This window comes from Saccharibacillus endophyticus (assembly GCF_013185185.1).
GTDB classification, from domain to species: Bacteria; Bacillota; Bacilli; order Paenibacillales; family Paenibacillaceae; genus Saccharibacillus; species Saccharibacillus endophyticus.
In genome coordinates, this window is sequence record NZ_JAAZWE010000003.1 from 576,717 (window position 1) to 761,041 (window position 184,325).

Here is a 184,325-nt window from a genome sequence, read left to right on the forward strand (position 1 = left end):
CCGGGCAGCGGAACCGTCTTCCGTTTCCCGGAGCAGTTCGAGCACCTGCTGCGGATCGATCCGCAGACGGACGGCCAGATACGGATGTTCGGCCGACGCTTCGGTCACCTGACCGGAGATCGGCAGATCGACCGATACCGCGAAATACTGCGAAGGTCCGTAACGGTAGGCTTCGTCTCCGAGCAGGACGAGCTTGCTTCCCTGGGCGACGAGGCAGATCGACGGTTCGTAAACGGTATAGACCGGGACGGCATCTTCGGAGCTGCGAATCAGCGACAGCGGAGGGAAGTTCGTCTGGTACGTGCCGTCGATCGCGGAGAATCGGGCAATCGAGCCGGCAAGCTCCGCAAGCTTTTCGTTGACGGTCGAACGGGCGGTTGAAGTCGACATTACGTGAATCCTCCTTTATAAGGTTCTGCGCGGATTTTCTTCGATTATACAATGCGAAGCTTCGCGTGCGAACAGCTTTGCGCGGAATAGGCAATTTTTTGCGTCGATCGTTCTACCTCCCCCATTCGCGAATCCTTCATACTGAACAAGAACCGAAACGAGAGGAGGACGAATCATGAACTCGAACGGCGACAAGCGCGAAAACGAAAAACCGCACCCGTACGTCGGCATGTGGGTGACCGCGGACGGCCTGATCCGTCAAGAACTGCTGCGAAACGGACGTTACGACGAAGCCCGCGGCAGCCGCATCAGCGCGTACACCGGCAGCTACACCGTCAAAGGAGACCATATCGATTATATCGACGATACCGGATTCACGGCGGACGGCGAATTTCGCGAAGACGTGCTGTATCACGGAGGCATGATTTTTTACCGGCAAAAATAAAAAAGGCTGCGGCCGAACTTTTCAAGGAGGAACGAACATGAATACGGAAAAACGGCAAACGAACGGCGTGGAAGGCAAAGTCGTCCTGATTACGGGAGCCAGCAGCGGAATCGGCGAAGCGGCGGCGCGCTTGCTGGCGAAGCAGGGAGCCGAAGTGATGCTGGGCGCAAGACGCTTCGAGCGGCTGGAATCGTTGACGGACGAGATCCGCTCGGCGGGAGGAACCGCGGAATATCGCAAGCTGGACGTGACCGATCCGGAAGACATGGAAGCGTTCGTGAACGAAGCGGTCGAAAAGTTCGGCCGCGTCGACGTCATCGTCAACAATGCCGGCGTCATGCCGCTGTCCAATCTGGAAGAACGCAAAATCGACGAATGGAACCGCATGATCGACGTCAATATCCGCGGGGTGCTTCACGGCATCGCGGCGGGCCTTCCCGTTATGCAAACGCAAGGAGGCGGACAGTTCGTCAACGTCGCTTCGATCGGCGCTTACGAGGTGACGCCGACGGCCTCCGTGTATTGCGCGACCAAATACGCCGTCCGCGCCATTTCGGAAGGGCTGCGCATGGAGACGGGGCGTTCGATCCGCGTGACGCTCGTCTCGCCGGGCGTGACCGAATCGGAGCTGGCCGACAGCATTTCCGATGAGCATGCGCGCGCGGCGATGCGGGAATACCGCAGAGTCGCGCTGCCTGCGGAAGCGATCGCCGAAGCCGTCGCGTACGCGATCGCCCAACCGGAAGGCGTCGACGTGAACGAACTGACGGTGCGGCCGGCGAAGGACGCGGTTTGAAGAGGTGCAAGAAGCCCATAGAAGGGTGCCGCTATCCATAAGAACGGTTGTGATCCATGGAAACGCTACTGCACGAAAGCCCGGCCGTTCAACGCGCCGGAGTCCGTTCGGACTTATAAGATGAAGAAAGCCGGCTCTCCCGAAAGGAGGCCGGCTTTGTTTGCTAATTTCTTTTTCGGAAGAAGGAGCGGTTTAACGGATTCGGGAATCCGGCTCCGCATCTTGCGCATGCTCCGTGCGGAATTGCCGCGCGACGCTCTGCATGCCGTCCGCCACTTCCGACAGCCGACGCGAAATGTCTTCCAGTTCGCGCGCGGAGCGCTGCTGCTCGTCGGCGCTTGCGGAGACTTCTTCGGTCATGGCCGACGTCTGTTCGGTTGCCGCGGCGATATCGTTCATATGCTGCTCGACTTCGCGGCGCGCGCCCTGCATATCGCCGGCCCGGCGATCCAGGCGTTCGGCCAGCGTCTCGATTTGTTGCGAAATCCGGGATACTTCGCCGAACGTTTGCAGGCATTCGGCGATCTGGGTTTCTTGTTCGCTTGCGCTGACTCGGTTCGATTCGAAATGTTCGTTCATGCGGCTGACTTGCCCGACGAAGGAGCCGAGAATGGTTTCGATTTCTTGAATGGAATCTTTCGACTGCTGGGCCAGCAATCCCATTTCTCCCGCGACGACCGCGAAGCCTTTGCCTGCTTCGCCCGCCCGGGAGGCTTCGATCGTGGCGTTCAGCGACAGGATCTGCGTCTGCTTGACGATCGAATTGAGCCGGTCGCTGACCGAAGCGGCCAGCTTCGATTTGCGATCGAGTTCCGCGGACATTTCGGTCAGGTCGACGGTGCGCCGCATGTTATCCCGACTTTTGTCCAGCAGAAGTTCGTGTTCCCGGCTGACCTCGGCCTGCACGGCTCCCAACCGTTCGGAAACGTCGGTAAACTGATGCACGTATGAAGCGACTTCGTCCATCATGCCGCCGAGCCGATCGCTCAACTGCGCGGCGCGTTCCGTTTCCTCGGCCTGCTGCATGGAACCCGACGCGATCTCGCGAATGGCCCTGGTCAATTCTTCGGCCTGCTTGTTGTTGGTGCCCGCCGTGGTTCCGACATGCGCGGCCGATTGCACGAGCGTATCGGAATCGTTTTTGATCCGCACGATCATGTCTTTGATCCGGGCGGTCATCTTTTCGGTCAGAACGGCGATATCGCCGAGCTGGTCGCCGGTGATCCGCTTAACGGAAGTATCCAGATTGCCTTCGGCCACTTGCTCCAGCCCTTTTTTGATTCCGTTTACCTGCTTGAGCAGACGATTGACCACCAGCAGCATGACAAGCATCGACAGCAGCAGGACGGCGGTGAACAGCGGAATGATGATCTTGTAAGAATCGGCCAACGTGTTCGACGTCACTTGTTCGAGCGTATTCGCGTCGACGTCGATGCCCAGATAACCGATTACGCTTCCGCCGTCGTCGCGGATCGGAGTGAAGGACGAGAACAGGTCGCCCCATTCTTCGCTGTGCACGACGGGCGTATTGACCGTTTCGCCTCGGAGCAGCCGGGTATCGACATCCGCATCGAAGGATGCCTCCGTTCCGAGCGGGCTGTATTCCTCGTCGTCCCAAGCCGCTCCGTCCACGGTATAGATCCAGCCCGCATCCGTTTTGTTCAACATATATACATACAGAACGCCGGCCTGCTGGCGCAGCGTGTTCAATTCTTCCCGCAGCGTGCGATAAGCGGAAGAACTTTCGCCGTCCGCATATACGGTTTCGATGGCGCCGGACTGCGTGCCCAAGCGGGCAGCCGTGTTTTCGGCCAATCGGCGGGTATCCTCCTGCATGGTCTTCAAAGCGGCCTGCTCGATTGCCGAACGCGTCGTTAGCATGACAAGTATGCCGATCACGACAAGCGGAACCAGAATGATCAAGTAAAGTTTTGTTCGTAAACCCAGTCGTTTTTGTTTACCTGTTTTCAATGCGATGAGCCTCCTTGATGAATGTCCACCTTTCATTATCGTCGAAAGATTGCGAAACTTGAATAGCTTGCATGCTTAAATTCGACAAAATGTTTACTTCCTCGATACAATTCATTGGCTTTTTCGAGATATTCCTCGGGTATATTGAGTTCAATAAGAAAAACGCATCCCAACCACCCAAGGAGGACACAAATCATGAAATCGAAAAAATTTATCGCGGCAGAAATGGTAGCAGGCATGGCTCTTTCCGCTTCGGTCGGCGCTTACGCCGCATCCAACATTGAGACGATCAAGGCGCAGCTTAACCACGGACTGGGCTTCGTCGTGAACGGCCAAGCGTACACGCCGAAAGACGCGGTAGGCAAAAGCCTCGACCCGATCGTTTACAACAATACGACTTATCTGCCGGTTCGCGCGCTGGGCGAAGCGTTGAACGTGCCGGTCACCTATGATGCGGCAGAACAAAAAGTCGTGATCGGCGCAAAAAACGGAACGGGCAATTCCGGAACGCCGGCAGGCGAGACGGCATCGGGCTTGACTGCCGTAACGTATACCGCTTCGCAAAAATCAGCCGCCAAAGCTGCTTTTGCTGCATTCGAAGGTTTCGAAGCCGCTTATGCTCCGATGCAAGCGACGGCAGGGGATAAATTCCGCAGCGTGGGCGCCGGCGGCGATTCCGTCACTTACGTGTTCGATAAGATGAAGGTAGCCGTCGCGCCGCGCGACGATTCGTTCGGCTACGATCTCACCCCGGTTACGCTCTCCAACGGCGTGAAAGGCAATTGGTACAAGCCGTCCGACAAAGATATGCTGACGTTCCCGGTCGGCGATCGTTTCGTGACTATCTGGTCCGACAACGGCAGCCTGACCAAAGCGCAAATTCAGGCGGTAGCGGTACACGTGGAAAAAGCTTCGTTCTGATCGTCCGATAGAAAAAGGGACCCTGAAAGCCGGAATTCCGGCTTTCAGGGTCCCTTTTTTCGTGTTTAAGTGTTCGCGGCAGCGATCATTCGCTCCGCGCTGCATATAGCGATTGCGTGTCTTGATCACGCAGCAGTCTTTTCGCGGATCGTGCCAGAAAAGCGAGGGCGAGATCGGAAAAAGCATTGCCGAAGCTGAAGCGCCGAACGCCGAGCTTTTGCAGACGGGAGACCGAAGTCAGTCCCGGCAGCGACATGACGTTCAGCGGAAGCGGCGAAGCCGATGCGACGGCGGCGATCTCCGCGTCCGCCGACAAACCGGGGACGAAGATTCCGTCGGCGCCGCCGTCGGCATAGGCGCGTACGCGAAGCAGCGTTTCTTCAAAAGGATCGGACACGCCCGGCATCAGGTAAGTGTCGGTACGCGCATTGACGAAAAAGCCGCCGAAGCCGCGCGCGTCGAGCGCGTTTCGAAGCAGGGCCAGCAGCCGTGCTTGTTCGGAAACGTCGCGCAGTCCGTGCCTGTCTTTCGGCGAATCTTCGATATTCAAGCCGGCCGCGCCCGCGTCCGCGACGCGCAGCGCATTGTCCACGATGTCCGCGTGTTTCGAAGCATAACCCGCTTCGATATCCGCCGATACCGGAATGTTCACCCGGGCCGCGATGTCGCGGACGATCGCCGCAAGCCGGTCGAACGGAATCTCTTCGCCGTCGCGCATGCCCGAAGCTTGAGCGATGCCGTAACTGGTCGTGCCGATCGCCGCAAAGCCGGCTTTTTCCAAAGCCGCGGCCGAAGCGGCATCCCAGGCGTTGCCGAGAAACAGCAGGCCTTCTTCTTCATGCAAACGCCGAAACTCGGCGATGGACGAAGCGGAGCGGCTTGCGGTACGGGAAGATGAAGATAAAGGGTTGTCGGTGTTATGTTTCATGGTTTTAAAAGCCTCCTGTCGGGTTTGGTTTCAGTGTACGCGCATACCGACAGGTCAGGCATCCTGATTCTTGCGCTCAGCATCGGCGTTTTCGCGCGCGGCGCCGCTTGCCGCAATCAAATGCTTGACTGCGCGCCGATGCCGTCTGAGCAGCTCTTCCTGAATATGGGCCGGTTCCGCGACCGTGACATCGCCGCCGAAAGACATCAGAAACGAGTACAGCCGTTCGTCCACTTCCAGATGCATCGCCACGCGCAGCCTCCCGTCCGACTCTTTTCGAATCAGGGCGGGATCGGCAAAATCCCGAACCCGATAGGCAACCGATTCGGAGAACAGAACTTCCGTCAAAGGAAATTGAGGCGAAGGGGCATTGCTTTCCTCCGCGGGCGGAGCGATCGGGTCCCGATCGAGGTGGCCGGAAACGAAGCTTAGGTCGGAAATGCGCTTGATTTTGAACGTCTTGAAACTACGGGACTGTTCCTGTTCCAGCTCCTGCCAGCCTTTAAAATACCAGGTGTTATTTTTGAAAATCAGCTTTACCGGCTGCGCCGTCTCCGTGCTGGCTTCACCGTTGGAATTCACGTAATGAAAAGACAAGGGATGCCGCGCGAAAATCGCTTGTTTGACCTGGTTGAACATCTCCATTTCCTGCGCCGGAATGCTCTCCCAGGGAGAATGCTCGAATTCGATCCAATCCAGCTTGTGATCGAACAACGTCGTAAGTCGGGTCAGCATGCGGTTGCCGTTCAAGTGCGGAATAGAGCTGACGCTGTATAAGCCGAGCAAAATCTCGTTCTGTTCTTCTTCGCTGAGCAGCGACTTATCCATGACATAGTTGTCCATCAGGTGAATCCCGCCGTATTTTCCGGTTGTCGTATAGACCGGAATGCCTGCCGAACTAAGCCGGTCGATATCGCGGTAAACGGTTCGCACCGAAATTTCGAACAACTTGGCCAGCTCGGGGGCGGTCGTTTTCTTTTTTTCCAACAGCAGCAGCAAAATTTTGAATAATCGATTATGTTCCATGTCGAAATTATACCATGACAATCCTTGTCAGGGTATGGATGATACACTACGGGTAAAGACTTCACCCAACTCTGGAGGAGGAACTATACGATGAAAATGAGAGACGGATTTTTCTGGGGCGGCGCTACGGCTGCCAACCAATTCGAAGGCGGCTGGAATCAGGGCGGGAAAGGCCCGAGCACGTCCGATATGATGACCGGCGGTACGCACACGACGCCGCGCCGCATTACGCCGGTGCTGGAAGAAGGCACTTACTATCCGAGCCATGAAGCGGTCGATTTCTACGGCCATTACAAGGAAGACATCGCGATGATGGCCGAAATGGGCTTCAAAATGTTCCGCATGTCGATCAACTGGTCGCGCATCTACCCGAGCGGTTACGACCAAGAGCCGAACGAAGAAGGCTTGAAATTCTACGATGACGTGTTCGCGGAATTGAAGAAGCACAACATCGAGCCGCTCGTGACGATCTCCCACTACGAGACGCCGTTCGGCCTGACCGAGAAATATAACGGCTGGGCTTCGCGCGACGTGATCGACCACTTCCTGCGTTATTGCGAAACGATCTTCAACCGTTATAAGAATCAAGTCAAATACTGGCTGACGTTCAACGAAATCAACTGTCTGACGATGCCGCTCGGCGCCTACATGGCGGCAGGCATCCTGTTCGACGGCAAAACGGAACTGACGGACGGCGTGGATAGCCCGCAAACCCGTTTTCAGGCGCTGCATCACCAATTCGTGGCAAGCGCAAAAGCGGTTAAGCTGGGTCATTCGATCAACCCGGACTTCCAAATCGGCTGCATGATCGCGTTCATGACGACGTACCCGAACACATGCAACCCGAACGATATCATTCTGGCGCAGAAGAAAGACCAAATTTCCAACATGATCTGCGGCGACGTGCAGGTTCGCGGCGCATACCCGGGCTTCGCGAAGCGTTTCTTCGAAGAGCAGGGCATCAAGCTTGAACTGCATCAGGAAGACGAACGGACGCTCAAAGAAGGCACGGTCGATTTCTACTCGTTCAGCTACTATATGTCGATCGTGGAAAGTGCCGATCCGGCAGTCGAGAAAGTCGGCGGCAACCTGCTCGGCGGCGTGAAAAACCCTTATCTGGAAGCATCCGACTGGGGCTGGCAGATCGACCCGCAGGGTCTGCGCTACACGCTGAACCACCTCTACGATCGTTACCAAATTCCGCTCATGGTCGTGGAAAACGGACTTGGAGCCGTAGACGTCGTGGAAGAAGACGGTTCGATCAACGACGATTACCGGATCAACTACCTGCGCGACCACATCGTTCAGATGAAGGAAGCGGTGGCGGACGGCGTGGATCTGATCGCCTACACCATGTGGGGCTGCATCGACTTGGTGAGCGCCTCGACCGGCGAAATGAAAAAGCGTTACGGCTTCATTCACGTCAACAAAGACAACGACGGCAACGGCGACCTGAGCCGCACGCCGAAGAAAAGCTTCTATTGGTACAAAGGCGTGATTGCCTCCAACGGCGAGCAGCTGTAAGTTTCGAGGAACTGACGCATCCGGCGCTTTTTTGCCGGATGCGTTTTTTATTGAAACCTGATCGCACATTCCGTGCTTCGCCCGGCGCTTCCCGGCTTATTTGCCCGGCAGCTTATTCGCCGCCGATTTGATCGCGGCGGAAATTTGCTTTTCCCAACCGTGGATTTTTTGTTGGGAGGCGTGAATTTTGCCGAGCTGCGCATACATCATGGTGATTTCGGCGGCCGCGGTTATGGCGTTGCCCGATTTGACGGCGGCACGATAGCGCTTATACGAAGCGGCGCGCGTTTTGTTGAACGACGTAATCGATTTGTTTTCCGCCGTGACCTGCTTTTTCAACGAAGTTACGGGAGCCAGCGCGTCTTTGACGATTTGCGCTTTGGCTTTGGCTTGTTTTTTGGCGGCGGCCAGCGCTTCGTTCGCTTTTTTGATCTCCGACTTGGCCGCGTCGACCGACGGCTTCAGCTTGTTGCGCTTGAGATCCAACAGATCCGCGTTCTTTTTGTCTTTGCGTTTGCGCGCCTCGCTCGCCTGTTTGCCGAGATCGCCGTACTGCCCGATCAACGAAGCATGGCGGGTTTTGAGCGAGGCGGCGGTCGAAGCCAATTGATCGATTTTGGTTTTGTCGATCGCTTTGACGGCGGCGTTGACTTCTTTGAGGCGCGCGGCGCTGTCTTTGCGCAGCGATTGAATCTGCTGTTTTTCCAGCTTGTTGGCCGTTTCGAGCGCTGTATAACCGTCGTACAGGGAATCGATGCCGGACAGCGCGGCGGCCCACGCATCTCCGGAAGCTTGCGCGCGGCCGGGAGCGTAAACGGACAAGACCAGAACGGCGGCGATCATCAGAGAGGCGAAACGGGAAAAAGATCTTTTTTTTGCGGGGAACAACATGTTTTCAGCTCCTTTTTCAAAAAATCTTGCAGTTTGCCAAACGAAAAAGATTCGAATCCGAGGAACGCCGGCACGCAAAAAAGCACCCCGCGGAAAAGGTCTTCGGACCTTGCCCGCAGGGTGCTTCCCTGCATCGTTCATGTAAGATTAAGCCAAATATAGCATAAGAAATCGAACCCTGTCAACGAAAAGGGAACGCAGGTTCGAAAACGAAGACCGGCGGCCGCCTTTTGGCGGGAAAGACGCTGAGGCGGTTTCATCGATCAAGGCAGGCGGGTACAAAAATGCAGTGAGCAAGGAGGGATAGTTTGAGGGATGATGTATACGCAAACGGCGATCCGTCCGGCGAAGACGGCGAAAATCAGGTTCCGTCGATCCGGCGCGTTCCTTTCGTTTTGATGTGGATCTGCGCCGCGGCTGCATGGTCCGGGATAACAGCGGCGTTTTATCTCGGTACGCGAGAGCTTTGGACCTTGGTCGTTTTGACGCTGATCGGCACTGCGTTTTTCGTTTTCCTGACAATCTCTCTGCGAAAATCAGCCTTCTTTTTCCTGCATATGCACAAGGAAAAAGAAGGAAAAGCATACATGCCGCATGAAAATTTCGTGCTGCACCGTCAGCTGCTGGACATCCGGATCGCCGATCCTCGGGTTCGCGAAGCGCTGGTCAGCCTTGACGGCTGGGCGGTGCGCAATCATAACCGTCCAGGGCGAACGTACGGGTCGGGCGCGAATCTGGTTCTGCGCCTGGATGATGAGCAGGACGGGATCGTTTACGTGAAGACCTTTCCGTTCCGCAAACGCGAAGACGAAAGCCTGCTCGGCGAAATTCTGCTCCGGCTCCATGCTTCGGGCAAACCGGTATACGCGACGCGGCTGAACTTGAGCGAGCTGCGCGCGGAAGATTTTGCCGAAGCCTACGATTCGCTGCCCAAATCGCTTTACGATTCGCGCCGGCCGTTCGAACTGGGCAAACGCGTGCCAGCAAACGAATATGCTTTTCCGTATCGGACGCCTCGCATGCTGGAGCGCAAAGAGCGGAACCGCCGCCGAAACGACGCGCGTTTTTTCCGGCCTCTTCATGCGGCGGCGCTGACCGTCAATTTTCTGCTGGCGCTGCTTTGGATTCCTTCATGGACCCCGGATCGGGGCGAAGCCGGGTTTGCATGGCGCGACGATTGGAGTTCGGGCTCGCTGGCGCTGCAAATTTTTAATTTGACGATCTTTATCGTTGCGGGACGTTACTGGCGCGGGACGAACACTTTGAAGCAGCTTTGGCGGCCTTTGCGGGACGCGGCATGGATTTTTATCTTACATACGGCGGGGTTGGTAACCGCGGGTCTGTACACGCAGGGAGTTTGGGAACGTTGGCAGCCGCTCGCCAGGCTCGATCTATGGTTGGGAGCCGGCCTGTTGGTCGTCTTCGGCTTGGCGCGCATCATGACGGCGCACGACAGGCGACTGGCAGCGTTGGACTCGGTAGACGCCGAAGGCGAGCGGCTCGACACGCGGGAACCGGAGAAAAAAGAAACGGCAGTCGACCGGGTTTTGCAAATTTTGTTCGCCTCGGTATTGGTCATGAATTTTCTGGTTGCTTGGCTGCTGCCTCATTGGAAGCATGATGCGGCATCGGGAGGCTACGAAGGGTTGGGAATCTACATGCTGCTGAGCGCCGTGCTGCTTCCCGTCGCAGGGGCGTATTGGCGCAAAGAAAGCAAGTGGCAGGTCCCGATTTACGGAGCGCTTTCCGTCTTCTTCGCCCAGTTTGCCGGAGCGATGCTGGGACTGCCGCAGGAAAAGCTCTGGGCAGAAGCAGCCGAGGCTTTGTTTACCCATATGCTGGTTCTGCTGATCCTGCTTTATCCGCTTTTCGCGGTGCTCAAAGGCATAACTTTTCTGCTGGGAAAACGAAAAACATAACCGCTCGGATCAAGGAACGCGACATTAATGCGAAGGTTAACCTTGGAAGGCAAGGTATGGTACACTGGCTGTTGGAGGGCGTGCGAACGTGCCTTCGACAGCTTATTTTCAGTTAAGGAGAATGCGGCTTGAAATTGATTTCTTGGAACGTGAACGGCCTGCGGGCCGCCGTCAATAAAGGCTTTACCGAATATTTCGAACGCGAGAACGCCGATATTTTCTGTTTGCAGGAGACGAAGCTTCAAGAGGGCCAGATTACGATCGAGCCTACGCGCGAATATCACCAGTACTGGAACTATGCGCTTAAAAAAGGGTATTCGGGCACGGCCGTGTTCACCAAGATTCGCCCGCTTGCGGTCCGTTACGGCATGGAGACGGATTCGGAGGACGAAGGCCGGATTTTGACGCTGGAATACGACGGCTTTTACCTGGTCAATGTCTACACGCCGAACGCCAAACGCGATTTGACCCGTCTTCCGTACCGTTTGGAGTGGGAAGACCGGTTCCGGGAGTATTTGAAAAAGTTGGACGCCGAAAAGCCGGTGATCGTCTGCGGAGACCTCAATGTGGCGCATAGGGAAATCGATTTGAAAAATGCCCGTCCGAACATCGGCAACTCCGGCTTTACGGACGAGGAACGCGGGAAAATGACGGAGCTGCTGGCTTCCGGATTCATCGATACGTTCCGTTATTTTTACCCGGACCAGGAAGGCGTCTATAGCTGGTGGTCCTACATGGCCAAGGTCAGGGAGCGGAATATCGGATGGCGCATCGATTATTTCCTCGCCTCCGAGCGTCTGGCTCCCAAGTTGAAGGATGCACGGATCGACGGTTTGATTATGGGAAGCGATCATTGCCCGGTCGTGCTGGAGACGGAGGATCTGTAGTCCCGAAACTCGGAAAACATGCGTGCCCGAGTACGTTGGATACATATTCGGGCGCGCGGTTTTGATCGGATGGACAGCTTCTTTAATTTGAACGGTGCTTCTTTATTTTCACCACTTATTGAAAGGGGTTTCATTCGATATGGTAAAGGAATAGGAGTAGGCGTCCATGGAAGATTTATGTCCGGTACGAGTGGACAGATACAAGTTAGAGTGCGAAAATAGCCAAAAACGAAAGCTAGGTAGTGTACGCAAACTCGGGCGACGTGCATCTTGACCTGCCTTTTCGTCCTCAGCGGATGTCTGCTTGAAGCGTATAGTCATCCACCAATGGCCGCGTCATTTTCCTTGCTGAGAACGAAAATTCAACTCAATCTGCTCCCGGCGGAGTTTGCATACATGCCCTGGAAAGAAGGAGGAGCAGAGTATGGATATCCTGGGTTTTTACCGAAGAACCGTCAAAAACAATCTCTTCACCAAGATCGTTCTGCTCTTCTCCTTCATTACGATCGTCACGATTATCGCCTTCTCTTATTTCATGTTCGTCTCGATGTCCCAATCGGCTGTTCGCCGGGAATTGGACAATCAGAGGGCGGCCATGTCGGCGATCGATCGTTATATCAGCTTGCGGGTCGGCGAAGCGGATTCCATCATGCCGGATATTTACCGCGACGATGCGCTGTCGATCGACCTGTCCGCTTTCATGATGACTCCTTATTCCGACTATATTCGTTATCGGCTGGATCGTTATACGGAGACGGGCATCGATTCGGCAAGCGCCAAAACCTATATGGAAAACGTGCTTGACGCGCGAGCCGATATCCGGGCGCTTATCCTGTACAGCAGCGAGCAGCAAGTCCTGTATTCGTTCGGAAACGACGGCGAGTTTCGGACGGTTGCCGTCAATGCGTCCCAGTCTTACGTGCCGGATGCGATGGCGATCGAAAATGCGAACGTGGCCGAACCCAATGCCTGGGTCAGCCGCGCGCTGGGTAAAACCGGTGAAGCCATGTATTCGGTCACGATGCCGGTCAACGACAAGCAAACCTTCAAAAATCTCGGGCAGCTCACGGTCTGGTTCGACTCTAGTCGGCTGTGGAATGCATTGACCGCGTATGAAAAAGAGTTTAAAGGCGATATTTTCGTCCTATCCGCAGACGGTCGAGTCTTGTTCGACACGTCGGGACATTATTACGGGGAGCGCTTTCCTTATGCGGAGCGGCTGGATTCGGTCTACGACGTGAATCCGTCGGGACCGTCCGCGGAGGACGGCGTTTATCTCAACAAACTGGCTTCGACGTCCGGAGGCTATACGGTCGCGGGCATCATGAGCCGCGCCGATGCTGCCGAGTCTTACCGAAGTTTGCGAAACACGATCGTGACGATCGGCGCGATCTGCATCGCGTTCGCGATCCTCGTGCCCTCGTTGTTCATATTCAGCTTCGCCAAACGCACGAACCGCATCATTCGCCTGACTCAGCGGGTCAAGCGCGGAGATTTCCAAAGCCGTCTGAATGACAAAAAGGACGATGAGCTCGGTCAGATTTCCAGCGGCTTCGACGACATGTTGGATGAATTGAACTTATACATTGACCGGGTCTACAAAGCGGACATCAAGCAAAAACGCACCGAACTTGCCGCTCTGCAAGCCAGGGTCAATCCGCATTTTCTGTATAACACGTTGGAGGTCATTCGAATGCGTGCCGTATCCCAGGGCGCGAAAGACGTGGGCGAGATGATCTACAGCTTATCCATGTTGTTCAAAAGCTTCGTTCAGCAAAAAGAGCGGCACACGCTGAAGGATGAACTCGAAGCTTGCCGCTTGTATCTGGAGCTGTTCCGGATTCGCTACAAAGATCGCCTGGCGTACGATATTCAGGCCGATCCGGAACTGCTGGACGCGGAAGTGCCTCGATTATCCGTTCAACCGATCGTGGAGAATTACATCGTGCACGGGATTCGAAGCCGCGATACGGATAACCGCATCGTAATTTTTGCGGACCGGGAGCAGGGCGATATTGCGGTAAGGGTACGCGATAACGGTCGGGGGATTTCAACGGAAAAGCTGCGCGAGCTTCAAGCCGGGCTTCAGCGCAAGGAAGAAGAGGCGGAAGGCGAAGGCGGCTTCGGAATGCGCAGCGTGCACGAACGATTGCGTTTGTTGTACGGGCCGGAATACGGCATCGCGCTGCACAGCGGGGGAGCCGGTCAAGGAACGTCGGTAGAGATCCGGTATCCGGATTCGGAAGAGGGGGAGCGGCATGTACAAAGTATTTCTGGCGGATGACGAACCGTTCATTACGGAAGGCTTGTCCGATATTATCGATTGGGCTTCGTTCGACCTGGAGATCGTAGGCAGCGCACAGGATGGTCGGGAAGCGTTCGAGGCCCTGCAAGAGACGGAAGTCGATCTGCTTATCACCGATATCTCGATGCCGGAGATGACCGGATTGCAGCTGATTCGCCGGGTACGGGAAGTTCGTCCGGAGTTGAAAGTCATTATCCTCAGCGGTTTTAACGAGTTCGATTACCTGAAGGAAGGCATGAAGCTGGGCATTGAAAATTATCTGCTGAAACCGATCAATGTCGAGGAACTTGAGGCATCGCTCGTCAACGTGACCGAAAAACTCCGCCGTGCCGAGCGCGAGGAGAAGTTTGGCGCATTCGGAGCCCGGATCATTCGAGACAATGTCCTGCATCGCTGGCTGACGGGAGAAATTTCGCAGGCCGAGTTTGCGGAGCGGGCGAGCTTGATGGGCATCTCGTTGCGGCATCCTCGGCTCGGCGTATTGATTTTGCGCGCGGTTGAAGAGAATCAGGGGCTGTCTCTACAGGTAGAGGAAGGACTGCATGACGAGCCGGAATGCGTCGTTTTTCGGGACATGGACGGTGACGCGGTAGTTATCGTGCCTTTGACGGCCGATGCGTGCAAGGACCGATTGCTTGCCGTATCTTCGAAGCTTGCGGAGCGACTCGGAAAGGAAGGTCTGCGTATCGGCGTGGGTAGCATCGGTCCTATGCCGCAGCACGGTTCCGTCAGTCGTTCAGAAGCGAAAAAAGCGTTGGAGTATGCGCTTGTCGACCCGCAGCGCCAAGTCTTCGAATACGCGCCGCCGGTTGCCGGAGGTGCCGGCTCGGGAGCCGAATCGACAGGCCTGTCGAAGGCGGATCTGGGCCGGGAGTATACGCGCCTCGTGCTGGCACGCGATCGCGACGGGCTAAAGCGAAGAATCGGCGAGGATTTCGTAGCTTTAAGCAAAGTAGAAGGCATGACGCCGGAAGAACTGCAAAACATAGCGCTCGGCGTCTGTGCGGATTTTCGCGTTGCATTGCGCGAGGTCAAGCGCGAGGAGGACGGCGAACCGTTCCTTCAGGTGCTTGAACGGATTCGGGCCGCTTCGCATATGGAAGAGCTGATCGAAGCGGTTCGGCGCGCGGCCGAGGAGACGGTCGGCCTGCTTACGCGGGATACGCGGAGTCCGGTCGTGCAGCAGGTGCTCGGGCATGTGGTGGCTCATTACGGCGAAGAGCTGTCTTTGAAAATGCTCGGTTCGCAATATCATATTCACCCGGTCTATTTGGGACAGCTGTTCCATAAAGAAACGGGCGAGACGTTTACCGACTATTTGAACAAATACCGGATCGAACGCGCCAAAGAAAAGCTGCGCACCACGACGCATAAAGTACAGGATATTTCGCGCAGCGTGGGCTATTGGGAGACCGGATACTTTTACAAACAGTTCAGGAAGTACGTAGGAATTTCTCCGACGGAGTATAAGGCGCTTCAATAGGAAAAGTACTCTTCAGCGGAAAAGCGACAGAGTTGGACAGGCTTTAGGAAATAACAAATAGGCAGTGGCGGATACCGACTACCGGATAACAGTTGAAGGGTTAAAACAAGATGTTGCACATTGTGCAAGATTAAATTCCGAATAAGCGGGTTTCGCCGAGCCGTGTTGTACAAAATGCAGCATTAAGCCTCCAATCTTGCTCGTATAAGGTTATACCGGCTCGAAATATTGCATAACCTACAACTTGGACGTCCCAATCGCAATTTTAAAAGTATAAATGTTGCATAGTGTACAAGATGAGTCGGAAAATCTTCAATGTCCGTGTGTGCGATGTGCCTGTTGATAAGCGTTCGGGAATCTGTTTCCGGCTGTTTCTACACCGCTTAAAAAAACAGGGCCGTCGACGAAGCGCTTCGCAACGTATATGATGTTCCATCAGTACCGTTTTGCAAAAATGAAAGTTTTTCGATGTTATTTTCATGTAAATAAATCTTTCTAATTCATGGAAGAGATCGCCCTTTAGGCGGTCTTTTCTTTATTTTGTACCCTGACATCTTAGTTTTCACTTCTTTTTGAAAGTGCTTTCATCGTTTAGAGTGAAGTTAGTTCTTATCGCAAGACACAAACAGACAGCAATTCAAAAGAGGAGGTCTATTTCATGCAAAAAGGCAAGAAGAGATTTTCGCTCGCAATTACCGCACTGACGGCGCTTAGCGTCGCGCTTTCCGGGTGCGGCGGCGGAAGCGCGGCTTCGGGCGGCGAAGGTACATCGGAGAAACCCGTCGAGTTGATCTGGTATACCATCGGTACTCCGCAAAAGGATGTCGACACGGTCATGGCCGAGGTCAGCAAGTACACGACCGAGAAGATCGGCGCAACCGTAACGATGAAAATGATCGACTGGGGCGATTACCAACAGAAGATGCAGGTTATGGTCGCTTCCGGCGAGCCGATGGATATTATCTTCACCTCGTCCGGCGGTTTCGATTATGTGCAAAATGCGCGTAAAGGCGCGTTCATGGAACTGGATTCCCTGATCGACGAGTACGGTCAGGATCTGAAAAACACTATCGACCCGGCTTTCCTGGAAGGATCGAAGGTGGACGGACACAACTACGCGATTCCGGCAAACAAAGAGCTTCCGCAGCAGGAAGTATGGCGTTTTAACCAAAACCTGATCGACGAATACAAGATGGATACAAGCGGGGTTCGTACATTGGACAGCCTGGAACCGCTGCTGAAGACGATCAAGGAAAATGCGCCCGACATTACGCCTTTCGCCATGGATAAAAACTATATTCCTTATGTGCCTTACGATTACGTGATCCAGAATCTGCCGATGGCCGTGAAGCTGGATACGACGGACTACAAAGTCGTGAACATTCTGGAAACCCCGGAAATGAAAGAAGCACTGACGACGATGCGCAAGTATTATCAAGCCGGTTATATCGCTCCGGAAGCGGCAACGACAGGCTCCACTTCGGACCTGGGCACTTCGGGCAAATGGCTGCTGGACCGCGCGCAGACTCAACCTTTCGCGGATAACGTCTGGTCGACGAGCAACGGCTACCCGATCACGTCGACGCCGGCCAGCGATGCGATCATCACGAACAACTCCGTGCAAGGTTCCATGATGGCGATCTCCGCCAACTCGGAATACCCGGAAAAAGCGATGGAGTTCCTGAACCTGCTGAATACCGATCCGGCGCTGCGCAATATGGTAGACTCCGGCATCGAAGGCACGCACTACAAAAAGACGGCCGACAACCGGATGGAAAACCTGCCGGAGTCGAAAAACTACGATATGCCTTCGTACTCGCTGGGCAACAACATGCTGCTTTATTTGAACCCGAACGATCCGGACAACAAATGGGACGAGTTCAAAACGTTCAACGAATCCGGCGTGGATTCCCCGATCCTGAGCTTCAACTTCGATCCGAAGAACGTATCGAGCGAACTGGCTGCGGTACAAAACGTGAAGGAACAATTCTGGTCCTCGCTGATGACCGGTACCGTTGATCCCGAAACGTACCTGCCGCAAGCGATCGAGAAGTTCAACCAAGCCGGCCTTGAGAAAGTTATGGCTGAAGCGCAAACGCAGCTTGATGCCTGGAAAGCGGAAAACGGCAAGTAAGATTGACCGAAACATAGAGGGGGCGGGCGGTGAAAGGATCGCCCGACCCTTTTTTTAGACGGAGCGGATTCAAAGGAGGATGGCATACTCATGGGAAACTTTTTCAAAAACATAAACCGCAATAAGGCGCTGCTTTTCATGGTGCTGCCGGGGACGATTTGGTTTTTCTTCTTCTCTTATCTGCCTCTCGCGGGCACGATCGTGGCGTTCAAGGAATACCGCTTCAGCCGTGACGGGTTCTGGGCCAGCATTTTCCGGAGCGAATGGGTCGGCTGGGACAACTTCAAATTTCTGTTCAGTACCGATGATGCCTTTACGATTACGCGAAATACGCTGCTTTATAATCTCGCGTTTATTATTCTGGGCCTGATCTTTTCGGTATTGTTGGCGATTATTTTGTCCGAGCTGGTCAATCGCAAGTTGTCGAAAATTTATCAAACCGGGATGTTCCTGCCTTACTTCCTGTCCTGGGTTATCGTCGGTTATTTCGTATTCAGCTTCCTGAGCATGGACCGCGGCCTGCTCAACCAGATTCTGGGCTGGTTCGGAATGGACCCGATTCAGTGGTATTCGGAAGCGAAGTATTGGCCTTACATTCTGATTATCGTCAACCTGTGGAAGTCGATCGGGTACAGCAGCGTCGTCTATCTCGCGGCGATCTTGGGCATCGACAAATCGCTGTACGAAGCGGCCATGATCGACGGAGCGAGCAAATGGCAGCAGATCCGCGGGATCACGATTCCGATGCTCACGCCGATCATGACGATCATGACGCTGCTTGCCGTCGGCAAAATTTTCTACGCGGACTTCGGGCTGTTCTATCAGGTTCCGAGAGATTCGGGTACGTTATACGCGGTCACGAACGTAATCGATACGTATGTCTATCGCGGGCTGATGACGACGGGCGAGATCGGGATGAGCGCAGCGGCGGGACTGTATCAGTCGATCGTCGGATTCGTGCTCGTCATCATCTCCAACTACGTCGTTCGACGCGTGGACAAGGACAGCGCGCTGTTCTAAAAAGAAAGCCTGACAGAAAAACACCACCGTCCATTCAGAAAGGAAGATACCGGCATGCAAACGACCCGCAATTCCGGCAAAGCCGGACGAATACGAAAACCTCGCGATTTCCACCAGATCAGCAAAGGCTGGAATATCGCGTTCAACTTGATCGCCGGACTGTTCGCTCTGGCCTGCGTCTTCCCGTTCGTCTTCGTGGTCATCATTTCCCTGACGGACGAAAGCGTGCTGGCCAGCGAAGGGTACCGCCTTATTCCGTCGCAGTGGAGCCTGGACGCTTACCGTTACATTTTCGAAAGCGGCGATACGCTTCTGAGAGCGTACGGCGTTACGATCGCGGTAACCGTGATCGGCACGATCGTCAGCTTGATCATGATCTCGCTCTATGCGTATGCCGTATCGAGAAAAGGCTTCCGTTACCGCCGTTTCTTCTCGATCTTCGCGATTCTCACGATGCTGTTCAACGGCGGGATGATCCCGACCTACATGATCGTGGCGCAATTGCTGGGGCTGAAAAACAGTATCTGGGCGCTGATCTTGCCGCTGGCGATGAACGCGTTCTACGTCATGATCCTGCGCACGTTCTACAGCACCAGCGTGCCGGACGCGTTGGTCGAGTCCGGCAAGATCGACGGCGCGGGCGAATTCCGGATTTTCCTGAAAATCATCGTGCCGCTGTCCCTGCCGGGTCTGGCGACCATCGGACTGTTCAGCACGCTGGGCTACTGGAACGACTGGTTCAATGCCCTCCTGTACATCGACAATCCGAATCTGGTTCCGCTCCAATCGATGCTGATGCGGATCGAATCCAGCATGCAATTCATCCAACAAAACTCCGCCAACGCGAATATCAGCATGGCCGCGCTCCAATCGCTGCCGCAGGATACCGCGCGCATGGCGATGGTCGTCCTGGCGACGCTGCCGATTATTTTCGCTTATCCGTTCTTCCAACGCTATTTCGTGCAGGGTTTGACGATCGGAGCGGTGAAAGAATAAGAGGAACCGAAAACGGGTTCGAAAAAGATACACCCCTTAAAATAAAAAAACCGCCCGTGTAAGGTGGCTAAAGTGTCGAAAAATCCAACGTAACTGGAAGCGAGAAGGCGTAGAGAGAAATTCAGTGAAGGAGCTGAAGCATTTCGAAGAAATGCACTTCGGAAGCATATGCTATGTATCGCCTTTGAAATGGAGAAAATTCCGCTAAGAATTCAATCTTTTTTCTCCATTTCACCACGCGACCGAAACGAATTTCTCTCGGAGGCTTCTCGCTTCCCGCGCTTACGTCGCCTTTTCGACAGACTGTCCACTTTATAAGACGGCGAAGGAGGATGCCCGCAATGACGGAACGGACAACGACGACGGATACAAACACGGAAAAACCTTGGCTGGACGCGGCGCTGACCGCCGAAGAGCGGGCGAAGCTTCTGCTCGCGGCGATGACGCCGCGCGAAAAAGCGGGACAGCTGATTCAGCCGTTCGGCTGGATGACATACTCGCGTCACGAAGGTAAAGCGGAATTGACGGAGAACTTTAAAGAGCAGGTGCGTCAGGGAGACGTCGGTTCGCTGTACGGAACCCTGCGCGCCGATCCGTGGACGGGCGTAACGCTGGAAACCGGACTGTCTCCGGCAGAAGGCGCCGAAGCGGTTAACGAAATTCAGCGTTATGCGGTCGAATATTCAAGACTCGGCATTCCGCTGCTCATCGGCGAAGAATGCTCGCATGGACATATGGCGATCGGAGCGACGGTGTATCCGGTACCGCTGGCGATCGGCAGCACCTGGAATGTCGATCTGTATCGCGAAATGTGCCGGGCAGTCGCCGCGGAAACTCGCGTTCAAGGCGGAGCGGCGACATATTCGCCGGTGCTCGACGTCGTGCGCGATCCGCGTTGGGGACGGACGGAAGAATGTTTCGGCGAAGACCCGTTCCTGATCGGGGAAATGGCGGTCGCGTCGGTCGAAGGTCTTCAAGGCGAAAGTCTGGACGCGGAAAACAGCGTTGCGGCAACGCTGAAGCACTTCGTCGGCTACGGCAGCTCCGAAGGAGGACGTAACGCAGGCCCGGTATCGATGGGCTGGCGCGAATTGATCGAGACGGATTTGTATCCGTTCGAGCGGGCGGTCAAAGCCGGAGCCGCTTCGGTGATGCCGGCTTACAACGAAATCGACGGCGTGCCGTGCACGACGAACGAGCGTCTGCTCGACGGCATCCTGCGTGGCGAATGGGGCTTTGACGGTCCGGTCATTACGGACTGCGGCGCGATCGACATGCTGGCAAGCGGCCATGATACGGCCGAGGACGGTGAGGACGCAGCGCTGCAATCGCTGCGTGCGGGCATCGATATGGAGATGTCCGGCGTGATGTTCGGCCGGCATCTGCTGGCGGCGTTCGAAGGCGGACGCCTGGAGCCGGAAGTGTTGGATGCGGCGGCTCTGCGCGTGCTCAAGCTGAAGTTCCGGCTCGGACTGTTCGAACGTCCGTACGCGGACGCGCAGCGTGCAGCCGAAGTGATCGGCTGCGACAAGCATGTAGGCATTGCCCGGCAGCTCGCTGCCGAAAGCGTCGTTCTGCTGAAGAACGACGCAGGTGTGCTGCCGCTGCCGGATAACATCGGCAAGGTGGCGGTCATCGGTCCGAATGCGGACCGGGGATACAACCAGCTCGGCGATTACACGTCGCCGCAGCCGGAAGGAAGCGTGACGACGGTGCTGCGGGGACTGAGCGAGCGGCTGGGGGAAGAGCGCGTGTTGTACGCGCCGGGCTGCCGGATTCGCGGCGAATCGCGCGAAGGGTTCGCGCGAGCGACGGAAATCGCGGCACAGGCGGATGCCGTGGTGCTGGTGATGGGCGGATCGAGCGCCCGCGACTTCGGCGAAGGGACGATCGATCTGCGTACCGGGGCTTCGATGGTGACGGGCGAAGCGATCAGCGATATGGACTGCGGCGAAGGAATCGACCGCATGTCGCTGGAGTTGTCGGGCGTGCAGCTCGACCTGATTCGCGAAGTTCATGCCGCTGCCGCGGGCAAACCGATCGTTGTGGTGTATATCGGCGGACGTCCGGTGGCCGAGCCGTGGGTGGAAGAACATATCCCGGCGCTGCTTCAAGCCTGGTATCCGGGTCAGGAAGGCGGCCATGCCGTTGCCGATATTTTGCTCGGCGACGTGAATCCTTCCGGTCGCTTGACGATCTCGATTCCGAAGCATGTCGGCCAGCTTCCGGTGCATTATCGGGGCAAGCGCTCGCGCGGTAAGCGTTATTTGGAAGACAACTCGAAGCCGCGTTATCCATTCGGCTATGGGCTGAGCTATACCTCTTTTGATTATTCGCAGCCGACCTTGTCGGCATCTCGATTATCGTTGGAGCAATTGACTGCCGGCGAAAAGGTTACGGTATCGGTGCAAGTCACGAATACGGGTCAGCGCGCGGGAGCCGAAACGGTGCAGCTGTACGTTTCCGACGTCGTTAGCGCAGTGACTCGCCCGGCGAATGAACTCAAAGGCTTCCAAAAGGTAGAGTTGAAACCCGGAGAGACGGCGAATATCGAATTTCAGATCGGCGCGGAGCAGCTCCGCTATATCGGACCGGACTATACGCCGGTCGTGGAACCGGGTTTATTCCGGTTGAAGGTCGGACGGAACGTTGAAGATATACGCAGTACAGATTTGATTGTCGGAGAGGAATGAGACCACGATGCAGCGTTTGAGACGTTTTATCCGGGAGTTGTCCCAGCAGCAATGGTTGAAGCAGATGGAGTGGAAGAACTGGGACATTACCCGCTCCACTTACGGGCTTCCCGGGGAGTACACCGATATCGAGCCTTATCCGCAGGGCAAGGAATTGAATCCTTTCCCGAGCAAAAACGGCACGACTTACTTCTTCCGCTCGAAGCTTGAGGTTCCGGCGGATTGGCATGCGGATTCGGTCGGCCTGATCTTCGACTGCGGCGGCGAAGGGCTGCTGCGTGTGAACGGCAATTCGTATCAGGGTATCGATGACAACCATACGTACGCTACGCTTGATTTGAAGCAGGTCGGCCATGAGCCGGAGCTTGAGATCGAGATGTTCGATATTATTCCCGAGCCTTACGACCCGTTGAACGAACAGGCGACGATCAAGCCTCCGATCACGGCGGTTCGCAGCTTGATCGTGCTGCCGAACAAGCCTGTACGCAGCCTGATGTACACCGTGACGGTGGTGCGCGACTCGCTGGCGCTGCTGCCGGAGACCGACTTCCGCCGCGTCCGTCTGCTGGAGGCGTTACATAGCGCGATGGATGCTTTTACCGGGCTTCGCCAAGACGAAGTTGCGGAAGCTTCCGCCGTAGCCGCGATCGAGGAGCAGCTGCGCAGCCGCGTGCGCGAGATCGGCGGCAACAACGCGGAAGGGCAGGAGATTATGGTCGGCCAATCGCATATCGATATCGCCTGGTTGTGGCCGGTGCGGGAAACGGTGCGCAAAACGAGCCGTACCTTCTCCAGCGTCGATACGCTCATGAACGAATACCCGGGCTACCTGTACACGCAAAGCCAGCCGATCCTGTTCGATTTCCTGAAGCAAAACGATCCGCAGTTGTATGAACGCGTGAAAGCCCGGATCCGAGAAGGGCGTTGGGAACTGGTCGGCGGCATGTGGGTCGAGCCCGACCTGAATATTCCGAGCGGCGAATCGCTGATGCGGCAGATGCTGTACGGGCAGCGCTTCTATCAAGAAGAATTCGGCAAAATCTCGCATATCGAATGGCTGCCGGACACGTTCGGGTACTGCGCGTCGCTGCCGCAAATCCTGAAGCACGGCGGCGTGGACTACTTCATGACGACCAAGCTGAACTGGAACGACACGAACACCTTCCCGTACGATCTGTTCCATTGGGTAGGCATCGACGGAACGCCGATTCTGTCGTACCTGAACCACGGCGTCAACGAGCACACGCATCCGAAAGACATTCACGAACACTGGCAGTCTTACCGTCAAAAAGACAAGCACGCCGAGCAGATGCTGCTGTACGGGCACGGCGACGGAGGCGGCGGCGTCACGCGGGAAATGCTGGAGTATATCGACCGCGCCGATCTGATGGTCGGACAGCCGGGCAGCCGTTACGGCACGGCGACGGAGTTCTTCGAAGGCATCACCCAGGCGGACCCGGATCTTCCGATCTGGCGCGGCGACCTGTATCTGGAGCTGCACCGCGGCACGTATACGACTCATGCTTACAACAAACGCGCCAACCGCAAAGCCGAGATCCTGTACCGCGAAGCGGAACTGTGGAACGTGCTGGCGGCCGGAGCGGCAGGTTCGGAGTCGCACGAAAACTACGGCGAAGCGCTGGAATCGCTGCATAAAGGCTGGAAGCTGATCCTGCTCAACCAGTTCCATGACATCATTCCGGGTTCGGCGATTACGGAAACGTATCAGACTTCGGATGCCGAGTATGCGGAAGTGTTTGCGGAGGGGCAGCGCGGATTGTCTATCGGCGCGGAAGCGATGGCGGTGCAGATCGATACGCAGGGTGAAGGTGCGCCTCATGTCATTTTCAATAGTCAGGGTTGGAGTCGCTCGGCTGTTGTGCGAATCGAAGGCGCAGCCGGACAGGCCGCTTACGATTCGGAAGGCAAGCAGCTTGAATCCGACTCCGAAGCGGGTGATCTGTTTGTGCATATGAACGATATTCCGGCGCTGGGTTACGTGACCGTTTGGCTGCGTCCTGCCGGGGAAACTCAGGCAGCGCAAGCTTCAACGGACGCTTTCCCGGATGTCTGGGAGACTGCGCATTACACGGTTCGTTTTAATGAAAACGGAGAGATCGTCTCGCTGCTTGATAAAGCCGCGAATCGCGAAATCGTTCAGGCCGGCGAAGCCGCGAACGCGTTCCAATTTTTCCATGACCGTCCGACCGAATGGGATGCGTGGGATATCGATCCCCGCTTCGAACAGCAGCCGGCCGGCAAAGCGGAACTGCTCGATAAAACGGTGGTGACTTCCGGAGGCGTGCGCGACGTGCTGCGTTTCCGTTGGAAATTGAACGAATCGACGATCGAACAGCATGTGATTTTCTATAAACACGATCGTCGCATCGACTTCAAAACGCATGTATCCTGGAACGAAGCGCATAAGCTGCTGAAGGTTGCGTTCCCGGTCGATATTCTGGCGGAAAAAGCGACCTACGAAATTCCGTTCGGTTCGCTGGAGCGTCCGACGCATCGCAATACGAGCTGGGAGCAAGCCCAGTTCGAAGTCTGCGGGCATCGCTTTGCCGACGTATCGGAGCGCGGTTACGGCGTCAGCCTGCTGAACGATTGCAAATACGGCTATGACATTCAAGGCAGCAATATCCGATTGTCCCTGCTGAGAGCGCCGAAGTGGCCGGATACGCAGGCGGACCTGGGCGAGCATGACTTCACGTATTCGCTGTACCCGCACGAAGGAGACTGGAGAAGCGCGAACACGGTAAAAGCCGCGGCTGCGCTGAATCAGGAAATTCCCGTGATCCGTGCAGAAACTCGCGCCGGCAGCCTGCCGTCGAGTTCTTCGCTTATCGATTTCGACGGTACGCATGTTATTCTCGATACCGTAAAACCAGCCGAGGACGGAAGCGGCGTTATTGTGCGTCTGTACGAATCGGCAGGAGGTCGAGAAACCGTTAAGCTTGGCTGGAAAACGCCGATTAGCCGCGTTGTATCGTCCGGTGCGCTGGAAGAAGACGGCGAAGCGCTGGAGCTGATTGACGGTTCATCCGTTTCCCTGTCCTTCAAACCGTACGAGATCAAAACGATCAAGTTGATCTAATCTAATCATGGCTTGATCCATATGCTGCGCCGACGCTTTTCGCTCAACCATCCAAACGACGGCTTTCGCTGCCGGGACGGTGATCGGCGGGGCGTCGGCTTTTCTTTTCAACAGAGATTCCGGTACATCAAACGAAAAAGGAGCGATTAACTTGGAACAATTCCGCCTTCCCAAAATCCCGATGCCCAAATTCGAACTTCCGCAAGCCGTGCAGGACGTGCTGGCCGAGGCCGACGTCGCGCTTGCGCATCGTCCCAAGCTGCTGAAGCTGTTCAAAAATTGTTTTCCCAATACGCTGGAGACGACGACCAAGCTGATGGACGACGGCACGACCTTCGTCATTACGGGCGATATCCCGGCAAGCTGGCTGCGCGATTCGGTCGAGCAGGTGATTCATTACGTGCCTCTCGCCAAAGAAGACAAAGACTTGCAGCGCATCATCGGCGGGCTGGTCAAGCGTCACGTGAAATACGTCCTGATCGATCCTTACGCCAACGCGTTCAACGAAACGGCCAACGATTGGCACTGGAACAAAGGCGACGGCACCGAGATGTCCCCGTGGGTCTGGGAGCGCAAATTCGAGATCGACTCGCTGTGCTTCGTGGTGCGTTTGGCTTATCTATATTGGAAAGAAACGGAGCGTACGGACATCTTCGACGAAAGTTTCCGCGAAGCGATGGAAGCGATCGTGAACGTGTTCCGTACCGAGCAGTACCACTTCGAGCAATCGCCGTACCGCTTCACGCGCGACAACGGCATCGAACACGATTCCCTGCAAAACAAAGGGATGGGCATGCCGGTCAACTATACGGGCATGGTCTGGTCGGGCTTCCGTTCCAGCGACGACGCGTGCGATTTCCATTACAATATTCCGGGCAACATGTTCGCGGTGGTGGCTTTGCGCCAGATGGGCGAGTTTTTCGAATGGATTTTCCGGGATCAGGATTACGTGCGCGAGCTGAAAAAGCTGGAGCAGGAGATCGATCGCGGCATCCGGTTGTACGGTACCTACCGTCACCCGGAATTCGGTCCGATCTACGCGTACGAGACGGACGGCTTCGGCAATTACTGCCTGATGGACGACGCCGGCACGCCGGGCCTGATGTCGATTCCTTATTTGGGATACGTCGGCGCTGACGATCCGGTCTACCAAAACACGAGACGCTTCGCGCTGAGCAAAGAAAACCCGTTCTATTATGAAGGCACCGCGGCAAAAGGAATCGGCAGTCCGCATACGCCGCCGGATTACGTGTGGCATATGGCACTTTCCATGCAAGGCTTGACGGCTTCGTCGAAAGAGGAGAAGCTGGAGTTGATTCAGATGCTGGAGAACACGGACGCGGGCACCGGATTCATGCACGAAGGCTTCCATGTGGACGACCCGACGATTTTCACGCGAAAATGGTTTGCCTGGTCCAACAGCCTGTTCTCGCAGCTTGTCTATAAGGCGATGAAGGAGGATATTTTGTGAGCGAAACGTATTTGAAAAAAGCGGCGGAGCCGACCAATAAAAAGGTGATCTTTTTCCGCGACCCGAGCTTTCCGGCTTCCGGCCCGCTGCCCGGCTTGAAAGAACTGGGCGCTTACGGTCTGGTGACCAGCGCGGCCGATCTGGGCGACGCGCTGAACGATCGTTTGGGCGACGGCGACGGCGTATTGGTCAATCTGCATGCGCCGTATTTTCCGGAGAGCGCCTGGACGGCCATTCTGGGCTTTCTGAAAAAAGGCGGCGGTCTGCTCAGCGTCGGCGGCGCGCCGTTCAAGCGTCCGGTACGTCAGGAAGGCGGACGTTGGCGGATCGGACCGGAGCAAACGGGGTATCACCAACAGCTCTTTATCCACGAAACGTTAGCCGTAGAAGCTAAACAAGCGGTTCGTCTGGAAGCTTCGCCTGAGCTGCCGCTGCTGGCCGGCGACGAGGCGTTGTTTGCGGCAGTGGACGAGAACGGCGCCGCGTCGGGAACGGGAACAATCGGAGCGACCTGGAACCTGGTTCCGCATACGACCCGCGACGCCGACCTGCCGGAGCAAATGGGTTCGGCAGGTACGATGAGTACCAAGATCACGCCGCTGCTGCGGGCCTATGATTCTTCCGAGCGTCCGATCGCGGCACCCGTGGTGCTGTGGGAGCAGGTGCGCGGCCCGTTTGCGGGTTCCCGCTGGGTATTCGTGAACCGCCCGTTGACTGCTGCGCTTGCGGAAAGTCAAGGGCTTGAAGCATTAGCGCGTTGGGCGGCGTTCGCCGCGCGCGAAGCTATCGAACTTTCGCTGGCACCGGATAGCGCCGTATACGAACCGGGCGAGCGTGCGCGGCTGAAGCTGCGCGTGCAGCGGATTCGTCGCGCAGGGGTTCCGGCCAATCTGCCTGCATTCGTCGAGCAGCATGACGTCGATTCGCTGATTTCCGGCGGCAAGGTGTCGCGCATCGCGAAAAGCGGCAGCGGACAAGGCGAAGGAAGCGGAGCAAGCAAAAACGGAAAAGCTGATCGGACTGCCGCGGGCAGCGGCGCCGAAGCGCAGCAGCTCGGCCAAGCCGGAGCCTGGACGTTCCGATTGTCCGTAACGTCGCCTGACGGCTCGGAAGCTTACTCCCAGACCCTTGAGACAGCCGTATCCCGCGACTGGAACGTATTGAATATCGTGCTTCCTTTCGATATTAACCCGGGCCTGCACAACGTCACATGTCATGCACAATCGCCGGAAGGCGAAGTTCGCATGCTCAGCCAGGGATTCTGGGGGCAAGATCATGAACTGTTGGCATCCGGTCAGCCGATCTCGTCCAATCGAGATTACTTCGTGCAAGACGGACGTCCGCTTCCGATCGTCGGCATGACCTATATGACTTCCGACGTGGCGCGCAAATTCCTGTTCCTGCCGAACGCGGCGGTCTGGGATCGCGATATGGCGGCGATGGCGAAAGCGGGCATCAACTGGATTCGTACCGGAATCTGGACGGCTTACCGCAATATCATGCAGGTTGACGGCCATGCGTCCGAAGAAGTGCTTCGCGCGATCGATGCGTTTTTCCTGACGGCCGCCAAGCATAACCTGCACGTGACCTTCACCTTCTTCTCCTTTACGCCCGAGACTTGGGAAGGCAAAAATCCTTATCTCGATCCGCAAAGCGTCGAGGCGCAGAAACGCTTTATCCGCTCGATCGTCAGCCGCCATACGGAGACGACGCATGTGGATTGGGATCTGATCAACGAGCCGTCGATGTTTGATCCGTTGAAAATCTTCTCGGCCGGACCGCGTTCGCTGCGTGACGAGTTCGAACGCGCGGCTTTCGTGACTTGGCTCAAAAAGCGTCATGATTCCGTCCACGAGCTGCGCGAGCACTGGAACATGACGCCGGCCGAGCTGCCTTCGTTCGAAGCGGCCGCGATTCCGGAGCCGGAAGAAATCAATTTCGACGTGCAGGATATGCACAAAGGCAAAAAAGGAACCCGCTGGCTGGATTACAGCCTGTTCTCGGTCGAGATGCACAGCGCTTGGGCAGCAGAGCTGACCTCTTCGATTAAGCAGCTTGTTCCTCATCACCTGGTTACGGTCGGCCAGGACGAAGCGCAAGGCGCCCAGCGTCCGTCGCCGCTGTTCTATGAAGACGCCGTCGATTATACGACCGTGCATTCCTGGTGGTTGAACGACAGCCTGGTTTGGGACGGGGTGTTCGCGAAAACGCCGGACAAGCCGAACGTCATTCAGGAGACGGGCATCATGTACGTCGAAACGCCGGACGGCCGGGCGAAACGCAGCGAGTTCGAACTGCGCAATTTCCTGGAGCGCAAATACGCGTATGCCTTCTCCACGGGCGGCGCGGGCGCGATCCAATGGATTTGGAACACCAACTTCTATATGGATAATGCCAACGAGTCGCATATCGGGGCATTGAGAGCCGACGGCACGGAAAAACCGGAAGCGGACGTCTCGTACGACTTCGGCCGTTTTATGGCTCGAATCCGTGATTTGTTCCAAGGGCGAAAACTTGAAGAAGTGGCGGCGGTGTATCCGTATTCCAACGACTTCTCCAACCGTTCGTTCGCGGTGGAAGCGACGAACCGGCTGACGCGCGTGCTGACCTACGATCTGAAGCTGCCGTTCCGCGCGGTATCCGAGTATCGGCTGGATTCGCTCAAGTCGAATCCGGCCAAGCTGATCTTCGTGCCGAGTCCGCACAACATGGACGAAGACGCCATGAAGACGCTGCTGCGAATCGCGAAGTCCACGCAGGCGACCTTGGTCATCACCGGTCCGGTCGGGCTGGATGCGTACTGGCACGAATCGGATCGCGCGGATAAGCTGCTTGGCATCCGCACGCTGAGCAACGTGCGCCGCGAAGAGATGTTGGAGCTGGACGGCAAGCGCCTGCCCGTCTCGTTCGGCGGACGCCGCATTGCGGAGACGCTGAAAGAAACGCCTGCCGATGCGGAAGGCCGCGCGGATCAAGTCGTAGACGTGCCGAACGGCAAAGGACGCCTCATCTGGAGTCCGCTTCCGATCGAATTGGGTACGGGCGACTCGCCGATTGCCGAATTGTATCGGTACGCCGCGGAAAAAGCGGGCGTCGTCGACGATCTGGAATGGTTGGCGGGCGGCGAGCTGACAGGGATTTATGGACGCAAGTTGAAGTTTGCCGAAGGCAGCCTGTACGTATTCGTGTCCGAATATGCATGGGATGCCGAAGTGAAGGTTCGCGATCGGGCAACGGGCCGGATCTACGGCTTCACGCTGGAAAGCGAGCGCTCCGCGTTGTTCGCAGCGGATTCGGAAGGGCAAATTACAGCCGTTTATCGGCCGGAAGAAGTGGAGATCAAGGTCGGCGATTAAAGCGGCGATTCAACATCTGCATTCAGAAAAATATGCGGCGGAAGAGAACTTTTCTCTTCCGCTTTTTGTGCTGAATTCAGCTATTCCGGAAGCTTCTCGTCATGCCGAATCATTTGCTTCCTGAGTCACATCGCGGTGTAAGGGTTAAAAGGAGAAAGTGCAAAGATGAGGTTTTTTGTCGAAAAATTCGATAAACAGCCGTACAGACTTGCCTTTATTTCTTTTACACTCAACAGGAGGTGCATTTCCATGAAACCTTACAATCGTGCAGCCAGTATTCTTGGCGTGCTGCTGCTGAGCACTGCTCTGGCAGCCTGCGGAAGCGAATCGGACTCCGCATCTCAGAGCGAGCCGAACACATCGACTGCAGCAACAGACAAGGCTAACATCGAGGAACCCGCAACGGCAACGCCGGACGAGGAAGCAGCCGCGGATCAGGAGAGCGGCGAAGAGGCCGCTGCTGATTCTACCGATGCCGCTACCGACGATCAAGCCGCGAACGAGACCGATAAACCGAGCGATTCCGCTGCCGACGATGCGGCTGCGACAGACGACGCTTCTTCCGCAACGGCAACCATTGATCAAGACGATCCGGCCGATGCTTCCAAACAGGGCAAGAAAGGCGCAGGCGCGGACCGTCCGAAAACGGAAAACTTCGAAATCGCCACGGCCGACTCTACCGATTCCGTCACCGGCAAACTTCAAGAAGGCTACGGTTATGCCTTTTATGCCATGGAAGGACTGGAATTCGACGCCGAAACCAACCGTCTGTCGATGACCTCCAATCCTGACTATTACGCGATCATCACGCCGCTTGAAAAAGGCTATGCGCTCGCCACGCTTCGCAACGAAGCCAAAACCGCGCTGAAAGCCTACGGCACGCCGGTCGAACTCAAAGGCGATAAAGCCCCGGCAGCCCTATCCGCTTCGCGCTTGTTCCTTTCCGCCGAAAACGAAGCCGGAACCGGACAATTCGCCCTCTGGGAAACCCCGGCCAAAGGATACGACATCAAAATCAACATCCCGGCCGGAGCCGATGCCGAAACTTTCGCGCCGTTAGTCTACGGTTCCCTCTCTACGCTGGCTGATTAAATTCCTCCTAATCCTACAGTGACTGGGCGGAGGGAGAAATTCAGTTCAAGACGCCTTTGAACCCGGAAAATTCCTATAAAAATTTCAATCGATTTTCCGGGTGAGACAGCGCCGCGAACTGAATTTCTCCCGCAGCCCCCGCTCACTGTACCTAAGCCGTGCCTATTGTGCACGGTTTTTGCTTGCCGCCAGATCGGGTATGATATAGATGCGCGAAGAAATTCAGAAGGAAGAGGAGGCGAACCATTTTGCCGGACCGAAAACTGCTGGACGAGCTGTACCGAATGCGCGATTTTGCCGGAGACGAAGATGACCTGGAGAGGTTTTCCGATATTTTAAACGAGCTTGGCCAGAATGCTTCGGCAGAGGTGATTACCGATCTGTGCCGCATGCTGGAGGATGACGTGATTGAACCCAGCGCCGCGGGAGATTTGCTCGAGACGATCTTTTATATTGCGGATCGCTGCGGAATCCAGGCGAGCATGCATTACTTGGCGCTCGGAGTACCCGGCCTGTTTCCGCGAGCGGAAGGATGGGCCGTACGCCTGCATCGCATGCTGCTGAATGCCGATCGCCCGGGCTTCCCCTATATCGAAGCTTACAGCCGTGCACTCCAAACGATTCCCGCACGTGCCGCACGGCGCGTCGTGAATATCTTGCTGGATATCAAACGAACACAGCCGCAGCTTTATATGGAGAAAGTGGATCGTTTTACGGAAGCGCTGACTCGCGGCGAAGAGACGGGGGAGAATCGTACCTTCGCGTCGAATTAGTTAAACAGCTGCATGCCAGAAAGACGGAGGTGGAAAATGTGCCGATGACGCCCGAACGATTTATAGCTTCCTGGAATACGGCTTTGGACGGCCCGCTGCTGCGCTTCGACTGCGAAGCGCTGGAGGCTGTACCGATCGAGGACGAGGCCAGGCGCTTTTTATGCCAAGCCGGGCTTCCCGCCGATTCGGCCCCGTATCTTGAATTTCGTTCCGGCGAAGGACGATTGTCCGATTTGAAAAGCGCCTTCGGCATGCCGAAGGAATATTCCGCCTACTGGCTGCTGGGGACGACCGGATACGGGGACCCGGTTTGCCTGAAAGCCGGCGGATCGGAAGTCGTCTGTATCCGAATGGATCAGGGAGGTACGGAATGGTTTATTAATTCGTCCGTGCCGCGCTTTGCGGAATTTCTGTTGATCTATGCGGAGTTGGTTCAGCGCACGATCCGCGAGAACGGCCCGGATGCTTTTTTGCAAAACGAAATCCCGCAGGATACGTTGAAATGGGTGGTGCAGGAATTCGGACGCATCGACCCCGCGGCCTTTGCCCAGGGAACTTTTTGGAGGGAAGAGGTGGAGGAGCGGCTTCAGCCGTGATGCGGGAAGCGGTCGCTTCGCCTTAAGCGTCATAGGCGAAGGACGGTTATACATATGAAGCAAAAATTAATTATTGATCCGCGTTCTTCGATAAGACGTACTCGTCGCTGATGAAACTAAAATGGCATCCTGCACGTCTAAAGTTTAATTAGGGTCGTGCGTGTAGGACATGAAGGAAGCGACGGGAGGTTCGGCGGACGTGAACATAAAAAGAAGAATTCATCAATTTACGATGCCTGTAATCGTATTGGTTGCGTTTGGCGGAGCGGCAAGCGGCTGCGGCATTCCTGCTTCGGCGCCGACTCCGAATTCGGGGAAACAGGCGGTCAAGCCGGCGATCGCCGCATTTGAAGCGCCTGCAGAAGAACAAATTTATTTGAAAAAAGAGCATTATGAAGGCTCCATAATCAAACCTCAACAGATCGATCTGTTAAACCGGCTATTCAATGCGCAAAACGCAGGCGATGCTCAAACGTATGCCTCGTTGTTCACGCAGGAAGCGCCTGAAAAGGACAAGCGGATCATATTCCGGGTCGATAAGGCCGAACGTTTCGACGGATTTAAATCCGATTCGGATCAAACGGAGATCGATCCTGTCGGCGGAGCGATTCGGGAGAATGCCGCGGACGGCTACCATTCTATTCTGTATAACTTCAAGCAAGAAGCGGGAGAATGGCGGATTGCGGGGATTGAACGCGCAAACGGCACCCGAATCGACGAGAGCGGCTATGAAGAGGACGAGCTGGAGCTTGCAAAGTTGATTCAAGCCAAAGCGGACGCTCAAAATGCGGGGGATGCAGAAGCATACCGCAGCTTGTTCATACCCGGTTCGATCATGGGGGAACTTCATGAAGACGCCCCTCGAATCGAAGAATTGCAAATCATGAAGATCGACCCGCCTTCGACGGATACCTCTATCGCTCAAGTCGCCTATCGCGTCGAAGGAGACAAACAGGTTCGCTCCAATGCCTTTATTTTTGTACGGCGAGAGGGAAAATGGTTGCTCTACGATATCGATTAAACGTATCCGAAAAAAAGACATACTCCTTCACCGGCGGACAGTTTGCGTCCGTTCGGTGATTTTTTTCGCGACCCGATGCGGATTTTGATTTTTTGTTGTAGGATAGAGTATGCGTCTCGCAAACGCGGGTGTGCATTACTGTGAAAAAGAATCGGAGGAAGTCGAGTGGAAAGCGCAAATCAGTCGGGCGGCGAAAAGCTTCAAAAGAAACTGCTGCCGCGGCATATCAGTTTTATGGCCATGGGCGGCGTCATCGGGACCGGCATTTTCAAAGGCAGCGCCGAGACGATCGGGCTTGCGGGGCCGGCCGTCGTGCTGACCTACCTGTTCGGCGGCCTGCTGCTGTTGGTCGTCATGGGGGCGATCGCGGAATTGGCGAGCGTCTACCCCAACCGCAACATGAAAGAATTTATCCGTCAGGCATTCGGCCCGCGTCCGGCGTTTATCGTAGGCTGGCTGTATGCTTTTCTTATGCTCAGCGTGTGCGTGATCGAAGTGACGGCGGCAGGATCGTTTTTGCAATACTGGATGCCCGGCGTGCCGCTGTGGGTATTGAGTCTTGCCAGCGCGGCGCTGATTCTCGGCATCAACCGGATGAGCGTCGAAAGCTTCGGGGAAACGGAATTTTGGCTGGCCGGGATTAAGATCGCCATGATCGTGGTGTTTATTATTCTGGGTGCGGGCCTGTTGTTCGGCTTGATTCCGGGCGCGACCGGCGAAGCTCCGGGATTGACGAACTTTACCGCGCACGGAGGCTTTATGCCGAACGGATGGTTGTCGATCTTTTCGGCCCTTCTCGTCGTCATGTTTTCCTACGGAGGCTCGGAGCTGATCGGGATGACGCTGACCGAGGCGAAAGATGCGGAAAAGGTGATGCCCAGAGTCGTCAAAAGCTTCATCCTGCGCGTCGTGCTTTTTTATACGCTGCCGATCCTGATCATTTGCGGACTTATTCCGTGGAATCAGTTAGCGGGGCAAAACAGTCCGTTCGTACAGGTATTGGAAGCGACGGGCCTCGGCGGAGCCGCGCATATCATCAACTTCATTTTAGTGATCGCGGTGCTGTCGGCGGCCAACTCCAGCATTTACGGCGCGACGCGGATGCTGCATTCGATGGCGGCTGCCGGGGAAGCGCCGAAAGCGCTGGGCATGACCACGGAAAAAGGCGTGCCGATCGGCAGTTTGCGCCTGTGCGCGGCCGTGCTGGTACTGGGAGCGGTGATCGCCTATGTCGCGGAAGACAATCTGTTCGCGATCCTGCTGGCGGTTCCGGGCTTCGTGGTGCTCGTCGTTTGGCTGTCGATCTGCTTGGCCCAGCTCAAGCTGCGCCCGCAGTATCCGACGAAGCCGACGTTCCGCATCTGGGGCTATCCGTATATTACGGGTGCGACGGCCGTCATTCTTGCGGTAATCGCGGCAGGCTTCGTGATCGATCCGCAGAACCGGTTCAGCATCGGCGTCTGCGTGGGCGTGTTGGCGCTGTTGACGGTCTGGTCGGTGTTGAAGTTTAAAAAGTCGACGGTATAGCACGGAAGAGCCAGCCTATCGATGATAGGTTTTGATGCATACGAAAAGAAGCCTGGTGCGGCAAACGTCGCATCCGGCTTCTTTTTTTATGCGCGTAAAGCACTCCATGCGTCATTTACAGATAGTTACCGAACAGTTCCTTCGCCCGATCCCAATCGACGCCGAGATGCCCGCGCCATCCGGCGTACGGCATCTCAATATCGGAGCGTCCTTGCGTGGAGTCCAGATTCATGCCTGTTTGAACCATCACTTCGTGGTTGATCCAGCGCTTCGGATCGACAGGCATGGCAGCATTCGGAATCACGCCGACTTCGGCCAAGGTACTGAGCAGGGCGCGCCGCGTTCCCGAGTTGCCTTTGATGACCTTTTCCGCGCTGAGGCGTTTCTCTAATTTTCCCGGAGTCTCGCCGGCTTGAGCGCGGGCAACGCCTTCAAGCAAACTTTTGAGTGCCGCCGCATCCTCTTCGGTCGGATGTATTTCCGGCAGTTCGATCCGTTCCGTGAGATCCGCATAGATGCCTTGGGGAGAATGCCAGTTATATCCGAGCCACAAGGATTCGCGGATATCGGATAGATTATCGTGCGTTCGAGTCGACAGCTCGCTAAAGCCGCAAATCCCGCATGCCGCGAGTCTTTGCGCCGGATGATAGGGGTGTTCAGGAATAAGCGCGGCGAAATGCAGGTTCATCAAGCCGTTGATTCCGCGCCGATAGCTTCCTCCTGCCGCAGCCACGAATTCGCCGATCAGACGATCTTTCGATAATCGTTCGTCTTCAATAAGCTTGGTAATCGCAGGGATCAATGCATCATGATTCAACTGGACGATATCATTGGGGTTCCACTGCAGTTCATTCATAAAGGCCGACTCTTCGGCAGACAGGATTTTAACGTCATAAACCGTCACGCCGCGTTGGCGATCGTAAGTGCCGTTGTTGTAATGGTAGAGTTTTTTGAACAGGGCAATGCGTTTTTTGTAGGTTTTGAGGATATCGGTCATTAGATGAACTCCTTTCGATTTCGCGTTCCGCACTGCCCGAAGCGCCGATATTCGATTCGAACGCGATCAGCTTATCGGCTTGCCCAGTTCCCGTTTCACGCATTGATCCGCCTGCCGCGTCGTTTCGGGAAGGCGGTAGCGCTGAGTCAGTTTCAAGATCCATTCGCAAGCGTCTGCCTGGGATAAACGGTGACCCGCGGAGACGTAGACCGGCTTGACGCCGTTTTGCGTACGCAGGCAGTAACCGATCGTCTCGTCTCCGTCAACCAGCGGCGAAGCCGATCCGCGTTCGCCGTCCGGTTCTTCGTGTTCCCCGATCAGCCGCGTTTTGCCGCATCCGATCGTCGGTATATCCAGCAGCAGTCCCAGATGGCTGGCCAGCCCGAATCTTCGCGGATGCGCAATGCCCTGCCCGTCGCACACGATCAAGTCAGGCGGCGTTTTCAGGCATTTGAACGCTTCCAACAATGGCGGCAATTCGCGAAACGAAAACAGGCCCGGAATATAAGGGAACGAAGGCTTGCCTTCCGCGGCGGCCGTCTCCACAACCTCCAGCGTCTCCGCATCCAACACCACCACCGCCGCAATCAACCGATCTTCGTTTTTGTCGTAAGCCACATCCGCCCCCGCGGCCCGCCGAACTTTCCAACCTTGCGGAGTCTCCAACGAGACTTTTCCCGCCCATTCCTCTTGAAGCCGGATCGCTTCCTTTTCGCTCAAATTCCAAGCATGCTTCATTACGGATTGCATAACGTCCTCCCGTCAACCTGACTTTTTCCTCCCGATTCTTTTCCTTGCCATAGCCTTAACCCATTTATAACAAACCTGCTAGGCTCATATCAAACCGCACCGAATTTCGCTTCCTAATCTTTTTCCTTGTTCAAACAAAAAAGAGACGCCGCTTAGGCGCCCTTTTTAATTCCCTTAAAAGATCTATTTGAGTCGAAGCTATAACGAATTTCTCCCGCAGCGCCCCAAGCTTCCCCTCACGAATAGGCCTTTCCTCCCCGCACCCGATTCAAGTAGATCATCAAGAACACGAACGCCGCCGCGAACGATCCCGTAATGATCCAAATCGGAATCCGAGGGTCGAGCGTATACGCCCAGCCTCCCACGATCCCCGCCGGAGAAGTCAGCAGAAGGATCACGACGGAGAGCATCGAGAACACTTTGGCCCTTTTTTCGTCGTCGATCGCGTTTTGGACGGCCGCTTCCAGGTACGGCGAACTGATCATCAAGCCTACGGCCGCAAGCACCGTGCTCAGGCCGATCCAGACCAGATTCGACGTCGGCCAGATCACAAGCATCACGTTCGACAGCACCGATAAGGCAAAACCGGCCATCATCGAGCGAGTCTCGCCTTCGGCAGGAATCTTCGGCATGATGAACCATAGGGCGAGCAGCATCACGATAGAGGATACGGCCGGCACGAGCGAGATCAGCCCGCTGTCCACCTTCAGATAATCGGCCAGATACAGCGAGAGATACGTCGTTTTGAGCGTCATCTGGAAGTTGAACAAGATGTAAACGACGAAGATCAACATCAGGCTGCGGCTGGCGAACAGATCGCGGATCGCGCCGCTGTAATCGATCATGCTTTTTTTGAGCCCGAGATCTTTCGTCTCCTGCATTTTTCGATAGCCCATTTCCGTTTCCTTCGTCGTCACGTGCCGTCCGATAAACTGGAAGGTCATCAGCACCGAACACATCACGTACATGATCCGAGTTCCGTCCACCAATCCGTAATGATCGACCAGCAAACCGCCGAGCGGCGCGAACAGTCCGCCGACAACGCCGATGATCTGAAGCAGCGTGAACACGTAGGTCCGGTCCTTTTTCGGCGTGTCTTCCACGATCAAGCAATAGAAGGCCACGTGCGGAACCCGCTGAAGACCGTTAATGAAGGTCGCGATGACGAAGAACCAGATATTTTGCGAAAAAGCGAAGATCAGCATCGCTACGCTCCAGCTGAGCACGTCGAAGGTGAGGATGGCGCGTTTGCGTCCCATGCGGTCCGTCAGATACCCGCTCATGAACGCCGACATCACCTGCACCATCAGCCCGAGCGTCGTGATCCAGCCGATATTCGTTTCGCTTACGCCGAGCTCGTACATGTACAGCGTGGCGTAAGTCGCCATCATGCTGTACGGAATCAGGAAAAAAGGTTCGAAAGCGAGGCAGCCCCGGCTGTTGCCGCGAAGTCTCGGGAAAAGCGTTCTTGCCATGCGGGATTTCCTCCGGTGTCGTCAAATTGAAGTTAAAGCGTTTTCGTTGGCTGCTAAAATATAGGTTACTATAGAAGAAGCTCGGAAAACAACCCTATCGAAAAAGAAAATCAGGAGGAAAAAAGGATGGCTGAACGCACCCGATTCATCGAAGTTGTTCCTTACGATTCCGCTTGGCCGGAGGAGTTCGAAAAGATCTCCGCTGCCTTAAAGGAATGGATCGGCGACTTATTGATCGGCATCGAGCATGTAGGCAGCACGTCGGTCGAAGGACTGCCGGCCAAGCCGATTATCGATCTGGATGCCGTAATGAAAAGCAGGGAAGCGCTGCCCGAAATTATCGAACGCTTGCGCCTGCAAGGATTTGAACATCAAGGCAATCTGGGCGTGGAAGGCAGGGAAGCTTTTCACCCGACGAGGGACTTGGGCTTTATGAAGTTCCACCTCTATGTCTGCCCGCCGGACGGAAAAGGATATTTGGAGCATATCGCCCTGCGCGATTATTTGCGGCAGCATGAGGCGGCACGTGACGAATACGCCAAGATCAAGCTGGACCTGGCCGAACGGCATCGAACGGATATTGACGCTTATGTGGAGGGAAAGACGGCGTTTATTCAGGAGATCCTACAGAAGGCCTGTATCTAAGCCGACGATTCATGATCCTTCGTTAGTTATCTCTTCTACGGTAAATGTTCCATTCGTCGACCTCACTCGGTACAGCTCATCGAATCCTTCCGCAAAAGAAGGGACGGTGAGTTTTTTCATGACGCTTTGGATTCCGATTTCCCGTACGACGGATTTGCCGCTCCGCTGCGCGTTGCGCCGAATGCTTTCCGCATAATCCGGTTCGAAGTAGAAACCGACGACGGAGAAACGGTGTTTTTTGGCTTCTTCGATATAGGTGAACCGATCTTCCGGCAGCGGATTAGTATTATCGACCACAAACGGCTGCTTACTTTCGAGCAAAGCCTGTAACAAAAGCTTTTCCCGATACCTTGTTTTAAGCATGTCCATATTGAGCCGCAGATGGGTGTCGACATAACGTTCCTTGTAAAAAGTCGATTTGCCGGTAGCCTGGATGCCCATAAATATGATGCATTCCATGCTACACGCCCTTTTCCCGATCCAGATAGACGAAGCGATTGATATAGTCCCGGTCTTGCGAAAAAACAGGCGTATCTAGATCCGCTTCCCATCTGCGGCGCACGGCCGTACCTTTCAAGAACTCTTTTTTCACGATGCAGGCGCCGCGTTTTTGCCAAGCGGGAAGATCGTTCCAATTCAGGGCCTTTTCCGAAAAAAGCTTTTCTTGCAGCGCGCTGCCGTCCAATCCTTGCAGTTCATGATGCGGGAAGTTGGCTTGCGCGACCATGGAGATGCTGTTTTTGGTCGCATCCATTTGTCGCCACAGAAAATAATTCGTTACTTCGTCCTGCGGCAGCACCCAAGCACGCGCGTCGAAGGTAGCGAGCGGTCGATCGGGATAGACGTTGCAAATCTCTTCATTGAACTTGGCCGTTGCCATGGACGCGGCGACAGAGACGATCTTTTGCAGATTGTTTTCAAACCACGAAGCGGTCGTCAGCTTATCGTAGTTGGTCAGCAGGATCGAAATTTCGTCGCTTTGATGGTAGGCCAGCTTGCAGCCCATGATGTTTTGCGCGAGGTATTTGCACGTTTCCCAGAATACATGGATCAGCGGTTCGTCAAAAGGTTTGTTCATGCCTTTGGTGAAGGTGTGAAAATGGCAGCCGTCGATGCGGATCAATACGGGCATGCGGCCGGGCAGGTGATGGCGGAACGCATTCTCGTAATGTTTCATGCGCGTGCCGAAGTCGTCGATATGCATGATGTGAAAATCTCCTTTGTAGGGAAGGTGTGAAAAAACCGACGATTCGAATATCGTCGGTTCAGGCTGCTCTCGAAAGTTACTTCGGCGGGGAAGCGAAAAGACTCCGAGAAAAATTCGCTCAAGACGCTGTCTCGCGCAGAAAGCCTACGGCTTTCCGCGCTCAAAGGCGTCTTTCACTGAATTTTTCTCTCCGTCTTCTCGCTTCCAGCTACGTTGGAGTTTCTCGGCATGTTGAACCGACGATTCGATATCGTCGGTTTTTTGCGGAAATGCGGATAAGAATAAGAAGAGAAAAAATCAGGCTTCGCCGAGCAGCTTATCGGCTGCGATCGCCAGGAAGGCTTTGGCGGCGATCAGCAGGGCGCGTTCGTCGATGTCGAAGCGCGGGTGGTGGTGCGGGAAGGCCGTGTCTTCGTTTTCGTTTTGCGAGCCGACGTTGAAGAAGTTGCCCGGGCGATGTTGGAGATAGTAGGCGAAGTCTTCCGCGCCCATCGAAGCGTCAAGGCCGAACAGGGCCTCTTCGCCGAACTGACGGGCGAAAACGGCTCGAACTTCTTCGGCTTGCCGCGGCGGGTTGACGAGCGCCGGGTAGCCGTTTACGTAGTCCAGTTCATAGGTGGCATGCTCGGCGAGCGTGATGCCGTGAACCATGTCGCGGATATCGCGTTCGAGCTGCTTGCGCACGTCCGGATCGAAGCTGCGTACCGTACCTTCGATCTTGGCTTTGTCCGCGATAACGTTGAACGCCGATCCGGCTTGGAATACGCCTACGGTTACGACGGCCGAATGCAGCGGGTTGATATGGCGCGCCACGATATGCTGAAGCGAAGTCACGAGCTGGCTGCCGACGACGATCGCGTCGACGGTCTGGTGCGGCTTCGCGCCGTGTCCGCCTTTGCCTTGTACCGTGATGGCGAACGAATCGACCGCCGCCATCGAAGGGCCGGACGAGACGGAAAGCTTGCCCAGCGGCATATAACTCGCCAGATGCGCGCCGTACACTTCGTCGATGCCGTCAAGCGCGCCCGCTTCGATCATCGCGATCGCGCCGCCCGGCAGTTTCTCTTCGGCATGTTGGAAAATGAAGCGCAGGCTTCCGTTCAGCTCGTTTTGGCGATCCGCCAGCACTTTGGCAACGCCGAGCAGCGTCGAGGTGTGTCCGTCGTGTCCGCAAGCGTGCATCACCCCGGGATTGTTCGATTTATAAGGAACATGGTTCTCTTCTTCGATCGGCAGGGCGTCGAAGTCGGCGCGGAAAGCGATCGACGGTCCCGGATGCGCGCCTTTCAAATCGGCAAGAATACCGTTACCGCCTACGCCTGTACGCACTTCGTAGCCGAATCCGGTCAACGTTTCCGCGATAAAGCAGGCCGTATTCGTTTCCTGGAACGACAGCTCCGGGTTAGCGTGCATGTGGCGGCGCCATTCTACGATCTGTTCATATTCGCCTTCAAGGCGTTCGATCCATTGATCTTTTGTCTGTGCAGTCATTTAATCGATCCTCCCGCAATATGTAATAACACCCTTTGTTTTCACATGATCATCAATATGGTTTTCAAAATATCACTTTCCCGGTAAAGCGTCAAATATGCAAAGCGGCTTAAACTGCGCAAAAAGTAAAGCATGCCGGGCATTTGGCGGCAGTGAATTTTATTTTCCGAGTTAATGACTGTGAATTGTGAAAACGAGAAGTAACAATCACGACTTTTTTCGACAAAATACTATAAAAATCAGGACAAAAGACCGATAATACAACGGAAGCACTACAATCAAAAATGAACCGGGAAGCAGGAGAACAATGAGAGTCAGAACTAAATTATTCACTGTTATTTTGATGTTGGTTGCCGTGTTGATCGGTAGCGGCGCCCTGTCTCTGATTGCGATCGATAACAGTATGAAAAGCTCCGCCAAATTGGAAGATAAGCTGGAAACGCAAACGTTCTTGAAGCAGTTGCAATACCGCATGACCGGGCTTGCCAATGACGAGCGCGGATATTTGCTGGCCGGCGATAAGGAATTTGCGGACGGCATGGAAAAAAAGACGGAAGAAATCCAAGCTATGCTGGAATCGGAAGCTCTTCGTTTGCAGGGTGATGATTCGGAGTCGCTGCAAAAGATCGGGGCCGAGTTGAGCCGGATGATCGATCTGAACGGACAGGTACTGCAGTTCGTCGCAAGCGGACGGCAAGAGCAAGCCGAGCGGCTGCATTTCGGCGAGGAGCGGACGCTCCGCAAGGAGAAGGTCGATCCGGCCGTAAATGAGTTTGTTGAAAGATTGGATACCGAAGTAGATGCAATGAAGGCAGTGAATGAACGTGAAGCCAAGCGGAATCAGAAGATACTGTTCGGCGTCGTTTTGGCGGCGGCAGCCGCGGGTCTTGGACTCGGGTTCTGGCTGCTGCGCTCCATCATGCGGCCGCTTACGCTGCTGGAACGCAGAATGAGCGAGATTGCGGAAGGCGATGCCGATCTGACCAGCCGAATCGAGTGGGATAAAAAAGACGAATTCGGTCACCTGGCAGGCAGTTTCAACCGATTTGTCGGTTCGCTGCGCGACATGATGGCAAGAGTGGGCGAAGCTTCGGAACATCTGGCTTCGGCGTCCGAGCAGTTCTCCGCCAGTGCCGAACAATCCAAATCGACTTCGCATCAGGTAGCGGCTGCCATGCAGCAAATCGCGGAGCGTGCGGGAGAGCAGACGCAGACGGTCGGGCAAAGCACGGAATCGGCCAAAGAGACTTTGGAAAAAATTACGCAGATTGCCGCTTCGACGGCTGAAGTCGCGGCTTTTTCGCGGGATATGAGTCGTCGGGCCGCCGAAGGCGAGCGGGCGATCGTTCAGATCGATGAGCAGATGAGCGATATCAAATCGGCTGTGGTTGAGGCGGATGAACGGATCGCCCAGCTTGCTGTCCATGCGGAGCGGATTGATGACATCACTTCCCTCATCAACGAAATTTCCGGGCAGACCAACCTGCTGTCGTTGAATGCTTCCATCGAAGCGGCCCGGGCCGGCGAGGCCGGTCGAGGCTTTACGATCGTGGCGGGCGAGGTGAAAAAGCTTGCCGAACAATCGGCCGATTCGACGCGCGAAATCAAGGAATTGGTCGCCAGCATTCAGCAAGAAACGCAGGCGGCGATGGAAAAAATGAACGACGTGAAGACACGCGTGGAAGAAGGCGCAGGCGTGACGCGCCACGGCGCGCAGCAGTTCGGCGGCATTCTGCACGCGATCGGCGAAGTGTCGGATCGCACGGAGGCGATGGCGGCTTCGACGTCGCAAGTGCACGACGGCTTCGCCGATGTCTCGCGTTCCATGGAGGACGTCAGCTCGGGAACGCAAGAAATTTCCGGCGGCACGCAGGAAATCGCGGCCGCGACGGAGGAACAACTGGCGGCGGGGGAAGAAATGCTGCACGGGGCTTCGTCGTTGAACAAGCTTGCGGATGAACTGCGCGTGCTTGTGGGGCGATTCAAGGTTTGAACGAACTTCCTATTCGGGGAGGCGGCTTGGGGCGATGCTGCGGTAGAAATTCGCATCTTCGCTTCGCCTTGAATAGAAAAATCGCAAATCTTAAACCTGACGAGGTACACGTTAGGTTAGGGGAAAGGCAAGGGCGGCGATCGCTTCGGAGATCGCCGCTTTTTCTTTGCGCAGCACGGCGGAGGCGTGCAGGGCGTCGAGCAGGCGCAGGAGTTCGGTGCGCTCCGCATGACCGTTCGGGCCGGCGAACAAAGCCGGAATTTCGCGTTCGGGCAGCATGCCGATCGCGGAGACGGCGGTCATGCGGAGCGCGTCGGCGCTTTGCAGCCAGCGGATCAGGTCTTCGGCTTGCGGTCGGGAAGCGGCGAGCAGCGTGTCCCAGCCGCTGAACGGGAACGAGACAAGCGGTTCTATCCAGGGGATGACGCGGCGGCTGCGGAACGGTGCCAGCGAATGAGTCGGCGGCGAGATCCGTCGGCCGGATTGCCGGGCTTTACGCTCGATATCGCGCAGCACGAGCGCCAGGCCTTCGTCTTCGGGCAGGCATGCGGCTGCGAGACGATGCAGCACGCCTTCGTCTGCTTCGCGAGGAAAGGCGGCGGCATCCTTGCCGGCTTTCGCCACCCATAGAGCACGCACCCAATCGGCCGCGTCGCTGCCCATCGCTTCGCCGATCAGGATCAGCCGGTCGCGGCGATTCCGCTTCGGTTGAGGTTCTTCGCCGCGTGCCGACCATTCGCGAAAGATATCTTCGACGGAATGGTATGCCTTTAGCAAAGGACCGATCTCGCGTCTCGGCGTCAAATCAGGATCGTCGGAGGCAATCATCTCGAATAATCGGAGAGCGCGGGGAAGATCGTTTTTGACGTCTTCCCATTGCAGCTCCCTATAGTCTTTGAGCCACGTCTGCCACAGCTGCCCGTTCGGCCCGTCCGGTTCCAGACCGTTTTTCCCGAGAAAAGGAATATAGATATCGCCGTAGGCGCCGATCAGGCCAAGCTTCGTGATCCGTTCGAAAAAGTCCGGCAGGGACGGGGCCAGCAGACGGAACTCGTCTTCTTCGTGCGACCAGGATACGACGGCAGAACCTGACGCGCTTTCCAGATCGAACAGCAGCAGATCGCCGTTGCCCGCCATATGAAAAGCAAGGTAGCGGCGCTGCGTTACGTCTTCGCCGTTTTCGTCGAAAAAATCGGGGAATTCCGCATTTTGAATATTCCAACCGAGATCGCCTTCGGATACCTCTGGGAAAGGGAGCAAAATGCCTCCGGGGAACCTCCAATCGACTTGGGCATGAACAGCGCCGAAACGGATCAAGTCTGCGAGATCTTCCGGGAGAGGCAGCGACAACCGATGTTCGATTTCCGCAATCAAGCTTTCCGGATCGTCGGCAAACGAATAAATGCTTCCGCCCCTTTGACCGCTGCGGTCGGTAATTTGTCCGGCGATCCGGCTCCATTTTTCCGTCCAGGCTTTGAATCCTGCTTGCGTGATCTTGTTCATGACTTTTCTTCCCTTTCGCTGAGCTTCTAAATTAAATTGCTGCAAATAAAATTTTAAAAAATTTGTGACGAAGTGTTTAAATACTCGCTAACTAGGATATAATAACTACTAGATAGTAAGAACTAGACCTAAAGACCTTTTTTGAATAAGAAGCTGTCGGAATAGAGAGAAAGACGGCTTGTTTGAACCGAAATACAGGTCTAAAGTTCCTTTTTACTCTCAATAACGATAAACGAGGTGCAAAATAATGAAAAACCGATTTAAAACGCTGTTCGGAAGCTTGTTCACTCGAATCCTGGCTGCTGCCGTGCTCGGCATGCTGCTTCCTACCGTTTTGAACTTCGTATTGATGAGCGATTTCGTTCAGCAGGCCAACGTATGGCGGATCGGTCCGCTGGTCGTCTCGGTGTTCGGCTTCGTCGTGTCTTTCGTCTTGTTGTTCTTTATTGTAAAAGGGATCGTTCGACCGATTCAAGCGGCCACGGCGCATTTGGACAAAATGGCCGACGGCGACTACACGCAAAAGCTGCCCGAAAAGTATCTGGCGCGCAATGACGAGACCGGAACGCTCAACCGCGCGGTGGACCGTATGCACAAAGCGGCGCGTATGCTGCTTGCCAGCGTTTCCCGCGAATCCGCGGAGCTGAAAGACGCGACCGCGATTGCCCAACAAAAGTTCGTCGGCATGGAACAAGGATTGTCCGGCGTCTCCTCCACGACGGAGCTGATGGCGGCGGGCATGCAGCAGACCGCGGCTTCCGCCGAAGAGATCGACGCGTCGACCCAAGAGTTCGAGCGCGCGGTCGGATCGATCGCGAAACGCGCCGAAGAAGGCGCCGAGCAGGCCGGACAAGTCAGCGCCCGCGCAATGGAAGCGCAGGAGAATCTGACGCAATCGGTCGAAGTCACCACCAAAGTTTACACTGACGTCAAAACGCAGTTGGATCTGGCGCTCGAAGAGTCGCACTCAGTGAATATGATCCGCGAACTGGCCGATTCGATTCTCCAAATCGCGCAGCAGACCAACCTGCTCGCGCTGAATGCTTCGATCGAAGCGGCGAGAGCCGGAGAAGCCGGCAAAGGCTTCGCGGTCGTGGCCGACGAAATCCGCAAGCTGGCCGACGCTTCGAAGCAGTCCGTCGGACAGATCCATAGCGTTACCGAGAAGGTAGTAGGTTCGGTCGATAATCTTCAGAACCAGACCGGACGCCTGCTGCAATTGATGACGACGGAGATCGCGGCCGATTATCAAATGATGCAAAGCAACGCCGACGCTTATTTGCAGGACGCGCTCTATATCGAAAACATGGTTTCCGATTTCAGCGCGACCAGCGAACAGCTTAGCGCTTCGGTGCAAAACTTGTCCAAAGCGATCAGCGAGATCGCGGCGGCCAACGGTGAAGCGGCCGAAGGCACCGAAACGATATTCGAGCAGGCTTCCAACGTATTGGCCCTGTCCGGCGAAGTTGCCGTTCAAGCGCACCGCACGGGCGAAAGCTCGAAACGCCTCGACGAGCTTTCGGCGATGTTCCGCTTCGACCAGCAGGAACGCGAAGGCTTCGCCGCCGCGGCAGCGGAAGCAGCGGCTTCTTCGGCATCGCAGCCCGCAGCCGCGCCGAAACCGGTCCGCAAACCGAGCTTGGTTTAAATCCGTCAGGCTCGGAATCCGGACCGCTCCCGTCCGGACCATGCAGGCGTAACGTCTCACCGTAAAACTTAACACATCGAATCCGAGCGAAGTCCTGAAGGGCTTCGCTTTTTTTGCTTTTTTCGCCGATTGCGGAGGCCTGCGTTCGCAATCCGCTTTCGCGGAGTGTGCCTATTTGTGAAATAATTGTTACAATAATAAGGCGTGTTTTAAGGCACGCCCTACGGACAAGCGCCGCATCGATCCGTCGATCGCGCCCAAGAATCGAAAAAGCGAGGGACATTACGATGATAATCAAACCAAGAACGCGCGGATTTATTTGCACAACCGCTCACCCGGACGGCTGCGCTGCGCAGGTTCAACAGCAGATCGACTATATCGCGGCCAAGCCGCGCCTGGAAGGCCCTAAAAATGTACTGGTGATCGGAGCGTCGACAGGGTATGGCCTGGCAGCGCGAATCGCGGCGGCTTTCGGCGCAGGCGCTGCGACGGTCGGCGTATACCGCCCGAGCAAAAGCAGCGAAACGCGTACCGCCTCCGCAGGCTGGTACAATTCGGCCGCGTTCGAGCAAAAAGCCGCCGAAGCGGGACTCCGTTCGTTTAGCGTAACGGGCGATGCTTTTTCGAACGAGACCAAAGCCAAAACGGTGGAGACCATCAAGTCGGAACTCGGACAAGTCGATTTGGTCGTGTACAGCGTCGCTTCGGCGCGCCGCACGAATCCGAAAACGGGCGAGACCGTCAACTCCGTGCTTAAGCCGATCGGCGCATCCTACACGAATAAAACCGTCAATTTCCACACCGGCGAAGTGAGCGAGGTTACGCTTGATCCGGCGACGGACGAGGAAATCGAGGCGACGGTAGAAGTGATGGGCGGCGACGATTGGCAGTTGTGGATCGACGCGCTGCGCGAAGGCGGCGTATTGGCTGACGGTGCGACGACGATTGCTTACTCCTACATCGGCCCGGATCTGACGCAGCCGATCTATCGGGAAGGCTCGATCGGTCGGGCGAAAGACGATCTGGAGGCGACGGCGCATCGCATCGGCAATCAATTGGCGGCAAACGGCGGACGTGCTTTCGTGTCGGTCAGCAAGGCATTGGTTACGCAATCCAGTTCCGCTATTCCGGTTGTTCCGCTCTATGTATCCGTCCTTTATAAGATCATGAAGGAAAAAGGACTGCATGAAGGCTGCATCGAGCAGACGCATCGGTTGTTCGCCGAACGCTTGTATGCGACGGAAGAGGTTCCGGTAGATGAAGCAGGCCGTATCCGCATCGACGATTGGGAGATGCGCAGCGATGTGCAGGCGGAAGTCGAGGAGATTTGGGCGCGCATTTCGTCGGAAAACATCGAAGAACTGAGCGACCTTGCAGGCTACCGTAAAGAGTTCTTCCAACTGTTCGGCTTTGAAACGGACGGCGTGGACTATGAAGCCGATACGAATCCGGTCGTGGACATGCCTGCGGGCAGCCAACGTTCTGTGTAAAACAAACTCGGGCACACCGTATAAAAAGTTCGCGGACATAGATAGAAAATGGCTTCGATTTACGGAGGGGATGAATAGATTGACGCACCGTAGAGAGGAGAGATTTACGTTTGTTGAATAGATTTGACCGTGCTTTTCAACCTTTGACCTGGGTGCTGCTCGCTTTGATGGCGGTAAGTTTGTTTGCGTTGGACAATGCGTTCACGACGCCGTTACTCGGTGCGTATCTGCTTCTATTGGCGGTTCGCCATCGCTCGTCGATTGCGGATACGCTGCGCCGTTCGACGCCGAAGCAAAAAGGGCTGCTGGTACTGACCTTTATGGGCTCGGTTGCGCTATCGTTCGTGCTGATTCGCTTCGGCGGGCAGTTTCTGGAGTCGCAAGGCATCGGTCCGGTATTTTTGTACATTTGGATCGCGCTTGTGATCGGAATTGCCGTAGCGATTCTGCTTGGAGTGGCGTCGCGCTTCGGACTGGTGTCGGAGAGTAGAGGCCGCTAATCGGACGCGTTAAAACATAGAACATGAAAACGGACAGCCCGTGCAAGCAGGGCTGTCCGTTTTTGTGATGGAGCGGCTTCGGCATACTTTTTACGGCTTGCAGGCAGCGTTAAACGGATGAAGCCCGGTATCAGGACTCCTCGTACACCTTTTTCAATAATCCGGCCAAGAGTGCTTCTTCTTCTTTGCTTAGGTTGCGGGTGATAACGGCGTTATGCTCTTCAAGCAGCCGCAGCAGCACAGGGAGGAAGTCGAGACCTTTTTGCGTGGGGTAAAGAAGATACGCTCGGCGATCCTGCTTATCCGCGATTCGCTCGATATATCCTTCCTGTTCCAGATGCTGAACGGCGCGGGCTGTCGTTGCTTTATCGAATTTGAGGTCAATCGTGAGCTGATCCTGACGAATGCCGGGACGAAGCAGAATGTTTTTGAGAAACGCATGCTGACCGCCGCCGCCCAGACCGTAGGGTTTGAGGGCTTGCGTCAATTGTTTTTGATTTTGCCGATAGAGGATCGAAATCCATCTGCCGATCGGATATTGTTCGGACATGCCGGGGAAGACTCCTTTCTTGAAACGGAACGGATCAGCAGCAGGCTGAACGTTGATATGCCGTACGTTTGGTTAACTCATTATCGAAAAGTGTAACGAATATTGGTTGCGTTCGCAACCTTTTTGACGTACACTGTACGAGTTAACTCGTTGCGTGCGCAACCAATAAGCGGAGGTGTAAACGTGAATTCGGCCATTTCCTCGTATCAGGACAACCCCCAGGTGCAACAGCGTCGCTGGCGTATCCTGATCATTCTTAATTTATTTACGTTCATGGCGACGCTCGACGGGAGTATCGTCAATGTGGCGCTGCCGACGATCACGGGTGACCTTGGCTTGCAGCTCGGACATGCGCAGTGGGTATCGAGCATCTATTTGATGGCGATTTGTTCGTTTATCTTATTGTTCGGCCGGTTAGGCGACATTTTCGGCAAGATTCGTATTTTTAGAATCGGCACGGTTGTATTCGTCGTGGGTTCGCTGTTATGCGGACTTAGCGGATCGTTGGCGACATTGATCGCGGCACGTATCGTTCAGGCTATAGGTGCTTCGATGACCATGGCGAATAGTCAGGGCATCGTGACGGATATCTTCCCTGCTAACGAACGCGGCAAAGCCCTGGGGCTTGTCGGTACGTTCGTCTCGCTCGGCAGTATTGCGGGTCCGGGAGTCGGCGGGATTATGGTTAGTTCATTGGGCTGGGAGTCGATCTTCTGGATCAATGTGCCGATCGGAGTGATTGCGATTCTGCTCGGAGCCAAGCTGTTGCCCAGCGATATTCGTACTTCCAAAAAGCGCATCGACGGTGGCGGAAGTTTGTTATTTGCCGGATTTATCGTCTCGCTGATCGCGGCCATTCTGCTGGGACAGGAGATCGGATACGGCGACTGGCGGATTATCGGATTGTTGTTGTTCGCGGTTGCCTCGTTCCTGGCATTCTTGCGTGTGGAATCGCGAATCGGGGAGCCGATGCTGGATCTGAGTCTGTTCCGGAATCCGTTGTTCACCTTGAGCATTTTGTGCGGTTTTCTGGTATTCGTGAGCATGTTCTGCTACAACATCATCGCGCCGTTTTACCTGCAATCGATTGTCGGCTTGTCGCCGAGCAACGCGGGTTGGATGATGATGATTTATCCGCTGGTGATGGTCGTGATCGCTCCGATCAGCGGCGCGATGTCCGATCGGTTCGGCTCCGAATGGCTGACTTTTATCGGACTGCTGCTCATGGTCGGTGCGCAGGCGGGCCTGGCTTCGCTGCATGAAGGCAGTACGTTGTTTACAGTCGGCGGGTTCATCGCGCTGCTTGGCTTGGGTGGCGGCATGTTCCAATCCCCAAACAACTCGCTCGTCATGTCGACCGTTCCGCGTCCGCGTCTCGGCGTGGCAGGCAGCGTCAACTCGCTGATCCGCAACCTCGGCATGGTGGTCGGGATCGCGGTCGCGACGACCACGCTGTTCGGCGTGATGAGCAATCGGGCGGGATACCGGGTAACGGGCTTGATTCCGGACCGTCCGGACATTTTCCTCGCCGGCATGCATATCGTCTTTACCGTTTCCGCCTCGATTTGCGTGGTAGGCGCGCTGTTGACCGGATGGCGGTTGCTGACGCGCAAGCGGCGGGGAGGCGAGGGCGAGGGAGGAAGCGGCGAGAGCAGTCGCGGGAATGGAGCGGCGGCGAAGGCGTAATAGGCAGTTGGAGAAGATCAACGGACGGCCGCTTCGGCAAAACGTATAACGATTAGAGAAGGAAAAAGTATCTCGAAGCTGCATATTTTACAACATTCTTAACCTATTTCTATTCGTTTTAAGGTGCAAGTTGTAGAAGATGCAATATTATAGCTGTTCGAATCTACTTTCCTGCTCATTTCCTTCAATAATATTGCAGATTGTACAACTTGATGGATGAAAGACTTGAGATCGTCCTCATAATCTTGCACACTTTACAACTTTGTCCGGCTTCACATTGTCACCTGACTCTAATTGGGTTCCCATTCCGCGCAAATAAAGCCTGTTCATGCTGCTTATTAAGTAGAGAACAGGCTTTTCAACATAGGCTTGACTATTCCAAAAGCAATTTAGGAAATCCGCCGACGATTTCGTAATAGCGCACATACTTACCGTCGCCTACGGGTTTAAGCAATCGATGCTCCACCAAAATATTCAAATGATTGCGAGCTGTACGGAAGTTTATTCGATACACCTCCATTACGTCCTTCGGTCGAATCGCTCTTCCCGACCGCCAAGCCAGCTTTAGTACGTCTTTTTGCATCGGGGTAAGTGTTGGGGTTGCGGAAGTTCCTATCATCATCGGCATCACGCTCATTTGCAGCAGCATCCGGCATACCTCCGGGCGGTTCTGAATATCGTCGAAAGCGAAATGCAGCATTCTCCAACCCATTCCCGCGAGAAAAGTATCTCGATTCAGCGCATAACTGAACCGTTCGCGATCCATATCTTTGATGTGGCTTTGGAAGCCGTCGCATTCGATACCGATTCGATCGCCGTTCCCGGTAATAAAAGCAAAATCGAGAAATTGCGAACGGCGGTTCCAATCGTAGATTTCGTATTCGGGATGCAGATGCTCGAAGTTTCCGACAAGCGGCCACCATACCTTTTCCAAAAAAAAGCTTCTCCGCATACTGATGTCCTCGCTCCAGTCGGCCGCGCCGCTCACCGGAGCGAAGGTGCATATGGTGCTGCAAAAATGCGGCGTGCGCCGATTCGAATCCGGAGCCTGGCTCGAATTCGGGAATCAGGGTTGACCGTTTCTCTAAATGCTCGTTCTTGTTCGTTAGCCTGTTCCTCTTATCCGCCACTTGCTTATCCTCCTTAAATGTCTTCGAACGCAAAAAAACGCCCCCTCGGCTCAATGCCGGGAGGACGTTCTTCGTCGCTCGGTCGTTTCTTATAAAAAAGTATAGCACAAGCCGTTTCTCGAAAGAAACTCCCCTGTCGCACCTTCAACCCTTGTCAGCCGGAGGGTTAACGGGTTCGTGCGCATCATAAAGTCGGCCGGTACCTTGTCAATACTAAAGCTTAGGGTACCCGTTTATCTTTTGTTAAAATCTCGTTTAACCCTTCGTTATCCTGTCATGCTATCATTCAGAAGATAACGACGCATGCGGCAAACGGATCGGCTTCGCTTTATGTCTACGGTTCGACGTAGGCGATTCATATGATCGAAGCTAGAGCCGTCCGTAAACGTGCCAGACCGATCCGCGTCTACCCCAAGCGAAAGCGGGAGATTATTCATGACCATTAAACGAAGGCTTTTCATATCCAACATTCTCATGATCGTCATTCCGATCGTGTTGGCGATCATGCTGTCTATTTTGCTGGCGCTGCTGCTTTGGCGGGAGTTCGATTTCGAATTCGGCAGCGACAAAGATTATTACGACGCGCGCGATTCCGTGATGGAAGCCGCTCATGCCGTTTTGGAAAATCCGGATATGGATGCGGGTAGGCTGGAATTCATGATGAAACGCGTCGATGAGCTGCTGACGAACAACGATATGGCGCTGCGCGTGTACGAAACGGATGCGCCGACCGATTCCGAAACCGAACTCGGCACAGGAACGCTGCGCTATTCGCTCGGTACGGAGCCTTTTGACGCGACCAAGCTTGAAAACGGCCTTGCCTCGCTCGGCGGAACCGGAATTATCGGTCAGGACGGCCGCGAGCTGTACGTGACGGACGCGGAAGGATCGGGCAGCATCTACCGCATCGAGCTGTACAGCACGCGCATCGTCGCCGAAGAAGAAAGCGTGCACGGCAGGGGCGACGGCTGGATTCCGATCGGGATCATGCTCGGTGTGCTGGCCGTATTGTTTTTCACCAGCCAATTCCTGACCCGTTTCGTATTCCGGCACATTCGCGATCCGCTGAAGATTCTGTCCGACGGCGTGAACCAGATCCGCGACGGCAACCTCGACTACCGGATCGAATACGCGCGCAAAGACGAATTCCGCCCGGTATGCGAAGCGTTTAACGAAATGGCAGGGCGCTTGAAGGAATCGGTATGGGCCGTGCAGAAGCAGGAGATGAACCGCAAAGAACTGCTCGCCGGCATCTCGCACGATCTGCGCTCTCCGCTGACCTCGATCAAAGCGTACGCGGAAGGGCTGTTGGACGGCGTGGCGGCGACCAAGGAATCCCAGCACCGCTACGTGAACATGATCAAGACCAAAGCCGACGATATCGACCATATGGTGTCGCGTCTGTTTCTTTTCTCGAAAATGGACCTGGGCGATTACCCGAATTACCCGGAAGATCTGGACGCGCGCGAAGAATTGGAAAGCTTTTTCCGGGCGGCGGCTGAAGAGCATGCGCACGAGGGGTTGAAGATCCATATCGGAAAGTTGGAAAAAGGAGTGACGCTGCACGCCGATCCGGTTCAGTTCCGGCGGGTGCTGGCGAATATCGTGGAAAATAGTTTGAAGTACAAAGAACGGTCGGAAGTTACGGTATCGGTAGAGGCAGCGAGGCAGCAGCATCTACTCCGCATTGCCGTCGAAGATGACGGGCCGGGCGTCACGGACGAAGCGCTGCCGAAGCTGTTCGACGTTTTTTACCGCAGCGATGCTTCACGCAACAGTCCGAATCGGGGCAGCGGCCTGGGATTGGCAATCTCGGAAAAAGCGATTACGTTTATGGGCGGAACTATCCACGCGGAGCATGCGGCAAGCGGCGGCCTGCGGATCGTGATCGAACTGCCGATCAATCATGCAGAAGGAGGAAGCCAACGTGTCTAACGGGAAAAAGATTCTGATCGTAGAAGACGATAGCGCTATTGCGGAGATCGAACGGGATTATTTGGAGATTGACGGGTTTGAAGTGCAGATCGTCGATAACGGCCCGGCAGGAATCGAGCGCGGAGCAAGCGGCGAATTCAACCTGATCCTGCTCGATGTCATGCTGCCGGGGGCAGACGGATTCGCCGTCTGCCGCAAACTGCGGGAAACGGTGGACGTACCGATTCTTATGGTAACGGCAAGGCAGGAGGATATCGACAAGATACGCGGACTCGGGCTGGGTGCGGACGATTATATCGTGAAGCCTTTTTCCCCAAGTGAACTGGTCGCGCGCGTGAAAGCCAATCTGGCTCAGTACGAGCGGCTGCGGAACCGGGGCGGAGCGCCTAAGGACGGCAGCGAGCTGAAGGTCGGGCAAATCGCGATCCGGCCCCAGTCGCGGCGGGTGTATGTGCGAGGCGAAGAGCTGACGCTCAAAAACAAAGAATACGAGCTGCTGTTATTCCTGGTCGAGCATGTCGATATGGTGTTGAGCAAAGAAACGTTATACGAGCGAATCTGGGGCTACGACGCGATCGGCGACAGCGCGACGGTGGCGGTACATATCAACCGGCTGCGCGACAAGATCGAAGAAAATCCGGGCGATCCCAAGGTGATTCAGACGGTCTGGGGCGCGGGGTATCGTTTTAAAGCATAATGAATAGTGGGGAAATGAAGATCAAGGACTTCCGTGCGCCGAATGTGGAGCGTATGCGGAAGTCCTTTTTATATGAAGAAAAGAAAGTCTTTGAACGAATATTTATAACGGGTTTAACTTTTGTTTAGAAACGTTGAAAGATCCGTTTATCCCTCCGCTGTAGGATATGAGTAGGCAAAAGAAACAAACTACTTTACAAACAAGAGGAGAGATTGGGATGAAAAAAAGCACGCGCAACAAAACAATCGGCGTAATGGCGGCAGGCATGATCGTAACGGCGAGTCTCGGAGCGGCGGCCTATGCAAACGGCAGCGCTTATGACAACTTCCGCACGGCAGTCGTGAAGACGGCGGCAATCGACAACTCGACACTGACCTCCAATATTCAAGTTACGCAAAACGGTACCGTAACGGCGAGCGGTAAATTGGAAGTCCAGTCGGCAGGCGAAGATCTCTATTCGTCGGGACAATTCGAGATCGGCGGCAAAACACTGGCAGTCGAGCAGTCCACGGACGGCGACAAGCTGATTTTGCGTAAAGGCGATCAATACTACTCCGTAGACGCTTCGGGCGAAGAACTTAGCGAGAAGCCGGACTTCGAAACTTCGCCAAGCGCGATTCGACTGGCGGAAGCGGCGAGCGATCTGCTGCTGGGCGACATCAAAAACCGTTTTACGGAAAATGGCGATACGATCACGCTGAGTCTGACGGATGCGCAAATTCCGGAGCTTGCCAATCTCGCAATGAACGCGGTGCTGGAAGCAGGCGCGCGGCAGGGCACGGATCGTCTGAGCGAAGAAGCGCAGTGGCAGTCGGAGTGGTCGGACTTTGACGGGGCTTCGTTGTTCCCGATTACGTCGAACGGCCGCGTGGAAAAAGTTCGTCTGGACGCTACGGTAACGGAGGGTACCATTACTGCTCTGAAAACGACCATCGGCGTATCGGGTCTGGACAAGGATGGGCAGAAGGTTGAGCTGGAAGCTTCGATTGATAGTGTCTTCAGCAAGATCGGCAGCACCGTTCCGCAAGATATCGACGTAACCGGAAAAACAGTCGAAGAAGTCGATCTGGAGTCGGACCGCGGCAAATTCGGTCACGGACCTTTCGGCAGCGATCGTTCACAATAAGAGAGGAGCTTACTCATGACTATCGTTCGCATAGAAAACCTGACCAAGAAGTATGCCAACCGGCGCGGGATCGATCAGTTGTCGTTCGAAGTCGAAGCCGGCCAGGTGTTGGGTCTGCTCGGCCCCAACGGCAGCGGAAAAACGACTGCGATGAAAGCCATGACGGGTCTGCTTGCACCCGATGCGGGAACCCTATCGCTGCTCGGCATGGACCCTGCGGAAGACCTTCCTGCCATTTTGGAACGGACAGGCTGCATGATCGAGACGCCCGGGCTGTATCCGTATTTGACGGCGGAGCAGAACCTTCGGCTGACCGGCCGCTTCTACCCAGGCTTTGATGCGGCGATGGTCGAACCGCTGTTGGAACGTGTAGGACTGCTGCCTTACCGCAAAGAAAAGGTACGCAAATTTTCGGTCGGCATGAAGCAGCGTCTGGCTCTTGCTTGCGCGCTGCTGCCGCAGCCGGAACTGCTGGTGCTGGACGAACCGACAAACGGCATGGATATCGAAGGAACCGCGATGTTCCGCGAACTGCTGCTGCAAGAACGGAAGCGGGGCTGCGCGGTCGTTCTGTCGAGCCACTTGGCGCACGAGATGGAACAGTTATGCACCCATGTTGCGGTGCTGCGCGAAGGCGTATTGGTCGATACCGCGTCCGTGCCGCAGGTGTTGGAACAGTACGGAAGCATCGAACGTTATTATTTGAGAGTGACCAATGCGGACGGGAGGGAAGTCATATGAGCAGACCCGGTAACGAAGTGGCCGATCCGGTTCAAACCATGCAAGTTCCGGCCGAAGCGAGTTCGCGGAAGCGGCAAGACGGCGCGGTCGCCAAAGCGAGCAAGGCGAAAATTACCGCGACAAAAGCGGACGCCGAATCGTCGGAGTCGGCAAGCTTCAGCGCCCCGATGAAAATCAGACGAGCAAGCGGCCCTGCGCTTAGCGGAATGGTCCGGCGTACGGCAGAAGTGGAATTGCACAAGATTTTGGCCCAATTCAAATATCGCGCTGTTCCGGTACTGGTTGCTTTGGTTCCGCTGGTTATGTTATGGCTAAACGGCAATACGGGCAGCTTGATCCGCTTCTCCCCGGAAAATTTGCCGTATACCTTGCTTTCGCTCGCAGCTTCCGTCATTCTCCCGCTCGTGGCTTGCATGTTGGCCGCCGATCTGTTCGCCGGGGAGCGGGAACGCGGCGAACTCAAGATCCCGCTGACCCGCCCCGTAAGTCGACCTGCGCTTGTCATCGGCAAAATAAGCGCGATGCTAATCTATCAAGCTGGCCTGCTGGCGATTCTATTGATCCTTTCCCTGGCCGCAGCTTTATTATCCGGTGCAAGCCTTGGCGACTTGAATCTGCTTAGCATACTCGGTGCCTATGTCGTAACCCTGCTGCCTATCGCCGCAATCAGCACCGTCGCAGCTTTGGCTTCGACCCTGGCCCGCAGCGCAACTTCAGGCTTCCTGCTCGGAATCCTGCTGCTCGTTGCATGGAACGGCCTTGGCTTGGCGTTCCCGGCAATCTCCCCGATGCTCCTGACCGAATACGCCGCTTTATACAAAAGCATCATCGGCTCGGAGGTCGCTTTCGGCCAATTGGCGATGGGCGCCGGCATCCTGATCGGCAGCGCGACCGTCCTGACAACCGCGCAGATTCTGTTGTTCGATCGAAAAGAAATCTAAGTTCCCAACGCTCAAAGCTAACAAAGCCCAGATTATCAAAAAGCCTTTTAAAAGCCGTAATCTTTGCAATGTCGAATGTTTCTTTTCCAAACCAAGTCCCTTCATTAAAACAGGCTCCGTTTGGCCGAAAAGCCAAGCGGAACCTGTTTTAATACATATCCTTTCTCTTTTCTTATTTTCTCTTATCTTTTCTTACCCTATCCCCCGTATAGCCCAGCCGGGAGCCGGTTTCGAACCGAAGCGCCTTTGCCCTTTCTCCTCACCTCTAAATCTTTTACTTCAATCAGAGGGGGAAAGGACAACGAAGCGCAGGTCGAAACCGGCTCCCGGCGCCACCTATACGCTCGCTCCCCTCAGTTGAACCGCCGAATATGCGGCGAACACAACGCGACTAGCAAAATCGAAATCCCCGCCCCGGCAAAAATCGCGATCGTCGGAATCCCGCCGATCGTATCCGCCAGGCGCCCGACAATCAGATACCCCACCGGAAGCAGCGCGAACGATCCCAACATATCGAGGCTTGCCACGCGCCCGAAGCTTTCGGCGGGCACAAGCTCCTGCAAGCTGATCTCCCAAATAATCATGAACATCATCATGCCGAAGCCTTCCAGCACCATCGCCATCACGAGTCCCGGCACCCAGGTCACGACAGACAGAAGCAGCAAAGCTACTCCGCCCAGCAGCGCTCCGCCGTAAGCGACCAACCCGCGGCGTTTCCAATCTTTTTTTGATCCGAACAGCACCGCCGCCAGGATCGCCCCGACTGCCGTTCCCGCCATCGCGATGCCGTACACCGACGTATCCAGCCCGTGATGAACTTTGAACAGCCACGGCACAAGCACGGCGACGATTCCGGTGTAGCAAATATTGAGCAGCGAAAAAGCGACGATGGTGATCCAAAGCCACGGCAGCTTGCTCAGCACGCGAACGCCTTCCATGAATTCCGTGCCGAAGCCGGACAGGACAGAAGGCGAATGGGGCGTTTGCGCCGCTTGTTCCGCACGCGCTATTTTGGCCGAAGCGAACAGGCCGCTTCGCCCTTTTTGCGCAGACAGCACCCGACCCAGCATCGCGAAACAAATGAGCGAGATGAGATACGTCAACGAATCCAGCGCAAAGCCCGCACCCGGCGATGACGCGGTAACCAACATCCCGCCCAGTGCCGGGCCGAGCAGACGAACGCCTTGAATGCTGATCTGGCTCAGCGCATTGGCCGCGTTGCGGATATCCGGCGTAAATACTTCAGCGCGCAAAGCGGAGTAGGCCGGATTGAACACGCCTTCCATCATGCCGTAAAACACCAATCCGATATACAGCCGCTCCAACGTCAGAGTTCCGCTGAAAATCGATACCGCCGCGAGCAGCATAATGCACAGCCGCGCCCCGTTACTGAGCATGACAAGCCGCAAGCGATCCGTTTTATCCACGATCCATCCGGCAAAAGGCAGCGCCAAAATGTTCGGCAGCATATAGCACGTCATCGCCAGCCCGAGCGCCGTCGACGAATCGGTCAACGAGTAAACGACAAGCGGCAAAATAAGCACCGACACCGAGCTTCCCAGCATCGCGATCCATTGTCCGAGCCATAAGTAGGTAAAGGCTTTCGAGCGGCGGATCGGCGATAAGAAGATGGACAAACGCGAAGCGTTGGGGTTCGCCGTCGGATTTTTTTCAATTTCAGAGTGCATCGTTAGTTCTCCTTCTTCTCGTCGATTCGTCCAAGCCGAATACTGACACCGTACTCCTGCCCGCCTACGGTATTCTGCTCCCACTTTTCCAGCAAAGCCTTCAATTCATCCGAGAAACGAGCGGCTTCTTCTTCCGACAAATCTAACCGCGTGGCATGATATTCGGAAAAAGGGCTGCCGCCCGTCCACGCATCGTCGTCCGCCTGCCAATCTTCGCCTTCCGCTCGTCCGGGAAAATGGAACTGAGCAGCCTTCGCGGTATAATATTTTTCCACGATACCGGCCACGCTGCGCGTATCGCTTAACTCCAGCAGCCCGCCTTCGTACAAACGCTGGATGTGGTAATGCACGTTGCCGGGTGTTTTGCGCAGAAGATCGGCCACCTGCTTCGACGTCATCGCTTCGCGCGACAAAGCATGCATGATCTTGATCCGCAGCGCGTTTTGCAGCAGCTTGTTTTGTTTTTCGTCAATAACAAGGGGGTGTTCCTGGGATGGATCTGGCGTCATGATAAATCCTCCGTTCTACTTATTCTGGATTTTTGATCATTCTGGAAATAGATCAATCTGGAATCCAGATCATGCAGTTTACTATAGCATCAGCGAAGGGGTCTGTAAACCATTCAAAAGCCAAGCTTAAACGTAACCGTATTTTAAACCGAGCGAAGCTGCTGCATTGTACGAAAAGCAACGTAAATCGGCTTCGCCCCAGCATAAAAGCCGGCTGCATGAGCAAAAAAGCAACGTAGCTCCTCCATACAGCTGGAAAAGAGCTGAATGGAGGATGCACGTTGCTTTTTAAGCGGTTTGGGTATGCGTTTGAGAGATCGGGCACAATCGGCATGGACGAAAAAACAATGCGGCTCTCACGGGTTTTTCAGGAGAACGTGTCCAGCAAAATCGCCGTCAACAGTCCCATCGAAGCGATGAATCCGACCAGCGGACCGCCTTCTTCGAACGCTTCCGGCATCATGGTCGAGCAGAGCATGGCGATGATGCCGCCGCCCGCGAAAGCGCCGATCGCCGCTTTCATTTCCGGGGACAATTGTTCGAGGAACAAGTAGCCGCCCATCGAAGCCAACGCCGATACCAGCAGTACCGCCGCCCACATAATAAAGATTTTACCGCGAGAGTACCCGTTTTTTTGCAAGCCGACCGTACTCGACAGACCTTCCGGAATATTGCTGACGAAGATCGAGACGACCAGCACGACGCTGATGCCTTTTCCCGCCAGCAGGCTTGCTCCGAGCATGATCGATTCCGGAATGGCGTCCATCACTGTCCCTGCGAAAATGCCCAATCCGCTCTGATCCGCTTCGCCTGCCGCTTGGGAGCCGGATTGATCTTTGCCCGAACGCTTGCGGTTGGAGCCGCCGCGTTTGGATACGATCAGGTCGAACACGGTATATACCAGCGCGCCTGCCGTGAATCCGATTGCCGTCGCGGTCAGTCCGCCGTCTTCCAGCGCGTCGCCCAGCAGTTCGAACGCGGCGGCCCCGATCAGCGTGCCGACGCCGAACGCCATGATCCAGCCGATCGCTCGTTTGCCGATTTTCAGAAATAAGGCGGCTAACGCGCCGAGCACAACCGCCGAAGCCGAAATGCCGCCCCACATTAATGCGCTCCACATGAAATTTCCTCCTCCGCTGCTGCTTATCTGTTACGTATAAATGGACATAGTGCAGTGCTTCTGAACGTTCATTAACCCGGTAAGCAGCAAGACCAAACGCGGAATACGCCCGGCAGGCAAACTTGTCGCAAAAAGAGGGGAATGGACGTTCCGGGCATTTTTCGCAATTGCCGGTACTGAATGCTATAATGCTGCGTAGATGGATATGGAATGCTTCACTTATCGAAAAGTCGGCTTGAACAACCCGCAATATTTTTTGGGAGGCGATCAGATGACAACACCTCAAACGGTATTAACGACAGGCGCCAACGCGCCGATCGGACAGACAACGGAACTTCGCGTGCACGTGAAATGGGATAGCGCGCCGGCCGATTTGGACGTGAGCTGCTTTATGGTGGGGGAGAACGGCAAAGTTCCTTCCGACGATTATTTTATTTTTTACAATCAAGATGCAAGTCCCGGCGGGCATGTGCGCTATGAGCGAACCGGGCCGAATGGCGTCGCGTTTACGATTCGGACGAATGAGCTGGACCCGTCGATCATCGCCAAGTGCGTATTCTCGGCTACTTTGGACGGAGCGGGGACGTTTGCCGATATCCAGGGATGCCGCATCGTTGCGGAGACAGGCTCCGGCGAGATTTTGTACGAGATCAAGGAAGCGACGCAGGAGCGTTCGCTTGTCTTTATGGAGCTGTACCGTCATTCTTCGGGACTGAAGCTGCGCGCGATCGGACGTGGCTTTAACGGCGGGCTTAAGCCGCTGGCCGAAGCGCACGGCGTCGAGATCGAGGAGGAGACGGAGCAATCGGCGGCGCCGACGCCTACTGCGGCTTCCGCCTCCTCGCCAACGCCTCAGCCTTCGACGCCGCCTGCTCCGAAAGCGCCGGAACCTTCCGTGCCGCTTGGCAAGATCGACCTGCTCAAGCGCAAAGTCGGCATCTCGCTGGAGAAGAAAAACATCGCGCATGAAAAAGCCAGAGTTGCCGTCGTATTCGACGCTTCCGGTTCCATGAGCCAGTTGTATAAAAAAGGAACGGTTCAAAGCGCATTCGAGCGTATTCTTGCCGTCTCGGCCCGGATGGACGATGACGGGATTCTGGACGTGTGGTTCTTTGCGACCAAGATGATGCGCGCGCCGAGCGTAAACGAGCATCAGTACGAGGACTATGTCAAAAAGACTTACGCAGGACCAAGCATGAAGAGCAAGCTGGGCTTCGGCAACAACGAGCCTGTCGTCATGGAAGATATCATCAAGAAATATACGCAGGAAGATCCGGATGACCGCACGCCGACCTACATTGTCTTTTTCAGCGACGGAGGGATTTATGAGACTAAAAAGATCTCCAAGCTGCTGATCAAGCATGCGGACAAGCCGATCTTTTGGCAGTTCGTCGGCCTGGGCAATGCGAACTACGGCGTGCTGGAGCAGCTTGACGATCTCAAAGGGCGGCTCGTCGACAATGCCGATTTCTTTGCGTTGGACGATCTGGATCGGGTCAGCGACGAGGAGTTGTATGACCGGTTGCTGAACGAGTTTCCGGGCTGGTTGAAAGAAGTGCGGTCGAAGGGCATTTTGAAGTAGGAAAGAGGAAATCAAAAAACGGAATAAGGAGAAATCATCATGAATAGACATCCGGAATCTTCTTCAAGTTCATCGGATTCGCTTTCCCTGACACTCGGGCAATGCTTGAATATGCTGCATAAAGACTTGGTTCTGGTCGATATGACGCGTCCCGGCAAGCCGACTCATCCGGTAGCCAAGTGGAAAAAGCTGCTGCCGCTGGATTCGCCGGGTTATGAATTACGGACGATGAGCTTCAATCATGGACGCACGCAGAAGAAGTCGATTGTTCAGGTCGATGGACCGGGAGTTTGGCACGAGTGGTGAACGGAATCTTTTAAAAGTAAAGCGTCAAATCAAGTATCGAAAAAAGCGAATTGCCGATAATCGTTCGCTTTTTTCGTTTTTTATTATCTTCTGAGTTAAAGGTTTTTTTAGTGAGTACGGTCTGCATCACTTAAATTTCTGAATAATTGCGAAGAAAATAAACTGACTATATCAGCTCAGTTTATTTTTTATTTTAATATTTGAATTTTATTATTAACTGTTCTAAATTTTGAGACATATTCGATAAAGTCGTTGCTAGTGAATTGATTTGCTCCATAGAGGCTAACTGCTCCTCCGAAGATTCGACGCCATGCTGAGAGTTGTCCGCAACCTGTACCGCAAGACTTAAAACTTGCTCTTGGCCAGCAGTTATTTCTTGTACACTTGCACTTATTTGTTCGGTGACACCAGCAAGTTCTTCTGATTGTTGAGCAATCAAATTCGTGGAGATTACGATTTTGTGAAATTGTTGTTCTGTCTCGGCAGCAATGTTCATACCCGAATCTACATCTGCTTTAACTTGTTCCAGCGTTTCAAAAGAGCGTTTGATATCTTTTCTCATATCTTGGATCAATTTAGAAATCTGTCCGGATGATCCGTTCGATTGTTCGGCAAGTTTTCTCACCTCAGCAGCAACAACAGAGAACCCGCGTCCTTCTTCACCTGCACGGGAAGCTTCGATCGACGCGTTTAATGCCAGTAAATTGGTTTGTTGAGCAATGCCTGTGATAGCGTCCACAATTAGATCGATATTTCGACTGTTTTGATCAAGGGTTCTCATGACTGTATCCATTTGATTGACTGATTTGTTAATCAAATTCATTTGTTGTGCGGTTTGATCTATAGCCTTGCTACCCATGTTTGCCAATCTCATCGTATCAGCAGAGGAATCAGCAATTATAGACGAGTTTTCTGCTATTTGTCTTACACCGATTGAGATTTCCTGAAGTGAGTGACTTGCATTTTGAAGCATGGTTTGTTGATCTTGAGCACCGCTTGAAGATTTTTGGACTAAAACGGTTATATTTTCAGCAAATTCAGTTGCATGCTTTACCCCAAGGGTCAATTCGCGAGAGGAAGAAGCCACTTGCTGCGTAGAAAGGTCTACTTGACTTATAAGATATCGCATATTGCTGATCATATGATTGAAATCATTACAAAGTTCGCCTATTTCATCGTCGGAATACGTAGTAACTTGTTCTACGTTCCAATCTCCGTTGGCAATAGACTTGAGTCGCTTTGCAATCATCAAAATAGGTTTGGTCAGGCGAGCTGATCCAATGCTTACGATGATAGACCCAAGAATGATTGCTATTGCAGTGACCAGTATAACGAAATACAAAACTTGTGTAGCGCCAATATCAAATTCGCTTAAATAAGCGCTAGAACCAATAATCCAACCCCAGTTCGGATCTATTTTTACATAGGCAACCTTCGTCTTTGTTTCATCGCTATCAGAAAGAGACCATTGGTAAGATACAAATCCTCCTCCGTCTAAGCCGACTTTTACAAGTTCTTTTCCTAGATTTAGGCCATCTTCTGTTACGATGTCCATTAAGTTTTGCCCCTCATTGGAAGGGTTCATTAAGGAAATTGCTTCTTGACTAATTGCCCAAGGATATCCCGTTTCTCCAACTGTATATTCCTTTTTGATGACTCGATTATTTTGTGAATCTTTCTCGCCGAGCAGTTCATTGCGAAGTTTTTCTTGTGCTTGCTCAAGCGTTAATTGTCCGGTTTCGACTTGATTATTGAGTAAATTAATCATTCCAATAACCATATTCACGTTATTTTCAAGTGCGGCTTTTCCAGACTTATTCATTTCGTCTTTCGAAACTATATATGAAGTGGTTCCCGTAACCACTGTAGGTACGATTAATATAGCTAAACATAAAATCATCAGCTTTGTTCGTATCGATCTTATCTTGATTGTTGAAAAAAGATTTAACATAACTTAAATTCCTCCTAAAATATCGATTATGAAATTATATAACTAACTGTTCAGTTATAATATTTTTATCTTATTACATCATCATTGTCAACCGATACGATTGTCATATTAAAATCAAAAATTCGAACAATAAGTAAACGCAGGATTACGGTCTCCAATGAATAGTTGACAAAAAGTTCAAGACCAAATAGAATCCAACTAAACGGTTAGTTATTAATCGTCGAAATATATCTTATTAAATTTAGGAGGACTAATTATGGAATATTTAAAAACTCAAAAAAATGACATTCAAGTTTCAAGAATGGGACTGGGATGTATGAGAATGTCGATGTCTAACCATCCGGCAGATGAGCAAGAAAGCATCTCGACGATTCATGCGGCTCTGGATAGCGGCATTAATTTTCTTAATACAGGCGATTTTTACGGCATTGGTCATAATGAAAGTTTGATTGGCAGAGCTATTAAAGATTATGATCGCGATAAAGCTTTCATTTCCGTTAAATTCGGAGGATTGCTTGGCCCGAATGGCTTACCTTATGGTATCGATTCCAGACCCCTTGCTATAAAAAATTATCTAACCTATTCGCTTAAACGTCTTGGTGTCGATTATATCGATTTGTACGAGCCCGGAAGACTCGATCCTGAAATTCCCGTCGAAGAAACGTTGGGCCCTATAGCCGAAATGGTAAAAGAAGGTTACATCCGGCACATTGGACTTACCGAAGTTGACGCCGAAACACTGCGCAGAGCGCATGCGGTTCACCCGATAAGTCTGGTTGAACAAGAATATTCGCTGTTTAAGCGTAACATCGAAAAAGAGTTACTCCCGACAGCCAGAGAACTTGGCATTGGTGTTGTGGCATTCGGAATACTTTCTCATGGTTTAATTTCAAAAGAACGCATAGAGGAAATGAAAAAACGTCCGGCTTTTCCCGGTATGAATTTAGACAAAAACCTTTTGCTTCTTGAAACGGTAAATGAAATAGCCGAAGAAAAGCAAATCACCGTACCGCAACTTCTTACGGCTTGGGTGTTGACTCAGGGCGAAGACATTATGCCGCTTATCGGTGCCAGAAAGGTATCGCAATTTGAGGAGTCGATGAAAGCTCTGGATGTAAAGTTAAACGAAATCGATCTTGAACGAATCAATAAAGCTTTTCCGGCAGACACCAACGGAGATGATGGTCATGTATTTAAATTTAAAAATGGATTAATCGTTCGCTAGGGTATTTGCGCAAACATCGGGAGAAGCAGATTTTTCTAAATTTTAATTCTTGGCAAGGCAGTTTTCCGAAGGCGTGCCAGGCACGTCGAGGGAAAGTGACGCGGAGTTGCCGGAACCGTACACGCTTATTAGGTACGATTCCGGCGGAGGGCGAAAAGGCAGCTAAAGATACACGTCAGTAGGTTTGAAGACATGCCCTAGGGCGTGTCTTCAAACCTGGCAATGTGCACCTTTTTCCGCCTTTTCGTCCTCAGCTGCGTCACTTTCTCTTGACGTGCCCCGGTACGACTGCGAAAAAGTTCCTTGCTGAGAACGAAAATTCAGCCAAATCTGCTTCCATTGAGGTTTGAAGACACGCCCTAGTATCAACAAAGAAAAATCAACTTAGTTACAACGCTAACTATATATGAAAAAGGAGTTTTTAAATGAAAACAATGTCTGTTGCCACGCGCAAATTGATACTAACTTTGCACGTTATCACAACAATGGGATGGCTAGGCTCTGCCGCAGCTTACATACCGATCGCTTCATACGCGCTATCCAATCAAAACGCGAATACGATTAAAGCAACTATTCAAATCATGTCTTTAGTGGCCAATGTTATCGTGCTTCCAGTTGCTTTTGCCTCTTTGATTACAGGGATTATTTTATCATTGGGTACGAAATGGGGATTAGTCCGTCATTTATGGATTTTTTTCAAGCTTGTTTTTACTGCTTTAGCGGTATTTATGTTAGTTGCTTATACATTCGAATTGAACCACGCAGTAGCAATAGCAGAAAAAGGAATGTTATCTAATGAAGATCTTAACGTTTTACAGTCGCCGATTCATCTTATTCACCCGATTGGAGGTTTGTTGATCGTAATCAGCGCAGCAATATTATCTGTATACAAACCTAAAGGTATGACCCGATATGGGTGGCGAAAACAGATGGAGACGAAAAAAAATACCGAATCTTATACCAACCCTCGCTGGTCTAAAGGAATGGGAATTGCGACCGCTTGTTTGCTTTTGTTTACTGCTGTTTTATTTGTTGTTGTTTAACCATTGAAGACACCAAGAAATACAATTCAAATTTAAGTTGTTGACAGAAATAATCCTTTTCGCATATATTAACTATATGGTTAGTTAATTGTTTTTTTTTTGAATAAAATTGCTTAGGTAAATAGTAATTTGAACACTTTTTAATGGAAGGGGGAAAAGAAAATGAAACTATTAATTATTGGTGCATCAGGTCCTACAGGACGGCATGTTTTAGAAAAAGCTCTACAAGAGGGAGATACGGTAACTGTTTTCTGCCGTCATCCAGAATCGCTAAAAGATGTGAAAGGCGACTTTTTTAAAATTGCCGGAGATGCGACTTCGCAAGAAGATTTGGTAAAGGCAATGACGAGTCAAGAAGCGGTTATTTCTACGCTAGGACGAGGAAAATCTACTCAAGCAAATAATCTATTCTCTCAATCAGCAAAAGCTATTGTTCAAGCGGCTAAGATAGCTAAAATAAGTCGTTTAGTATGGCTTTCTTCTTTTGGAGTGGGAGAAACTTTCCAGGATGCTACTATGATTCAAAAGTTTATGTACAGGACGCTTTTAAAAGATATTTATGCCAATAAAAAAGCTTCTGAAAAAACGATCCGCGAAAGTCATTTAAAATGGACTATCGTTTATCCTACGGCCTTAATGAATGGTTCTCCAAAAGGAAAATATCGGGTACACGATCGAATCAAGATGAAGGGAGCTCCTCGAATCGATCGTGCAGACGTTGCCGAATTCATGTATAAAGCAGTTCAAAACGACGAATGGAGTTTTCGAAATGCTGTGATTACCAATTGAATCAAATCACATACGCGATAATCAAGGAGGAAGATGAATGACAAAAAAAACAGTCATAATTACAGGAGGCAATGCAGGCTTAGGCTATCAATGCGCTAAGTACATTGCAATGAATAAAGAAGAGTATAAAGTGATTTTAGCTTGTCGCAATGAGGAAAAGGCGATCAGTGCTCAAAATAAATTGCGAAACGAAACGGGAAATGTGGATATTCATGCACTCGAGCTTGATTTAGCTTCAGCATCATCAATCCGACGTTTCCATGACGCGTTTCAAGACGGTAATTACGGACCTCTATATGCTTTGGTAGGTAACGCAGGTATTCATCCTTCGGGTTTTGCTTATACGCAAGATGGTTTCGAAGAAACGTTCGGCGTCAATCACTTAGGTCATTATTTGTTAGCTAACTTGATGCTGAGCGAGATGTCCAATAAAGGGCGTATCGTCTTCGTAGCAAGTGATATGCATGATCCGGCTAAAATTATGCCATTCTCTACACCTGTATTTAAAGACGCTAGGGCGCTTGCTTACCCGGATGAAAAAGACAAAACTCAATCTCAGCTCAGATATCCGACATCTAAATTATGCAATATTTTGTGTGCATACGAAATGTCCAGTCGGATTACCTCCGAAACGAATATGAACGTTACCGTTAATGCATTTAACCCGGGCTTTATGCCAGATACAAGTTTGTCAGGTGCATTAGGTCCAATTGCACGAATCTTCATTCCGCGTCTTGCGAGTGTTTTTGCAGCGTTATTAGGAAAAGGAAGCAATGCCGAAAAATCCGGTAAGATTTTGGCTTCTTTAATTACGGATCCAAGATATGAAAAAGCAAACGGAACCTATAATGATCGTGGAAAATCGGTTAAATCTTCCGAACCTTCCTACAATAAAATCGCGGCAAGAGATTTATGGACACAAAGTGCAGAGCTTGTAGGTTTAAAACAAAGCGAAACGCCTTTATCGATTAGTTAGGACTTAGCGTTGTTGACAATACGTATTTAATACGATTACATTGTTAACTATATAGTTGGTCAACCAATCGTACGATGTCAAGGAGGAAAGGTTTTGCCTAAAAAAGCGAAAGACATTCAAGAACGGGATGCGAAAGCTAGTCAACAAAAAATTCTTGTTGCTGCCGAAGTTGTTTTTGCCGAAAAAGGATTCGATGGTGCAAGAGTAGACGAGATCGCTAAAATTGCACAAATTAATAAAGCAATGATTTATTACTATTTTCAAAGTAAAGAGCAATTGCTTCGCGCTCTAATTGACAAACATTTCAATGAAATGGCTGAAGAGAAAAAAAGCTTGATTGATTCTTTTTCTGAAGGAGTCCCCATTCCGTCAGAGAAAATAAGCGATCATATGATGGAGATGTTTGCCAAGCGAAGTTCTTTTTTACGAATCATTACGATTGAAGCTTTAAAAAATAATGATTTTACAACAGATCTTTTCCAAATTATCGATTATGCTGTTCCCCATTTGAATTCGCTCACCGAAAAAGCAGGTATGAGCCCGGAAGAAGTAACTCGTTTGAAAACAAATATTTTTTATTTCGGATTTGCTCCGATTCTTATGTATTTTACAGTGGGAGGACAATGGACTGAGTATTCGGACATGGATCAGAAAACCTTTAGACAGTCTTTTATAAACGATTATCAAAATTCTTATATACGTTCTATCAAAGAAATGCTTATACCTGATGAACCCAAGTAGTATTGATTCTTCTTATTGAAATAGCAGAGATAAGTTTGAAAGGCGAAGCGAAAGCTCGCTTCTACAATAAAATAACTAACTGGTTAGTTGAAAAGAGGGCGGAAAATGAGTAACACAAATTCGGCGGTACCTGTAAAACCCACAGAAAATGTATCAATTAAATCTTTATTGGGCCCTTTGATGGCCGTTATTTTGGGAATGATTATGGTCATTCTTGATACCACCGCAGTCAATGTAGCTTTACCAGGTTTGGTTAGCTACTTCGATACCGATTTATCGACGATGCAGTGGACGATTACCGGTTATACGCTTGCTTTGTCGGCCGTGATCCCTTTGGCAGGTTGGATGACTGATCGTTTTGGAGCGAAACGCGTCTTTTTAATTTGTATCGGATTGTTTACGATTGGCTCGGCTCTTTGTTCTTTTGCGGCTTCTCCAGAACAATTAGTTATTTTCCGCGTTATTCAAGGTATAGGCGGAGGGATGGTTGCTCCGATCGGATTTGCTACAATCTTCAAGCTTGCTCCTGAAGGGAATAGAGGAGCTGTGATGGGGATGCTCGGCGTACCTATGCTTTTAGCTCCTGCTATCGGTCCGGTATTATCGGGGTGGCTCGTTGAATATGCAAGCTGGCATTGGATTTTCTTGATCAACCTCCCGATCGGAATTATTGCAATTCTGGTAGGAATCCGTCATTTGCCGAACTTTGAGCGTAAAGCTGTACCTTCGCTCGATTATCTCGGCATGATTCTCGCACCTATTGCTTTTGCTATGTTGGCTTATGGTGTCGGGGAAGGCGCGCACGACTGGAGCTCGACCCGAACGATTACAGGATTGACTGTCGGCGGCATTGCACTGATTTTGTTTATCATTGTTGAGCTTAGACAAAAAGAACCGCTGTTGGAACTTAGGGTATTTCGTTCCTCCGATTTTACGCGAGGCATTTTGATTGCCTGGATCTCACAAATCGCTTTGTTCGGCGTCATGGTTCTTATTCCTTTGTTTTATCAAAGTGTAAAAGGTTATAGTCCTCTTACGACCGGTTTGGTTATGCTGCCGCAGGCGCTTGCTACCGCTGTAATGATGCCGATCGGCGGCAGGTTATATGATCGCGTAGGCGCCAGACCATTGGCGGTAACAGGGCTTGGGTTGATTACTGCTGCACTTACTCTTCTTTCGCGTATTACGCCAGATACCCAGCTGGTATATATCATTTTAAGCTTGGTAATGGTCGGAGCGGGAATGGGACTTTCGATGATGTCTGTCAATACGCATGTGCTTCAATCTGCTCCTAAAAAACTTGTCAGTCGGGTGACTCCATTGACAACGGCCGCTCAGCAAGTCATGGTATCTTTTGCTGTAGCAGGTTTGACTGGATATTTGACTTCACGCTTAACGGGACACATGACAGAATCTGGAGGTGCCGATCAAATCGGTGCCGCTGTAGCGGCATATGGCGATACATTCTTGCTTACAGCCGGGATTGCTTGCGTAGGCGCTCTATTGGGTCTTATCCTTCGCAAGCCCAAGCTACAACCCGGAGACGTTGAAGATCATAACTCCGGTTCGGATGAGGCTAACATGATGATAGGACATTAAAATCAGCGACAAACACAAGCTTCATTTTACAATCCGTCACTACAAAAAATATGATAAAAAACTATAAACAAGTAAGCATCTCAGAGATAGAATTTTGTGTACTGAGATGCTTTTTGTTTAAAAGTTTCTGGAAAGTGAGATGAACGATGAAAAGAGGTAAAAAAATGCTTTTGTATATTTTATCAGTGTTTGCAATAGTTATTTTATGTGTTTTGTTCTATTACAACAGAGCGTTTCCGGAAGCTTCACAAATTGCTGAAAGTATGCAAAAAATTGAAAATGACTATTATTTCAAGGGAAGTACTGAAGTGGGTTTTATTATCTTTTCAGGTGCAAAAGTAGATGAGAAAGCTTATTCCTATATAGCTAAATTGTTATATGAAGAAGGTCATACTGTGGTTATACCGAAAGTTTTGTTCCACATGAGCGCGACAGGTACAAATCGTGGATTAGAGATTATAGAAGAAAATCCTCAAATAAAAAAATGGTTTTTGATAGGACATTCATTAGGCGGATTACCTATTAGTCGTATTGCTGCACAACAGCCCGACAAGCTACAGGGGATCGCATTTTTAGCATCATACATGATTACGGATTTGTCTAAGATTGATGTGTCCGCTATTCGTATAACAGCTAACAACGATAAGATTATGAATTCGAAAAGGATGGAAGAACATTTAGATTATTTGCCCGAAAACTCGCTCAGTATTGAAATAGACGGTAATCATAAAGGCTTCGGCGCATATGATTCTTTAAGCCGAGATGGAGAAACAAGATCATCTTGGAAACAACAACAGGAAGAGTCCGTACGTCTGATTTTAGATTTTTTTGATAACCAAATAAATAAAGACTTATAAAGGAGATTAAATAATGAGTATTCTACAAAGCACAGAAAAAATGGATCTTGCTTACTCGGTACTCAAGCAATATAGCTTAGACTCGCAACACTACTTATCTTTTAAAAAAGAAAGTACATTTTTCTTTGGCGAACGAGTGCGCGGCATGATCTCTTATGAACTCGCAGGCAAAAAAGTGATGAGTATCGGAGATCCCGTTTGTAAATCTGAAGATTTAGAAAATTTCACAATCGAGTATCTCAATTTCTGTGAAAGAATGGGCTGGAAACCTGTCTTTAATTCGGTTAGCATTCATATGATCAAAATTCTGAAAAAGCATAAATTTTCTGTACTTAAATATGGGGAAGAGGCAATACTGAATCTTTCAGAGTATACATTGGATGGAGCCTCAAAATCTTCATTGCGTCGCAACGTATCAAAAGTTGACAAGAGAGGTGTTTGGTTAAAAGAGTATTGTCCCCAAGTCGAGCGAGATCATGCATCGTAAACTGAATGCTATGACAGGCGTTATGGAACATGCTATTATATCGGCAGCAATGAAACTAAAAGAAGACAATGTGAATAAATTGAGTTTGGGAATCGCACCCTTGGCTGGTATTGAGGTTACTGAAAAGGATCTTAGTAAAGCGGAGAAGTTAATGAATGCTGTTTTTCATAATATGAGTTTTGGATATAACTTCAAAAATTTATATAGATTCAAGAAAAAATTTGATCCGACTGCATGGACACCGAGATATTTAATTTACGATAGCGATATATCTTTGATGGAGTTAGCGATATCTATTGCTCATACGAAAAGAGGAGCAACTGATCTTACTCTGTATGCCAAGTATAAATTGTTTTTTATAAAGTACTCACTTGGTTTTTATGAAATTAGAAACAACTAAAAATATTAAAATAACATAATAAAAATTATTAATTTATTTCTAACTCTTGAACCTTTCTTGTCACATTCTATTCACGAACCAAATAAATCTCGACAAAAGACTATGAATATGAGTAAGAAGGGTAATGAAGCATGTATCCTTTTTTTCGATACTTTCGCGAAAGCTATCTCGATAAACAGGAGGCGACTGAGGATGAGACAAGATATTGGAGACCAAAAAGATCTGTATATCGTTCGCGTATCCGACGCCCCAAAAGCTGAAGCACCGAGACCGGAAGAACCACCCGGTACGCAGCCAAACGTCGATCCCGATATCATACCACAAGGACCGCCGGGAGTCGAGCCGAAACAGCCGCCCGAGATCACCCCGAAAGAACCACCAAGTGTAGAGCCAAGGCAGGAGCCAGAGATCGTTCCGGCCGATCCTCCGGGTGTGCAGCCTGGATCACCGCCGGAGTTTGACCCTGATGACATGCCGGGTGTGCGTCCGAATTGCCCCGAGATTGATCCGAAGGAGCCGCCAGGCGTCCAACCGGGCTCGCCGCCTGAGATTCAACCGATTGATCCACCGGATGTGAAGCCGATCAGTCCACCGGAAATCCAGCCAGTTAACCCGCCTGATGTGCAACCGGGGCAGCCACGGGAGTTCTAATCGGCAGCTATAGCGAGTCATGATAAAAGCCTCTTCGCCAAATGCTGGCGAAGAGGCTTTTTGAGCAGCTCAGTGGTCTTTTAGGGAAGCAGATGGGGATTCATTAGGAATTCGACAGCTCTAAGGTCATTTCGAGTTCCGGATAATATTCTTTGACTCGTTCGCCTTGCTGGTTGACCAATTCATAATACATTTTTGTGATTTTGTTTGCTTCTTCTGTTGGTGCAAGTCCTGTGCTATCTACGCTAAGACGGCTCGTAACCGGAGTTATTTCAAGGCTGCGGACTGTATACTCGAATCCGTTGCTTGCCTGGCTTTGATTCGGTGCAGCCACGAAGAGAACGAGGCTCTTTTTTCATAGCTTCCAAGTCCCTTGTACGCCTTAATGAACACTTCTTGGGCAGCATCTTCAGCTTCGGTCTGATCACGGAGCAGTAAGCGGCAGTATACATAAATTTGTTTTTCATAGGTCTGGACGATCGTCTCATAACATTCGCGTCGTCCGGCCAACACCTGGGCAATGACCGTCTCGATCTGGGCTTGCTGATCGGAATCGGTTTCGATCTGTGTCGACTTCAAGTTATCCTCTCCTTTCTGTGTCCTTATCTATGTAACGATCCGAACTCGTGCAAGTGTGACATCTGAATTTCTAATGTCTGTTGCATGGTGTGAGGAAGGTAACGGCTTCACTTTTTTATCTTCTATATTATGGGTTTTAAGTTATTAGAAAAAAGGCGGAAGCATGAATTTTACGATTAGCTATGGAAGGGTTGAAGCGAGAAGTGAAAAGATGGGGGATTGGATTAGCGATTGTTCAGCTTTTGTCTGTGGGAGCTTGTGATGGAGGGACAGGGCATGAAGAGGTTGGTGCGGCGGAGCAGGTTGGGATTGTGGAAGAACATGGAGAAGTTGCAGGCGTAGAGAGAAGTTCGCTAACGGCGGAGCAGAAGGTTGCGGATGTTGAGTATTTGTATCACTTGATGAAGGAGAATTATCCCTATATCAAGGTGAGTGAGCGAATGACGGGGTTAGATTGGCTTTCGATGCAGGATTATTATGAGCAACGAGCGGCTACTTCGGAGGATGATCAGGCATTTTTGGAGATGTTACAAAAGCTGCTGGGGACTTGGGGAATGGACATACCGCGATGGTACAAAAAGAAGAATATGCGTCGATGTTGGGATTGTTTCTAAAGTTTCAGGAGGAATACGGGACTCACGGGCCTTGGGTGGAGCAACTGAGTCAGCCGCAGACTGTGCAGCGTTATCAGGGAGTGCCGACAGCGTCTGAAGCGGAAATGAAAAAGTCTGAAGAACCAGCGGATGCAGAAACTTCGGAGAAGTATCGTAGGGCTGCGGAACTGCTGGGCAGACAGCTTCGAGCGAGAAGTCCACTGAAGCTGGAGACGTTGGAGGATGGACGTGTAGCCTATCTCAAAATCCCAGGTTTGCAAAACGAACGGAAAGAGTCGGATCTCCAGCAAATTATCCCGTTTCTTGAGGAGCAGAAGGATGCGGATGCTCTTATTTTTGATATCCGTGGAAACGGAGGCGGTGACAGCGACTATTGGTTCCAAATCGTGCAGCGCCTTACGGATCAACCTCGCTCATGGACGACGTATCAGTTGTTTCAGGGCGGGGCGTTCGCAAAGCCTTTTATCGAAACCAAAATGGGCATCGACTATACGCAGCTCATACCGATCGAGACGTTGAAAGGTGAAAATCTACCGAATCTCCCTCCTGAAACCTTCACCGATTTTGACCGTTATGCCAAAGACCAAATGCAAATTATGCCGTATCAGCCGATTGATTTTGACGGGCGGATTTATTTGTTGGTGGATGCAGGTGTGTTTTCATCAGCAGAAGCCTGGGCCAATTTTGCGAAGGAAAGCGGCTGGGCTACCCTGGTTGGCGAACGCACCGGAGGAGATGGGGTTGGGTGGGAAGGAGCTTATGTGGCGCTGCCCAACAGCGGATATGTGTTTCGAATGGAGCTGATGATGGGCATTGATGCAACGGGAGCGTCCAACTTTGAAGTGCGGACATTGCCGGAGATCGAAGTGGATTACAGCCAACGTTTTACGGAGAATGGCGATCCTTGCGTGTTGGCTGTACTGGAGGAGGAGAAATTGCATTCATGATATAAACGTTCATTTTCCATGCCAAAAACACCGCGTCGCCTTGAGGCTGCGATGTTTTTGGCATACCGATGCAATTTCGTGTTCAATTCTTTTCAATCGGCTTCACATAAAAGGTCTCCCCGCTCTCAATCGCAAGCGCATTGAGCTGGCCTTCAAACACGGCACCGCCGTCAATACCGATAATGCGGTTACGCCCGTAATAAGGATCATTATTGTCCGGATCGCCATGCAGACTGCGGGTTGGCGTATGGCCGAAGATGACCTTTTTCACGCCGTTGTAGCCTTTATGAAACTCTTCCCGAATCCAGATCAGATCGGACGGGTCCGCTTCGGCAGCGGTCTTGCCCGGCGGGATTCCCGCATGAACGCATATAAAGTCATCGGTCTCGTAGTAAGAAGGCAGACTGCGAACGAAGTTCAGATGACGCTTCAGCGTATCGGAATCCAGCTCCGGCTGCCGAAAAGCTTCGCCTGTCTCGATTCGAAGCTGCCGTTCGGTGAAGCCGTAGCTTTGCAGCGTGACATAACCGCCGTTGCGGACGATCCAGCGTTTCCAATCGTCCTCGCCACCGCCGTCGATCGCGCGGAGCATCAGGTCTTCATGATTGCCTTTGAGCGCGATCGCGCCTGCGGCATGCAGTTCTATCACGCGATCCAGCGTTTGCATGGACTTGGGACCGCGGTCGATATAATCGCCAAGCAGCACAAGCTGGTCGATCGCGGGATCGTATGCGCTTTGCTTCAGCAGACGATCGAGTAAATCCAATTCACCGTGAATATCGCTGATCGCCAATGTTCGTTTGGGCATGGGAGAGGCCTCTCTTTCGGGGAAGGATTAGCCCAATAGGGCTGTCCATAACTGGGATAGGGGCATAACGAAGATAAGCGCCGGAAGCATATTAGCCACCGGAAAAGCTTTGATCCCGCAGATGCGAAGACCCGTAACCAGCATAATGATTCCGCCTGCGGCCGAAAAGTCCGCGATCATTTCAGGTGTGGTGAGCGGCAGAATCAATCCGGCAGTGAAAAATAGTCCTAGCAGAATGACTGCTTGAGGCAGGGCGACAGTCGGTACGATAAACCCAAGCGACGTAGCAAAAATCAGCGCCGTGCAGAAATCGAGAAATGACTTGGACAGCAGCACGGTGTAATCGCCGGTCATGCCTTCGTTAAGTGCGCCGAAGACACCCGTACCGCTTGCGCAGAACAAAACGACGATCCCGACAAACTGCTGCATAAAGACATCGGAATCCGGCCCTGCCGATTTTACGGAAAAAAGACGATCGACGGGTCCGCGCACTTTTCCGGCCAACCATTCGATGCCCTTTTCCAAACGAATAAGTTCCCCGACGACGCTGCCAAGCAGCAAGGCAAGCACGACAGGCGGAAGCGCATGGACTTTGGCGATCATGACGACGCCCATTCCCATCGAAGCCGCGCCGAAAGTCAACGGCAGGTTGACGCGCAGGCGCTCGGGAATCCGATTGCCCAGCAGCGCGCCGAGCATGCCGCCCAACAGGACGGCAAGAGCGTTAATAAGAGGCCCGACGGGCATTTTCGATCTCCACCTTTATATCAAATAAGGATCGTCGAACAACCCGGTATTCTTTCTATTTTAAGCGGAGAATCCGAAGACAACAAGGCGGAATCGGAAAACAGGCCGAAGGCATGTCCGCGCGCAAATCAAAGAGGAGCGGATACCGTCCGCTCCCGTGCTTTTTGCCGCCTTTTTTGCGGTGTATGCGGTTTTTACGCCGAATCGAATATTCGTTAAGGTTGCGTAAGCGCCTTTTCTACCGATTTCAGCGATTCTTCCTTAATATGAGGGGCTTCGCTGATCACCCATTGAGGCATCTCGTACACATGTCCGGCTTTGACGGCCTTCAAGTTTTTCCAGACCGACGTCTGCTCGATTCGGCTGCGGTTATCGTCCGCGTCCTGATCGCCGTCCGCATTCGGAGCGCCGACTTCGACGAAAATGTAATCCGCGTCGTAATCCGGCAATACCTCGAGCGAGATCGGAACGACGTCGTCCAACGCTTCGACGCCTCGGGCGGGCGTTAGGCCGAGATCGCCGTACAGGACGTCGGACAGTGCCTGCTTCGGTCCGTGAACGCGAACTTCCTTAGGCAGGATACGCAAGTAAAGGAACGTCGAACCCGCGGGAACGACTTTCGCGATATTGGCTTTTGCCGCTTCGGCTTCACGTTCGTAACGGCTCAGCCATTCTTCCGCCTGCGCTTCGCGTCCGAACATGGCGCCGTACGAACGAAGCTCTTCTTTCCAATCCTCGGACGGGGAATCGGCGATGACGGTCGGTGCGATCGCCTTCAACTGATCGTACAGATCGGCTTGCGCCTTGCGCCCCAAAATGACGTCGGGCGCGGCATTCAGCACAGCTTCCGGATTCACCTCGTCTCCGAGCGGCTGAACGCCTTCCAGCAGCGACGGCTCAAGGTAAGGAGGCATCCCGCCGCCGGGATATGTGCCGGACGCGTAAGGTTTGAGTCCGAGCGCCAGCAGGAAATCCGTCAACCGGTAATCGAGCGAGGCGATGCGTTGCGGAGAAGCCGGAATCGCGCTCTCGCCTTTCAGATGGTTGACGTTCCGCACGGCAGGCTGCGCTCCGTCAGTGTCTGCCGCGGTTGCGCCGGGCGTATCGTTGCTGTCGGAAGAAAGGTTATCGGCAGCGCCGCAGCCCGCGACCGACAACAGAGCCGGCAGCAAAATCGCAAGCAGGCAGGCGCGAACCGTTTTTTTTGGACGAACCAACATATAAAATCCCCTTTAGCCTCAAATGATAATCGTTATCATATACAAAAAAGAAAAAGACGTCAAATAATGTCGAAAACATCGAGGAGGCTGCGCGGCTTTTTTGACGAATAGATTGATAAAAGGACATTATTTTTTCGAAAAGAAGGTCTTCAGGTTTTTGAAAATTCATTTTGTTATTGACCTTTGCGAATAAAAGTATAGACAATGCTGCGTTGATTCGTTACCATGAGAAAATGAAAAATGCAGCATTGAATTGAACGCAGAAAGGTCGGAGGGGTATGGCAGGATTGAACAAAAAATCGGGAAATGCCGGAGAAAGACTCGGAGAGGGCGGCACCGGCTTTTCCAAAAACGGATTTATCCTGGCGGCGATCGGAAGCTCGGTCGGCCTGGGCAATATGTGGAAGTTCCCTTACATCACGGGGGAAAACGGCGGGGCGGCATTTTTCCTGCTGTTCATCGTCTGCCTGGTCGTGGTCGGATTACCGATCCTGCTCGCGGAAATGACGATCGGCCGGGGCGGCAGAGGCAATGCGTCTTCCTCGCTGTTCAATCTGACCAATAAAAAGCACTGGAAATGGTTCGGTTTGATCTCGATCATCACGGCTTTCCTGATCATGTCGTATTACAGCGTGGTCGCGGGTTGGACGCTGCATTACATGATCCAATCGTTCGCGGGCGCGTTGTCGGACGTCAACATGGATTACGCGGCAACGTTCCTCGGGTTCGCGGGCGGCTATATGCCGATCTTCTGGAGCGCCGTCGTGATGATCATCACGGGCTACGTTATCGCAAAAGGCGTATCCGGCGGGATCGAGAAGTTCAACAAAATCCTGATTCCCGGCTTCCTGATCCTGCTGCTCATCATGATGGTACGCGCGTTGACGCTGCCGGGAGCGCTGGAAGGAGCCGAATTCTTCCTGAAGCCGGACTTCTCCAAGCTGAACGAAGAATCGGTTCTGATCGCGCTCGGCCACTCGTTCTTCTCGTTGTCGCTGGGTATGGGCTGCATGCTGACTTACGGCTCTTATGTACAAAAGGATCAATCGCTCGGCAAAGCTACGCTCGCGATCGGCGCGGGCGACCTGCTGTACGCGTTCATCGCGGGTTTAGTGATCTTCCCAACCGTATTCGCTTACGGTATGGAACCGTCGAGCGGCGTAGGCTTGGCCTTCATCGCACTCCCGGCCGCATTTGCTCAAATGCCCCTCGGTTTCTTGTTCGGCGGGATTTTCTTCCTGCTGCTGGCGATCGCCGCGCTGACGTCGGCCGTGTCGATTCTTGAAGTCCCGGTCGCTTACGCGATGGAACAATGGAAATGGAGCCGGAAAAAAACGGCGATCATCATGGCAGGACTGGCATTCCTGCTCGGCGTACCTTCCGCACTGTCGGTCGAAGGCGCTGACGGGCCCTTGAGCAATCTGTTGGTGTTCGGCAAAACGATCTTCGATCTGTTCGACTTCTCCACATCCTATATCCTGATGCCTGTCGGCGGTCTGATCATTACGCTGTTCACAGGCTACGCCTGGAAACGCGCAGGCGAAGAAGCGGGTCTGACAGGCGGCATCTACAAAACATGGATGTTCCTGCTGCGCTACGTTTGCCCGCTTCTGATCATCCTGATCTTCCTCTACTCCGTAGGGGTACTGAAGTTCTAATCGTTGTTCCAAAGGTAAGATCCTTGCTTGGAACATAGGCCTTTTTCGGTCTTCGATAGGTTTTGTTTTCTCTATCCTATCCCCATAAAAAAAGCGCTCCGCCCGGCTCCGCATAACCGTGCGGAGCCTTTTTTTGTTCCGAGCGAAGCGAAGGTGCGGAGGGAGAAATTCAGTGTAGGAGCGATAGCGTTCGCCTTTGCCCTGGGGAAGCCTCCTTGCAAAATTCAATCCAGCTTCCCCAGGGCAACACGCGACCGAAACGAATTTCTCCCGCAGCACCGCCCTTCAGCTTCCCTCCCGAACAGGAACTCCCGCGCACTTGACGCTCCCCCCAAGGAGCGCTTTTCCCCCCCCATTCCCTTTAAAAGTCAGATTTTTATAAAAAACCTTCGCTTCCGTATAAAGACCGCCCCGATTCCCCGATGCTATGCTGAAACACGTAAACAACACCAGCGGCACGATCAATATGAAAGCGTTATCTAAAAAGCGGTACGGGAGGAGTCCGGTGATGAAAAAAATAGCGGCGCTTCTGCTTGCGCTGATGCTGACGGCGATGCTGGCCGGCTGCAATCTGGCGGAAAGCAGCGCGGGAAGCGCGGACAAAGGCTATATTGGGTTGTCGATGCCGACCAAGTCGTCCGAACGATGGGTGGCGGACGGCAGCAATATGCGGAAGCTGTTCGAAGAAAAAGGCTACAAGACCGATCTGCAATACGCCGAAGACGTGGTCGAGAACCAGATCTCGCAGATCGAGAACATGATTACCAAAGGCGTCGACGTGATCGTCATCGCCGCGGTGGACGGCAACACGCTGACCGACGTGATCGGCAAAGCGCATGATCAGGGCATTCAGGTCATTGCTTACGACCGCCTGATCCGCAACACGCCGCATCTCAGCTATTACGCGACGTTCGATAACTTCAAGGTGGGGGTGCTTCAAGCTTCCTACATCGAGCAGGCGCTAGGGCTCAAAGACGGCAAGGGACCGTTCAACATCGAGCTGTTCGGCGGTTCCCCGGACGACAACAATGCTTACTTCTTCTATGACGGCGCCATGTCCGTGCTTCAGCCGTACCTCGATTCCGGCAAGCTCGTCGTGCGCAGCAAACAGACGACGATGGCACAGATCGCCACGCTGCGCTGGGACGGCTCGCTGGCGCAGTCGCGGATGGACAATCTGTTGAGCGCCTACTATTCGTCGGAAAATTTGGATGCGGTACTGTCTCCGTACGACGGCATCAGCATCGGCATCCTGTCTTCGCTCAAAGGCATCGGATACGGGTCGTCAGACAAGCCGCTACCGGTCATTACCGGACAAGACGCCGAATTGGCCTCGATCAAATCGATCGTCTCCGGCCAACAAACGCAAACCGTGTTCAAAGACACCCGCAAGCTGGCGCAGCAAACGGTATCCATGACCGAAAGCGTGCTCCAAGGCGAGCAAGCAGAAGTGAACGATACGGAATCTTACGATAACGGCGTTAGGGTCGTTCCGGCTTACCTGCTCGATCCCGTCTCGGTCGACATCAACAATGTGCAGGAAGAGATCGTCGATCAGGATTATTACACCAAGGAAGAAATTGGACTGAAATAACGCAAAAGGGGGACGCGTCATGTCGGAGTATATTTTGGAAATGCGCGGCATCGTCAAAAGTTTTCCCGGCGTCAAAGCGCTGGACGACGTCAATATCCGCGTGCGAAAAGGGGAAATCCAGTCGCTGTGCGGCGAGAACGGAGCCGGAAAGTCGACGCTGATGAAAGTACTCAGCGGCGTATATCCGCACGGCAGCTACGAAGGCGATATCTTGTTCGAAGGACAGACCTGCGAGTTCAAGGACATCAAGCAAAGCGAAGAAAAAGGCATCGTCATCATCCACCAGGAGCTGGCGCTAATTCCGTACCTGTCGATCGCGGAAAATATTTTTCTGGGCAACGAACGTTCGAAAAAAGGCATTATCGACTGGAACGAAACGATCGTCAAAACAAGCGAACTGCTCAAAAAAGTCGGCCTGAACGAAAATCCGAACACGCTCGTCGGCGATATCGGCGTCGGCAAGCAGCAGCTCGTCGAAATCGCCAAAGCTTTATCCAAAAAGGTCAAACTGCTGATCCTCGACGAACCGACGGCCGCCTTGAACGAAAACGACAGCGAAAACCTGCTTCGGCTGATGTTGGAATTCAAACGCGAAGGCATGACCTGCATCCTGATTTCCCATAAGCTGAACGAGGTATCGAAAGTGTCGGATTCGATCACCATTTTGCGCGACGGCCATACGATCGAAACGCTGGATATGAAAGCGGATCAAGTCACCGAAGACCGGATCATCAGCGGCATGGTCGGACGCGATATGACCAGCCGTTATCCCGAGCGCCAACCGAACATCGGCGACGTGGCGCTCGAAGTCCGCGACTGGACTGTTTACCACGAACATCATCCCGACCGCAAAGCGCTGGACAATATCAACATGACCATCCGCCGCGGCGAAATCGTCGGAATCGCCGGACTGATGGGCGCGGGACGTACCGAGCTTGCCATGAGCATTTTCGGCAAATCGTACGGGCGAAGCATCAGCGGCACGCTGGTCAAAGACGGCAAGGAAGTGCGCAACAATACCGTCAACCAGGCGATCGACAACGGCTTCGCCTACGTGACCGAAGACCGCAAAGAATACGGCCTGATCCTGATGGACGATATCAAGCGCAATATCTCGCTGACCGGACTTCGCAAGCTGACCAAGCGCGCGGTCGTGAACGAACGCGAAGAAGTTTTGGTCGCCGAAGACATGCGCAAACGGATGAATATCAAATCGCCGAATATCCTGCAAAAAACGGGCAATCTGAGCGGCGGCAATCAGCAAAAAGTCGTGCTCGGCAAATGGATTTTCGCCGAACCGGATATCCTGATTCTCGACGAACCGACCCGAGGCATCGACGTCGGCGCCAAATACGAGATTTATACGATCATCCATCAACTTGCCGCGCAGGGCAAAGCCGTGATCGTCATCTCGTCCGAACTTCCGGAAGTGATCGGGCTGAGCGACCGCATCTACGTGATGAACGCGGGCAAAATCACCGGCGAAGTGGAGCGCGCGGACGCGTCTCAAGAAACGTTGATGAAATACATGACCAATACTGGAGGGGTTAAGCGTGGAAGCGATCACCAAACTGTTTAAAAGCAATGTTCGCCAGTACGGCATGATTATCGCGTTGATCGTCATCATGATTTTGTTCACGGTGCTGACGGGCGGGCTGCTCGTCAAGCCGATCAATATCACCAACCTGATTTTGCAAAACAGCTATATCCTCGTGCTCGCGATCGGCATGGTGCTCGTCATCATCACCGGGCATATCGACTTGTCCGTCGGTTCGATCGCCGCATTCGTCGGCGCCATGTCCGCGATCATGATGGTCGATTGGGGACTGCCGGCTTGGGTCGCGGTCGTCGCTTCGCTGGTCATCGGCGGATTGATCGGCGCTTGGCAGGGCTTCTGGGTCGCTTACGTCAAAATACCGGCGTTCATCGTCACGCTGGCGGGAATGCTGCTGTTCCGGGGCTTGACGATGATCGTGCTCGAGGGCCAATCCATTTCGCCGTTCCCGGCGGGCTTTACCAAGATCAGCTCCGGCTTCGTGCCGAACCTGGCCGATACGGCGACCAATCTGGTGGCGATTCTGGCGGGTATCGCCTTCACCGTACTGTACGTGTTCAACGAGCTTCGCGCCCGCCGCGAGCAGCTCAAATACAAATTCGACGTGTCTTCGTCCGGGCTGTTCATTTTCAAACTAGTCGCGATCGCGGTCGTGCTGAACCTGTTCACGTTCATGCTGGCCAGCTACGCGGGCATTCCGAACATTCTGGTGCTGCTGTTCGTGCTGATCCTCGCTTACTCGTTCATGATGAACAAAACGGTAATGGGCCGTCATGTCTACGCGCTGGGCGGCAACGAGAAAGCGGCGGGACTGTCGGGCGTCAAAACGAAAAAAGTTACGTTCTGGGTGTTCGTCAACATGGGCGTGCTCGCGGCGGTCAGCGGCTTGATCTTCGCGGCCCGTCTGGACGCGGCGACGCCGAGAGCGGGCACCAACTTCGAGCTTGATGCCATCGCGGCGTGCTTTATCGGCGGCGCTTCCGCTTCCGGCGGAATCGGCACGGTGTTCGGCGCGATCATCGGCGGCTTGGTCATGGGCGTGCTCAACAACGGCATGTCGCTGATCGGCCTCGGCATCGACTGGCAGCAAGGGATCAAAGGCTTGGTGCTGCTGCTCGCGGTCGCGTTCGATATTTACAACAAAAACAAACGGGTCGCTTAAGTTTGATCGCGTTCGGCCGTATCCGCAGGCAGGCTTCGGCCGACTTGCGGATGCGGCTTTGCCGCGTTCGATGCGTAAGCGCTTTTTTTTGCCGCGCGCATCCGATAAAATCAACATGAACGGCCTGCGGAATCTTGATTGCTCGGACGAATGTCCGAACGACGCAGGCCGCGACGACGAAAACGAAAAAGGAGGAAGCGGTCCCGTGAAAAAAACGACGCTGCTGTACATGGTGCTGATCGCGGCTTTTTTGGCTTACGCGGCTCGGCACGTGTACACGAATCAGGTCGGCGAAGGATCGTTCCGATCGGAAGAACTGCGGGGAGAACTCGGCGAAAACTACGTCATGGTCACCTTTTTATCGGGCATCGAATATTGGAAAAGTTGTCTCAAAGGCTTCGAAGACGCGGCGGAAGCGTTGAACGTCTCGATCGAATACCGCGGCGCCACGCAGTACGATGCCCGGGAGCAAATCACCGTGCTGGAACAGATCATCGCCAAAAAGCCGGCCGGCATCGCCATTTCCGCCATTGATCCGGATTCGCTGAAAGGCGCGATCGACAAAGCGGTGGACGCGGGCATTCCCGTGGTGCTGTTCGATTCCGGCGCGCCCGACAGCAAAGCCTTTTCGTTTCTAGGCACGGACAACGCGGCGGCAGGCGGCGCGGCGGCGGAGCAGATGGCCGGACTGCTCGGCGGGCAGGGCCAGGTTGCCGTCATCACGCTGCCTAACCAGCAAAATCACGACGAGCGCACGCAAGGGTTTCAAGACGCGATCCGGCAGCGGTACCCGGGCATGGAAGTCGTGGCGGTGGAAGACGACAAAGGCGACGCGATGATCGCGAAAGACCTGACCAAGTCGCTGCTGAAACGGTATCCGAATCTGGCGGGCGTGTTCGTGACCGAAGCGGCCGGCGGCAAAGGAGCGGGCGAAGCGGCGGCGGAGCTGGATCGGACCGAAAAGCTGCGCGTGATCGCGTTCGATACGGACAAAGACACGCTGGACATGATCCGCGAAGGGCGAATTTCCGCGACCATCGCGCAGGGTACATGGAATATGGGCTATTGGTCGCTGCAATATCTGTTCCATCTGCATCACGATCTGACGATTCCTTCGCCTACGGCTTCGGGCGACGTCTCGCCGCTGCCGGTCAACGTGAATACGGGAATTTCGGTCGTGACGCCTCAAAACGTGGACGATTATTATGCGAAATGAACGAGAATCTTCGGATAGCCGGAACAGGCATGGAGTTTGGGCAAAAGCCAAGACTTTTCGCCTGCACGATCTGCGGCTGCGTTACCAGCTCATGGTCCTGTTTTTGCTGATCAGCCTGCTGCCGTCGATCGGTCTGGGTTATCTGGTCAATTGGACGGTCAGCCGCGTGCTGGAACGTCAGGCCGTCGATCATACGCTGCAATTGATCACGAAGGTCAACCAAACGCTCGACAGCGATATGGAAAATTTGCAAAACATGACGTATCTGATCGGGTTCGACGACCGGGTGCGGCAGTTCATGACCGACGGCGCCGCGAACGAACAGGAGTCGTATCGATTGAAGCAGTATTTGCAGCGCTACACGACCCTTTATCCCGAAATCGCCGGACTATTGGTCGCGGGAGCGGACGGCCAATACGTCAGCAACGAACTGTATGCCCGCGATCCCGGCCGGTCGTTGACGGAAGAAGACTGGTATGCGCGGGCGGAGGAAAACGAAGGGTTGTTCACGATCCTCGGTCAGCCGTCGGGCCGCAATTTGACCTCGCACGTCAGCTATCAGGATAACGAAGTCGTCACGGTCGCACGTGCGGTGGTGGATACGGATACGGAACGCACAATCGGCGTGGTGCTGATCGATCTCAAGCTGTGGACGATCTCCAAAGCGGCGCGCGACGTCAAGCTGGGCCGGACCGGTTATCTGACCGTCGTCGATCGCGAAGGAGGCCGGATCTATGCGCCGGACGCGCCGTATATCGACCGTATTCCTTCGGAATGGTTCGCGGACGGGAGTACGGGAGCGATCACGCGTAAGGTGGACGGCCGGGAACTTCAGTTGATTTACGGAGATTCTTCGTTTACCGGATGGCGGACCGTCGGCGTTTTTCTGACGCGGGAATCGTTGTTCGAAGTCGGTCAGATTCATTTTTACGTGATCTGCTTTCTGTTCGTGGTCTGCATGCTCGGATTGACAGCTGCGCTGCGGCTGTCTTCTTCGATCTCCGAACCGATCCGCCTGCTTCAAGACGATATGCGCCGCACGGAATCGGGAGACTTGACCGTCCGGCATACCTCCGTAAGGCAAGACGAGATCGGCATGCTGGGACGAAGCTTCAACCGGATGCTGGTCGAGCTGCGGCGGCTGATTCAGCTGAACGAACGCAAAGAACGGCAAAAAAGGGAAGCCGAGCTGCGGAGTTTACAGGACAATATCAAGCCGCATTTTTTGTACAACACGCTGGATACGATCCACTGGATGGCACGCAAAAAAGGAGCCGACGAAGTATCCGAGATGGTCGAGTCGTTATCGAAACTGTTTCGGATCGGGCTCAGCAAAGGCGGCGACATCATCCCGCTTGCGGACGAGCTGGAGCATATCCGCAGCTACGTGCTGATCCAGCAAACGCGTTATCAAGGACGATTGAACGTGGAGATCGAAACCGATGAACGGGCGGGCGACTATTTCGTGCTTAAGCTGCTGCTTCAGCCGCTGGTGGAGAACGCCATTTATCACGGAATCAAAGCGCGCCGGGGACCTGGGAATATTACGATCAAATTGCGAGCGGAACAGGATGCCTTGCTGCTGCAGGTGGCCGACGACGGCGCGGGCATGAAGCCCGAGCGGCTGGAAGAGCTGAAGCGGAAGCTTGCGAATCCGCTCGAAGCGATCGAGAGACAGGCGTCGGAATCGCAAAAAAGCGGTCGCAGTTACGGAATGCTGAACGTGCAGTCCCGGCTGCGGCTCGCTTTCGGCGAACATTACGGCATCGAGATCGCGAGCAAGGAAAGCGAAGGGACGGTCGTCTCGGTGCGCCATCCGCTGCTGCATGAACCGCCCGCTTTTGCGACCGGGAACGAGGAGGAGGAACGATCATGAACGAAACGCCGTATCGGGTATTGATCGCCGACGACGAACCGATTATCCGCGAAGGACTGCGGGAATCGATCGATTGGGCCGCGCTCGGCATGAAAGTGGTCGGCGAAGCGGAAGACGGGGAAGAAGCGCTGGAGTTGGCTTTGGATTTGGAGGTTCAGTTGGCGCTGGTCGATATGAACATGCCTTTTTTGAACGGGATTTCGTTGATGCGCAAACTGCGGGAACGATTGCCGGACTGCCGGTTCGTCATCATCACGGGGCACGACGAATTCGATTATGCACGCGAAGGCATTCGCCTCGGCGTGGAAGATTATATCCTCAAGCCGGTGAACCCGGAAGCGCTGCGCGGCGTGCTGCTGCGGGTCAAAGAAAGCCTCGACGGAGAAGCCAGGCAGGCCGGGTATTTGAAGCTCGCATCCGAGCAGATTCGGCGCAACATTCCGATGCTCCAAGCCCGTTTCGGTCAGGAATGGGCGGAAGGACGGTTGGATCGCGAAGAAATAGGGGAACGGTTGGCTTTTCTCGGTCTGCCGGCAGCGCCCCTGGTTCAGTTATGCGTGATCCGTTGGCCCGAGCCGGAAGCGGCGCAGCCGATTTTGAAAGAAAGCGATCGACAGCTGTATTGGTTTGCCGCGGAAAATATCGTATCCGAACTGGCGGGGCAGCGCCGCCATATGCTGATTCGGGATTCTTCGGGTCTGCTGCTGTTGTTTTTGTGGGATACGGCCGAGCAGGAGATCGCCGAAGTGATCGAACGCCAGGTGCGTCGTTTTTTGAAACTCGTCGTGCAGGCGCATATCGAATCGGTGCCGCCCGGCAGCGACGTCGAAGATCTGCCGGACGTATACAAACGCTGCCGCGAAGCCGTTTACAAAGACGCCCAATTGTCGCCGCTCGTACGCCGGGCCAGAGAGTACATTCGCGATTACTACGGCGATCCCGAATTGACGCTGGAATCGTTCGCCCGGAATTTGCAGGTTTCTCCCGTTTATTTGAGCCGCGTGCTCAAAAAAGAATTGGGCGATTCGTTCGTCGCGCTGCTCACCCATACGCGGATACGCAAAGCGATCGAACTGCTCAATACGACCGATCTGCCGATCTACGAGATCGCCGAGCAGAGCGGGTACGACACCCAGCATTACTTCAGTACCGCTTTCAAAAAAGTGATGGGCGTGTCGCCGAACCAGTACCGCCGGGGAGCCGCTTTTCCCGAACGGCCGTCCGGTCAATAAGCGGCCCTGCGCCGATCGCGGTCAGACTTCTTTTTTCCTATCCCGCCTGCATGGTTGCGAAACGCGCCAGGCGTGTAATAGAACTTAGCGGCCGGGTAAAGATCTCGCTGAACGATCGCCCGGCCAAGAAGTTCGAAGAAAAGAGGGAAAGGCATGGAACAACAAAAAAAATTCAATCTGCGCTTCGACTGGCCCCATCATTTTCTGGCGCTTCCGCTGTCTTTGGTAGTGCTGGTAGCTTCGGTCGTTCGTCTGATCGGCGAGCTGCGGCAGGATCAAGGATCGTCGGACGACTGGATTCTGGTCGGTCTTGCGTTCGTGCTGCTGCTGGCGCTGCTGCGCATGCGGGTATACGCGACCAAAACGCAGGATCGGATCGTGCGGGTCGAAGAAAACTTCCGTTACTACCGCCTGACGGGCCGCGAACCGGATCGGCGCCTGAGCGTCGCCCAGATCATCGCGCTGCGCAATGCCGGCGATACGGAGTTCCCGGGACTTTGCGCCCGCGCCGCCGAAGAGAACTGGGACGCGGAGCGGATTCGCTCGGAGATCAAGCATTTCCGACCGGATACGATGCGGATCTGACGGAGGGGCGGGAAGCGAGAAGACTGCGAGAAAAATTCGTTAGCGGATGCTTACGAGGCGGCTTTCTCCGAAAGCCTTCGCCTGCACTGAATTTTTCTCTCCGTCTTCTCGCTTCCTTATAAGTTGTATGTTACAAAAAAAGCGCGGCGCCGATTGCGATCGGCTGCCGCGCTTTTTCATTGACGATTTTTCTCGTTTTTTAAATGAAGCACAAACTTACACGACGCCTTGGGCGATCATGGCATCGGCGACTTTGAGGAAACCGGCGATGTTGGCGCCTACGACCAGGTTTCCGGCTTGGCCGTATTCTTCGGCGGCTTTTGTCGATTCCGCATAGATGTTCTTCATGATTTGGTGCAGCTTCGCATCCACTTCTTCGAACGTCCAAGACAGACGTGCGCTGTTTTGCGCCATTTCCAGCGCGGATACGGCTACGCCGCCGGCATTCGCAGCTTTTGCTGGACCGAACAGAACGCCGGCTTTGAGGAAGTTCTCGATCGCGCCCAGCGTTGACGGCATGTTGGCTCCTTCGCCGATGGCTTTGACGCCGCGGCTGATCAGGCCGGCTGCCGCTTCGGCATCGATCTCGTTTTGCGTTGCGCATGGCAGCGCGATATCGCAAGCAATGCTCCAGATGCCTTCGCAGCCTTCCGTGTACGTCGCATGCGGATGCTCGGCCACGTATTCGGAAATGCGTCCGCGGCCTGCTTCTTTGATGCATTTTACCGTAGCGAGATTGATGCCTTCCGGATCGTGGACATAACCCGAGGAGTCGCTGCACGCGATAACGGTCGCGCCGAGCTCTTGAGCTTTTTCAATCGCATAGATCGAGACGTTGCCCGAACCGGATACCGTCACGCGGCTGCCTTTGAAGTCCAGTCCGGCGCCGTTCAGCATTTCCTGCACGAAGTACACGCAGCCATAACCTGTCGCTTCGGTGCGAGCCAAGCTGCCGCCGTACAGCGGGTTTTTGCCTGTCAAGACGCCTGCTTCGCTTGCCCCGCGGATACGCTTGTATTGACCGTACATGTAACCGATCTCGCGTGCGCCGACACCGATATCGCCCGCCGGAACATCGACGTCCGAACCGATATGTCGATACAGCTCCGTCATGAAGCTTTGCGTAAAGCGCATCACTTCCAGATCGGATTTGCCTTTCGGATCAAAATCCGACCCGCCTTTACCGCCGCCGATCGGCTGGCCGGTAAGCGAGTTCTTAAGTACCTGCTCAAAACCGAGGAATTTGATGATGCTCGCGTTAACCGAAGGATGGAAACGCAAGCCGCCTTTATAAGGTCCGATCGCGCTGTTGAACTGAACGCGGAAGCCGCGGTTCACCTGTACCCGACCCGAATCGTCAACCCAAGGCACCCGGAACGAAATCAGGCGCTCCGGTTCGGACAAGCGCTCGAGCAGACCATGCTCGCGGTAACGAGGATTTTTGGCAAATACGGGAACGAGCGAATCGAAAATCTCGCGTACGGCCTGATGGAACTCGTCTTCGTAAGGATTGCGACGTACCACAGCAGCAAACACGGATTCGACATAAGCTTTCGCTTCGGCATAGGCAGTTTCGTTTTGAGTCTCGATCATAAATACACGCTCCTTCGAAATGGGTTTCGGTGATTGGTGCTTTTATAAAATACCGGGTTCTAGCGTTAATCTGATAAAGGAATAAACTAAATAGAAACACCGGAGAACAAACGAGGATCGTACGCGTACATAACCTTCCTTGAAGGAAGTCGTCTCTTTACATTTGAGGAAAAGAGCTGCAAACTCCCGCAGCCCTTAATAATCCCGCTGCACCAAAAGCGCAGCGATTCACTTAATCTTTTTACCTATTCCATAAAAAACGGAATGTTGAATATCGTTGAAAGCCCTATTCTAGCGAAGCGATAGGCGGAGGGAGAAATTTAGTGAAAGACGCCTTTGAACTCGGAAAAATTCCAATCAAAAGTCAAATCGATTTTTCCGAGTGAGACAGCGCCTTGAACAAATTTCTCCCGCAGCCGCCCCGGCTTCGCCCCAACGAATAGGACTTTCAAAAAGATCTACAGCAATCCGATCTACAGCAATTCCGCGCGCAGCTCCGCAGCGCTTTTCGGCGACAGATGACCCAGCGGAATATCGAATACCGTCCGCGCTCCCGTCTGCCCTTCGGCAGCCAGTTTAAACGCCGCGCGCGCATAAGCGATCAATACGCTGGCCGTGAACTCCGGGTTGCTTTCCAGTTCCAAGCCGAATTCGATCCGCTGCTTACTTCCGGCTCCGGTAACGCCGCTGCGCATCACGAATCCGCCGTGAGGCATGCCCGAATGCTCGCGCTCCAGTTCTTCTGCCGTAATGAACGTCACGCTTGTGTTGTAGTCGGAGAAGTAGTTCGGCATCGATACGATCGCTTCGCGAATCGCGTTCTCGTCCGCGCCTTCTTCGGCAACGACGTAACAGTCGCGCATATGCTTATCCCGGGTTTTCAATTCCGGCGTTTCGCCCGAACGGATCAAGTCGATCGCGGTTTGGACAGGCACCGTGTATTGCACGCCTGCTTTGACGCCTGGAACGCGACGAATCGCGTCGGAATGTCCTTGGCTGACGCCTTTGCCCCAGAATGTATATTTCTTGCCTTCAGGCAAGATCGATTCCGCAAGCAGTCGGTTCATCGAGAACAAGCCCGGGTCCCAACCCGTCGAAATGACGCTGACCCGTTCGCCTTCGAGAGCGGCCGTATTCACCGTATCGAAAAATTCAGGGATCTTGGCATGCGTATCGAAGCTGTCCACCGTATGGAACAGCGAAGCAAGCTGAGGGGTTTGTTCAGGCAGATCCGTAGCGGAACCCCCGCACAGGATCATCACGTCGACATCATTACGAAATTGCTCGACGTCTGCGATATGTACAAAACGGACTGATTCTCCGCGCTGTTCCAGCGACTTGGGATCACGACGGCTGAATACCGCCACAAGTTCCATGTCCGGATTTTGCGCAATTGCGCTGCGTACGCCCCGGCCGAGATTGCCATAGCCGACGATGCCGATTCTGATTTTTTGCTGCATGAAAGAATCCTCCCTTTGCAAACGTTTGACTGTAAAACTCCGAATATCCGTTAAGTATAGTTATAGTTGACACGGTGTGTAAACTGCCTAATTGAATTTTCGTTAAAAAATGCCCCTAAAGTCCTAGATTTGATGAGTGGTTAGTTAACATTTTGACAAAAGGGAACGATTGCGTTTGTGGCGTCCGGGCGCTCTTTCGCTTAAAATATGGGCAAGACGTTACAAGGCGTGAAAGCAGACGACGAACGAGGCCGTGCACGTGCACCCGGTCTTTTCGGAGTTTGGACACACAGCCTAAATACAAACGCATATAGCTCGCAGAAAACTGCCGGCTTTTAAACATAAGGAGGCTCGAACGTGACTGGAACGGTATTGATTATCGAGGATGAAGACAAGATTGCCCGTCTGTTGGAGCTTGAACTGGGCTATGAAGGCTATCGGACAGGGCGCGCGGGTTCGGGAACGGAAGGGTTGGAGCTGTACAGGGAAGGCGGTTGGGACCTGATTCTGCTGGATGTGATGCTGCCGGGAATCAGCGGGATCGAAGTACTGCGGCGTATTCGCGCCACCGATCCATTGACTCCGGTCATTCTGCTGACGGCAAAAGACTCGGTCGAAGACAAGGTATCCGGACTGGATCTGGGTGCGAGCGATTACGTGACCAAGCCTTTCGAAATCGAGGAACTGCTGGCACGCATCCGTTCTTCGCTGCGGGTCAGCGCCGCCAGGACGGCTCGACAGGAAGCGGTTGTTGACGTCGCGGAAGAGTTTCTTGCGATCGGCGATTTGCGCTTGAACGAGCAGACGAGAGAAGTATACCGGGGAGAACGTCGGATCGACTTGACCCCTCGCGAATTTGATCTGCTTGTTTTCCTGCTTCGCAATCAGCGTCAAGTCTTGAGCCGGGAACAAATGATTCGAGAGGTATGGGGGTACGATTATGCGGGAGACACGAACGTCGTCGACGTGTATATCCGTTATGTGCGAAAAAAGATCGACGAGACGGGACTTCCCGAGTTGATCCATACGGTGCGCGGCGTAGGTTACGTCTTGAAGGAGTCTTCCTGAGATGCGGCTCAAAAGTAAAATCTATCTTTACACCTCGGTGCTTTTCGCGGCATTGCTGGCTGTGGTCTGCATCTCGGTCTACGTATTATTTCAGCGAATGTCTGTGGAAGACGAGACGCAGCGGATACAAGCCGAAGCTTTTTTGATCGCTGAGCGGGTCGCCGGATCTTCTGCGCAAATTGCCCCGGACGATCTGCTGCGCGCTTACGTTCCGGCGGACGGCATGCTGCGAGTTGTCCGCCCTGAAGGGACAAGTCTCTCTGCTGTGACGAACGGGGCGGGAGATGCTTTTACCGCTGAAACGTATGCGTACCACGAAAGTGTCACCAGTGAGCGATTAAGCGCGGGCGGCAGCGGCTATATCCGTGTATCCGTGCCCGTCATCTGGTCGGACGGCGAGGTACGCAGCGTGCAAATCAGCCGCAGCATCGCGGATACGGAAGGTCGTCTTGCCGTATTGCGCACCGTATTGGTAGTGGTGTCGCTGCTCGCGTTGATTCCTGCCATTCTGGCCAGCCGCGTCCTGTCGAATCGGATTGTGAAACCGATCTCGGCGCTTACCGGTACGATGGGCGATATCCGGCAGAGCGGGAAATTTCGGCAGATCGAGACGGGTCAGAAGCCCGGCGACGAGTTGGCGGAGATGGAGCGTGCGTTCAATGAAATGATCGCGCTGCTCGAAGCCAACTTCGCCAGGCAGGAGCGCTTCGTCTCGGATGCTTCGCACGAACTCAAAACGCCGCTGACGATTATCGAGAGTTATGCGAACTTACTGCGCCGCCGGGGCAAAGAGCGCCCGGAAGTATTCGATGAAGCCGTGGGCGCGATCTTGTCGGAATCGGTACGGATGAGGGAGTTGACCGAACGTTTACTTCAATCGGCGCGTCGTCCCGAGGCGGACACTCTGGAAATGACAGAAACGAATTTAACCGCGTCAGTTCGGGAATCGGCTGCGGCATTTTCGGGAGCTTATGGACGCAGGGTAAACGTGCGCGCAGATGACGTTGTTCCGGTAACGACAGATACGGCCAAAGTGCGCCAACTGCTTTTTATCTTGCTGGACAATGCGCGCAAGTACAGCGAAGATGGAATTGAAGTCGAAGTTTCCGGGGGAAGCGGCATTGCGGCAAGAATACGGGTGATAGACCGGGGCGTCGGGATTCCCGAAGCCGAATTGCCCAAAGTATTTGATCGCTTCTATCGAGTCGACTCTTCCCGTACCCGCCAGACAGGCGGCTCCGGTCTGGGTTTATCCTTGGCGCAAGATATTGCTGAAGCGTTGGGCGTTCAGATCGGAATCGAGAGCCAAGTGGGAAAAGGGACTATGGTCACCTTGGCGTTTCCAACCTTAAATCTGCCTCGTCCTACCTCAGACACCCGAAGCGGTAAAACAGGTCTCGGACGAAGAAGCACGCGTACGGATGAACATAAATCGGAGCGAAAGGAGAGATCGTGATGAAACGCATTTCAGGAAAACTCATCGGATCGGCGGCCGTAGCGGCGGTTGCGGTGACGGGATTGATCCTTTGGAGTCCCTGGGGAGCAGCCGAACCTGCACTCACGCGCGAACAAGCCGAACAGGAATTGTTGGCACGTTACAGCGGGCAAGTCGAATCGGCCAATCTGGCAAACGGTCGCTACGACATGCTGCTGCGAACCGATGCGGGGCTGTACGCCGTAGCGCTCTCCGCTTCCAGCGGACAGGTCGAATCGATCAGCCGTCTGGAGGCTGCCGAAAAGCCCCTGCCTGAAATTCTTGAACGCACTAAAGTCAAAACGCTGCTGGAAAATCGTGCAACAGGCGCAACAGTCACCCGCCTGGAACTAGAAACGCCGACAGACGCAGATAATCCTCTCTATGTGGCAGAATTAACCGATCATGCAGGTCGCTTATTAAAACTTACAATCGATGCGTACAGCGGCGATATCCAATCCGAACAAGAAATCGCCGCACCGCCGACAAATGATAACGGCTCCACCCAACCGACCGAGGCCCCCGGCAGTTCTTCCAACGGACAAAATGGCGAGAATCCCGACAATTCGACCAAGCCTGACGACAAGGGCAATCAACCGCAGAAACCGAATGCCGACGAACCGGTTCGTTTGCTCAGTGAAAAAGAAGCCGAAAAAATCGCCGCAAAATCGCTAGCCGACGCAGGCTCCAAAGTCGAAGACACCGACGCCGATCTCCGAACCGAAGACGACGGCCAAGCCTACTACCTGGTGGAAGTCGAACTCGAAGACGGCCGCGAAGCCTCCGTCCAAATCAATGCCGTCTCCGGCGCCGTCCTCTCGACCACCTGGGACGAAGACAAAGAAAACGAAGACGACGAAAATACCTAACCTACCCAACCGCCTCTCGTGCAGGCGGTTCTTTTTGTTTTTTTATTTCTCTTTTTTCCTTAAAGTTTATATTGTACAAAGCGTCCAGCGAAGGGAGAAATTCAGTGAAAGACGCCTTTGAACTCGGAAAACGTCTTTATTTAAATCCAATCCAGTTTTCCGAGTGAGACAGCGCCTTGAACGAATTTCTCCCGCAGCGCCCCCGCTTTAACCCCCATACAAACTTCTCACTTTTTTCTCATCGTTTTCTAATGAAGCTCTCTCCGCCTTCTCAGACGGCACGGTTAATCTAATAGTGCGGCAGGGCAAGACGCCTTGCAAACCTACAAAAGAGAAACCGAGGAGGAGATTGAAATGGTAAAACGTAAAGTGATGATCGGAGCGGTTGCGGCCGCATTGACGCTCGGAGGAACGGCAGCTTTGGCGAGCGGTGCGGGAACGGGAACATCCGCGAACGGTGCGGCGACCTCGTCGAATGCATCCGCGCAAACGCAAAACGCGTCGGCTGCCTCGATTATTTCGCCGGAACGCGCAAAAGAAATCGCGCTGAAAGCGCAAGCCGGAACGGTGGACGATATCGATCTGGAAACGAAAAACGGCAAAACGTATTACGAAGTCGATATCGACCGCGCCAACGGCGACGACGTGGATGTCTGGGTGGATGCTTACTCCGCTTCCGTACTGAAAGTGGTCAACGACGACGATAACGACGGTTCGAACAGCAAACAGAAAAATTCGAACGCCAAAGCAACCGGCGCTGCCGCTTCCGTGAAGATCACGTCGGCCAAGGCCGAAGAAATCGCACTCAAGCAGACCGGCGGCGGAACGGTAACCGATATCGATCTGGATAAAGACGACGGTCGTTTCATTTACGAAGTCGAAGTCAAAACGGCGCAAGGCGAAGCGGACGTGGACGTCGATGCCAACACGGGAAAAGTGCTTTCCTATGACGAAGATTTCGATGACAACGACGACGACGGCGATGACGATTGATTTTAGGCGGTTCGATACAAAACGATAGCCATAAAAAAACGGAAGATGCCGCAGCGGCATCTTCCGTTTTGTGATTTCATTTCGCTTTTGCTCTTATTCCGTTTCGAAGATATGGCCTTTGACGGCAATTTTATACAGCATGTCGGCAGCTTGAGCACGAGTCAAAGGCTCATTCGGATGAATATTTCCTTTCGCGTCCAATTCCAGAATTCCGAACGCGAGTGCTTCCTGCATCGAACCGCTGCTTCCGTCCGGAATCGAAGCTTCGTCCGTAATCTCTACCGGAATTAATCGGAACATCGGCAGCGCTCCTGATTTTTGTCCGGCGTTGATCAGCAGCGAGGCGAACGAAGCCCGGGTAGCCGGAGCGTTCGGGTCGAGATCGCGCGGGAGGTTCAGGTCGCTGTAAGCGGCGATCACCAGCGCCTCGGAATACCAAGCGTCATCGGAAGCTTTCGGGAAGGAGTCCGAAGCTTCGGGTTTTTTGAAAAAGTTCAAATCATCGATATTCAATCCGAATGTATCGACAGCAAGTTGAATGGCTTGAGCATTGGTGAATGTGCCTTGCGGGTTGAATTTGCCGTCTTTGGCGCCTTTCACGATGCCGGCTTCTTGAAGGGCCGTGATTTGCGCAGCTTGCGGTACGCCTTGCAGATCGCCGAAAGCGGATGCGGCATACGCGGAACCTCCGGCCAGACCGGATAGCAAAATGGCCGCAGCGGCCGGGATCGCGACGAATGTTTTACCGAAATTTTTTCTCATCAATAACACGCTCCTTGATTAGGCTTGGATATCCTTCAGACGCGAGGATTCGGGCGAATGTTGCAATCCGGGATAAAAAAAGCGGGAGATCGCTTGCGCGGTGGGTAAAAACATAGCAAGCGTTCGGCTCGAAGGCATCATAAGGCAAGTCGCCTGCTTTTCATTTTGGAGAGGAGTTGAAAGCATGGGATATTTCGATATGATCGATCTGCCGCTGGAGTTCGAACATCTGCTGCGAATTCTGATCGCGGGAATGTGCGGGGCTTTGATCGGCTATGAACGGAAAAGCAGGCGCAAGGAGGCGGGGACCCGTACGCATTTTATCGTGGCGGTAGGCGCGGCGCTGATCATGGTCATCTCCAAGTACGGATTCATGGATTTGGAAGGGCGAACCGGCGTGCAGATCGATCCGACGAAAGTCGCGTCCGAGATCGTCAGCGGCGTCGGTTTTCTCGGAGCAGGCATGATTTTCATGCGAAAATACACCATCAACGGACTGACCACCGCGGCGGGAATGTGGGCGACTGCGGGAGTCGGCATGGCGATGGGAGCGGGATTGTACATTTTGGGGATTGCGGCGACGCTGCTGATTTACATGGCGCAGATTATTATGCACAGTAACTTCAAAGGTCGTCTGGTCGCGTCCACGCATCGTCTGCTTGTGACCGTCCGGCAGGAGAAAGGAGCAGCGGAACAATTCAAACGACTGCTGCAAGAGCGGGATATCGCGGTGATCAACTTCAAAGCAGGCGGCAAAGACGAAGAGAAAAAGCACTTGACTCTCGATCTGGTAGTGCGGCTTCCGAAAGGGACGACTGCGGATGAGCTGATGCCGCTGTTGGAAGAACACGACCAGATCATCGGAATCGAGATGAAGTGAAAATTAAGAAAGCCCTATCTTCACGCGGGAGACGCTGCGGGAGAAATTCGTTCAAGACGCTGTCTCACGCAGAAAGCTTACAGCTTTCCGCGTTCAAAGGCGTCTTTCACTAAATTTTTCCCTCCGCTCCGCTTGCGTATAGATGGGGCTTTCTTATGGGGGAGTTAGGAAGGGACAATATAAAACATGATGTATGTGTCTTACATAAAGAAGCTGCTGCTATAAAAATCGGCTATAAAAGGTTATAAAAAGAGCGAAGGCGTCAGCCTCGCTCTTTGAGTAGTTCTTTTCCGTATTCGGTGTAGTAGGTGTTGGCGTTGCGGGTGTCTAAGGATTGGGCGATGGCGAAGGCTTCGGTTTCCAGTTTGTGGCGCAGCTCGTCGTGGTTGTCGGCCAGGTCGTAGAAGCGGGAGGAAGGCGGAAGGTTAAGGACGAATGTTTCGCCGGTGCGAATCAGTTTTTGCAGCAGAGCGGCTGCGTTCCAGTAGAACATCATCCGGTTCAGCGGATCTTCGTGGCCTTCGACCTGCGGGAGATGGCGTTCCAGCAAGGGCAGGGCTTTTTGAGGATCGACGATGGACAGGTAACCGATATGTTCGCCGAACTCGTGTACGAAGGTCAGATTGTCGCGAATCAATTTATAGCTTTCGGGCTGAAGCTTATCGGCTTCTTCGGTGCGTCCCAGCCGATGCAGCGGGAGCAGCAGGAAAGGCAAGGTTGCGTGCGGGACGTGAGCGCAGCGTTGACGGCCTTTGACGATCGGCTGAGCTTTTTTGACCGCGGCTTCGTCTTGTCCGGTGAGCAGCAGGTAACGGACTTGCTCATCCAGTTCGCAAGCGGAGCAGTCGCTCATGGCGTCTCTTTTCAGCTTGCGGAATTCATTCAGGTATTCGCCGGCTTTGTCCAGATCGCCCATATACATCGAGATCCGGAAACGGTAGTACCAATAAGTGCGGTCACTGACTCCGTACTCCCGATAACGCCGACGAAGGTCCTCCAGCAGCGATTCGATCTGCTGTGCAGGGACGTCGGGGAAGGAAGGGACATCGTCGATGACCCACTTATAATTCCAATGCAGCGTATGGGCTTCGTAGGCTTCCGGGTTGCGATCATATTGACCGAGCTGCCAAGAGTACGCCACGATCGCTTTTAACGGAAAACCTCCGAAACTGCCGACTTCCACGATCTCTTCGCGCGCCTCGTAACCCGCTTCGATATTGCCTGCGAGATCAGCCAGCTCAGCCGCTCTCTCCAGCAACGCCATCTTGGCTGCGCCGTTAGGCAGGCCGTAAGCCTCCGTCATCAGGTCTTCAAATTCCGCTTCGAAATGGTCCATCGTGATTTATTCTCCCTTCTCCGATTCCATGCTCCAATCAATCAACGACAAAATGCCTTTATTCATCAATGCCAGCTCTGAACGGCTCATCGGATAGTGTCCCATCATCAGCGCATTCGCGTATAACATCTCGACTAATGTGTTCAGACGGCTTGTGGATCGGCCCGTGAATAGCCGTTCGACGACAGGGTTGTTCAGGTTCAGATACAAAATCGAATACGAGCTTGCCTCCCCTTGAAGCGATCCGCCCAGACTGCCGAGTATGGACGCGAAGGCTTGCGGGCTTTCTTCGCTGGCGCGTTCGATCGAACGCAGCGTAGCGGCTTCTTCCGGCAATGTGAACAAGGCGGGCAATTCCTCCGGCTTGAAGCGTTTCAACAGAATGCGGCAGCGGAAACGTTGAAGAGCCAGATCCGCGGTACGGGCGGCTTGAAGGGTTGCGGATCGTTCTTCGGGATTCAAGTCGGTAAAAGCAAGCGATACATCCTCGGGCAATAAACGACGAACGTCGATTCCCGGCAAGATGCGAGTGAGCGACTCCAGCAATTCCGCTTCGTAAATATAACCTCCGTTGACGACCAGCATCGATTGAGCGGAAGCGACATGGCGAAGTTGGCGATAATGGTCGAGCGTAGCGGTATAGTAGAGCGTTTGTTCTTCGTCAATCAACTCACCCAGCGTTTTGTGTCCGTAGGTGCTTTCGAACGGCAGCCAGCGGTGGATCATCCGGTAAAACGCATCGTCTTCCACAGCCAGGTTTTTCATCGACAACGCATGCAGTTCGACGATTCGCCGCAATCGAGCCTGGTCCTGTTCGCTCATGCGAATCAGCGCGTCCCGAATTGCCTCACCGAGTTCACCGCGTACGCGTTCCAACTGTTCGTTTTCGTAAAAATGCTCACGCGAGGCCGTCGGTTGAAGTTCGTCGGTCCAAATCAAGCATTTTACGAAAAAGGCCCATTCCGGCAAAATATTGTCCGCCTGCTCGGAGATCAGCATGCGTTTGAGATACACTTTGTGCGAGCGATTGGCGTTCAGATTGACCGCATGCGGGAGAACGTAGGCAATACCGCCTGTGCGTCCCGTCGAAGTTCGCAACGGAATAAAGTCACGGAATCGCTCGCCCAGCATTTTTTCGCCAAAACGCAGCACCTCGTCCGGGCTGCCGTGCGCAAGATCCGGACGCACGATCCAGTCAGGGACTTCCGGGTTAATGCGTTGCTCCCGTCCTCCCGCAGATAAGCGAATCGGATACGGCAGCAGCGCGCCATAATGCAGAAGATCCAATTCTACCGTTTCCGCTTCGAAATAAAAGTCCGTCTCCGGCTTGCAGCGCAAATAGACTTTCGTTCCCGGCGTCAACGACGTTTCCAATTTGCGAATCGTGTATGTACCGTCCGGCTTGCCTCTCCATTCGATCGAAGGGCCGCCGCTTGCCGACTGGGTCAGCATGACGATCTCGTCACTGACCATGAAGCAGGAGAGCAGGCCGATACCGAAGCGTCCGATAAAGGAAGTCTCGCCAAGCAGTTCCGTTCCGTTTCGCTTGGAAGAGTGGCCGATCATGGCAAGGAATTCATGGACGTCTTCCTCGGTTAACCCGATTCCGTTGTCCTGCATCAGCAAGGTGGCGTCGGCGCCATGGCTGGCCAGCTCGACAGAGACTTCGCCGCGATGGGACGGATCCAGATCCATGCGTGCCGTGATCGCGTCGGTGGCATTTTGCAGCAATTCGCGCAGAAATACACGTGGGCTGCTGTACAAGTGGTTCGATAAAATATCGATCATTCCGCTCAAGTTGACCTGAAAGCGATACTCCTGTGAATCGGACATTTTTATTCCTCCTCTAATTTCCGTTTCCATAAAACCCCTGGCTCTATTTTAGCTTGCTTCATTCCCATTTCCAAATCAGGCAGGCATTTTGCGACTTTCGGCATAGCAAAAAGGCGTCCTTCCCGACTTGAGGCGGGAAGGACGCCCTGTATGCTCGGCGTATCGCTTATTCGGTAATCGTACCGTAGATCAGCGTAGGCGCTTCCGCGCTGTCCGCGATCGAGATTGCCGCGAGGATCTTCTCGGTTACGTTAGCGACGTCTTCGCTGTTCGCGTGAATCGTAACGAGCGACTCGCCCGCTTCGACGGCTTCGCCGACTTTCTTGTTCAACATCAGGCCGACGGCCAGATCGATATCCGATTCTTTCGTCGCGCGGCCCGCGCCGAGCCACATAGCCGCTACGCCGATCTCGTCGGCGATGATCTCGGACACGACGCCGCCGCGCGGAGCCGGAACTTCGATCTTGTAAGCCGCTTGCGGCAACCGTTCCGGATGATCGACAACGGAAGCATCTCCGCCTTGGTTGGCGAGGAAGTCGCGGAACTTGTCCAGCGCTTTGCCGTTGGCGATGACTTCGCGCAGTTTCGCTTCGGCATCTTCCAGCGAAGAAGCTTTGCCTGCGAGGAAGACCATCTGGCTGCCCAGCGCCATGCACAGATCTTCCAGATCTTTCGGTCCTTGGCCTTTCAATGTATCGATCGCTTCTTGCACTTCCAACGCATTGCCGATCGCCGCGCCCAGAGGCTGGCTCATATCGGAGATCACGGCCATCGTGCGGCGGCCGACGTTGTTGCCGATCGACACCATCGCGTGAGCGAGGTCTTTGGAACCTTCGAGCGTTTTCATGAATGCGCCCGCGCCCGTTTTGACGTCGAGCACGATTGCATCCGCTCCGGCTGCGATCTTTTTGCTCATAATCGAGCTTGCGATCATCGGAATCGAGTTGACCGTTGCGGTTACGTCGCGCAGCGCATACAGCTTTTTGTCGGCCGGAGTCAAGTTGCCGCTTTGGCCGATGACCGCGATCTTATGCTCGTTGACGAGCTTCACGAATTCCTCGTTCGTAATTTCGACGTGGAATCCTTCGACCGCTTCCAGTTTGTCGACGGTACCGCCGGTATGGCCGAGACCGCGTCCCGACATTTTCGCAACCGGTACGTCCAATGCCGCAACGAGAGGGGCGAGGACCAGAGTCGTCGTATCGCCTACGCCGCCCGTGGAGTGCTTGTCGACTTTGACGCCTTCGATCGCCGACAGGTCGATCGTATCGCCGGAGTGAACCATCGCCATCGTCAGGTCGGCGCGTTCCCGATCGTTCATGTCCTGGAAAAAGACGGCCATCGCGAATGCGCTCACCTGATAATCCGGAATATCCCCCTGGGTGTAGCCTTCGATAATGAAGTTGATTTCTTCGGTGCTCAGTTCTTTCCCGTCCCGTTTTTTCTCGATCAAGTCTACCATTCTCATGTTTGTCTGCCTCGCTTTCGTAAGATGAATTCGGCTGTTTACAGGGTGAGCGCTGTTTCCAGAGCCACTTCCATCATGTCGTTGAAGGTCGATTGACGCTCGGCCGAAGTGGTTTCTTCGCCGGTCAGCAGGTGATCGCTGACGGTGAGGATCGTCAGGGCGTTCACGCCGAATTTGGCCGCGAGCGAGTAGAGGGCCGTCGTTTCCATTTCGACGCCCAGTACGCCGTACTCCATCAGCTTCGTCGTTACCGTCTTATCGTCGCGGTAGAAGATATCGGAGCTGAGGATGTTGCCGACATGGACGTTCAGTCCTTTTTCCACGGCGCGTTCGTAAGCTTCTTTCAACAGGCCGAAGCTTGCGATCGGAGCGAAGTCGAAGCCCGGGAAGGTGTTGCGGTTCATGCTGGAATCGGTACATGCCGCTTGCGCCAAGATGACGTCGCGAACGCGGACGCTTTCCTGCATGCCGCCGCAGGTGCCGACGCGGATCAGGTTTTTGACGCCGTATTCGCTGATCAGTTCGTTGGCGTAGATCGCGAACGAAGGGATGCCCATGCCGGAGCCTTGGACGGAGATGCGTTTGCCTTTGTACGTGCCGGTGAAACCGAGCATGCCGCGGACTTGGTTGTACTGCACGACTTCTTCGAGATAGGTGTCGGCGATGAATTTGGCTCTCAGCGGATCGCCCGGGAGCAGGATGGTTTCGGCGATGTCGCCGACTTTGGCTTCGATATGAACACTCATTTTTGAAAACCTCCAGTTTGGGTGTATGGAGACGCTGCGAATGGGATGGGCCTGCGATCGCCGTCGTTTTCCGATTTTTTGATTAGACTTTTGTAAGGTGAAAATCGGAAAACAAATGCGAGCGCTTCGCTTCTCCGGCTCCACCCCATTCTCCGCTAGGCTCGAACGGGGTGGGACTGGAGGTAAGCCGATTCGCGTTCTCTTTTTTGGATTATAGGGAAGTTCCTGTTCGTCAGACCTGATTAGGGAACGAAGAATACGAACTTCCATTTTGCTTATATAAACTTATGGCTTGTTTGGGTTTACTTCCGTGTGCTGCTTGCTGTTTACTTCAGATCGCCCAAGAAGCTTGTGCCGTATTCCGGCATTTTGACGCCAAAGTTTTCGGCTACGGTTGCTGCGATGTCGGCGAAAGTGGTGCGGACAGGGAGCTTGGTGCCGCCGTTTTTGAAGCTCGGCGAGTAGGCAAGGAGCGGGACGTATTCGCGGGTGTGGTCGGTGCCGCGGTACGTCGGGTCGTTGCCGTGGTCTGCGGTGATGAGCAGCAGATCGTCGTCGTTCATTTTGGCGAATACTTCCGGCAGGCGGGCATCGTATTCTTCGAGCGCTTGGCCGTAGCCCTGCGGATCGCGGCGGTGGCCGAACAGGGCGTCGAAGTCGACCAGGTTCAGGAAGCTCAGGCCGTTGAACGGGTTATCGAGTTCTTCGACCAGCTTGTCCATGCCGTCCATGTTGGATACGGTTCGAACGGATTTCGTTACGCCTTCGCCGTCATAGATGTCCGAAATTTTGCCGAGGGCGATGACGTCGAAGCCGCCGTCCTGCAGTTCGTTCATCGTGGTGCGGCCGAACGGCTTCAGCGCGTAGTCGTGGCGGCCAGCGGTGCGTTTGAACGCTCCCGGTTCGCCGACGAACGGACGGGCGATGATGCGGCCGAGCATGTATGGGTCTTCCAGCGTGATTTCGCGGCAGAATTCGCAGATCTCGTACAGTTCTTTTAAAGGAACGATGTCTTCGTGAGCGGCGACTTGAAGCACGGAGTCGGCGGAGGTGTAAACGATCAGCGCGCCGGTCTTCATATGCTCTTCGCCCAGCTCGTCGAGGATTTCCGTGCCGCTGGCCGGCTTATTGCCGATCACTTTGCGCCCGGTCTTTTCTTCGATGCGCTCGATCAGTTCATCCGGGAATCCGTCCGGGAAAACGCGGAACGGCGTATCGATATACAGACCCATGATTTCCCAGTGGCCGGTCATCGTGTCTTTTCCGCGCGAAGCTTCCTGCATTTTGGTATGGTAGGCGAGAGGCTTGTCGGCTTTGGCCACGCCTTGAACCTCTTCGATATTGGACAGGCCCAGTTTGGCCATGTTCGGCATGTTCAGGCCGCCCATTTCGCGGGCGATATGGCCGAAGGTGTCGACTCCGAAATCATCGAACTCCGCGGCATCCGGCGCTTCGCCGATTCCGACCGAGTCCATCACGATCAAGTGGATACGTTTGAATGTAGACATGGTTCATGCTCCTTTCAGATCAGAAAATCCTATTCTACACCTTTTTTCTGGCTTTTTCACGATTAAATGAACAGTCCGACGATGATGGCCGACAGCATGCTGACCAGGGTCGCGCCGTACAGCAATTTCAGGCCGAAGCGGGCGACGACGTTGCCTTGCTTTTCGTTCAGGCCTTTCACCGCGCCGGCGATGATGCCGATCGAGGAGAAGTTGGCGAACGAGACGAGGAAGACGGACACGATGCCGATTGTGCGGTCGCTAAGCGATCCTGCATCGATCAGCGTTTTCAAGTTAACCATTGCCGCAAATTCGTTCGTCATCAGCTTGGTTGCCATGATTCCGCCTGCCGCAACGGCTTCATTCCAAGGAATCCCCATAATGAAAGCGAACGGCGAGAAGACGTAACCGAGCATTTCTTGGAAAGAGATGCCGAAGATCTCGGCGAAGATGCCGTTCAGCATGGCGATCAAGGCGACGAAACCGATCAACATGGCAGCGACGATGATCGCGACTTTAAAGCCGTCCATGATGTATTCGCCGAGCATTTCGAAGAACGATTGTTTTTCTTCTTCTTGCACTTCCAGTATATCTTCTTCCGGCTCGACTTTATAAGGATTGATAATGGAAGCGATAATGAATCCGCCGAACAGGTTGAGAACAAGCGCGGTAACGACGTACTGCGGCGGAATCAACTGCATGTAAGCGCCGACGATCGACATCGATACCGTGGACATGGCGGATGCGCAAAGCGTGTACAGGCGATGCTTCGGAAGCAGGCCGATCTGTTTTTTTACGGAAATGAACACTTCGGATTGACCGAGAACGGCCGAAGCGACCGCATTGTAGGATTCCAATTTGCCCATTCCGTTGATCTTGCTCAGCACGAGTCCGATATAACGGATCACGAACGGCAGGATGCGCGTGTATTGAAGGATACCGATCAACGCGGAGATGAACACGATCGGCATCAGCACGCCCAGGAAGAAGACGGATTGCCCTTCTACGATCATGATGTTGCCGAAAACGAAATTAATTCCTTCCGCGGCGTAGCCGAGAAGGGTGTTGAACGTTTTGGAAAATCCGCCGATCAACGTCGTGCCGAGCACGGTATTAAGCAGCAAAAACGCCAGCAGCGCTTGAAGCACGACCATAATAATTAACGGACGGTAACGAATCTTTTTTCGACCGTTACTGGCAATAAAAGCAAGGCCGAACACGACGGCCAGTCCGAGCAAAGCAATCAAAATATTCATGGGCGAAAATCTCCTGGAAGGTATTTTTTGGGCTGTCCGGCAATGCCGGTTTGTTCAAAAGCTTACAAAATCCTGACATCGGGCATCGAGAAAGGGAGCGAAAGGCGCAATGCGACTCTATGCCTCTCTCCCTATTTTCAACGAATGCCTTGATTTGAATCATGTTGAAGCGTTTACAAAAATAGACCGTTAAGATATCGGTTTTCACGATTGCGCCGGACAGGTCTGTTTCGGCATCGCTGCCGTCGACAGACGCATCCGTGCATCCGTAAATCCGATTTACTTCGACTTATCCATGTCTTTCGCCTGAAAGTAACCGGGAAGCAGCGTAGCCATCGTCCATTCCTCGGTGTTGCCGTGAAGGTTGGTCAGATAGATGCGCGTGTTCTCGTCGGCAAACTCGGCAATGACCTGGCGGCAGGCACCGCACGGAGATACCGGGCCTTCCGTGTCGGCGACGACCGCGATCGCTTCGATCCGGCGCACGCCTTCGGAAGCGGCCTTGAAGATCGCGGTGCGTTCCGCGCAGTTGGTTAAGCCGAACGAAGCATTTTCGATATTGCAGCCGGAATAGATCTTGCCGTCGGCAAGCAGCGCGGCTCCGACTTCGAAATGCGAATACGGAACGTAAGCGGAACCGCGGGCTTCGATCGCGGCTGCGATCAATTGCTCTTGCATAGGGTGACTCATGGGAAGGCCTCCTGGAATCCGGAATGGGTTAGTATCTTGTCAAGGCTAAAGGCATCAGTGATCAGTACGAAGAGTCGGATTTTTCGCCTTGCATGATCTTCACGCCGGAGCTTGCGCCGATGCGCGTCGCGCCGGCTTCGATCATTTTTTCCATGTCTTCGCGGCTGCGTACGCCGCCGGAAGCTTTGACGCCGATATCCGGGCCGACCGTTTTGCGCATGAGCGCTACGTCTTCGGCTGTCGCGCCGCCCGTGGAGAAGCCGGTAGACGTTTTCACGAAATCGGCGCCCGCGCGAACGGAAATTTCGGAAGCCAGCACTTTCTCGTCGTCGGTCAGCAGGCAAGTTTCGATAATGACTTTGACCAGCGCTTTGCCTGCGGCTGCTTCGACAACAGCGCGAACGTCGCGTTCGACAAGCTCGACATTGCCGCTTTTCAGCGCGCCGATGTTCAGCACCATGTCGATCTCTTGAGCGCCTTTTTCGATAGCGTCGACAGTTTCGAAAGCTTTGGTTTCCGGCGTGGATGCCCCCAGCGGGAAGCCGATTACGGTGCAGACTTTCACTTCGGTGCCCGCCAGGCGTTCAGCCGCAAAAGCAACCCAGGTCGGATTGACGCAGACGGAAGCAAATACGTAGGTTTTTGCTTCTTCGATCAGCTTGGCGACCTCGGCTTCCGTCGCGTCGGCACGCAGCAGGGTATGGTCGATCATGGATGCAAGATTCATCTTGGATCTCTCCTTCGAGTGTGGAATTACCCCTATCATAACATTAACGTGAACAAATGCAAAATGCTTATTGAAAATTTGTTCACGCTTATTGAACGCATGCTGCTCCTCCGGCGGCTTGCCGATAGGTCTCCGATAATCAACAGCGCAAAAAGCCCGCTTTCGGCCGGTTCTCCTAAAAGGACGAACAGTGAAAACGGGCGAAAGCGGGCTGAATCCTGACCGCTCCGGTCGGCACAGAGACCCGCATAGATCTTCGGTTCGGCTGCGTTCGAAGTTCGACAATATGTCCCGACGCGGCTTTTTCTATTTTTTGCGTCCTGCGTTTTTTTGCGCGGCTGCCGGGTCCGTTTTAACCGACTTGACGGCCGCGCCGGTTTTCGAAGACGAAGAAGCGCGGGAGGGCTTTCCGTTCGTCGCCGTGCTTTTTTCCTGCATCTTTTTCCATCCCGCATAATCATGTACGGCAAATCCCGCGAAAGCAGGGCTGCTGCCGACTTTTTGACGAACGGCTTCAAGCTGGCTGTTTAAAAATTCGGCTCCTTCTTCATAGAAAGTAACCTGGGGCGTTTCGGCCGAAGGGTTCGTTTCCACGGCGATCCGCAGCGGTTTGCCCAGCTTTTCCGCTTCGGCAAGCTCGTTTTTCGCGACTTCGGCGATCTGTTCCGCGGAATCGCGGTACGCCATGATCGTTACGCCGTCGAAGCGGTCGATCATCCAGGCGCTGAGCATCCCTTTTTCGCCGGGCATCCGATGTTCGTCGAACCAGAAGGGCATATCGGCCTCCGCTCGCAGTCCCAACCGCTTCGCGCCTTCGAGCAGCGTATCGGTCGATGTTTTCCACGTTGTCAGCAAAGCATTCCGGCCGGTTTCCCATTCGGGAAGCAGATAAGGTTCGACATCGACATGAATGCCGGAAAACTTTTCGTCGGTACCGGCCGAAGACTGATAGGCGGTCAACCAGCTCAGGAAAGCTTGCGGCAAACCGCGGTCCGTCGCCCAGCGCGGAGCGCCGTCCAGAGCGTAAATCCGAATGTTTTGCGCAGACGCTCGGCGGATGAACGCGGCGTAATCCGCTTTGTCCATTTCGGCGTCGATCTGTACATAGAGCGTCGAAACGTCGTTCGAAGCCGCGAATTGCAGCAGATCGTCGGATGAAGTCCGCAGCAGCCAAGGGTTCCAGACCCAGGTCGAGAAGCCGTCCTGCTCGCGGGCCTCGGCAGTCGACGTTCCGAAGGAGCCGGCAGTCCAGGCAACCAACAGGCATAAAACAAGGCAGCGGGAAAACGTGGAGCGTGTATTCATGATGTTTCTTCACCTTTCGATTCATCCGCAAATCAGGTCCGGAATCGGCAACCCGGCTGCCATGACCGCCCGGAGAACGGTTTTAGGCCCGCGGCTTTGCGTCTCTCGCCTTTCGACGGATTTGCCCTGCGCAGGATAAGAAATAATGAACGAGTGCCTTTAACGTACAGGCATTCGTTCAAGGGGTGCGGATTTTGTCGCTTTTCACCGCACATCTTTTGTATCGGCGGGCGGGCAGGCAAACTTAATCCGCAAGCAGGGCAAGCGCCGTAAACTGGTCCGTCACCAAAGTATTGGCATAACGTCCGGCCAGCGCCGCGCGAATCGAACGAATTTTGCGCGGCCCCCCCGCTACGAGGATCGAACGCTCCTTGCGGCGCAGCTCGGACAGATCGATTCCGACCGTACGCGCATTGATCTCTTCGCTGCATATGTTGCCGTTGTCGTCGAAGAAGCGGGAACAGATATCGCCTGCGCCGGCCTTCTGGAGACTGTGCCGCTGCGGCTCATCAAAATAACCGAGCCGGAACAGCAGCGCGTCCTCCTCGACGGTGCCGACGGTGAAAACCGCGACGTTGGCCTGACGGCCCAGTTCGATGATGCGCTGAATATGACGATCTTCCTCGACCATCCTTTTCAACTCTACGCTATCGAAAATGACCGGAAGCGGAAGATAGCGCGCGACGGTACCGAAAGCTTCCGCAAACAAATTTGCCGTCTCGGCAGCGTAAGTAGGCACCTGCGAATGGCTGACTCCGCCTTTGAGCTGCACGATTTCGACGCCGCGTACCGGTTTGTGCCGCAGCCCGAGCGCAAGCGCATGCATCGTCGTTCCCCATGTAATGCCGATAATATCCCCGTCTTGAATCGTTTCGTCCAAATATTCGGCGGCCTCAGCGGCTACGCGCGATCGAATCTCCCGGTAGTCGTTCAAGGGAGAATAGCAGACGCGTGCCGTTTGCAGACCGAATTTGCGGGTCAGTTCCGTTGCGAGCGCGTCCAAATCTTCAAGCGGATCGGCAATGGTGATGCGGACGAATCCGTTCTCTTTGGCATGTTGAAGCAAACGCGAGACGGTCGGGCGCGAGACGCCGAGCCTGACCGCGATATCTTGTTGACTGTAGTCGGACAGATAGTAAAGCCTTGCAGCTTCAATGCTGAGGCGCTGCCTGTCCAGGTCGATTTTATCCGTCATGATCGTTCCCTCGATTTTTTTAGGTTCATTATACGTGTCTGCCGCATGCTTTGCACGGAAGAAAGAAAGCCACACTAAAGTGTGAATCAAAAAAATGGGACTTAAGGATGAAATGAGACTTTTTTCTTAAAAGTATTTCATTTTTCACCGAATGTTCCGATATTCTTTGTGTGAGTTTTTTTGGTATCATAGGGAGAAAGAACGAATTTAGCAGGTTTTTCATCATACTCTCGTCGCATACTCAAATATTCGGAAGGAGCCTGGCCCATCGACGTCTTTGCAGTTTTCCTTGATCCGTTTCCTAAGCAAAAGGATTGGTCCGGCCTGATTTCCGCCTTTCATCCTGCGGAGCAGGCGCGTATTTCGCGTTTTGCACGTGAAGAGGACCGATTGCGCAAGGCAGCTTCGCATATGCTGCTGGCGATCGCGCTTGGAGAAAAGTTGGGCGCGGGCTACCGCGAGTTGATTTTTCGGCGCGGAGATTACGGCAAGCCGTATCTCGAGCGCGATCAAGCACCTAGGTTCAACGTGTCAGCCTCAGGTGCTCTTGTCGTATGCGCAATTGCTCGGACCGAGATCGGAATCGACGTCGAGCGCGTTGCGCCTCTTGAAACGTCGGCGATGCGTTTGCTGCTTGGACATGCGGAGTCCGCAGGACAAGCCTATTCTTCCGAGGAAGAGGAGCTTGATGTTTTTTATGAGCGTTGGACGATGTTGGAGAGCTGGTTGAAAGCGGAGGGGACAGGCTTGCACGATGAGTATCCGCTTGCGGCATTTGCCCCGAAGTCTATCGCGCCTAAACGCTTTCGCACGGAGGCCCGGCAGCCGGGAATGATTCCTTGGATTCTGACGTCGTTGAACGTTGCACCATCCGTGCCCGAGCATTATGCGCTGGCCGTTTGTCGAAGACCGGAAGAAGATTGGGCGGAAGAAGTCTTGTTGCTTGACGGGATGGAGCTGGCAAAGCGATTTCGAAAGTTGTTATCACGAGATGCACGATACGCGGAAGGGGAAAATAATAAGCGATGAATGCCCAGTTGAAGAATCATTCAGAAACCCGATGGCTGGAGAGATTGCAGGCTGTAGAGGAGAAGACGTTTTTGTCGGGCGAGACCGAGCCTGCTTCGAGCGAAATCGGACAGGTTGAGCGCGAGCTGCTTGCGCTTGATCCGTTTCTTTTACGCGGCGGAACTGCCCATGCTGCATGGGCCATTTTGCTTCAACGTTATTTGCGGAGTGAGGAGCAGTCATTTGCCGTTTATTCGTCGGATACGGGCGAGATGTTCCCTTTGTTGGTAAAAGGAAGCCGGGAAGATACATTCCGTATGCGTCTGGAGGCTGCGGCAGAGCTTCTGGGATCGACGGATTTGACATTGAAGCCAGAATATTTTGCGGAATTGTATGCTTCGGGTGCTGTGGATCGGCCTTACAATACGGGGATCGGATTCGATCTTCGCATCGGTGCCGAGCAAGCATTGGAGTCTTCGGACTGCGATCTATTCATCGTATTTTCCGGAACCGATTCGATTCATGCCCGCGCGGCTTTCCGAAAATCCGTGTTCGGCGAAACATTCGTGGAGAACGTGCTGGCGCATCTGCACGGAATTCTGGTTCGGATGACGGCGGCGCCGGACTCGCGGATCGGGGAAGAGGACCTGCTTGGCGAGCAGGAGCGGGAAGCTCTGTTGAACCTATGGAGCGGGAAACAGCATTCAATTGCAGCCGGTCGGCCGATTCACCGCATGATCAAGGAGCGTGCGGCACTTGTGCCGAACCTTGATGCGGTCGTTTACGAAGGCGGATCGCTGAGCTACGCGGAGTTGGATCAACGCTCGGACGTACTGGCTGCCGAATTGCGTCAAGCGGGGCTTGGAGACGGACAGATTGCCGGAATCATGGCGCGTCCGTCGGCAGAGATGATCCTGTCTGTCCTGGCCGTACTGAAGACCGGCGCTGCATATCTGCCGATCGATCCGGAATATCCGCAAGAACGCGTACGCTTTATGCTGGAAGACAGCGGAGCGGGACTGCTGCTGCTTACGCCGGGGCTTGACGCGCCGGGAAGTTACGCAGGCACCGCTTGGCGTATCGATAACGATCGGGATTGGGCAGTTCAGGTCGAAGAAACAACGTTCGGCGCATCGGATTCCGCTGCTTATGTCATCTATACATCAGGTTCCACAGGCACGCCCAAAGGCGTCGTGATCGAACATCGGTCGCTGATTAATTTGGCGGAATGGCATATCGAGCATTTTCGTATCGATTCCACAGACCGCACCGTCAAATATGCAGGCTTCGGGTTCGATGCTTCGGTCTGGGAGATTTTCCCTTACCTGCTGTCCGGCGCTTCTATTTATATGATTCCGGAAGACCTGCGCCTTGACCCGTCCGGCTTGAATCAGCATTTTAATGAAAAAGGAATCACGATCGCTTTTCTTCCGACGCAGCTTTGCGAACAATTCATGGAATACGACAACGAATCGCTCCGTGTTTTGCTGACGGGCGGAGACAAACTGAAAACCTTCCGTGCGCGTTCATACGAACTGCACAACTGCTACGGCCCGACCGAGAATACGATTGTGACCAGCTCGCATCTCGTAACCGAGATGGAAGGCAATATTCCGATCGGCAAGCCGGTTCGGGGTTCGCAAATCATGATTTTGGATGCTTACGGGCACTTGCAGCCGGTTGGCGTGGCCGGCGAACTTTGCGTGGCCGGCGACGGATTGGCTCGCGGTTATCTGAATCGTCCCGAACTGACTGCGGAGAAGTTCGTCCCGCATCCGTACGCGCAAGGTGAGCGCATGTACCGCACAGGCGATCTGGCGCGTTGGAAGAGTGACGGCACGATCGAATTCCTCGGCCGATTGGATCATCAAGTGAAAATCCGCGGCTTCCGTATCGAGATCGGCGAGATCGAACAGAGGATTCTGGAAAGCGAAGGCGTGCGCGATTGCGTCGTCGTTGCGTTGAAAGACGCTTCGGGCGACGCGTATCTGTGCGCCTACGTCGAATCTGATTCGGAGCGAAGCCATGCCGAGTGGAGCGACGAACTTGCGCTTACGCTGCCCGATTATATGGTTCCGGCTCATTTTGTCGCGCTGGATAAACTACCGGTCAATGCCAACGGCAAAATTGATCGCCGCGCGCTGCCGGAACCTCAGGTTCGTGAAGGCGCGGCTTATGAATCGCCACTGGGCGAAACCGAAGAGCGATTGCACGCGTTATGGAGCGAGATCCTCGGGCATGATCGTTTTGGCGTGCTGGATCGGTTCTTCGATATCGGGGGTCACTCTCTTCAGGCGGCGGTATTGCGTGCGCAGATCGAACGTCGTTTTGGAGCAAAGCTGTCGATCCGCGAACTGTTTGAATACACGACCGTTCGTACGCAAGCCGCGGAGATTGCGCAGCGTGCCGGCGAAGCAAGTCTATCGTCCATGGAGCTTCCGTCGATTTCAGCCGCGCTGCCGGCCGAGCATTACCCGACTTATCCGGCTCAAGCGCGTCTGTTCCTGATCGAGCAGATGGAAGGATCGGATACGGCCTATAATGCGCCTGTGCTGCTTCGCATCGAAGGTAAGCTGGATGTGCGGCGTCTTGAATACTCCCTGCAGGAACTCGTCCGTCGGCACGAAGCGCTGCGCACGACTTTCGAACTTCGCGGAGAGCGGATTGTCCAGCATGTCCACGCGCAGGCGGAGCTTCGTCTGGCCGTATCGCGCGCCGGGGAACAGAATATCCGCGCCATGATGGATGCGTTCGTGCGCCCGTTTGACCTGAGTCGCGCGCCGTTGATGAGAGCCGGCCTTGTATCTTGCGAAAACGACCTGCACTTCATCATGCTCGACTTTCACCATATCGCGGTTGACGGCGTGTCGATGCATGTCTTTTTTGAAGAGTGGTCGATGCTGTATCGCGGCGAAACGCCGGAACTGCCGACGATTCAGTTCAAAGACTTCTCGGTCTGGTATGCGCAGGGTGCTGCGGCCAGTATTCGGGAATCGCAGTTAGGCTATTGGCGGGAGCGTCTCGCAGGCGAACTGCCGATGCTCCAGCTTCCGACCGACAAGCCTCGCCCGGACAAGCAAAGTTTCCGGGGAGCGACCCTGCACGGCGGAATCGATCCGGAATTGCAAGCGAAGTTGAAAAAGTTGGCGGATCGCACGGGTACGACGTTATTCATGGTCATGCTCGCCGCCTACGGTACGTTGTTGTCCCGTTATGCGGGACAAGAAGACGTGATTGTCGGTGTTCCTGTAGCCAACCGTAACCGCGAAGAACTGCACGGCGTAATCGGAATGTTCGTCAATACGCTTCCGCTGCGCACCTACCCGGATAAGAAACAAACATTCGCAGCCTACTTGGATCATGTGAAAACGGAACTGCTCGGCGCATTCGATCATCAGGAATACGAGCTCGGCGAGCTGGTCAACGAGTTGAACGTTCCCCGGATTGCCGGACGCAGCCCGTTGTTCGACACCATGTTTGTCATGCAGAATACCGGCAGCCTCGCACCGGAGCTTGCAGGAGCGAAAACGACGCTGGAGCTGTATGCGCCGGCTATTTCCAAATACGATTTGATGGTCGATGTGACGGAACAGGAGGACGGTATTCGGATCGACTTCCAATACTGCAGCGACTTGTTCGAGGCCGCTACGATTCGCGGAATGGCCGATCATTATGTGCAACTGCTGCAGTCTGCCGTAGTCAACGAGCATCTTGATTTGCATGCTCTGCCGATGCTTCGAGAAGAAGAAAAGCACTCGCTTATTTTCGATCTGAATGATACCTCGTCGCTCTATGAGCGCCATTTAACCATTCAAGAAGCGTTCGAACGCCAAGCTGCGCAATCGCCCGATCATCCGGCGGTTACTTTCGAAGGCATATCGCTGACTTACGCGGAATTAAACGAACGGTCCAATCGTCTTGCGCATACGCTTATCGAAAAAGGCGTTGCGGCCGATAAATTGGTAGGCCTGATGTTGGATCGTTCGCCGGAAATGATTATCGGGCTGCTCGGCATTTTGAAAGCAGGCGGAGCTTATGTACCGATCGACCCGGAATATCCGGAAGACCGTATTCGGTACATGATGGAGAACAGCGGCTCGGATCTGCTCTTGACCCAACGCCACCTGGCAGGCAAGCTTGAATTTAACGGAACTTCTCTGTATTTGGATGAAGCGGACGCGTATTCGCCGCGCACGGATAATCCGAAAGACCGTTCGACGGGCAGCGATTTGCTTTACGTGATCTATACGTCCGGCACGACCGGCCGTCCGAAAGGCGTGATGTTGGAGCATCGCAATATGATGAATCTGATGCATTACGAGTATACGCGGACGAATATCGATTATACGGCTAGAGTGCTGCAATTCACGACGCTCAGCTTCGACGTCTGTTCGCAGGAGATCTGGTCAACGCTGCTTGCCGGGGGCACGCTGTGCATGATTCGCAGCGAAATGAGACGCGAAGTCGGCCGGCTGCTGGATCTGATCGAGCAGCAGCAGATCAGCGTATTGTTCATGCCCGTATCGTTCCTGAAATTTATTTTGAGCGAAAAAGAATACGAAGAGCGCTTCCCGACCTGCATTCGCCATATCGTAACGGCAGGCGAACAGTTGGTCGTGCCGGAAAAATTTCAGGAGCATCTGCGCCGCAACGGCATTTTCCTGCATAATCACTACGGGCCTTCGGAAACGCATGTCGCGACCGCACATACCCTTGATCCTGCGGGCGCGATTCCCGAGCTGCCTCCGATCGGAAAGCCGATTACCAATACGCGCATTTACATCCTGAACGATGCGCTTCGTCTCCAGCCGAAAGGCACGGCGGGCGAGTTGTATATTGCGGGAGAATGCGTGGGTCGCGGCTATTATAATCAACCGGAGCTAACTGCCGAGCGTTACTTGAACGATCCGTTCGAAGCAGGCGGCCGCATGTACAAAACAGGCGATCTGGCGCGTTGGAACGAAGGCGGTGAACTGGAATTCCTCGGTCGATTGGACCACCAGGTCAAGATTCGAGGATTCCGGATCGAGTTGGGCGAGATCGAGACGGCGTTGCTGGAGCATTTCTCGGTCAAAGAAACCATCGTGTTGGCTAAGGAAGATGCAGCGGGCGGCAAATATCTGTGCGCGTATATCGCTTCGACGGCTCATGCGAACCAGCGCGAGCTGCGAGAGCATCTGGCGAACCGGTTGCCCGATTATATGATTCCCTCTTACTTCGTGCAGCTGGATGCGATGCCGTTGACCCCGAACGGGAAAATCGACCGTCGTGCGCTGCCTGAGCCGCAGCCGGGAGAAATGCCGGCAGGTGCGGAATATGCCGAGCCGCAAAACGAGACGGAGCAAAGTATTGCAACCGTTTGGCAGAGCGTGTTGAGTGTAGGTCGCGTTGGAAGAGATGATAATTTCTTCGAGTTGGGCGGTCATTCGTTGAAAGCCGCCGTCATGGTCGCTCGTTTGCAAGAACAGTTTGAACTTAGCATTAACGATGTATTCGAGCATCAGACTTTGGCGGAGCTGGCGGCAGTGGTCAAGCCCGCATCGAACCGCATGGCGGAAAAACTCGCCGAATTGAAGGAAGCTAGCCGCAAGCAGGGCGAGGATACCTTGGTAGAAGCTCGCGAAACGTATCGACGCCAGGCTAATAAGGATGCGACGTCTGTCGATCTGGCCCAACGTCGCGGCTATGAGGGCATTCTGCTGACAGGGGCTACCGGCTATGTCGGGGTGCATGTTCTGCGCGATATGCTCATGCAAACGAATTGGCAGATCTACGCGATTGTGCGCGGGGACGATGATGCTCAAGCGTTCCGCCGGGTGCGGAGCAAGCTTGATTTCTACTTCGGTACAGGCTCGTTGGACAAGGAAATAGAGCGACTTCATATCTGGAGCGGGGATTTGTCCGAAGAAAACATGGGGCTGTCCGAAGCCGCCTACAGCCGATTGCAGCAGGAAACGGATGCGATTGTGCATGCTGCGGCAACGGTAAAGCATTACGGCAGTTATGAGGACTTTAAACGGCACAATGTCGAGGCTACGGAGCGCTTGCTGCAATTGGCCGAGTCGGATCGGAAAAAAGACTTCCACCATATTTCTACGCTGGGTGTAGCCACAGGGGTTATTCCCGGACGGGAAGAAGCATTCTTCGGCGAATACGACCTTAATCTCGGACAAGAATACGAGAACTACTATGCGAAGACCAAGTTCGAAGCGGAGGAGCGAGTCGTTCAAGCGAGAGAGCGGGGTCTGCGAACCAGCATTTATCGCCTCGGCAATGTCGTATTCCATTCGGAGACTGGCCGATTCCAGGAGAATATCGGGGAAAATGCCTTCTATACGATGATGCAGTCGTTTATTAATCTGGGCATGGTGCCTGAGCTTGCGCCGGATACGGACTTCTCTTACGTGGACGGAATCAGCCAATCGATTGTGTTGTTGATGCAGCCGGAGAATCTCCGGAACGAGACGTTCCATTTGTTGAATCCGAACCTGGAAAGCATGCACCGAATTTTGACGGCCGAGCAGGTCGAGTATAAAGTCCGACCGTTAGAATTTGCAAAATTTGTCGACGAGCTCATCGAGAAATTCCAGTCCGGAGAGTCTCGTTCCGAGATCGACAAGATTATGCTGCACTATGGTTGGTTGGAAAGCACGCAAATTCAAACGCGATTCGAGATTGCTTCAGACCGCACGGTTGCTTATTTAGAGCGGCTTGGCTTCAAATGGAAAGCTATGGATGAGGCGCTCATTTCGAAGATGATCCGTTATGCAAAGGAAACGTCTTTCCTAAAGTGACATTTCAATGAAAAGAAAGAATTTAAATGAAAAAATGCAATTTTTTGCTTTGAATTCGACATTTTTTTTAGTACACTAGAACTTGAGGCCACATATCTGAATTTAGGGGGATTTTCCATGTTTAAGATCGAATATATTCCAGCTAAAAATCGTCTTGTTTGCACCGTAGAAAGCATTACGATGGATGAAGTTGAAGCCTACAACACGCAGTACAAAGCCGAACTGGCAAAAGTAAAACCGGGCTTCACAGGCCTGACCGATCTGAGCAAAGGCAAATTGTTCACGCAAGAAGTCGCGGTAGCGCTGGCTCCGCTGGGCGAGTTGTCCGTGCAAAAAGGCTTGACGAAATGGGCTTACTACACAGGTTCCGCGGTATCGAAAATGCAAATGAAGCGCATGTTCGGCGACATCGTCGTATCGTTCGAAAAACTTGATGAAGCGGAAGCTTACCTGAACAGCTAAAAGATTGGCTGTTTCAGCTCTTCTGTTTGTCAAAGCAGCTTGAAGTTGTCGCTTGGAAAGAATCCGTTCAGTGGCTGCAACGGACTTTCTAACGTGCCTAAGCCCGGTATACCCGGGCTTTTTTTGTAGACGTTCTGAGGGGAATGGTGGGGGACAATGAATACACAGGCGAACAAACGTATGATTTTAACCGGTGCAGCAGCTGTTGCATTGTTGGAAGTCGCGATTGCCTTTCTGTTTATGATGCCGGGCCGAGGTTGGGGAAGCTTCGTGCCGGGAATCATTTTGGCTGCGGCCGTGGGCGGCGGAGCCTTCGTATCCGGAATCTGGCTGGTGCTGCGCGCGATGGATCGCAGAGCGGAAGAGATGAACCAACATTTTGCGGCGGTTGGAGCGACAGAGAGTGCCGTAGCGGCTTCGGCAGAAGCGGAAGTCGACGAACCGGGCCAGGCTTCGCAAAAAGCGATGGAACGGATGCAGGATTATTTGCTGGAGATCGATCAAAATGTCGAGCAAGTCAAAGCTAACGCGGATGTCGGCGTATTCGTATCGGATCTGATCACCGAATCGGCTCGCAGCGCGGCAGCGCGTTCCGATGAGCAAACGGCAAAAATGAAGGAGATCTCGCGTACGACAAACGAAATGTCGGCAGCCGTTCAGCAGGTAGCCGGAAGCGCGGATGAAGTCGCAAGCGCGACATTAATCACTTCCGAACAGGCTTCTTCCGGTTACCAGCAGTTGGTCAGCGCGATGAATCAAGTTCGGAAGACGGACAGCAGCATTCAGACGCTGCTTGAGCAAGTCAACCGTCTCGACGAGAAGTCGGGAGAGATCGAATATTTCGTAAGCATCATTACCGAAATCGCTTCGCAAACGCATTTGCTTGCCTTGAATGCGGCAATCGAAGCGGCACGCGCGGGCGAATACGGACAAGGCTTCTCCGTTATCGCTTCGGAAGTTCGCAAATTGGCGGAACAATCTTCGGAATCGGCGAAGCGAGTGTCCACGATCAATGCGAGCATTCAGAAAGATACGAACGAAGTTGTCGACACTTCGTCTCAAGTCGCCGGCGATATGAAAGAAGGAATCGGCTCCTTGGAAGAAGTCGGACGTTCCTTCCAGTTCATTCAGGCGGCAGTCGACGAAGTCAACATGCAAATGCAGGATGTGTCGGCTGCCGTGGAGCAGATTTCCGCGCATACGGAGCAGGTGAGCGATACGATTACCCATGCGGAACAGATGGTCGCCAGCACTTCGGAAGAAGTGGCAACCGTATGCCAAGCTGCGGAAGAGCAGCTGGCGAGCATGCAGCAATTGTCCGAAACGGTGAGCGGATTGTCCGAATTGACGGGCGGCGTCAAGCAGGCCGTTGAGCACTTCCGGGAATTGCAACCCGCCAATTAATAGGTAAAGCAGTGATGGATCATGATTCATCGTACATGCAAAAAGAGCGCACTCCGTGGTTACGGGATGCGCTCTTTTTGTGCAGTACGCGGACGGTTTTCGATGAAAACCGTTCAGGCGTTCTGGCTGGTTTTTGTTAGGGAATGATTCGGTTAGGCTCTGTTTCTGCGGCCAACCGAACGCATGATCAGGCTCACAACCGCTACTAGAACGATCGCACCGATCAATGCCGGAATAATGTAGAATCCTCCGATTTCGGGACCCATTTCTCCAAGAATAACTCCGCCGAGCCAACCGCCGATGAATCCGGCGATAATATTCCCGATGATGCCGCCAGGAATATCTCTGCCCACGATGAGACCGGCCAACCAACCGATAACCCCGCCGATAATTAACGACCAGATAATGCCCATTTTGTATCGCCTCCGCTTGTGTTTTTGTTTGCTTCAAATACAACTTAACCTTCTAGCAAGCATTTGAATAATTTATTGAAAATTTAATTTTGAAACAGTTGAAAAGGTTACATTTTTGAAACGGGTGCGAGACGCTGCGGGAAAAATTCGCTCAAGACGCTGTCTCACTCATAAAGCTTGCAGCTTTATGAGTTCAAAGGCGTCAACATTACGCTGGATGTTACCGCAGGTTTTCTTTGAAAACCTGTATTTCGCTGAATTTCTCCCTCCGCTGCTGCCGCGTTTCAAAGATGGGGAGGGGAGGAAGGGAAGGGATAAGGGCAAAGATAATACCAAAAACAAGATCTTCGCTGGGTAGCGAAGATCTGGGGGTATGAATTGTATGGAGTTAAAGTTCTTCTATATACTCGGGGATCAGTTTAAAGCGTATATCAATCCAAAGCGTATTTCACCAAAGAACCGGATTCCGCGGCGTAGAGTACGTTTCCGGCGTAGGCGAAAGCGTAGTCGGAACGTAACGGGAGGTTGGATACGGCACGGGTGATGTCTAGAGTGTCGGGATCAAGGATGTAGAGCGTTTCAGCCATGTCTACCTGCAACTCGCCGTCGTCGGAGCGTTCGAGTACGACGATCTGGCCGGGTTTGTCGGTCAGGGTGCGTTCCGCTTTTTTTCCGTCCAGTTCAAAAGAAGTGAGTTTGCGGTTGGAATAGGTGACGTATCCGCTGCCGGTCGACAAGATGACGGAATCGGCGGGGATGACGCGGCCCCACAGCAAACGGCCTTCGGGCGAGAAAGCGAATAGTTTGTTGACGGTCCCCGCGATCGAGCCTCGGAAAATAACGGTGCCGTCGTCTTGAACCAAGATCGGTTGGCCGCCGCCGTCGCCGAGCAAATTCACGCTTGCCGGGAATTTGTACGTATAGATGCGCTTCAGGTCAGGAGCGTAGACTTCGATAGAAGGGCTTGGCGAACGGTCCCAGTCCTTGTTGCTCATTTTGACCAGACGGCTCGTATCGACGACAATGCGCCCTCCTTCTGCCGTCAAAACGCTTCCTGTCAGAGTTTTGGATGCCAATGTCTGGCCTGTCGCATCGCAATGTACGGCTGTCGTTTTGACGATTCCGCGCTTATCCGGTCCTTGGGACGATGCAATGAATAAGCTTTCGTCGCCTAGCATATAGACCTGGCTTCCGAACGGAATAGAGCGATTCCACGCTTCTTTGCCGTCGGCTCGAATCGCGTAAATTTTTTGGGTCTTGTCCGAAAAGGTTCCCGTGAAATAAACCGTGCCGTTCTCCGCATAAAGAAGGGAGCTGGCAATCGTGTACGGGCCGCTTTTCTCATGGAAGGTCCGGGACCACTTTTTGGCTCCGGTAGCGGCATCAAAAGCCGTAACACTTTCCAAATACCAGTCGTACGACGTTTTGGAGCTGTTTTTTTTGATGCTTTGCACGGTGTGGGCGTAGACGAGACTGCGGGATTTGATGAAGCGGATATCGTGAGCTGAGGCAGACGATGTATCGTATACAGCTGCCGAGGTCCAGGAAGGCTGAGGGAGTTCGCTACCCGTCAGAGTGCCTGCAGCATTTGCATAGCCGGGAGCGCTTAGCAGCACGGCTGCGCTAAGGACGAATGCTCCCCATTTTTCTGTCGATTTCATGAACGATTTTCCATTCCTCTCTATAAACTTAACGTCCGGTGGAACTTGACTACGCTGATTATACACGTTGGATGCCATGTTTACCAGAAGTTTACGCTTTGACCCGCATCATTTTACGTTCTGATTCGCTAGACCGGGCTTTTTCTGAATTTATCCCGCCATTAGGCTCGGAATCGACTTTTATTTAGATTGATTTCCAAAAAAAGATGTTTTTAATGCAACCTAGTCACACAGTCTTAGAAGCCATGGCTTCGGTCGGGATTTGCGTTTAAACGCTCCGCCTTTGTCCCTGATTCCCGTAAAATCAGTTTATTTTTAACGATCCCGGGTTATATAGTCGTACATAGAAGAGAGCGACCTAACGATGTGTCTTCACATTAGATTCGGCAGATTCGGCGAAACTTGAAGGCATGTCCTTAAAGCGCGAATGCAACAAAATTGATTTAACATTCGCGTCCTATATTCCTCGGGAGGGACATCTACTTATGAATATGAGCGTACATAACCTAATGGCTTTTCATTCGCAATACACCAGACCGCAACCGGCAGCCTCACCTCAAAAAAACACGAACAACGATCAGGAACGGACATTCCACGAGATCCTGAAAGAAAAAATGGCTCGTTCCGCAATGAATATGAACTTCAAATAAATAGACTGATCTTTTGACCTGCTTTCCTTTTCAACTCTACATACCAACATAAAAACGGCTTTCCATGCCCATACGTGTATAATGAAAGCAGACAAACTGGAATTAACGGAAGTGAATCCAATTTAAAAAAAAGGAAAGCATACAAGCCCAAATGCCGAGGAGTTTTCTATTTTAAGTACAGAAGCTTAAAGCGAAGGGATAAATTCAGTGAAAGACGCCTTTGAGCTCGTTAGGCCGGAGGCTAAATGTGCGAAACAGCGTCTTGAACGAATTTATCCCGTAGCGTACCAAGCTTCCCCTTCAAATAGAACTTCCTCGACATCTTCGGCGAGTATGGTTTCAAAGGAGGCATCCGTCCATGGAATTCGATTTTACGACTATCGTTTTGGCGATTATTGTTTTTTCGCTGATGCTGATGGTTATTGGCCTGCGTTTTGAGGTGAGAAGTTTGCGTGAGGAGATTAATCGGCTCGCCGATTCGCCGCGCTTCCATCGCCCTTCGTCCATGATAGGATCAAGCGATGGCGAACAAGCACCGAGATCTTCCTCGGAAGGCGATGAGATACTGCGTTCGCTCGTAGCCAAAGGGCGTAAGATCGAAGCGATCAAAGAAGCAAGGGAAATGTACAACTTCTCGCTGAAAGAAGCTAAAAACTACGTAGAATCGCTCTAACAATCCAACAATGATAAGTCAGCTAGGAAGCCGCGGCATATGCCTGCGGCTTTTGCTGCACCTTGATCAGTCGATCGGAGTCGCGTAGGACTCAAGAAGGAGATGAAGTTCAATCGCTCGGTGGAGCCGCTGGGGCGAGGTTGGCGTTACAATGAACGGGAAGACGGAAATCGGCTTTAGGCAATTAGAAAAGTCGGGAGGGAACCTTATGTTCGATTCGACGCGGATTTCGGAATATACACAGCCGGAATCCTATCCGCTGCCGCGTACCGAGGACGGGTTTGTGCATGCCGTTCGGCCGCAGGGGATGGAACTGACCAACGCCAGGGCAATGGCTTTGGCCGATAAGCTGGCGCGCTTCCATGCGTTTGCTTATCGCTTGTATTTGAAGCTTCGTTTCGGAGGAGAGATTCATTATCGCTGGACCTTCCTGTCCGAACTGAACATTCGGCGCGGTGACCGCGTGTTGGAGATTTCGGTCGGGACCGGGGCGAATTTGCCGATCCTGCCTGCGGGCACTCAGTTGTACGGTTTGGATTTGTCCCAAGCGATGCTGCGTCAAGCTGCCCGACATTTGAAGGAGTGGGGCATGGAGGCGGAGTTGATTCACGGCGAAGCGGAGCATCTGCCTTTTCGCAGCGAGTCGTTCGATTGCGTATATCATGTCGGCGGGCTGGCCGACTTCAGCGATCCCTCCAAAGCGCTGCGCGAAATGATTCGGGTCGCCAAAAGCGGGACCAAGCTGCTGATCGCAGACGAAACCGATCGTCATAAGCGCGAGCGGAGGCCCCGAATTTCGCTGGCGAAAAAAACAGACCCCCAGCGCCCCTACATTTTGACGATGCTTCCTGCCGGAATGCTGGATGTTCAGTACGAGGAAGTCTGCAAAGGAGCGATGTATCGATTAACGTTCCGCAAGCCTTGACGCCTATACATACGACGGATAAGCCAGTGTCCTATACCTCAGTCCCGGTTGAAAAAAAGCGCTTTTCGGCGATGAACGATCCTTCCATAAGGAAGAGAGGTTCACGACGAAAAGCGCTTTTTTAAGATCGATTTACGTTTCTTTCGGTTCCGGGGGCTCTTGGCGTCCGCTTTGCTGCTCGGAAGGTTCCTTAAGCGTCGGCGGTTCTCCAGGCATGTCGTCGGGTTTTGCAGCGTCGGACATGGCGGCTCCGGACGTTCCGGCATCCGGTACGCCTGCCGCTTTGGCAGCGTCGGCGAGCTCGTCCTGAATGCTGCCCGTCCAAAGAGGAACGCCGCTTCGGTGGGCAGCCCGTCCGTTCAAATGCCCGGCAACCGGAGCCGTAATGAAAAAGAATACGATGCCGAGCAAGATGTTCATGCTGGCGGTCTGCATGCTGGACGCGAAATACAGGAACACGCCCGTCAGCACGCACAGCACGCCGAGCGTCGCGCTTTTCGTGGCGGCATGCGATCGTAAATAGACATCGGGCAGCCGAATCAGGCCAAAGGCGCTGAATACGCTGAGCAGGGCGCCGAGCAGGATCAGCAGCACCGACAACCATTCAATCAGGAGTTGAATCGTCTGGAGCATCCAGCACCCGCCCCCTTTCCATGTAACGAGCCAAGGCCACGGTCCCGATAAAAGCCAGAATGCCCATCAGCAGCACCAACTCGAAGTAGGCCGTAGAGCGTGTGTAAGCGCCGGCAATGGCAACCTCGGCAGCCACATTGACTCCGATGGTGTCCAGCGCGGCGATTCGGTCGGCGATCGAAGGGCCTTTGAGTACCCGATAGAGGCATCCGCCGATCGCCAAGGCAAGCAGCATCATCGAAATGAGCAGTACGGTTTGCATCAGCTTCGGGTCACCTCCATAATGGCTCTTTCGAACGTTTCGCGAATATGCTTTTCGACGCTGTGGGCTTCCTTCATATCCATGGCATGAATGTAAAGCGTCTTTTCGTCATGACTCACTTCCAGCAGCAGCGTGCCGGGAGTCAGGTTCATCAATCCGCACAGCAGCGTCAGCTCCCAGCCGGGTTTCAAATCGGTTTCGTAAGCGAAAATTCCCGGCGACAGCGTCAATTTGGGCTTGATGATCTGGACAATGACAGCGAATGAAGAAACAATCAATTCTTTCAGCAGCAGTCCGAGCAGTTTGACGCAAGCCCACACTTTTCGCGGATAAAAAGGTTGAGGGAAAAATCGTCGCATCAGCGTCATCAGCAGCAATCCGATCAATAACCCGACAAGGAAGCCGGATATCGTCATGTCGCGCATGAGCAGCATCCAGACGAAGGCAATGACCAGATTGAGCAGCAGTTGAAAAGCCAAAGGCATCTACTCCTTAAATACGGCTTGAATATAGATCGACGGGTCGGTTAAAATGTCCGCCGCACGTTGCATATACGGCATGACCGGTTCGGCAAAAACGCCAAGAAGAATAATCAACATCATCAGCGGCGCCGACGCAAGCAGCAGCTTCCGGGATTGTTTCCAGTGCGCTTCGCGCGGCCGTCGTGCTTTGCCCCAAAATCCGAGGATGAAAATCTTGATCAGCGAGTACAGCAGCATCAAGGTCAACAACACGCCTGCTGCCGCCACGATATACTGCCCGTTTTCCAGACTTCCCTGAATGATCAATAATTTGCCCGGGAACCCGCTGAGCGGCGGAATGCCGACGACCGCAAGCGAGGCGATCAGGAACATCCATCCGAGCAAAGGGGAATGGCTCAGCACGCCGCCCATACGGTTGATACGTTCCGTCCCCGTTTCCGCTACCAATATCCCGGCTAACAGGAACAGCAGTGCTTTAACGATCATATCGTGTACCAGGTAGAAGACGGCTCCTTTGAGCGCATCTTCGTTGGATACGGCAAGCGCCAGCGAGATGAATCCGATACTGGCGATTACATTGTAGCCGAGAATCCGGTTGACGTTGGTCTGTGATACCGCGCCGAAGCCTCCAAGTATGATCGTGGCGACGGCCATGGTCCCGATCAGCATATGGGTGACCTGGACTTCATGATAGAAGATCAGGGTAAACGTCCGAATCAGCGCATACATCCCGACTTTGGTGAGCAGAGCACCGAATAAGGCGGAGATGGCAGCAGGCGGAGCACCGTAGGAGCCGGGCAGCCAGAAGAACAAGAACAGCCCGGCTTTGACGCTGAATACGACAAGCAGCAGCGCGGAGACGACCGTGATCGGTCCGGTCTGTCCGCTTTCTGCGATCCGCATCGATAGATGCGCCAGATTCAGCGTCCCCGTTGCTCCGTACAAATAAGCGACGGAAGCGACGAACAGTGTCGAAGACAATACGTTAATTAAAATGTAATGCAGCGTTTCCCGGAATTGACGTTTGGTTCCGCCCAGCACGATCAATGCGTACGAAGACATCAACATCAACTCGAAGCAGACGAACAGGTTGAACAGGTCGCCGGTCAGGAACGAACCGTTGACCCCGGCAATCATGAAGTGAACAAGCGAATAAAAATAATGTCGTTCCCGTTCTTCGTCGATGCCGCGGAACGAGTACCATAGGCAGCATGCGGTCACGATCGAAGCGGCCAACACCAGCAGTACGGCGAACATGTCCGCAACCAACACGATCCCGTAAGGAGGCGCCCAACCGCTCATATTGAGCGTCTGAATACCGGTTGTACGCACCTGAACCATCAGGAAGATCGCAACGGCAACGTTCAGCAGGGAGCTGAGAAGACTGATCCAGCGTTGCAGTTTGAGTTTATTATGCAGAAAAATGAGCAAAACGGCTGTAAACAACGGAATCAAGAGTGGAGCGACTACCCAGTTGTTCATCGGCGACGCCCCCTATGTTTGGAAGATTCGCTGCGCATCCGATCCATGTCGGTCGTATCCAGTTTCTGATAAGCCCGATAAGACAAAACAAGGAAAAAGGCGGTGATTCCGAAGTTGATGACGATCGAAGTCAGAATCAAAGCTTGCGGCAGCGGGTCGACAAATTCTTCTTTGCCTCGACCGAGCAGCGGCGCCGCACCGGTCTTAAGCATGGACATGGCCATCAAAAGCAAATGCACGGCATGCGTCAGCAGCGAGGTGCCGAGCACGATCCGCAATAAGTCCTGAGTCAAAATCAGATAGATTCCGACGGCGAATAACACGCCGACGATCACGGCTACGACGACTTCCATCAGTTATCCTCTCCGATCGTGAGCAGAATCGTCATGGTCACGCCCACGACTGCCAGATAAACGCCCAGATCGAAAATCAAGGCCGTATGGAGCTCGGTTTCGCCGAGCAGAGGAAGCTGAAAATAGCCGAAAGCATGCTTCAGGAACGGTTCGCCGAACAGCAGGGAGCCGGTTCCGCCGCAAAGGGCAATCAGCAAGCCGACCGCCGTAACGATTTTGAAGTCGATCGGGATAACCTTGCGCACCGTCTCGATATCGTAAGCGAGCGCGAGCAGCAGCAGGGCACCGGCGCTCATCAGTCCGGCGATAAAACCGCCGCCGGGACTGCCGTGGCCGGTGAAAAACAAATACAAAGCGAACGCCAAAATAATAAAGACGACGATCTTGGAGATGTTTTGCAGAAAAACGTCGCTGCCTCTAGGCATCCAGATCTCCTCCTTTCTTGCGGCTTTCGTCAGTTTCGGAATCCGGGTCCGACAAATCCGGATCGGAATCAGGCTCGAGTTCAGTTTCGAAATCGGAATCCGCGTTCTTTTCCTTGTCTGGAGCTTTGTCGTTCAGATCGCTCACGCAGTTGATCCAAGGTTCTTTTTTGCGCGAGACTTCAATCGGGCCGTCGTGTCCGTATTGATTTTTGCGGAAACGATCGGCCACGTCATCGGACTCGTCATCTTCGTGAGAAACATGGCGCGATCCTACGTCCGTTGCTTTGCGCCGCAGCTTGATCATGTTGTAAATACCGAGCGCTGCAACGCCGAGTACCATGATTTCGAGCATCGTATCGAATCCGCGGAAATCGACCAAGATGACGTTTACGATATTTTTTCCGCCGGCCGATTCATAACTTTCCCGAACATAATAGTCGGATACGGGATCGAACGGATTCGTACCCAGCACGGCAAGCGCAACAAGTGTCATCAACACGCCGACCGCAATCGCCACCAGGAAATTCGGCAGGCGGAAACGTACGGCCCGTCTTTCCGTGCGCAGTTTAGGCAGATGATAGAAACAGAGCAGGTACAACGTTACCGAGATGGATTCAACGACCATTTGCGTCAGTGCCAGATCGGGCGCGCGCAGGAATACGAACATCAACGTCATCAGATATCCGACCGACCCGGTCAAAATGATGGCGACAGGACGGGACTTGGCGAACGGAACCGCAATAGCGGCCGCAGCCAATCCCAGCAGGATCACCCACTCGTAAGGCGCGATCTGCGCATAAGCGCCGACCCGGTAGCTGATATCGGTCGAACTGTACAGGATAAAGCCGAGAACAAGCATCATGAATCCGAGAATATACTTGACGTAGCTGCGCGACGAACCGTTCATGTAGAGCGAAGTTACCCGTACCGTAATGTGTTCGAAGAAGCGCAGACTGATATCGTAAAACCGATTGATCGATACCCGGCGCGGAATAAAAGCATACAGCTTCATCCAGCGTCGTACGGTCAGAGCGAGAAGGATTCCGACTGCGACTACGGCGATGGTCATCCATAACGCAGGCGTGAAGCCGTGCCAAAGCTTGATGTCCATCGGAAGGCGTTCGCCCGAAGCCGTGACGATCGGCATCATGGCTTCGGCAGCAGGGCGGATCAGCGAATAAGCGACCGTACCCGGGAAAAGACCGAGAACAAGAGCCGACAAAGCCAATAATGCGGGAGGAAGCACCATAAGAAACGGAGCTTCGTGAATCTTTTTGTTCATCAATGGTTTTTTGCGCGGTCCCAAGAAGGTTCGGAACACGAACAGAACCGAGTACACGAACGTGAATACACTGGCGATCCAGGCTACGATAGGGAATAAGGCTGCCCATGTCGAAAGTCCGAATACTCCGGCGTGCAAAGGTTCGATTACGGAATCCAGAAACATTTCTTTACTGATGAATCCGCCGAAAGGAGGAATGCCCGCCATGGAGAACGCACCGAACAACGAGATGGTAAAGGTAACGGGCATGACTTGGGCGAGTCCGCCCAGCTTGCGAATGTCCCGCGTGCCGGTTTCGTGATCGATGATGCCGGCAGCCATGAATAACGCGCCTTTGAACACGGCATGATTCAGCAGATGGAACATGGCGGCAGTTCCGGCGGCGGCGTACAGCAATTGCTCTTCCCCGTCGAAAATGCCCGCTAACGAGGAGAGGCCGAGCAAGGACATGATCAAACCCAACTGGCTGATCGTCGAATAGGCGAGAATGCCTTTGAGATCGGTTTGTTTGAGCGAAGCCACCGAGCCATACAGCAAAGTAATCAATCCGCCGAGCGAGACGATCCAGAACCATTCCGCCGTTCCGGCGAAAATCGGGCTCATCCGCGCAACCAGGTACAGACCTGCTTTGACCATCGTCGCGGAATGCAGGTAAGCGCTGACCGGAGTCGGAGCTTCCATGGCGTCAGGCAGCCAGATGTGGAACGGATATTGAGCCGACTTGGTGAACGCGCCGAGCAGAATCAAGACCATGGCCGGCAAAAATAAAGGGTGGGACATTAAGGGTGCCCCGGCTTCGAATAGTTCTCGAATCCGGTATGTTCCGCTCATCACATACAGCAGGATAAAACCGCTAAGCAGACCGAGGCCGCCCGCCATCGTAATCAGCAGGGACTTAAGCGCGCCGTAACGCGACCTGTGCTTTTCGTTTTTATAGCCGATCAGCAAGAATGAGGTGATACTGGTGAGTTCCCAGAATCCGTACAGCGTCAGCAGGTTGTCCGAGAGGACAAGCCCGAGCATGGCGCCCATGAAGACCAAGAGAAAAACATAAAACCGCGTTAACGATTCCTTGGCAGCATTCATATAGGCGATCGAATAAAGGGCAACGAGAACCCCCATTCCGGTAATCATCAGGGCGAACAACAGAGACAATCCATCGAGATAGACAGTGAACGAGATTCCGAGTGAAGGAATCCAATCGAACGATTCGACAATCGGGGAGCCGTCGCCGACATCGGCCAAGTAGCCGAGCAGCATTGCGAAGACGAAAGCCGACAATGCGGCTGCGAACCATCCTTTGTGCAAACGGGGAACCGCCTTTCCCAAAAAAGGGAGTAAAACGGCAAGCAAGAACGGCGACAGCGTCAAGAGATGGAGTAGGGACAAACGGCTTCTCCTTTCCGCTTCATATATTTCGGCTTGATCGCTTTTAACCAAGCTCAGACTGTTTTCGAAAGTTACTTTGGCGCGGGAGGCGAGAAGGCTCCGAGAGAATTTGCCAGCATAGGCTTCCGAAGTGCATTTCTTCGAAATGCTTTACAAGGCGCTGTCTCGCTTGGAAAACTTGATTGAAATTCAAGTGGAAGTTTTCCAAGTTCAAAGGCGTCTTGACCTGAATTTCTCTCTCCGCCTTCTCGCTTCTAGCTACGTTAGACTTTCTCGACACGTTGAACTTGGTAGCTTTCAACCAAGCTTTACTTTTTAATATTACCCGAATTAAGGTAACCAAAGCTAGTAAATTGGATTTTTATACGAAAAAGATCCCTGTTCGTCCATTTTCAGATGCTATGATGCGGACAGAAAAAAGTCATATCGCTGTTATCTATTCTTACGGGTTGCCCAGTGACGCAAGGAGTGAGGAAGATGAGCCAAAATCCGGACGCATGGAAGGACGCGAAACTTCGCTGGACATGGGAAATTCCATCAGCATTCGATTTGCATGAGCTTTACGAAGTATTGGAATGGAATGACTTTTTGCGCTTGGAACCGGAGAAACTTCGTCTGGCGATGGAGGGAAGCTGGAAAGTAATCAGCGTATATGCCGATGAACGCCTGATCGCAACCGGAAGACTGGTATCGGACGGCGTGATCAATGCTTATTTATGCGGCGTAGGCGTTCGTTCGGAACTGCGCGGACAGGGGATCGGAAAAGAGATCATGCATCGTCTAACCGAGGAAGCGCGCAAACAAGGGCTCCATATCCAGCTTTTTTGTTCCGAAGAACATCGGGCTTACTACGGGGGACTTGGTTTTGAAGAATTTGCCTTTGGATTTAAAAAGGATGGACGGTTTTAAGTGTTGGAGCACTACTTTTTAAGCAAGAAGAATTCAACGTGTCGAGAAAGTCTAACGTAACTGGAAGCCAGAGAGCGGAGAAAGAAATTCAGTGAAATACAGGATTTCGAAGAAAACCTGCGGTAACATTCAGCATCATGTTGACGCCTTTGAACTCGGAAAATTCCTTTATTCAAATCCGATTCAAATTTCCGAGTGAGACAGCGTCTTGTGCAGCATTTCGAAGAAATGCACTTCGGAAGCCTATGCTGGCAATTTCTCTCGCAGTCTTCCCGCTTACACCTGACCTTATCGACTCGTCAAAAAGAGCCGCTCTCAAGCCGGATATGGCGTTAAGGCAGCTCTTTTTTTGAAATTTGGATCGTTTTACGCTTACTTCTCCGGAACGCTGACCTGAGCGGCGCCGTAAGTCTCGAACCATCCTTTGACCGTATCGAAGTCATTCGAGAAGGACAGCGACAGCAGCAGCATAAGGCGGGCATGCACCGCGTTCAAGTTATCTCCGGCAATGATATTGTCGCCGCTCGAATAGTTGCTGCCCGAGCCGGTGCGCGTTGTCGTGACGAAGATCGTATCATGATCGGCGATTGCGGCTGTACGTTCCGCGCTCATTGCGCGCGAGATACCGCCGGCTCCGGTCCCTGCCGTGACAATGCCGTCCGCGCCGTTTGCGACAAAGGACGAAATGGCTCCGGCTCCCGCATCTTGGTAGGAGTAGGCGATTTCAACCTTGGCCAAGTTGGATTTGTTCAGCTTCGAGAGATCGAAAGGCGTGTTCCAATCGGCAGTGCTCAATAAAGCACGTGCAGGCGCCCGATAAATGCGAACTCCGGCTTCATCGATGTAACCGAGTGCGCCGAGTTCCGGAGTGATGAAGGTGTCCGTGCGGTAGGAGTTGGATTTCGTGACTTCTCGCGCAGCATGGAATTCGTCGTTAAGCATCAGCACGGTGCCGAAGTATTTCGTTTTGCCGCTTGCCGCCAATTTGATCGCGTTATACAGATTGGCTTGAGCGTCGCTGCCGATCACCGTCCAAGGACGCATCGAACCCGTAACGATGACCGGCTTCGAACTGCGCACCGTCAGATCGAGGAAGTAAGCGATCTCTTCCATCGTATCCGTTCCGCTGGTTACCACGACGGCATCCTGCGTTTTGAGAGCTTGGTCCACGCGAAGGGAGAGATCGTACAGGTCGGCGATGCTGTAGGCGCTGGAGCCTGAATTGCCGAATTGGTATGTACTGACCTGTGCGATCTTGTCCTTGTCGGGAAGCTCTGCAACCATGTCGGCGATCAGCAAAGTGCCGGCGCGATAATTACCGAAGCTCGTTGCGTCAGCAGATTGACCTGCAATAGTGCCGCCCGTAGCAATAACTTCGACCTTAGGGAGTGCGCTTACGACTGTGCTTGTTCCTGCTGCGGCCGGTGTGCTGGCAACAACAGTTCCTGTAACTTCCGCTGCGTAAGCACCCGGAATCCGCACGACTGGAGCCGCCGCGGCAGCGGTAACGCCAAGGGCAAGCACGGTTTTCAGAACCTTCATAGACATCGTGGACATAAAATTCCTCCTTAAAATGATTTGGGAAGGAACTTTAAATGACATAGCTTGCTTCCCGATGTCTATAAATATAAATTCATGTTAATAAAATTAACAAATATCATAAATGATCAATAAAGCGTTTTATTCGATATTATAATACGTATTTCGCCTTTTTTCTTCATTTAATGAATATATTTAATCAATATTTTAAACATGTAAAAAAGCTCAAGAAGCTTTTTATGTGAATAAATATTACTTGATAAAAAACCAAGCCGCAATGATTCCTCCGGCATTTCTACAGAAAAGAATCATAAAATAAAGACTAAGAATAAATATTTAAAAATTAGAATAAATATTCACAGGAAACCTAATCAAGCACGCTTTTAGGAAAAAGGCATTTCCCAGCATTCTACGTCAAACTTCATTCCATAATACGAAATGCTCGGTCGGTCGCGCATACGGAAACCGTGACGGGTGAGCAGTCTTTGAAGCCGAACTTGATCTCTTACAGCCCAAAGGATCAATTTTTGGCAGCCGTTCTGCCGAGCGAATCGGATGGCTTCACCCAGAAGGCTTCCGCCGATCCCGAGCCCGCGGCGTTTGGATTCGACCATGAACAGCTTAATATGCATGCGCTTTTCGTCCAAAGGTTCGACGACGATCGATCCGGCGCTTTCGCCGTTCATCTCGGCAATCCAACAACGGGCTCTCGTCGTGCTTGCCGGATCGAAAAGCTTTTGGTTGGTATCGATTATCACTTCATGAAATTCGTCCGCATGCCCGAAAGTTTGCTCGAACAATGTTTCGTAGGTCTTTGTTAACCGCTCGGCATCAGAAGGTTCGGCTTCGCGCAGAAAATAGCGGCTGTCCGGAACATAGGCCGCGCGGGAATCATTGATTTCTTCAATCGTGCGTATGGCTTCCATCAGACGTGCCTGATCGGATTCGGACAAGCCAGCGAGATACTCGGCAACGTCATCGTCTACTCTGCGATTGAGCAGCTGGGCAATTCGTTTTCCGTCTTCGGTAAGTTTCAGGAACCGTCGTCTGCCGTCGCGTTCGCTGCGAGGGCGTTCGATCACGTTTCCGGATTCCAGCCTGCCCAGCAATCGACTCAGGTATCCCGGATCAAGTCCCAAATTCCGGCTTAAATCAGTAGCGGTCAATCTGGGTTGACGAGAAATTTCAAGAATGACTCTTGATTCAGTCAATGAGTATGAACTATGCAAAAGGCGCTCGCGCAGTACGCCGGCCTGCATGGTGTCGCTGTAATTGAAGGCGCGAAGGGTTCTGATTCTCTGTTTCCAGAGCAAGGGATCAGGCATGTATTCACTTCCTTTCCCGGCCATACAAGCAGGCAGCCGTCTATTGAAGTCGGATAAGTTAAACGGCTTCTTCCGAATTATAACAAGAAAGAGAGCTAGGAATGAACTTTTAGGAAGATCTTGCCTGAAATTTTGCTCCCTGTATCAAAGTTTCGGGCAAGCCCGACCTGAAATTTTGATACCTGACCCCGAAATTTGAAGCCTTACTTCGGTTGTTTTCACAGGCTAAAATAAAATCATGAAATGTAAGCACTTACAAAAAAGGCCGGCTGCAGGGTCGGAGGGGGCTGGAAGATGGAGAGGAAAATAGAGACAAGCGTCTCGGATTTGCCATCAGAGCGGGACGGTAAAGCACGCAAGTGGTGGAAAAAGCTGCTCGGACAGCGGCATTTGCAGACGATGGCGCTGCTCGGCGTAGCGTGGATGTTCATTTTCAACTACATCCCGATGTACGGAATTATTATTGCGTTCAAAGAATACAACATCGTCGACAGTATCGCCAACGCTCCGTGGGTGGGACTGGATCATTTCCGGGAATTTTTGCAAGACGATGAACTGGGCGGCGTAATCCGCAATACGCTCGGCATCAGTCTGATTAAGCTGGTGATCGGTTTTCCGCTGCCGATTATCTTCGCCTTGTTCCTGAACGAGCTGCGTTCGGTCAGGTTCAAAAAAACCGTTCAAACTATTTCTTATCTGCCCCACTTCCTGTCATGGGTCATTCTCGGCGGAATTCTGGCAACCTGGCTCGCCGACGTGGGGATTATCAATAACATCCTGATGGGGCTGGGGTTAATCACCGAACCGATCTCCTATTTGGCGGAACCGAAATACTTTTGGGGCATCGTGATCACTTCGGATATTTGGAAAGAGCTTGGCTGGTCGGCGATTATCTATCTGGCCGCCATGGCGAGCGTTTCGCCTGAACAGTACGAAGCCGCGACGATGGACGGAGCCGGACGTTTTCAAAAAATGTTCTACGTCACGCTCCCGAATATTCGCCCGACGATCGCGATCTTGTTCATTCTTGCGGTCAGCGGCGTGCTAAACTCCAACTTCGATCAGATTCTCGTACTGCGCAATTCGCTGAACGAGAGCGCGAGCAACGTGATCGATATTTACGTCTATCAAACCGGGATTCAGCAGGGCCGCTTCTCCTATTCGACCGCGGTCGGTTTGCTCAAATCGGTGATTGCCCTGATTCTGCTGCTGATTGCCAACGGCGTTACCAAAAAATTGAACAACACCTCGCTTTTCTAGGGCGGCGGAAGGAAGGAGGAACCTGCAATGTGGACATTAAAACGCAAAACGAGAGGCGAGGCGCTGTTCGATTTTCTCAATACGTTCGGGATGGTATTAATCTGTTTCGTGACGATCTACCCGATCTGGTACGTGTTGGTCAATTCGTTCAACGACGGAACGGACGCCATGAGCGGAGGCATCTACTGGTGGCCGAGGCAGTTCAGTCTGGACAATTTCGGAGCGGTATTCCGCAGCGAAGGGATCATGATCGCGATGGGCATTACCGTTGCCAAAACGCTCGTCGGTACGGTCGCCCACGTCTTTTTCACCGCGATGGTCGCGTATGCCTTCTCGCGCAAAGGATTGATCGGCGGCAAGTTTTACATTCTGATGGGCACGGTGACGCTGTTCTTCGGGGGCGGACTGATTCCGACGTACCTGCTGATCCGGGATTTGCATCTGCTGGACAATTTCCTGGTGTATATCATCCCCGTGCTGTTCAGTTTTTTCGATCTTATTATCTTCATGACCTTTTTCCGCGAAATCCCTGAAGGGCTGGAAGAAGCGGCACGGATCGACGGAGCGAACGACTGGTCGATCTTCCTGCGCATCGTGCTTCCCGTTTCCATGCCCGTACTTGCGACGATTGCTTTGTTTCACGGCGTGTATCAATGGAACGACTACTTTACCGGCATGATCTATATCAACAATACCGATTTGCAGCCGATTCAGACCTATCTGTACCGCGTCGTGGCGGAGTCGAGTTCGAATCAGATGATGGCGGCCGTTCCGGGAGGCGTTACGCGCTCCGTGACCTCGCAGTCGATCAAGCTGGCTACGATGGTCGTGACGACGGCGCCGATCGTGTTCGCTTACCCGTTCCTGCAAAAGTATTTCGTCAAAGGCATGATGATCGGCTCGATCAAAGGCTGATTCCTCGAACGGTTTTACGCTTCATGTTTTCATATAAGCAATAGTGAGCGACATCGTACATCCATTACACGGAAAAGGGGTACCCACATGAGAAAAAGAGGGAAAAAATTCTCCGTCCTCCTGGCCGCGATGCTGATGGTTTTCAGCACGGCGTGTTCGTCAGGCGGACAAAGCAAAGAAGCGGCAACGGAAAAAGAACAAGCGGCGCAGGCGGCGGTCGATCCGAGCAAGCCTTCCTGGCAAAACGACACGTCGCCGATCACGTTCGATTGGTACATCAACTTCGCTTGGTATACCGGCACGGATTGGGGCAAAGATCTGACCAGCCAATACGTGACCAAAAAGACCGGCGTCGATCTCAATTTTATCGTCCCGGCAGGCAACGAAGCGGAAAAAATGAACACCATGATCGCCTCCGGCAAACTGCCCGACTTCGTGACGATCGCTTGGAGCGACGACGCGGTAAAAAAAATGATCGAAGGCAAATTGGTGCTGTCGCTCAACGAGTTGGCCGAACAGTACGATCCGTACTTCATCTCCAACGTCGCCGATCCGGCCAAGTTGTCGTGGTACACGCAGGAAGACGGCAACGTATACGGATATCCGAACGCGTCCTCTTCTCCGGCAGATTTTGAAAAATACGGCAAAGAGTATGTCTCGAACCAAGTGTTCGTCGTTCGCAAAGACATGTACGAAGCACTCGGTTCGCCCGACATGAGCACGCCGGAAGGATTCCTGGCGGCGCTGCAAGCGGCCAAAGAAAAGTATCCCGACGTGAACGGACAGCCGCTGATTCCGATCGGTCTGCACGAATTCACCGACAACGGCAACTATTCGCTGGAAGGCTATCTGCAAAATTTCCTGGCGATTCCGCAGGAAAAAGACGGCAAACTGTACGACCGCCCGACCGATCCGGAATATATCAAATGGCTGAAAACGTTCCGTCAAGCCAATGAAAACGGTCTGCTGGCCAAAGACATCTTTATCGACAAACGCGCGCAAATGGAAGAAAAGATCGCCCAAGGCCGTTATTTCGCCATGATGTATCAACGCAGCGACTTCAGCAGCCAGCAAAACGCTCTGTTCGCCAACGATCCGAACTCCGTCTATATCGCGGTGGACGGTCCCGCGAACGCGGCGAAAGACCAACCGAACCTGTCCGGACCGGGCATCTCGGGTTGGACGCTGACGCTCATTTCCAAAGACGTCAAAGACAAGGCGCGCGCGATCGGCTTCCTCGAATATCTGACGAGCGAAGAAGGCCAGCGCGATCTGTATATGGGCGAAGAAGGGGTGACCTACGACATGGAAGGCGACAAGCCCGTCTTCAAGCCTGAAGTGCTGGACATGCTCAACACCGACCGTGCGGCGTTCGATACGAAGTACGGCGCTTCCCACAAATATTGGATGATGATGGATACGAACATTACCGATCAATGGGCGCCTGCCCCGGTCGATCCGTTCAAGCAAATGATGGACTGGACGCGCGGCAAAACGGTCAGCGCTTCCGAGTTCGATCAGATCAACCCGACCGGCAACTCGAAGGAAGGCATCGCGAATACGAAGCTCGGACAGCTATGGGGCAAAACGCTTCCGAAGCTGCTGCTGGCCTCCACGGAAGCCGAGTTCGACCAGATCTGGAACGATTACCAACAAAAACGCGAATCGACGGGTCTGGCCGAAGTACAAGCGTATCAACAAACGGAATACGAGAAAAACCTGGAGAAGTTGGGCGGAGCGAAATAAAGCCGACTTCACGGTTACGCATTCCGCTCAACGCGTGCAAATCCTTATGATCGTCAACAAGTCCCGAGCCCCGGAGCAACCTGCCGGGGCTTGCGGACTTGTTTGGCGATTTTGGGTCTTGTCATCACGGGGAAGGGCTTTGTATGATAGGGAAGCTTCTTTCATGAAAACGGATACAGGGGGAGCCGATGAAGACAAAATGGAGGGATGCGGCTTATGCGGTACGCCGCTGGCTTCAGACCCGCTCGCTGCAAAGCCGATTGGTGGCGGCTTATGCCTTTTTGATTTTGATACCCAGTACGTTGATCTCCGCCTATTTATATAATGATATCCGGGATAGTTACATTGAAGACGCGCAGGTAAAAAGCTCTTATCTGGTTCAGAGCGAGAAGCAGGTCATCGCGAATCAGATCGAGACGATGGAGCGTTCCGCCCAACTGCCGCTGTCCGACCAAAACGTGCGCCGCTATCTGACCGAACGGACGGACCCGACGGCGGCGGAGTTGGTCGATTTCAATAATACGGCTTATGCCAATCTGGCCCGCATCCAAATCAGCAATCCGGCTATTCTGCATTTGCGTCTGTATACGGCAAACGAACGCAACTACGAAATTTGGCCGATCATTTTCCGCGAAAGCCGCGTACGCGACAAGCCGTGGTTTGCGTTGACGAAAGGATTGGGCGAACGTCAGGCTTGGTATTTTCAACCGGAATCGGCTGTTCAGGACGTCGGGGGGACCGAAGAAGATCCGCCTAAAGTATCGCTGCTGCGCGAAATCAATTTACCGAAAGACGAACATATCGGCGTGGTTCAGGTCGATATGCGTCTGGATCAGTTTTCGCCGCGAACATTCGGAGAGCTTCAGGAAGAAGGCTCGCAGATGCTGTTGGTTACGCCCGATGAAGTCTATGCGCGCGCAGGAGATTCCGAACTTTCGACGGATTCGCCCGCGGTTCAATATGCGGTAGCGCAGCTGAGGAATTTGGGCGATCCGGGTCAAGTGCCCAATATCTCGGACGGTTTTTTTCGTTACGAAGAAGGCGGCGAAGCTTACATGATGCTGTACACGCCCGTCGAACGAATGGATGCCTACCTGCTCAATGCCGTCTCTTTGGAAAAAGTGCTCAAAGATCTGAATCGAACGCGCAGTATGCTTATTTATGCGAATATCGGATTCATTTTGATTCTCGCGCTGCTCACCTATATCATGAATTCGTTTATTTTAAAAAACCTCAAGCAGTTGGCAGACGCGATGAAGCGGGTGCGCAAAGGCGAACTTCAACCTGCGCTCAGTATCAGCGGCGGAGGCGAAATCGGCGACTTGGCGCATCATTTCAACAAAATGACCCAGACGATCAACGAGTTGATTGCCGAAGCCGTTCGCAAGCAGGCGCTGATGAAGGAAGCCGAACTGCGAACGCTGTACAATCAGATCGACTCGCATTTTCTCTATAACACGCTGGAAAATATCAAAATGCTGGCCGAGATCGAAGATCAACGCAAAATATCGGATTCATTAACCTCGCTCGGAGGCATGATGCGTTACAACTTCAAATGGACCGGCGAATACGTCAAGCTCAAAGACGAAATCCGGCATATCGAAAACTACGTCGAAGTCATGAACATCCGATTCGACGAACCGATTACGTTAATTTGCGAAATTCCGAAGCTTTTTACGGAACTGGAAATTTTGAAAATGTCCCTCCAACCGATCGTCGAGAATTCGGTCAAGCATGCTTGGCAGACGCTGGGCGACGGAGGGCGGCGAGAGTTCAGGATCGCAGTACGCGAAGTGGATACGTCGAAAATCCAGATTGTGATGACCGATAATGGAGCGGGGATGGATGCCGGACGCTTGGCAGAGTTGAATGCCGAAATTCAGGGTGCCGGAGAAGAAGGAACAAGTTCCGCCTATACGGGAGTCAAACTCGGAGGGATCGGCCTGCGCAACGTGCATCAGCGGATTCGACTTTTTTACGGCAATGAATACGGGCTGTTTCTGGAGAGCGAAGAGGGGGCCTACACGCGCATTGTACTGACGATCCCCAAAGTACTGCTTACCGGAGGAGGATGGGAAGAATGATCGATCTGTTGATTGTGGATGATGAAAAAAATATACGCCAGGGCCTCAAAGTGATGATCGAGCGGGAATTCGGCGATGCCTGTCGGATTCGGCTCGCGGCCCATGGACAAGAAGCGCTGGAACTGCATGCGCAGCAGCCGGCTAACGTGGTCATCACGGATATTCGAATGCCCGTTATGGACGGGATGGAATTGTTGGAGCGGCTAAGGCGGCAGCGCCGCGCGGCGGAAGGTCCGATCGTATTGGTGCTCAGCGGCTATGACGAATTTGAATATGCCAAGACGGCGATACGGTTTCAGGTGCGGGACTATCTGCTCAAGCCGATTCGGCGCGAGGATCTGTTCGAAGCGCTGGAGCGTGCTTCGGAAGAATTGGAGCAGCGGAAGAACGAGTCGGAGCGAATCGATCTGGCCCAGGATTACAAAAAACGTCTGCGTTTGGCCCGGCTTACCCAATTGCTTGAAGCGGACGGAACGGAATTTAAAGCGGTATTGGATGATCTATCCTCCGGCGAAGCGGGCTTGACTCTTCCATTTTCCCTGGCGGTGGTTGCTTATCGCTATGAACAGGGCGGAAGCATGAGCCGTGAGGAGCTGGCATCTGTCGTGGAACGTCTGGACGGTCCGCTGGATCGGGGGTATGAAGCGGCATTATGGGATCGGGAAGGCCGTCTCGTACTGCTCGATCCTTCGCCCGAACGCTTTGCGCGTCTGGCTGAACTGGCGGAGAAGCGGGAATTGGGCGGATTGCTCGTCGGTCTCGGGTTGCCGGGAAGCCGGTTGGAAGATCTGCCGGAGAGCTATCGGGAAGCGTGCCTGGCATTGAAGTATACCTTTTTGCATCCGGGAATTCATTTGGTGGACGCCCGCGCAATCAAGGAAGGGCGACAGCTTTTTCCTCCTCCGGAAGAAGAAATTCGGCTGCTCGGCAATCTGCTCGGGACCGACCGCACGTGTGAGATGAATGAACTTCTGTATCGTATTTTTCATATTGACCAGCTTGCCCGAATACACATTTCCTATATCGAACATACGGCGCGACTGATTAACGAACAGGTGCTGGACGAAGTGTTCCGCCGTTACGGCGAAGCTTCGATGGAGGTGCTCAAACTATACCGCAAGGTAGGCGATTGGAACAGTTTTCGTTATTTTCACGATTATTTCCGGGCACTGGAGAATTTGCTTGTGAGCGTGAACGATTACATCAAGCAAGTTCGGCTGGCGTATACGGAAAACGAAAATCTGAAAGAAGCAGTCGCGTTCATCGAACAAAATTACGCCAGACCGCTCAATATGGCAAGCGTCAGCAACCATGTCTCCCTGAACTATTCCTATTTTAGCGAGGCGTTCAAAGCGTATACGGGAGAGAGCTTTGTCGTGTATTTGAAAAAAGTGCGGATCGAAAAAGCGAAAGAATTGTTGGCGGAACGGGAGCTGAAAATGGTTGGCGTCGGCGAAGCCGTAGGTTTTGAGAACGTCAAACAGTTTGCCCGTGTCTTCAAAGAGTTGGAAGGCATATCTCCGCATGAATACCGTAGTAAGGCGCATGCTTCCGAATCGGAATGAAGTCGTGACCCTAATTGACGATTAAAGGGTAGAGACGACGGTTAAAAAACGGTATACAAGTACCTTGACCAAGTTGAGCGCAAACCTCGGATTAAGGTGGATCAAGCTACAAGGGGGATTTTATAAGATGAGAATACGTTCGGGCAATAATGCGGGAAAAGTAAAGAAGATGCTGTTGGCAGCGACGGCAGCTCTGCTAATCGCGCCGCTGGCGCCTTCGATCGGCGAAAAAATCGCGCTGGCCGCTGCGACGACGGTGTACATAAACGGAAGAGTCGCGCAGGGCGAAGTGCTGGTTCGGAATGGGTTGACCTATTTGACGCTGACTGATTTGAAATCATTCGGCGACTACAGTTTCCGGTATAACAAAACGTGGCGTACCATTACGATCACGGGCGGTGATAGCGGGGAACGCTTCGTGTTGACACTCGGAAGCCGCGAAGCGAAACGTAATGGGCAGAATATCACGCTGGAAGCCGCGCCGTTATCTTATGAGAATAAAACGATGGTTCCGGTACGGGTCGCGGCCGATCTGTTCGGTGCCGAACTGCAATGGGATCAAAACGGCAGCCGGGTCTTGTTGACGAAGGAAGCGGAGTCGAACGGCAATTCGACCGCGCCGTCCAGACCTTCGCGTCCGCCTGTATCGCCACCGGGGCCGTCGGGACCGAGCGTCCCTAAACCTCCTTCAGCGCCTTCGATCTCATGAGGGTTGACTAGGCAGAGACCAGGTGAAACGAAAGACCTTCTGATCTGTCGGAAGGTCTTTTTGCATCAAAAGAAAAAAGCCGGCTCCGATGTCGGAGACCGCTTGTGAATGCAGGTTTATTTAGAAAATAAAAAAAGGCTCCCGCGCGGGGAACCTTCTACTCAAACGTCCCAGGAGGGATTCGAACCCCCGACCGTGCGCTTAGAAGGCGCATGCTCTATCCAACTGAGCTACTGGGACAAAAGTGAAAAACAGAACAGAAATTAATATACCATGTAGTTAGCATTTAGGCAAGAGAAATCTTAAAAAACTTGTCTTGCGGTAAAGAGCGAATCTTTTCATTCGATTGTTCTTACATCTAATAGAAGGATATCCCGCCCGAAAATACGCTGCAGGAAGCAATCGCGATTCGCTTATGCTATAATTGACGCTCATCCTTCATTGTGAGAATTACGAACGGAAGTTGGCCTGCGAGAAAGGGGGAATGACTTATCGACCAGACGCGAAAGGCAGGCGTTGTCCTGCTTCCGAATACGCTTGATCATTATCAGGAGCAGATTACCCGGATGCTTGAGAGCGAACGTTACGGAGAAGCGATGGAGACATTGGATTTTCTGATGGGCTGCGAAGGGCAAGACGAGCAGCGGCGGCAGGAATGGAGCACTCTGCTTGAATGGCTGCGCGTGGCTTTTCCCGGAGGCGCTCAAGATGCCTATGGCAATGAAGCGGCATTGGCCGGGGAAGAACCGGAGAGCGAGGCGCAGGTTCTAAAGCGTCGAACGCTTGAGAAGCAGCGGGAAAATGCGGGGTATACATTTGAGCTGGTTCGCAGAGTGACCGAAGAACCGCTTACGGAACGCGGACAAATTGCTCTGGAGCAATTGGCTTATCTGGAAGGCGCCGAGAGTGACCGGCTGTTGATCGAATGGTTGCAGGCGGGTGAACTGCATCCTTTGCTGCAATTCCGCGGCCTTCAGACGCTTAAGCGCCGCGGAGCATCCGGTACGGTCCGTCTTCCGCGCGAGGGGATTGCGCTGGAACTGGAAATCGAACGGACGCCGTTGTCCCCGGGAGATTTTCCTTCCGCGGTTGATGAAGTGTTGGAGCGCGTATCGGATCAGACGGATAACGAGTCGCCTTCCATGTTCTACTTTGCGCGTGAACTATGGATGCAATTTATGATGGCGACCTACGGAACCAATGATTACGTCGTGTTGATCCGCGGGGAAGAGGGAGAGTTGGATGCTTGGGCCGCAGCGCTCCATGCACAAGCATCGGAGGCATTGGGAAGCGACGGAAACGCGGAGCGAATCCGCGATGCCTACGGCATTACGGGAGAACTGCGTTTCCGCTGCGAGCGTGCCGAACGGGCGCTTCGCGCATTTACGCAAGGCTCTTTGATTCGATAATCCATGGGGAAACGGTTACTTTTTTGACGTTAAGCCTGTGGATTTGGCAGCGGAGTGGCGTTGACGCTTGAAATCCGCCGGGAATTTGGTTATGATGGTATGGTTGTTGCGAGCGTGAAAGCATTATGTTAAATGAACTTAATTGATAGCTAATTGTTGGAGGGGAATACTCAATATGACAGCAAGTTGGGAAAAAACGGAGAAAAACCTTGGCGTTCTCGAAGTCGAAGTATCGGCAGAACGCGTTGAAGCCGCACTTGATAAAGCATTCCAAAAAGTCGTAAAGAAAGCCAACGTTCCGGGCTTCCGCAAAGGTAAAGTGCCGCGGTCGATCTTCGAAGCGCGTTTTGGCGTGGAAAGCTTGTACAATGACGCGATCGACATTCTGCTTCCGGAAGCTTACAGCGAAGCTGTAGAAGAAGCGGGAATCTTCCCTGTCGACCGTCCTGAAATCGACATCGATCAATTCGGCAAAGGCCAAACGATGAAATTCAAAGCGAAAGTTACCGTTAAACCGGAAGTTAAACTGGGCGAATACAAAGGTGCGGAAGTACCTGTATCCGAAGTTGACGTAACGGACGCGGAAATCGCGGAAGAGCTTGAGCGTCTGCAAACTCGTCACGCCGAGCTGATCGTCGTTGACGAAGAAGCGGCAGCAAACGGCGATACGGTATCCATCGACTTCGACGGATACGTAGGCGACGAAGCATTCGAAGGCGGCAAAGCCGAGAACTATGCGCTTGAACTTGGATCGGGTTCGTTCATCCCAGGTTTCGAAGAGCAAGTCGTAGGCATGTCGACCGGCGATTCGAAGGACGTTAACGTAACGTTCCCGGAAACTTACCATGCGGCTGAACTGGCCGGCAAAGAAGCGGTCTTCAAAGTTAAACTGCATGAAATCAAGCGCAAACAGCTTCCTGAGCTGGACGACGAATTCGCAAAAGACGTAAGTGAATTCGACACGCTGGACGAATACAAAGCGGATCTGAAGACTCAAATCGCAGATCGCAAAAAACGCGAAAACGACGCGGCTCGCGAAAACGCGGTTGTTGAAGCCGTAGCGGCAAAAGCGGAAGTTGAAATTCCGGAAGCCATGATCGAAGGCGAAGTCGAGAACATGATGCGCGACTTCGACAATCGTCTGCGCCAACAAGGCATGAACCTGGAAATGTACACAAGCTTCTCCGGTCAAACGGTTGAAGACCTGCGTGCGCAAATGAAGTCCGACGCCGAGAAGCGCGTACTGAACAACCTGGTTCTGGAAGCAATCGCAAAAGAAGAAAACATTTCGGCATCCGAAGAGGACATCGAAAAAGAACTTCAAACGATGGCTGACATGTACAAACGCAGCATTGACGAAATCCGCAGCATTCTGGGCGCGAACGGTTCGCTCTCCAGCCTGAACGATGAAATCACTCTGCGCAAAACAATCGAATTCCTGCTTGAAAACAGCAAGGAAGTCGCAGCATCCGCTGAGTAAGCAATAGCTTGACTTGCGCCTTGTCAACTCTTGGTTAGAGGTTCGCCCGCTTGAAACGGGCACGCTTTAGGTGCGTTTCAAGCGGGCGTAACGTTACCTTTGATGTTGACAAGGAGCTGGCATAGGCAAGGCACGTATGATCTTATGCGTGCCTTGCTTTTTTATCTTTTTCGATTCGAGGATTCATATTCTTGCACCGAAAAATGACATTGGCATTTGAAAATGGTAAACTAGAGGCGTAGGATAGAAGCAAGTACCTTGTTAACTCTTGATAGCTTGCTTTACCTCCATACACTGTCCCGATGAAAGCGAGGTTGATCGCATGAATTTAGTCCCTACAGTTGTTGAATCAACAAGCCGCGGCGAGCGCTCTTACGATATCTATTCGAGGCTCCTGAAGGATCGGATCATTCTGCTTGGCGATGCGATCGACGATCACGTAGCCAATCTGATCATTGCGCAATTGCTATTTTTGGCAGCGGAAGATCCAGAGAAAGACATCTATTTGTACATTAATTCCCCCGGTGGTTCTGTGACTGCGGGCATGGGTATATATGATACAATGCAATACATTAAGCCGGATGTATCCACGATTTGCGTCGGTATGGCAGCGAGCATGGGATCCCTTCTGTTGACAGCCGGAGCGCCGGGCAAGCGTTTTGCGCTTCCGAACAGCGAGGTCATGATTCACCAGCCGCTCGGCGGTGTTAGCGGACAAGCTTCGGACATTTGGATCCATACGGATTGGATCATCAAGACGAAGCAGAAGCTCAACAAAATCTATGTGGATACGACAGGTCAGCCCCTTGAGAAAATCGAGCGGGACACGGACCGCGACTTCTTCATGAGCGCCGAAGAAGCGAAGTCTTACGGACTGATCGACAAAATTCTTGAGCGACCGATTAATTCTTAATCCTCGAAGGGGTGGTTAGATGTTTAAATTCAACGAAGAAAAGGGTCAGCTGAAGTGCTCCTTCTGCGGTAAGACGCAAGAACAAGTACGGAAGCTCGTTGCCGGACCCGGCGTATATATCTGCGACGAGTGCATCGAGTTGTGCACGGAGATCGTGGAGGAAGAACTGGGCCATGAAGAAGAAGTGGATCTGAAGGACATTCCGAAGCCGCAGGAAATCCGCGCGATCCTCGATCAATACGTAATCGGACAAGACCAAGCGAAAAAATCGCTGGCCGTCGCCGTTTATAACCACTACAAGCGCGTCAACGCGCAAAGCAAATCCGAAGACGTGGAATTGTCGAAAAGCAATATCATGCTGATCGGTCCTACCGGTTCGGGCAAAACGCTGCTTGCGCAGACGATGGCTCGTATACTGAATGTACCGTTCGCGATTGCGGACGCGACATCCTTGACGGAAGCCGGCTATGTCGGTGAAGACGTCGAAAACATCCTGCTGAAGCTGATTCAAGCAGCCGATTACGATGTGGAGAAAGCCGAACGCGGCATTATCTATATCGACGAAATCGATAAAGTGGCCCGCAAATCGGAGAACCCTTCGATTACCCGCGACGTATCGGGTGAAGGCGTGCAGCAAGCCTTGCTGAAAATTCTTGAAGGCACGGTAGCTTCGGTTCCTCCGCAAGGCGGACGCAAGCACCCGCATCAAGAATTCATCCAAATCGACACAACGAACATCCTGTTTATTTGCGGCGGTGCATTTGACGGCCTCGAACAGATGATCAAGCGTCGGATTGGCAAAAAAGTCATCGGCTTCAACGCGGAAGGCGAAGGCCAACGCGAATTGAAAGCTGGCGAATACTTGATGATGGCGCTGCCGGAAGACTTGCTCAAATTCGGTCTGATTCCGGAATTCGTCGGTCGTCTGCCGGTGATCTCGACTCTGGCTCCGCTCGATGAAGAAACGCTGGTACGCATTCTTTCCGAACCGAAAAACGCTCTGACCAAGCAGTACAAAAAGCTGCTTGAAATGGATAACGTAAACTTGGTGTTCGAAGATGCGGCTCTGCTTGCCATCGCCGAAGAAGCGATCAAGCGTAAGACGGGTGCACGCGGTCTGAGAGCGATCATCGAAGGTTTGATGCTTGACGTCATGTACGAAGTGCCTTCGCGCGAAGACGTGACCGAATGCGTCATTACCGAGAAAGTCGTCAAGGAGAAAGTTGTTCCCGAACTTGGCGAAGGTAAAAACAAAAAACGGGAAGAGAGCGCCTAAAGCGTCCTCTTTTATCGCATAGGCCTCATGCCGAGCCGGTCAACCCTACATGGTTTGGCCGGTTTGCTATGAGTGTGTTAAACGAGTAAACGATCTAATGCCGCATCAAGCGTCCGCAATGGACGACATCTTGCTTTTTCCGATTTGGAGGTCGAATGAAATGTATTTAAGACATCAGACACGGCCCGTAAAGGTGGGCAACCTGGTTATCGGCGGCAGCGATGAAGTGATTATTCAAAGTATGTGTACAACCAAAACGGCCGATGTCGAAGCGACAGTAGCCGAAATTCTTCGTTTGGAAGAGGCGGGTTGTCAGGTTGTGCGGGTTACCGTCAATAATGATGAAGCGGCTGACGCCATAAAAGAAATCAAGAAACGGATCAATATTCCGTTGGTTGCCGATATTCACTTCAATTATAAATTGGCGTTGAAAGCGATCGAGAACGGCATCGATAAAGTTCGCATCAACCCGGGTAACATCGGGAAGCGCGAAAAGGTCGAAGCTGTTGTCAAAGCCTGCAAAGAAAAAGGAATACCGATCCGCATCGGTGTCAATGCTGGCTCGCTGGAAAACCATTTGCTCGAGAAATACGGCTATCCGACTGCGGATGCCATGGTGGAAAGCGCGCTGTTCCATATCGGCATTCTCGAAGAACTGGACTTCCATGATATCATCGTTTCGCTGAAAGCTTCCGACGTGCCGATGGCTATCGAAGCTTACGGTAAGGCTGCGCAGGTGATTCCTTATCCGCTGCATCTGGGCATTACCGAAGCCGGTACGCTCAATGCCGGAACGATCAAAAGTTCTGCCGGGATCGGTGCGCTGCTTTCGATGGGAATCGGTTCGACCGTGCGGATCTCGCTCAGTGCCGACCCGGTAGAAGAAGTGAAGGTTGCTCGCGAACTGTTGAAAACATTCGGGCTGATCACGAATGCTGCAACGTTGGTTTCCTGCCCGACTTGCGGCCGACTCGATATCGATCTGTTCTCGATCGCGAACGAAGTCGAAGAGTATATCTCTCAGATCAAAGTTCCGATTAAAGTCTCGGTGCTAGGTTGCGCGGTTAACGGTCCTGGCGAGGCTCGCGAAGCGGATATCGGAATTGCAGGCGCTCGCGGCGAAGGATTGTTATTCCGCTACGGCAAGATGATTCGTAAAGTCCCGGAAGCCGACATGGTAGAGGAACTCAAGAAGGAAATCGACGCCATTGTCGTAGCGTATGAAGCGACAGGCAGAATCCCTGGGCGCGAAGAACGACATCAACCGAAAGCCGCGCAGGTTAAAGCCGAAGCGGCACAGTAAGCACGCAATTGTGAACGAACGTACAGGCGGCATACGGGGTAAGCCCGGCATGCCGCCTTTTTTCGCAATAAAAAGCTTGCGTTTTTGGTAGTAACCGTATCGATATGCTACACTTAACACACGCATAAACATAGTATATTGCATATGCACGATAAGCCTTTTGGGGGTGTGAAAACGATGGGATTGAGCAAACAGAAAAACCGCCGTTTTCCGTTGCTGCCTTTGCGGGGACTTCTCGTCTATCCGAGTATGGTGCTTCATTTGGATGTCGGACGGGAACGCTCGGTCAAGGCGCTGGAAAAGGCGATGGTCGACGATCATTTGATTCTTCTCTGCTCGCAGTCCGAGGTGAATATCGAGGAACCGGCGCAGGATGACATATTCCGAATCGGAACGGTTGCCAAGGTGCGGCAAATGCTCAAACTGCCGAACGGCACGATTCGCGTTTTGGTTGAAGGATTAGAGCGTGCAGAAGTGTTGGAGTTCATTGAGGAAAACACGGAGTTCTATGAAGTGTATGCCCGTGAACTGGCTGAACCCACGACGGAAGATCCGGAAGTCGATGCGCTGATGCGCACGGTATTGACCCAATTCGAGCATTACATCAATCTGTCGAAAAAGGTAACGCCGGAGACGTTGGCTGCGGTATCCGATATTGACGAGCCTGGTCGGCTGGCCGATGTCATCACCAGTCATCTTCCGCTCAAGATTAAGGATAAGCAGGCGATTTTGGAAACCGTCGAATTCCGTTCGCGTCTGGAAAAGCTGCTTGATCTGCTCAATAACGAACGCGAAGTGCTGGAGTTGGAACGCAAAATCGGCCAGCGCGTGAAGAAGCAGATGGAGAAAACGCAGAAGGAATATTACCTGCGCGAACAAATGAAGGCGATTCAAAAAGAACTCGGCGAGAAAGACGGCCGTGCCGGAGAAGTCGAAGAACTGCGGGAGCAGCTTGAAAACGGCGAATTCCCCGAGAAAGTCCATGAACGAATCAAGAAAGAAATCGATCGATTGGAACGCATGCCGACCAGCGCGGCCGAAGGCGGAATCATTCGAGGCTACGTCGACTGGCTGCTGGCGCTTCCTTGGAGCAAGGAGACCGAGGATGTGTTGGATATCGTTCGGGCCGAAGACATTCTGAATGAAGATCATTACGGTCTGGAAAAACCGAAAGAGCGCGTATTGGAATATCTGGCCGTACAGCAGCTTGTCAAAAAGCTGAAAGGCCCGATTCTTTGCCTTGTCGGGCCTCCGGGCGTCGGTAAAACATCGCTGGCCCGCTCCATTGCCCGTTCTTTGGGACGGGATTTCGTGCGCGTTTCGCTCGGCGGCGTGCGCGACGAAGCGGAAATCCGCGGTCATCGCCGTACCTATGTAGGCGCAATGCCGGGCCGCATTCTGCAAGGCATGCGTACGGCAGGCAGCTCCAATCCGGTGTTCCTGCTTGACGAGATTGACAAGATGGCTTCCGATTTCCGGGGCGATCCGTCTGCGGCATTGCTTGAGGTGCTTGATCCCGAGCAAAATAATACCTTCAGCGACCACTTCGTTGAAATTCCGTATGATCTGTCTAAAGTGATGTTCGTGACGACGGCGAATATGCTGCAGGGTATCCCTCGTCCGCTGTTGGACCGGATGGAGATTTTGAACATTCCGGGCTACACGGAGCTGGAAAAGTTGGAAATCGCGAACCGTTACCTGCTGCCGAAGCAGAAACGCGAGCATGGCTTGAATGAAGAACAGTTGGATTTGCCGCAGGAAGGTCTGCTGCAAATCATTCGAGAGTATACGCGCGAATCGGGTGTCCGGAATCTGGAACAACAGATTGCCGCGATTTGCCGTAAAGCAGCCAAATATCTGGTGTCCGGTAAAAGCGAGCGCATCGAAGTCACTAAAGATTCGCTCAAGGAATACTTGGGCAATCCAAGATTCCGTTATGGCTTGGCAGAGGCCGAAGATCAGGTCGGCAGCGCAACCGGTTTGGCCTGGACCGAAGTCGGCGGGGAAACGTTGACGATCGAAGTCAGTGTTCTGCCGGGCAGCGGAAAGCTTACGCTGACCGGTAAACTGGGCGACGTGATGAAGGAATCCGCGCAGGCAGCCTTTAGTTATACGCGTTCGCGTGCAGAGCAGCTTGGCATCGATGGCCAGTTCCACGAGAAGAACGATGTGCATATTCATATTCCGGAAGGCGCAGTACCGAAAGACGGTCCGTCCGCCGGTATTACGTTAGCGACGGCACTGATTTCGGCGCTCACCGGCCGCGCGATATCGAAAGACATCGCCATGACGGGAGAAATCACGCTGCGCGGACGGGTACTGCCGATCGGAGGTCTCAAAGAAAAGTCGCTTGCGGCGCATCGTGCAGGATACAAAAAAGTGCTGCTGCCTGCGGATAACGAGCGAGATCTGCGTGATATTCCGGACAGCGTCAAAGAAGCCATACAGTTTGTGCCGGTATCGCATATGGATCAAGTGTTGGAACATGCGTTGCTGGACGAGGTCATGCTGCCGCCCGCAGCGGAAGCATCCGAGATCCGAATCGAAACGCATTGATACCAAGCTCCATGCAAAGCGAATCGAATATTGAAGTTGCGAGGACGGAAAAGCGATCGGTTTGCGAGTCGCTTTTCCATGTCCGAGAGAGGAATTTTCAAACATGAATGTAACAAGTTCCGAATTTAAGATCAGTGCCGTCGGGCCGGCGCAATATCCGGTGGACGGATTACAGGAAATCGCGTTGGCGGGACGTTCCAATGTCGGCAAATCTTCGCTGATCAACCGTCTTTTGCGTCGCAAGAACCTGGCTCGAACCAGCTCGGTTCCGGGCAAGACGCAGCATATGAACTACTACCTGATCAACCAATCGTTTTTCTTCGTCGATTTCCCGGGCTACGGCTTCGCCAAAGTGTCGAAGCAGCAGCGTGAAGTGTGGGGGCAGATGATCGAGCGCTATATGCTGGAGCGCGAGCCGTTAAAGCTTGTTCTGATGGTCGTTGATCTTCGGCATCCGCCGAGCAAAGACGATGTCATGATGTACGAGTGGCTGACCCATTACGATCGCCCGATCTGCGTGGTTACAACCAAAGCGGATAAAGTTCCCAAGACCCGTTGGCAAAAGCACGCGAAAATCATCAAGCAGGACCTGGGCATGCGTCCGGGCGATCCCTTTGTCATGTTCTCGTCCGAAACGGATATGGGCAAGGAAGAGCTATGGAAGATCATCGAAGATCATCTGGGCGAGTTGAAGACGCTTGACCAGCGCGCAGCGGAAGCAGAAGCGGAGTTCGAAGCGAGCGGAAATGCCGAGGCTGGCGTAATCGAAGAAGAAACGGCAGAATAAAGAGCAATAAGAAGGATTGGTTTTGAAGCGTTTGCAAAATGGCTGCAAACAGCCTTTTACCCCTGGATTTAAGCGAAAGACGGCTCCGGCGACGGGGCCGTCTTTCTATGTAAAGCGGGTATAATAAAGGTAGACGTATCCATATCCATCCCATCCTTAGGAATCGAGGAGATCCGCTATGGCGCAGCGATTAGCTACGGAATTCGTAAAGGCCCGTTTACTGCTGCCGGAAAGCCAGATGTCGAGGTTCATGCAGCACATTCAAGATCCGCGGATTCATTATCGGGTGCGGGTGCTGGACGGCGGAAGCCGGGAGATCGTGCTTGAGGACGAAGACGGAGAGGAAGTCAGGCTTCCTTTTGATCGCCGACGCAATCTGTTTGTGTGCGAATTGTCTTTTCGCCTTGTCAATCCGCGCCTCACGCATCTCATTCGCCAACTGTTTGTCGCGTTTAAAGGGGACGGGATGGTGCGAAGAATTTATCCGGGATTTGTGATGCTTGACTTTTACGCGGAAGGCTCTGTGCGCCGGATTATCGAACTTACGCCGGGTGCGAGCCGCCTTGTGTTCGAGCATCGCGATCAAATTCCGGAGCTTGAATATCGATTCGCTTCGACCGATATTGAATATGAGATTGCCTGTATCCGTATGCAGGTGGACCGGTTGTTGGATCGGCGTCTTGCCGCCCGGAATATCGAGGAAATCGAACAAATCGACGAACTACTGCGTAAAGAGGCTTTTCGTTTATTCAGGTTTGAAGCATAGGATTGTTAACCGACATCGAATATTCATAAACATTTCATTTAATTTGTCAAAATGCAGGAAGACGTTGTGATATACTTTATATAGTTTGTAGGAATGTTTATTTGGCAGCAATCCCAGATCAGGCGGTGAAACAGTTATGCACATCATGGTAGTCGGATTGAATTACCGAACGGCTCCAGTCGACATCAGAGAACGGTTTGCGATTGCGCAAGAGGACCTTTCGGAGGCGCTGTATCGGCTGAAAGAAACGAAAAGCGTCCTTGAAGGCGTAATCGTGGGCACCTGCAACCGGACCGAATTGTACGTCGTAGTGGACCGGCTGCACATGTGCGCTTTTTATATTCGCAATTTCATGGAGCAATGGTTCGGTATTCCGAAAGCCGAATTTACGCAACATCTTTATATGCACGAGGACGAGCGCGCGGTCGAGCATTTGATGAAAGTCGTTTGCGGACTGGATTCGATGGTTCTCGGCGAGACTCAGATTCTTGGCCAGGTGAAGCAATCCTTCCTTACCGCTCAGGCGGAGAAGGCGACCGGAACTTGGTTTAATATGTTATTCAAGCAAGCCGTAACGCTCGGTAAGCGGGCGCATTCGGAGACCTCGATCGGCGAGAATGCCGTTTCCGTAAGTTATGCGGCTATCGAATTGGGCAAGCGCATTTTCGGCATGTTTACCGACAAGAAGGTGCTGATTCTCGGCGCGGGCAAAATGAGCGAGCTGACCGTGAAGCATCTGTATGCCAGCGGAGCGGCGCAGGTCATCGTGGCGAACCGTACGGTAGAAAAAGCGCGCGAGTTGGCCGGCCGATTCAATGGCGTGCCTTGTACGCTGGAAGAAGGCGTGGCGATGCTCGGCGAAGTGGATATCGTGATCAGTTCGACCGGATCTTCCGATTACGTGCTGACGCGCGAGCAGGTGAAGACTTTGGCTGCGGCGCGCCGTTCGCGTCCGCTGTTCATGATCGATATCGCCGTTCCGCGCAATATCGATCCGACGATTGCCGAGCTTCCGGGCGTCTTTTTGTACGATATCGACGATCTTGAAGGCATCGTGGAGAGCAATATGGAACTCCGCCGCTCCGAAGCGATCAAGATCGAGCGTATGATCGAGCAGGAATCCGATAACTTCTACGGCTGGCTCAAAACGCTGGGCGTTCGTCCGGTCATCCGCGCACTCCAGGAGAAGGCGACGGACATTCATCAGGAAACGCTGGAAAGTTTGTTCAACAAGCTTCCGGAACTGGATGAGCGTCAACGCAAAGTCATTAGTCGCATGATGAAAAGCGTCGCCAACCAGATGATGCACGATCCGATCAATCGGGTCAAAGAAATGGCAGCGGACAAAAACGGTGCCCAAGCCGTCGATATGTTCACCCAAATTTTTGCGTTGGAGTCCAGAATCGAGCAGGCGGAAGCAGCCGTAATCCGGGAGTCGGAAAAAAAGACGGTGGACACCCCGGCTTTTGCTTTGCGTCCGGCAGCCCTTTAGGTAGGTGAACGGCATGCTGCTGCTTGCGAGTTTGATCGAGTTGATGATTTACATTTATGCCCTGAGCCTTCTGTTCTATTTCTCCGATTGCGTGAGCCGCAGCGTGAGATCCCGGCGGATCGGTACGGGGCTTCTTGGCGTCACGGGATTATTGCAATTTTCAGTCATTGTCGTACGGATCGTGTTGGAAAATCGGGTTCCGATGTTTTCCATCTACGATTTTCTGTTTTTGTTTATCTTCGTACTCACGACAGCGGGTTTTGCTCTGGCCTTGACGCAAAAAGCCGAATTCGTCGTGCTGCTGCTTGGCATCGTCGGATTCACGGCCAGCGTGCTCAACGAATTTTGGTTTTCGGTCGGCGAACACGCGGAGCATATCGGGTATACCCAGCAGCTGCTGTTGATCCTGCACGTCGCGCTGGCGAATTTGAGCCTGGTGGCATTGACGATCGCCGCCGTATTCGGCATCTTATATCTCTTTTTATATGCCATGTTGAAAAAAAAGAAATGGAACGATACGATTCGGCGCCTGCCGAGTCTGGAACAGACCGAACGCTGGGCGCATCTCGCCGTGCTGACGGGAACGCCGCTGCTCATCGTGTCGTTGTTGGTCGCTTTCATCATGATCGTGGCGCAAAAGCGGTGGGAGATGCTGTTCGATATCAAAGGCATTACGACGTTTGCGGCACTTGCCGTGTACGGACTGTATTTCGTGTTGAAACGCACGCGCAAATATTCCGGTTTTTCGATCGCCAAGTGGACGCTGGTCGGTTACGCGCTCGTGATCGTCAACCTGCTGAGCAACGCGTTTTCCGAATATCACAAATGGAACGGAGGCTGAGCGGGTAATGACGGAGTATATGCCGATCATGATGGACCTGCGCGGCATGCGTGTTCTGCTTGTCGGCGGCGGGAAAATTGCGGGACGCAAAGCCAACCAGCTGCTTGCGGCAGGGGCTAAGCTGACGGTAATCAGTCCGGAGATCGGCGACGAGATCCGGACATTGGAGCAATCCGGGCAGCTCGAGCGAATCGCGCGCGAAGCCCGGATGGAAGACGCCGAGAACTACAGGATCGTGTACGCGGCCAGCGGCGACGAGGCGTTGAACGAGCGGATCGCGGAAGCGGCACGCCGCAGCGGAGCGCTCGTCAACGTCGCGAGTCGCGCCCAGGCAGGCAATTTTATTCATCCGGCCGTATTGCGGCGCGGCAGGTTGGTCGTGACGGTTTCGACGTCGGGGGCCGGACCGTCCGCGGCGTCCGCCTTGATTCGGGAACTCGACGAACGTTTCGGCCGTGAATACGAAACGTACGCCGAGTTTCTTTATGTCATGCGGCAGAAGATCAGAGATAGCGTAAGCGAGCCGGAGGTTCGGCATCGTCTAATGCGAAAGTTAACGGAAACGGATATACTGGACCATATCAGACAAGAAACATTCGTACCGTGGAGCGAGCGCCGAATGGTCGAATGGATCGAGACAGAGCGGGAGGAATAACGGGAATGCGTACAATTGTAGTTGGATCAAGACAAAGCGCACTGGCTTTGACGCAGACGAACCAGGTGATCGACGCGCTGGAAAAGCTGGCGGCTGAACTGCGCCTCGAGGTTTGTTTCGAAGTGAAGAAAATCGTGACCAAAGGGGATCAGATTCTGGACGTTACCCTTTCGAAAGTCGGCGGAAAAGGGTTGTTCGTTAAGGAAATCGAGCAAGCGCTGCTGCACGGCGAGATCGATATGGCGGTACACAGCATGAAGGACATGCCTGCGCTGCTGCCTGAAGGACTGGTCAACGGGGCCGTGCCGCTGCGTCAGGACCCCCGCGATTGCCTGATCTCCCGGGAGGGCGTCGATCTGGACGGTCTGCCGCACGGAGCGAAGGTCGGAACCAGCAGCCTGCGCCGCTCCAGTCAATTGCTGGCCTATCGGCCTGACCTGAAGCTGGAGTGGATTCGGGGAAATATCGATTCGCGTCTGCGCAAGCTGGAAACGGAAGGGTTCGACGCGATTCTGCTGGCGGCTGCGGGGCTTAAGCGCATGGGGTGGGAAGATCGGATTACCTCATACCTGCCCGTAGAGATTTGTTTGCCTGCGGTCGGACAAGGGGCGTTAGGCATCCAATGCCGCGAAGACGACGCCGAGCTGCTGGAGCTGCTGGGTCGTTATCAGGACGGCGACACCGCGCGTACGGTGGCGGCGGAACGCTCGCTGCTTGCTTCGCTCAACGGCGGCTGCCAAGTGCCGATCGGCGCTTATGCGGTACTTGGCGAAGACGGAAAAACCGTGCATTTGACAGGAATGGTGGGTAAGCCGGACGGAAGCCTGCTGCTCAAAGAATCCGCGACCGGAACGGATCCGGAAGCATTGGGAAGCGAAGTTGCCCGCCTGCTGGCAGACAAAGGCGCGGACGAGATTCTCGAACAGGCAAGGGGCTGAACGCATGGGAGCAGAATCGATGGGAAACGAACCTAAACGCGTTGGGAAAGTCTATCTGGTCGGAGCGGGTCCGGGCGATGCCAAGTTGATTACGATAAAAGGGCTGGAGTGCATCAAAAAAGCCGATGTAGTCGTATACGACCGCTTGGCGAGTCCGAGACTGCTGCGTCAAATGAAGCCGGGCGCGCGTAAAATTTACGTAGGCAAACGCACGGAACGTCATACGATGAAGCAGGAAGATATCAATAAATTACTGGTCGAATTGGCGCTGGAAGGACATGTGGTCGTGCGTCTCAAAGGCGGCGACCCGACGGTCTTCGGCCGCGTGGGCGAAGAAGCGGAAGAACTGCGGCAGCACGGCATCGGCTACGAGATCGTACCGGGGATTACCTCTTCCATCGCCGTTCCGGCGTATGCGGGCATTCCGGTCACGCATCGTAATTTGGCTTCGTCTTTTTCCGTCGTAACCGGACACGAAAATCCGGAAAAGTTGGACAAAATGATCAAATGGGACAAAGTGACGAACGCGACAGGCACGCTCGTATTCATGATGGGCGTTGCGCAGATCGGGCATATTACCGCGCAGCTGCTGAAGCACGGCCGGCCGGCGTCGACGCCTGTGGCTTTGGTCCGTTGGGGGACGCGCGCGGAGCAGGAGACGCTGATCGGCACGTTGGAGGATATCGCGGAGAAGGTCGCGGCGCGCGACTTCAAGCCGCCGGCCGTTATTGTGGTAGGCGATGTGGTCAGCCAGCGCGAACGATTGCATTGGGCGGAGCAGATGCCCTTGTTCGGACGCCGCATACTCGTGACGCGTTCGCGCAGCCAGGCAAGCGAGTTGGTGGATCGAATCGAGGAGCTTGGCGGCGAGCCGTACGAATTCCCCGTGATCGAGACGATCATGCCGGAAGGCGAAGAGAGGCTTTTGCCGATTCGAAAAGCTTTTGCGGAAATCGGGCAGTACGACTGGGTATTTTTCACCAGCGTCAACGGCGTCGAATACTTCTTCCGTCATCTGGACGAGCAGGGGCTCGATATTCGTGCTTTGTACCGCGCGCGCATCGCAGCCGTAGGTCCGGCGACGATCGAAGCGCTGCGCGTACGAGGTATTCGCAGCGAAGCGCCGCCGGAAACTTTCGATGCCGAGGGCATGATCGAAGCCTATGGCGATAAGCTTATTTCGGGTCAACGAGTACTGCTGCCTCGCGGCGACCTGGCGCGTTCCTGGTTGCCGCAGGCACTAAGCGAACGCGGCCTTGAAGTGACGGAGCTCGATACGTACGAGACGGTGTTGACCGGCGAAGACGACGAGGAGCTGCTGGACCTGCTGCAAGACGGAAAAGTGCATGCGATTACGTTTACCAGCTCGTCGACCGTTCGCAATTTGGTGGCCGTGTTGAAACGCATGGGACAAGAAAACGCGGTAGAGCTGCTGAACGCGTCGACACTGGCCTGCATCGGTCCGCAAACGGCCAAAACGGCCGAAGAACTGGGTCTGCGTGTGGATTTGTTGGCAAAAGAAGCGACGATTGAGGGTCTGTTGGAGGCGCTTTGCGCGTGGAAAGCCTCGGCAGACGGGGAAGAAACGGGTATGTAATTTGAAGAGCGGCTTTGTGCACGCGGCGAGTCCCTTATTAACGCTAAAAGTAAGGTTATGCTCGTTTGAAATCCGCCTAAACATCGACCTTGAATGCACGAAACGGCCGGAACCCTTCGCCTGAAACCCGAAGGACCCGGCCGGATTTCTGTTCGGGCGAACATTTACATTCATTTTTTTAAAAAAGGAGTCCTGTTATTATGGCATTTCCAACTGTTAGACACCGTCGTTTGCGTCGCAGCGCGGCACTTCGCAGCATGGTACGCGAGACCGCGATCAGCGCGGACGACTTTATCATGCCGATCTTCGTTACGTACGGCGAAGGCGTGAAGACCGAAATCAGCTCGATGCCGGGCGTTTACAATTTCTCTCTCGACACGATGAAAGCCGAAGTGGACGAAATCGTCGATTTGGGGATCAAAGCCGTCATCTTGTTCGGTATCCCCGAAACCAAAGACAGTGTCGGTACCGGAGCTTATGCACAAGACGGAATCGTGCAGCAGGCGACGCGTCAAATCAAAGCTTGGTATCCGGATCTGCTCGTTGTCGCGGATACTTGCCTGTGCGAGTTCACCGACCACGGCCACTGCGGCATGGTGCATACCTTCGAACGCGACGGCCATATCCACGGCGACGTGTTGAACGACGAATCGCTGGGATTGCTTGTACGGACCGCCGTATCGCAAGCCGAAGCGGGAGCCGATATCATCGCGCCTTCGAACATGATGGACGGCTACGTGCAAGCGATCCGCGAAGGGCTGGACGCTGCGGGTTACGACCAAATTCCGATCATGGCGTATTCCGTGAAGTACGCGTCGGCTTTCTACGGACCGTTCCGCGAAGCCGCCGACTCGGCGCCGCAATTCGGCGACCGCAAAACGTACCAGATGGACCCGGCCAACGCGCTGGAAGCGATCCGCGAAGCGGAAAGCGACGTGCTGGAAGGCGCAGACATGTTGATGGTCAAACCGGCCATGGCTTACATGGATATCATTCGCACGATCAAAAACGAATTCGACCTTCCGCTCGTGGCCTACAATGTCAGCGGCGAGTACGCGATGGTCAAAGCGGCGGCAGGCAACGGCTGGATCAACGAAAAAGGAATCGTGATGGAACTGTTGACCGGTTTGAAGCGCGCAGGAGCCGATATCATCATCACCTACCACTCCAAAGACGCGGCCCGTTGGATCCGCGAAGACCGCAACTAAGCTGCGAAGCCGCCTGATAAGCAAAATCGCAATCTGCTAGTACCTTGACCGCGTGCGATAGCGGGCTTGCGTGCGAATCGAATCCTTCACGCTTCAAGAAGGATTCGCCGCCTCAAACCACAAGTTCAGTACGGTCATGGTACGGGGATCTTGACCGCGTGCAATAGCGGGCTTGCGTGCGAACCGAATTGAAATTCCGCCGCTTCCAACTACAAATTCACCACGGTCGTTATGCCGATTTCAGATTCTTGACCTTTTGTACACATTTTTCGAAGGAGTGATCCTATGAGCGAATCCGTATCCAAACGCATCGATACGAAATCGAGCGCGGCTTTCGAAGAAGCCAAACAGTATATCCCCGGCGGCGTGAATAGCCCGGTTCGGGCGTTTAAGTCGGTTGGTTTGACGCCGGTTTATATCGAACGCGGTGAAGGCTCCCGCGTGTACGATATCGATGGTAATGTCTTTATCGACTATGTCGGATCTTGGGGGCCGCTGATTATGGGCCATGCCCATCCCGAAGTCGTCCGTGTTCTGCAAGAGACGGCGGCAAAAGGGACAAGCTTCGGCGCGCCTACGCTGTTGGAAACCGAGATGGCGAAATTGGTCGTGGAGCGCGTGCCTTCGATTGAGATTGTCCGTATGGTCAATTCGGGTACAGAAGCAACGCTTAGCGCGATCCGATTGGCACGCGGCGTGACCAAGCGCGATAAAATTTTGAAATTCGAAGGTTCTTATCACGGACACAGCGACAGCCTGCTCATCAAAGCGGGGTCGGGCGTAGCAACATTAGGTCTGCCGGATAGCCCGGGCGTACCGGAATCGGTAGCCTCCAACACGATTACGGTACCTTACAACGATCTGGATTCGGTTAAACTTGCTTTTGAAAAATTCGGCGAGCAGATCGCTTGCATTATCGTTGAACCGATCGCAGGCAATATGGGCGTTGTGCCTCCGAAAGCCGGATTCCTTGAAGGACTGCGCGAAGTGACGGAACGTCACGGAAGTATTCTGATCTTCGACGAAGTGATGACAGGATTCCGCGTACACATGGGCTCTGCGCAAAGCCGTTTCGGCGTGAAGCCGGATCTGACCTGCTTCGGCAAAGTCATCGGCGGCGGTCTGCCTGTCGGCGCTTACGGCGGCAAACGCGAGATCATGGAGCAGATCGCGCCGAGCGGGCCGATTTATCAGGCAGGCACGCTGAGCGGTAATCCGTTAGCCATGGCTGCGGGGTATACGACTTTGAAACTGTTGACTCCGGCGGTCTATGACCGTTTGGAAGAAGCGGGGGCAAGACTACAAGCCGGATTCGAAAAGAACGCGAAGGAAGCCGGTATTCCGGTTACGATCAACCGGGTCGGTTCGATGGTCTGCCCGTTCTTCACGGAAGGCCCGGTCGTGGACTACGATACCGCAAAAGCCAGCGATCTGAATTTGTTCCGCCGTTACTTCGCGGCGATGATCGATCGCGGCGTCAGCGTCGCGCCGTCGCAATTCGAAGGCATGTTCGTATCCGGCGTGCACAGCGACGCGGATATCGACGCTACGATCGACGCGCACCGCAGCGCGCTGCTGTCGCTCTGATGGCGCGTTCTTGGACGCGTCGCGGCGAATGGATCGAGACGGCGCTGCCTGCGGCAAAGATCGAAAAAGAGACAGCTTCAAACCCGAGCACGGTCGAGCCTGCCGAAGCCCAAGCACACGAATATGCGGTTCGCGGCGAAGCGGCGAATCCTGAACTTGCATCTGCGCGCGAAGCTTCGATAGCTTCCGCAAAACCTTTGCCAACGCCTCAAGCGCCGGCGGTTTCCGCGAAGGCTGCGCCGACACCCGAAGCGCTGGCCGCCGCTGCGCTCGGCGTGCCGGACAAGCTGGCCCGTCGCCTGCTGCATGCGGGCGAAGTGCAGGTCCGGGGCGGCCGCGCGCGGCTGCGGCTTCGTCCGGACGAAGCCCTGGGCTTCGAGCCCGTCTGGACGGAAGACGGACTCGAAGCGCTGTACGAAGACGACTTCTGCCTAGTCGTCCATAAGCCTGCCGGGATGCCCGTTCATCCCGACGGGGGCGCGAAGCGCCTGACGCTGGCGAACGTCGTCGCCGCGCATTACACGCTGAACGGCGAAGCCTGCGCCGTTCACCATGTGCACCGCCTGGACGAATACACGTCCGGTCCCGTGCTTTACGCCAAGGGCGAGTTCGCCCGGCTGGCGCTGGACGCGCAGATGCGCGACAAAGCGATCGGCCGCGTCTATCTCGCGCTGGCCGAAGGCAAAGTCCCTCGCGACCTGCGCGTCGTCGACGCGCCGATCGGTCGGGACCGCCACCACAACAGCCGCCGCCGGGTGTCCCCCGGCGGCCAGGAGGCGCTCACGCGGGTGGAGCTTGTGCAGAAGCTCCGCAGCGGTCAGGCAAGCCTCGTTCGCCTGACGCTCGAGACGGGCCGGACGCATCAGATCCGCGTGCATATGGCGCATGCCGGATATCCGCTGATCGGCGATACGCTCTACGGCGGTTCCGATAGCCTGCTGCAACGTCAAGCTTTACATGGCGAGAGCCTTAGATTCGAACATCCTTTTACGGGAGAAAAGATCGAGGTTGCCGACCCGCTTCCGACAGACCTGCAATCGCTGCTGGATCGCCTGACATAACGGGGGAACTCTCGCACGGAATCATTGACGCGCGCGGCTATGCAAGGTATGATAAAGGATATTCATGAAACTTTTCAAAATCAAAGACAGTGAGCGGGAAGAGTAGGCAGCAGCCCCTTCAGAGAGCGGAATCCATAGGCTGGAAGATTCCGTAGGACGGATGTTGATCGAAGTCGCCCGGGAGTCGTTTTCCTGAACGTCAAGCTAGGGAAAGCCGGTTTACGGCCGTTATTCGTACGAGTGCCGCAGTTCAAGATGCCGATTTTCCTTGAGAAAACGAATCGGCTCTGAGAGGATAGCGATTTTTCTACGGAAAACGCTTAGCTGCGGAACAAAGGTGGTACCGCGAAAGCAAGTCCTTTCGTCCTTTGCGACGAAGGGCTTTTTTTATTGCCTTTTTTCACCAACCACGCGAATGTAAACCCAAATAACGGGAGGGCTGTCCGATGTCGGATATTCAAAACAACGAAAATCAAACGTCATTGCCAACGACTTACGATCCGAAGTCCGCGGAGCAGAAATGGTACAAATATTGGATGGAGAACGATTTCTTCAAAGCCGGCCGCGTGCCGGAAGCGAAACCGTATAGTATCGTTATTCCGCCGCCGAACGTAACCGGCGTGCTGCATATCGGTCACGCGCTGGACTTCACTCTTCAGGATATCCTGGTTCGAGCCAAACGCATGCAGGGCTACGATGCGCTCTGGCTGCCGGGTTCCGACCATGCGGGTATCGCTACGCAGGCCAAAGTGGAGCAAAAGCTGCGCGAGCAGGGAATCAGCCGTCACGATCTGGGCCGCGAGAAATTCCTGGAACAGACTTGGGAATGGAAAGAAACGTACGCGGCCAACATCAAAGCCCAATGGGCGAAGATCGGTTTGTCGCTGGATTACTCGCGTGAACGTTTCACATTGGACGAAGGCCTGTCCGATGCGGTTAAGGAAGTTTTCGTCAAGCTGTATGACAAAGGCTTGATCTACCGCGGCAAACGGATCATCAACTGGGACCCGGCCGCCCGCACGGCGCTGTCGGATATCGAGGTTGAATACAAAGAAACGCAAGGTCATCTGTACCACCTCCAATACCCTCTTAAGGACGGAAGCGGTTCGATCACGGTAGCGACCACGCGTCCGGAGACGATGCTGGGCGACTCCGCCGTAGCCGTTCATCCGGAAGATGAGCGTTACGCGGACATGATCGGAAAAACGCTCGTCCTGCCGGTCATCGGCCGCGAGATTCCGGTCATTGCGGATGAATACGTAGAAAAAGACTTCGGCAGCGGCGCGGTTAAGATTACGCCGGCGCACGATCCGAACGACTTTGAAGTAGGCTTGCGTCATGATCTCCCGCAGATCACGGTAATGGACGAAGGCGGCATCATGAACAGCGAAGCCGGCCCGTACGAAGGCTTGGATCGCGCGGATTGCCGGAAGAAGATCGTTGCCGATCTGAAAGAACAAGGCGTTCTGATCAAGATCGAAGATCACTTGCATCAGGTAGGCCATAGCGAGCGTACCGACGCCGTTGTCGAGCCCTATTTGTCCACGCAATGGTTCGTTAAAATGCAGCCGCTGGCCGAGCCGGTTGTCGCTGCGCAAAAAGAAGGTACGGGCGTTAACTTCGTACCTGACCGCTTCGAGCGCACATACCTGCATTGGATGGAAAATGTCCGCGACTGGTGTATTTCCCGTCAGTTGTGGTGGGGACACCGCATTCCGGCCTGGTACTCCCAAGAAACGGGCGAGATGGTCGTAGCCAAGAGCGAAGAAGAAGCCCGCGAAAAGCTGGGCCGCGACGATCTGGTTCAAGACAACGACGTTCTCGATACCTGGTTCAGCTCCGCGCTGTGGCCGTTCTCGACGATGGGCTGGCCGGACGAAAACAGCGAAGACTTCAAGCGTTACTATCCGGTCGACGTACTCGTAACCGGCTACGATATCATTCCGTTCTGGGTATCGCGCATGATCTTCCAAGGCTACGAATTCACCGGCAAAATGCCGTTCAAAGATACGTTGATCCACGGCCTGGTTCGCGACAGCGAAGGACGCAAAATGTCCAAGTCGCTCGGCAACGGCGTCGATCCGCTCGAAGTCATCGAGAAATACGGTGCGGACGCGATGCGCTTTATGTTGTCGACGGGCATCACGCCTGGACAAGACCTGCGCTTCCGTTGGGAACGCGTCGAACAGATCCGCAACTTCGCGAACAAGATCTGGAACGCTTCGCGCTTCGCGCTGATGAACCTGGAAGGTTTCGCGTACGATCAGATCGATATCACGGGCGACCTGACGACGGCGGACCGCTGGATCCTTCACCGCATGAACGAGACGTCCCGCGACATCACGCGCCTGATCGACTCGTACGAATTCGGCGAAACCGGACGTTTGCTGTACAACTTCATCTGGGACGATCTGTGCGACTGGTACATCGAGTTCGCGAAGTTGTCGTTGTACGGAGAAGACGCGTCGGCAAAAGCGAAAACGCAATCCGTGCTCGCTTACGTGCTCGACCGCACCATGCGCATGATTCATCCGTTCATGCCGTTCATCTCCGAAGAAATCTGGCAGCATCTGCCGCATGAAGGCGAGACGGTTACGTTGGCGGCTTGGCCGACCTACGATGAAGCGTTGGAAAATGCGGAGTCCGCGCGCGAAATGGAACTGCTGATGGAAATCATCCGTTCGGTTCGCAACATCCGCGCCGAAGTGAACGTGCCGATGAGCAAAAAGATCGAGCTGAACGTTAAAGCGACTTCGCCGGAAATGTTGAGCATCCTGAGTGCCAACGAAGGTTATATCCGTCGTTTCTGCAACACGTCCGAATATGCGAGCGGACTGGATCTGCAAGCCCCGGACAAAGCCGTGACATCGGTGATTACGGGAGCCGAGCTGTATCTGCCGTTGGCCGGGTTGATCGACATCGCGCAAGAAATCGCCCGTCTCGAAAAAGAAGTGAAGACCTTGAATTCGGAAGTGGAGCGCGTGGACAAAAAGCTGTCCAATCCCGGCTTCACGTCGAAGGCTCCGGCACATGTCATCGAGGAAGAGCGCGCCAAACAGGCCGACTACTCCGAGAAGCGCGACAAAGTGTTGGCCCGTATTGCCGAGCTGAAAGGGTAAGGGGAGTCAGCGATGGACAACAATGATCGGGGCGCTTCGGCGCCCCTGACTTCTTATGCGGAAGCGGTGGAATGGATTAACGGACTGATCCCTTTCGGCATCCGTCCGGGGTTGGAACGAATAGAGGCGTTGATGGACCGCTTCGGCCACCCGCATCGTCGTCTCAAGTTTGTTCATGTCGCGGGGACGAACGGCAAAGGCTCGACTTGTGCTTTTCTGACCAGCGCACTGGTTCATAACGGCTATGACGTAGGGACGTTTACCTCTCCTTACATCACGAAGTTTACGAATCGGTTTCAGTACAACGGGCGGGATATTCCGGACGAGACGCTGCTGGCGCTTTCGAACCGGCTGCATCCTGTCGTGGAAGAGCTTGCGGAGACGGAACTCGGATCGCCGACGATGTTCGAGGTGTCTACGGCGCTGGCGATTTTGTATTATGCCGACGTTTGTTTCCCGGATGTCGTCATTTGGGAAACAGGGCTCGGCGGGCGCATGGACGTAACCAATATCGTCAATCCCGTATTGTCGATCATCACGAACGTGGGACACGACCATATGGATATATTGGGCGATACGTTGGAGAAAATCGCGGCCGAGAAAGCGGGAATCATCAAGCCTGGCGTTCCGGTCGTGACCAGCGTGAGTCAACCGGAAGCGCTGCAGGTGATCAAAGAGACGGCCAAGCTTCGCAGCAGCACTTGCTATACGGCAGGCGAGCAGTTCTTTTATGAAAAAACCGCGGTCGGCGAAGACGGCCAAAGCCTGCATTTCAAAGGACCGTTCCGGGAATTCGATCTGTCTCTCTCGCTGCGCGGGGAATACCAATTGGAGAATGCGGCTGGGGCTTTCATGGCGCTTGAGGTGCTTCGTCAGTATATGGCTTTCCAGTTGGAGGACGAGAAGACGGCAGCCGCGTTCGAAGAAGCTTTTTGGGCGGGACGCATGGAGCTTGTGCAAAAAAATCCGCGTATTCTGATGGACGGCGCGCATAATCCCGAAGGAGCTGCGGCGCTGGCGCAAAGCCTGCAAAACGGCTGGACGTACAACAAACTCGTATTGATGATGGGCATGTTGTCCACCAAAAGTCACGAAGACTATTTCAAATCCATTCTGCCTTTGGTCGACGAATTGATCTTGACAGAACCGGATTTCCGTAAAAAAATGGACGCTTCGGCGCTGGCTGATATTGCGGAGGGACTGCGGGCGGAATATGCCAAGCCGAACCTTCGCGTCGTCGTGCAGCCCGATTGGAAAACGGCACTGGCCGAGTTCAAAGCTTCGATCGGACCGGAAGACCTCGGGGTCGTTTCCGGTACGCTGTATTTAATTTCCGACGTGCGTGCGCATTTGCTGCACCAGGCCGATTCTGAGAAAGGTTGGTGAAACGTATTATGAAAACAACAGAACACATCCATTTCATCGGCATCGGCGGTTACGGCATGAGCGCAATCGCCCGGGTACTGCTGGAAATGGGTTACAAAATTACGGGTTCCGACGTGGCTGAACAAAGCCTCACCAAAAGATTGGTTGAAGGAGGCGCAGTGATCCACTATGGTCACAAAGCCGAATACGTGGAAGGGGCCGATACGGTCGTATATTCGACAGCGCTGCCTGAAGATAACGTGGAGCGCGTCGAGGCACTGCGATTGGGCATTCCGACGATTCACCGTTCGCAAATGCTGGCGCGCCTGCTCAACGAGCGTCAAGGCATCGCCGTAGCGGGAGCGCACGGCAAGACGACGACCTCGTCCATGACAGCACTTGCCATGGAAGAATGCGGAACCGACCCGACTTACATCATCGGCGGCGAAATCGTCGGCTTCGGCACTAACGCCAAAGCGGGCAAAAGCGATTTTGTCGTGGCGGAAGCCGATGAGAGCGATGGTACATTCTTGCAATACTACCCGTACATCAGCATCGTCACCAATATCGAAGCCGACCATTTGGAAAACTACGAAGGCAGCTTTGAAAAGATCAAAGAAGCGTATGTACAGTTCTTGAATCAGACACGCGAGGACGGTCTGGCGATCGTATGCGCCGACGACGAGAATTTGCGCGAATTGAAGCCGAAGCTTACTTGCAAACTCGTGACTTACGGCATGGGCGAAGACGCGGATTACCGCATTTCGGACATCGATTTGGGCGACCGTCGCGCTTCGTTTACGGTAAGCACGGAAGGGGAAGAATTGGGACGCGTAAATCTGTTTGTGCCGGGCAAATATAACGTCTATAATGCAACGGCTGCACTGATTGCCTGCCTGAAGAGCGGCATTCCGTTCGAAGAAGCGGCTGTCGGGTTGTCGAAGTTCCATGGCGCGAAGCGTCGCTTCCAAGTGTTGGCCGATGCGGCGGGCGTACTGGTCGTCGATGATTACGCGCATCATCCGACCGAGATCGAAGCCACGCTGCGTGCAGCGAAATCAACGGGTAAACGCATTGTTGCCGTATTCCAGCCGCAGCGCTACACGCGGACTTTCTTCCTGCTTGATGCGTTCAGCCGGGCGTTCTCGGACGCCGACGAGGCGATCATCGTCGATATCTATTCGCCTGCCGGCGAGGAACCGATCGAAGGCGTTCATTCCTCGTCGCTGACGGAATTGATCAAGCAGAACAGCAATCCGAATTCGCAATATCTGGCGACCAAGGAAGAAGTGCTGGAGAATCTGTCCGGACGCATTCAAGACGGCGATCTGGTCATTACGATGGGCGCGGGCGATATCTGGAAAGTGTCGCATAAGCTCGCGGAAGACTGGAAGAATCGAAATCTGTAATACGTAAAGATCAAACATCCAATCGCAAAGGCTGCTCGAAAGCCGTTCCCCGCCGCATCGCGAGGGAACGGCTTTTTTTCTTACAGCGGAGCAAGCTTGAGACGGCAGAATTGTTCCCTTATAATGATGAAGGGCTATTTTGAAGGAGGAACAATAGGATGACTCAACAAGACAAGCCGCTGATCCTCGCTTCGGGCTCTCCGAGAAGACGGGAACTGCTGTCGCTTTTGAATTTGCCTTTTGAAGTGAAAGTTAGTGATGCGGACGAAAGCGTACCGGACGATTGGTCGCCGGAGCGCATCGTGCAGGAACTGGCGTTGCGCAAGGCTCAGGCCGTCATTGCCGAAGGTGTTCCTCGGGATGCTATTGTCATCGGCAGCGATACGATCGTGGTATTGGATGGTGTCGTGTTGGGGAAACCGACAGATGAGGCAGACGCCAAGCGAATGCTGAAAGCTTTATCCGGACATACGCATCAGGTCTATACGGGGTTAGCTTGTATTCAAGGGTCCGGCGAACGTGAATTGTCCGATTTCAGTCGGGCCAGCGTCACTATGCGCAGCATTGCGGAATCAGAGATCGAAGCTTATGTTGCCGGAGGCGAACCGATGGACAAAGCAGGCTCTTATGCGGTTCAGGGTCTAGGTGCGGTGTTCGTCGAGCGAATCGAAGGCGACTATCATACGATTGTCGGTCTGCCGATTGCGGCCCTGTACCGGATGCTGGGGCAGTTCGGGATTCATGCTTTAGGTTGACTTCGTGCCGCCGAATCAACTCGAAAAATAGGCCGACTCGATTGCGGGCGACGGCCGTGGTATAATGGCAAGGTTACATAGCCTTTGTCTTGAAAATCAGGCGAAGGAAGCTGCATGATGCGGCGCGCGGGCTTCAGGTTGACAAGCCGCTTTTAGCTGGTATTGTTTAAAAGGGGCAAATCGGTGCTGCCGTTTTTGGGTTGAACAAGCGCATGTCCCGATCCTGCCATGATCGAATACACAAGTTGAACACGGAAGCGGCGTTCCATTTCGAAGGGACGACTGCAAAAATGGAATTGTCGAATATTATGCTTCGTGATCTTCCTCGCGAAGAACGACCGAGAGAACGAATGCTGCAATACGGAGCGCAGGCGCTCAGCCATGCGGAACTGCTGGCGATCCTGCTTCGAACCGGCACGCGCAGCGAGTCGGCGATCATGATCGCTCAACGCATACTGGCGCAGTCGGGAGGCCTTCGCGGTCTTGCGGATTCGGGAGTCGAAGAATTGGTGGAAATCAAGGGCGTGGGCCCGGCAAAGGCCGTTCAACTCAGGGCGGCAATCGAATTGGGGCGGCGCATGGTGGCCTCGCGTCTGAGCGAATCGGTCGTGATTCGCAGTCCGCGCGATGCGGCGGAACTGTTGACCGAACAGCTCAGATACCTTCAAAAAGAACATTTCGTTTGCCTTTTTCTAAATACAAAAAACGTTGTCATCGCGCAGGAAACGTTGTCGATCGGAAGTCTTAATGCTTCAATCGTCCATCCGCGCGAAGTTTTTCGCGCCGCGATCAAATATAGCAGCGCTTCTATCGTCTGTGCTCACAATCATCCAAGCGGCGATCCGGCTCCAAGTCCGGAAGATATCGCGATTACCAAGCGTTTAGTCGAATCCGGGCAAATTGTGGGGATCGACGTACTTGACCACATTGTGGTAGGCGACGGTCGCTTTGTCAGCCTTAAAGAGCAGGGATTTATGTGAAAATTGAACTCGAATGAGAAAAGGAGTTAATTGAAAATGATGGGCAATAAAGATCTGGGTATCGATTTGGGAACAGCAAACACACTGGTATATGTACGCGGAAAAGGCATTGTAGTAAGAGAACCGTCCGTTGTCGCGCTTCGTACCGACACGAAAACGATCGAAGCCGTAGGTGAGGACGCGAAAAAAATGATCGGCCGTACGCCGGGGAACATTCGCGCGATTCGTCCGATGAAAGACGGCGTAATCGCGGACTTCGATACGACGGCGACAATGATCAAATATTTCATCAATCAGGCGCAGAAAAAACGCTCGTTCTTCCAACGCCATCCGAACGTCATGGTATGCGTGCCGTCGGGGATCACTGCGGTTGAACAGCGCGCGGTCGAAGATGCAACCAAACAAGCCGGCGCGCGCGAAGCTTACACGATCGAAGAACCTTTTGCAGCCGCGATCGGCGCAGACCTTCCGGTATGGGAACCGACAGGCAGCATGGTTGTCGATATCGGCGGCGGCACGACCGAAGTCGCGGTCATTTCGCTCGGCGGGATCGTGACCGCGCGTTCGGTACGCGTAGCGGGCGACGAGATGGATGAATCCATCATTCAATACGTGAAACGTCAATATAACCTCATGATCGGCGAACGCACGTCGGAGATGCTGAAGATGGAAATCGGTTCGGCGATCCAACTGGAAACGCCGGAAACGATCGAAATCCGCGGTCGCGACCTGGTGAGCGGCCTGCCTAAAACCATCTCCATCACTTCGCATGAAATCACGGAAGCGCTGGCGGATACCGTGAGTTCGATCGTCGAAGCCGTTAAAGTCACGCTGGAAAAATGCCCGCCGGAACTGGCAGCCGACATTATGGACCGCGGCATCGTGCTGACAGGAGGCGGCGCATTGCTTCGCAACCTGGACAAATTGCTTGCGGGCGAGACGGGAATGCCGGTCATCGTAGCGGAAAACCCGCTGGACTGCGTCGCGATCGGCACGGGACGCGCGCTCGACAATATCCACCTGTTCAAGTCCCGTTCGAAACGCGGCTAAACGAAGGGTGTCCATATTCATGAACAATTCAGCAATGTTAGAGGGTGTTCGAACTGTTTAGACTGCTCGGAAATCGAAAACTATTCATCCTGCTGATCGTGATCGTTCTTTTCGTTGCCCTGATGGGCGTCACGCTCGGCGACCGGATCGGACTGACCTGGCCGGAGAAGTTTGTTAAAGATACGGTCGGCTTCACGCAGCGCATAGTCAATAAGCCTGCGGCAGCAGTGTCGGGATTCTTTGAAGATATCGCGGACTTGAACGCTGTTTACGAAGAAAACGAAAATTACCGTGTTCAGCTTGTCGAGCTTCAGCGGCAGGTCATTGATTACCGCAAGCTCAAGACAGACAATGAGAATTTGCAAAAAGACCTTGATTTTACGGAAATGCAAAAAAGAAACGCGAATAAGTATTATCGGTTTGCCCATGTGATCTCGGTCAACGACGATGTGAATAACCCGACCGTTAATATCGATGTAGGTTCGAAAGACGGGGTCGCCGTGGGTCAGGCTGTAACGAGTATTGAAGGCATGGTCGGCATTGTTAGCACAACAACCGATTATACCTCAACGATTCAACTGATCACGTCGCTGAGCCTGACTTCGCCTGACAGCTACGCGATTGCGGCTACAGTAACAGGAAAAGCCGATACTTTCGGTATTGTGGAAAGCTACGACAAAAACAAAAAGCGTCTTTTGATGACAGGAATCGATCCGAACAAAACAAAGCTCGAGCCTTATGATACAGTGGTTACTTCAGGCAGCGGAGGCGTGTTCCCGGCCGGAATCGTGCTGGGCGAAGTCATGCAAGTGACTCCGAGCGAATTCGGTTTGACCGAGACGGCGTTAATCAAACCTACCGCGAGCTTCGTCGAATGGAAAGAACTCTTTGTTGTCATTCCGGGTGTCGATCCAAACGAGGGAGACGATACGCCATGACCTGGCGCAAACAGTTCCTCGTCCTGCTGCTTTTCGTGATCTTCCTGATCGACGGCAGCGTGCTGCCGTGGTTCCTGCCAGACGCTTGGATGCCGCACTTGATGCCGAACTTGGTATTCGTTTGCGTACTCTTCGTTTCCGTATACCGTCACCGTTATGCGGGGATGGTACTCGGTGCCGTATTCGGCATGCTGCATGACGTTGTATATTACGGCGCGATGCTGGGTCCGTATTCCTTTACGATGGGCTTTACCGCTTATGTGCTGGGCCTGATTTTTCAGCTTCCCAAAGCACCGTTACCCGTCATGCTTACGGTCGTCATGCTCGGAAGTTTCATTTTGGACAGCATGTTGTTCGGCATTTACACCGTATTTAATTTCAATGAGCAAACGTACGACTGGGCGTTGATCCAATATATCATTCCCGACTTGTTGTTCCGGCTCGTATTTGCGTTAATCATCTATGTGCCGATTCGTCGGCAATTCGACAAGATGCCGCTTCGTCCGAAAAAGGACGAGAAAGAGTAAACTCGTGGTTTTTAAAAGTGACGAATTCGCTTGAGGCCACGGATCGGCGGTAACTTTTATGCAATTCGTGCAGGAGAAAGGAACCTTCGTCTCGAAACATTCAAGTCGAAGGGGGAGCGGGGGAGATGTCCATCAAACGCAATCTCGTTACAATCAAGGGAATCAAAGACGGTCTCGTATTCCGGTTAGATGAACGATGCGAATTCGATGAATTGCTGACCGGGTTGCGGGACATGTTGGAAAATAGCGAGACGTTTCTTAGCGGTCCGCTCGTTTGGATTGATGTGCGGTCCGGGGGCCGTGATCTATCGGACGAGCAAAAGCTGCAAATTTTGGATGTATTGCGAAGCAAGCGTAACTTGCTCGTGCGTTCGATCGAAGGTTCCAAATCGGCTGAGCTTCGGGAAAATGCGGTACTTCGGGTACCGATCAACACGATGAGCGGCATGGTCCGTTCCGGGCAGGTGCTCCAACATGACGGCAACCTGCTGTTTTTGGGTGATGTTAATCCGGGGGGCTCGATTGTGTGCACCGGAGATATCTATATTCTCGGAGCACTGCGCGGAATGGCTCATGCCGGTTCGGAAGGCAGCGAGCATGCGATCATTGGAGCTTCGTATCTGGCGCCGACGCAGCTGCGGATTGCCGAAGTGATCAGCCGCCCGCCCGACAGTGCCGAAGAAAGCAGCGCCCATCCGCATGAAACGCAGATGGAGTTCGCCTATTTGAAGGACGGGCAGATGCAGATCGACAAGATGGCGAATATCGCCCGGCTGCGCCGGGATCTGAATGTGTTCAAAGGAGTGTAGAGGATGGGAGAGGCTATAGTCGTCACTTCGGGAAAAGGCGGCGTCGGCAAAACGACGACCACGGCCAATATCGGAACGGCGCTGGCGCTGCTCGGCAAAAAGGTATGTTTGGTCGATACGGATATCGGCCTTCGCAACCTGGATGTCGTGATGGGACTGGAAAACCGGATCATTTACGATATTTGCGACGTGGCTGATGGGCGTTGCCGCTTGCATCAGGCGCTGGTTAAAGATAAACGCTTCGAAGAGCTGTATATGCTTCCGGCTGCGCAAACCAAAGATAAAAATGCAGTTTCGCCGGAGCAAATCCGCGATATCATCATTGAGTTGAAAGCCGAATTCCAGTATGTGCTTATCGACTGCCCGGCGGGGATCGAGCAAGGGTTCAAAAACGCGATTGCGGGTGCCGATCAGGCGATCGTCGTCACGACGCCGGAAAATGCGGCCGTACGCGATGCCGACCGGGTAATCGGGCTTTTGGAAAGCTCACATATCGGATCCCCCAAGTTGATCGTGAACCGGATTCGCCCCAACATGGTCAAAGCGGGCGAAATGCTTGATGTGGATGAAGTGCTTCAGGTGCTCAATATCGATCTGCTCGGCATCGTGCCGGACGACGAGATGGTGATCAAGGCAGCCAATACCGGCGAGCCGACGGTCATGAATCCGGATTCCAAGGCTTCGATCGCGTATCGTAATATTTCGCGTCGTATCCAGGGGGATACGGTTCCGTTGATGCAATTGGACGAGAAAAAAGGTCGCTTCAACTTGTTTAGGAAATTGTTTGGCGGCGGCAAGTCATAAAGCGATCATGAGTAAGCCCCTTCACTTTTGGTGAAAGGGGCTTTTTGGCATAAACGTACAAGCAAGCGAAACTTTTTTCAGCCCGATCGCGTCTAGTGAACTAGAGGCAAGTTGCGCGCTCATAGGCGTAGCCCGCCAACAAAATGCGGGGCAAGAGGTGACACATGAAACAACTGGTTGTGCATAATGAAGCGGAGTGGACGCAGGCGGCGTTACTTGAGGACGGACGCCTGATCGAGTTTGCCGCAGAACGTGTTCAGGAGCATGGGACGGCCGGGAGCTTTTATAAAGGACGGATTGTTAACGTGCTGCCCGGCATGCAAGCCGCTTTTGTAGACATTGGACTGAAGAAGAATGCCTTTTTATATATTGACGATATGCTGCCTGCCCACTTGGAACGACAGCCGAAATCCAAGCCTTCTGTTGAACAAATTGCGCGCAAAGGCCAACAGCTGCTGGTGCAGATCACCAAAGAACCATTAGGCGGAAAAGGAGCACGGGTAACGACGCATTACTCGCTGCCCGGTCGTCATATCGTATATATGCCTGAAGCCGATTATGTAGCCGTATCCAAGAAAATAGAACCGGAATCGGAGCGTGTGAGGCTCAAGTCGTTGGGCGAGCGCATGCGGCATCCCGGTGAAGGTATGATTTTGCGTACGGTGGCAAGCGGCGAAGCGGATGCGACGCTGCTTGAAGATCTGCTTCAGCTTCGTAGTCGATGGAAAAAGATTTGTGCAGCTTCTGAAGCGGCAGAGGCGCCGAATGAATTATATCGCGATCTGGATCTGGCACAGCGCATGATTCGAGATGTATTTGATCCTGGCGCTGACGAATTGATCGTAGAAAACGCGGCGCAGCAAGAACGAGTGCGCGCTTATTTGGAGCAAACACTGCCCGGATCCGAGACTCGGGTTCTGTTCCATCGTGAACCTACTCCTTTGTTCGAAGCGTATTCGGTTGAGCATCAGCTTCATCGAGATTTTGGCCGTAAGATCAGGCTGCCCGGAGGAGGAACGCTCGTATGGGATCAGACCGAGGCGCTGACCGTCGTTGACGTCAATACAGGAAAGTTTACGGGAGCGGACGACAGCTTGGAGACTACAGTGACTGAGACTAATCTTGAGGCCGCAGAGGAAATTGCACGATTGCTTCGACTTCGCGATGTCGGCGGTATCGTGATCATAGATTTTATTGACATGCAGGAAGAGCGGAATCGAAACCGTGTATGGAACCGTCTTGAGGAAAAGCTGACCAAAGATCGAACCCAGTCGCATATCGTGGGCTGGACCAAGCTTGGACTTTTGGAAATGACCCGCAAAAAGGTACGTGAAAGCGGTGCGGCACTCTTTTACGAAACCTGTGCGGCATGCGGCGGAACAGGCAGAATTATGATTCGCTGAACCGTTGACTTTTCATATAAGGCATGCTAAGATACGTTGGTATGTGTGCCGGTGTACTTCACTTTGCACAACATGCTGTAACCGCACAGGCCGGGTCTAAGCGATTTCTGCTTGCAGAGCATCCACCCGAACCAGGCGAGTCTGAGACATGAGGAGGTGCAAGAAGATGTACGCAATTATCGAAACAGGTGGTAAACAGTACAAAGTCCAAGAGGGCGACGTTCTGTTCATCGAGAAGCTGGAAGCCGCAGACGGCGAAAGCGTAACGTTCGACCGTGTCCTGGCCGTTTCCAAAGAAAACGGACTGACAGTTGGTGCCCCGTTGGTATCCGGAGCAACCGTAACGGCGACAGTTGAAAAACACGGTAAAGGCCAAAAGGTTGTTGTATACAAATACAAACCTAAAAAGAACTACCACAAGAAACAAGGCCATCGCCAACCGTACACTAAAGTAACGATCGGCAAAATTCAAGCATAATTGAAGGTGATAACTTGGTTATCGTCCAGATTTTAAGATCCCCGGACGGCAAGATCACGGGATTCAAAGTCGAGGGTCATGCGGGTTACGCCGATCGCGGCGAAGATATCGTCTGTTCCGCCATCTCGGCCGTTACGGTCGGTACGGTGAACTCGGTCGAAGTACTCGCGGGAACGGAAATGAAAACCCGGATGAAGAACGGTTTTCTCAGCGGAAGTCTTCCGCCGATACAATCCGACGAACTCAAGGCTAAGGCTCAAATGATTCTTGAATCGATGGTGGTCATGCTGAAAACGATCGAGACTTCTTACCGTGAATATATTCGCCTCGATGAGGCAAAAAAATAAGCAAAGAAGGAGGTAGACCACTATGTTGAAATTGGATCTCCAGTTATTCGCTTCCAAAAAGGGTGTAGGTTCGACGAAAAACGGACGTGACAGCCACTCGAAGCGCCTTGGCGCTAAACGTGCGGACGGTCAAGCCGTACGCGGCGGCGGAATCATCTTCCGTCAGCGCGGAACGAAGATTCACCCGGGAACGAACGTAGGTATTGGCAAAGACGACACTTTGTTTGCTCTGATCGACGGCGTTGTGAAATTCGAACGTCTCGGCCGTGACCGCAAAAAAGTCAGCGTCTACCCGGTACAAGTTGCTGACGTAGCAGCTTCCGTAGAGGCCTAAGACCTAACGGGTAATCAAGAAGCCTTCGGTATTCGTACCGAAGGTCTTTTTTTGTTGAAAGGCTTTGTTTGGAATTTGGATATTCTTGGCCTGTGCCCGCTTGGATTTTTTCCCGATTCTGGGTATACTCAGACTAACTACGTATCAGAAACGGAGAGAGCCGATGAGAAGGTGGAGGGACCTATCCTTTATACTGCCGCTATCTACCGCATTTCCCTTGGTTCTGGCTTGGACTTTCCCAAGAGTGATCACGTTTATCCTGCTGGGGGCATGGCTTGTTGCCGTGTTTTTTCTTTTGTCGGAACGGGAGAAACGTCGCAGGGATCGGGAGCTTCAGGAATTGAGACAATCCATGCAAAACTTCTTCCTCAATGTTCTCAGTCATCAACGGCATGATTGGATGAACGATCTTCAACTGATTTTCGGATACGCAAAGATGGGTAAGTCAGAGCGGGTCGAAGAGATCGTAAGCAGAGTGAGCGCGGACATGCATAAGGAAGGCCGCATTGCGAAGCTTGGGCTTCCGGAACTTGTTTTTTACCTAATGACGATCAAGGGAGAAAACAGGGAGGTTGCGCTGCATATCAAGGCAGACCAAGAACTTCGATATGCAGGAAGCTTGACGCCGGAAGAGGAAGAAGGACTGATTCGTGCGGTGAGAGCAGGAATGGCGGCCTATCGCTATTCGGGACTTGCGGCGCAAGCCGCGGAACCTGCGCTGCGTATCGTGTTCGGCGAAGAGGGCGGGGAAGCGACTTTGTTCATCGAACCGGAAAATGATCCGCAGGCGGCATCTGTTTTGCATCATGCAGTCGAAGAAGCGCTGGAATCCTGTGCGTTATCGGCGGAAGCTTCGGATGGCGGGACATTGATTCGCTGGAAGCTTCCTGTTTAAATAGAAATGCGTACGCAGCCGTTAGGTTTTGTGCATGGGATGCGTACACCATCTAGAAGAGGTGAAACCATGTTTGTAGATAAAGCAAAGATTTATGTAAAAGCCGGAGACGGAGGAGACGGCATCGTTGCGTTCCGACGCGAGAAGTACGTACCGAACGGCGGACCTGCCGGCGGCGACGGCGGCAGAGGCGGGGACATCATTTTCCGCGTTGACGAAGGTCTGCGTACGTTGATGGATTTCCGGTATCAGCGCCATTTCAAAGCGCAGCGCGGAGAAAAAGGACGCAACAAAAATCAGTATGGAGCGAACGCCGAGAATATGATTATTCGCATTCCTCCCGGTACTTTGGTTATCGATGACGATACTCAGGAAGTTCTGGCGGATATGACCCGTAACGGACAAGAAATCGTCGTGGCTCGCGGAGGACGCGGAGGACGCGGCAACGTTCGTATGGCTACGCAGAACAATACGGCTCCGGAACTTGCGGAGCACGGCGAAGAAGGCAAAGAGCGCTATATCGTGCTTGAGCTTAAAGTGATGGCCGATGTCGGCCTGGTCGGCTTCCCGAGCGTGGGCAAGTCGACGCTGCTGTCGGTCGTATCCGCAGCGACGCCGAAGATCGGCGCTTACCATTTTACGACGATTACGCCGAATCTCGGCGTGGTCGGTATCGAAGAGGGCCGCAGCTTCGTTATGGCCGATCTGCCCGGATTGATCGAAGGCGCGCATGAAGGCATAGGTCTCGGCCACGAATTCCTGCGCCACGTCGAACGGACGCGGGTCATTATCCACGTGGTGGATATGTCCGGCTCCGAAGGACGGGACCCGTTCGACGACTGGGTGAAGATCAACGAAGAGGTCAAGTTGTACAACGCGGAGCTTGAGAATCGTCCGCAGATTGTCGCGGCCAACAAAATGGATATGCCGGATTCCGAAGAGAATCTGCGCGTATTCAAAGAAAAAGTAGCGGAAATCAATCCGGATATCGAGATTATGGCGATTTCTTCGCTGACCCGTCAGGGCGTGAAGGAATTGATGTACCGGGCAGCCGATGTGTTGGATTCGATTAAGGATGTTCCGGCGATCGAAGAAGCTTCCGAACAGGTCGAACGTAAAGTGTATCGTGTCGAAGAAGCCAAAGAAGAAGGCTTCACGATTCGTCGCGAAAACGAAATGTTCGTCGTCGAAAGCGTCCAAATCGAGCGCATGATGAAACGGATGCAGTTGACTACGCATGACGCGATTCTTAAATTGGCGCGTACGCTGCGCCATATGGGCGTCGACGAAGAGCTGCGCAAGCGCGGCGCGAAAGACGGCACGATCGTTCGGATCGCCGACTTCGAGTTCGAGTTTGTTGAGGGCAGCAGCTATTATTAAGCGGGCGAGCGGTTTGCGTTTGTCGCTCGGGCTTGTTTTCCTCTCGGGCCCCTGCATGGGCCGCGAGTAGAAGGAAAGCCAAAAGTCGCTCCAATCGCAAACCGCTCGCCGGGGTGGTAGAGGGAATACCCTCGCCGCTTCTGGGCTCGGGTTGGAGTAAGGGCTTAAGATCAAGAGCTTAAGATCAAGAGATAAAAGAGGATCGCAGGCGCCGGTTTTTTGCCGGGCTTTGCGATCGAAGAGCGGTTTATAATCTTTGGATATGGATGAAATAAGCGGGGCGTCTCCTAGGAGCGCTTCGCTTTTTTGTGTTGGAAAAGGGTTTTGTTTTATAACAGATTAACGCGCTGTGTAACTTTTTTGCTGTAAAGGGTTGACGCTAAGTCGGTTTATTCGATATAATGTCCGCTATATGAAAACAGTGGTCTTTAAGGAGAGGACGTTATATGAAAGAGCGTTATTATCTGGCTAGGGAAGACATTTTACCGGAAGCAATCTTGAAGACGCTGCACGTGAAAGAGCTGTTGGCCGGAGGCCAAGCGAAGACGGTTAACGAAGCGGTTGCGATCGCGGGAATCAGCCGGAGTGCTTTTTACAAGTATAAAGACGGGATTCATCAGGTCAACCAGTTGGATCGGGAAAGATTGGTGACGTTGTCGCTGCTGCTTGAACACCGGGCAGGGATTTTGTTTAAAGTTCTCGGGCTGATCGCGGAAAGCGGCGGTAACGTGCTGACGATCAATCAGAGTATTCCGCTGCAAGGTACGGCGAATGTGGTATTATCGGTAGAAACGTCAAGACTGCACGAAGAACTGGGGCGTCTGACCGCTTCGCTGGAATCGGTTGTAGGCGTAAGCCGGGTTGTGGTGATCGGGCAAGGGTAATTCGACGTAAACGGAACACATTTTTGAAATCGGAACGAGCAGCATGTGCGGCAATATCATTGCTATAGCAAGGACTGCATAGGGACGGGGAGGAAATTGTACGTGAGTAACAAGCCGGTAAAAGTTGGATTGCTCGGTCTGGGTACGGTGGGAACGGGTGTCGTACGAATCGTGGAGATGCACCAGGAGGATTTGAGCAGTCAGGTAGGCTCGCCGATCGTGATCGAAAAGATTTCGGTCAAGGATCGGGAAAAGTCGCGCAATATTCCGATCGATCACTCCAAATTGACTGACGATCCGTGGGAAGTTATTCATGATCCCGAAATCGATGTGATCGTGGAAGTGATGGGTGGCGTCGAGCAGACCCGTACTTATATTCTTGAAGCTCTATCACAGGGCAAACATATCGTAACGGCAAACAAAGATCTGATGGCCTTGTACGGTACGGAAATTTTGGCTAAAGCTCAAGAGATGAAATGCGACGTCTTTTACGAAGCCAGCGTAGCCGGAGGCATTCCGATCATCCGCACGTTGATCGAAGGTTTCTCGTCCGACCGGATCACGAAGATCATGGGGATCGTCAACGGTACGACCAACTATATGCTGACCAAAATGAGTAAAGAGGGCGTTTCGTACGAGGACGTATTGAAAGAAGCTCAACAGCTCGGTTATGCCGAATCCGATCCGACTTCCGACGTGGAAGGGCTGGACGCCGCGCGTAAAATGACGATTCTGGGCACGCTCGGTTTCCGAACGAACGTCGAGCTGGCCGATGTGCGGGTAAAAGGCATTTCGGGTGTCAGCCAATCGGATATCGCTTATGCGAGAAACTTGGGGTATGAGATCAAGCTGCTCGGAATCGCGGATCGCGACGACGATGCGATCTCGATCAGTGTCCAGCCGACGATGGTCAAAGCTTCGCATCCGATCGCTTCGGTCAACGGCGTGTTCAACGCGGTTTACGTCTACGGCGAAGCTGTGGGCGAAACGATGTTTTACGGAGCGGGCGCCGGCGAGATGCCTACGGCGACCTCGGTCGTGGCGGATTTGGTCTCCGTGATCAAAAACCTGCGCCTCGGCGTCAACGGACTCAAGCAGATCGCGCCGCACAAGCCCAAAAAGCTCAAAACCGATGCGGAAATCGAGTTCAAGAACTTCATTTTGCTGCATGTGGACGATAAAGCGGGCGTATTGGCGCGCATTACGCAAATCTTTACCGAGTACGAAGTCAGCCTTGCCTCCGTGGTTCAACAGCCGAACGAGCTGAACCCGAACGCGGAGATCGTAATCGTTACCCACAAAGCGAGCAAAGAAAGTATCGATAAAGTGCTGAATCGATTTGAAGAACTGGAAGTCGTTCGCCGGATCATGAGCGTATATCGGGTAGAAGGCTGAGCTTAACCCTATGGGGGCAGAAAAAAGCAGCGTTGCAGTAAAAATTTACTCAACGCTGCGGGACAAGTCGGAAGGAGCAGGACATCATGAAGAACGAAAATGCCGGATCGGTACGCGTCAGAGTTCCGGCCAGCACCGCTAATCTGGGACCGGGATTCGATACGCTGGGCATGTCGCTTTCCCTGTACATTTGGGTAGAGATGCGCAGGTCGGAACGTACGTTGGTACACTTTTCCGGTGGCGGTTTCGAAGGAATCCCGGCGGATAAAGATAATCTGATCTATAAAGTGGCCCAGCTCGTATTCAAAGAAGCAGGCGTCGAAATTCCGGAGCTGGAGATCGGGATGCGCTCGGATATTCCGTTGACGCGCGGACTCGGCAGCAGCGCATCGGCGATCATCGCCGGGATGGCGGCTGCCAATGCGCTGATCGGTTCGCCGGTATCCAAAGATCGATTGTTTGATTTGGCGACAGGTTTGGAACGTCACCCGGACAACGTGGGCGCATCGTTATTCGGCGGCATTATCGCGGCGGCATGGGACGGCGAGCATGCGGATTACGTTCGTGTCGAGCCGCCTCAAAACTTGAAAGTTCTGGCATTGATTCCGGAGTTCGAATTGGCGACATCGGCAGCGCGTGCGGTTTTGCCGGAGCAGCTCAGCATTCAAGATGCCGTGTATAACATCAGTCGTTCTTCGTTGCTGACTGCGGCTTTGGCGTCGGGGCGGTTGGATCTGCTCGCTTCTGCGATGAAAGACCGGTTGCATCAGCCTTACCGCGCCGCACTCGTTCCGGGCATGGAAAAGATTCTGGAACAAGCGACTCGATATGGGGCACTCGGTGCCGCACTTAGCGGAGCTGGACCGACTTTGCTTGCGCTTGTTGACCGTACGTCGTCCGAGTGCGATCGACTGGAAGCCTTTATGCAAAGCGTAATGTCGGAAAACGGAATCCAAGCTCGCACGCTCTGGTTGGAGCCTGACTTGGAGGGAGCCGTTTGCGAGAGCGGGATTCATCCGGATCTTTTTCTGGAAACGATTAAAGGAGAAATTTCGTCATGAAACGTATTGCGCTGCTTCCGGCCGGTTCCGTTTCTCATGAAGCAGTCGATTATCTGCTGGGTGACGAACCGGTCGAATTGATTCATTATAAATTGATTTCCGATGTTTTTATGGCCGTGGTTCAGGGGAAAGCCGATTACGCGGTTATTCCGGTCGAAAATACGATCGAAGGCTCGGTCAGCTTGCATATGGATTGGTTGGTTAACGAAGTCGACATCCCGATGCGAGCCGAGTGGGTGTATCCGTCGATTCAGAATCTTGTCGGTAAGCGGGAAGAATTTACCGGAGAAGACGGCAGCCTCGATTTTTCAAAAGTGCTCAAAGTGTTGTCTCACCCTGTCGCGATCGCGCAGTGTCGAACTTTTATCAGCGAACATTTGCCTAATGCGGAACTGGAAAATGCCAGTAGCACAGCGGAAGGTGCTGCTCAAGCGGCGGCGCATCCGGGAAGCGGCTGGGCGGCCTTTTCGACTCGACTCGGCGCGGAACGTTACAATCTGGACGTGCTTGCCGAGCGGGTGACGGATCACGACAACAATTACACTCGTTTCGTATTGATCGGCCCGGAGCGGATTAACCTGGATAAACGCAGCGAACATGAGAAAACCAGCATGCAAGTGATTTTGCCGGAAGATTACGCGGGCGCCTTGCATCAGGTACTGTCGGCTTTTGCTTGGAGAAGGTTGAATCTGTCCAGGATCGAATCGCGTCCCACGAAAAAGAAACTGGGGAACTATTACTTCTATATCGATGTGCTTGAAGCAGGAGATTCGATTCTTTTGAAAGCGGCAGTCGAAGAAATCGCGGCCCTTGGTTGTCAGGTGAGAGTACTCGGTTCTTATCCTTGTTTTGATTACGAAGCGGAAAAGCCTGAGGTATAAGAGATTCCTGACACTAGAAAAGCGGAACTGCAAACCCATATAACGATAAGGCTAGAGAGGGACGCTCAGCGTTCCTTTCTTTGCTTTAAAAGCTGATTCGGTACAGGAATGTTGCGTTACGTAAAGAATATTGGATTAGGGCTTGAAATATAGGAATCGTCATGGTATATTAAAAGTCCAGTTGAGCGATTGCGAGATTGGATGTTTGTTTTTGGAGTGTCGGGTTTTAGAAATCAACTTATGTTCTTACTTAAAAAGAACTAAAAAAGATTTCAAAAAAAGACTTGCAAAACGAAAACGAACATGCTAATATATAAGAGTTGCTGCTGCGAACGAAACGCTGAGCGGCAGAAACGAGAAACACAGTTTGCTCCTTGAAAACTGAACAGTAAGTGAGTCGCGATGATGAAGATCATCGTGAGAATATAGATTCTTGAGCAATCGAGAATCGCCAACGTTTTAAACGAGCACATGGTGCTTTCTTTTAAAGCGAGACAAACAATCGCTTGGTTCAATCGCCTTTGCCCTTAGGGGTGCGGCATTGAAGTCGCGGTTGCGAATGCTCGCAACTTTAATGGAGAGTTTGATCCTGGCTCAGGACGAACGCTGGCGGCATGCCTAATACATGCAAGTCGAGCGGGGTGT

The 184,325-nt window shown here is 53.4% G+C and carries 153 protein-coding genes, 1 tRNA gene, 1 rRNA gene, 1 riboswitch and 1 other annotated feature (1 of these 157 only partly in view); of the genes, 108 read left to right on the plus strand and 47 right to left on the minus strand.

Annotated features, from left to right (window positions below; genetic code table 11):
• On the minus strand, window positions 1-390 hold the 5' portion of the coding sequence (locus HRQ63_RS13950; RefSeq protein WP_172244714.1) for an AraC family transcriptional regulator. Its footprint begins 549 nt before the window's first position; only the first 390 of its 939 coding nucleotides appear in the window; it begins with the start codon at window positions 388-390; the stop codon falls past the left edge of the window.
• 175 nt (window positions 391-565) lie between these two features.
• Between HRQ63_RS13950 and HRQ63_RS13955 the strand changes: the two genes are divergently transcribed.
• Together HRQ63_RS13955 and HRQ63_RS13960 are read left to right on the plus strand one after the other, a co-directional pair.
• On the plus strand, window positions 566-835 hold the full coding sequence (locus HRQ63_RS13955) for an Atu4866 domain-containing protein (RefSeq protein WP_172244716.1): 270 nt from the start codon (window positions 566-568) through the stop codon (window positions 833-835).
• A gap of 37 nt (window positions 836-872) precedes the next feature.
• Complete coding sequence (locus tag HRQ63_RS13960; protein WP_172244718.1) at window positions 873-1,631, plus strand: SDR family oxidoreductase; 759 nt, start codon at window positions 873-875, stop codon at window positions 1,629-1,631.
• 192 nt (window positions 1,632-1,823) lie between these two features.
• Here HRQ63_RS13960 and HRQ63_RS13965 read toward each other — a convergent pair whose 3' ends face one another.
• Complete coding sequence (locus HRQ63_RS13965; RefSeq protein WP_172244720.1) at window positions 1,824-3,602, minus strand: methyl-accepting chemotaxis protein; 1,779 nt, start codon at window positions 3,600-3,602, stop codon at window positions 1,824-1,826.
• Window positions 3,603-3,797: 195 nt separating this feature from the next.
• On the opposite strand from HRQ63_RS13965, the gene HRQ63_RS13970 reads away from it, so the two are divergent.
• On the plus strand, window positions 3,798-4,523 hold the full coding sequence (locus HRQ63_RS13970; protein WP_172244722.1) for a stalk domain-containing protein: 726 nt from the start codon (window positions 3,798-3,800) through the stop codon (window positions 4,521-4,523).
• 85 nt (window positions 4,524-4,608) lie between these two features.
• On the opposite strand, the gene HRQ63_RS13975 is transcribed toward HRQ63_RS13970, so the two are convergent.
• Complete coding sequence (locus HRQ63_RS13975) at window positions 4,609-5,451, minus strand: isocitrate lyase/PEP mutase family protein (protein WP_172244724.1); 843 nt, start codon at window positions 5,449-5,451, stop codon at window positions 4,609-4,611.
• Window positions 5,452-5,505: 54 nt separating this feature from the next.
• Complete coding sequence (locus HRQ63_RS13980; RefSeq protein WP_216673934.1) at window positions 5,506-6,477, minus strand: helix-turn-helix transcriptional regulator; 972 nt, start codon at window positions 6,475-6,477, stop codon at window positions 5,506-5,508.
• A 90-nt stretch (window positions 6,478-6,567) separates the two neighbouring features.
• Here HRQ63_RS13980 and HRQ63_RS13985 point away from each other — a divergent pair, with 90 nt between their 5' ends.
• Entirely contained in the window at window positions 6,568-8,001 is a 1,434-nt protein-coding gene (locus HRQ63_RS13985) for a glycoside hydrolase family 1 protein (RefSeq protein ID WP_172244726.1), read from the plus strand.
• 96 nt (window positions 8,002-8,097) lie between these two features.
• On the opposite strand, the gene HRQ63_RS13990 is transcribed toward HRQ63_RS13985, so the two are convergent.
• Entirely contained in the window at window positions 8,098-8,892 is a 795-nt protein-coding gene (locus tag HRQ63_RS13990; RefSeq protein WP_172244728.1) for a hypothetical protein, read from the minus strand.
• A gap of 308 nt (window positions 8,893-9,200) precedes the next feature.
• Here HRQ63_RS13990 and HRQ63_RS13995 point away from each other — a divergent pair, with 308 nt between their 5' ends.
• The 16 genes from HRQ63_RS13995 to HRQ63_RS14070 all read left to right on the plus strand — a co-directional run bounded on the left by HRQ63_RS13995 (window position 9,201) and on the right by HRQ63_RS14070 (window position 35,265).
• A complete protein-coding gene (locus tag HRQ63_RS13995) occupies window positions 9,201-10,811 on the plus strand; it encodes a hypothetical protein (RefSeq protein ID WP_172244730.1) in 1,611 nt (536 codons plus the stop codon).
• 128 nt (window positions 10,812-10,939) lie between these two features.
• Entirely contained in the window at window positions 10,940-11,698 is a 759-nt protein-coding gene (locus HRQ63_RS14000; protein WP_172244732.1) for an exodeoxyribonuclease III, read from the plus strand.
• Window positions 11,699-12,122: 424 nt separating this feature from the next.
• Window positions 12,123-13,982 (plus strand): sensor histidine kinase, encoded by a 1,860-nt coding sequence (locus tag HRQ63_RS14005; protein ID WP_172244734.1) that lies wholly within the window; start codon window positions 12,123-12,125, stop codon window positions 13,980-13,982.
• Window positions 13,957-15,486, plus strand: coding sequence for a response regulator transcription factor (locus tag HRQ63_RS14010; RefSeq protein WP_172244736.1), 1,530 nt, complete (start codon window positions 13,957-13,959; stop codon window positions 15,484-15,486). Before HRQ63_RS14005 ends, HRQ63_RS14010 begins: the two co-directional genes overlap by 26 nt.
• Before the next feature lie 658 nt (window positions 15,487-16,144).
• Window positions 16,145-17,620, plus strand: a complete 1,476-nt coding sequence (locus HRQ63_RS14015; protein WP_172244738.1) for an ABC transporter substrate-binding protein — start codon at window positions 16,145-16,147, stop codon at window positions 17,618-17,620.
• Between the two features lie 90 nt (window positions 17,621-17,710).
• Window positions 17,711-18,640 carry an ABC transporter permease gene (locus HRQ63_RS14020; RefSeq protein ID WP_172244740.1) on the plus strand — a complete coding sequence of 310 codons (930 nt, stop codon included), beginning with the start codon at window positions 17,711-17,713 and terminating at the stop codon, window positions 18,638-18,640.
• A 54-nt stretch (window positions 18,641-18,694) separates the two neighbouring features.
• Window positions 18,695-19,636, plus strand: a complete 942-nt coding sequence (locus HRQ63_RS14025) for a carbohydrate ABC transporter permease (protein ID WP_172244742.1) — start codon at window positions 18,695-18,697, stop codon at window positions 19,634-19,636.
• Between the two features lie 341 nt (window positions 19,637-19,977).
• On the plus strand, window positions 19,978-22,329 hold the full coding sequence (locus HRQ63_RS14030) for a glycoside hydrolase family 3 N-terminal domain-containing protein (RefSeq protein ID WP_172244744.1): 2,352 nt from the start codon (window positions 19,978-19,980) through the stop codon (window positions 22,327-22,329).
• A gap of 7 nt (window positions 22,330-22,336) precedes the next feature.
• Window positions 22,337-25,429, plus strand: a complete 3,093-nt coding sequence (locus HRQ63_RS14035; protein ID WP_172244746.1) for an alpha-mannosidase — start codon at window positions 22,337-22,339, stop codon at window positions 25,427-25,429.
• 151 nt (window positions 25,430-25,580) lie between these two features.
• The gene (locus HRQ63_RS14040) at window positions 25,581-26,900 is read left to right on the plus strand and encodes a glycoside hydrolase family 125 protein (RefSeq protein ID WP_172244748.1); all 1,320 of its coding nucleotides are present in this window, start codon (window positions 25,581-25,583) and stop codon (window positions 26,898-26,900) included.
• The gene (locus HRQ63_RS14045) at window positions 26,897-30,256 is read left to right on the plus strand and encodes a glycoside hydrolase 5 family protein (protein ID WP_172244750.1); all 3,360 of its coding nucleotides are present in this window, start codon (window positions 26,897-26,899) and stop codon (window positions 30,254-30,256) included. The genes HRQ63_RS14040 and HRQ63_RS14045 overlap by 4 nt, the downstream gene beginning before the upstream one ends.
• A 249-nt stretch (window positions 30,257-30,505) precedes the next feature.
• Window positions 30,506-31,348, plus strand: a complete 843-nt coding sequence (locus HRQ63_RS14050) for a hypothetical protein (protein ID WP_172244752.1) — start codon at window positions 30,506-30,508, stop codon at window positions 31,346-31,348.
• 248 nt (window positions 31,349-31,596) lie between these two features.
• Window positions 31,597-32,121, plus strand: a complete 525-nt coding sequence (locus tag HRQ63_RS14055) for a hypothetical protein (RefSeq protein WP_172244754.1) — start codon at window positions 31,597-31,599, stop codon at window positions 32,119-32,121.
• A 44-nt stretch (window positions 32,122-32,165) separates the two neighbouring features.
• Window positions 32,166-32,717: an SUKH-4 family immunity protein gene (locus tag HRQ63_RS14060; protein WP_229714202.1), complete on the plus strand. Its 552-nt coding sequence runs from the start codon at window positions 32,166-32,168 to the stop codon at window positions 32,715-32,717.
• Window positions 32,718-32,916: 199 nt separating this feature from the next.
• Window positions 32,917-33,738, plus strand: a complete 822-nt coding sequence (locus HRQ63_RS14065) for a nuclear transport factor 2 family protein (protein ID WP_172244758.1) — start codon at window positions 32,917-32,919, stop codon at window positions 33,736-33,738.
• A 165-nt stretch (window positions 33,739-33,903) separates the two neighbouring features.
• Window positions 33,904-35,265 carry an amino acid permease gene (locus HRQ63_RS14070; RefSeq protein ID WP_172244760.1) on the plus strand — a complete coding sequence of 454 codons (1,362 nt, stop codon included), beginning with the start codon at window positions 33,904-33,906 and terminating at the stop codon, window positions 35,263-35,265.
• Window positions 35,266-35,380: 115 nt separating this feature from the next.
• Here the strand turns inward: HRQ63_RS14070 and HRQ63_RS14075 are convergent, their stop codons facing one another.
• From HRQ63_RS14075 to HRQ63_RS14085, 3 genes are all read right to left on the minus strand, one after another.
• The gene (locus tag HRQ63_RS14075; RefSeq protein WP_172244762.1) at window positions 35,381-36,262 is read right to left on the minus strand and encodes a hypothetical protein; all 882 of its coding nucleotides are present in this window, start codon (window positions 36,260-36,262) and stop codon (window positions 35,381-35,383) included.
• 66 nt (window positions 36,263-36,328) lie between these two features.
• Window positions 36,329-37,012, minus strand: coding sequence for a deoxyribonuclease V (gene nfi, locus HRQ63_RS14080; protein ID WP_172244764.1), 684 nt, complete (start codon window positions 37,010-37,012; stop codon window positions 36,329-36,331).
• A gap of 236 nt (window positions 37,013-37,248) precedes the next feature.
• Window positions 37,249-38,487 carry an MFS transporter gene (locus tag HRQ63_RS14085; protein WP_172244766.1) on the minus strand — a complete coding sequence of 413 codons (1,239 nt, stop codon included), beginning with the start codon at window positions 38,485-38,487 and terminating at the stop codon, window positions 37,249-37,251.
• Between the two features lie 126 nt (window positions 38,488-38,613).
• Between HRQ63_RS14085 and HRQ63_RS14090 the strand changes: the two genes are divergently transcribed.
• The gene (locus HRQ63_RS14090) at window positions 38,614-39,132 is read left to right on the plus strand and encodes a GrpB family protein (RefSeq protein WP_172244768.1); all 519 of its coding nucleotides are present in this window, start codon (window positions 38,614-38,616) and stop codon (window positions 39,130-39,132) included.
• A gap of 9 nt (window positions 39,133-39,141) precedes the next feature.
• On the opposite strand, the gene HRQ63_RS14095 is transcribed toward HRQ63_RS14090, so the two are convergent.
• From HRQ63_RS14095 to HRQ63_RS14105, 3 genes are all read right to left on the minus strand, one after another.
• Window positions 39,142-39,591 carry an AAA family ATPase gene (locus tag HRQ63_RS14095; protein WP_172244770.1) on the minus strand — a complete coding sequence of 150 codons (450 nt, stop codon included), beginning with the start codon at window positions 39,589-39,591 and terminating at the stop codon, window positions 39,142-39,144.
• Window position 39,592: 1 nt separating this feature from the next.
• Complete coding sequence (locus HRQ63_RS14100) at window positions 39,593-40,336, minus strand: tRNA(His) guanylyltransferase Thg1 family protein (protein ID WP_172244772.1); 744 nt, start codon at window positions 40,334-40,336, stop codon at window positions 39,593-39,595.
• 300 nt (window positions 40,337-40,636) lie between these two features.
• Window positions 40,637-41,830 carry a M20 metallopeptidase family protein gene (locus HRQ63_RS14105; protein WP_172244774.1) on the minus strand — a complete coding sequence of 398 codons (1,194 nt, stop codon included), beginning with the start codon at window positions 41,828-41,830 and terminating at the stop codon, window positions 40,637-40,639.
• Window positions 41,831-42,137: 307 nt separating this feature from the next.
• Between HRQ63_RS14105 and HRQ63_RS14110 the strand changes: the two genes are divergently transcribed.
• On the plus strand, window positions 42,138-43,823 hold the full coding sequence (locus HRQ63_RS14110) for a methyl-accepting chemotaxis protein (RefSeq protein ID WP_172244776.1): 1,686 nt from the start codon (window positions 42,138-42,140) through the stop codon (window positions 43,821-43,823).
• Window positions 43,824-43,934: 111 nt separating this feature from the next.
• On the opposite strand, the gene HRQ63_RS14115 is transcribed toward HRQ63_RS14110, so the two are convergent.
• The gene (locus HRQ63_RS14115; protein WP_172244778.1) at window positions 43,935-45,326 is read right to left on the minus strand and encodes an SMI1/KNR4 family protein; all 1,392 of its coding nucleotides are present in this window, start codon (window positions 45,324-45,326) and stop codon (window positions 43,935-43,937) included.
• A 247-nt stretch (window positions 45,327-45,573) separates the two neighbouring features.
• Here HRQ63_RS14115 and HRQ63_RS14120 point away from each other — a divergent pair, with 247 nt between their 5' ends.
• The 3 genes from HRQ63_RS14120 to HRQ63_RS14130 all read left to right on the plus strand — a co-directional run bounded on the left by HRQ63_RS14120 (window position 45,574) and on the right by HRQ63_RS14130 (window position 48,964).
• Window positions 45,574-46,974, plus strand: a complete 1,401-nt coding sequence (locus tag HRQ63_RS14120) for a methyl-accepting chemotaxis protein (RefSeq protein ID WP_172244780.1) — start codon at window positions 45,574-45,576, stop codon at window positions 46,972-46,974.
• A gap of 287 nt (window positions 46,975-47,261) precedes the next feature.
• Window positions 47,262-48,464, plus strand: a complete 1,203-nt coding sequence (fabV, locus tag HRQ63_RS14125; protein ID WP_172244782.1) for an enoyl-ACP reductase FabV — start codon at window positions 47,262-47,264, stop codon at window positions 48,462-48,464.
• A 110-nt stretch (window positions 48,465-48,574) separates the two neighbouring features.
• Window positions 48,575-48,964: a hypothetical protein gene (locus HRQ63_RS14130; protein ID WP_172244784.1), complete on the plus strand. Its 390-nt coding sequence runs from the start codon at window positions 48,575-48,577 to the stop codon at window positions 48,962-48,964.
• 130 nt (window positions 48,965-49,094) lie between these two features.
• On the opposite strand, the gene HRQ63_RS14135 is transcribed toward HRQ63_RS14130, so the two are convergent.
• Window positions 49,095-49,514 (minus strand): MarR family winged helix-turn-helix transcriptional regulator, encoded by a 420-nt coding sequence (locus HRQ63_RS14135; RefSeq protein WP_172244786.1) that lies wholly within the window; start codon window positions 49,512-49,514, stop codon window positions 49,095-49,097.
• A gap of 183 nt (window positions 49,515-49,697) precedes the next feature.
• Here HRQ63_RS14135 and HRQ63_RS14140 point away from each other — a divergent pair, with 183 nt between their 5' ends.
• Complete coding sequence (locus tag HRQ63_RS14140) at window positions 49,698-51,200, plus strand: MFS transporter (protein WP_229714186.1); 1,503 nt, start codon at window positions 49,698-49,700, stop codon at window positions 51,198-51,200.
• A 373-nt stretch (window positions 51,201-51,573) separates the two neighbouring features.
• On the opposite strand, the gene HRQ63_RS14145 is transcribed toward HRQ63_RS14140, so the two are convergent.
• Complete coding sequence (locus HRQ63_RS14145) at window positions 51,574-52,134, minus strand: hypothetical protein (protein WP_308809923.1); 561 nt, start codon at window positions 52,132-52,134, stop codon at window positions 51,574-51,576.
• A 631-nt stretch (window positions 52,135-52,765) separates the two neighbouring features.
• Between HRQ63_RS14145 and HRQ63_RS14150 the strand changes: the two genes are divergently transcribed.
• From HRQ63_RS14150 to HRQ63_RS14170, 5 genes are all read left to right on the plus strand, one after another.
• Window positions 52,766-54,265, plus strand: coding sequence for a sensor histidine kinase (locus HRQ63_RS14150; RefSeq protein ID WP_172244788.1), 1,500 nt, complete (start codon window positions 52,766-52,768; stop codon window positions 54,263-54,265).
• Window positions 54,258-54,962: a response regulator transcription factor gene (locus HRQ63_RS14155; protein WP_229714187.1), complete on the plus strand. Its 705-nt coding sequence runs from the start codon at window positions 54,258-54,260 to the stop codon at window positions 54,960-54,962. Before HRQ63_RS14150 ends, HRQ63_RS14155 begins: the two co-directional genes overlap by 8 nt.
• Window positions 54,963-55,179: 217 nt before the next feature.
• The gene (locus HRQ63_RS14160; protein WP_172244792.1) at window positions 55,180-56,088 is read left to right on the plus strand and encodes a hypothetical protein; all 909 of its coding nucleotides are present in this window, start codon (window positions 55,180-55,182) and stop codon (window positions 56,086-56,088) included.
• Between the two features lie 15 nt (window positions 56,089-56,103).
• Entirely contained in the window at window positions 56,104-56,829 is a 726-nt protein-coding gene (locus HRQ63_RS14165) for an ABC transporter ATP-binding protein (RefSeq protein WP_172244794.1), read from the plus strand.
• The gene (locus HRQ63_RS14170; protein WP_172244796.1) at window positions 56,826-57,770 is read left to right on the plus strand and encodes an ABC transporter permease; all 945 of its coding nucleotides are present in this window, start codon (window positions 56,826-56,828) and stop codon (window positions 57,768-57,770) included. Before HRQ63_RS14165 ends, HRQ63_RS14170 begins: the two co-directional genes overlap by 4 nt.
• A 353-nt stretch (window positions 57,771-58,123) precedes the next feature.
• On the opposite strand, the gene HRQ63_RS14175 is transcribed toward HRQ63_RS14170, so the two are convergent.
• The 3 genes from HRQ63_RS14175 to HRQ63_RS14185 all read right to left on the minus strand — a co-directional run bounded on the left by HRQ63_RS14175 (window position 58,124) and on the right by HRQ63_RS14185 (window position 61,087).
• Window positions 58,124-59,458: an MFS transporter gene (locus tag HRQ63_RS14175; protein WP_172244798.1), complete on the minus strand. Its 1,335-nt coding sequence runs from the start codon at window positions 59,456-59,458 to the stop codon at window positions 58,124-58,126.
• Between the two features lie 2 nt (window positions 59,459-59,460).
• Complete coding sequence (locus HRQ63_RS14180; protein WP_172244800.1) at window positions 59,461-59,967, minus strand: ArsR/SmtB family transcription factor; 507 nt, start codon at window positions 59,965-59,967, stop codon at window positions 59,461-59,463.
• 367 nt (window positions 59,968-60,334) lie between these two features.
• Window positions 60,335-61,087, minus strand: a complete 753-nt coding sequence (locus tag HRQ63_RS14185) for a ZIP family metal transporter (protein ID WP_172244802.1) — start codon at window positions 61,085-61,087, stop codon at window positions 60,335-60,337.
• A gap of 271 nt (window positions 61,088-61,358) precedes the next feature.
• Between HRQ63_RS14185 and HRQ63_RS14190 the strand changes: the two genes are divergently transcribed.
• Both HRQ63_RS14190 and HRQ63_RS14195 read left to right on the plus strand, forming a co-directional pair.
• Complete coding sequence (locus HRQ63_RS14190) at window positions 61,359-62,669, plus strand: VWA domain-containing protein (RefSeq protein WP_172244804.1); 1,311 nt, start codon at window positions 61,359-61,361, stop codon at window positions 62,667-62,669.
• Between the two features lie 39 nt (window positions 62,670-62,708).
• Window positions 62,709-62,975, plus strand: coding sequence for a hypothetical protein (locus tag HRQ63_RS14195; RefSeq protein ID WP_172244806.1), 267 nt, complete (start codon window positions 62,709-62,711; stop codon window positions 62,973-62,975).
• A 193-nt stretch (window positions 62,976-63,168) separates the two neighbouring features.
• Here HRQ63_RS14195 and HRQ63_RS14200 read toward each other — a convergent pair whose 3' ends face one another.
• On the minus strand, window positions 63,169-64,926 hold the full coding sequence (locus HRQ63_RS14200; protein ID WP_172244808.1) for a methyl-accepting chemotaxis protein: 1,758 nt from the start codon (window positions 64,924-64,926) through the stop codon (window positions 63,169-63,171).
• Window positions 64,927-65,182: 256 nt separating this feature from the next.
• On the opposite strand from HRQ63_RS14200, the gene HRQ63_RS14205 reads away from it, so the two are divergent.
• The 10 genes from HRQ63_RS14205 to HRQ63_RS14250 all read left to right on the plus strand — a co-directional run bounded on the left by HRQ63_RS14205 (window position 65,183) and on the right by HRQ63_RS14250 (window position 73,694).
• Window positions 65,183-66,151: an aldo/keto reductase gene (locus tag HRQ63_RS14205; RefSeq protein ID WP_172244810.1), complete on the plus strand. Its 969-nt coding sequence runs from the start codon at window positions 65,183-65,185 to the stop codon at window positions 66,149-66,151.
• 425 nt (window positions 66,152-66,576) lie between these two features.
• Window positions 66,577-67,194, plus strand: a complete 618-nt coding sequence (locus tag HRQ63_RS14210) for a hypothetical protein (RefSeq protein ID WP_172244812.1) — start codon at window positions 66,577-66,579, stop codon at window positions 67,192-67,194.
• Window positions 67,195-67,356: 162 nt separating this feature from the next.
• Window positions 67,357-67,983 (plus strand): NAD(P)-dependent oxidoreductase, encoded by a 627-nt coding sequence (locus HRQ63_RS14215; protein ID WP_172244814.1) that lies wholly within the window; start codon window positions 67,357-67,359, stop codon window positions 67,981-67,983.
• A gap of 37 nt (window positions 67,984-68,020) precedes the next feature.
• Entirely contained in the window at window positions 68,021-68,959 is a 939-nt protein-coding gene (locus HRQ63_RS14220; protein WP_172244816.1) for an SDR family NAD(P)-dependent oxidoreductase, read from the plus strand.
• 93 nt (window positions 68,960-69,052) lie between these two features.
• Complete coding sequence (locus HRQ63_RS14225) at window positions 69,053-69,700, plus strand: TetR/AcrR family transcriptional regulator (RefSeq protein ID WP_172244818.1); 648 nt, start codon at window positions 69,053-69,055, stop codon at window positions 69,698-69,700.
• 105 nt (window positions 69,701-69,805) lie between these two features.
• Window positions 69,806-71,299, plus strand: a complete 1,494-nt coding sequence (locus HRQ63_RS14230) for an MDR family MFS transporter (protein ID WP_172244820.1) — start codon at window positions 69,806-69,808, stop codon at window positions 71,297-71,299.
• A 146-nt stretch (window positions 71,300-71,445) separates the two neighbouring features.
• Window positions 71,446-72,156 carry an alpha/beta hydrolase gene (locus tag HRQ63_RS14235; protein WP_172244822.1) on the plus strand — a complete coding sequence of 237 codons (711 nt, stop codon included), beginning with the start codon at window positions 71,446-71,448 and terminating at the stop codon, window positions 72,154-72,156.
• A gap of 13 nt (window positions 72,157-72,169) precedes the next feature.
• A complete protein-coding gene (locus tag HRQ63_RS14240) occupies window positions 72,170-72,643 on the plus strand; it encodes a phosphatidylglycerol lysyltransferase domain-containing protein (RefSeq protein ID WP_172244824.1) in 474 nt (157 codons plus the stop codon).
• Window positions 72,633-73,043, plus strand: coding sequence for a phosphatidylglycerol lysyltransferase domain-containing protein (locus tag HRQ63_RS14245; RefSeq protein WP_172244826.1), 411 nt, complete (start codon window positions 72,633-72,635; stop codon window positions 73,041-73,043). The genes HRQ63_RS14240 and HRQ63_RS14245 overlap by 11 nt, the downstream gene beginning before the upstream one ends.
• 192 nt (window positions 73,044-73,235) lie before the next feature.
• Window positions 73,236-73,694 carry a hypothetical protein gene (locus tag HRQ63_RS14250; RefSeq protein ID WP_172244828.1) on the plus strand — a complete coding sequence of 153 codons (459 nt, stop codon included), beginning with the start codon at window positions 73,236-73,238 and terminating at the stop codon, window positions 73,692-73,694.
• A 267-nt stretch (window positions 73,695-73,961) separates the two neighbouring features.
• Here HRQ63_RS14250 and HRQ63_RS14260 read toward each other — a convergent pair whose 3' ends face one another.
• Window positions 73,962-74,273 (minus strand): RNA polymerase sigma factor, encoded by a 312-nt coding sequence (locus HRQ63_RS14260; protein ID WP_172244832.1) that lies wholly within the window; start codon window positions 74,271-74,273, stop codon window positions 73,962-73,964.
• Window positions 74,274-74,476: 203 nt separating this feature from the next.
• Here HRQ63_RS14260 and HRQ63_RS14265 point away from each other — a divergent pair, with 203 nt between their 5' ends.
• Window positions 74,477-74,887, plus strand: coding sequence for a hypothetical protein (locus HRQ63_RS14265; protein WP_172244834.1), 411 nt, complete (start codon window positions 74,477-74,479; stop codon window positions 74,885-74,887).
• Window positions 74,842-75,834, plus strand: a complete 993-nt coding sequence (locus HRQ63_RS14270) for a S41 family peptidase (RefSeq protein WP_172244836.1) — start codon at window positions 74,842-74,844, stop codon at window positions 75,832-75,834. The genes HRQ63_RS14265 and HRQ63_RS14270 overlap by 46 nt, the downstream gene beginning before the upstream one ends.
• A gap of 82 nt (window positions 75,835-75,916) precedes the next feature.
• Here the strand turns inward: HRQ63_RS14270 and HRQ63_RS14275 are convergent, their stop codons facing one another.
• From HRQ63_RS14275 to HRQ63_RS14285, 3 genes are all read right to left on the minus strand, one after another.
• Entirely contained in the window at window positions 75,917-76,642 is a 726-nt protein-coding gene (locus HRQ63_RS14275) for a metallophosphoesterase family protein (protein WP_172244838.1), read from the minus strand.
• 27 nt (window positions 76,643-76,669) lie between these two features.
• On the minus strand, window positions 76,670-77,389 hold the full coding sequence (locus tag HRQ63_RS14280; protein WP_172244840.1) for a DUF554 domain-containing protein: 720 nt from the start codon (window positions 77,387-77,389) through the stop codon (window positions 76,670-76,672).
• A gap of 215 nt (window positions 77,390-77,604) precedes the next feature.
• On the minus strand, window positions 77,605-78,609 hold the full coding sequence (locus HRQ63_RS14285) for an ABC transporter substrate-binding protein (protein WP_172244842.1): 1,005 nt from the start codon (window positions 78,607-78,609) through the stop codon (window positions 77,605-77,607).
• Window positions 78,610-78,887: 278 nt separating this feature from the next.
• On the opposite strand from HRQ63_RS14285, the gene HRQ63_RS14290 reads away from it, so the two are divergent.
• From HRQ63_RS14290 to HRQ63_RS14325, 8 genes are all read left to right on the plus strand, one after another.
• Window positions 78,888-80,267, plus strand: coding sequence for a sodium-dependent transporter (locus tag HRQ63_RS14290; RefSeq protein WP_172244844.1), 1,380 nt, complete (start codon window positions 78,888-78,890; stop codon window positions 80,265-80,267).
• A gap of 508 nt (window positions 80,268-80,775) precedes the next feature.
• Entirely contained in the window at window positions 80,776-81,861 is a 1,086-nt protein-coding gene (chvE, locus tag HRQ63_RS14295; protein WP_172244846.1) for a multiple monosaccharide ABC transporter substrate-binding protein, read from the plus strand.
• 19 nt (window positions 81,862-81,880) lie between these two features.
• On the plus strand, window positions 81,881-83,440 hold the full coding sequence (mmsA, locus tag HRQ63_RS14300) for a multiple monosaccharide ABC transporter ATP-binding protein (RefSeq protein ID WP_172244856.1): 1,560 nt from the start codon (window positions 81,881-81,883) through the stop codon (window positions 83,438-83,440).
• Window positions 83,415-84,578, plus strand: a complete 1,164-nt coding sequence (gene mmsB, locus HRQ63_RS14305) for a multiple monosaccharide ABC transporter permease (protein ID WP_172244858.1) — start codon at window positions 83,415-83,417, stop codon at window positions 84,576-84,578. The genes mmsA and mmsB overlap by 26 nt, the downstream gene beginning before the upstream one ends.
• Before the next feature lie 205 nt (window positions 84,579-84,783).
• A complete protein-coding gene (locus HRQ63_RS14310) occupies window positions 84,784-85,794 on the plus strand; it encodes a substrate-binding domain-containing protein (RefSeq protein WP_172244860.1) in 1,011 nt (336 codons plus the stop codon).
• A complete protein-coding gene (locus HRQ63_RS14315; RefSeq protein WP_172244862.1) occupies window positions 85,784-87,670 on the plus strand; it encodes a cache domain-containing sensor histidine kinase in 1,887 nt (628 codons plus the stop codon). The genes HRQ63_RS14310 and HRQ63_RS14315 overlap by 11 nt, the downstream gene beginning before the upstream one ends.
• Entirely contained in the window at window positions 87,667-88,902 is a 1,236-nt protein-coding gene (locus HRQ63_RS14320; protein WP_172244864.1) for a response regulator, read from the plus strand. Before HRQ63_RS14315 ends, HRQ63_RS14320 begins: the two co-directional genes overlap by 4 nt.
• A gap of 153 nt (window positions 88,903-89,055) precedes the next feature.
• Window positions 89,056-89,487, plus strand: a complete 432-nt coding sequence (locus HRQ63_RS14325) for a DUF6526 family protein (RefSeq protein ID WP_172244866.1) — start codon at window positions 89,056-89,058, stop codon at window positions 89,485-89,487.
• Between the two features lie 216 nt (window positions 89,488-89,703).
• Here HRQ63_RS14325 and gdhA read toward each other — a convergent pair whose 3' ends face one another.
• Together gdhA and HRQ63_RS14335 are read right to left on the minus strand one after the other, a co-directional pair.
• The gene (gene gdhA, locus HRQ63_RS14330; protein WP_172244868.1) at window positions 89,704-91,080 is read right to left on the minus strand and encodes an NADP-specific glutamate dehydrogenase; all 1,377 of its coding nucleotides are present in this window, start codon (window positions 91,078-91,080) and stop codon (window positions 89,704-89,706) included.
• Between the two features lie 473 nt (window positions 91,081-91,553).
• Entirely contained in the window at window positions 91,554-92,540 is a 987-nt protein-coding gene (locus tag HRQ63_RS14335) for a diaminopimelate dehydrogenase (protein WP_172244870.1), read from the minus strand.
• A gap of 357 nt (window positions 92,541-92,897) precedes the next feature.
• On the opposite strand from HRQ63_RS14335, the gene HRQ63_RS14340 reads away from it, so the two are divergent.
• The 4 genes from HRQ63_RS14340 (at window position 92,898) to HRQ63_RS14355 (ending at window position 96,944) form a co-directional block, all read left to right on the plus strand.
• Complete coding sequence (locus HRQ63_RS14340; RefSeq protein WP_172244872.1) at window positions 92,898-93,608, plus strand: response regulator transcription factor; 711 nt, start codon at window positions 92,898-92,900, stop codon at window positions 93,606-93,608.
• A gap of 1 nt (window position 93,609) precedes the next feature.
• Window positions 93,610-95,064: a sensor histidine kinase gene (locus HRQ63_RS14345; RefSeq protein WP_172244874.1), complete on the plus strand. Its 1,455-nt coding sequence runs from the start codon at window positions 93,610-93,612 to the stop codon at window positions 95,062-95,064.
• Entirely contained in the window at window positions 95,064-95,951 is an 888-nt protein-coding gene (locus HRQ63_RS14350; protein WP_172244876.1) for a PepSY domain-containing protein, read from the plus strand. Before HRQ63_RS14345 ends, HRQ63_RS14350 begins: the two co-directional genes overlap by 1 nt.
• A gap of 354 nt (window positions 95,952-96,305) precedes the next feature.
• Window positions 96,306-96,944 carry a PepSY domain-containing protein gene (locus tag HRQ63_RS14355; RefSeq protein WP_172244878.1) on the plus strand — a complete coding sequence of 213 codons (639 nt, stop codon included), beginning with the start codon at window positions 96,306-96,308 and terminating at the stop codon, window positions 96,942-96,944.
• 93 nt (window positions 96,945-97,037) lie between these two features.
• Here HRQ63_RS14355 and HRQ63_RS14360 read toward each other — a convergent pair whose 3' ends face one another.
• Window positions 97,038-97,706, minus strand: a complete 669-nt coding sequence (locus tag HRQ63_RS14360) for an S-layer homology domain-containing protein (protein ID WP_172244880.1) — start codon at window positions 97,704-97,706, stop codon at window positions 97,038-97,040.
• 184 nt (window positions 97,707-97,890) lie between these two features.
• On the opposite strand from HRQ63_RS14360, the gene HRQ63_RS14365 reads away from it, so the two are divergent.
• The gene (locus HRQ63_RS14365) at window positions 97,891-98,586 is read left to right on the plus strand and encodes an MgtC/SapB family protein (protein WP_216673935.1); all 696 of its coding nucleotides are present in this window, start codon (window positions 97,891-97,893) and stop codon (window positions 98,584-98,586) included.
• 262 nt (window positions 98,587-98,848) lie between these two features.
• Here the strand turns inward: HRQ63_RS14365 and HRQ63_RS14370 are convergent, their stop codons facing one another.
• The 10 genes from HRQ63_RS14370 to HRQ63_RS14415 form a co-directional block, all read right to left on the minus strand.
• Window positions 98,849-99,922, minus strand: a complete 1,074-nt coding sequence (locus HRQ63_RS14370) for a hypothetical protein (protein ID WP_172244882.1) — start codon at window positions 99,920-99,922, stop codon at window positions 98,849-98,851.
• A gap of 6 nt (window positions 99,923-99,928) precedes the next feature.
• On the minus strand, window positions 99,929-101,755 hold the full coding sequence (locus tag HRQ63_RS14375; RefSeq protein WP_172244884.1) for an HSP90 family protein: 1,827 nt from the start codon (window positions 101,753-101,755) through the stop codon (window positions 99,929-99,931).
• Between the two features lie 166 nt (window positions 101,756-101,921).
• Complete coding sequence (locus HRQ63_RS14380; RefSeq protein WP_172244886.1) at window positions 101,922-103,223, minus strand: pyrimidine-nucleoside phosphorylase; 1,302 nt, start codon at window positions 103,221-103,223, stop codon at window positions 101,922-101,924.
• A gap of 38 nt (window positions 103,224-103,261) precedes the next feature.
• The gene (gene deoD / locus HRQ63_RS14385) at window positions 103,262-103,969 is read right to left on the minus strand and encodes a purine-nucleoside phosphorylase (protein WP_172244888.1); all 708 of its coding nucleotides are present in this window, start codon (window positions 103,967-103,969) and stop codon (window positions 103,262-103,264) included.
• Between the two features lie 326 nt (window positions 103,970-104,295).
• A complete protein-coding gene (deoB, locus tag HRQ63_RS14390) occupies window positions 104,296-105,477 on the minus strand; it encodes a phosphopentomutase (protein WP_172244890.1) in 1,182 nt (393 codons plus the stop codon).
• Between the two features lie 62 nt (window positions 105,478-105,539).
• Window positions 105,540-106,730, minus strand: a complete 1,191-nt coding sequence (locus HRQ63_RS14395) for a NupC/NupG family nucleoside CNT transporter (RefSeq protein WP_172244892.1) — start codon at window positions 106,728-106,730, stop codon at window positions 105,540-105,542.
• A gap of 279 nt (window positions 106,731-107,009) precedes the next feature.
• The gene (locus HRQ63_RS14400; protein ID WP_037293543.1) at window positions 107,010-107,408 is read right to left on the minus strand and encodes a cytidine deaminase; all 399 of its coding nucleotides are present in this window, start codon (window positions 107,406-107,408) and stop codon (window positions 107,010-107,012) included.
• Window positions 107,409-107,481: 73 nt separating this feature from the next.
• On the minus strand, window positions 107,482-108,147 hold the full coding sequence (gene deoC / locus HRQ63_RS14405) for a deoxyribose-phosphate aldolase (RefSeq protein WP_172244894.1): 666 nt from the start codon (window positions 108,145-108,147) through the stop codon (window positions 107,482-107,484).
• Between the two features lie 306 nt (window positions 108,148-108,453).
• On the minus strand, window positions 108,454-109,452 hold the full coding sequence (locus tag HRQ63_RS14410) for a hypothetical protein (RefSeq protein ID WP_216673936.1): 999 nt from the start codon (window positions 109,450-109,452) through the stop codon (window positions 108,454-108,456).
• 43 nt (window positions 109,453-109,495) lie between these two features.
• A riboswitch (cyclic di-GMP riboswitch) is annotated at window positions 109,496-109,588 on the minus strand.
• Window positions 109,589-109,696: 108 nt separating this feature from the next.
• Complete coding sequence (locus HRQ63_RS14415) at window positions 109,697-110,635, minus strand: DNA-binding transcriptional repressor DeoR (RefSeq protein WP_229714206.1); 939 nt, start codon at window positions 110,633-110,635, stop codon at window positions 109,697-109,699.
• A 279-nt stretch (window positions 110,636-110,914) separates the two neighbouring features.
• On the opposite strand from HRQ63_RS14415, the gene HRQ63_RS14420 reads away from it, so the two are divergent.
• The 4 genes from HRQ63_RS14420 to HRQ63_RS14435 all read left to right on the plus strand — a co-directional run bounded on the left by HRQ63_RS14420 (window position 110,915) and on the right by HRQ63_RS14435 (window position 120,315).
• Entirely contained in the window at window positions 110,915-111,676 is a 762-nt protein-coding gene (locus HRQ63_RS14420) for a 4'-phosphopantetheinyl transferase family protein (RefSeq protein WP_371873224.1), read from the plus strand.
• Window positions 111,673-118,449, plus strand: coding sequence for a non-ribosomal peptide synthetase (locus HRQ63_RS14425; protein WP_172244900.1), 6,777 nt, complete (start codon window positions 111,673-111,675; stop codon window positions 118,447-118,449). Before HRQ63_RS14420 ends, HRQ63_RS14425 begins: the two co-directional genes overlap by 4 nt.
• Window positions 118,450-118,566: 117 nt before the next feature.
• Entirely contained in the window at window positions 118,567-118,911 is a 345-nt protein-coding gene (locus HRQ63_RS14430; RefSeq protein WP_172244902.1) for a hypothetical protein, read from the plus strand.
• Window positions 118,912-119,067: 156 nt separating this feature from the next.
• Window positions 119,068-120,315, plus strand: a complete 1,248-nt coding sequence (locus tag HRQ63_RS14435) for a methyl-accepting chemotaxis protein (protein ID WP_172244904.1) — start codon at window positions 119,068-119,070, stop codon at window positions 120,313-120,315.
• A gap of 152 nt (window positions 120,316-120,467) precedes the next feature.
• On the opposite strand, the gene HRQ63_RS14440 is transcribed toward HRQ63_RS14435, so the two are convergent.
• Complete coding sequence (locus tag HRQ63_RS14440) at window positions 120,468-120,728, minus strand: GlsB/YeaQ/YmgE family stress response membrane protein (protein ID WP_037290485.1); 261 nt, start codon at window positions 120,726-120,728, stop codon at window positions 120,468-120,470.
• A gap of 431 nt (window positions 120,729-121,159) precedes the next feature.
• Window positions 121,160-122,389: an outer membrane protein assembly factor BamB family protein gene (locus HRQ63_RS14445; protein ID WP_172244906.1), complete on the minus strand. Its 1,230-nt coding sequence runs from the start codon at window positions 122,387-122,389 to the stop codon at window positions 121,160-121,162.
• Between the two features lie 1,008 nt (window positions 122,390-123,397).
• Between HRQ63_RS14445 and HRQ63_RS14450 the strand changes: the two genes are divergently transcribed.
• Both HRQ63_RS14450 and HRQ63_RS14455 read left to right on the plus strand, forming a co-directional pair.
• A complete protein-coding gene (locus tag HRQ63_RS14450; protein WP_172244908.1) occupies window positions 123,398-123,712 on the plus strand; it encodes a hypothetical protein in 315 nt (104 codons plus the stop codon).
• Window positions 123,713-123,920: 208 nt separating this feature from the next.
• Window positions 123,921-124,637, plus strand: coding sequence for a class I SAM-dependent methyltransferase (locus HRQ63_RS14455; RefSeq protein ID WP_172244910.1), 717 nt, complete (start codon window positions 123,921-123,923; stop codon window positions 124,635-124,637).
• A gap of 132 nt (window positions 124,638-124,769) precedes the next feature.
• On the opposite strand, the gene mnhG is transcribed toward HRQ63_RS14455, so the two are convergent.
• The 7 genes from mnhG to HRQ63_RS14490 are packed head-to-tail and all read right to left on the minus strand — an operon-like array spanning window position 124,770 to window position 130,996.
• Complete coding sequence (gene mnhG / locus HRQ63_RS14460; protein ID WP_172244912.1) at window positions 124,770-125,270, minus strand: monovalent cation/H(+) antiporter subunit G; 501 nt, start codon at window positions 125,268-125,270, stop codon at window positions 124,770-124,772.
• Window positions 125,242-125,532 carry a Na(+)/H(+) antiporter subunit F1 gene (locus tag HRQ63_RS14465; protein ID WP_084778541.1) on the minus strand — a complete coding sequence of 97 codons (291 nt, stop codon included), beginning with the start codon at window positions 125,530-125,532 and terminating at the stop codon, window positions 125,242-125,244. The genes mnhG and HRQ63_RS14465 overlap by 29 nt, the downstream gene beginning before the upstream one ends.
• Complete coding sequence (locus tag HRQ63_RS14470) at window positions 125,532-126,011, minus strand: Na+/H+ antiporter subunit E (protein ID WP_172244914.1); 480 nt, start codon at window positions 126,009-126,011, stop codon at window positions 125,532-125,534. The genes HRQ63_RS14465 and HRQ63_RS14470 overlap by 1 nt, the downstream gene beginning before the upstream one ends.
• Window positions 126,012-126,017: 6 nt before the next feature.
• Complete coding sequence (locus HRQ63_RS14475) at window positions 126,018-127,496, minus strand: Na+/H+ antiporter subunit D (protein WP_172244916.1); 1,479 nt, start codon at window positions 127,494-127,496, stop codon at window positions 126,018-126,020.
• On the minus strand, window positions 127,493-127,849 hold the full coding sequence (locus HRQ63_RS14480; RefSeq protein ID WP_037290473.1) for a Na(+)/H(+) antiporter subunit C: 357 nt from the start codon (window positions 127,847-127,849) through the stop codon (window positions 127,493-127,495). The genes HRQ63_RS14475 and HRQ63_RS14480 overlap by 4 nt, the downstream gene beginning before the upstream one ends.
• On the minus strand, window positions 127,849-128,274 hold the full coding sequence (locus HRQ63_RS14485; RefSeq protein WP_172244918.1) for a Na(+)/H(+) antiporter subunit B: 426 nt from the start codon (window positions 128,272-128,274) through the stop codon (window positions 127,849-127,851). Before HRQ63_RS14485 ends, HRQ63_RS14480 begins: the two co-directional genes overlap by 1 nt.
• The gene (locus tag HRQ63_RS14490) at window positions 128,267-130,996 is read right to left on the minus strand and encodes a Na+/H+ antiporter subunit A (protein ID WP_308809924.1); all 2,730 of its coding nucleotides are present in this window, start codon (window positions 130,994-130,996) and stop codon (window positions 128,267-128,269) included. Before HRQ63_RS14490 ends, HRQ63_RS14485 begins: the two co-directional genes overlap by 8 nt.
• Window positions 130,997-131,422: 426 nt before the next feature.
• Between HRQ63_RS14490 and HRQ63_RS14495 the strand changes: the two genes are divergently transcribed.
• Entirely contained in the window at window positions 131,423-131,854 is a 432-nt protein-coding gene (locus HRQ63_RS14495; RefSeq protein ID WP_172244922.1) for a GNAT family N-acetyltransferase, read from the plus strand.
• Between the two features lie 372 nt (window positions 131,855-132,226).
• On the opposite strand, the gene HRQ63_RS14500 is transcribed toward HRQ63_RS14495, so the two are convergent.
• Entirely contained in the window at window positions 132,227-133,411 is a 1,185-nt protein-coding gene (locus tag HRQ63_RS14500; protein WP_172244924.1) for an asparaginase, read from the minus strand.
• A 365-nt stretch (window positions 133,412-133,776) separates the two neighbouring features.
• Entirely contained in the window at window positions 133,777-134,718 is a 942-nt protein-coding gene (locus HRQ63_RS14505) for a GNAT family N-acetyltransferase (RefSeq protein WP_172244926.1), read from the minus strand.
• Between the two features lie 294 nt (window positions 134,719-135,012).
• Here HRQ63_RS14505 and HRQ63_RS14510 point away from each other — a divergent pair, with 294 nt between their 5' ends.
• The 6 genes from HRQ63_RS14510 (at window position 135,013) to HRQ63_RS14535 (ending at window position 142,997) form a co-directional block, all read left to right on the plus strand.
• Complete coding sequence (locus HRQ63_RS14510) at window positions 135,013-135,978, plus strand: ABC transporter permease (protein WP_172244928.1); 966 nt, start codon at window positions 135,013-135,015, stop codon at window positions 135,976-135,978.
• A gap of 27 nt (window positions 135,979-136,005) precedes the next feature.
• A complete protein-coding gene (locus tag HRQ63_RS14515; protein WP_172244930.1) occupies window positions 136,006-136,893 on the plus strand; it encodes a carbohydrate ABC transporter permease in 888 nt (295 codons plus the stop codon).
• Between the two features lie 87 nt (window positions 136,894-136,980).
• Complete coding sequence (locus tag HRQ63_RS14520; RefSeq protein WP_172244932.1) at window positions 136,981-138,639, plus strand: type 2 periplasmic-binding domain-containing protein; 1,659 nt, start codon at window positions 136,981-136,983, stop codon at window positions 138,637-138,639.
• A gap of 188 nt (window positions 138,640-138,827) precedes the next feature.
• A complete protein-coding gene (locus HRQ63_RS14525) occupies window positions 138,828-140,723 on the plus strand; it encodes a cache domain-containing sensor histidine kinase (RefSeq protein WP_172244934.1) in 1,896 nt (631 codons plus the stop codon).
• A complete protein-coding gene (locus tag HRQ63_RS14530) occupies window positions 140,720-142,288 on the plus strand; it encodes a response regulator (protein ID WP_172244936.1) in 1,569 nt (522 codons plus the stop codon). Before HRQ63_RS14525 ends, HRQ63_RS14530 begins: the two co-directional genes overlap by 4 nt.
• Before the next feature lie 127 nt (window positions 142,289-142,415).
• Window positions 142,416-142,997: a copper amine oxidase N-terminal domain-containing protein gene (locus tag HRQ63_RS14535; RefSeq protein ID WP_172244938.1), complete on the plus strand. Its 582-nt coding sequence runs from the start codon at window positions 142,416-142,418 to the stop codon at window positions 142,995-142,997.
• Window positions 142,998-143,163: 166 nt separating this feature from the next.
• Here HRQ63_RS14535 and HRQ63_RS14540 read toward each other — a convergent pair.
• Window positions 143,164-143,237 (minus strand) — tRNA-Arg (locus HRQ63_RS14540).
• A 326-nt stretch (window positions 143,238-143,563) separates the two neighbouring features.
• Between HRQ63_RS14540 and HRQ63_RS14545 the strand changes: the two genes are divergently transcribed.
• The 37 genes from HRQ63_RS14545 to HRQ63_RS25740 form a co-directional block, all read left to right on the plus strand.
• Window positions 143,564-144,406, plus strand: a complete 843-nt coding sequence (locus HRQ63_RS14545) for a hypothetical protein (RefSeq protein WP_172244940.1) — start codon at window positions 143,564-143,566, stop codon at window positions 144,404-144,406.
• 175 nt (window positions 144,407-144,581) lie between these two features.
• The gene (tig, locus tag HRQ63_RS14550; RefSeq protein WP_172244942.1) at window positions 144,582-145,886 is read left to right on the plus strand and encodes a trigger factor; all 1,305 of its coding nucleotides are present in this window, start codon (window positions 144,582-144,584) and stop codon (window positions 145,884-145,886) included.
• A 322-nt stretch (window positions 145,887-146,208) separates the two neighbouring features.
• The gene (gene clpP, locus HRQ63_RS14555) at window positions 146,209-146,799 is read left to right on the plus strand and encodes an ATP-dependent Clp endopeptidase proteolytic subunit ClpP (protein ID WP_037290439.1); all 591 of its coding nucleotides are present in this window, start codon (window positions 146,209-146,211) and stop codon (window positions 146,797-146,799) included.
• 19 nt (window positions 146,800-146,818) lie between these two features.
• A complete protein-coding gene (clpX, locus tag HRQ63_RS14560) occupies window positions 146,819-148,075 on the plus strand; it encodes an ATP-dependent protease ATP-binding subunit ClpX (RefSeq protein ID WP_037290437.1) in 1,257 nt (418 codons plus the stop codon).
• 160 nt (window positions 148,076-148,235) lie between these two features.
• On the plus strand, window positions 148,236-149,378 hold the full coding sequence (ispG, locus tag HRQ63_RS14565) for a flavodoxin-dependent (E)-4-hydroxy-3-methylbut-2-enyl-diphosphate synthase (protein ID WP_037293518.1): 1,143 nt from the start codon (window positions 148,236-148,238) through the stop codon (window positions 149,376-149,378).
• Between the two features lie 177 nt (window positions 149,379-149,555).
• Window positions 149,556-151,934: an endopeptidase La gene (gene lon, locus HRQ63_RS14570; protein ID WP_172244944.1), complete on the plus strand. Its 2,379-nt coding sequence runs from the start codon at window positions 149,556-149,558 to the stop codon at window positions 151,932-151,934.
• Window positions 151,935-152,037: 103 nt separating this feature from the next.
• Window positions 152,038-152,721, plus strand: coding sequence for a ribosome biogenesis GTP-binding protein YihA/YsxC (gene yihA / locus HRQ63_RS14575; RefSeq protein WP_172244946.1), 684 nt, complete (start codon window positions 152,038-152,040; stop codon window positions 152,719-152,721).
• 178 nt (window positions 152,722-152,899) lie between these two features.
• On the plus strand, window positions 152,900-153,487 hold the full coding sequence (locus tag HRQ63_RS14580) for a non-ribosomal peptide synthetase module (RefSeq protein ID WP_172244948.1): 588 nt from the start codon (window positions 152,900-152,902) through the stop codon (window positions 153,485-153,487).
• A 136-nt stretch (window positions 153,488-153,623) separates the two neighbouring features.
• Entirely contained in the window at window positions 153,624-154,979 is a 1,356-nt protein-coding gene (gene hemA / locus HRQ63_RS14585; RefSeq protein ID WP_172244950.1) for a glutamyl-tRNA reductase, read from the plus strand.
• Between the two features lie 13 nt (window positions 154,980-154,992).
• A complete protein-coding gene (gene ccsA, locus HRQ63_RS14590; RefSeq protein ID WP_037290425.1) occupies window positions 154,993-155,820 on the plus strand; it encodes a cytochrome c biogenesis protein CcsA in 828 nt (275 codons plus the stop codon).
• A 7-nt stretch (window positions 155,821-155,827) separates the two neighbouring features.
• Window positions 155,828-156,475, plus strand: a complete 648-nt coding sequence (locus HRQ63_RS14595) for a precorrin-2 dehydrogenase/sirohydrochlorin ferrochelatase family protein (protein WP_172244952.1) — start codon at window positions 155,828-155,830, stop codon at window positions 156,473-156,475.
• 5 nt (window positions 156,476-156,480) lie between these two features.
• A complete protein-coding gene (gene hemC, locus HRQ63_RS14600; RefSeq protein WP_172244954.1) occupies window positions 156,481-157,413 on the plus strand; it encodes a hydroxymethylbilane synthase in 933 nt (310 codons plus the stop codon).
• Between the two features lie 19 nt (window positions 157,414-157,432).
• Entirely contained in the window at window positions 157,433-159,010 is a 1,578-nt protein-coding gene (gene cobA, locus HRQ63_RS14605) for a uroporphyrinogen-III C-methyltransferase (RefSeq protein WP_172244956.1), read from the plus strand.
• 200 nt (window positions 159,011-159,210) lie between these two features.
• Window positions 159,211-160,218, plus strand: coding sequence for a porphobilinogen synthase (gene hemB, locus HRQ63_RS14610; protein WP_172244958.1), 1,008 nt, complete (start codon window positions 159,211-159,213; stop codon window positions 160,216-160,218).
• 285 nt (window positions 160,219-160,503) lie between these two features.
• The gene (gene hemL / locus HRQ63_RS14615; RefSeq protein WP_172244960.1) at window positions 160,504-161,805 is read left to right on the plus strand and encodes a glutamate-1-semialdehyde 2,1-aminomutase; all 1,302 of its coding nucleotides are present in this window, start codon (window positions 160,504-160,506) and stop codon (window positions 161,803-161,805) included.
• A complete protein-coding gene (locus tag HRQ63_RS14620) occupies window positions 161,805-162,866 on the plus strand; it encodes an RluA family pseudouridine synthase (protein WP_172244962.1) in 1,062 nt (353 codons plus the stop codon). The genes hemL and HRQ63_RS14620 overlap by 1 nt, the downstream gene beginning before the upstream one ends.
• Before the next feature lie 80 nt (window positions 162,867-162,946).
• Window positions 162,947-163,238, plus strand: a binding site (T-box leader).
• A gap of 74 nt (window positions 163,239-163,312) precedes the next feature.
• Entirely contained in the window at window positions 163,313-165,985 is a 2,673-nt protein-coding gene (locus HRQ63_RS14625; protein ID WP_172244972.1) for a valine--tRNA ligase, read from the plus strand.
• Window positions 165,986-165,997: 12 nt separating this feature from the next.
• The gene (locus HRQ63_RS14630; RefSeq protein ID WP_172244974.1) at window positions 165,998-167,371 is read left to right on the plus strand and encodes a bifunctional folylpolyglutamate synthase/dihydrofolate synthase; all 1,374 of its coding nucleotides are present in this window, start codon (window positions 165,998-166,000) and stop codon (window positions 167,369-167,371) included.
• An 8-nt stretch (window positions 167,372-167,379) separates the two neighbouring features.
• Entirely contained in the window at window positions 167,380-168,759 is a 1,380-nt protein-coding gene (gene murC / locus HRQ63_RS14635) for a UDP-N-acetylmuramate--L-alanine ligase (RefSeq protein ID WP_172244976.1), read from the plus strand.
• A 158-nt stretch (window positions 168,760-168,917) separates the two neighbouring features.
• Entirely contained in the window at window positions 168,918-169,514 is a 597-nt protein-coding gene (locus HRQ63_RS14640; RefSeq protein WP_172244978.1) for a Maf family protein, read from the plus strand.
• 290 nt (window positions 169,515-169,804) lie between these two features.
• Window positions 169,805-170,494 carry a RadC family protein gene (gene radC, locus HRQ63_RS14645; RefSeq protein WP_280529310.1) on the plus strand — a complete coding sequence of 230 codons (690 nt, stop codon included), beginning with the start codon at window positions 169,805-169,807 and terminating at the stop codon, window positions 170,492-170,494.
• 36 nt (window positions 170,495-170,530) lie between these two features.
• Window positions 170,531-171,544: a rod shape-determining protein gene (locus tag HRQ63_RS14650; protein WP_172244980.1), complete on the plus strand. Its 1,014-nt coding sequence runs from the start codon at window positions 170,531-170,533 to the stop codon at window positions 171,542-171,544.
• 44 nt (window positions 171,545-171,588) lie between these two features.
• Window positions 171,589-172,482, plus strand: coding sequence for a rod shape-determining protein MreC (gene mreC / locus HRQ63_RS14655; RefSeq protein ID WP_172244982.1), 894 nt, complete (start codon window positions 171,589-171,591; stop codon window positions 172,480-172,482).
• Window positions 172,479-173,009 (plus strand): rod shape-determining protein MreD, encoded by a 531-nt coding sequence (gene mreD, locus HRQ63_RS14660; RefSeq protein WP_172244984.1) that lies wholly within the window; start codon window positions 172,479-172,481, stop codon window positions 173,007-173,009. Before mreC ends, mreD begins: the two co-directional genes overlap by 4 nt.
• Before the next feature lie 125 nt (window positions 173,010-173,134).
• The gene (gene minC, locus HRQ63_RS14665) at window positions 173,135-173,818 is read left to right on the plus strand and encodes a septum site-determining protein MinC (RefSeq protein WP_172244986.1); all 684 of its coding nucleotides are present in this window, start codon (window positions 173,135-173,137) and stop codon (window positions 173,816-173,818) included.
• 3 nt (window positions 173,819-173,821) lie between these two features.
• Complete coding sequence (minD, locus tag HRQ63_RS14670) at window positions 173,822-174,622, plus strand: septum site-determining protein MinD (RefSeq protein ID WP_172244988.1); 801 nt, start codon at window positions 173,822-173,824, stop codon at window positions 174,620-174,622.
• Between the two features lie 164 nt (window positions 174,623-174,786).
• Window positions 174,787-176,025: an Rne/Rng family ribonuclease gene (locus HRQ63_RS14675; protein ID WP_172244990.1), complete on the plus strand. Its 1,239-nt coding sequence runs from the start codon at window positions 174,787-174,789 to the stop codon at window positions 176,023-176,025.
• A 166-nt stretch (window positions 176,026-176,191) separates the two neighbouring features.
• Window positions 176,192-176,503, plus strand: a complete 312-nt coding sequence (rplU, locus tag HRQ63_RS14680) for a 50S ribosomal protein L21 (RefSeq protein WP_172244992.1) — start codon at window positions 176,192-176,194, stop codon at window positions 176,501-176,503.
• A gap of 14 nt (window positions 176,504-176,517) precedes the next feature.
• Window positions 176,518-176,850, plus strand: a complete 333-nt coding sequence (locus HRQ63_RS14685; RefSeq protein ID WP_172244994.1) for a ribosomal-processing cysteine protease Prp — start codon at window positions 176,518-176,520, stop codon at window positions 176,848-176,850.
• 22 nt (window positions 176,851-176,872) lie between these two features.
• Window positions 176,873-177,184 (plus strand): 50S ribosomal protein L27, encoded by a 312-nt coding sequence (gene rpmA / locus HRQ63_RS14690; protein WP_018977229.1) that lies wholly within the window; start codon window positions 176,873-176,875, stop codon window positions 177,182-177,184.
• 340 nt (window positions 177,185-177,524) lie between these two features.
• A complete protein-coding gene (locus HRQ63_RS14695) occupies window positions 177,525-178,079 on the plus strand; it encodes a Spo0B domain-containing protein (protein WP_172244996.1) in 555 nt (184 codons plus the stop codon).
• 69 nt (window positions 178,080-178,148) lie between these two features.
• Window positions 178,149-179,459 (plus strand): GTPase ObgE, encoded by a 1,311-nt coding sequence (gene obgE / locus HRQ63_RS14700; protein ID WP_172244998.1) that lies wholly within the window; start codon window positions 178,149-178,151, stop codon window positions 179,457-179,459.
• 446 nt (window positions 179,460-179,905) lie between these two features.
• Window positions 179,906-180,343 (plus strand): ACT domain-containing protein, encoded by a 438-nt coding sequence (locus tag HRQ63_RS14705; protein WP_172245000.1) that lies wholly within the window; start codon window positions 179,906-179,908, stop codon window positions 180,341-180,343.
• Between the two features lie 102 nt (window positions 180,344-180,445).
• Window positions 180,446-181,738 carry a homoserine dehydrogenase gene (locus HRQ63_RS14710; RefSeq protein WP_172245002.1) on the plus strand — a complete coding sequence of 431 codons (1,293 nt, stop codon included), beginning with the start codon at window positions 180,446-180,448 and terminating at the stop codon, window positions 181,736-181,738.
• Window positions 181,739-181,824: 86 nt separating this feature from the next.
• A complete protein-coding gene (gene thrB / locus HRQ63_RS14715; protein ID WP_172245004.1) occupies window positions 181,825-182,799 on the plus strand; it encodes a homoserine kinase in 975 nt (324 codons plus the stop codon).
• Window positions 182,796-183,680: a prephenate dehydratase gene (gene pheA / locus HRQ63_RS14720; protein WP_172245006.1), complete on the plus strand. Its 885-nt coding sequence runs from the start codon at window positions 182,796-182,798 to the stop codon at window positions 183,678-183,680. The genes thrB and pheA overlap by 4 nt, the downstream gene beginning before the upstream one ends.
• A gap of 571 nt (window positions 183,681-184,251) precedes the next feature.
• Window positions 184,252-184,325, plus strand: a 16S ribosomal RNA gene (locus tag HRQ63_RS25740); the annotation flags it as partial.

Bases quoted from the DNA above. Each gene is read 5' to 3' on its own strand.
- HRQ63_RS14360 (WP_172244880.1), bottom strand. From the start codon at position 97,706: ATGAGAAAAAATTTCGGTAAAACATTCGTCGCGATCCCGGCCGCTGCG.
- HRQ63_RS14250 (WP_172244828.1), top strand. From the start codon at position 73,236: ATGAGACAAGATATTGGAGACCAAAAAGATCTGTATATCGTTCGCGTA.
- HRQ63_RS14160 (WP_172244792.1), top strand. From the start codon at position 55,180: ATGAAAAAAAGCACGCGCAACAAAACAATCGGCGTAATGGCGGCAGGC.
- obgE (WP_172244998.1), top strand. From the start codon at position 178,149: ATGTTTGTAGATAAAGCAAAGATTTATGTAAAAGCCGGAGACGGAGGA.
- HRQ63_RS14530 (WP_172244936.1), top strand. From the start codon at position 140,720: ATGATCGATCTGTTGATTGTGGATGATGAAAAAAATATACGCCAGGGC.
- HRQ63_RS14100 (WP_172244772.1), bottom strand. From the start codon at position 40,336: ATGCATATCGACGACTTCGGCACGCGCATGAAACATTACGAGAATGCG.
- HRQ63_RS14520 (WP_172244932.1), top strand. From the start codon at position 136,981: ATGAGAAAAAGAGGGAAAAAATTCTCCGTCCTCCTGGCCGCGATGCTG.
- HRQ63_RS14525 (WP_172244934.1), top strand. From the start codon at position 138,828: ATGAAGACAAAATGGAGGGATGCGGCTTATGCGGTACGCCGCTGGCTT.
- HRQ63_RS14475 (WP_172244916.1), bottom strand. From the start codon at position 127,496: ATGAACAACTGGGTAGTCGCTCCACTCTTGATTCCGTTGTTTACAGCC.
- HRQ63_RS14095 (WP_172244770.1), bottom strand. From the start codon at position 39,591: ATGGAATGCATCATATTTATGGGCATCCAGGCTACCGGCAAATCGACT.
- HRQ63_RS14275 (WP_172244838.1), bottom strand. From the start codon at position 76,642: ATGCCCAAACGAACATTGGCGATCAGCGATATTCACGGTGAATTGGAT.
- HRQ63_RS14580 (WP_172244948.1), top strand. From the start codon at position 152,900: ATGGCGCAGCGATTAGCTACGGAATTCGTAAAGGCCCGTTTACTGCTG.
- mreD (WP_172244984.1), top strand. From the start codon at position 172,479: ATGACCTGGCGCAAACAGTTCCTCGTCCTGCTGCTTTTCGTGATCTTC.
- HRQ63_RS14205 (WP_172244810.1), top strand. From the start codon at position 65,183: ATGGAATATTTAAAAACTCAAAAAAATGACATTCAAGTTTCAAGAATG.
- fabV (WP_172244782.1), top strand. From the start codon at position 47,262: ATGATAATCAAACCAAGAACGCGCGGATTTATTTGCACAACCGCTCAC.
- HRQ63_RS14060 (WP_229714202.1), top strand. From the start codon at position 32,166: ATGACGCCCGAACGATTTATAGCTTCCTGGAATACGGCTTTGGACGGC.
- HRQ63_RS14350 (WP_172244876.1), top strand. From the start codon at position 95,064: ATGAAACGCATTTCAGGAAAACTCATCGGATCGGCGGCCGTAGCGGCG.
- rpmA (WP_018977229.1), top strand. From the start codon at position 176,873: ATGTTGAAATTGGATCTCCAGTTATTCGCTTCCAAAAAGGGTGTAGGT.
- HRQ63_RS14430 (WP_172244902.1), top strand. From the start codon at position 118,567: ATGTTTAAGATCGAATATATTCCAGCTAAAAATCGTCTTGTTTGCACC.
- HRQ63_RS14105 (WP_172244774.1), bottom strand. From the start codon at position 41,830: ATGACTGCACAGACAAAAGATCAATGGATCGAACGCCTTGAAGGCGAA.
- HRQ63_RS14220 (WP_172244816.1), top strand. From the start codon at position 68,021: ATGACAAAAAAAACAGTCATAATTACAGGAGGCAATGCAGGCTTAGGC.
- mnhG (WP_172244912.1), bottom strand. From the start codon at position 125,270: ATGCTCCAGACGATTCAACTCCTGATTGAATGGTTGTCGGTGCTGCTG.
- tig (WP_172244942.1), top strand. From the start codon at position 144,582: ATGACAGCAAGTTGGGAAAAAACGGAGAAAAACCTTGGCGTTCTCGAA.
- HRQ63_RS14285 (WP_172244842.1), bottom strand. From the start codon at position 78,609: ATGTTGGTTCGTCCAAAAAAAACGGTTCGCGCCTGCCTGCTTGCGATT.
- HRQ63_RS14445 (WP_172244906.1), bottom strand. From the start codon at position 122,389: ATGAAATCGACAGAAAAATGGGGAGCATTCGTCCTTAGCGCAGCCGTG.
- gdhA (WP_172244868.1), bottom strand. From the start codon at position 91,080: ATGATCGAGACTCAAAACGAAACTGCCTATGCCGAAGCGAAAGCTTAT.
- HRQ63_RS14435 (WP_172244904.1), top strand. From the start codon at position 119,068: ATGAATACACAGGCGAACAAACGTATGATTTTAACCGGTGCAGCAGCT.
- HRQ63_RS14290 (WP_172244844.1), top strand. From the start codon at position 78,888: ATGGCAGGATTGAACAAAAAATCGGGAAATGCCGGAGAAAGACTCGGA.
- chvE (WP_172244846.1), top strand. From the start codon at position 80,776: ATGAAAAAAATAGCGGCGCTTCTGCTTGCGCTGATGCTGACGGCGATG.
- HRQ63_RS14020 (WP_172244740.1), top strand. From the start codon at position 17,711: ATGGGAAACTTTTTCAAAAACATAAACCGCAATAAGGCGCTGCTTTTC.
- pheA (WP_172245006.1), top strand. From the start codon at position 182,796: ATGAAACGTATTGCGCTGCTTCCGGCCGGTTCCGTTTCTCATGAAGCA.
- radC (WP_280529310.1), top strand. From the start codon at position 169,805: ATGGAATTGTCGAATATTATGCTTCGTGATCTTCCTCGCGAAGAACGA.
- HRQ63_RS14185 (WP_172244802.1), bottom strand. From the start codon at position 61,087: ATGTGGAGCGCATTAATGTGGGGCGGCATTTCGGCTTCGGCGGTTGTG.
- HRQ63_RS14620 (WP_172244962.1), top strand. From the start codon at position 161,805: ATGGCGCGTTCTTGGACGCGTCGCGGCGAATGGATCGAGACGGCGCTG.
- HRQ63_RS14180 (WP_172244800.1), bottom strand. From the start codon at position 59,967: ATGACGCCAGATCCATCCCAGGAACACCCCCTTGTTATTGACGAAAAA.
- yihA (WP_172244946.1), top strand. From the start codon at position 152,038: ATGAATGTAACAAGTTCCGAATTTAAGATCAGTGCCGTCGGGCCGGCG.
- HRQ63_RS13960 (WP_172244718.1), top strand. From the start codon at position 873: ATGAATACGGAAAAACGGCAAACGAACGGCGTGGAAGGCAAAGTCGTC.
- minC (WP_172244986.1), top strand. From the start codon at position 173,135: ATGTCCATCAAACGCAATCTCGTTACAATCAAGGGAATCAAAGACGGT.
- HRQ63_RS14505 (WP_172244926.1), bottom strand. From the start codon at position 134,718: ATGCCTGATCCCTTGCTCTGGAAACAGAGAATCAGAACCCTTCGCGCC.
- HRQ63_RS14450 (WP_172244908.1), top strand. From the start codon at position 123,398: ATGGAATTCGATTTTACGACTATCGTTTTGGCGATTATTGTTTTTTCG.
- HRQ63_RS13980 (WP_216673934.1), bottom strand. From the start codon at position 6,477: ATGGAACATAATCGATTATTCAAAATTTTGCTGCTGCTGTTGGAAAAA.
- HRQ63_RS14400 (WP_037293543.1), bottom strand. From the start codon at position 107,408: ATGCAAGAGCAATTGATCGCAGCCGCGATCGAAGCCCGCGGTTCCGCT.
- deoC (WP_172244894.1), bottom strand. From the start codon at position 108,147: ATGAATCTTGCATCCATGATCGACCATACCCTGCTGCGTGCCGACGCG.
- HRQ63_RS14345 (WP_172244874.1), top strand. From the start codon at position 93,610: ATGCGGCTCAAAAGTAAAATCTATCTTTACACCTCGGTGCTTTTCGCG.
- HRQ63_RS14510 (WP_172244928.1), top strand. From the start codon at position 135,013: ATGGAGAGGAAAATAGAGACAAGCGTCTCGGATTTGCCATCAGAGCGG.
- HRQ63_RS14200 (WP_172244808.1), bottom strand. From the start codon at position 64,926: ATGTTAAATCTTTTTTCAACAATCAAGATAAGATCGATACGAACAAAG.
- HRQ63_RS14515 (WP_172244930.1), top strand. From the start codon at position 136,006: ATGTGGACATTAAAACGCAAAACGAGAGGCGAGGCGCTGTTCGATTTT.
- ccsA (WP_037290425.1), top strand. From the start codon at position 154,993: ATGCTGCTGCTTGCGAGTTTGATCGAGTTGATGATTTACATTTATGCC.
- minD (WP_172244988.1), top strand. From the start codon at position 173,822: ATGGGAGAGGCTATAGTCGTCACTTCGGGAAAAGGCGGCGTCGGCAAA.
- HRQ63_RS14075 (WP_172244762.1), bottom strand. From the start codon at position 36,262: ATGACCGATATCCTCAAAACCTACAAAAAACGCATTGCCCTGTTCAAA.
- HRQ63_RS14030 (WP_172244744.1), top strand. From the start codon at position 19,978: ATGACGGAACGGACAACGACGACGGATACAAACACGGAAAAACCTTGG.
- HRQ63_RS14235 (WP_172244822.1), top strand. From the start codon at position 71,446: ATGAAAAGAGGTAAAAAAATGCTTTTGTATATTTTATCAGTGTTTGCA.
- clpP (WP_037290439.1), top strand. From the start codon at position 146,209: ATGAATTTAGTCCCTACAGTTGTTGAATCAACAAGCCGCGGCGAGCGC.
- HRQ63_RS14315 (WP_172244862.1), top strand. From the start codon at position 85,784: ATGCGAAATGAACGAGAATCTTCGGATAGCCGGAACAGGCATGGAGTT.
- HRQ63_RS14335 (WP_172244870.1), bottom strand. From the start codon at position 92,540: ATGCAGCAAAAAATCAGAATCGGCATCGTCGGCTATGGCAATCTCGGC.
- HRQ63_RS14370 (WP_172244882.1), bottom strand. From the start codon at position 99,922: ATGGACCATTTCGAAGCGGAATTTGAAGACCTGATGACGGAGGCTTAC.
- HRQ63_RS13985 (WP_172244726.1), top strand. From the start codon at position 6,568: ATGAAAATGAGAGACGGATTTTTCTGGGGCGGCGCTACGGCTGCCAAC.
- HRQ63_RS14375 (WP_172244884.1), bottom strand. From the start codon at position 101,755: ATGTCCGATTCACAGGAGTATCGCTTTCAGGTCAACTTGAGCGGAATG.
- hemB (WP_172244958.1), top strand. From the start codon at position 159,211: ATGGCATTTCCAACTGTTAGACACCGTCGTTTGCGTCGCAGCGCGGCA.
- HRQ63_RS14005 (WP_172244734.1), top strand. From the start codon at position 12,123: ATGGATATCCTGGGTTTTTACCGAAGAACCGTCAAAAACAATCTCTTC.
- ispG (WP_037293518.1), top strand. From the start codon at position 148,236: ATGTATTTAAGACATCAGACACGGCCCGTAAAGGTGGGCAACCTGGTT.
- HRQ63_RS14230 (WP_172244820.1), top strand. From the start codon at position 69,806: ATGAGTAACACAAATTCGGCGGTACCTGTAAAACCCACAGAAAATGTA.
- HRQ63_RS14280 (WP_172244840.1), bottom strand. From the start codon at position 77,389: ATGCCCGTCGGGCCTCTTATTAACGCTCTTGCCGTCCTGTTGGGCGGC.
- HRQ63_RS14150 (WP_172244788.1), top strand. From the start codon at position 52,766: ATGACCATTAAACGAAGGCTTTTCATATCCAACATTCTCATGATCGTC.
- HRQ63_RS14135 (WP_172244786.1), bottom strand. From the start codon at position 49,514: ATGTCCGAACAATATCCGATCGGCAGATGGATTTCGATCCTCTATCGG.
- HRQ63_RS13970 (WP_172244722.1), top strand. From the start codon at position 3,798: ATGAAATCGAAAAAATTTATCGCGGCAGAAATGGTAGCAGGCATGGCT.
- HRQ63_RS14440 (WP_037290485.1), bottom strand. From the start codon at position 120,728: ATGGGCATTATCTGGTCGTTAATTATCGGCGGGGTTATCGGTTGGTTG.
- HRQ63_RS14395 (WP_172244892.1), bottom strand. From the start codon at position 106,730: ATGAATATTTTGATTGCTTTGCTCGGACTGGCCGTCGTGTTCGGCCTT.
- HRQ63_RS14485 (WP_172244918.1), bottom strand. From the start codon at position 128,274: ATGCCTAGAGGCAGCGACGTTTTTCTGCAAAACATCTCCAAGATCGTC.
- HRQ63_RS14480 (WP_037290473.1), bottom strand. From the start codon at position 127,849: ATGGAAGTCGTCGTAGCCGTGATCGTCGGCGTGTTATTCGCCGTCGGA.
- HRQ63_RS14325 (WP_172244866.1), top strand. From the start codon at position 89,056: ATGGAACAACAAAAAAAATTCAATCTGCGCTTCGACTGGCCCCATCAT.
- HRQ63_RS14625 (WP_172244972.1), top strand. From the start codon at position 163,313: ATGTCGGATATTCAAAACAACGAAAATCAAACGTCATTGCCAACGACT.
- HRQ63_RS14595 (WP_172244952.1), top strand. From the start codon at position 155,828: ATGACGGAGTATATGCCGATCATGATGGACCTGCGCGGCATGCGTGTT.
- HRQ63_RS14705 (WP_172245000.1), top strand. From the start codon at position 179,906: ATGAAAGAGCGTTATTATCTGGCTAGGGAAGACATTTTACCGGAAGCA.
- HRQ63_RS14640 (WP_172244978.1), top strand. From the start codon at position 168,918: ATGACTCAACAAGACAAGCCGCTGATCCTCGCTTCGGGCTCTCCGAGA.
- thrB (WP_172245004.1), top strand. From the start codon at position 181,825: ATGAAGAACGAAAATGCCGGATCGGTACGCGTCAGAGTTCCGGCCAGC.
- HRQ63_RS13955 (WP_172244716.1), top strand. From the start codon at position 566: ATGAACTCGAACGGCGACAAGCGCGAAAACGAAAAACCGCACCCGTAC.
- HRQ63_RS14110 (WP_172244776.1), top strand. From the start codon at position 42,138: ATGAGAGTCAGAACTAAATTATTCACTGTTATTTTGATGTTGGTTGCC.
- HRQ63_RS14010 (WP_172244736.1), top strand. From the start codon at position 13,957: ATGTACAAAGTATTTCTGGCGGATGACGAACCGTTCATTACGGAAGGC.
- HRQ63_RS14050 (WP_172244752.1), top strand. From the start codon at position 30,506: ATGAAACCTTACAATCGTGCAGCCAGTATTCTTGGCGTGCTGCTGCTG.
- HRQ63_RS14120 (WP_172244780.1), top strand. From the start codon at position 45,574: ATGAAAAACCGATTTAAAACGCTGTTCGGAAGCTTGTTCACTCGAATC.
- hemL (WP_172244960.1), top strand. From the start codon at position 160,504: ATGAGCGAATCCGTATCCAAACGCATCGATACGAAATCGAGCGCGGCT.
- HRQ63_RS13990 (WP_172244728.1), bottom strand. From the start codon at position 8,892: ATGTTGTTCCCCGCAAAAAAAAGATCTTTTTCCCGTTTCGCCTCTCTG.
- rplU (WP_172244992.1), top strand. From the start codon at position 176,192: ATGTACGCAATTATCGAAACAGGTGGTAAACAGTACAAAGTCCAAGAG.
- HRQ63_RS13975 (WP_172244724.1), bottom strand. From the start codon at position 5,451: ATGAAACATAACACCGACAACCCTTTATCTTCATCTTCCCGTACCGCA.
- HRQ63_RS14270 (WP_172244836.1), top strand. From the start codon at position 74,842: ATGGTACAAAAAGAAGAATATGCGTCGATGTTGGGATTGTTTCTAAAG.
- cobA (WP_172244956.1), top strand. From the start codon at position 157,433: ATGGGAAACGAACCTAAACGCGTTGGGAAAGTCTATCTGGTCGGAGCG.
- HRQ63_RS14535 (WP_172244938.1), top strand. From the start codon at position 142,416: ATGAGAATACGTTCGGGCAATAATGCGGGAAAAGTAAAGAAGATGCTG.
- HRQ63_RS14240 (WP_172244824.1), top strand. From the start codon at position 72,170: ATGAGTATTCTACAAAGCACAGAAAAAATGGATCTTGCTTACTCGGTA.
- HRQ63_RS14015 (WP_172244738.1), top strand. From the start codon at position 16,145: ATGCAAAAAGGCAAGAAGAGATTTTCGCTCGCAATTACCGCACTGACG.
- HRQ63_RS14465 (WP_084778541.1), bottom strand. From the start codon at position 125,532: ATGCAAACCGTACTGCTCATTTCGATGATGCTGCTTGCCTTGGCGATC.
- deoB (WP_172244890.1), bottom strand. From the start codon at position 105,477: ATGTCTACATTCAAACGTATCCACTTGATCGTGATGGACTCGGTCGGA.
- HRQ63_RS14115 (WP_172244778.1), bottom strand. From the start codon at position 45,326: ATGAACAAGATCACGCAAGCAGGATTCAAAGCCTGGACGGAAAAATGG.
- HRQ63_RS14545 (WP_172244940.1), top strand. From the start codon at position 143,564: ATGCTTGAGAGCGAACGTTACGGAGAAGCGATGGAGACATTGGATTTT.
- HRQ63_RS14175 (WP_172244798.1), bottom strand. From the start codon at position 59,458: ATGCACTCTGAAATTGAAAAAAATCCGACGGCGAACCCCAACGCTTCG.
- HRQ63_RS14410 (WP_216673936.1), bottom strand. From the start codon at position 109,452: ATGAATACACGCTCCACGTTTTCCCGCTGCCTTGTTTTATGCCTGTTG.
- hemC (WP_172244954.1), top strand. From the start codon at position 156,481: ATGCGTACAATTGTAGTTGGATCAAGACAAAGCGCACTGGCTTTGACG.
- HRQ63_RS14245 (WP_172244826.1), top strand. From the start codon at position 72,633: ATGCATCGTAAACTGAATGCTATGACAGGCGTTATGGAACATGCTATT.
- HRQ63_RS14500 (WP_172244924.1), bottom strand. From the start codon at position 133,411: ATGTCCACGATGTCTATGAAGGTTCTGAAAACCGTGCTTGCCCTTGGC.
- HRQ63_RS14190 (WP_172244804.1), top strand. From the start codon at position 61,359: ATGACAACACCTCAAACGGTATTAACGACAGGCGCCAACGCGCCGATC.
- HRQ63_RS14085 (WP_172244766.1), bottom strand. From the start codon at position 38,487: ATGGCAAGAACGCTTTTCCCGAGACTTCGCGGCAACAGCCGGGGCTGC.
- HRQ63_RS14650 (WP_172244980.1), top strand. From the start codon at position 170,531: ATGATGGGCAATAAAGATCTGGGTATCGATTTGGGAACAGCAAACACA.
- HRQ63_RS14455 (WP_172244910.1), top strand. From the start codon at position 123,921: ATGTTCGATTCGACGCGGATTTCGGAATATACACAGCCGGAATCCTAT.
- clpX (WP_037290437.1), top strand. From the start codon at position 146,819: ATGTTTAAATTCAACGAAGAAAAGGGTCAGCTGAAGTGCTCCTTCTGC.
- HRQ63_RS14630 (WP_172244974.1), top strand. From the start codon at position 165,998: ATGGACAACAATGATCGGGGCGCTTCGGCGCCCCTGACTTCTTATGCG.
- HRQ63_RS14320 (WP_172244864.1), top strand. From the start codon at position 87,667: ATGAACGAAACGCCGTATCGGGTATTGATCGCCGACGACGAACCGATT.
- HRQ63_RS14365 (WP_216673935.1), top strand. From the start codon at position 97,891: ATGGGATATTTCGATATGATCGATCTGCCGCTGGAGTTCGAACATCTG.
- HRQ63_RS14165 (WP_172244794.1), top strand. From the start codon at position 56,104: ATGACTATCGTTCGCATAGAAAACCTGACCAAGAAGTATGCCAACCGG.
- HRQ63_RS14355 (WP_172244878.1), top strand. From the start codon at position 96,306: ATGGTAAAACGTAAAGTGATGATCGGAGCGGTTGCGGCCGCATTGACG.
- HRQ63_RS14090 (WP_172244768.1), top strand. From the start codon at position 38,614: ATGGCTGAACGCACCCGATTCATCGAAGTTGTTCCTTACGATTCCGCT.
- HRQ63_RS14210 (WP_172244812.1), top strand. From the start codon at position 66,577: ATGAAAACAATGTCTGTTGCCACGCGCAAATTGATACTAACTTTGCAC.
- nfi (WP_172244764.1), bottom strand. From the start codon at position 37,012: ATGCAATCCGTAATGAAGCATGCTTGGAATTTGAGCGAAAAGGAAGCG.
- HRQ63_RS14425 (WP_172244900.1), top strand. From the start codon at position 111,673: ATGAATGCCCAGTTGAAGAATCATTCAGAAACCCGATGGCTGGAGAGA.
- HRQ63_RS14675 (WP_172244990.1), top strand. From the start codon at position 174,787: ATGAAACAACTGGTTGTGCATAATGAAGCGGAGTGGACGCAGGCGGCG.
- HRQ63_RS14195 (WP_172244806.1), top strand. From the start codon at position 62,709: ATGAATAGACATCCGGAATCTTCTTCAAGTTCATCGGATTCGCTTTCC.
- hemA (WP_172244950.1), top strand. From the start codon at position 153,624: ATGCACATCATGGTAGTCGGATTGAATTACCGAACGGCTCCAGTCGAC.
- lon (WP_172244944.1), top strand. From the start codon at position 149,556: ATGGGATTGAGCAAACAGAAAAACCGCCGTTTTCCGTTGCTGCCTTTG.
- deoD (WP_172244888.1), bottom strand. From the start codon at position 103,969: ATGAGTGTTCATATCGAAGCCAAAGTCGGCGACATCGCCGAAACCATC.
- mmsA (WP_172244856.1), top strand. From the start codon at position 81,881: ATGTCGGAGTATATTTTGGAAATGCGCGGCATCGTCAAAAGTTTTCCC.
- HRQ63_RS14035 (WP_172244746.1), top strand. From the start codon at position 22,337: ATGCAGCGTTTGAGACGTTTTATCCGGGAGTTGTCCCAGCAGCAATGG.
- HRQ63_RS14495 (WP_172244922.1), top strand. From the start codon at position 131,423: ATGAGCCAAAATCCGGACGCATGGAAGGACGCGAAACTTCGCTGGACA.
- murC (WP_172244976.1), top strand. From the start codon at position 167,380: ATGAAAACAACAGAACACATCCATTTCATCGGCATCGGCGGTTACGGC.
- HRQ63_RS14215 (WP_172244814.1), top strand. From the start codon at position 67,357: ATGAAACTATTAATTATTGGTGCATCAGGTCCTACAGGACGGCATGTT.
- HRQ63_RS14025 (WP_172244742.1), top strand. From the start codon at position 18,695: ATGCAAACGACCCGCAATTCCGGCAAAGCCGGACGAATACGAAAACCT.
- HRQ63_RS14170 (WP_172244796.1), top strand. From the start codon at position 56,826: ATGAGCAGACCCGGTAACGAAGTGGCCGATCCGGTTCAAACCATGCAA.
- HRQ63_RS14380 (WP_172244886.1), bottom strand. From the start codon at position 103,223: ATGAGAATGGTAGACTTGATCGAGAAAAAACGGGACGGGAAAGAACTG.